This window comes from Mesorhizobium sp. M1329 (assembly GCF_040318035.1).
In the GTDB taxonomy this organism is placed as follows: Bacteria; Pseudomonadota; Alphaproteobacteria; order Rhizobiales; family Rhizobiaceae; genus Mesorhizobium.
In genome coordinates, this window is record NZ_JAMYLN010000006.1 from 1 (window position 1) to 228,914 (window position 228,914).

Sequence of the window (228,914 nt, forward strand, 5' to 3'; positions counted from 1 at the left end):
AGAGAAGCGGCTGCGTTTCATGTCCTGGTCCTCTCGATGGCCAGAACGAACTTCAAACCGGATTAGATCAGAGGGGCAAGGTCACGGCCGCAGGACCGTGCGCGAGGTTTCAATCACTGGAGCGACAATTGTCTGCGGACTGGCCATGGTCATGTCTCGGTTGTGTTGCCGGTGCCTAATGCAGGTCTTCCAAAAGTGGGGACAGCGACACGCACGAGACGGGAAATCCAAATCCGTTGCGAAAAACAAGAGCCAAGGCTGTGTAGATCATCTTCCAGGCTGATGTGAATCCTACCAGGCAGTGTTAGTTTTTCTCCAGTATTGGTTCAGGCGCGTTGGGTTTCGGCGCTGCCGTCCGACAGAGGGAAAACAGCATGGACACCACCGACCTTGTGCTTGCCATCTTCCATCATCTCCTGGTGTTTTCGCTGGCAGGCATCATCGGCGCCGAATTCGTCCTGATCCGCAGCGACTTGTCCGCCGCGACGCTGAAGCGGCTCGTCGGCATCGACCGCCACTACGGCATCGTTGCCATGCTGATCATCGTCGTTGGCATCGGCCGCGTCGTCTATGGTCTGAAAGGCTGGGAATTCTACGTCTACAATTGGATGTTCTGGGCAAAGATGGCCGCTTTCGCCATTGTCGGCCTGTTGTCGATTATCCCGACCATCCGTTTCCTGTCCTGGAACAGGCAGGCGAGCGTCAGTCCCGGCTTCCAGGTGCCTGCGGCGGAGCTGGCGTCCGTTCGCACCTATGTCCGCATCGAGGCATTGATCTTCCTGTTGATCCCGCTGTTCGCGGCGGCGATGGCGCGCGGCTACGGCTATTAGAATAGGTTGGACGAAGGGCATCGCACGGCCCAACCTTCCCACTCATTTGGGCGGACAGACGTGCAGTTTGCCGTTTGAGCCCGATTGTCATTTGTCGGGTTGCGCTAGTTATTGCTCCATCTACAGTTGGTTTTAGAGGAATCCGCGCAGCGGTTGGCATTCATATCCTGGGAGGAAACACGATGCGAAAATTCATCGCCGCGCTGGCTGTCGCTGCGGCCGCCATGATTTACCCGTCGGCCGCTGGCGCGCAGACCTACCCCGAACGCACCATCACCATTGTCGTGCCGTTTTCGGCCGGCGGCCCGACCGACACCGTCACGCGTCTTGTCGCGGAAGCTATGTCGAAAGATCTCGGCCAGCAGGTCATCGTCGAGAATGTCGGCGGCGCCGGCGGCACGCTCGGCGCGGGCCGCGTCGCGAATGCCGAGCCTGACGGCTACACGCTGCTCCTCCACCACATCGGCATGGCGACCAGTGCGACGCTATATAGGAATCTCGCCTACGACACGCTGAACGCGTTCGAATATGTCGGCCTCGTCACCGAGGTGCCGATGACCATTGTCGCCCGCAAGGACCTCGACCCGACCGATCTGAAGGGACTGGTCGACTACGCCAAGGCCAACAAGGACACCGTCACCGTCGCCAATGCCGGAATAGGCGCGGCCTCGCATCTGTGCGGCATGCTGTTCATGAGCGCCATCGGCACGCCGCTCGTCACCGTGCCCTACAAGGGCACCGGCCCGGCCATGACCGATCTTCTCGGCGGCCAGGTCGATATCATGTGCGACCAGACGACCAATACCACCAAGCAGATCCAGGGCGGCACGATCAAGGCTTATGCCGTAACCTCGCCGCAACGGCTAGACGTGCTGCCGGACGTGCCGACGACGATAGAAGCCGGCCTTCCCCAGGTGCAGGTCGGCATCTGGCACGGCATCTATGCACCCAAGGGCACGCCGGCCGAGATCACCGAACGCCTGTCGAAATCGCTGCAGGTGGCGCTGAAGGACCAGAACGTCGTCGCCCGATTTGCCGAACTCGGCACCAAGCCGTCGCCCGAGGCCGATGCCACGCCGGCCGCGCTCAAGGCCAAGCTGGAAAGTGAGATCGCGCGCTGGAAGCCGATCATCGAAGCGGCCGGCCAGTACGCCGACTAAAGGTTTTAACGGGGCGCCGCCAGCGCCCCGTTTTTTACACCGGCATCGGCACGCCCGTGAGGCGGGCCGGGAGGACGCCATGAAACCTTTCGCAATCGACAGAACCAACGGCATATGCGCCGCGGTGTTGATCTTTATTGGCGCCTTTTTCGCGCTGCAGTCGCTGAGCCTGGAAATCGGCACCGCCTTTCGCATGGGGCCGGGCTATTTCCCGCTGGTGCTGGCGATCGTGCTGATCCTGCTTGGCGCCGCCATCCTCGTCCAAGCGGTGCGTTTTGAGAGCGAGCCGATCGGTTACATTGCGTGGCGCGGCATGCTGTTCATCCTGCCCGCTCCGATCTTCTTCGGCCTGACGGTGCGCGGCCTCGGCTTCATCCCGTCGATCTTCCTGACGTCGCTGATCGCATCTTTCGGTAGCGGCCGTATGAAGCCGCTGACTGCATTCGTGCTGTCAGCCGGCCTGACGCTGTTCGCATTCGTCGTCTTCAGCTACGCACTCGGCCTGCCGTTTCGGCGTTTCGGCCCGTGGTTGCCACTGTCGTTGTGAGGAGATGAAATGGAACTCCTCAACAACCTCGCACTCGGCTTTTCGACGGCCACATCTTTGGTAAATCTCGGTTTCTGCCTGATCGGCGTTCTTCTCGGCACGCTGATTGGCGTCCTGCCCGGCATCGGCGCCACCGCAACCATCGCCATGCTGTTGCCGATCACCTTCCAGATCGGCGACCCGGTTTCCTCTCTCATCATGCTCGCCGGTATCTATTACGGCGCGCAGTATGGCGGCTCGACCACCGCCATTCTCATCAACATGCCCGGCGAATCCTCGTCGGCCGTCACCGCAATCGACGGCTATCAGATGGCCCGGAACGGCCGCGCCGGAGCAGCCCTGGCGACCGCGGCGATAGGCTCGTTCTTTGCCGGCACGGTGTCGACCTTCCTCGTCGCCATCTTTGCTCCACCGCTGACGGCGATAGCGCTGAGATTCGGCGCGGCCGAGTATTTTTCGCTGATGATCGTCGGCCTGGTCTCGTCCGTCGCGCTCGCCCACGGCTCGATCGTCAAGGCGCTGGCCATGGTCGTGCTCGGCCTGCTGCTCGGACTTGTCGGCACCGATATCTACACCGGTACGCCCCGCTTCACGCTCGGTATCCGCGAATATGCCGACGGGCTGAATTTCGTCGCAGTGGCGGTCGGCGTCTTCGGCGTCGCCGAGATACTGCGCAACCTCGAAAACGAGCATGAGCGTTCTGTGCTGATCCGAAAGATCTCAGGCCTTATGCCGACCCGCGACGATTTTCGGCGCATGGCGGCTCCCATCGTGCGCGGAACAATCATCGGTTCGGCGCTCGGCATCCTGCCGGGAGGCGGCGCGATCCTTGCCGCCTTTGCCTCCTACACCGTCGAAAAACGTGTCTCGAAAAATCCCGGGGAATTCGGCAAGGGCGCCATCGAAGGCGTCGCCGGACCGGAATCGGCCAACAATGCCGGCGCCCAAACCTCCTTCATCCCGATGCTGACGCTCGGCATTCCGGCCAACCCGGTAATGGCGCTGATGATCGGCGCGATGATCATCCAGGGCATCGTGCCCGGCCCCAATGTCGCCATCGAACAGCCTGCGCTGTTTTGGGGTATCATCACCTCGATGTGGATCGGCAATCTGATGCTGATCATCTTGAACCTACCGCTAATCGGGCTTTGGGTGAAGCTCCTTACCATCCCCTACTACGTGCTCTTCCCGATCATCATGGCGTTCTGCTCGATCGGTGTTTACAGCGTCAACACCAACGTCTACGACCTCTATGCTGTCGCCTTCTTCGGCTTGCTTGGCTACCTCCTGACCAAACTGCGCTGCGAACCTGCGCCGCTGCTGCTCGGCTTCGTGCTCGGCCCGCTGCTCGAGGAAAACCTGCGCCGCGCCATGATCCTCTCGCGCGGCGACCCGAGCACCTTCGTAACGCGGCCGATCAGCGCCAGCCTGCTCCTCATCGCGCTTGCCGTGCTCGTCATCGTGTTTCTCCCCGCGGTCAAGAAGAAGCGCGAGGAGGTGTTCGTCGAGGAGAGTTCCTGAATGTGGACGGAGCCACATAGGAGGAACTTCAGAGTCACTTGGCTGGCACTGATTCAGTAGCCGCCTCTACTGGCCCGAGCGGCGCGATCTCGACCAGCGGTGCAGGCACGCTGGTCGTCTTTTCCTTGGCCTTGCAGATATCGGCGATGACGCAGGCCGGGCAATCCGGCTTGCGCGCCTTGCAGACATAGCGGCCGTGCAGAATCAGCCAATGATGCGCATGCCGCATATATTCATCCGGAATGATCTTCAGGAAACCTTGCTCCACCTGTTCCGGCGTCTTGCCCGGCGCCAGGCCGAGCCTGTTGCCGATGCGGAAAATATGCGTGTCGACCGCCATCGTATGCTGGCCGAAGGCGACGTTTAGCACGACGTTGGCGGTCTTGCGCCCGACACCCGGCAGCTCGACCAGGTGATCGCGATCCTCAGGCACCTTGCCGCCATGGTCACGGATCAGCGCCTCGGACAGCGCTATGACGTTCTTGGCCTTGTTGCGCCACAGCCCAATGGTGCGGATATGGTCGCCGAGCTTGGCCTCGCCCAGCGCCAGTATCTTTTGCGGCGTGTCGGCAATTTTGAACAGCGCCCGCGTTGCCTTGTTGACGCCGGCGTCCGTCGCCTGAGCCGAAAGCACCACCGCCACCAACAGCGTGAAGGCGTTGATATGTTCGAGTTCGCCTTTCGGTTCCGGCCGCTGAACGGAAAAGCGCCGGAAAATCTCATGCACCTCGGCCGGGCTGTAAAGCGCCCGCGATCTCGCCGGCCGTGGACGCGGCTTGGCGTTCGAGCCGTCGCGGCGGCCGGGCAACAGGTCTTTTTTTAGCGCGGAAGAGTTTTTGGGCTTGGGGCTTGTCATTGCCCTCCTATAATATTCTGCAATGAGCGACACAAACGCCTCATTTCAGGCCGACGAGCCATTCTTCCAGGCGCTGCTGACACCGCACCGGTCGCTGGGCAAGACCGGCTTTGCCATACTGATGGGCGCGCTGCTGTTCGGGTGGCTGGTGACCGGAGCGTTTTTTCTGTCGCGTGGCGCCTGGCCGGTGTTCGGCTTCTTCGGCCTCGACGTGATCGCCGTCTACATCGCCTTCCGAGCCAATTATCGTGCCGCCCGAGCTCGCGAGGAGGTATCGGTGTCGCGCACCAGCCTCGACATCCGCAAGACTGCCCCGTCAGGCAAATCGGAAGCACACCGCTTCAATCCGTTTTGGGCGCGCTTTTCGATCGCCCGCCATGCCGAGATAGGCATCACCAGAATGGCGGTCGAGGCGCAAGGAAAAACCGTCTCGATCGGCGGCTTTCTCAACCCCGACGACCGCGAAAGTTTTGCCACCGCATTTTCGCGCGCTCTGGCGACCGCCAAGGCACGCTGAGCCAGCGTTTCAGAACCGATAGCGCAACAGCCTGCCGATCTTGCGCAATGCCGGAATGTATTTCCAAAGGCGAACAAACAGTTTCGCGAACCAGCGCATGCGAGCGGCATGTTCCGGCTTATAGGCGGGGATGTCCTCGACGAACCGCAGCTTCGGAACGGCTCGCTCCAATTCATGCGGGTTCTCGATGCTCCAATGGACCTCGGCGCCGGTGGCGCGGAAGGAGGAATTGAGGCGAATGATCTTCAGGCCCAGGCGACTATAGGCATCGAAAATCAGTTCGCCGCTCGAAAGATGTCCCACCAAACGAGAAAACAGTTGCTGCCCCTCCTTGACACCCAGGTAGGGAGTCAGGCCTTCCGCCACGACTATCGCCGGGCGATCCCGAGGCACTTCGTTCAGCCATCCCGGTTCGGTGACCGACGAAGCGATCAGGTGGTAGTGATCCCGCACGGGATAGAGCTTGCGCCTGAGCTCGATGACTTCGGGATAGTCGACGTCGAACCAGTCCACGCCGGCTGGCGGGTCGATACGGAATATGCGCGTATCGAGCCCACACCCCAGATGCAGTACGATGGCGTCAGGATTTCGGGCGACAAAGTCCTGAACGCAGACGTCCAGCGTCTTTGCCCTGATTGCCAGACCGATGCCGAGATTGTTGTCGACCTTGAGCCGTGAGAAATCATAGTCGATGTTGCGCACCGCCTCGTCGGCAAAGTAGTCCCTGAGCAGCGAATTGGGCAGCCGGCTCTCCAGCGCCTTGCCGTAAAGTGTCAAAAGCAAAGTCTCCTTTGCCCCGGTCAGGTTTACTTTTTCACCAGCCACGACCGTCCTCCCCATTCAAAGCCCAGCTCTATCTGGGTACATGCCGCGGGAAAGCAAGTTTCGGGTGGTGATCGGCGCCGCGAAGGACGATATTCGCACTCAAGGAGATACTGCCATGAACGCCCAAACGCCTCTCAAAACGACAGCAATCCTTCAGAAAGACATCACGCCTGAAGGTGGAGACTACGAAATCGTCCGTCGTGCCATCGAAAAGATCAGCCTCGACTATCGCGACCAGCCTTCGCTGGAGGTGCTGGCCGAGGAGGTCGGCGAGACGCCGACGGGACTGCAGAAGCTGTTCACCCGCTGGGCCGGCCTGTCGCCCAAGGCTTTTCTGCAGGCCGTCACCCTCGATCATGCGCGCAAACTGCTGGATGCCGGCATGCCGCTGCTTGAAACCTCGTTCGAACTCGGCATGTCCGGCCCAGGCCGGCTGCACGATCTGTTCGTCACCCACGAAGCGATGTCGCCGGGCGATTACAAGACCCGCGGCGCAGGGATCACTATCCGCTACGGCTATCATATCTCGCCCTTCGGCATCGCGCTGATCATGGTGACGGACCGCGGCCTTGCCGGCCTCGCCTTCAACGACCCCGGCGGCGAGCGTGCGGCCTTTGCCGACATGTCCAGCCGCTGGCCGAATGCGACCTATGTCGAGGACATGGCGGCGACGGCGCCCTATGCCGCGCGCATCTTCGATCCGTCGCTGTGGCGCGCCGACCAGCCGCTGCGCGTCGTCATGATCGGCACAGACTTCCAGGTCCGTGTCTGGGAGGCCTTGCTGCGTATTCCGATGGGCCAGGCCTGCACCTATTCCTCGATCGCCGCGCGCATCGGCGCACCGAGCGCCAGCCGGGCCGTGGGTGCCGCGGTCGGTGCCAATCCGATGTCCTTCGTCGTGCCGTGCCACCGGGCTCTCGGCAAGTCCGGCGCGCTCACCGGCTACCATTGGGGCCTGACCCGCAAACGCGCCATCCTCGGCTGGGAGGCGGGACAGGTCTCTTGAAGCGAGGCAAGGACCGCTAGGGTGACAAGCAGCGATCTTACGGAGTAGTTTCCCGCGCAATTAGAGTGATATGCGCTAGCGGGAGGCACTTCTTGATCGTCGTCATCGGCTCCATCAATCTCGACCTCATCGCCAGTGTCGACCGCTTGCCCGGTCCCGGCGAGACCGTGCGCGGCTCCGGTTTCGCCACTGCCCCCGGCGGCAAAGGCGCCAACCAGGCGCTGGCCACCGCCCGCGCCGGCGCCAAGGTGCGCATGGTCGGCGCGGTCGGCAAGGACAGCTTCGCCAGCGACGCTCTGGCGCTGCTGCGCGACGGCAAGATCGACCTGTCCGGCGTTGGCGAGACCTTTGCCTCGACCGGTACCGCGTTGATCATGGTCGGCGCCGACGGCGAGAACGTGATCGCCGTCGTGCCGGGCGCCAACGATTCGGTCGTGCCGGGTGATCTCTCCAAGGCTTTCCTGAAAAACGGCGATGTCGTGCTGTTGCAGTTGGAAGTCCCGCTGCAAACGGTCGAGACGGCGCTTGACGCGGCAAGGACGGCCGGCGCGACCACAGTGCTCAACACCGCCCCTTTCCATAGCGACGCGGCCAGCTTCCTCGGCAAGGCCGACTATCTCGTCGCCAACGAAACCGAGTTCGACCTCTATGGCGAGGCGCTGTCATTGAGTGGCCGCGACCGCCCGGCACGGATGCGCGACTATGCCGCGAGAACCGGCCGTACCATCGTCGTCACGCTTGGCCCGGACGGCGTTCTGGCGGCAACGCCCGACGATCTCCTGATGGTTCCGGCGCTGAAGATCACCCCGCTCGACACGGTCGGCGCCGGCGACACGTTCTGCGGCTATTTTGCAGCCGGGCTGGCAGCCGGCCTGCCGCTCGACCAGGCGCTTGCCCGCGCTGCCGCAGCCGGTTCGCTGGCCTGCCTGAAAGCCGGTGCACAGCCGGCCATCCCGCTGGCCAGGGACGTCGATGCCGCCCTGCAGAAATCTGCAGGCTAAAGCGGGATGACAGCCGTGCGCCCGACCACGAAGCATGCGGTGCCGCCCGCCGGCGACATCTGCCGCCTGTCTGCCGTGGAGCTTGCCGGGAAGATCAGGCGCCGGCAGCTTTCGGTGCGCGAAGTGGTCGCGGCATTCCTCGACAGGATCGAGGCGGTGAACCCGCTGGTCAACGCTATCGTTTCATTGCGTGAGCGTGCCGACATCCTGCGCGAGGCCGACAGCGCTGACGCCCATCTGGCGCGAGGAGGAGGTATCGGATCGCTGTTCGGCCTGCCGATCGCGATTAAGGATCTTGCGCTGACAAAAGGCCTGAGAACCACCTTCGGCTCGCCGATCTTCGCCGATTTCATGCCTGAGGAAGACGATTTCTTCGTCGAGCGCGTCCGCAAGACCGGTGCCATCATAATCGGCAAGACCAACGTTCCCGAATTCGGGCTCGGCTCCAACACCTACAACACCGTGTTCGGACAGACGCTCAACGCATTCGACCCGGCGCTGACCGCCGGCGGCTCGAGCGGCGGCGCGGCGGTCGCGCTGGCGCTCGACATGGTTCCTGTTGCGGATGGCAGCGATTTCGGCGGTTCGCTGCGCAATCCCGCTGCCTACAACAATGTCTATGGCTTCCGCCCGTCGCAGGGATTGGTGCCGGCTGGCCCTGACCTTGATGTGTTTCATGCGCAGATGGGCGTCGAAGGGCCGATGGGCCGTAACGTGCGCGACATGGCGCTGCTGCTCGACGTGCAGGCCGGCTATCATCCTCGCGCGCCGCTGTCGCATGATAAGCCAGGCTCGTTCCTCGAAGAGCTGGAAGCACCGGCGGCCAGCGGGCGTATCGCCTGGCTCGGCGATCTCGGCGGCCATCTGCCGGTTGAAGCAGGCATTCTACAGCTTTGCGAGGCAGCACTCGGCCGGTTCGCGGATGTATCCTTCGAGGCCGAGCCACTGATGCCGGAATTCGACTTCGAAGCGCTGTGGCAAGCCTTTGTAACGCTTCGCCAGGCGAGCAGCGGTTGTGCCCTCAAGGCGCATTACGATGATCCCTTGAAACGCAGTCTGCTGAAGCCGGAGGCTGTTTGGGAGGTGGAACAAGCGATGCGCCTCACCGCGCCGCAGATCCACGCCGCCACGGTGAGGCGCTCGTCCTGGCACCGAGTGCTGCTGTCGCTCTTCGAGCGTTTCGATCTGATTGCGCTGCCAGCCGCACAGGTCTTTCCCTTCGATGTCGTCACCCACTGGCCAAGGGAAGTGGCTGGGCGCGCCATGGACAGCTATCATCGCTGGATGCAGGTCTCAGCGCTCGCCACGCTGGGCGGCTGCCCGGCGGTCAACGTACCGGCGGGCTTCGACGCCAGGGGCGGGCCAATGGGCATGCAATTGATCGGGCGGCCGCGCGGTGACCTCTCCGTGCTGAGGGCGGCTGCCGCCTACGAGGCAACGCTGCCATGGCAGCCCGGCGCCTGCTGAAATCAGCTCCGTATTGTCTGCGCCTCGCCGACTTGCACGCAACTCATCGCCATGCATTGATCGCGACAGCGCGCCGCACGAGCGGCATTCTGCGGAGGGAAAAAAATGTCGCTGGAACTCTACGCCACCTATGTCGTCGCCTGCGTCGTCATCATCCTGGTGCCGGGGCCGACGGTGACGCTGATCATCGCCAACAGCATCCGCCACGGCTCGCGCGCCGGCCTCGCCAATGTCGCCGGCACCCAGGCCGGGCTAGCCATCATGATCGCCATCGTCGGCATCGGATTGACTTCGCTGATCGCGGGCATGGGCCACTGGTTCGAATGGGTCCGGCTGATCGGCGCCGCCTATCTGATCTGGATGGGCGTGCAGATGTTCCGCTCGAAAGGCAAGCTTAACGCCGACGGATCGGCAAAAAAGCCGCGTGGCGGCTTCTTCTTGCAGGGGCTGCTGGTGGCGATCAGCAATCCAAAGACGCTGGTGTTCTTTGGCGCCTTCTTTCCGCAGTTCATCGCGCCTGAAGGCAATTACGCATTACAGATCGGCGTCATGGGTCTCACCGCCATGATCTTCGCCGCAGTGTCGGATTCGACCTATGCGCTGGCCGCCGGCCGCGCCGGACGCCTGCTGTCGGCCGGCCGCGTCAAGCTGCTTTCACGGATCAGCGGCAGCTTCCTGGTCGGCGGCGGCCTGTGGCTGGCGTTTTCCAAGGCAAAGTAACAGCCGCGAGCCCGGCGACGCCAACAGCAACATCCTGGAATAGGAAGGCCGATTGAAAGTCGGCCTTCAGGCCACCACATGGATCAACAGCTGGGGATTCATGTCTATGCCGTGGACTTACGCGGATTTGAAAAGGAACGCGTTTGGCGTGATCCTGATCGGTGCTTTGTTTGTGGCCGTGTTTGCCTTGGATCCGCACAAGTGGGCGAATGACGCCAGCCCGATCCGCTCCGTGGACCCAATCGACGCAACCGTCAAAAGTGCCCATTGGGGCAAAGACCAGAGTGTCTATATGCTGGTCCTGGAAGACGGTTCATCTGTTTTCATCGACGACGACCTCCCGCATCTGATCGGCTCGCGCGTCGGCATCGAGCGCGTAACGCGCGACAATGGCTTCGTCTTTTACCGGTTTGCAAATTGAACGACGATCGATCGATAAGCTGTTTTCAAGGTGAAGCGAGTGACGAGGCTTTTTCGGGGAATCGCTCTTGAACAAAGCCCCTACGCTACTCAACTCTAAAGTATGGGGCTGACAAATCTTTCTCTTAGAACCCGCATTCTTTTGCTTCGGGAAGAATTTCGCGACAGAGTTGTTGGCATCCCAATCTTGTGCGCGCTCGCTCTCGCGATCGCTGTGCCGATTGTAACAAGACAGAACAGTCCGATCACGGGCACACAACTCGTAGGAGGTACCGTCGAAGATGTTGCGACACTGCCTCTAAATCCGAAGGGTTCCGTCGGCCATGGACTTTATTATAGATATGAAGTCCGCCTCCATGACGGCAACGCTCGGATATTTGTCGATGGTGAGGTGGAAACACCCCACATGATCGGATCGGGAGTCTCTATCGAACAACAACATCGCCAGGACGGCACCAACACCTACCGCTTGCTCAACGACTGAGCGGCCCTAAAGCCGCCCCAGCCTCTCCAGCAACAGCTCGAAAAACGCATCATGGTCGATGTCACGCATCACCATGGCGTTCTTCGGCCGCTTGGTCACCCCCCACCAGTCGATCACCGTCATGCCCATGGTGAGCTCCGAGGCGGTTTCCACGCTGACATTGCAGTTGCGGCCCTTGAACAGCTTTGGCTTCAATAGGTAGGCGATGACGCAAGGATCGTGCAGCGGGCCGCCATCGGTGCCGTATTTCTCCTCGTCGAAACGTTCGAAGAATTCCAGCATGTCCGCGGTGGCCGTGCCGACCCTGGTGCCGAGCTTGCGGAAGGCCTTCGTGCGCTTGGCGGTGGTCAGCGCCTTGTGGGTGACATCGAGCGGCATCATCACGATTGGAATACCGGATTTGAACACGACATCGGCGGCATGCGGGTCGACATAGATGTTGAATTCGGCGGTCGGCGTGACATTGCCGCCCTCGAAGAAGCCGCCGCCCATCAGCACGATCTCCTTGATGCGCGGTGCGATTTTCGGCTCGCGGATCAGCGCCAGCGCAACGTTAGTGAGCGGCCCGAGCGCGCACAGTGTGATCGTGCCGCTCTCCTCTCTCATCAGCGTCTCGACGATGAAATCGACCGCATACTCGTCCTGCAGCTTCATCTTTGGTTCGGGCAGTTGCGGTCCGTTGAGGCCGGTCTTGCCATGCACTTCTTCGGCGGTGACCAATTCGCGCGCCAGCGGCCGGATGGCGCCTGCATAGACCTTGACGTCCGGCCGGCCGGCCAGCTCACAGATCTTGCGGGCGTTTTTTTCGGTAAGTTTCAGCGGCACGTTGCCGGCCACCGCGGTGATGCCGACGATCTCCAGCTCGGTGCTGCCGAGCGCCAGCAATATGGCGACGGCATCGTCCTGGCCGGGGTCAGTGTCGATGATGATCCTGCGGGATTGGGGCATTTCAATTCCTTGTTTTGGCAAGTCTTTTTGGGCGGGACGAGTGACGGCTTGAAGTCTGCCGGGCGACGGACCATATCAAGACCATCGGGAAAAATGCCATCCGGGTTTTTCCACTTTATGTCGCTCTTAAGAGGACACTGTAACATGAGCCGAATGACGCCTTTTTCCAGCCCGCTTCTCCTCGGTTTCGATTCCATGGAAAAGACGCTGGAGCGCCTGGCAAAGTCCGGTGACAGCTATCCTCCCTACAACATCGAGCGCCTCAGCGGTGCCGACGGCAAAACCGAAAGGCTGCGTATCACGCTCGCCGTCGCCGGTTTCGCGGAAAGCGATCTCGATGTCACAACGGAGGAGAACCAGTTGGTCGTGCGCGGCCGTCAGAACGACGACACCGAGCGCGAATTTCTCCACCGCGGCATCGCCGCGCGCCAGTTCCAGCGCTGTTTCGTGCTGGCTGACGGCATGCGGGTGATTGCGGCGGAATTGAAGAACGGCCTTCTGTCGATCGATCTCGATCGGCCGGAATCCGAACGGCTGGTACGAAAAATAAACATATCGGTGAAAGACTGATTTTTGCCGATAGCTCTCATGCGGGATGGCCTTGAGCGGCGTCTCGCGGCAAGGAGGCTTGAAATGACCAGAACTAACGAAAATATCATCATGACCAGCGGCGAATTCGCCCATCTCGGCGAAGGTTCAGTCGCCTATCTCAGGAAAGTGTCGAGCGACGATCTGCGCGGCCGGTTCCCGGGTCTCGGCGAAATCGCCCCCGGGCTGGAACTGTGGGCCCTGTTTGCCGCCAATGGCCAGCCGATCCTGCTTTCGGACGCTCGCGACCGGGCACTGGCTGGCGCGCTGGAAAACGACCTGACCCCGGTCGCCATCCACTAACGGCGCCATCCACTGACAAATACGGCGCAGCGATCTGGTTGGAAACGCACAGGGCCGCTCACGGCGGCCCTTCAACGGATTTAGTCTTAATCAAAACCTCAGGCGGCGTGCGAGGCCTGCGTGTCTGACAGCAGCGCATGGATGGCCACGGCGTCGCGCGTGCCCCTGATCTTGGCGACCGTGTCGGCGTCGCGCAGCACCCGCGCGATGCGCGACAGCGCCTTGAGATGGTCGGCGCCGGCACCTTCGGGGGCCAAAAGCAGAAACACCAGGTCGACCGGCTGATCATCGAGGGCTTCGAAGTCCACCGGTGTCTCCAGCCGGGCAAAAACGCCGGCGATCCGCTTCACCCCGGCCAGCTTGCCGTGTGGAATGGCGATGCCGTTGCCGACGCCGGTCGAGCCGAGCCGCTCGCGTTGCAGGATGGTGTCGAACACCTCTCGCTCCGGAATGCCAGAAATCGCCGCCGCCCTTTCGGACAGCAGTTGCAGCAATTGCTTTTTGGAGTTCGCCTTCAACGCCGGCATGATTGCCGGAACGCTGACGAGATCGCTCAGATCCATGCTTGAAATCCCTTGTTCGCCTGCCGTCGCCAGTCCCCACGCTCGCGTGCGGCTGGTCTTTACCCCTGCGCGACCTTGGCCGTGGACGGGTCGATCCAGCCAATATTCCCGTCCGGCCGGCGATAGACGATGTTGAGATGGTCGTTTCCGGCATTGCGGAAGACCAGGACCGGGCTGTCCTTGGTATCGAGTTCGATCACCGCTGACGCCACCGACATGGTCCGCAGCGTCATGGTCGATTCGGCGACGATGGCCGGCGCGAAATTCTCCGGTATGTCCTCCTCGTCGTCGGCAAGCGGCGCCATCACCGTATAGGCGACGTCGGTGAGCTCGCCGTTGCTATTGCCTGAATTGTGCGACTTCAGCCGGCGCTTGTAGCGCCTGAGGCGCGTTTCCAGACGGTCTGCCGCGGTATCGAAGGCAAGCGTTGGATCCTGGGCATCGCCGGTCGCCTGCAGCGAAGCACCGGAGTCCAGCCGGATCATGCAATCGGCCGTGTAGCGCGACCCCGATTTGACGACTACGATTTGCCCTGAAAAGCCCCGATCGAAATATTTCCCGATCACTTCCCCGACACGGTCGTTGATGCGCGTACGGAACGCATCGCCGATATCCATGTGTTTTCCCGATATGCGCAGTGTCATCTGAAAACTGACCTTCCTTGCTCAGGCTTCAAACTGTCCCGAGTTTATACTCGTGGTCCGCGCGCACAAGCTTTTGCGGCGTCACTTGCGCCGATTTTAGATCCGAACTTTCCGGTTGATCACAAGCCGCCTTCTTGGCCGTCCCGTGGCCTACGTCGTGACGGACCATCTCTCGTGCGGGCATCGGCGAACTCAAATCCACTCGCCAGCCCGTCTCATGCGGGCGGGCTTCTAGCCACTTCGTTGCCGCTTGTCAATGAAGGGCGAAAGCTGTGGAAATTCCGCCGGAGCTCAACGGCCGGCACTGGCCAAAGCGCGTTTTTCGCGCCGCCGCTGCACCGACGAGGGTATGTTCATGCCTTCCCGGTATTTGGCCACCGTGCGCCTGGCGATGTCGACGCCGCTTTCCCGCAGCATGTCCACGATGGCATCGTCGGAAAGCACATCGACGGCTTTCTCCTCGTCGATCAGCTGCTTGATGCGGTCACGCACCGCTTCCGACGAATGCGCATCGCCGCCACCTGACGAAGCGATCGAGGCGGTGAAGAAATAGCGCAGCTCGAACACACCGCGCGGCGTCAGCATGTATTTGTTTGCCGTGACCCGGCTGACCGTTGATTCGTGCATGCCGATGGCGTCCGCCACCGTGCGCAGGTTGAGCGGCTTCAGGTGCCGCACGCCGTGGACGAGAAAAGCGTCCTGCTGGCGCACGATCTCGGAGGCCACCTTGAGAATGGTCTTCGCCCGCTGGTCGAGGCTGCGTGTGAGCCAGTTGGCGTTCTGCAGGCATTCGGCGAGGAAATCCTTTTCCGCCTGGTTTTTCGCATGTGGCGTGACCTGGGCGAAATAGATGTGATCGACCAGCACGCGCGGCAGCGTCTCGGCGTTGAGCTCGACCGTCCAGCTGCCGTCATTGGCTGCGCGCACCTCGACGTCGGCCACGATCGCATCGCTGGCACCGCGCGAAAACGCCATTCCCGGCCGCGGGTCGAGCGCCCGGATCTCGGCCAGCATGTCGAGCAGATCCTCCTCGTCGACGCCGCAAATCCGCTTCAGTGTCTGGAAATCGCGCCTTGCCAGGAGTTCGAGATTGGCGATCAGCGCCTTCATCGCCGGATCGAGCCGGTCGCGCACGGCAAGCTGCAGCAACAGGCATTCGGCGAGGTCGCGGGCGAAGATGCCGGCGGGCTCAAATGTCTGGCAGACCGCCAGGACCCTCGCCACCGCCGTGGCGTCCGTGCCGAGGCGGGCCGCGATCTCGGCCATGTCGGCACGCATGTAGCCGGCCTCGTCGAGGCCGTCGGCAAGCTCGCTAGCGATCAGGCGCGCCACCGGATCGGCAAAGGCGAGCGCCACCTGCTCGCCGACATGGTCGCGCAGCGTGATGGCAGCCGCCGCCATATCCGCGACATCGAAGCCATCGGAGGAAGAGGTGGAACCGTTGCCGGACGCCGATTTCCATTGCGCCGTCAGGTCGGGCCCGAGCCGCTCGCTCGTACCCGGATCGTCGGGAAACAGGTTTTCCAGCGACGTATCGAGCTTTTCCGAAATCGCCTCGGCGGTCCACGCCGTCTCCGCCTCGAACCAGTCGCCGTCGGCAGCCGGTTCCGATGCCGCCTCGCCCTTCTGCGCCTGGTCGCTGGCGGCGTCCTCCTGCGGTTCGGCGCGTTCCAGCAGGGGATTGCGTTCGATCTCGTCGTCGATGAAGCGTTCCAGCTCGAGATGGGTGAACTGGAGCAGGCGGATCGACTGCATCAGCTGCGGCGTCATCACCAGCGACTGCGACTGTCGTAGCTGTAGTTTTGCCGCCAACGCCATGGTTCGGTTTCAAACGCTCCGTCTACGCACCCGCACTGCTGGAAGGAATTTTCCAGGCCAGCATAGAAACTGGCCCGGCTTTTGCTTGTCAAGGCGAGGAGCGGTAAAACTCGCCTGCCGGCGCGTTTTCAGGCAGAAAATTGAAGAAAAAGCTGCTGGACTACGCCGGAAATCCCGCTCGAACCGGAATTTCGCATTTAGAGCGTAAATCCCTCGCCGAGATAAAGCCGCCGCACATCGGCATTTGCGACCACTTCGTCGGCTCGGCCATGGGTTAGCACCTGGCCGGCATGGATGATGTAGGCGCGGTCAATCAGGCCAAGTGTCTCGCGCACATTGTGGTCGGTGATCAGCACGCCGATGCCACGCGCCGTCAAGTGGCGCACGAGCTGCTGGATGTCGGCGACGGCGATCGGGTCGATGCCGGCGAACGGTTCGTCGAGCAGCATGTAGGCGGGGCGCGTTGCCAAGGCGCGGGCAATTTCGAGGCGTCGCCGCTCACCGCCGGAGAGCGACAACGACGGAGCCTTGCGCAGATGGCTGATATGGAATTCCTCGAGCAATTCGTCGAGCAGGCGCTCACGCTCCTTGCGGCTCTTTTCGACCACTTCGAGCACGGCCCGGATGTTTTGCTCGACATTCAGGCCGCGAAAAATCGAGGCTTCCTGCGGTAGATAGCCGATGCCGAGACGGGCGCGGCGATACATCGGCATCGACGTGACGTCGAAACCGTCGATTTCGATGGTGCCTTCATCGACAGGCACCAGGCCGGTCACCATGTAGAAACAGGTCGTCTTGCCGGCGCCGTTGGGGCCGAGCAGCCCAACCGCCTCGCCGGCGCGCACGCCCAGCGTCACGCCGCTGACGACCTTGCGGCCCTTGTAGCTTTTGGTCAGCCCCTTGGCGATCAAAGTTCCCTTGAACTTTGCCGCTTCGACGGTGACCCTGGCCGGTGCCGCAAGTTTGCTGGCGGCGCGCCCTGGAAGACGCGCCAGCAGCGACGATATGCCGGTCATCAGGGTTTCGCTGCTCCGGACTTCGCCGGCGGCGTGATCGACATCATGACGCGGCCGCCACAAGCGTCGACCTGGGCAAGGCCGCTCTTCATCTGCACGGTAAGCTTGCAGCCGACAAGCACGTTGTCGCCTTGCGAGAGCACGACCTTGCTGCCCGAAAGCACCAGCACTTCGGTCTTCATGTCGAAGGTGCCGCGGTCGCCGGTGGCAACCTGATTGTCCGATTTGATGTAGACCTTATCGTCGACCTCGAGATGGTCGATGTTGGCGGATCCGGTCATTGCCGCGGCACCCGCGGGCTGGGCGCCTTTGGCGGCGCCTGCATCCCTGACGTAATAGACCGTCATTTTGCCGGCCTTGAGCACGGTTGGACCCTGGACGACGTTGACGTTGCCGGTGAAGACGGCGACGCTTTCCGCCTGGCGCACCTCGAGCTTGTCGCTTTCGATCTGGATCGGCTTGTCGCCCGACAGCCTGAGACCGGACATTTGGCTGGTGGCACTGGATTGCGCCAGAGACGGCGCCGTCCCGAAGGTCAGCCCCAAGGGCAACCCGAGCGTCAACGCCGAAATCGCGGCGAGGCGCCGTGCCGAACTACTGAACCGCATTGGTCTCTCCGCTCTTTGCCTCTGCCGCCTTCAAACTGGCGGGATCGATGTCGACGCGCACCTTGCTCTCGAAAACCAGGACCTTGCCATTATCCTGGACCGACATCGAATCCGCCCTGATCCGCGACCCGCCGCGGCTGACATCGACGGGCTCGCTTGTCTTCATAGTGCCTTCGCCCATGTCGAGATAGACTGATTTGAATTTTGCCACCACACCATCCGTGGTCGACACGGTCACGTCGCTGGTCAGGCTGAGCGTGTTGCCGTCGCGATCGTAGGTGCCGTGCGTGGCATTGATGGCGGCCGTGTTGTCGGCCGCAATCGGCAGCTTGGCTTTGATGCCTTCCAGATCGATGATGCCCTGTTTGCTGACATCCTGTATGGCGCGCAGGGCTGTCATCGAATAGGGCAGGTTCTGTTTGGTGAAGCCGTTGAGCTTGGGGTTGGCCATCACCAGCTTGCCATCGGCAAAGGCGCCGCCGTCGGCCTGCACCTCGATTGCAGCGGGAGCCATGAGATAGGAATAGACCGGAAATGCGACCGCGATCACGGCAGCGACCAGCGGCACGGCCAGCTTGAGGATCCGGACCCGGCGCGAATGACGCTGCGCAATGTCAAACGCATCGCCCCGCGCCCGGCCTGCGGCCTTGGGAGCCAACTCCGTCTCGGTGTTGGTCGGTTCGATTGGTCCCGCTAACATGACTGCTTCTTCTAAACCCCTGCCCGCCAAGCCGCCCTATAGGTGGGGTGCCGGCGCCCTCAAGCAAGCACAAGCCGAGGAAAACCGCAAAAATGTGACAGCCGCCCCTGTACAATGAAAATGGCCCCAGCGCAGCCTGTACCTCATACCAGATATGGGCGCACAGTGTTAGAGCCTGTGGAACGTGACAGGTCGAGGCTCGCCGCGAATGCCTAACGGCCTTTGGCGCAAGGTCGTTAGGAAACGGTAGCCGGGCGCGAATGGTTGCTTTAAAAGCATCTGCTCCCACCGACTACGAGGCTGACCATGGCATTGAGAGCCGACGACCTGATCGACCGCCGCCGCTTGCGCCGCAAGCTGACGTTCTGGCGTGTTGCGGCGATTATCGTCGCCGCAGCCGGACTGATCGCCTTCTCGGCGTGGATCTATGGTGACGACTTCACCGGCGCGGCTGTCGACCACATCGCCAAGGTCAAGATCGAAGGTACCATCACCGAAGACGAAGAACTGATCAAGCGGCTGGAGGCCATCCGTCAGTCGCCGCGCGTCAAGGCTGTGATCCTGTCGATCGATTCACCCGGCGGCACCACCGTCGGTGGCGAGTCGATCTATGAGGCAGTGCGCAAGCTCGCCGCCGACAAGCCGGTGGTGGCCGAGGTCGGCACGCTCGCGGCTTCGGCGGGCTACATGATCGCCACTGCGGCCGACCATATTGTCGCACGCAAATCCTCGATCGTCGGCTCGATCGGCGTGCTGATCCAGTACCCGGACGTCAGCGGCCTCATGGACAAGCTCGGCGTCAAGCTGGAGGAGGTGAAATCCTCGCCCTTGAAGGCCTCGCCTTCTCCCTTCAAGCCGACCAGTGACGATGAGCGCGCCATGGTCCGCAAGCTCATCCTCGACAGCTACGACTGGTTCGTCGGCATCGTCGCGGAGCGCCGCAACATGACCAAGCCGGAGGCGCTGGCGCTCGCAGACGGGTCGATCTTCACCGGCCGGCAGGCGGTCACCAACAAATTGATCGACGCGGTCGGCGGCGAGGCCGAAGCGATCGACTGGCTTGCAGGCAAGGGTGTCGATGCCAAGCTCAAAGTGGTGGAATGGAAGGACACGGAAAAACGTGGTGGTTTCCTGTTCTCCAAGGCGATGGCGCAAACCGTCGGTGCTGCGCTTGGCCTGCCCGGCCAAGGCGGCGACGTCCTTCACGAAATTGGAGCGGACCGCTTGTTTCTTGACGGTCTCGTTTCCGTCTGGCACCCTTGAGAAACCGCTTGGGACGAGTGAAAAACCAAATAAAATCATTCTGATAATTTCGGCGGCACTGCTTTTACGGGGAGCCTTTTCATGATCAAATCCGAACTTGTGCAGATCATCGCCACGCGTAATCCGCATCTTTTCCTGCGCGACGTCGAAAACATTGTCAGCGCCATCTTCGATGAAATCACCGACGCGCTTGCCGAGGGCAACCGGGTCGAGTTGCGCGGCTTCGGCGCGTTTTCGGTGAAAAACCGCCCTGCCCGCACCGGCCGCAACCCGCGCACCGGCGAATCTGTAGAGGTCGAGGAGAAATGGGTACCGTTCTTCAAGACCGGCAAGGAATTGCGTGAAAGGCTGAACGGAGGCAAATAGGCGCGGCGCCAGCCACCGCTCCTGCCTTTTCTTCCGAACGGAAAAACATGTTCAATCGCTTCATTCTCATCGTGGTTTTCGTGCCGCTGGCCGTCATCCTGATTGCGCTGGCCGTCGCCAACCGCGAACCGGTGGCCTTCACGCTCGATCCGTTCAATCCCGGCAATCCGGCGCTGACGCTGACCGTGCCGCTCTTCATTTTCCTGTTCCTGGCGCTGGCCATCGGCATGATCGTCGGCAGCTTGGCGACCTGGATCAAGCAGGGCCGCTACCGCAAGCTGGCGCGCCAGCGCGGCGCCGAGGCCGAGAACCTGCGCCAGGCGGTCAGCCGCGCGCCCGCCGCGTCGCAGGGCCCGGCCTTGCCGAAGCCGACGAACTGAGCCGCGGCTCGGGCCTGAAGCAGAACCGGCCTAGTTTTCCACGGAGCCTTTCATGCTGACCATTTCCGCCGCCGAGGTCGACCGCGCGCTGACCTTTTCCGGGCTGGTCGAGACGTTGCGCGCCGCTTTTCGCGATGGCGCCGTGCAGCCGGTAAGGCACCATCACACGGTCGAGCGGCCCGACGGCGCCGCCTCGACGCTGCTCTTGATGCCGGCCTGGACCGACTTCAACGCAGCCGGCACCTCGGCCGATGGCCATATCGGCGTCAAGATCGTCACCGTGTCGCCCAACAACAATGCCGTCGGCAAGCCGGCGGTGATGGGGCTTTACCTCTTGCTCGACGGCGCCACCGGCGAACCGCAGGCATTGATCGATGGCCAGCGGCTGACGCAGTGGCGCACTGCCTGCGCCTCGGCGCTGGCCGCCTCCTATCTGGCCCGTGAGGACGCATCGCGGCTGCTGGTGGTCGGCGCCGGCGCGTTGTCGCCATTCCTTGCAAAGGCGCATTCGGCGGTGCGTCCGATCAGGAACATCCGCATCTGGAACCGCACGCCGGCCAATGCCGAAAAGGTCGCGGCAAAATTGCGTGCCGAGGGTTTTGCGGCCGAAGCAGCAGGCGATCTCGACGCCGAACTCGGAAAGGCCGATATCGTATCGTCAGCGACCATCACAACCATGCCACTGATCAAGGGGGCACTGTTGAAGCCCGGAACCCATGTCGATCTGGTCGGCGGCTTCACGCCGGCGATGCGCGAAAGCGACGACGACGCGATTGCACGCGCCCGCGTCTATGTCGACACCCGTGCCGGCGCCACCAAGGAAGCCGGTGACATCGTCCAGCCGCTGGCCTCCGGCGTTCTGAAGCCGGAAGCCATCGTCGCCGACCTTTATGAACTCACGCGCGGCCAGAAAGAAGGCCGGCAGAGCGACGACGAGATCACGCTGTTCAAGTCGGTTGGCGCGGCCCTCGAGGACCTCGCCGCCGGCATTGCCGTGTATCGGGCAAGTGTAGGGCAGTAGGGCAGTAGGGCAGTAGGGCAGTAGGAAACCGTGCTAATCGTGCGGCGCCGCGCCTAGTGCTACTTTGCTCTCGCCTACTCCCCTACTCCCCTACTGCCTTACTCCCTTTGCCAATAAACCCGCAGCCGGTGGTTGTCCGGATCGAGCGCGACAAACGTGCGCCCGAAATCCATGTCGGTCGGCGTCTGGAGAATTTTCAGCCCGCGTCCGGCCCAGTCGGCGTGAGTGGCATCGATGGCATCCGGCGTGTCCAGCGCAAAGACGATCTCGGCGCCGCCGCCTGCTGCTGCGGCGGCCGGCTCCACGGTATGACGCGACCAGAGGCCGAGCTTGAAGCCGTTGTCGAGCACGAACAGCACGAAGGTCGGCGAGGTCTCGACCGGCTGCCGCCCAAGCAGCGCGCTGTAGAAGGCGCCGCTTTGCTCAGGCTTGTCGACATAGAGGATGACGAAATTGGGCGGTGTCATGAATTGCTCTCCAGATGGTTTCGACTGGAGGAACATAGCTTACGCCACTGCCAGATTCTGGCAGCAGTCCAACTGAGCAGCAGCCTTAGCTTGGCGTGTCGAGCGTCGCCCGCCATTCTTTGAGCAGCACCTGACGGCGGCGCGGATAGCGCATCCCGGTGGCATTGAGGCCGGATATCCGATCGGCGCGAAAGTGCCTGAAATCCTGGCGCATCTCGCACCAGGCCGCGACGACGCGCACCTTGTCGAAGAAGCCGAGTGCGAACGGCCAGACGGTGCGCTCGGAGGCAGCGCCGCCGGCGTCGCGATAGACAAAGCTCAGCTTGCGCTCCTCGCGGATGGCCTGCCGCACCACGCCGAGATCGATGCCTTCGGTGGCCTCGGTGCGCGACCCGACCAGCAGCGTCGAGGCATCGAGTTCTTCGCGCAAATCGTCCGGCAGCACCGCGGCGATCTTGGCTAGTGCGTCGGTGGCGGCGTTCGCAAGCCGCCAGTCCGGCTGCTTGGCCACCCAGCGCGAACCGAGCACGATGGCCTCGATCTCCTCATCGGTGAACATCAAGGGCGGCAGCATGAAACCTGGCCTGAGCACGTAACCCAGCCCCGCCTCGCCCTCGATCGGCGCGCCCTGCCCCTGCAGCGTGGCGATATCGCGATAGAGCGTGCGGATCGACACACCCATTTCGCCCGCAAGGCTGCGGCCGCTGACCGGCCGGCGATGCCGGCGCAGGATCTGGATCAGGTCGAGCAGGCGTTCGGCGCGGGACATGGATCATGACCTGGTTTCAATCACGATAGAGCCCCGGCACTTTCGGCGGCAAGCGACATGGTGGCGAACGGGAACGTCTGCGCCCTGACGCCGTTGTCTGGCCATTATGGATATACGCGGTTTTCTGTTGTTCTGGTCGGTTTTGACCGCCACCATCGCTGCGCTCAGCCTCGGACCTTCCTTCGCCCATGTGCTGGAATCGGTGCCGCGGCTGACCAGATGGCCGCCTTCGCTCTGGCGTGACACCACTGTCTTCAACGCTCAGTTCCAATTCTTCGCGATTTTCGGCGCACCGCTGGACGTGGCGGCGATCGTCTGTCCGGGCCTCCTTGCCTGGATGCTGCGCAGCGATCGCCCGGCATTCTGGTGGGTCTTGGCCGCCGCCGTGCTTTATCTGATGGCCCTGGTGGCGTGGTTTACCCTGGTCAAGCCGGCAAACGATGTCCTGGCCACCTGGGTGCCTGGACCGGTCCCCGACAATTTCGAAACGATCCGGAGCCGCTGGGAAAGCGGTCATTGGTCGTCACCGGCTTCAAGGCCGTTGGTTTCATAGCGCTCGCAATCGGCCTGGCGTCGATCAGGCGCGGCTGATCCGGTTGCGCACGTCGGCAGCCCTTTTGTTGCGCCGGTCAATGTGCTGTGGCAGAAGCGGCCGAGCCGCCTTCCGGAGATGCGCCTTCTTGAAACCTTTTCGCGACAAACGCCGCGACAGCCGCCCGCCCGCGAAGGGCGGGGCGGAGCAGCCGCGGCGGCGCGACGCCGGCCTGACCGCCGGTTCGGAGGCTAAACTGCAGGACCGGTCCGAGCCGAAAGCCGCGCCGCGCCTGCTCTCGCGCCGCGATGGCGCGCTGCCTGCCGAACATCTGCCGCTGATCCTCGAGGTCGGCCCCAATCAGGACTACGCGCTGCTCGACAGCGGCGCCGGAGAAAAACTCGAGCAATACGGCCCCTACCGCATCGTTCGGCCGGAGGGCCAGGCGATCTGGCAAAAGGCTTTGCCGGCCAGGGACTGGGAGCGCGCCGACGCCATTTTCACCGGCGATACCGACGAGGAAGGCATCGGCCGCTGGCGCTTCCCCAAGACGCCGCTCGGCGAGACCTGGCCGATGAAGCACGACGGCATCGACTATCTCGGCCGCTTCACGTCGTTTCGCCATGTCGGCGTCTTTCCCGAGCAGGCCTCGCACTGGGATCACATGGCCGGGCTGATCGCGGCGGCAAAACGGCCTGTGAAGGTGCTGAACCTGTTCGGTTACACCGGCCTTGCCTCGCTGGTGGCGGCGCGTGCCGGCGCCGAGGTCACGCATGTCGATGCTTCCAAGAAGGCGATCGGCTGGGCGCGCGAAAACCAGGAGATGGCGGGCCTGTCGCAAAAGCCGATCCGCTGGATCGTCGACGATGCCGTGAAATTCGCCGAACGCGAGGAGCGCCGCGGCAGCCGCTACGACATCATCCTGTTCGACCCGCCCGCCTATGGCCGCGGACCGAAGGGCGAGGTCTGGCAGCTGTTCGAGGACCTGCCGGCGCTGACCGATATCTGCCGCGCGATCCTGACGCCGAAGCCGCTCGCCGTGGTACTGACCGCCTATTCGATCCGCGCCTCTTTTTTCGCCATCCATGCCCTGATGCGCGACACCTTCGCCGGCATGGGCGGCACGGTCGAATCGGGCGAATTGATCATCCGCGAGAAATCCGCAGGCCGGGCGCTGTCGACCTCGCTTTTCTCACGCTGGGTGGCTTGAATGAGTGCGTACGAACGGCACGCGGGCGCGCCAGGGCAGGTGAAGGAAGTCACCAGCCTCGCCAACCCGCTGGTCAAGGACATCAAGGCGCTCGCGCTGAAGAAATTCCGCGACCAGCAGAATGCGTTCATGGCCGAAGGCCTGAAGCTGGTCATCGACGCGCTCGATCTCGGCTGGTCGATCAGGACATTGGTCTTCGCCAAGGCCGGACGTGGCAATGCGGCAGTCGAAAAGGTCGCGGCGCGCACGGTCGCCGCCGGCGGCACCGTACTTGAAGTTTCAGAAAAAGTGCTGATCGCCATCACCCGCCGTGACAATCCGCAAATGGTCGTCGGCGTGTTCTCGCAGAAATTGCTGCCGCTGAAAGATATCGGCGCCCGTGACGGCGACGTCTGGGTGGCGCTCGACCGCGTGCGCGACCCCGGCAATCTCGGCACCGTCATCCGCACGGTCGACGCTGTCGGCGCCAGAGGCGTCATTCTGGTCGGCGAGACCACCGATCCCTTTTCAGTCGAGACGGTGCGCGCCACCATGGGCTCGATCTTCGCCGTGCCGGTCGCCAAGGCGACGCCCGAGGCTTTTCTCACCTGGCGAAAGAGCTTCCCCGGCCTTGTCGCCGGCACCCATCTGAAGGGTGCGGTCGACTACCGCTCGGTCGATTTTTCAAAAGGCCCGGTGCTTTTGATGATGGGCAACGAGCAGCAAGGCCTGCCTGACGAGCTTGCCGCAAGCTGCGACAAGCTGCTGCGGATACCGCAGGCCGGCCGCGCCGATTCGCTTAACCTTGCGGTGGCCACCGGCGTCATGCTGTTCGAGATCCGGCGCGGCGCGCTGAAACTCGGCCCGGAGGACGCCGGATCGTGACATCTCAAACTGTGAAACTGCAAACTATGAAGTCCTGGAGGCCGTATGCTCTTCTGGTCATCGCCGCGATAGCGCTCGACCAGTGGCTGAAATACCTAGTCGAAACCGGCCTTGCCTTTCAGGAACGGCTCGACCTGCTGCCGTTCCTGGCGCTGTACCGCACCTATAACACCGGCATCGCGTTCTCGCTGTTTTCGTCCTTCGGCGACACCGGCCTGGTGGTTGTCGCGGTTCTGGTGGTCGCCTTCGTGCTCTATCTTGCGGCCCGCACGCCGCCCGGCCACCTGCTTGCCCGCATCGGCTTCGCACTGATCGTCGGCGGCGCACTCGGCAACCTGATCGACCGCGCTGCTTATGGCCATGTCATCGACTATGTCCTGTTCCATACGCCGGTCTGGTCCTTCGCCGTCTTCAACCTCGCCGACGCCTTCATTTCGGTTGGTGCCGTGCTGGTCGTCTTCGACGAACTCATTGGCTGGCGGCGCGGAACGTCGAGCGATTGACCTCATTCGCCTGGCGCCGCACATTCCGATCTGCAAGCCTGAGGAGAACAAATGCCCGAAACCTTCAAAGCCATCCTCGTTTCGCGTGACGCCGAGAAAAACCAGTCAGTCGCGGTGACCGAGCTTACCGAGGCAGACCTGATGGAGGGCGACGTCACCGTCGCGGTCGAGGCGACGACGGTGAACTACAAGGACGGCCTTGCGATTACCGGCAAGGCGCCGGTAATCCGCCGCTGGCCGCTGGTGCCGGGCATCGATTTCGCCGGCACTGTCATCTCGTCTTCCAGTCCCGACTGGCGCAAGGGTGACAAGGTCATATTGAACGGCTGGGGCGTCGGCGAGACGCATTTCGGCGCCTTTGCCGGACGCGCCCGCGTCAAGGGCGACTGGCTGGTGCCTCTGCCGGACGGCATGAGCCCGCATGATGCGATGGCGGTCGGCACCGCCGGCTACACCGCCATGCTTTGCGTCATCGCGCTGGAGCGCCACGGCATCGTGCCCGATCGCGGCCCTGTGGTGGTGACGGGTGCTGCCGGCGGCGTCGGCTCGGTCGCGGTCTCGATCCTGTCCAGCCTCGGCTATCACGTCATCGCCTCGACCGGCCGCGCTGCCGAAAGCCCCTATCTGATCGACCTCGGCGCCGCGGAAGTGATTTCACGCGACGAGCTTGCGCAGCCTGCAAAAGCGCTCGCCAAGGAACGCTGGGCTGGCGGCGTCGATGCGGTCGGCAGCCACACGCTGGCCAACGTTCTGTCGATGACCTCCTATGGCGGCGCCGTCGCCGCTTGCGGCCTCGCCGGCGGCATGGACCTGCCGGCAAGCGTCGCCCCCTTCATCCTGCGCGGCGTCTCGCTGCTCGGCATCGATTCGGTGATGGCGCCCAAGGCGGTCCGCCTCGAGGCCTGGCGCCGCATCGGCGCCGATCTCGATCACGCAAAGCTTGCCAGCCTGTCGACGAGCATCGGCTTCGACGGCATCATCGGCGCCGCGCATGACATCGTCGAGGGTAAGATCCGCGGCCGCGTGGTGGTGGACATATGAGCCTCCAAAGGGACAAAAAAGAGCGCGACCGCTAAAATTCGAACGATCAACCACAACCTTCGATAAGCTCTGTCTGGCAGGAGTTCCGTATGATTGCGGAACCCGGCATCAGAGATGCGGAACCAGCCGAACGGGCCGACGGGACGGCCCCCGAGGCACCAGGACGGCAACTTGTCGCCGCGCCACCGCTGGCGCCGGAACTACCGGCCGCCAACCGCGAAGGCCTGCCCTTCCTGACGCTCGTCGCCATCGTCGTGCTGGCAGGCCTGTCGCATCTGACCGGGGCGCCGATCTTCATCACCATCGGCCTTTTGGCGACAGCCATCGCCGGGCTCGCCATGCATCTGCGCAACAGGCGCACCGAGCGCCGCGCGGTGGCCCTGCTCGATGCCACGACCGCCCGCAGCCGCGCCGAAATCGAGACACTGGCCGACCGCATGTGGGAGATGCAGGAGAGCGAGGAGCGCTTTCGCGGGCTGATCGATGCACTCGGCGATCTCGTCGTCCACCGCGACCGCGACGGCCATATCGTCTACGCCAACAAGGTTTTCGCCGACGTTGTCGAAACCGACCAGCGCGACCTCGCCGGCAAGACCCTGGCCGAACTGGGCATCGATGTCGGCATCGTTCCCGACGCCGCCTTTTCCGACCATGAATGCCTGAGTTCCACCGATGTCGCCATTCGCACGCCGGACGGCCCACGCTGGTTCTCTTGGATCGAGCTGTCGGTGCGCGACAAGGACAGCGGCGCCGTCTCGCATCGCGCCATCGCCCGCGACATCACCGCCCGCAAGCGCGCCGAATCCTCGCTGATCACCGCCCGCGAGCGGGCCGAATATGCGAGCCAGGCCAAATCGCGCTTCCTCGCCACCGTCAGCCACGAGATCCGCACGCCGATGAACGGCATCATGGGCATGGCCCGGCTCCTCGCCGACACCAGCCTTTCGCCCGAGCAGCGGACCTATGTCGGCGCCATCTCGACCTCGGCCAGCGCGCTGCTGGCGCTGATCGAGGACCTGCTCGACTACTCCAAGATCGAGGCCGGCCGCTTCGATCCCGAACCGCAGCCGATGTCGGTGCGCGAGATCGCCGACAATGTCGTCGAGCTTTTGGCGGCGCGGGTTTTTGCCAAGGATATCGGCCTCGGTTGTCATGTCGAACCCGACGTGCCGCAGCTGATCACCGCCGACCCCGGCAGGGTCAGGCAGGTGCTGCTCAACCTCATCGGCAACGCCGTCAAGTTCACCGACAGCGGCGGCGTCCTGGCGAGCATCGGCCGCGTCCGCACCGAATCCACCGACCGCATCCGCTTCACCATCACCGACACCGGCCCCGGTCTGCGCGAAGAGGACATGGAGCGCATATTCGAGGACTTCGAACAGGCTGACGGCACCTCGACCCGTGCGCATGGCGGTGCCGGCCTCGGTCTTGCCATTTCCAAGCGCCTGGTGACCGCCATGGGCGGCACCATCTCTGTGTCTAGCCGGCTTGGCCAGGGGTCCGAATTCGTCTTCGAGATTCCCGCTATTTCCGCCGTCGAGGCGTCGCAGATCCGCCAGGACGCCCTTTCGGGCCGGCATGCGGTGATCGTGTCGAAGAACCTGGTCGAGGCCGAAGCCCTCGCCCGGACCATTCGCGCCAATGGCGGCTCGGTCGATCTGGCCGCCGCCGCCGCCCAGGCCACCCCTTTCGCCGAGAGCTGCGACGTGCTTCTGATCGATGCTGCCATGGAGCAAAGCGACGGCAGGCTGCTCAGGCGCCTGCGCCAGAGCGGATTTGCCGATTGCGAGGCAGTGACGCTGATCGCACCGACCGACCGCGGCATGCTTGGCGAGTTCCGTGCCAACGGTTATGCCACCTTCCTGGCGAGGCCGGTGCGCGGCGAGACACTGCTGCGCGTGCTTTTGACCAGCCATGCGCCGGTCATCGCCGAGCCGCAATTGCAAAAGCGCGGCGCGCAGGCTGGGCACGCCATTGGCGGCCGCCAGCAGGGCCTGTCGGTGCTGATCGCCGAGGACAACGACATCAACGCCATGCTGGCCCGCGCCACGCTGCTGAAGGCCGGGCATCGCGTGAAAGTGGTCGGCAACGGCAAGGCCGCCGTCGAGGCGGTCATCAGCACCGGCCACAAGCACCGCTACGACGTGGTGCTGATGGACTTGCATATGCCTGTCATGGACGGCCTGGACGCCATCGCCGCCATCCGCCGCCATGAGGAGGAGACCGCGGTGCCGCCGGTGCCGATCATGGTGCTGTCGGCCGACAGCCAGGAAAAGACCCGCCACGCCGTGCTCGCTCACGGTGCCAGCGGCTTCGTCACCAAGCCGCTTGACCCCGATGCCCTGGTTCATGCGGTCGAAGGGCAAGCGGCCGCCTGAGGCACAACCTAGACGGTCGATAGATTACCCAGCCGACGAAGTATTGCCCGCAGAGCCGTATCACGGTACTGTCACAATCCTGTTGCACCTACACCGTATCCCCGTGCCAAGAGGGATGGCTCGAAGGAGAATCACTCGTGCATACAGTCATGCCGGAATGTGATGCTCGGCCGAACGCCAGCGGGCCTTTGCTCGTCGGCCGGAACGCCGATGCCGTCATAAAAGGCGCATCGCTCGGCCGCATCGGCAATCTCGAAGTGCGGCTCGCCCGCAACGAGGCCGAGATCGCTGCCGCGCAGGAAGTGCGCTACCGGGTGTTCTACGACGAGCTTGGTGCCAGGAAGGACCTGTTCCAGATGCAGGACCGCCGCGATGCCGATCGCTTCGATCCCCTCTGCGACCATCTGCTGGTCTTCGATACTTCGCTTTCCGGCCCCGAACATCGCCGCATCGTCGGCACCTACCGCCTGCTGCGGCAGGAGATTGCCGCGGCGGCCGGCGGCTTCTATTCCGAAGGCGAATTCGAGCTGACCAAGCTGATCGCGCGGCATCCCGGCCAGCGCTTCCTCGAGCTCGGCCGCTCCTGCGTTCTGCCGGAATACCGCTCGAAGCGCACCATCGAGGCGCTGTGGCAAGGCATCTGGGCCTATATCAACCATTACGGCATCGGCGTGATGACCGGCTGCGCGTCGTTCCACGGCACCGTGCCGGCCGCACATGCCGAGGCGCTGACCTATCTAGCCCACCACTGCCGGACGAATTCATCGTGGGACGTACGTGCCGTCGCCGGGCGCTATTGTTCCATGGACCTGATGCCGATCGAGGCCGTCAATGCCAAGGCGGCGATCGCCGCGATGCCGCCGCTGGTCAAGGGCTATCTGCGCGTCGGCGCGCGCATCGGCGACGGCTGCGTCATCGACCGTGAATTCTCGACGGTCGACGTGTTCGTGGTGATGCCGGTCAAGGAGATCGGCGCCCGCTATGTCAATTATTATGGCGGGGAAGCGCAGCGATTTGCGGCCTGAGTAGGGCAGTAGGCGGAGAGAAGGCAACGGCCGGAGTAGGCAATTGCTCTACCTTACCCGACGTAGCGTTATTCCCTACTCCCGTACTGCCCTATTCCCCTACCCCCTAACTTACGCATCCTTCTCGGCCTGCTCGTTGACCGGCCCCGGCTCCACTGGCGCTTCGCTTGCCACATGCTTGGGGCCGCCCTTGGCCACGCCGACCATGGCCGGCCGCAGCACACGCTCGCCGATCGAATAGCCGGGCTGCACGACCTGCACGACCGTGTTGGCCGGCACGTCGGGATTGGGCACCTCGAACATCGCCTGGTGGAAATTCGGATCGAATTTCTCGCCCTCGGGTTCGAGCTTCTTCACGCCGTGGCGTTCCAGCGCCGACAGCATGGCGCGCTCGGTGATCTCGACGCCGTCGATCAGCGCTTTGAACCCGGCATCGCCGGACGCCTTGGCCTCCTCCGGGATGGCATCCAGAGCACGGCGCAGATTGTCTGAAACCGAAAGCATGTCGCGGGCAAAGTTGGCGACCGCATAGGCGCGCGCATCGTGGACGTCGCGGGCGGTACGGCGGCGCAAATTCTCCATGTCGGCCGCGACGCGCAGTGCGCGATCCTTCAGCTCTTCGTTTTCCTTCAGAAGCCGCACAAGCGCTTCATAGTCGCCGTCGACGCCGCCTTCCCTTGGCTCCGCGGCAGTCTCGGTCTTCTCGGCTTCATCGGGCGCGCGTTCGTCTTTTGCCTGGTCGCTCATCGCCGTTTCCCGTCATTTTTCGAATGGTGTGGATTTGCGCCCGATATCGAGGTTTAGCGGCCAAAAATCAAGGGGCAAGCGCTACTGCAGCCGCTGCCGCGGCCTGATGGCGGGCCGCGCAAACCTTTCGATTTTAATTCAAACTTTACCGTACCCGACGGCCTTGCTTGCCGAGACACTACAATGCGGGAACCATTCCTCCCTTGGAAGAGTTTCGAAGCCGACACAGGATTTTGAGATGATGCCCCGCAGGAATGGCGAAAAACGCGACGGGCTCGCTGCCGATATCCGGCGCCAGCTCGGCACTGAGGCGACCAAGCGCTTTCTGCGCACCTTGCCGGCCTTCCGCACGGAGTCCGATATTCCCGACCGTCTGAAGGAACTGCTCGACCGCCTGGACGGCGTGGAAGCCAAGGTGGTCGCAGGCGGGCGCCGGGGGTAGGCGCCGTTGCCGGCGTCGCGCCCGGCGATTGTGGCCGGCATTCCTTGCCATCGCGCGACATTTACGCGCAGTAACTTTGCGTGATCTCCGCCTTGCGGCAGCGCGCCGCTCCGCCTATGTTTCATGATGAACATGATTTCCCCCGAAGCTGTGGCAAACAGCAAGCGCGCCTGGTTGAAAATCCTGTCGCGCTATAAAAAGCCCGACAGGCGTCGCAGCGCCGTCGAACTCGCCATCACCCTCATCCCCTTCGCCACGCTGTGGGCACTGTCCTCGGCCGCCTATGCTTATGGCCATTGGTGGGGTCTGGTCCTCATCCTTCCGGCAGCCGGCTTTCTGGTGCGGATCTTCATGATCCAGCACGATTGCGGCCACGGTTCCTTCTTTGCCAACCGCTATGCCGACGACTGGATCGGCCGCGTGCTTGGCGTGCTGACGCTGACGCCTTACGATTGCTGGCGCCGCGCCCACGCAACCCATCACGCCAGCGCCGGCAATCTCGACGAGCGCGGCACCGGCGACATCAAGACACTGACCGTCGCCGAATACCGGCAACTGTCGTGGCGGGGCCGGCTCGCCTATCGCCTCTATCGCCATCCGCTGGTGATGTTTGGCCTTGGCCCGATATGGATCTTCATTTTCGAGCAGAGACTGCCCTTGGGCATGATGCGGGGCGGCCTCACCCCCTGGGTGTCGTCGATGTCGACCAATCTCGCCATCGCGGTCATCGCCGCGCTGCTCATCTGGTTCGTTGGCCCTGGCGCGTTCCTGGTCGTGCATTTGCCGATCGTCATCCTCGCCGGATCGGCCGGCATCTGGCTGTTTTATGTCCAGCACCAGTTCGAGGAGACGGAGTGGACAAAGGACTCCGAGTGGGAATTCCAGCACGCTGCCCTGCACGGTTCGTCCTATTACGACCTGCCGCCGGTGCTGAACTGGATCACCGGCAATATCGGCGTCCACCATGTGCACCACCTCTCGGCCAAGGTGCCATGCTATCGGCTTCCGGAAGTGCTGAGGGACTATCCGGAGCTGCGTGAGATCGGCCGCGTCACGCTCCTCGACAGCCTGCGCTGCGTCAAGCTGGCGCTGTGGGACGAGAGCCGCAGCAAACTGGTATCATTCCGCGAAGCGCGGATGGCCGTGTAGACGCACCGCCGCACGAAGAGTGCGGCGGCTCCAAATTCCGAGCTTAAGCCGCCCGGCGTTGGTCGCGCATCAGGATTTCGCCCTGGCGGATCTCGGTGCCCAGCACTTTCAGGCATTCGCGCATGAAGGCGGCAAGGCCCGGCCAGCCCTTGGCCGACACAAGATTGCCGTCGACATGAGCGCCGGTCGGCGCAACATCGATATAGATGCCGCCGGCCAGCGTGACTTCCGGCTCGCAATATTGCAGCGCCGCAACCTCGCGGCCGCGCACCACGCCGTCGACTGCAATCAGGATCTGCACGCCGTGGCAGATGGTGAAGATCGGCTTGCCCGTTTCATGGAAATGCCGCACCAGCGCCTGCACGCGCTTGTCGATGCGGATATATTCCGGCCCGCGCCCGCCCGCCGCATAGACGGCGTCGTATTCGGCCGGGTTGACCTCTGAAAACGTCTTGTTGAGGATGTAGTCGTGGCCGAGCTTTTCCGTATAGGTCTGGTGGCCTTCGAAGTCGTGCAGCGAGGTCTTCAAGATATCGCCGGCCTTCTTGTCGGGACAGACGACATGGACGGTGTGGCCCACCGCGTGCATGGCCTGTTCAAAGACGAAAATCTCGTATTCCTCGCTGAACTCGCCAACGAGCATCAATATCTTCTTGCCAGCCATATCCGGTTCCTCCCTTGTGGCCACATTTATTCGGATCGCGAAATAATGGGCCTATCGTAAGGCGGAGAGGCGCAAAATAAAAGGCTGAATCGGGAATGTGGTCCGACCAGATAGGGCTTCTGACACCTGGAGCGGATCAGCCGGCGCGCACCCGCCGCCAGGAATATTTCGGGCCTTTGGCCTCCGGCTTCACCGAGGGTTGGTAGGACAGCGGCAGTCCGCCGGTGCGGCCTTGCTCGAGCCGCTTCAGCAGCACCGGGTGCGAGATCTCGAATTCGTCGAAGCCGAGGCGCAGCATGTGCGGCAGCTGGTCGACCAGCACCTGCCCGGTGGCGCGCATGGCGCCGGCGAAGTGGTAACGGCTGCGCAGCAATTCGCCCTTGGAGAACGAGCGGCCGTCATTGAACGCCGGGAAGGCCAGCGCCACCAGCGACAGCTGATCGAGCAGGCCGGCGATCTTTTCGAGCTGGTCGCCGGGCTGCAGCAGCACGCCGATGCGTTCCTTCGCCGACCGCCGCACCTCCGGATCGAGGCCGAGAAACGCCTGCAACGGCAGGATGACGCGGCCATTGCCGACCAGCGCCTCGGCGCTTTCGGCATGAACCCACTCGTCCTCGCGGAACCCATCCGGTGTCCACAGCCGCGTGGCGTTTTCGGCTATCAAGTCACTCATCAAGAAATTTCCCAAGTCCAAAATCTGGATGCCAAAAATCCTGGATCCCAAAAAAGACCCTAAAGCGAGGCGTCGGTCAGCGACCTTTCCAGCCCCGACAAATGAATGCCGCATTCGGTCTTGGCGTGCCCGGCCCAGCGGCCGCTGCGCGCGTCGTCGCCCGGCTGCACCGGCTGCGTGCATGGGAAGCAGCCGATCGACAGATAGCCATAGGCGACCAGCGGGTTTTCACGCAGCGCATGTGCGCGCATGTAGCCGGCCTGGTCTGATGTCGTCCAGTGCGCCAGCGGATTGATGCGGATGCGCGAGCCGACCGCCTCGAACACCGGGAGCGATGCCCGGGTCGCCGCCTGGAAGCGCTTGCGTCCGGTGAACCAGGCGCGGAACGGCTCGACGCCACGCGCCAGCGGCTCGACCTTGCGCACGTCGCAGCAGGCGTCGGTATCGGTCTCGTTCAGATTGCCGGTCGGGTCGATCCTTGCCAGCGCCGCATCGTCGGGCCTGATCACCCGGATATCGGTCAGCCCGAAATCGGCGGCCAGCGCGTCACGATAGCCGAGGGTCTCCTCGAAATGCTTGCCGGTGTCGAGAAAGATCACCGGCAGCGTGCGGTCGATCTCGGCGATCATGTGCAGCAGCACCGCCGAATCCGCGCCGAAGGACGAGACGGCGGCGATTTCGCCGTGAAAGAATTCCCGGGCCGACCGCTCGATGATCTCCAGCGGCTTCAGATGGCCATAGAGCGCGTCGAGACCTGCCGCTTGGGCGGCGATGCCGGCCTCGACGTCGACGATACGGTCAAGCGGCCTTGGTTTCGCCAGCATAGAGCGCCTCCTTGAACGGCGCGGGACCGACACGGCGGTAGGCGTCGATGAATCGTTCGTTTCTGTCCAGCCGAAGCCCGAGATAGGTCTCGACGATCTGCTCGATGGCGTCGGTGATCTCTTCCGAGCTGAAGCCGCGGCCGATGATCTCGCCGACCGAGGTGTTCTCGTCGGCCGAGCCGCCGAGCGTCACCTGGTAGAGCTCGGCGCCTTTCTTCTCGACGCCGAGGATGCCGATATGGCCGACATGGTGATGGCCGCAGGCATTGATGCAGCCGGAAATCTTCAGCTTCAATTCGCCGATCTCGCGCTGGCGCTCCAGCGAGGCGAAGCGCCGCGAGATTTCCTGCGCCACGGGAATCGAGCGCGCCGTCGCCAGCGCACAATAATCGAGGCCGGGGCAGGAGATGATGTCGCTGATCAGGTTGGAATTGGCCGTCGCCAGCCCGATATCGACAAGCGCGTCGTAGACCGCCTTGAGGTCGGCCCGCGCCACATGCGGCAGGATCAGGTTCTGCTCGTGACTGACGCGCAGCTCGTCGAATGAATATTTTTCGGCAATGTCGGCGACCGCTTCCATCTGGCTGTCGGAGGCATCGCCCGGCGTCTCGCCGATGCCCTTAAGCGAGATGGTCACCGCCGCGTAGTCGGGATGGCGATGGGTGACCACATTCTGGTCCAGCCATTCGGAAAAGCTCTTGGAGTCGAGCCGGGCAAGCTTGACCGCCTCGTCGCCTTCCGGCCGGTCGACAAGCGCCGGCGGCGCGAAATAGGCGTCGATGGCGCGGATGTCTTCTTCCGGCAGCCTCAGCTCGGCGTCCTTCAATTCCTGCCATTCGGCCTCGACCTGGCGGGTGATCTCCTCGACGCCGGTCTCATGGACCAGGATCTTGATGCGCGCCTTGAACTTGTTGTCGCGACGGCCGTAGAGGTTGTAAACGCGCAGGATCGCCGTGCAGTAGGACAACAGGTCCGCTTCGGGCAGGAAGTCGCGGATCTTCTTGGCCACCATCGGCGTGCGGCCCTGGCCGCCGCCGACATAGACGGCGAAACCAAGCTCGCCGGTGGCGTTCTTCCTCAGGTGCAGGCCAATGTCGTGCGTCTGGATGGCGGCGCGGTCGCGCTCGGCGCCGGTCACGGCGATCTTGAACTTGCGCGGCAGGAACGAGAATTCCGGATGCACCGACGACCATTGCCGCAGGATTTCGGCATAGGGGCGCGGATCGGCAACCTCGTCGGCGGCGGCGCCGGCGAAGTGGTCGGCGGTGACGTTGCGAATGCAGTTGCCGCTGGTCTGGATGGCGTGCATCTCGACGCTTGCCAAATCCGCCAGGATCGCCGGAATGTCCGACAGCGCCGGCCAGTTGAACTGGATGTTCTGGCGCGTCGTGAAATGCCCGTAACCCTTGTCGTATTTGCGGGCGATATGGCCGAGCATGCGCAGCTGCTTGCTGTTCAGCGTGCCGTAGGGCACCGCGATGCGCAGCATATAGGCATGCAGCTGCAGATAGACGCCGTTCATCAGCCGAAGCGGCCGGAACTGGTCCTCGGTGATCTCGCCGGCAAGCCGCCGCGCGACCTGGTCGCTGAACTCGGCGACCCGGGCCTTGACGAAATCGTGGTCGAACTCATCGTAACGGTACATATTCAGGTCTTTCCGGGCGCGTCCGCCCGTTATTTTTTTCGTTCGAGCATGATCGGGATCATGCTTGTGTCATCTATGCCGCGCGTGCGGCTTGCGGACGGGCCTGCTTGCCCAGATCGTTGCGGGTGGTCGGGCCGGCGGCACGGATCTTTTCACGCAGCCGGACCGCCTCGACCTTGCCGTTGGCCACGGTCACGTCGATCAGGTTGACGTCGACCACTTCGTTGTTGGCGGAGGCCTTGGCGCCGATCGCCTCCAGCCGGTCCTCGGCCGCCTTGTCATGGGCGATGTCGGCATGGTCGATGGTCTCGGCCCAGCCGCCATTGGCGTACCAGACGGCTATGCCGTCGGCGAGGCGGTTCGCGGTCAGGACTTTCATTGGTTCACTCCTTGCGCGGCAGCACGGGCCGCGCTTTCCTGCCTGTGTGCCGCCAGCGGCTCCGACCGTTCGAAATTGGCGCCGGCGACCGCGTCGCCGATGATGGTCATCACCGGGCCGCTGAGATCGGCACGCGCCTCCAGCGATGGCAGGTCGGCGAGCGTGCCGTGGAAACGGCGGCGGTTGGCAAGGCTGGCGTTCTCGACCACTGCGACGGCCGTATCCGGCGACAGGCCGGCTTCGATCAGCCGGCCGGCGACCTCGGCGGCGACCGAGCGGCCCATATAGACGGCGACTGTCGCGCCGGAAATGGCGAGCTTTGCCCAATCTGGCAGCGAATTTCCCTTGAGGTCGTGGCCGGTGGTGAACACCATCGACGACGACACGCCGCGCAGCGTCAGCGGCAGTTCGAAATCGGCGGCGGCGGCAAACGCCGCGGTGACGCCTGGAACCACTTCGTAGGCGACGCCGGCATCGCGAAGTGCCGCCATCTCCTCGCCAGCCCGGCCGAACACCAGCGGGTCGCCGGACTTCAGCCGCACGACGCGCTTGCCGGCATTGCCAAGCTCGACCAGCAGCGCATTGATCTCGGCCTGGCTCTTGGAATGGCAGCCCTTGCGCTTGCCGACCGGCAGGCGCTCGGCATCGCGGCGGCCCATGGCGACGATCGCCTCCGGCACCAGCGCGTCATGGACGATCACGTCGGCTTCCATCAGCAGGCGATGGGCGCGCAGCGTCAAAAGGTCCTCGGCGCCGGGACCGGCGCCTACAAGCGCGATATGGCCCGATGCCGGTTCGTTCGAAAGCAACAGGCCGACCGCTGCATCATGCGCCTCGGAAAGCCGGCCAGCCTCCACGGCACGGGCCGGTGCGCCGCCAAAGAAATCGCTCCAGAAGCGGCGGCGGGCATTGCCTTTCGGCAGCAGTTTTTCGGCGGCGTCGCGCAACGATGCGGCAAGGGCTGCGAGCGGACCGAGCGAGGGCGCCAGCATGCGGTCTATGCGGCTGCGCAGCATCTGCGCCAGCACCGGGCCGGCGCCTTCGGTGCCGATGGCGACGGCGACCGGTGCGCGGTTGACCAGTGCCGGCGTGAAGAAATCGCAGAGCTCCGGCCGGTCGACGGCATTGACCGGAATGCCCAGCCGGCGCGCATCCCCGGCAACGCGGCGGTCGAGCGCCTCGTCGCCGCTGGCGGCAAACACCATCACCGCACCATTGAGATGTGCTGCATCATAGGCGTCGGCAATGTGGGTGGCCCCCGTCTCGGCGATAAAGGCCAGCAGATCGGCGCTTGCGGCATCGCTGACGATGCGCAGCACAGCGCTCGACTGCGCGAGCAGCCGCGCCTTGGCCAGCGCTTCCTCTGCGCCGCCGACGATGGCGACGGCTTCGCCCTCGACCCGCATGAAGACGGGAAAGGCATTGAGCTTGGGCGTGGCTTGCGGCATGACGAGCGGAATCCTGGAACCGTTTGTCAGTTCTACGCGCGGGCGCGAAAAACCAGAAGGCACCCACTCGCGCATCGCTTCGTAGCAGGCAATCTCTTTTCTGCAAGCATGAAGGCCAAGAGAAAAATATTCCACATTCAAATGCGGAGCGGATTGAAGCTGCTGTTGCGGCCCTTGATCCGCTGCCTTTCTAGCGGCTGGCAGAGTCGGCCACAAAACAGATTTTTCTAAATTCTACCAATTTAGTAGATTAAAGCCGCCGGATGCCAACCGAGCCATCAAAGGCAGCCCGGCGCTCTCGCCGGCCCTTGTCGGAATACCGGGTCCGAGTACCGGAACATTCCCGCCTCGGCACGCGTTTGCCCTATGGGCCCAGGCCCGGTCGTGCCCCTGCGGCAAAGGCTTGGCGATGGGCTCGAAAAATCAAAAAAGGAGCGCCCCATGAGCAACGTCAGACTGAAACGCGGACTGTGGATCGTGGTGGCAGATGGCGAAAAGGCGCTGTTCCTCGAGAACCGTGGAGACGTCCAATATCCCGACCTTCAGGTCGTGCACGAGATGGAGCAGGAAAATCCGGCAACCCGAGAACAAGGCACGGACCGCCCCGGCCGCTACAGCGACGGCCCTTCCGTCCACCGCAGTGCGGTCGAGGACACCGACTGGCACCGTCTCGGCAAGGAGCGTTTTGCCGAAGAGATTGCCGACAGGCTCTACAAGCTCGCGCATCGCGGCACCTTCAAGGAGATCGTGCTGATCGCGCCACCGCCGGTGCTGGGCGACATGCGCAGGAAGCTGCACAAGGAGGTCACCGACAAGATAATGGCGGAAATTCCAAAGACGCTGACCAACCACAGCATACCCGATATCGAGAGCCTGCTGCAGGCGACCTGATCGGGGCATCGGCAGCGCAGCAATTCCTTATTGATCGCCACGCTGGAGCAGGCCAGGGTAATCGGCTCGGTTTGCGCTGCCCCTCACCCTTACCCATTCCGGGGCGAGCCGCTTGTCTCGCCCGTCCTTCGGACCCCCGTGAAGGACGGGGAGAGGGGGTCGCCAGCGTTGCGTCCAAGCCCCTTCTCCCCGTTCTGCACGGGGAGAAGGTCCCGGCAGGGGGTTGAGGGGCGGCGCCGACTTTGCCAATTGGTTGCGCCCTACGGAGCAAGCCGCGCCGTAGTGGCAAATCCGCCGGCTCTCCGCCTTTTGCCGCCTTGTCATCGATGTCACGGTGATTGCGGGTTGTCTCGCGACTGTCCCAACCTCCATACTGTCAAGGCGGCGGCTTTTGGTCGGCGCACATCCGACATCGCAATTCCTGAAGGCGCTCCATAGACAATGCCGCATGACACGCCCCTTATCGCCACCGTCGTCGCCGGTCTGGGGCTGGCTTTCGTCTTCGGCGCACTTGCCAACCGTTTTCGCGTGCCGCCGCTGGTAGGCTATCTCATCGCCGGCGTTCTGGTTGGACCGAACACGCCGGGTTTCGTTGCCGATGCCGGTCTCGCCAATGAACTGGCCGAGATCGGCGTCATCCTGCTGATGTTCGGCGTCGGCCTGCATTTCTCGCTGAAGGACCTGCTGTCGGTCCGTGCCATCGCCGTGCCCGGCGCCATTGTGCAGATCGGCTTTGCGACAGCGCTCGGCGCCGGCCTTGCCTGGATGCTCGGCTGGTCGATGGGCGCGGGGTTGGTCTTCGGCCTGGCGCTTTCCGTGGCCTCGACCGTGGTGCTGTTGCGCGCCCTGCAGGAGCGGCGGCTGATCGAGACCGAGCGCGGCCGCATCGCCGTCGGCTGGCTGATCGTCGAGGATCTCGCCATGGTGCTGGCGCTGGTGCTTTTGCCGGCATTGGCCGGCGTGCTCGGCGGCCAAGAGCAGGTGGAGGTGCACTCCAGCGGTCTGCTGTCGCTGCCGGCGAGCTACGGCGTCTGGGGCGTCGTCGGCATCACACTGGCCAAGGTCGCGGCCTTTGTCGTGGTCATGCTGGTGGTCGGCCGCCGGCTTATCCCCTGGATCCTGCACTACGTCGCCCATACCGGATCGCGCGAACTGTTCCGGCTGGCGGTGCTTGCGATTGCGCTTGGCGTCGCCTTCGGCGCGGCCAAGCTGTTCGGTGTGTCGCTGGCTCTCGGCGCTTTCTTCGCCGGCATGATCATGAGCGAATCCGAGCTCAGCCATCGGGCGGCCGAGGAATCGCTGCCGCTGCGCGACGCCTTTTCCGTGCTGTTCTTCGTCTCGGTCGGCATGCTGTTCGACCCGTTCAGCCTGATCAGCAATGGCTGGCCGATCCTGGCGACGCTGGCCATCGTCGTTATCGGCAAGTCGCTGGCAGCCTTCGTCATCGTCGTCGTTTTCCGCTATCCGATCGCAACCGCGTTGATGATTTCGGCAAGCCTTGCCCAGATCGGCGAATTCTCGTTCATCCTTGCCGAACTCGGTGTCGGGCTGAAGCTGCTGCCCGAACAAGGCCGCGACCTCATCCTCGCCGGCGCCATCCTGTCGATCGTCCTCAATCCGCTGATGTTTCTTGCCGTCGACCGGATGAAACCCTGGCTGGAAGCACGCGCCGGCGGGACGGCGCCGTCCGGCGAAGCAAGGCCGATCGGCCCGGCAACCGAGCCCGGCCAGGTGGCTTCGGTCGCGGCGCCTGCGAAGGAGGACGGCCCGCCGCCCAGGACGAGGCTGACCGGCCACACCATCCTGATCGGCTACGGCCGCGTCGGCAGCCTCGTCGGCACGGCGCTGAAGCAGGCCGCCCTGCCCTTCCTCGTCATCGAGGATGCCGACAAGACGTTGGCGAAGCTCAAGGCCGACGGCATCGAAACCGTACCCGGCAACGCGGCGAATGGCGACGTGTTCGCCGCATCCAATCCCGAGGGCGCAAAGCGGCTGATCCTGGCCATCCCCAACGCCTTCGAGGCCGGGCAGGTCGTGCTGCGCGCCCGCGCCGCCAATCCGGCAATCGAAATCATCGCCCGCGCCCATTCCGATGCCGAGGTCGAGCACCTCAAGGGCCTTGGTGCCGACACCGTCATCATGGGCGAACGCGAGATTGCGCGCGGGATCGTCGAAGTGGTGACGGCGAGCAGGACCGAGCCGGCGTTGGCTGCCGACACCGCTACGACGGCTACTCCTTCACAATCGTAATTCCTGCATCGATCAGAAATTTTCTGATTTTTTGAATGTCTTCGGGCGGAACATCCCACCGCCATGACACAGGCGACAGTTGCCGCAAGACACCATAGGCGTTGTCCTGAATCCAATTCTGCAACCGCTTGCGGTCGATCCGACGGTCCAAATGCCCCTGGGACAGCAAGTTGAATGGGAACACATCACGGAGATTTACGTCGAGGTGCCGTTCATCACTTCGCGCATGAAAGGTCCGGCCGAAAACAAAGGATTGCGCCCGTAGCTGTTCTGGCGGGCCATAGAAGGTTTTGTCGACGGTCGCGAAGCGGGAAGACGTTGAGCCATGCGCAAACGCTCTTGGGCCCCAGGAATATGGCATGGACAATCCTATGCCATAGATCGGCTGAAGCTCTTGAACAAGCAGTTTGATGATTCTTTCGAAGGTTTTTTTCGCGTCTGCGTTAGCAGCTCGATCGATATGAATCTCGAAGAGCCTGAAACGATCGACAGAGCAGCCAATGTCTATGGAAAAATCCGATAGCACATTCGGACTTCTCTTCCACAAGTACCCGACCGACTGCCAATCTTTCTTGGTTATAACGTCGCGTTTCGCAAAGTTTCGGTAGAGATAATCCTTGCCCGTCTTTTCGTCGGTGACCGTGGCGATGTCAGGCGCAGAGCCGAGGACCTCGACTATTCGATCCAGTATGTCGCGCGCGCCGGAAATATCTAAACTGGCGGCCCATTCGTAGATAATGAGCGATCCAACCACGTTGGTTTCGGTGAAACGCTCATATCGATCGGTCTGCTCGCTCAAACGTGCTGGCCGCCGTTGATGTGGATTTCCGAGCCGGTCACGTAGGACGCCTGCTGCGAGCACAGGAAGAAGATGATGTCGGCGACTTCCGCCGTGGTGCCCAGCCGTCTCAGCGGAATGGTCTCGACGATTTTTTCCGTGCCCGGCGACAGGATCGCGGTGTCGATCTCGCCCGGCGCAATGGCGTTGACGCGAATGCCGTGCGGGCCGAAATCATGCGCCATCTCGCGTGTCAGCGAGCCGAGTGCTGCCTTCGACGTCGCATAAGCGGTACCGGCGAAGGGGTGCACCCGGGTGCCGGCGATCGAGGTGACGTTGACGATCGAGCCCTTGGCCGACGCCAGTTCCTTGAACAGACCCCGCGCCAGCATGATCGGGGCAAAGAAATTCACCTGAAAGACGTCGCGCCAGACATGCATCGGCGTATCGATCGAGTTCATGCGGCTGTTGCCGTCCTTGAGCTTCGGCGAGATGCCGGCATTGTTGACCAGCGCGTGCAGCTGTCCGCCATGCGCCTCCAGCCGGTGCCGGATTTCCGAGATGGCGATGCCGACATCCTCCTGGTCGGCGAGATCGACCTTGATGTGGTCTTCCGGGCCGGCCGGCCACGGGCAGTCCTCGGCAAAGGCCTGGCGCGAGCAGGTGATGACGCGCCAGCCTTCGCGTGAAAAGCGCTTGACCGTGGCATGGCCGATGCCGCGGCTGGCGCCGGTCAGCACAATGGTCTTTCTGGTGTCGGGTTCAGCCATGTCGCAGGTCTCCAGCCGGACATGTAGCGGAACATCGTCGCGGTTGCGAGGGGGATCGCCGCTCAGCCGCCGGTCAGGATGTCAAGGATCGAGGTCTGCCGCTTCTTGGCCGGGCCGCCAACTTCGCCGGGCGGCACCGGATGCTTGATCGATCCGGTGGCGCTGTCGACGCCCGGCATGGCAAGGCCGCCGGCATCGACCGTCTCGGCAGCGCGCACGGGACGCGAAGCGGGCTGCGTAGCTGCCGCAGGCGGCGCCGATTGGCCGACGGAAGCGACCGGCGCCGGCGGCGCCGTGTCGGACGGTATGTCGTCCGGGACGATGGTGTCGGGCGGCGTCGATTTCCAGGTTCCAGGCAGCGGCCGCACCGGCACGCCCTCATGCGCGGCGACCATGAACTCGTGCCAGGCCTGCGCCGGCAGTGCGCCGCCGGTGACCTTCTTCATCGCGCTGCCGTCATCATTGCCGAACCAGACGCCGGTGGTGAGGTTGGCGGTATAGCCGATGAACCAGGCGTCGCGCGAGTTCTGGCTGGTGCCGGTCTTGCCGGCGGCCGGCCACGCGAACGCCGCCTTCCTGGCCGTGCCGATCTCGACAGTGCCGGTCATCATCGAGTTCATCATGCCGACGACATCGGGCTTGACGACGCGCGGCGCACCGCCGCCATTGTTTTCGTAGAGCACCTTGCCGTCGCTCGTCGTGACGCGGCGGATGAAATGGATGTCCGGCTTATAGCCGCCATTGGCGAAGGGAACATAGGCCGAGGTCAGTTCCAGCGGCGTCACTTCCGAGGTGCCGAGCGCGATCGAGGTGTTGGCCGTCAGCTCGGACTGGATGCCCATGCGGTGCGCCGCCTCGACCACCGCATTCGGTCCGACTTCCATGGTCAGCTGCGCGGCCACCGAATTCAGCGATTTTGCCAGCGCCGTCGCCAGCGTCACCTTGCCGAAATATTTGCCGCCGTAATTGTCAGGCGTCCAGTTGCCGATCTTGATCGGCGCGTCGTTGCGCACGCTGTCGGGCGTACGGCCGGATTCCAGCGCCGCCATATAGACGAACGGCTTGAATGCCGAACCGGGCTGGCGGCGTGCTTCCGAGGCGCGGTCGAACTGGCTGGTCGAATAATCATAGCCGCCGACCATGGCGCGCACCGCGCCGGAATTGTCGATCGACACCAGCGCGCCCTGGCTGACATTGAGCTTCTTGCCGCTCTGGTCGATCAGCCGGCGGATCGATTGCTCGGCGAGCTTCTGCAGCGTCAGATCGACGGTCGTGTCGACGACGATGTCGCGGCGCACGTCGCCGATCAGGTCGGGCAGTTCTTCCATGATCGTGTCGGCGACATAGTTTTCCGAGCCGGTCCAGTAGGACGGCGCGCGCGTCGCCGGCGCGCTCATCGCCGTGGTCATCTCCTTGGCGCTGATCTTGCCCTCGTCGCGCATCGCGGCGAGTACCAGCTGCGAACGCTGTTCGGCCGCCTTCGGGTCGCGCGCCGGCGACAGCCGCGACGGCGCCTTGAGCAGGCCGGCGAGAAGTGCGGCCTCCGACAGCGTGACATCGCGCGCGCTCTTGCCGAAATAGCGGCGCGAGGCCGCTTCGACGCCGTAGGCGCCGGAGCCGAAATAGACCCGGTTGAGGTACATTTCGAGGATCTGGTCCTTCGTATGCTTGTGCTCGAGCCACAGCGCCAGCAGCACCTCCTGCACCTTGCGTTCCAGGGTGCGGTCCGGCGTCAGGAACAGGTTCTTGGCCAATTGCTGGGTCAGCGTCGAGCCGCCTTGCGAGAAATGCCCGCCGACAACGTTGGTGACCATGGCCCGGGAAAGGCCGATCGGGTCGATGCCGAAATGCGAATAGAAGCGGCGGTCCTCGATGGCGATGACGGCCTCGGGAATATAGGGCGACATTTCGTGCAGGCCGACGGCTTCGCCGCCGCTCATGCCGCGATTGCCAAGCAGCTGGCCGTCGACCGAGACGATCTTGATGTTGGGGGCGCGGTCGGGAATGGCCCAGGTGGTGGCCGCCGGCATTTTCGCGCCGTAATAGACGACGATGCCGGCAGTGGCGATGCCGCCCCAGATGGCCAGCACGAAGCACCAGTAGAACAGCCGGCCAAGCACGCCGAACGCACCGCGCCGGCCTTTGCCGCGCCCGCCGCGCGACGGCTTGGCCTTGGACGATTTGCGCTTTGCAGCGGCTTTTCGGTTGCTCGGCACGACGCGGTCCTCCTCGCTCACCGAAAAACCGGCCGAGGATCTCGCCCCCGGCGATGCCTCGAAGCTGGGCTCGATGCGACTGTCTTTCCGGTTCGCCATGCGCTGTGCTGTCTTCCCCATGCCTATGGCGTTCGGGTTGAAGACTAGATGCGGCGATTTAAGGGCGGGTTAAGTCGGGAAAAATCGAAGCAAAGTGTATTCAATCGCTTGCCGAGCCGGCGCGGCCCGCGACAGTGCCAAAGCCCGAAAATGAAAAACCCGCCTCGGCGGGCGGGTCGTTGGAGCCAATGAGCACCATAGCGAGATTAGTAGCATAGCTGCCGGCACAAAGCAAGAACAAAATATGCCTTGCCTCAGAATAATCACTTCAGTTCGGCGGTTGCGACAACCCTCAGTCGTCGGCATCCGCATCGTCGGAGGCCGGCCGCCACCTGATCGGCTCGATCTTCCTTTGCGTATGGCCGTCCGTATAGGCCCACCAGCCGGCGTCGCTTTCGTCCCAGTCGCCGCCGGCCGCCTTCAGCCGGTCGAGCGAACGGTATTGCGCGATGCTCTCGTTCATCACGCCGTCGCTGTCCTGCCAGTAGACGGTGACCTTGGAGCCGTCCTTCGGTGCCGTTTCGATCGGTTTTCGCGCAGCCATTTCAATTCCTCCGGTGAAAGCGAACGGAGCGCCGGGACGAGCGCCCTCGGTTGCTGGCCGATGGCCTTTATGAGAATTCGCTCCGGCGAGACATATGGCGTGGTTTTCGAGAACCGGAGCGTAGCGGACATTTGGGTCCGTGAGCACCGGAAGCGGAGAAAACTGCGCCAGATGCGCCGCCGGAGTAGAATTATCATGAAGGCCATTAGCTGTGGGCGAAGATATCCTCTTCATCCCAGCCCATCAGGTCGAGTTTCGCACGCGTCGGCAGGAAGCGGAAGCAGGCATCGGCCTCCCTGGTCCGGTTGTCGCGCGCCAGCCGCGCGCTCAGCACGTCGCGCAGCCGGTGCAAATAGAGCACGTCGGAGGCGGCATATTCGAGTTGCTCGGGCGACAGCGTCTCGGCCGCCCAGTCCGACGATTGCTGCGCCTTCGACAGGCCGACCCCGAGAAGCTCGAAGCAGATGTCCTTCAGCCCGTGCCGGTCGGTGTAGGTGCGCGTCAGCCGCGACGCGATCTTGGTGCAGAACACCGGCTCCGGCATGACGCCAAAGGCGTTGTAGAGCACGGCAAGGTCGAAGCGGCCGTAATGGAAGAGCTTGGTGATGCTGCGGTTCTTCAGCAGGCTGACGAGGTTCGGCGCCTTTTTCTGGCCGGGCGCGATCTGGATGACGTCGGCCGAGCCGTCGCCCGGCGAGATCTGCACGACGCAGAGCCGGTCGCGATGCGGGTTCAGCCCCAGCGTCTCGGTGTCGATGGCGACCGCCCCGACATCGTAATGCAGCAGGCCGGGCAGATCGTTTTTGTGGAAACGTATGTCGCTCATCGTCTTCTCCGGTCGCGGCCCCGTGCAGCGATGCGCGACGGACCATGCCCGTCCTTGCCGCGATCCGGCGAAAAATCAACAAAAACTTGAGTCTGGCGCAATTTCAGCGTGTCAGCGCCTCGATAATGCGCGCCCAGGAGCGCTGGCCCTTGTGGAAGGAGCTCATCTCGTACTTCTCGTTCGGCGAGTGGATGCGGTCGTCGTCGAGGCCGAAACCGACCAGCAGCGATTCCATGCCGAGATAGGTCTGGAAATCGCCGACCACCGGGATCGAGCCGCCGCTGCCGGTCACCACCGCCGGTTTCGGCCACTCGTCGGACAGCGCCTGCTTGGCCTTGGCGAGGAAGGGCGAGTCATAGGAAAGCTGGATCGCCGGCGAGCCGCCATGCGGGTGGAATTCGACCGAGCAGTCGGCCGGAACGCGCTCCCTGACGAATGCCTGGAAGGCGGCGCGGATTTTTTCCGGATCCTGTTTGTGAACGAGGCGGAAGGAGACTTTCGCCGAGGCTTGTGCTGCGATCACCGTCTTGAAGCCCTTGCCGGTATAGCCGCCGATAATGCCGTTGAACTCGGCTGTCGGCCGCGCCCACGTCAGTTCGAGCACCGAGCGGCCCTTTTCGCCGGACGGAATCGACAGGCCTATCGGTCCGAGGAAGGTCTCGGCCGTCTCGCCGAGCGACAGCCACGACTGCAATATCTGCGACGGCGTTTCCTCGACGCCTTCATAGAAACCCGGAATGGTGACGTGGCCCTCCTCATCGTGGATGTCGGCCAGGATTTTTGCCAGGATACGGATCGGATTGGCGGCCGCACCGCCATAGAGCCCGGAATGCAGGTCGCGGTCGGCGGCCGTCACCGTGATCTCCTCGCCGACCAGTCCGCGCAGCGAGACGCAGATCGACGGCGTATCGCGGTCCCACATGCCGGTGTCGCAGACCAGCGCGAAATCGGCCTTGAGCTCATCCGCATTCGCCTCGAGAAACGGTTTCAGCGACGGTGATCCGGACTCCTCCTCCCCCTCGAACAGGATCGTGATGCGGCACGGCAATCCGCCATGCACCTGCTTCCACGCGCGGCAGGCCTCGACGAAGGTCATCAGCTGGCCCTTGTCGTCGGCCGCGCCGCGGCCGGTGATCACCTTGTGGCCGGGCTCGATCTCCTTGACCGCCGGCGCGAACGGGTCGCTTTCCCACAGTTCGATCGGATCGACCGGCTGGACGTCGTAATGGCCGTAAAACAACAGATGCGGCGCGCCCGCCGGCCCATCGTGATGCGCGACCACCATCGGATGCCCCGGCGTGTCGCGCACGCTGGCGTCGAAGCCGATCAGCTTGAGCTCGGCAACCAGCCATTCGGCGGCCTTGCGGCAGTCGGCGGCGTAGTCCGGATCGGTGGAGATCGACCTGATGCCGAGCAGGCCGAACAGGCGTTCGAGGCTCTGGTCGAAGTTCTTGTCGAGGCGGTCGAGAACAGGGGAAACTGCGGACATCTGCGGGGCCTTTCGATTCTGGCGGCGAATCTAGAGCCCATGCGCCGAAACGGAAAGCCCGCGACCGTTGGGCCACAGGCAGGATGCTGTCCAAAGGCAAAAAAATGCCGCCGTGGTGGAGGGGAACCACGGCGGCCTTTACTCGAAACGATGCGGCAGCCCGGAGAGGGGGGATAGGCTGCCGCAAGTGTCCGGGATAGGCGGGGGACGGGCCTTGCTCCGGACTTCGGCGAAAACTGCCGATGGCGTTTATCTGTGTCTGCGAACGTGGCGATTCAAGGGCACAAAAATTACACTTTTGTAACATAGGCGTGAGCGAACAAAGCTCCGGCCAGGCCGCCAGGGCCGGCCAAGCTCGCACGCCATTTGTCAGGGTGTTGCCGGAACGCTTGGCGCAAGCCGCCTTTGGCATGGACCGCGGCGCTGCGCCGCGCTATCCCTCGTGCCATGAAAAAAGGCGATCATCTCTTCCTTGTCGACGGCTCCGGCTACATCTTCCGTGCCTATCACGCGCTCCCGCCACTGTCCCGCAAGTCCGACGGGCTGCCGACCAGTGCCGTGCTCGGCTTCTGCAACATGGTCTGGAAGCTGACGCAGGACGCCCGCAACACCGATGTCGGCATCGTGCCGACGCATTTCGCCGTGATTTTCGACTATTCGTCGAAGACCTTCCGCAACGACCTCTACCCCGAATACAAGGCCAACCGCTCGGCGCCGCCCGAAGACTTGATCCCGCAATTCGGCCTGATCCGCCAGGCGACCAGGGCCTTCAACCTGCCATGCCTTGAGACGGAAGGCTACGAGGCCGACGATTTGATCGCCACCTATTGCCGGCTTGCCTGCGAAGCCGGCGCCGACACCACCATCATCTCTTCCGACAAGGACCTGATGCAACTGGTCGGCCCAACGGTTGCCATGTACGACCCGATGAAGGACCGCCAGATCGGCGTTCCCGAGGTGATCGAGAAATGGGGCGTGCCGCCGCAGAAGATGATCGACCTGCAGGCGCTGACCGGCGATTCGGTCGACAATGTGCCGGGCGTGCCCGGCATCGGGCCGAAGACGGCGGCGCAATTGCTCGAACAGTTCGGCGACCTCGACACGCTGCTCGCCCGCGCCGGCGAGATCAAACAGGACAAGCGGCGCGAATCGATCATCGCCAATGCCGACAAGGCGCGCATCTCGCGTGACCTGGTGACGCTGAAAAACGACGTGCCGGTGACCGAGGGGCTCGACGAGTTCGTATTGCACGCGCCGGACGGCCCCAGGCTGATCGGCTTTCTCAAGACCATGGAATTCTCGACGCTGACCCGCCGCGTCGCCGAAGCGACCGGAACCGACGCGGGCGACGTTCCAGCCACCCCCGTCACGATAGAGCGTGCCGATACCGCGCACGGCCCCGATATGGGTTTTGGCCTGCCCGCGGCCGCCGAGAGCGCACCGCCGTCGGACGAAGCGGCACTCGAAGCCCCGGCCGCAGCCAGGCAAGGCGACACCCCATCCCTGCTTTCGGCGCTTCGCCTGGAGGCTGCCACCGCCCGCAAGATCGACACCAGCGCCTACGCCTGCATCCGCGACGCCGCGACGCTGAAGGTCTGGATCGCCGAGGCGATGGAGAGAGGCATCGTCGCCTTCGACGTTAAGGCCTCCTCGCCCGATCCGATGCGGGCCGAACTGATCGGCCTTGCCATGGCCGTCGCGCCGGGCCACGCCGCCTATGTGCCGCTTGCCCACAAAAACGGCAATGGCGACCTGCTCGGCGGCGGCGCGGTCGAAAACCAGATCCCGATCCGCGACGCGCTGGCGTTGCTCAAGCCGCTGCTCGAGGACAAATCCGTCCTCAAGATCGTGCACGACATGAAATACCGCCTTGTCGTCATGAGCCGTCACGGCATCGAGATCGGCCCCTATGACGACACCATGCTGATCTCCTATGTGCTCGACGCCGGCACTCATGGTGGCCATGGCCTGGAGGCGCTGGCCGACAAATGGCTCGGCCACGCGCCCATTCCGCTGAAGGAACTGGCCGGTTCGGGAAGAAGCTTCGTCGGCCTCGATCAGGCCGACCTCGGCAAAGCGACGGCTTACGGGGCCGAGCACGCCGACGTCGCGCTCAGGCTCTGGCAGGTGCTGAAGCCGCGGCTTGCCGCCAAGGGCCTGGTCTCGGTCTATGAACGGCTGGAACGGCCGCTGGTGCCGGTTTTGGCGCGGATGGAACAGCGCGGCATCTCGGTCGACCGGCAGATCCTGTCGCGGCTCTCCGGCGAACTGGCACAGGGTGCCGCACGGCTTGAGGACGAGATCTATCAGCTGGTCGGCGAACGCATCAACATAGGCTCGCCAAAACAGCTCGGCGACATCCTGTTCGGCAGGATGGGCCTGCCCGGCGGTTCGAAAACCAAGACCGGCCAATGGTCAACCTCGGCGCAGCTTCTCGAAGACCTCGCCGCCGAAGGCCACGAATTGCCGCGCAAGATCGTCGACTGGCGCCAGCTGACCAAGCTGAAATCGACCTATACCGATGCGCTGCCCGGCTTCATCCACCCCGACACCAAACGCGTCCACACCTCCTACGCGCTTGCCGCGACGACGACCGGGCGGCTGTCGTCGTCGGATCCCAATCTGCAGAACATTCCGGTGCGCACCATCGAGGGGCGAAAGATCAGGACGGCCTTCATCGCCGACAAGGGCAACAAGCTGGTATCCGCCGATTACAGCCAGATCGAATTGCGCGTGCTCGCCCACGTCGCCGAAATCCCGCAGCTCAAGCAGGCCTTCGCCGACGGCGCCGACATCCACGCCATCACCGCCTCGGAAATGTTCAACGTGCCGGTCGAGGGCATGCCCTCGGAAGTGCGCCGCCGTGCCAAGGCGATCAATTTCGGCATCATCTACGGCATTTCGGCCTTTGGCCTCGCCAACCAGCTGTCGATCGCGCGCGAGGAAGCCGGCGACTACATCAAGAAATATTTCGAGCGCTTCCCAGGCATCCGCGACTATATCGACGCGACCAAGGCCTATGCCCGCGAGCATGGCTTCGTCGAGACCATTTTCGGCCGCCGCATCCACTACCCGGAGATCAGATCGTCAAATCCCTCGGTCCGCGCCTTCAACGAGCGCGCCTCGATCAACGCACGCCTGCAGGGCACCGCCGCCGACATCATCCGCCGCGCCATGATCCGCATGGACGAGGCGCTGGAAAAGGCCAAGCTTTCCGCCCGCATGTTGCTGCAGGTGCATGACGAGCTGGTTTTCGAGACGATCGAAGCCGAGGTCGAGGCGACGATCCCGGTCGTCTGTCACGTCATGGAGAACGCCGCCATGCCGGCGGTATCGATGTCGGTGCCGCTGCACGTCGACGCCCGCGCCGCCAACAACTGGGAAGAGGCGCATTAACGTCCCGTCTGCAGCCGGCTAAGTTGCGATCCTTCCCAGATCGGATGTCGCCGCGGCTTTCGCCAACCGTCGGCGTTGCAAAAATGGGCGGTGAAATTGAAGCTGCCAATCTCCCCCCTTGCGGGGGAGATGTCCGGCAGGACAGAGGGGGGTGCTGTCCCTCGAACACCAGTAAATTAGCTGGCGCAGCCCTCAAGCCGCCTCGGCCAAACACTTCGCACAAGTCCCACGAAACTCGATCACCGCCTTCTTGGCGGCGAAGCCGGTCGAGCGCACCCATTCGTCGAGCCGGTGGCCGACATCGTGGTCGGAGAACTCGGTCACCTGGCCGCAGGTGTCGCAGATGGCAAACGCCGTCATCGAATGGCTGTGGTCATGCGGCTCGGCGCAGGCGACGAAGGAATTGAGGCTTTCGAGCCTGTGCACGAAGCCGGACTTCACCAGCGTGTCGAGCGCCCGGTAGACCTGCAGCGGCGCGCGAAAGCCGCGCTCGCGCAATTGGTCGAGCAACGTATAGGCGCTGAGCGGGCCGCTGGCGGCCTCGAGTTTCTCGAGAACGCAAAGCTGGTTCTTCGTCAGTACATCCCTTGCCGCCATGATCCTGTTCCAAGCCGCTTCGTGCCGATCACTGCCATTTTCGCATGCGATCGGACCACTTCCACTGTGATAGCGACGAACTGCCATTTTTGCTACTGTTTCTGTTCACAGCCGGTGGTCGGCTGGCCGGCGGCGCCATATTCAAAATACTGACAAGATCCTCGGCCAGGCTGGCCCGGCTTGGAAATTCGATCGGGCTTGGGGAAGCAATCATGATCAAAGTGACGCGGCGGACGCTGCTTGCCGGCACGTCCGCGCTGGCCGCTGCCGGCCTGGTGCCGTTTCGGGCATTCGCGGCGGCGCGCACCTACCATGCGCTGCTTGTTGCCTGCACCGATTATCCGAACCTGCCGAAGAAGAACTGGCTGATCGGACCGAAGAACGATGCCGGCCTGGTGCGCGATTACCTCCTGAAGAACACGCCCGCGCCGGTGAAATTCCTGGCCGAAAACGTCAAGCTGCTTGTCAAGGATGTCGAAGGCGCCAACGGACCGCCGACACATGCGGCGATCAAGGCGGCGTTGGCCGACCTTGCCGCCAAGGTCCAGCGCGACGATTTCGTCTACCTGCATTTGTCCGGTCATGGCGCGCAACAGCCGGCGGCGAACAAGGGCGACGAGACCGACGGCCTCGACGAGATTTTCTTGCCGTCCGACATCGACAAATGGGTCAACCGCGACCAGGGCGTGCCCAATGCGCTGGTCGACAACGAGATCGGCACCGCGCTCGACGCCATCCGCGACAAGGGCGCCTTTATCTGGGCCGTGTTCGACTGCTGCCATTCCGGCACGACGCGCGCGCCGCCGAGGTCGACGATGAGCTTGAACGCAAGGTCGAGTTCGCCGATCTGGTCGGCGGCGACGACGCTGCCAGGGCGGCCGCGGTGAAAGCCTATGACGAGCTTGCGTCGGCCGCGCCGCGCGGCTTTGACGAGGACGGCCAGCGCAAGCCGGCCTTCAAGCTGACACCGACCGGCGCCGAGCCGACGACTAAGGGCAAATTGGTCGCCTTCTACGCGGCGCAGACGGTGGAGACGACGCCCGAGATGCCGCTGCCCAAGGGCACGGCCGATGCGCCGCGTTTCGGGCTGTTCACCTTCACCATCCTGTCGAAACTGGCCGAGAACCCCAACATCACCTACCGCCAGCTCGGCCAGGCCGTGCTGCAGCAATATTCGGCGGACGGCCGCACCCGGCCGACGCCGCTGTTCGAAGGGGAACTCGACGCACGCGTCTTCGGCACCGACAAGACCGACACGGTCATGCAATGGCCGATCGTCATCGAGAACGACAAAGCCACGATCGGCGCCGGACTGCTGCATCGCCTCACCCCCGGCAGCAGGCTCGCAATATTGCCGTCGGCGCTGTCGCCGCTGTCCGAGGCGCTTGGCTATCTCCAGGTTCAGTCGGCGAAAAACCTGGAAAGCCGGGTCAAGCCGGTCGAGTTCGGCGGCAAGCCGGCGCTCAAGCTGGCCGACATCCCCGCCAATGCCTATGCCAGGCTGGCCGAGCTCGCCGTCGACTACAAGCTCGTGGTCGCGCGGCCGGCAGCGGCCAAAGGCCTCGAGAAAGAGGCCGCGCTGGCGAACTCGGTTCTCGACGAACTGGCGGCCAGGGAGAGCTCGGGGTTCCACATCGCGCTAATCGAGCCGGGCAAGAGCGCAGATCTGCGTCTCGCCGTGCTGCGCGAGAACGCCATTGCCGGCGCCGCAGAAGATGCCACCGACGCGCCTGCGCTGTGGTTCCTTCCGGCTTCGGGCGACATGACGCTCAAGGAAGGCAACAAGCCGCCGATGATCGTCATTCATCCGGATGGCCGCGAAACGTTGATCGACGCCGCGGCAGGGACTCTGACGAAAATCTTCCGCGCCATCGGCCTGTCGAGGCTGGCCGCCGCTTCCGACTATCGGCCGGAAGAGGTCAGTGTCGAGTTCCGGATCAAGCGCCTGGACAATGACACGCTGCAGCCGATCGAACCGTCGACGGTGCCGCGTGTTTCGCCCGATGATCAGGTGCACGTGCTGGCCAGGAACAGCTCGACCAACCTGGTCGACATCAACGTCCTCTATGTCGGCTCCGATTATTCCATCCAGCATTTTCTTGCCGAGCGCCTTACCGAAGGCGCCGTGCTCGAGGAAGGCTTGTTCAAATTCACCGACACCAGCTTCGGCATGGAGCGGATGATCGCCGTCTTGACCGAGGCGCCGCCGCAGAGCGAGAAGCAGGATCTGAGCTTCCTGGCGCAAGAAGGCGTTGTCTCGGTAACGCGCGGACTGGGACAGCCAAGCTTCGCCGACATGCTGGCCGATATCGGCATGGCGCCGCCGACGCGGTCGGCCATGCGGCTCACCGACGACAAGGGGTCGAAGGGCGCCGTGATGATCTTCCCGATGGAGACGGTGCCGCGCGCCTGAGGCGGGGTCGGTGCCCGGCCGGGCCTCTTGCCTGATCGGCTGATAATGAACATTCTTTGACCGCCGCTGTCGGCGGCCGAACGGAACGGATGAGGGCGTTCGTGAACAGGATCGTATTTTCGCGGCGCGCAACAACTGCCGGCCTTGTCGCCGGGCTATTGCTGGCCGCCAATGCTTCGGCGGACGAGGCTTGCGGCCTCTGCGCCAAGGAGGTCGTCATCAACTCCGAGCTGGCGAGCTGCTTTCTCGACCAGTACGACCAGATCGCCAAAACCGGCAACACCGCCGTCGTCGTCGATCTCAGCAGCTGCACCTCACGCGGCGTGGTCGAACCGTTGCCGTCGCCAGGCAAGGCGCAGGCGGAGCCTGACGTGCAGTTCATCGTCTCGCGCGCGCAGCTGGATTGCCTGAAGAAGAAGCTGGAGACGCCGGGCATCGTGCTCGACCCGTCCGCCACCATAGAACTGGACAGCTGCGGATGACGAAAGCAGGGGGCAGCGCAACGCAGCAGGCAGTGTCAGCGCCGACATTGGAAAAGAAGCCGGTGTCCCTGCCGGAAACTGTCGAAGGCCTGCCGTGGGTGAGCAATCACGAGGTCAAGAAGGGGGCGAACCCGTTCACCGATCGCGACTGGCGCATGCTCGTCTATGCCTGGTCCGGATTGCTGGTACGCCTGGCGATCATTTTCACCTTGATCTTTTCGGTCTACCAGTTCCTGGCGAACCAGGAGCAGAAGCGCGTCGAACAGACGATGTCGCTGGTCGAGCTCTGGGAAAGCAAGGATTACCAGCAGGCACAACGGGCCCTCAAGCAACGCCTGGCGGCGCTCAACGCCAAATACGGCAATCTGCTCAGTGCCAATCCGACGCCAACCGAGGAACAGGTGTTCAGACAGCGCATCGGCATCGAAGCGATGAGCGCTACTGGCGGCGACATGCCGCTTGCCGAGTTCAGCGATAATTTCGACCGCATCGTCTATTTTCTCAACCGCCTTTCCTTCTGCGTCGAAGGCAGGCTGTGCTCGCGCGAGGTCGCCGACTCCTATTTCCGCGACTACGCCGCTTCGTTCTGGAGCTATTTTGCCGGCTATATCGACAAGGAGCGCAAGGCCGGCTCGCCGACCTTCGCCCTGCCGATCGAGAACTATGTGCGCCAGGCGCCAGCCTCGGCCCAGTCCAGATAGTCCCCCAAAATGCGAAAGCCGGCGACGGAAATGCTCCGCCGCCGCTAGAGCATTTTGCAGCCAAGTGGAATCACTTGGCGTCGCAGAAATGCGGCTAGACAAACAGATAGAGCGGAATGCACTGTTCAATTCGAACGCATTCCGCTCTAGCCCTCCGCGACGATCGCGGCCGAAATTCTGCACGCCTATTTGTACAGACTGTTGATCCACTGGACATTGATGGCGTTCAGGCGCACGGCGGTATTGGCATCCGGGCTCTCGGCCACGTTTACGCCGGTGATGACGCGCTGCTTGGAGCCATTGTCATAGGCATAAACTGAGCTGCCGCTCGATCCTGGAAAAGTGTCGCAGTCGTACTGGAAATACTCGGTGGCGATGTTTTCGGCATGCACTTCGCAGGTCGCCTTCCACATCGTGCCCATCGGCTTGTCGCCGGGATAGCCGATGATGTTGGCGGTGAAATCGCCGAGATCCACGTAATTGGCATAGCCCAGCCAGCCGAGATTGGTGCCGACATCCTGTTTCAGGGTGACGATGCCGAGATCCCATGGCACGACCGAGCCGTAGAAGCCCTGGTAATTGTCGATGAAGCCCTGGACGATATAGGCGCTTTCATAGGTGAAGGCGCCGAACGGTGCGTCGTCGGCGGTCTTGCCATTGAGGGCCGGCACGAACAGGATATCGTCGAGCCAGGCCTTGTCCTCGTGGCTGTAGAGGCAGTGCGCCGCGGTGAGCACCGTGCGCGGGCCGATCAGTGTCGCCGAGCAGCTGCCGTAACTGCCGCTCTTCGATTTGCCTTCGAGATAGCCGATTGCGGTGAACGGGTAGGTTTTGGTATTCTTGATCTGCTCGCGGTCGTCCGTGCCGAACACCTGGCGGCCGGCCTCTTCGCCTCCGTTCAACCCGGAATTGTCGGACTTCTGCCCGTCGGCGGGCGCGTTCATTTCCTTGATGACAAGGTCCTTCAGCGTCTCGTTCGGGTCGATCTTGATGTCCTTGCCATCGGCGGAGCGGCCGACGATGCCATAGGATTTGACGGCCGTTGCTTCGTCGGTGAGCGGCGCGGCGCGGTTGGCCTCGTCGTCGGTCAGTTTCGGCGGGGCGATCGGTTTCGCCCGGCCGGGCTTGTAATCGCCCGATGTCACGTCCCGCATGCTTTCGCCGTTGCCGGCATTGGCGGAACCTGGATCGGCAGCCAAGGCAGGAACCGCCCACATTGCGGTGGAAAGCAACGCGGACGCAATAATGCTATGTGTCAGTTTTGTCATGATGAGACTCTCCCAAAAGTCAGCAAGGACTGGATCAAGATACAGAAATATTGTCGAGATCGTGGTGGCGCAGAAAAATGAAATTAGTTACCGGTGCCTTTACCGGGCCATTATTCAGTGCAGCCAGTTTAGGTCCCCCCCAAAAATGCCTGCAACGGTATACTGCCTAAAATAATCCAAGATTGGCAACGACAAATTGCTTCCACATAGCCTGTGGGGGGCTATAGGATTTTGGGTGGGTTTGGTTCGACAGCACGACTAGCAGAAATGGTGCTCGGCTTTGTGACGGATCGTGCTTCGCCGTGGAGCATGATCTCACCGGCCGGTTCCATTTCAGTAGATCATGCGTCGGCGACTGACTGTCGGAACATCGTCTCAGGGGGCTCGAGGTGAAGATCATCCATAGGTTCAGACCGATTGCCGCCGCCGCGCTGCTCGGCATCGCGGCGGCCGTGCCGGCCGTCAATTCCGTTCATGCCGGAGACGCGGCCGCCCGGCCGGAGGCGGCGATCTCGCCGATGAAACGCGTGGCCGAGGCCAGGGCAAAGGCCAGGGCGGTGAATCCCGACGGCGCCGATCGCGTCTACGGCGGCAAAGAGGCCGAGAAGGACGCTTACCCGTTCCAGGTGGCATTGCTGACCACCAGCAAACTGGACAAAAGCCCGGCCTCGCAGGCGAATGCGCAGTTCTGCGGCGGCAGCCTGATCGCGCCGCAATGGGTGCTGACGGCGGCGCACTGCCTCAATGACGACGGCGAGCCGATTTCGCCTGATGTGGTGACGGTGCTCACCGGCGCCACCGATCTGAGCGAGGGCAAGCGCTACAAGGCGGTGGAGATCATCGTCAACGAGGGCTATAGCGAGCAGACGCTGGACAACGATCTCGGCCTGATCCGGCTGGCCGAGCCGGCTGATGCCCCGACCATCAAAATTGCCCGTGAGCCGACCCCCGACGCCGGCAAGACGACGGTCACCGGGTGGGGCAAGATGCAGGACGGAACATTTCCCACCGCGCTGATGGTCGCCGACCTGGACCTCCAGCCGAACGCAACCTGCAACAGCGGCATCAAGGCGATTTATGCGCATGATTTGAAGGCAGCGCTCGGCGAGCTCGCCCGCCGCATGCGTTATTCGGAAAGGGGCATCGAGGCGGCTGCCAACGCGATTGCTGCCGACATGGCCGATCCGCTGACCGGCAACATGATCTGCGCCGGCACGGCCAGCGGCGAGCGCGACGCCTGCAATGGCGACAGCGGCGGACCGCTGTTCATGACCCGCGCCGATGGTCCGGTGCAGGTCGGCGTCGTCAGCTGGGGCGAAGGTCCGGCCGACGGCGGCACCGCCTGCGGCCACAAGAACGCCTACGGCATCTACACGCGGCTGGCCAATTACACCGGCTGGATCGAGGAAAAGATGAATACCGCAGCGCCCGTACCCGCAGCGCCCAAAGCCCTCGGCACGGCGCAGAAACCGGCCACGCCCTGACCGGCGTCATTTGCTGAATGAATGAACGGCGGGAGCAATCCCGCTGTTTCTGTCCGGAACCTTAGGTTGGGACTAGAACCAGCGATCGCGGCGCTGGTCTGTGGCGGCCAAGGTGAGGCCGAGTAGCGCCCCTACAGCCGCTCCGAGGATGAATGCCGACGATACTGTGCCGGGATTATCCTGGACAACCCCGGACACCGTCTGCGCCCTGTTGCGCAGGGCTTGTGCAGTCCGGGAGGCGCGGTCAGCAGCGTTGTCATACCAGCCGCTGGCGTCTTCGATCGCCTCTTCCGCGCGTTCGGCCAAGGTCCGATTGATCTTGCTGATCTCGCGTTTCAGCTGCGCGACCTGCTTCTCCAGGGCTTCCTGAGCTTCACGTTGAGTCATCTTGGGTGCTGCGGATTCGTTTGGTTCGTCGGCCATGGCAATCTCCTTTGCTCAGGTGAGGATCAACGGCGTGCCCGCTGTGCGGGTTCCTCGGCAAAACGATTCTGTCCGGTGTTTGTTCGTTGAAAGCGCGGCTTTGCCTGCGAAATCGGCTTGAACATCGGATCGTTCCGGCGCTCCCCGCGTTGGTGAAAACGCCACAAGGGAGGAACCGTCATGGACAACGATCGGCATGAAAAGATTCGGCAACGAGCCTATGAAATCTGGATGCGGGAGGGCCGCCCGGATGGCGCGCATGAGCGTCATTGGCAACAGGCGAAGCAAGAGCTTGGCTACGATGTGACGACGACCGGCCAGGCCAATGATGACGCGGCCGAGCACGGTCCTGCTGGAACGATCGCCAGTTCCGACGTTCTGACGGTCGAGGCACTGGCGATGCGCACCGGGATAACCGGTGACCAGGCGCAAGAGCTGATCGACAGGCTTGGCACCGACAGGGCGACGCTCGAGCAAGCCGCGCGGAACCTCAAGACAGCCGAAAGTTAGCGGCTGGCCACCGTGTCGAAGACAGCTGCCAGTTTTCGCTGCCGCGTCTTTTCGATGAAAACGGACCGCAGACCGTCGTCGCCTACTTCCGAGGCGGCCCCTTGCGTTCGGCCGATGCCGCCCAGAGGTTGATGTCCGACTCGCGTGCAAAGGTGTCGATCTCGGCGAGCTCGGCATCGCTGAAGTCGAGCGCCTTCAGCGAGCCGACGCAATCCTCGACCTGTTCCGGCCGGCTGGCGCCGATCAGCGCTGACGTCACACTGCCCCGGCGCAACACCCAGGCCAGCGCCATCTGCGCCAGCGTCTGACCGCGGCGACGGGCGATGACGTCCAGCGCCTCGATATTGGCGATCGATTTGTCATTGATGAATGCCGGGCGCAGCGACTTGCCCTGGCTGGCGCGGCTGCCATCGGGGATGCCGCCGAGATATTTGTCGGTCAGCATGCCTTGCGCCAGCGGCGAGAACACGATCGAGCCGACGCCAAGCCCCTCCAGCGTATCGAGCAGACCATCATCCTCGACCCAGCGGTTGAGCATCGAATAGCTCGGCTGATGGATCACGCAAGGCGTGCCGAGCTGCTTCAAAATATCGGCGGCTTCGCGGGTACGCTGCGAATTATAGGAGGAAATGCCGGCATAGAGCGCCTTGCCCGAGCGCACCGCCTGATCGAGCGCGCCCATCGTCTCTTCCAGCGGGGTGTCGGGGTCGAAGCGGTGCGAATAGAAGATGTCGACATAGTCGAGCCCCATCCGCTTCAGGCTCTGGTCGAGGCTGGCCAGCACATATTTGCGGCCGCCCCATTCGCCGTAAGGTCCTGCCCACATTTCGTAGCCGGCCTTGGTCGAGATGATCAGCTCGTCGCGATAGCCGGCAAAGTCAGTCCGCAGGATTTCGCCGAACGCCTGTTCCGCCGAGCCGGGCGGCGGGCCGTAATTGTTGGCGAGGTCGAAATGCGTGATGCCGAGGTCGAACGCCTTGCGCGTGATCGCCTGCTTGGTTCTGTGCGGCGTGTCGTCGCCGAAATTGTGCCACAGCCCAAGCGAGATCGCCGGCAGCTTCAGGCCGGACCGCCCGCAGCGATTGTAGACCATCTTTTCGTAGCGGTTTTCGGCGGGGACATAGGGCATGGGAAATCCTCAAATCGAAACGAGCCCGACGGCTGCCGCCGCGACAGTGGGGCAGTCGAGCTTGCCACCCTTAGCCTCTCCCCGCGCAAACGGGGAGAGGCTTTTTGCGGTGCTTGGGAGGTGCGCCGCCTACTTCGTTTTCTTCTTCGCCAGCAGCTCCTTCGCCGCCTTGACGCCGAGTGCCGCTGGCCGCTCGCAGCTGGTCTGCATGGCAACGAACTTTCCCGTTTCGCCCGAGCGCAACAGGCCGGTCATGACGTCGACGGCATGCAGCGCCAGTTCCATCGAGCAGCGATGCGGCCGGCCTTCCCCGATCGCGATCGCCATGTCGGCAAGGCCGGCGGTGCGATAGTTGGCCATCATTCCGTGCGAATGCATCTCGTTGGGCACGCCGAACGGATGCGGCCATTTCGGCAGCTTCTTCACCGGCTTGGCGGCTTCGGTGTAGCGCACTTCGCCGCCGAAGAAGTTCGGATCTGGCACGAACACCGTGCCCGCCTCGCCATAGAGCTCCATCGGCGCGTGGCCGTGGCTCCAGACATCCCAGCTGGTGTTGAGCGTCACCACGGCGCCGTTCTCGAATTCCAGCACGCCGTGGATCGTCGTCGGCGTGGAGACCGGGATCTTTTCGCCGGCGCGCGGCTTCGAGCTGATGATGCGTTCCGTCATCGGGATCGAAGCAAAAGCCGCGACCCGCTTCACGGGCCCGATCAACTGGATCAGATTGGTGATGTAATAGGGTCCGATATCGAGCACCGGCCCGGCGCCCGGCTGGAAGAAAAAGTCCGGATTGGGGTGCCAATGCTCCATGCCATGGCTCATCACATGACAGGTGCCGCTGGTGATCCTGCCGAGCTTGCCGGTGTCGATCAGGTCGCGGACAAGCTGGTGCGCGCCGCCGAGGAAGGTGTCGGGGGCCGAGCCGATGCGCAGCCCCTTGTTTTCCGCCCGTTTCTTCAGGTCGAGCCCTTCCTTGACCGACAGCACGAAGGGCTTCTCCGAATAGACGTGCTTGCCGGCGTCGAGGATCTGCTTCGACACCTCGTAATGCACCGCCGGAATGGTCAGGTTGACGATGATATCGATATCGTCGGCCTTGAGCAGCCCCTCGACGGTTTCGGCGCGCAGCTTGAACTCTTTTGCCCGCGCTTTCGCCGCTTCCATATTGATGTCGGCGCAGGCACGCATCTCGATGCCGCGAAACAGCGGCGCCAGCGAGAAATACGCCTTCGAGATGTTGCCGCAGCCGATGACGCCGATGCCAAGTTTTGTTGCCATGCTGGTGTGCTCCTAATAGGTCTTGGCAGCTGCGATCGAGCGGCGGGCGAAGCGCTCGATATCGTTGGGATTGTCCTGTTCCATGACGTAGTATTTCGCGGCGCTTTTGGCGCGCAGCGCCTTGACCAGGCCGGGCCAGTCGATGGTGCCGTGGCCGACATCAGACCAGCCGTCCTCGTCGAGGCCCTCGCCCGGCTTGGCCAAGTCCTTGACATGGACGGCGACGATGCGCTTGCCGTGCTTCTCGATCCAGGGCAGCGGATCGACGCCGCCGCGCACCACCCAGGCGACATCCATCTCCCAGCCGATGTCGGGCGCAGAGGAAAGGATATGGTCCTGCGGCACCGAGCCGTCGGCGAGCGCCTTGAACTCGAAATCATGGTTGTGCCAGGCAAAGCCATAGCCGGCTTTCTTGGCTGTTTCGCCGACCTTGGCCAGGCGTTCGCCGAAGCCGCGCCAGCCGGCGGCGTCGGCCGGCCTGAACTCGGCGTTCAGGAACGGGCAGATGAGCAGCGTGATGCCGAGCGCATCGGCCGTCCTGCGCACGCTGTCGAAATCCTTCTCGAGCGCGTCGATCGAGAAATGCCCGGTCGGCATGGCGAGTCCGTTCTTGTCGAGCTCGGCACGAAACGCCTTGGGATCGTCATAGACGCCGCCGAACCCTTCGACTTGGCTGTAACCAAGCTCGCCCAGCATCTTGAGCACGCCCTCCCAGGGCTGGAAATTGCGGGCGCTGTAAAGTTGGAATGACCAGTTCATCGTCTCTATCCGTTTTCTTGTGGATGGTTAGTCTTGGGGGATGAGTAAGTCTTGGGGGATGAGTCTTGGGGGGATGGAAGAGTCTTGGGAGGCTAAATCATGCTCTAGAGGCGGTTACCTGTGGCGGCGTCGAACAGCGAGGCGCGCATCGGGTCGAAACCGATGCCGACCGCCTCGGCGTTGTTTGGCGTACGCTCGGCTGTCACCCGTACCGTGAAATTCTGGCCGCCGAGCTTCAGCCAGACCAGCGTGTCGGAACCCATGGGCTCGACGACCTCGACGTTTGCCGTGGCTGCAAACGGCCATCCCGTGCCGCTGTTGAACGCCACGTGCTCGGGGCGGATGCCGAACACGGCCGGCCCCGGCACCGGGTCCTTCTCGAAAGCATAGGTGGCAAGCGGTATCCGCACATCCTCGGCGACAAAGTGCCAGTCGCCTGCCGCCTGCTCCAGCCTGCCGTCGAGAAAGTTCATTGCCGGCGAACCGAGGAAGCCGGCGACAAACCGGTTGACCGGCCGGTTATAGATGGTCTGCGGTGCATCGAGCTGCTGGATGACGCCGCCCTTCATCACCGCGATACGGTCGGCCAGCGTCATCGCCTCGATCTGGTCGTGGGTGACGTAGATCATGGTGTTCTCGAGCTTGCGGTGCAGCAGCTTGATTTCGACGCGCAATTCCGCGCGCAGCTTGGCGTCGAGATTGGAGAGCGGCTCGTCGAACAGAAAGACATCGACGTCACGCACAAGTGCGCGCCCGATCGCCACGCGCTGGCGCTGGCCACCGGACAGGGCCGCCGGCTTGCGGTGCAAAAGCGGTTCGATCTGCAGGATCTCGGCGGCCCGGGCGATGCGCTTGGCGATCTTGTCCTTGGCGAGGCCGGCAACGCGCAGCCCGAACGACAGGTTCTTCTCCACCGTCATCTGCGGATAGAGCGCGTAGGACTGGAACACCATGCCTATGCCGCGATCCTTCGGCTCTTCCCAGGTGACGTTCTTGCCCTTGATGAAGATGCGGCCTTCGGAAACGTCGAGCAGCCCGGCAATGCAGTTGAGCAGGGTCGACTTGCCGCAGCCGGACGGGCCGAGCAGCACGATGAACTCGCCTTCGGCGACATCGAGGTTGAGCGTCTGCAGCACCGATATCGCGCCGAAATTTAGCGACAGGTTCTGGATCGAGACGCTGGTGCCGTTTGCCCCCTTGCTGCCGCTTACCGCAACGCTGCCGTTTGCGTTCATCGCCATCACCCTTTCACCGCGCCGGCGGCGATGCCGCGCACAAACAATTTTCCGGACAGGAAATAGACGATCAGCGGCACCAGGCCGGTCAGGATGGTGGCTGCCATGTTGACGTTGTACTCCTTCACGCCTTGCACCGAGTTGACGATGTTGTTGAGCTGCACCGTCATCGGATAGGTGTCGGGGCGGGTGTAGACAACGCCGAACAGGAAGTCGTTCCAGATGCCGGTCACCTGCAGGATGATGGCGACGACGAAGATCGGCAGCGACATCGGCAGCATGATGCGGAAGTAAATGCCCCAGAAGCCGGCGCCGTCGACACGCGCTGCCCGGAACAGCTCCTCCGGCATGGAGGTAAAGTAGTTGCGGAACAACAGCGTGAGGATCGGCATGCCGAAGATGGAATGGACGATCACCAGGCCGCTGAGGCTGCCGTAAAGACCGACCTCGCGAAGGATGATGACGATCGGATAGATCATCACCTGATAGGGGATGAAGGCGCCGACGATCAGGATGATGAAGAAAGTGTCGGCGCCTTTGAAGCGCCAGTTGGCAAGCGCATAGCCGTTCACCGAGGCGAGCGCGATCGACAGGATCACCGACGGGATGGTGATGCGCACCGAATTCCAGAAGCCACGCGACAGCCCGTCGCAGTTGAGCCCGGTGCAGGCGCTCGACCAGGCCTTGACCCAGGGCTCGAAGGTGATCTCCATCGGCGGCGAGAAGATGTTGCCGAGGCGTATCTCGGGCATGCCTTTGAGCGATGTCACCACCATCACGTAGAGCGGCAAAAGATAGTAGAGCGCCACCACGATCAGCGTGCCGTAGAGGAAGATGTTGCGGCGCGAGAATGTGTGGCGCGGCTTCGGCCCGCTCGGCCCGCCGGTGCCGGCAATGGCAGGCGATGAAACGGCTTGGTCAGACACGCTTCTTGCCTCCGAACTCGAGATAGGCCCACGGCACGATGACGATGATCACCGACAGCAGCATCATCGTCGAGGCGGCGAACCCCTGACCGAGGTTCTGGGCGAAGAACATGTAATCATAGACATATTTGGCCGGGACTTCGGAGGCGATGCCGGGCCCGCCGCTGGTCTGGGCGACGACAAGGTCGTAGACGCGAACGATATTGGAGGCGACGATGACGAGCGTGGTGATGAAGACCGGCCGCATCATCGGTATGATGATGAACAGATAGGTCTTCCAGGTCGGTATCCCGTCGACCCGCGCGGCCTTCCAGATATCCTCGTCGATCCCACGCAGGCCGGCCAGCATCAGGCACATGATGAGCCCGGTGCCTTGCCAGAGAGCGGCGATCAATATGCCGTAGATGACGATGCTGGAATCATAGAGCGGATTGAAGCTGAAGCTCGTCCAGCCGAGGCTGCGCACCACTGCCTGGACACCGAACTCGGGATTGAGCAGCCACTGCCAGACGAGACCGGTGACGATGAAGGACAGGGCGAAGGGATAGAGGAAAATGGTCCGGAACGTGTCCTCGAACCGGATCTTCTGGTCGAGCAGGGCAGCAAGCAGGAAACCGATTACCAGCGAGAACACCAACGACAGCACGCCGTAGATCAGCAGGTTCTCGATCGAGATCAGCCAGCGCGGCGTCGCCCACAGCCGGTAATACTGGTCGATCCCGACGAAGTGCAGCCGCGGCAGCAGCTTGGAATTGGTGAAGGAATACAGCACCGTCCAGACGGTGCCGCCGACAAAAATCACCAGCGCGGTGAAGATCATTGGGATCGAGGCGATTTTCGCATTGAGGTTGCGAAAGAGTTGGCTAGGGCGTTCGCTCTTGCTCATCTGCACAGCCGGGCTGGATCGGGTAAGGGCCGGAGGGTCAAGAGGCCTTGACCCGAGCTCCCGACCCTGCGCTCGCAGGGGCGGGAGTGAGGCGGTTGGTCGATCGCTCAATCGGCCGAACCGACAATGGCGGCGAAGCGCTTCTGCGCATCTTCCACGGTCATGTCCTGCTTGGCGAAGAACTCGGAGAAAAGATCCTCCTTTTGCTTCTGCGTATCCTGCGAAAGCAGCTGATCGGTCCAGGGCATGACATTGCCCTTGGCGAGGATTTCGAGGCCCTTCTTCATGCAGTCGTTCGCCGCCTTGAGGTCGACGTCGCCGCGCACCGGCAGCGAACCCTTCTTGAGATTGAAGGCGACCTGCGTCTTGGGATCGAGCAGCGTGTGGGCCAGCACTTCCTGTGCCTTCGATTTTTCGGGATCCTTCAGCAGCGGGAAGTAGAAAGCGTCGCCGCCGGTGGCGATCATCTCGTTGAGACCGAGGCCCGGAAGGCAAGTATAGTCCTTACCGGCGACCTGACCGGCAACCTGGAACTCGCCCTGCGCCCAGTCACCCATGATCTGGCCGCCGGCCTTGCCGGTGATGACCAGGTTGGTGGCCTGGTTCCAGTCCTGCACATTGGTGTTCTTCGCCATCTTGCGGGCGTCGTCCGCGGCCTTGAAGACCTTGGCGACTTCGGGCCCGGCGGCGAATTCCGCGTCCTTGTCCTTGTAGACCTTGAGGAAGGCGTCGGTGCCGCCGACCGCCGCAAGCAGCACGTCGAAAGCGCCGGAGGCTTGCCAGGGCTGGCCGCCGACCGCGAGCGGCTGGATGCCTGCTTTTTCAAGAGCGGGCGCCGCAGCGACATATTCATTCCAGTTCTTCGGCACCGGCACGCCGGCTTTTTTGAAGGCGGCATTCGACAGCCACAGCCACTGCCAGGAGTGGATATTGACCGGCACGCAATAGATTTTGCCGTCGAGGGTACAGCCGTCGAGCAGACTCTTCGGGTGCACGATTTCCGTCCACTTTTCCTTGGTGGCGAGATCGGTGAGGTCGCGCATCAGCCCGGCCTGCACCAATTCTTCCGCCTGCCGGCCGTGATTGAACTGGGTCGCGCCCATCGGGTCGCCGCCGGTGATGCGGCTGATCATGATCGGCCGCGCCGTGCCGCCGGAGCCGGCGATAGCGCCGTCCACCCAATGATTGCCGGTTGCGTCGAAAGCCTTGGCGAGTTCGGCGACCGCTGCCGCCTCGCCGCCGGAGGTCCACCAATGGGTGACTTCCAGATCCGTCGCGGCCGCGGGGCCGGCGAATTGCAGCGCGACCGTCGCAGCCAGCGCAGCAGTCATGAGTTGGTATCGCATTTCGTTCCTCCCAGAATCTGAAACGTTACAGATTTTCGATACGGCAATTGCTTGAGGCGCGCAACCCCTCAGGCGAAGGTGGCATCAAGTTTTTTCGAAGCGCGAATAAAATCGCGCGGCTCGCCGGCCTACCGCATCGCAACAAGAGGGGTTGCACTGCAAAATGGAATGCTGCGACGCCAAAAAATCGAAAAAGCCCGTTCCAATCACGGTTTTGCGCCGATTGCAGCACCGCTCGTTCTGCTCTGTCACCAGTGATATGGCGATGGTCGTGACAATCTGTAACGTTTCAGTATATAGCGGTTTCATTCGGTGAAGGCGCGCGGCGAACCCGCGGCCGGCCGATTGCCGGGCTGTCCGGCAACTGTTATGCGCCTGACGGGGCGGGATGAATGAACAGGCATCAAAAAGAAAAGGCCGACGAAGCGTCGGGCCAGGGCCGGCCGACACTGAAGACGCTCGCCTTCATGACCGGGCTGGGCGTCACCACCGTGTCGCGCGCGCTGAAGGACGCGCCCGAGATCGGCGCCGAGACCAGGCGGCGTGTCCAGCTTGTCGCCAAGCAGATCGGTTATCGGCCCAACCGTGCCGGCGTACGCCTGCGCACCGGCAAGACCAATGTCATCAGCCTGGTGCTCAACACCGAGCACGAGATCATGAGCTTTGTCTCGGACATCATCTACGGCGTTTCGGAAGTCATCGCCGACACGCCCTATCATTTGATCGTGACGCCCTACTCGCGCTCGCAGGATCCGCTCGACCCGATCCGCTACCTCGTGGAAACCGGTTCAGCCGACGGCGTCATCATTTCGCGCACACAGCCAAACGATCCGAGGGCCCGTTATATGCTGGAGCGCGGCATCCCCTTTGCCACGCACGGTCGCACCGATATGGGGCTGATCCATCCTTATCATGATTTCGACAATTACGCTTTCGCAGCCGAGGCAGTGCGTCATCTGGCCGGCCTCGGCCGCCGCCGGCTGGCTCTGCTGGCGCCGCCTGTCGAGCTGACCTATCACGGCCACACGCTCGCCGGCTTTGCCGATGCGCTGAGCGAGGTCGGCGCCAGCGAGATCCCGTTCAACACCGTTTCGATCGATCATTCGATTGAGCAGATCAGAATGCGGACGGCGCAGCTGATGCGCCGCGAAAACCGCCCGGATGGTTTCATCAGCAGCGCCGCCGCCGCGACGCTCGCCATCGTCGCCGGCATCGAAGACGCCGGTCTCAAGCTTGGCCGCGATGTCGATGTGGTGTCCAAACAATCGTCGGAGCTTCTGCACCTGTTTCGCAGCGAATTGCTGGTCGTCAACGAGAATTTCCGGTTGGCCGGCGCCGAGCTCGCCCGCTCGGTGCTGGGCTGGATCGGCGGCGCCGCACCCGGCACCCTGCAAAGCCTGAGCGAGCCGGGCGAAGTCCAGGCCTATCGCCGCCCCGACTAGAGCGGGATACGTTTAGACTGGGACTGGGCTCCATCTATTTGTCTTAGCCGCATTTCTGCGACGCCAAGTGATTCCACTTGGCTGCAAGTGCGCGCTGCTGACTGGCAGCCTGGCTGCCGCGGTAGCTTTCACTGCGGAGCGACAACTGACGTTCGGCGTAATTAGAAAAAGGCGGACTCTAGCACGGTTCTGGTCTATGCCGACGCTCGTTGCCGGTCCGCCGGCCTTTTGCAACTGGTCCATGAATGAAGCGCCAGCCCACGACGTCGAGCCTGTTACGCCGTCTCAATCGTTCGGCCGTGGTGGATTTGATCCGCACCGAAGGGGTGATTTCGCCATCGAGCCTCGCCGAGCGGCTGAACATCAGCCTGCCCACGGTGATGCGCGTGATCGAGGATCTGATTGCCGAGGATCTGGTGGCGTATGACGGGTTTGACGAGGCCAATGTCCGGGGCCGACCCCGGGCACGCATCAAGTTCCGCGGCGCGGCGCATGCAATCATCGGCATCGAGGCCGGCAAGGGCGAGTTCTATGGCGCCGTGGCCAATCTCGAAGGCGTCGTGCAGACAGAAATGCACGAGACCGCCGACGATGATGGCGAGCGCAATTTCGAGAAGCTGGTCGGCCTGATCCGCCGGCTGATGGCGGCCCCCAGCCCGCGCGGCCAGACCATTCGCGGCATCGGCATTGGCCTGCCCTCGATCGTCAGGCAGCCGGAGGGCGAAGTGGTGCTGACGCTCGGGCTCGGCTGGCGCGACATGCCGTTGCGGGCGCGGCTCAGCGAACATTTTCAGATGCCCATCGTCGTCGAGAACGGGCGCAACCTCGCCGCCGTGGGCGAATGGGGGTTCGGGGCCGGGCGTGGCGCCGACAGCGTCGTGAGCCTCTCGATCGGGCCCGGCGCCGGCGCGGGCGTCGTGATTGACGGCAAGCTCTATGGCGGGCACTCACATGCGGCGGGCGAGCTCGGCTGGTATCTCGATGACCCCCTCCTCACCGGGCGGCCGTTCGAACATCTGGGCGACAAGCAATCGCTGCGCTTTTTCGGCATCCCCGAACAGGCGACCAAGATGCTCGAAGAGGCCAACACGCAGTATGCGGCGGGGAAGCTCACCCTGGCTGCCGTCACCGACCGGCAGGCGGGCAAAATCGCGCCAGTCGTGACCGAACTGCTCGACTATACGACGATGGCGGTGGGCAGTGTTGCAGCCTTCATGAACCCCGAAATCATCGTACTGGCGGGCCGGGTCGTCGGCGGCGGTGATCTGGTGCTCGATGTGCTGCGGCATCGCCTCAAGGGCAATGTATACGACCCGCCCCGCCTCGTGATAGGCGCGCTGGGGCACCGCGACATCGTGCTTGGAGCGGTGCGTCTGGTGCTCGATGCGACGACCCTCAACCCTGCCGACAGCCTCGTGATGGCCGACTGAAGATCAATCGATCGCGATTGACAGCGACTGTATGTCGGCATTAAGTTTCTAACTGAAAGAAAAACTGCGCCCTGCATCGTGTGGGAGCGTATCTTTCGTGGGAGGACTTCAATGACGAAGATTTTCAATCCGCTTGGGCGGATGATGCAACGTCGTGACTTCTTGAAAGTTGCGGGTGCGAGCGTTGCGGTAGCGGGTCTGCCTGCGGCAGTTCGCGGTGCCGAGCCCGTCAAGGTGCTTGTGTGGTCGTGGGTGCCGAATCTCCAGCTTCAGGTAGACATGTTCAACGCCGCGCATCCGGGCATCCAGATCGAACTCGTGAATCCCGGCCAGGGCGACCCGGAGTATCAGGCGGTCCGTGCGGGCCTGCAGGCGGGCAGCGGCCTGCCCGACGTCGTCCAAATCGAATACCAGCACCTCGAGAGCTTCCGCCAGGTCGACGCCTTCGCCGACATCGGCCAGTACGCCAATGCCCATAAGGGCGAGTTCCCCGAAGCAACGTGGAAGCAGGTCGCCAAGGGCGATGTGGTCAACGCCATGCCGCAGGATACCGGTCCGATGGCGATGCTCTATCGCAAGGACGTCTTCGACAAGCAGGGGATCACGCCGCCCACCACCTGGGCCGAGTTTGCCGATGCGGCCAAGAAGATCCATGCGGCCGATCCGAATGTGTTCATCACCGACGCGCTGTTCAGCTCAGGCGACTGGGTCACTGCTCTGCTGTGGCCGATGGGCTGGAAGCCGGTCAGCCGCGATGGCGACAAGCTCGCGATCAACATCAACGACAAGATTTCCAAGGACTTCGCCGCCTATTGGCAGGACCTTATTACCGCGGGTGTCATCGAGACCAAGCCGGGGTTCAACAATGAGTGGTACACCGGCCTCGACACGGGCCGCTATGCCACCTGGCTCACTGCGGGCTGGGGTCCAGTATTCCTGACTTCGTTCGCCAAGACCAGCGCGGGCCAGTGGCGTGCCGCCGATCTGCCGCAGTGGGACACGAGCAAGTTCGCGACCGGCAATTGGGGTGGCTCAGCGCTGGCCGTGATGAAAGCGACTCAGCATCTGCCCGAGGCCGCCGAAGTCGCGATTTGGCTGACCACGAATCCCGAAGCCACAAAGCTCTACACCACCAAGCAATTCTTCTTCCCCTGTACCTCCGCGCTGCTGTCTAGCCCGGAATGGGCGGGCAACAAGATGGATTTCTACGGCGGCCAGGCGGTGAACGAAGTGTTCGCCAAATCGGCGAATGCTGTGACGCCATTTGAGTGGAGCCCGTTCCAGAGCTTCTTGTACCAGTCGATGTCCGATGAATTCGGCGCCTCGATCGGCGGCAAGGGCACGCTGTCGGATGCGTTCGACCGCATCCAGCACGCCGTGGTCACCTACGCGAAGGAACAAGGCTTCACCGTAGCCTGACTTCTCCCGGGCAACGGCCGGGCGCGCTTGATCGGCGCGCCCGATCTCTTCATCTTGCCGGACGGGGGACCAGGGCATTGTCGAATTCGCCAGCCGCAGCGACGCGCCCAGCGCGATCGAGCGGTTTTACGTCACGAAAGCTCGCGCCCTATGTGTTCCTGGCGCCTTTCGTGCTGCTGTTTATCGCCTTCATCGTCGCGCCGCTGGTTTATGCGTTCTATATGAGCCTCTACCGCGACACGCTGGTGGGCGGACGGCAATTCGCGGGTGCAGCCAGCTACATCAAGGTCACCGGCGACGCCAAATTCTGGGGCGGCGTGGGGAACCTTGTTTTGTTCGGCATCGTGCAGATGCCGATCATGCTGGGCCTGGCGCTGTTGTTCGCCATCGTGCTCGATCGTGGGCAGGTCTATGCCAAGGGCGTCTTCCGGCTCGGCTTCTTCCTCCCCTACGCCGTGCCGAGCGTGATCGCGACGATCATCTGGGGTTATCTCTACGGCCCCACCTTCGGCCCGTTCACGCAGATGGCCAAGGCGTTCAACCTGCCGCCGCCGGACTTCCTGTCGCCGGGCGTGATGATCTTCTCATTGGCCAATATCGTGACGTGGGAATATGTCGGCTACAATATGGTGATCTACTACGCCGCGCTGAAGGCGATCCCGTCGGACCTCGCCGAGGCCGCGCGGGTCGATGGCGCCTCGCCCTGGCAATTTGCGCGGATGATCCAGCTGCCGCTGCTGTGGCCGGCGATCCTGCTCACCATCATCTTTTCGATCAATGGCACACTGCAGCTGTTCAATGAGCCATATTTGATGCGCGCGCTCGCCAGAAACACCATCAATTCGAGCTACACGCCGAACCTCTATGCCTATTCGCTGGCGACTTCGAACCAGCAGTATGGCTATGCGGCCGCCGTCTCGTTCGTGCTTGGCGTCGTGATCGCCGGGGCCTCCTACATCTTCACCCTGATCGCCAACCGCCGTCGGCCGGAGCAATGATGACTGCGACCACCGACATCGCCACTTTCGAAGCTGCCAAGCGCCGGCCCGGCGAACGGCGGCGCTCGCGGATCATGCTCACGCTGCTGCTGTCACTGTTCCTCCTCTACAGCTTCATGCCGCTGGTCTATCTGGTCCTATCGGCAACGAAGACGAATGGCGACCTGTTCACCACGTTCGGCTTCGGCTTCGGCACCGAGTTCAACCTCTGGCAGAATCTGAGCGATCTTCTGGTGCGCGACAACGGCGTCTTCGTGCGCTGGATGTTCAACAGCGTGCTCTATTCCACCGTCGCCGGGCTCGGTGCCGCGATCTTTGCTACCGCGGCAGGCTATGCGTTCGCCAAGTTCAAATTCGTCGGCCGCAATCTGCTGTTTGCGCTGGTCTTGGGCGCTGTGATGATCCCGCAGACGGCCCTCGTCGTACCGACCTTCCTGCTGCTGGCGCTTTCGGGACTCAGCGACAATCCCCTGGGCGTGATCCTGCCCTCGATGATCTCGCCGATCGGCGTCTATCTGATGCGCGTCTATATCGAGCAGGGCGTCGACGACGAACTGCTCGACGCAGCGCGTATCGATGGCGCCGGCGAGTTCGTGATCTTCCGCGCCATCGTGCTGCGGCTGGTGGCGCCGGGCATAGTGACCGTGGCGCTGCTCTCGTTCGTCGGGACCTGGAACAATTACTTCCTGCCGCTGATCGTGCTGCGCACGCCGGAGTATCAGCCGATCACGGTGGGCCTTGCGACCTGGTATCAGCTCGCGCAGCAGGGCGGTGGCGGCGGACAGGTGCTGTTCTCGATCATCATCACCGGCGCGCTGGTCAGCATCATCCCGGTCATCGTGGTGTTCCTGCTGCTGCAGCGGTTCTGGCAGGGCGGCCTCACCGCCGGCGCCATCAAATAGACTATCGCCTGGAGTTTTCCGACTATGACGACTGCCTCGAAATCCGCGCCGCTCTCTGTCTGGCGGCCGATCGCGACCGACACTTTCCTCGTCGGTACCCCGCATTACCCGGAGCATGTCGATGAGAGCTATTGGCAGCGCGACGCCGACCGCATGGCAGCCGCGGGCTTCAACGCGGTGCGACTTGCGGAATTCGCCTGGCATATTATCGAGCCGCACGAGGGGACGTTCGACTTCGGTTTGTTCGACCGCGCCATAGATGTGCTGGGCAAGGTTGGCATCAAGACCATCATGTGCACGCCGACGGCGACGCCGCCGCGCTGGCTGACGGCGCGTTATCCCGAAGTGTTGCGCGTCGATGCCAATGGCCGCGCCATGAGCCATGGCTCGCGCCAGCACGCCAATCTTGCGAGCGGAGTGTTCCGCGAGCATTCGAAGCGCATCACTAAAGCGATGGCCCAGCATTATCGCGGCAATTCGCACATCATCGGCTGGCAGACGGACAATGAGCTCAATACCTCTGGATCGCTGTCCTACGGTCCGGTGACTCTGGCCGAGTTCCAGGCCTTCCTCAAGGACAAGTACAAGACCATCGCCGCGCTCAACGATGCGTGGGGCGGGCATTTCTGGGCCACCGCCTACGACGATTTCGATCAAGTGGTGCTGCCCCTCGACTACGCCCCTGCCCCGGTCGGGCCGACCCATGTGGTCGACTATCACCGCTTCCTCGCCTTCGTCACGGCGCGGTTCCAGCACGATCAGGTGCTGATCCTGCGCGCCACCAATCCAGACTGGTTCGTCTTCCACAATCTGGGGCGGATCGACGACATCGACTTCCGCGGCGAGTTCTCGACCGATCTTGATTTTCTCGGCTTCGACATCTACCCGCATCTCTATGATGAGATGCAGCGGGTCGGCGGCGTCGGCGAGGCGCAGGCGCTGCATCTCGACATCTGCCGCGGCTTCACCGGCAACTTCATTGTGCCCGAGCAGCAATCGGGCTTCGGTGCGCAGCCGAACTTCTCGACGCTGACGCCCGAACCCGGCGAGATGCGCCGCATGGCCTATACGTCAGTGGCGCGCGGCGCCGATGGCGTGATGTTCTTCCGCTGGCGGCCGGCGCATTTCGGCGCCGAGATCTATTGGATGGGCATCATCGATCACGACGACATCCCGCGGCGGCGCTATGACGAGGCCAAGCAATTTGCGGGTGAGGTCACGGCGCTCAAGGACAAGATCCTCGGCACGCATGTGCGCATGGATTTGGGCATCGCCGGATCAGATTTCGACAATCAGGAGATGCACCGCTCCTACCCCATCGGCATGCCGAGCCCGCAGGACGATGCGACGCTGCTGCACCGCTATTGCTACCGCCACAACATCGCCTGCGGCTTCATCCATCCCGAGGATGATCTCAGTAAGCTCAAGGCTCTCTACGTGCCGCATTGGCTGAAATGGACCGATGCGTGGACGGCGCGGATCGAGGCCTTCGCTAAGGCGGGTGGAACGGTAATCCTGGGAGGCCGCACCGGATCACGCGACGTTAACAACCACGTCATCCGCGACACCTCGCCGGGCAAGAGGCTCTCGGCGCTGGCCGGGATCACGGTCGAGGAGTTCGGGTTGCTGACGCCGATCGGCGGCGAGGGGATGTTCGAGCATGGCGGCCGCTTCGGCGCCAACACGGTGCGCAAGAAGCTGCCGGCGACGTCGGCGAGCCGCCAATACGAGCTCAAGATCGGGAATGCGCAGGTGACGGCGGCGCATCTTTATGAGCTGCTTAACGTCGCGCCCGGCACGGAGGTTATCGGCAGCTGGGCCAGCCGCTTCGCCGAGGGCCAAGCCGCGATGACGTCGCGCAAAGTCGCCAAGGGCAATGTGATCTACCTCGGCACGTACCTCAGCGATGCTCTGGTCGAGGTGCTGGCCGATCAGGTGCTGGCGCCCGCCGGCATCGTGCCGCTCATCGCCGACACGCCGGCCGGCGTCGAAGCGACCATCCGCGAGAGCAAGGACCGCCGCCTGCTGTTCATCCTCAACACGCTGGGCGAGCCGGCAGACGTGCCGAATATTCCAAAGGGCACCGATCTGCTCGGCGACGCGCAGATGAAGGCAGGCCGCATGAGGCTCCCCGCCTATGGCTGCAGCATCATCGAACTCGATTAGGATGCTTGGGCGCGACTGACCGAAGTAGGGGACGACACGACGGAGTTGGATCGGAGTGCCTCGTACGGAACGGAGTTGCCCAGTTCTCGACGGCCGCTTTGGGCCAAACCCGGACATCATCCCGCACGAGCCGAATGTCTGCTTTCGGGAAGCGACGAAGGAGACCTCAATGGCCGACATTAGGCGCAGTCCCGACGTCCAACTTGCGAACCGCCGGACCGGCCCGAGAACTCCCAACGGCGCGCTTGAGATCACCCGCGCGCGGCTCTACTAGTCCGAAAACCTCACGCTCACGCCGCGCTGCCGAAAATAGGCCTGCATCAACTTGCGCCCCGAGCGGTTGTTCTGCGCCAACTTGGTCGGATCGAACACCGCCTGTTTTATCCCTTCTCGTGTCAGCGCCGCTTTAAGCGTCGCGATATGTGCGTCGATGTCGGCATTGTCCGCCCGGAGGGAGGCATAGATACTTTCGGTCGCCTGGGCCACGGTCGGTTCGCTCACAGGTGTCGTCCTTTGGTTGATTGAGCGGCGGCTTACCACAGATTCGCGGCTCCGCCGATACCGATGAGACCGTCAATCGTCTCTACCGGCATAGCAGGTTCCTGGCGCGACCCGACACCCAGTTGGTCGCTGGAGATGTCTGCTTTCTGGCAACCGCAAAATTGGACTCTAGGTCCAAGTCGCGGCGCTAACCCGCCGCGCCGCTGCCCCACGGGCCATGGAAGGCGCCCTGCCCGTCGATGCGCTCGAAGCCGTGCGCGCCGAAGAAATCGCGCTGCGCCTGGATCAGGTTCGAAGTGCCGCGGCCCTGCCGGTAACTGTCGAAATAGGCAAGTGCGGATGACAGGGCCGGCACCGGCGAGCCGGCTTCGGCCGCCCTTGCCACGATACGGCGAAGCGACGGATGTGCCTCCTGCATCAACGAGACGAAAGCCGGCGCCATCAGCAGGTTGGTGGCCGCACCGCCGGCGCCGAAGGCCTCCGCCATCGTATCCAGCAATTGCGAGCGGATGATACAGCCGGCCCGCCAGATCTTGGCGATGACCGGCATCGGCAGGTTCCAGTTGAATTCCTTCGACGCGCCGCTCATCACCGCGAAGCCTTGCGCGTAGGCGGCGATCTTGCCGGCAAACAGCGCCAGCTCGAGATCGCCGAGTAGGGCGTCCCTGTCTCCGGAAATCTTGCTCACGCCGCCGCCATAGACCTTTTCGGCGGCAAGCCGCTCGTCCTTGATCGACGACAGCACGCGTGCCGCCACTGCCGCCTCGATCGCGGTGGCCGGGATGCCGAGCTGCTGCGCCTCGATCACCGACCATTTGCCGGTGCCTTTCTGGCCAGCGCGGTCGAGGATGATGTCGACCACCGGTTTGCCGGTCTTTGGATCGTCGGCGGCCAGCACCTTGGCGGTGATCTCGATCAGGTACGAATTGAGCCGGCCCGTGTTCCACTGCGAAAACACCTCAGCGATCTCTTTCGGCCCCATGCCAAGCCCGTCGCGCAATATGCCGTAGATCTCGGCGATCATCTGCATGTCGGCATATTCGATGCCGTTGTGGATGGTCTTGACGAAATGGCCGGCGCCGTCGGTGCCAAGCCACGCCGCGCAAGGCTCGCCCTTGAACTTGGCCGAGATCGCGGTCAGCACCTTTTCGACGCGCTTCCATGACTCTTCGGTGCCGCCGACCATGATCGAGGGGCCGTGGCGTGCGCCCTCCTCGCCGCCGGACACGCCCATGCCGATGAAAGTCAGGCCCGAATCGGTAAGCTCCGAGAAACGCCGCATCGTATCGCGGAAATTGGCATTGCCGGCGTCGATGACGATGTCGTTTGCCGACAGCACGCCGCGCAATGCCGCGATCTGCTCGTCGACCGGCTTGCCGGCCAGCACCATGATGATGATCGGCCGCGGCGGCCGGATCGCGGCGGCCAGTTCCTCCAGGCTGTAGCAGGGCACCACCCTATCCCTGAGCGCGCCGGCATTTTCGACAAAGGCATCGGTGCGCGCCGCGGTGCGATTGAAGACGGCGATGCGGTGCCCCTTCTCGGCGATATTGAGCGCCAGGTTGGAGCCCATCGTGCCAAGGCCGATCAGGCCTATTTCGGCTTTTTCCATCGTTTCTTCCCTGCTTTCGGATCTTGTTGGTTTGAGCCCGCGATTGGGTTGGATGCCCATTCTTGATGGCGATGATTGACGGGGGTTCGTGGCCGCGTCAACCGCCTCGCCGAATTGTGTTGCGTGGACCAGCGCTCTCGTCACGGCCTGATGTCGATCGGCGCCTCTATCTTCACCATCTCGAAATCCGAGACCAGGATATCGAGCCGCGCCGTCCACCGGCCGGCAACCGGAATGACGAGATCGTCGACGCGCCAGGTGCCGTCGCCAAGCCTCGTCGCCGGGCGCTTGATGGGTTCGATGCCGGAATCGGGCTTTGATAGCACCAGCGTCACCTGCTTTGCGTCGAGCGGGCCGAAATCGCCGGTCATGATGAAGATCGAAGCGGCAACAGGCCCGGCATGGCCGGGCACAATGCTGAGGTCGGCCATCGCCTGCAGCGTGTGGATATGCACCGATGCCGGCTGTGCCGCGGCGATCGCCAGCGCGCGCGGCGGCGGCGTGAACCGCCAGCCGGCGGCAACGCCGAAGATCGTCAGCACGATCAGCACCTCGATGCCGATCGAGCGGGCCAGCCGCCGCTGGACTTCCGTATTTCCTGCCTCAGCCGGGGCCGTAAGCTTCAAGCGATTGACCGCGGCGAGCGTGAACAGAAAGACGAGCAGCACCAGCTTGAGCAGCAGCAGCCGGCCGTAAGCGGTATGGACCAGCGCCGACGGCGTTTGCACCTGGATGACGGCGAGCACGATGCCGGCTGCCGCAAGCACCGCCACGACGAACAGGATCGCTCGCGAAAACCGGCGCAGCAACGGCCCGGCTTTGTCCGGCTGCCGTTTCAAGGCAACGCCAAGCGGCGCCAGCGCCCCGGCCCAGATCGCGATACCGGTGGCGTGCAGAAACACCATCGGCCGGGTCAGCCATTGCGGCTCGGCGGCACTGGCATGGCCGCTGGCGGCAAGTGCTGCGCCGACACCAACCAGTCCGGCCAAGGCCAGCGGCTTTGCGTCGGCGGGCGACACGACCAGCGATAACAGGCCAAGGCCGAGCGCCATCAGCGCGATCAGCACCGTCCAGCCGAAGCTGGTGCCGAGCCCGGTCTGCCAGATGACCGGCTGCGCCAGCCGGGCAAGCGGCGCGCCGAGTGCATCCAGCCCCTGGAAACCGAGCGACAAGAGTGCGGCGGCCAGCCCGCACAGGATCGCAGCGACGATCAGGCGCTGGCCGGATCGGCCGCCTTGCGCCAGCCAGGCCAGCGCAAAGGCACCGCCGACGCCGAAAAACAGGCCGATATAGAGAAAAACCTTGCTGATCCAGATCGCCGTTCGAAGCCCCCGGTCGACGGCTTCGGAGGCGGCCGGCGCGGCACTCGGCGCACCGACCGAGAACAGCACCGAGCCGCCGACCGGATGCCCGTCGGCGGAGATTACCCGCCAGCTCAGCACATGCGTGCCAGATCCGAGCGTTTGCGGATTGTCGATCTCGACGGTCTGGCCGCTGAGCCGGAAGGAGCTCAGCGGGATCGACGTGCCGTCGGGCCGCACCAGCGTCAGCAGCAGCGGCGAAACCGGCTCGGTGAAGGTCAGCGACATCTGCGACGGGCTCTGCGCCAGCACCGCACCGTCAGCCGGCTCGGCCTTGACCAGCGCCGCATGGGCGAAGGCTGCGTTTGGCGCGGCAATGGTGGCAAGCAGCACAATCGCAACCAGCAGGCCGATGGCAAGCCGGCCGGTTGTGCAGACCGTTCGCAGGATGGATGCCGCGCTCATGTCACCGCCACGAAGATAGCGGCGCGCTCTTTCGGATGGAGCGCGCCGCTGGAGCTCACTTCTTCGGCAGCAGCTTGAGGCCGGGCGCCGGAAATTCCAGCGCGTCCTCAGCCTGCCCGACCGCCGGAATCTCGATCCAGCGATCGGCAACGCCGTCACATTCCTGCACCACCGGGAAATGCAGCATCTGGCCTGCCGGCAGGTCGGACGCCAGTGTCGCGCGAAAGACGAATTCGTCGTAGAATTCGTCCGGCAGGCTGCCGGCGCTCCAGTTGATCTCCTTGACGCCGCTGGTCACTGCCTGGCCGTAGAGCTGGTAGGACTTCTCGTATTTGCCGTTCTTGACCTGCAGCGTCCAACCCGGTTTCGGCATCGGTTTGACCGAGAGCACCCCTTCCGGGATCTGCACGCGCAGCGCGGTCGTCGCCTTGCCCTCGCAGCCATGCGGCACCCGAAGAACCGCCTTGTAGGTCGAGCCGACCGCCGCCTCCGGCGTTTCGAGCGTGATGTGGGCGAAGGCCGCGCTGGTCCCGAGGACGAAAAGCGCGCAGCCCGTCAAAAGAGATTTCTTCATGATGCTACCTCTCGAAACGGCCAAGTCAGTCGTCCTGGGGTGCCGGGCTGCCGATGCCTTGCACGGCGAATTCAATCTGCACGGGCCCGGCTTTCTCGAAGGTCAGCGTGGCGGAGAACATTTCGCCCTGCTTGGGCTGCCGCTTCAAATCCATGAACATCAAATGATAGCCGTTGGGCGCCAGCGCGACCTTGCCACCGGCCGGGATTTCGAGGCCGCCGGTGACCGGCCGCATGGTCATGACGCCATTGCTGACGCCCATCTCGTGCAGTTCGGCCTTGGCCGAAATGTCGGAGGTGATCGACAGCAGGCGATCCGGCGCACTGCCGGTGTTGGTGATGGTGAAGTAGCCGCCGGCTACCTTGGCGCCGGCTGGCGTGGCACGCGACCAGGGGTGCCCGATCTCGATATCGCCAAGCTTGAACTCATGTGCCAACACCGTCTGGGCGCTGGCGAACAGGAGGGAAAGAACGCAAAGGGCGACGCCGAGACGCTGCTCGAAACCACCCAGTGCGAAGCGCCTGCGGCTGGATGCGGCAGCGCGAAAAGAGTGAGACATGATTGCTCCGTGGACTTTAGGGGATCGCGCCGATGGCCGGTCGCGAACGATGTCGATAAACGCGCCGGCAAAGCGTTGCGCAGCGCGAACCAAGAACGGATCAGGCCGTCGCCGGTGGGGCGCGCGGATTGGACGGAGTGCGGGCGCGGGCGAAATCGCGATGCCGAAAGGCCGGCAGGATAAAGGCGATGGTTTCGACGGAGAGGCTGCGAGACAGGCTCCCGGCGGCATCGGGCGGCGCATAGACCGCCGAAACGAGGTTGCAGCCAAGCATGCAGCAGGCCGGCATGTGCTGCTGATGCGGATCGCCGGCGGGGAGTTGCGCCGCACCGTCATGGGTGCAGATCGTGTTGCCGAAAGCATCGAATTGCGAGGCGTTCGGCTCGACGCCGGAAGCAAACGCGCCGAACATCGACTGGAGCACGAGAAGCCATGCCGCGGCGAACGCGACCGGCATGCTCCATCGTCTCCGGCGTATGGTCAAGAACCAGCCTCTTCACGCAGCAACGTCAACTCTCTAGCACGGAGCTGGCGGCCGGAAAATCGCCAAAACGTTGCTGCGGCAACGCAACACAATCACGCGCGCAGCGGCTGCCTGCCCTCGGGAATCGACGTCAGCAGCGTGTGGCGGGCCGATTTCAGGTGCTTGCGGCAGGCGGCGTCAACCTTGGCGAGATCGCGCGATTTGAGCGCGGCGATATAGGCGAGATGCTCCTGGACCGCGACTTCGTTGCGCTCGCGCTCCTGCGCCTTGTTCCACTGGTAATGATAGTGGAAGATCATGGCGATGACATCGTAGAAATCGACGATGAAGCGATTGTGCGACGCCCGGTGGATCAGCCGGTGAAAGCGCTCGTCAAGCTCGGAGAATTCGTTGAAGCGCACGGCGATCTCGCGCGCCAGCCGGTGATGCTCGTCTTCCAGGCGGTCGAGGTCGGCCCACACCGGGCTGTCCTCGGGCAGAGCGGCAAAGGCTGCGGCCGAGCGCAGTTCGAACATCTCGCGGATTTCGGTCAGCTCCAGCGCGAAGGCGCGGGTGAAACCTTTCAGCACCCAGTGGCTGTTGCGGCGCTTCTCGATCAGCCCAAAGCGCGAGAAGCGGATCAGGAATTCGCGCACGCTGGTGGTGCCGACGCCGATCTCGCGCGCCAGTTCGAGCTCGTTGATCTGCATGCCGGCTTCGGCACCGCTGGCAAGCAGCCGCCGCATGAAGGAGCGCTCGATGATCTCGGCCAGCGTGTCGGTTTCTTCCTCGGGGAAGAAATCGTCCGGCCGCGGTTCGCGCAGAACCGTCTTGCTGCGCTTGTTCCAGTCGATCAGCCCGGTTTCTTCCATGCGCGCAAGGATGGTGCGGACCGTCGTGCGGCTGACGCCGAGCAGCGTACCCAGCTCCGGCTCCGAAGGCAGGCTCCTGGTTTCGTCGAGCAGCCTCAGACCGCGATTATAGGCATCCTTGTAAACGTTGTTGCTCTTCGACATCCCCTGCCCCGTGGCGCGCCGCCGCTTGCGCCCGGCGTGAAGCGTTTCTCGCGCATGAAACCGGTACCGCTTCGGAAAACATCATGCGCAACGCTAGTTTTGGTTGTAGAGCCTACTTCACGCATCCAAAAACGCGTCGCGCTCTGGCGAAAAAACAATTGACGCAAAAATGTTTTTTCACGATAAAAGACATTATATGTTAAGAGCCGCGTGTCAATCCGCTCGCGCACCCAGGAACACACCCAGGAAGCTCCCGTGAACGCCGCAAACAGCATTCTTCTGTCTCCCGCCGACAATGTCGCGGTCGCCAATGGCCGCATCGAGATCGGCACCGTGCTGCCGGGCGGCGCCGTCGCCGCCGCGCTGATCGAGCCGGGCCACAAGGTAGCGATCAAACCGATTGCGGCCGGCGAGGCCGTGGTCAAATACGCCCAGGCGATCGGCCGCGCCACTGAAGCCATCGCGCCCGGCGAGCATGTCCATTCGCACAATCTGGTTTTCGAAAGCGGGCGTTTGCCGGTGGTGCCGCCGAGCGAGGCGGTGCATGCGACCGAGGCCGACCGCGCCCGCACCTTCATGGGCTACCGCCGCGCCGACGGCCGCGCCGGCACGCGCAACTTCGTCGGCATTCTCGCCAGCGTCAATTGCTCGGCCACCGTCTGCCACGCCATCGCTGACGCGGCGAACCGCACGCTTCTGCCGCAATATCCCGGCATCGACGGCTTCGTCCCGATCGTCCACGGCCAGGGCTGCGGCATGAGCGCCACCGGCGACGGCATGATGGTGCTGCACCGCACGCTGGCCGGCTATGCCCGTCATCCGAATTTCGGCGGCGTGCTGATGGTCGGGCTCGGCTGCGAGGTCAACCAGCTCACCCTCTACGGCCAGAAGGGCGTCGCCGCGGGAAAACGCCATTTCAACATCCAGGAAGCCGGCGGCTCGCGCAAATCGGTCGAGAAGGCGCTGGTCGTGCTGGCCGAGATCGCCGAAGAGGTCGGCAAGCTTCAGCGTGAGCCGATCCCGGTCAGCGAGATCGTCGTCGGCCTGCAATGCGGCGGCTCCGACGGTATGTCCGGCATCACCGCCAATCCAGCGCTGGGTGCCGCGGTCGACATCCTGGCCGGCGTCGGCGGCATCGGCATCCTTTCCGAGACGACGGAGATCTACGGCGCCGAGCACCTGCTTGCCTATCGCGCCGCAACCCCCGAGATCGCCGCCAAGCTCGACGGCTACGTGAAATGGTGGGAAGACCACGTCGCCAAGCATGGCGCATCCATCGACAACAATCCCTCACCGGGCAACAAGCGCGGCGGCCTGACCACCATCCTGGAAAAGTCGCTCGGCGCGGTCGCCAAGGGCGGCCAGACGCCGCTCAACGGCGTCTTCGGCTATGCCGAAAAGGTCACCGGGCACGGGCTGGTATTCATGGATACGCCCGGCTACGACCCGGTCTCGGCCACCGGCCAGGTGGCGGGCGGCGCTAACGTCATCGTCTTCACCACCGGCCGCGGCTCCTGCTTCGGCTGCCGGCCGACGCCGTCGATCAAGGTCGCCAGCAACTCGACCATGTATCACACCATGGAGGAGGACATGGACGTGAATTGCGGCGTCATCGCCTCGGGCGAAAAGACCATCGCCGGCATGGGCCGCGAGATCTTCGAACTGATCGTCGAGACGGCTTCGGGCCGCAAGACCAAGAGCGAAGAGTTCGGCTACGGCGACAACGAGTTCGTGCCGTGGCACCTCGGAGCGACGCTCTAAGCCGGACCATGCGCAACAGTCGCGAACACCTGACGTGATCGCCAGGTGTCACAGTTCCAACACTCACAAAAAAAGAATGAACATTCCATATTGACTGATAGATGGAATTAATATTCCATGCAGCATATTGGAGGAAATTGGTAGCGGAGTTCCGACAGAAAAAAACTCTTCCGTCCAGCCATTCGAAGCGGCCATCAAACAGCGCTTGCGCCGACCGAGATGATACACTATCAAAATGCGGTAAATGTTTTTTATTGATAAAGTTCCGTTTGGGCCGCGCCATCCGAATGGAGCTTCCGTAACATTCACCGGGCGACTTAGGGAGGACTCCTAATGAAATTCGTGACCAGCATTCTCAATCGCCGCGCCTTCGTGGCACTTGCAGCCGCCTCGATGCTTGCCGGCGTGATGCATTCGGCCCCGGCATCCGCGGCCGACGTGACCATTCCGATCATCGTCAAGGACACCACGTCCTTCTACTGGCAGATCGTCCTGGCCGGCGCCCGCAAGGCTGGCAAGGACCTCGGCGTCAACGTGCCGGAGCTCGGCGCCCAGGCCGAGACCGACGTCAACGGCCAGATCTCGATCCTCGAAAATGCTGTCGCCGGCAACCCGGCCGCCGTCGTCATCGCGCCGACCGAAGCCAAGGCGCTCGGCAAGCCGATCGACGAGGCCGCCACCAAGGTCAAGATCATCGGTATCGACTCCGGTGCCGACTCCAAGGCCTTCACCTCGTTCCTGACCACCGACAACATCCAGGGCGGCCGCGTCGCCGCTGACGGCCTTGCCGCAGCCATCGGCGAAGCCAATGGCGGCAAGATCGAGGGCGACGTCGCCCTGATCACCGCGCTTCCGGGCGCCGGCTCGCTCGAACAGCGCGCCCAGGGTTTTAAGGAACAGCTCGCCGCCAAATATCCGGGCCTCAAGCTGGTCGCCGACAAATACGCCGACGGCCAGGCCACCACCGGCCTCAACATCGCCACCGACCTGATCACCGCCAACCCCAACCTCAAGGGCATCTTCGCTTCCAACCTGATCATGGCGCAGGGCGTCGGTCAGGCGATCGCCGAGAACAGCCTCTCAGGCAAGGTCGGGCTGGTCGGCTTCGACAGCGACGAGAAGCTGATCAAATTCCTCAATGACGGCGTCATTTCGGCACTCGTCGTCCAGGATCCGTACCGGATGGGCTATGACGGCATCAAGACGGCGCTCGCCGCCTCGAAGGGCGAGAAGGTCGAGGCCAATGTCGACACCGGCGCCAATTTGGTCACCAAGGCCAACATGAAGGACCCGAAGATCGACGCGCTGCTCAACCCGAAGCTCGACTGAGCATAGCCGCAAGTGAACTGTTTCCGGGGCCTTTTCGCCCCGGAAACATCCCGCTCGTGCCAATCGCGAGGCCAATCTTTGGGGGCCAATCTGGGAGGATTGTCATGATGTCGACGGCGCAGGAACTCCATCCGGCCCCAACGCTTGAACCGGGCAGGACCATCCTCGAACTCCGCGGGCTGGAAAAGCGCTATCCCGGCACCCACGCGCTGAAGCCGGTCGACCTCGCCTTCAAGGCCGGGGAGATCCACGCCATCGTCGGCGAGAACGGCGCCGGGAAATCCACCCTGATCAAGCTTCTGACCGGCGTCATGCCGCGCACCTCCGGCGACGTCATCTGGGAGGGCAAGCCTGCCGCATTGGCGACGCCGCATGAGGCGATGGCGCTCGGCATCAATGCCGTGCATCAGGAAGTCGTCCTGTGCCGCCATCTCACCGTCGCCGCCAACATGTTCCTCGGCGAGGAGGATTCCCGCTTCGGCATCCTGCAGCAGCGGGCGATGGTCAGGCAGGCGCAGAAGATCATCGACGATCTCGGCTTCGACCTGCCGGCGCATGTCATGCTGGGTGACCTGACCATCGGCCAGCAGCAGCTGATCGCCGCCGCCCGCGCCACCGTGCGCGGCACCAAATTCCTTATCTTCGACGAGCCGACCGCCTACCTCACCCGCAAGGAGGCCGACCAGCTGTTCACGCTGATCCGCCGGCTGAAGGGCGAAGGCGTCACCATCATCTACATCAGCCATCGCATGGAGGAAGTGTTCGAGCTCGCCGACCGCGTCTCGGTGCTGCGCGACGGCACGCTGGTCGGCACCAGGAACATTGCCGAGACCAATGACGCCGAGCTGGTCAAGATGATGATCAACCGCTCGATCGAGCAGGTCTACCACAAGGAGCATTTCACCCCCGGCGCGATGCTTGTAGAAACCAGGAACCTGTCCGGCAAGGGTTTCGAAAATGTCTCGATGTCCGTCCGCGCCGGCGAGATCGTCGGCCTCTACGGCCTGATCGGCGCCGGGCGCAGCGAGTTCGTCACCACGCTCTATGGCCGCCACCGCAAGTCGGCCGGCCAGATCCTCTGGGAGGGCAAGGAGGTCAAGGTCAATTCCGAACACGACGCGATCAGGCTCGGCATGGCGCTGGCCCCGGAAAGCCGCCGCGACCAGGGCCTCTGCCTCAACCTGCCGGTCGGGCTCAACCTCAATCTGCCGATCTACAAGCGCATCTCGAATAATCTGCTGATCTCGCGCGCGCAGGAAAAGACGCAGGCCGATCGCCAGATCGCCGACCTGCGTATCAAGACGCCGACGCGCAGCGCGCTGGCCTCCAGCCTGTCCGGCGGCAACCAGCAGAAGATCGTCATCGGCAAATGGCTCGCCCATGGCGCCAAGCTGTTCATCTTCGACGAGCCGACTGTCGGCGTCGATGTCGGCACCAAGGCCGAGATCTACCGCCTGTTCGGCGCGCTGTTGTCCAAGGGAGCCGGCATCATCCTGATCTCGTCCTACCTGCCGGAGGTCTATGAGCTCGCCGACACGCTGCACGTGTTCCGGCGCGGCAAGCTGGTGGCCACGCATGGGTTTCGTACCGCTGACCACGAGGAGATCCTCACCCAGGCACTGGCCGAGAAACAAGAAAGACCGGGAGGACGGATATGAGCACTGAGGCGATCGCTGCCGAAAGGCCGAAACGCAACTACAACGCCCTGTTCGGGCTGACACTGCTGGCGCTGCTGGTTCTTTTGTGGGTCATCCTGTCGGTGGCGACGCCGAGCTTCGCCTCGGCCAACAATATCTCCAACCTGTTGCGGCAAGGGTCGATGATCGCCATCCTGGCGGTCGGCCAGACCTTCGTCATCATCACCGGCGGCATCGACCTTTCCGTCGGCGCCGTGGTCGGCTTCGCCACCGTCATCGTCGCGATGCTGATCAACGCCGGCACACCGGTTTTCCTCGCTATCCTGATCACCTTGCTGGTCGGCGTCGCCATCGGCATGTTCCATGGCTTCGGCATCGTCAAGATGGGCCTGCCGCCCTTCATCATCACCCTGGCTACGCTGACCTCGCTGCGCGGCATCGGTCTGTTGATGACCAACGGCAACTCGATCTCGATCAACAACGACGCCTTCCAGACGTTCTCGCGCAGTTCCTTCGTCGGCGTCCCCAATCTGTTCTGGATGGTGATCCTGGTCGGCATCCCGGCCTACATCTTCCTGCACCACAGCCGCTGGGGCCGCTATCTGTTCTCGGTCGGCTCCAACGCCGAGGCGTCGCGCCTGTCGGGCGTCAACGTCCAGCGCACCATCTACATGGCCTATACGTTGTCCGGGCTGTGTGCGGCCTTCGTCGGCGTGCTGCTCGCCTCGCGCATCGGCATCGGCAATCCGACGCAGGCCGAGGGCTGGGAATTGCAGGCGATCGCCTCCTCGGTGATCGGCGGCACCTCGCTGTTCGGCGCTGTCGGCTCCGTGCACGGGCCGCTGCTCGGCGCCTTCATCCTTGCCACCATCAACAACGGCGCCAATCTGCTTAACGTCAACGCCTTCTGGCAGCGCATCATCACCGGCGTGCTGATCATCGTCATCGTCTATTTCGACGGGCTGCGCCGCCGCGGCAAATAGACCGCCTCCCAACAACCGCCGGCCTCGCGACAGCAGGGCCGGCGGTGCCATGAACCCGACTGGATTGAAGCATGAAAGCCGTCGTCTGCCGTTCCCCCGGCGAACTTGTCCTCGAAGATCGTCCGGCGCCTGGCGCGCCCCCCGCCGGCTGGGCGCTGGTCGCCGTCAGCCATGTCGGCATCTGCGGCACCGACTATCACATCTTCGAAGGCAAGCACCCGTTCCTCGCCTATCCCCGCATCATGGGCCACGAGGTTTCCGGCACCGTGATCGAGGTTGGCGAGGATGTCGATCTCTCGGTCGGCGAAGCGGTGATCGTCAATCCCTATCTCGCCTGCGGCAAATGTATCGCCTGCCGGCAAGGCAAGCCCAATTGCTGCGTCAGGATCGAGGTGCTCGGCGTCCACCGCGACGGCGCCATGTGCGAGCAGGTCCTGGTGCCGGCGCAAAATCTTTATCCGGCAAACGGCCTGTCGCTGGCCGATGCCGCCGCCGTCGAATTCCTGGCGATCGGCGCCCATGCCGTGCGGCGCTCGCTGGCTAATCCAGATGCGCGCACGCTGGTCATCGGCGCCGGCCCGATCGGGCTCGGCACGGCGCTGTTCGCCCGCATCGCCGGGCTCAATGTGACGCTGCTCGACATGAGTGCGGAGAGGCTGGGTTTCGCCGAAAGTGAACTCGGCTTCGCGACCCTCGACGGCTCGCAGGGCGCCACCGCCGACCTGGTGCGGGAAGCAACCGGCGGCGATGGCTTCGACGTGGTTTTCGATGCCACCGGCAACACCCGGTCGGTGCAGTCGGCTTTCGCCCATGTCGCGCATGGCGGGGCGCTGGTCCTGGTCAGCGTCGTCAAGGACGACATCGCCTTTTCCGATCCGGAATTCCACAAGCGGGAGATGATGCTCATCGGCAGCCGCAACGCCCTGCGTGCCGATTTCGACCATGTCGCCGCCTCGATCCGCAACGGCGCGGTGCCACTGGCAAAGCTCGTCACCCATCGCACTACGCTTGGCGAGACGCCGCACGACCTCGCCCGCTGGGCGCATGAGAAGTCCGGCCTGATCAAGGCTGTGATCGAGGTGGGGTCATAACATGGCAGGCGGTGAACCCGGCCCGAATTGACGACGCCCCGCGCAGGTCGACCCCCCACTCCGCCTCGGCTTCGCCGAGCCACCTCTCCCCCGATCGACGGGGTAGAGGAAAGCTGCGAGCCTATTGCAGCCAACGCTCCCCAACCAGACTCCCTCCTTCTCCCGCTGTCAGCGGGCTCCCTTCCTCTCCCTCGGCGAAGCCGAGACGGAGTGGGGGAAGGCGGTCCTCAAACGCCAAGCCGCTGATAAGTAAGCGCGACCGAGCCGGTATGATATCAGCGTGAGTCAGATAAATCACGGTCTCGTACCGGCCGGCACTACCTACAGCGCCGACAGTTTGAGCTCGATCCGCTCGGCCGGGAAGCGTGACTCCGAAAACTGGATAGGCCGACCGTCGGGCGTGACGTTGACGGCGACCGTGACCAGCACGATGGCGCCGGGCTGCAGGTCGAGGTCAGCAAGGTCGGCGGCATCCGCATGGCGCGCCGACAGCACGGTCGATTGCCGGAGATAGTCGTCAATGCCGAAACGTGCCAGCGATGCGGTGATCGAACCGGTTTCCGCCATGGCGGCATCGATGCCGGCAAAGCGGCTGGCATCGAACCAGCCGGCCGCGCGGGACACCGGCATTCCATCGGCTTCGCCGCGCGTTTCCAGGCGTATCACATCGGCCCCCTTCGCAAGGCCCAAGCCCTCTGCGACACGACGGTCGGCGGGCTCGACCGATGACGCGAGCAAGGTGATATGCCGCTCGGACGCCTGTCCTTGCAATCCCTCGGAAAAGCGGGTGCGGGCGCCGATCGGATAGGACAGCCGCCTGCGCGACAGCACGAAGGTGCCGCGCCCCTGCTCCGCCCTGAGCACGCCCTCCTGCACCAGCGCTGCGATAGCGCTGCGCACCGTGTGACGGTTGACGCCATAGCGTCCGGCCAACGCGATCTCGGGCGGCAGCGCGGCATTCTCGGGAAAATCGCCGGCGGCGATCGAATACAGTATCTGGTCGGCGATCTGCCGCCACAGCGCGACACCGCTGCGCCGCTCGATGCTGTTGGCTTGTCCGATCATTTCCGCCCCGATCTTTTTTGCCCCAGACATTTTCCTCGTGTCATGCACTCGTCATGGACACGCATTAGAAAATAGATATAATTTGTATAGTTGTCTATATCAGTAGACAAGTTTTTGGTGACAAGGGACTGTTAACCATGCGAGGACGGGAAGCGCGAGAGCAGGCCGAGCGCAAGGCCGTGATGGCGACGCTGTCACAATCGGCCGGCGACGACATCGTCCGCCTGTGGGACGAAGCAGGCCTGCCTTGCGAAGCGGAACTTCTGCGTGGCCCCGAAACCGGCTTGGTCACGGTACGTGGCCGCATCGGCGGCGGCGGCGCTCCCTTCAATGTCGGCGAGGCGACGGTCACCCGTGCCACGGTACGGCTTGCGTCCGGCCATGTCGGCCACTGCTATGCGCTCGGCCGCGACAAGCAGAAGGCAAGGCTGGCGGCAATCGCCGACGCGCTCTGGCAGGATCCTGCCCACCGCAACGAGGTCGAGACCAAGGTCGTCGCGCCCTTGCAGGCCGCACTGGCCAAGGCACGTGACCAGCGCCGCGCCGAGACGGCTGCGACCAAGGTCGATTTCTTCACCATGGTGCGCGGAGAAGACTGATGGATATCGCCACTCAATCCATCGAAGGCGGCTTCGCCGATCCGGTATTCAACGCCCAGACCGTATTCCGCGCCGTCATGGACGCGATGGCGCGGCCGGGCAGCGTGCAGCCCCTGCCGGCCCTCGCCCAGCCGCCGGCGCCGCTATCGGTCACCGCCGGCGCCATTGCGCTGGCGCTGTGCGACAACGACACGCCGCTCTGGCTCGACCCGGCTTTGCAAGGGTCGGCTGCGGTGAAATCCTGGCTGGGCTTCCATACCGGGGCGCCGCTGGCCAACACCCCGGCCGACGCGCATTTCGCGCTGATCGCCACGCCGGCCGAGATGATGGCGCTCGACGGGTTTTCGCAAGGCACCCAGGATTATCCCGACCGCTCCACGACGCTGATTCTCGGGGTCGGCGATCTCGTCTCCGGCGCTCCGCTGCTGCTCGAAGGCCCCGGCATCGAGAAGACGGCGACGATCGCGCCTGCGCAAATGCCGCGTCATTTCGTCGAGCAATGGAAGCAGAACAACCAGCGCTTTCCGCGTGGCGTCGACATCATCCTCGCCACGTCCGACGCGATTGCCTGCCTGCCGCGCACGACGCGCATCAAGACGATGGAGGCATAGCATGTACGTTGCGGTAAAGGGTGGCGAAGCGGCCATTCGCAATGCTCACAAACTGCTCGCCGACCGCCGGCGCGGCGACCGATCGGTGCCCGCACTTCGCCTCGACCAGATCGTCGAGCAGCTGGCGCTCGGCGTCGACCGGGTGATGAGCGAAGGTTCGCTCTACGACAGGGAATTGGCGGCACTCGCCATCGTCCAGGCGCGCGGCGACATGATCGAGGCGATCTTCCTGGTTCGCGCCTATCGCACCACGCTGCCGCGCTTCGGCTACACCAGGGCGATCGATACCGGCACGATGCTGGTCGAGCGACGCGTGTCGGCGACCTACAAGGACCTGCCCGGCGGCCAGCTGCTCGGCCCGACTTTCGACTACACCCATCGCCTGCTCGATCCCGAGCTTGCCGCCGGCCGCGATGTCGCCGAACCGGAGCAGCGTGCCGGCGAAGCGGAGGCGATGCCGCGCGTCTCCGCCATCCTCGCCCGCGAAGGCCTGATCGAGCCCGACGGCGACATGCCAGGTGATCATGTCCCCGGCGACATCACCCGCGAGCCGCTCGAATTCCCGATGGCGCGTGACATCCGCCTGCAGGCGCTGTCGCGCGGCGACGAGGGGTTTCTGCTGGCGCTCGGCTATTCCACCCAGCGCGGCTACGCGCGCAACCATCCCTTCGTCGGCGAGGTTCGCATCGGCGAGGTCGAACTCGAACTGGACGTGCCGGAACTGCCCTTTGCCGTGCCGCTCGGCAGCATCCGCGTCACCGAATGCCAGATGGTCAACCAGTTCAAGGGCTCGGCCAAGGCGCCGCCGCAATTCACCCGCGGCTACGGCCTTGTCTTCGGCCAGAGCGAGCGCAAGGCGATGGCCATGGCGCTATGCGACCGCGCGCTGCGCGCCTCGGAGTTCGGGGAGGACGTCGTTGCCGCCGCGCAGGACGAGGAGTTCGTCATCTCGCATTCCGACAATGTCCAGGCGACCGGCTTCGTCGAGCATCTGAAGCTGCCGCACTATGTCGACTTCCAGGCCGAGCTCGACCTCGTGCGCCGCATGCGCGCCGAGCACGACGCTCGCGAAAATGCCGGCAAGGGCGAAGAGAAGAGGCAAGCCGCGGAATGACTTCAGTTAGCTCCACCAGCGTGACTTCCCCCGTCTGGGGAATGGCCTCCGGATCCGCCGTAACCGCTACTGCTGCCGACGGTCTCGCCTTGCGCGCCTTCCCTCGGCTCAGGAAGAACCATTCTACGAAGCACAAAGGCAACCACCCCCACGAACACCAGCAACAGTATTCCGAGGCGCATCCATCCGATCGGGGTCATCGGAGCCCAGCCCCTTTTACGTGTCTTGGAACTCAATTCGGTAGCACAGAGCGGAAGCGATCGCCATGACCGACATCGCCACCTACAACTTCGCCTATCTCGACGAACAGACCAAGCGGATGATCCGCCGCGCCATCCTCAAGGGCATCGCCATCCCTGGCTATCAGGTGCCGTTCGCGTCGCGCGAAATGCCGATGCCCTATGGCTGGGGCACCGGCGGCGTGCAGGTCACGGCTTCGATCATCGGCCCGGACGATGTGCTCAAGGTCATCGACCAGGGCGCCGACGACACCACCAATGCGGTTTCGATCCGCGCTTTCTTCAAGAAGGTCGCCAATGTCGCGGTCACCACCGAGACGGCGAAGGCGACGATCATCCAGACGCGTCACCGCATCCCCGAGTATCCGCTGAGTGCAGGCCAGGTGCTGGTCTACCAGGTGCCGATCCCCGAGCCGCTGCGCTTCCTCGAGCCGCGCGAAACGGAGACGCGCAAAATGCATGCGCTGGAGGAATATGGCCTCATGCATGTGAAGCTCTACGAGGACATCGCCAGGCACGGCCGCATCGCCACCACCTATGCCTATCCGGTCAAGGTGGAGGGCCGCTATGTGATGGATCCGTCGCCGACACCGAAATTCGACAATCCGAAGATGCACCGTTCGCCGGCTTTGCAATTGTTCGGCGCGGGCCGCGAAAAGCGCATCTATGCACTGCCGCCCTTCACCGACGTCGTCAGCCTCGACTTCGAGGATCATCCGTTCGAGGTGCAGACCTTCGACCAGCCCTGCGCGCTGTGCGCGGCCGAGAACGTCTATCTCGACGAAGTCATCCTCGACGACCATGGCGGCCACATGTTCGTCTGCTCCGACACGGATCATTGCGAGAAGCGGCGGGCCGAAGGCCATCGCGGCCACCTTGCGCCCGAGACCCCCCTTGCCCAGGAAAAAACGGAGCCGGCGCAATGACCGACGAACCGCTGCTGCGCGTTTCGGCGCTGTCCAAATTCTACGGCTCGCGGGTCGGCTGCGAGAACGTCACCTTTGACCTCTGGCCGGGCGAAGTGCTGGCGGTGGTCGGCGAATCCGGTTCCGGCAAGACAACTTTGCTCAACTGCCTGTCGACGCGGTTGCTGCCCTCTTCAGGAACCGCCAGCTACCGCATGCGCGACGGCCAGTTCCGTGAGCTTTACCGCATGAGCGAGGCCGAGCGCCGCTTCCTGATGCGCACCGACTGGGGCTTCGTCCACCAGAACCCCGCCGACGGGTTGCGCATGACGGTGTCGGCCGGCGCCAATGTCGGCGAACGGCTGATGGCGGTCGGCGACCGCCACTATGGAAAAATCCGCGCCACGGCCGTCGACTGGCTGTCGCGCGTCGAGATCGACGAAGACCGCATCGACGACGAGCCTCGCGCCTTTTCCGGCGGCATGCGCCAGCGCCTGCAGATCGCCCGCAATCTCGTTACCGGGCCGCGGCTGGTGTTCATGGACGAGCCGACCGGCGGCCTCGATGTTTCGGTGCAGGCGCGCCTGCTCGACCTGCTGCGCGGCCTTGTCACCGATCTCGGCCTCGCTGCCATCGTCGTCACCCACGATCTCGCCGTGGCGCGGCTGTTGTCGCAGCGCATGATGGTGATGAAGGACGGCCGCGTCGTCGAAAGCGGCCTCACCGACCGCGTCCTCGACGATCCGCGCGCGCCCTACACCCAGCTTCTTGTTTCTTCCATTCTGCAGGTGTGAAGATGGCAACCCCGCTCGTTGTCTCCGATGTCGCCAAGAGCTTCACCATGCATCTGCGCGACGGCATCAAACTGCCGGTGGTCGCCGGTGTCTCGTTCGCGATCAGGGCCGGCGAATGCGCCGTGCTCGGCGGCCCGTCCGGCGCCGGCAAGAGCTCGATCCTGAAAATGCTCTACGGCAATTATGCCGTCGATGAAGGCCAGATCATCGTCCAGCATGAGGGTGGGCTCATCGATCTCGCCACGGCCAGCCCGCGCACCGTGCTTGCGGTGCGCCGGCTCACCATCGGCTATGTCAGCCAGTTCCTGCGCACAGTGCCACGCGTTTCGGCGCTCGATGTCGTCGCCGAACCGCTGGTCGAGCGCGGCGAGGAGCGCGAGGTCGCGCGCGGCAAGGCACGCGCCTTGCTGGCGCAGCTGAACCTGCCGGAAAAACTGTGGGCGCTGCCGCCGGCAACCTTCTCCGGCGGCGAACAGCAGCGCGTCAACATCGCGCGCGGTTTCATCACCGAGCATCCGATCCTGCTGCTCGATGAGCCGACCGCCTCGCTCGACGCGAAAAACCGGGACGTGGTGATTTCCCTGATCGCCGCCAGGAAGGCGGCGGGCGTTGCTTTGCTCGGCATCTTCCACGACCACGACGTGCGTGAGGCGGTCGCCGACCGCGTCATCGACGTGACCGCCTTCGCCGCCGGGAAAATCGCCGCATGACCAGGAAACTGTCGGAGGCGCCGCTGATCCACGAGACGGCGGAAGTCGAGAACTCGACGCTTGGCCGCTGGACCGAAATCGCCGAGCGCTGCCGGGTTTCCGAAAGCACACTCGGCGACTATTCCTACATGATGCAGGACTGCGGCGTCTGGTGCGCGACGATCGGCAAATTCGCCAACATCGCCGCCAGTGTGCGCATCAACGCCACCAACCACCCGACCTGGCGGCCGACGCTGCACCATTTCACCTATCGCGCCTCGGATTATTGGGACGACGCCGAGCACGAGAACGAATTCTTCGCCCAGCGCCGCGCCAAACGCGTCACTATCGGTCATGACACCTGGCTCGGCCATGGCTCGACCATCCTGCCTGGCGTCATCGTCGGCGACGGCGCGGCGGTCGGCGCCGGAGCGGTAGTGTCGAAAGACGTCGCGCCCTACACCATCGTCGGCGGCGTACCGGCCAAGCTGATCCGCGAACGCTTCGACCGCCGTACCGCGGAGCGCTACCAGGCGCTGGCCTGGTGGGACTGGAACCACGCAAGGCTGCGCGCCACGCTCGACGATTTTCGGGAACTGTCGGCGGAGGCTTTCCTGGAGAAATATGGCGGCTGAGGGTCGTGAAATGGTGACTGGTGAATAGAATGGGGGCAGCGGGCAAGTTTCGAGGCTTGTCCGCTGCCCCATTCACTATTCACCATTTCACCATTCACGCGCTCGATTGGTCGCGCCGCTCCAGCTTGTGGACGTTAACAAAACTGACATCGTTCCGACACCGCAGGTTCACGTGGCTGCGCTAGCGAGGGCTAACAGACCTTCAATTGCGATTGGACTGGAGCCTGCACCATGTCAGCTACGCTCGAAATCCGCGGCGTCACCCGCCGGTTCGGCAAGAACACCGCCGTCAGCAATGTTCACATCGCGATCCCGCAGGGCCAGATGGTCGGCATCATCGGCCGCTCCGGGGCTGGCAAATCGACGCTTCTGCGCATGATCAACCGCCTCATCGATCCCAGCCAGGGATCCATCCTGTTCGACGGCGTCGAGGTCTCCGGGTTGCGCGGCTCGCCGCTCCGGCGATGGCAGCGCGACTGCGCCATGATCTTCCAGCAGTTCAATCTGGTGCCGCGCCTCGACGTGCTGACCAATGTGCTGCTCGGCCGGCTCAACCACCGCTCGACGCTGTCCAACCTGTTCGGCATGTTTTCCCGCGGCGAATGCGCCGAGGCTGTTGCCGCCCTCGAGCGCCTCGACATTGCCCGCACCGCGCTGCAGCCTGCCGGCACACTTTCCGGCGGCCAGCAGCAGCGCGTTGCGATTGCGCGCGCCATGATGCAGCAGCCGAAGGTGCTGCTGGCCGATGAGCCGATCGCTTCACTCGATCCGCTCAACGCCAAGGTGGTGATGGATTCGCTGCAGGACATCAATTTGCGCGAAGGCATCACCGTCATCACCAATCTGCACACGCTCGACACGGCGCGCACCTATTGCAACCGCATCATCGGCATGGCCGCCGGCAAGGTCGTCTTCGACGGCCCGCCCGAAGCCCTCAACCGCGAGGCGGTGCGCACGGTCTACGGCGCCGACGGCAATGGCGGCGAGATCTCCGAGGCCATCACCTCGACCAGTGTCGCCATCAAACAGAAAATCGCTGCATCCGCCGGACCGCTCGAGCCAGCGTTTCCTGGTTACTGAGAACGGCCTGATCGCCCGCCCGCGTCAAAGGCACCTGTCAAAAAACTCGAACGCTACCGGCGCGAGGCCGGGACCAACAGGAGTGAGATAATGTTCAGGAAGATGGTTTTTGGCGCCGTTTCATTGCTCGCCATCGCGGCAAGCGCCGCTCACGCCCAGGATATCAAGGAATTCCGCATCGGCATCCTTGGTGGTGAAAACGAAGCGGACCGGCTGCGCAACTTTCAGTGCCTCGCCGATCACATGAAGTCCGAATTCGGCTTCGAAAAGGTCTCGCTGTTCCCGGCCGCCGACTATGACGGCGTGATCCAGGGCCTGCTCGGCGGCACCCTCGATTTCGCCGAGCTTGGCGCGTCGGGCTATGCCAGCGTCTACCTCAAGGATCCGAACGCCGTGACCCCGATCCTCACCACCCAGCAGACCGACGGCGCGACCGGCTATTATTCGATCGGCCTGGCGCTGAAGTCGTCCGGCATCACCGACATCAAGTCGGCAAAGGGCAAGAAGCTCGGCTATGCCGACCCGGATTCGACCTCCGGCTACCTGATCCCGCTGACCCAGATCCCGAAGGACACGGGCGCTTCGAACGAGACCTTCTTCGCCTCGACCGAGTTCAATGGCGGCCACGAGAACAACCTCCTCGCCGTCCGCGACGGCAAGGTCGATGTTGCGGTTGACGATTCCTCGGGCATCGGCGACTTCAAGAACGGCTACACCTCCGGCACCTTCCACAAGGAAGTCGCCAAGGGCGCCGTCGACCCCAACGATTTTGTCGAAGTCTGGCGCTCCGGCTTGATCCCGAATGGCCCGCTGGTCGTGCGCACCGCGCTCGGCGGCGATATGAGCGCCAAGCTCGCCAACTTCTTCACCAGCCTGCCGGCCAAGGACAAGCCTTGCTTCGAGGCCATCGAAGGCGGCGATTTCACCGGCTACGTTCCGGTGAAGCCGGACTTCTACAGCGTCATCGTCGAAGCCCGCAAAGCCGCGATCGGCGGCTGACGACAATTGCGGAAAGGGCGGCGTCCATTAGAGCTACGTGCGTCCACTTGGACGCACAAAGTACGCTCTAACACTTAGATGCCGCATCGTGCTTTCCGAAAGTCGAACTTCGACTTTCGGGCCGATGCGGTCGCCGCCCTTTTTGCGTGTCCGCTCGTGACCCCGTATGACCTTCGCCTCTACAATTCGTTCAGACGCGGTCCGGCAGGCAGCAGACGCCTGGCGACGCCAGAAGTCCTTGCGCCGGTTCTACACGGCGCTCGGCATCGGCTTGCTGCTTGTCGCCATGTGCACAGCCATGTGGTTCGCCGACGAGGCCAATGCCGGACATTTCTTCGATCGGCTGCCGCACATACTGGATTTCCTTAGCTGGCTTGTTCCCAAGGACTGGAACGACGTTTGGCGGGCGCTGTTCGACATCGCATCGCCGCACGACAAGGGCAGCCAGGAGTTCAACTTCCCGCTTGGCCGCGTCTATCTCTGGGGCGGCTTTTATCTACCCGAATATTTCGAGCTGATGCTCACCACGCTTAACGTGGCGCTGGTTTCCACTTTCATCGGCTTTGTCTTTGCGGTGCCCTTTTCCTTCATCGCGGCCCGCAATTTGACCCCCAGTCCGGTGCTCAGGCTCGTCGTCAAGCGCTTCATGGAACTGCTTCGCGCCTTCCCGGAGATCGTCATTGCCGGCCTGTTCGCAGCCATCCTCTCGACCGGCCCGGTCGCAGCCATCATCGCCATCGGCCTGCATTCGATCGGCGCCCTCGGCAAGCTCTTCTACGAGATCAACGAAAACATCGACATGCGCGCCGAAGAAGGCCTGCGCGCTGTCGGCGCGAACTGGTTCGAGCGCGTGCGCTTCGCCGGCCTGCCACAGGTGCTGCCGAATTTCATGTCCTACACTCTGCTCAGGATCGAGATCAATGTCCGCATCTCGACCATCATCGGCGCGGTCGGCGGTGGCGGCATCGGCGAGGAACTGAAGCTCTCCATCTCGCGCGGCTTCGGCGCCAAAACGCTTGCACTGGTGCTGCTGCTGTTCACGACGATCTTCCTCGTCGACCAGTTCTCTGCCTGGCTACGCCGCAAGCTCGTCGGCGAGCAGGCATTCATGATGGGCGCCTGACCATGATCCCAAAAAGCATGCCCTCGGGCCTGGCCAGAGGGTGGATTCCGGTTTTTGGAAAAGATCATGGCAAATCAACACGAAGACTGCCCATGGCCACGATGACCGCCGATGAGATTCAGGCGATCGAGGAGCGCTTTCCCCAAGTGTTCCGGCGGCCCCTGTACAAACGCTTCGGCCCGCTGGTCCTGTTCACCGGCATCCTGCTCTACCTCCTCTACGCCTTGTGGTTCTTCAGCCTGCCGCAAGTTCTGAGGGAATCGCACTGGGAGCGCCTGCCGCTCTTCCTGACGCAATGGATCAGCTACGATCTGCAGCCGGAATTCCGCCTCGACCAGCCTCAGATCACACCCAGATACCCGCGTTTTTCGGCGCTCGGCGAAGACCCGCATCCCGATTGGGTCATCACCAATGCCAACGGCTCCTACACCATCCTGATCGACGGCCGAGCCAAATCCGTCACCTTCGACAAGGCCGAGGCGACGCTGGTCGCCAATGGCCAGGCGGTGCCGGTGTCGTTGACCAGCGGCAAACCCGTAATATCCGGCCCTGTGCCCGAGTGGATCACCGCGCACGACGATGAGATCGTCGCCAGAATGGGCTTTGCCGGCGAGGTCCGGATAACCGTCGATCGCGTCAAGGTCCGCAAGCGCTTCCTCGGCTGGGCGAATTTCGTCTTCGACACACGCTCGCCCTTTTTCGGCAAGTCGCCCAGCGAGGTGGTCTCGTTGCTCATGTCCGGGCCCCAGCTCAAGCCGGGCACATCGAACATTGCGCTGGCCGCCGACAATATCTGGAACAACGCCCAATGGCAGCATGGCGACGTCTGGACGAAGCTGTTCCAGACCATCGTCATGGCATTTCTCGGCACCTTGCTCGGCGGCATCGTTGCCTTCCCGCTCGCCTTCTTCGCCGCCCGCAACATCACCCCAAGCGGCATGCTCAGCCAAGTGCTAAAGCGGTTCTTCGATTTCATGCGTTCGGTCGACATGCTGATCTGGGCGCTGTTCTTCACCCGCGCCTTCGGCCCGGGCCCGCTTGCCGGCAGCGCCGCGATTTTCTTCACCGAGATCGGCACGCTCGGCAAAGTCTATTCGGAAGGCCTCGAGAACATCGACGACAAGCCACGCGAGGGCATCCAGTCGACGGGCGCCAACGGCTTGCTGGTGCAGCGCTATGGCGTGCTGCCGGAGGTGATCCCGGTCTTCATCAGCCAGACACTCTATCAGTGGGAATCCAACACCAGGGGCGCGACGATCATCGGCGCCGTCGGAGCCGGTGGCATCGGCCTGAAGCTCTGGGAGGCGATGCGCACCAATTCCAACTGGGCCAATGTCTTCTACATGGTGCTCTTGGTCCTGCTCGTCGTTTTCATCTTCGACAACATTTCCAATTTCCTGCGCCGCCGCTTGAGCAGGACGATCCACGACTACAACCGGATCCATGCCGGCCAGGGCTAACGAGGCCGTTGCGCCGGCGTGCGGTTAGGGCGCCTTCCTCCATCCATTCCTGATATGCTTGTAGCCGTCGCGGTAGACGGCTTCCGGGCCTTCGGAAAAGTCGCGCCACACCTTGGTGGCCGCGGCCAGATCCTTCAGCGAGCGGCCGAACGCCTCGATCGTCAGCCAATCGTCGTAGCCGCTCTTGCGGATGGCGGAGAACGTCTCCTTCCAGGGGACGTGGCCGCGGCCCGGCACGCCACGATCGTTCTCCGAAATATGGATATGGACGATGTTCTTGCGGTTGCGCGTATAGGCGCCGATCGGGTCGGCCTCTTCGATGTTGGCGTGGAAGGTGTCGTACATCGCCTTGATGTGCGGCCGGTCGATCGCGTCGATATGCTCCGACAAATCGTCCATCGTGTTGAGCAGATAGCATTCGAAGCGGTTGAGCGCTTCCAGCCCGATGGTGACACCCTTGTTGCCGGCATGGTCGCCAACGGCGCGTTGCGAGGCGATCGAACGTTTTTTTTCGGCCGCCGTCGGCCCGCTGCCGGAGAAGCCCCCGAGTGTCGAATGCAATGGGCCGCTCAACGTGTTCGCGCCAAGCGCCTGAGCGCAGTCGATCGCCGATTTCATGTAGTCGATACCGACCTTGCGCGTCGAGGCGTCGGCCGAGATCAAATTCATCGCCGGATCGCCCATGGCAGAAACGGCGGTGCGTTCCAGGCCGATACGATCGAGCAGCTCGCCGAGTTTCCTGTAGTCGTCCGGCGTGCCGGAGAAGACCGGTATCTCGACGCCGTCGAAGCCGGTCGCCTTGATGTCCCTCAACAACGGCTCGTGTTTTTTCGAGACACTGGTCGTCCACAACAACATGCACATGCCGATTTTCATCGACGCCCCTCCCCTTTGACGGCCGGGCTTGCTCCTCCGGCGACTTCGCCACAAGCCCCCTCATCCGGCCGCTTCGCGGCCACCTTCTCCCCGCTGGGGAGAAGAGGCGGACGCCAACGCTGGCGATCTCCTCTCCCCTCGGGTAGAGGTCCGAATGCCCCGAATTGCCCTGCGGCTGGCAATCCGGGTGAGGGGGGCTTCCCGTTAACCGGACGCAGTGATTAAAGTTTCGTCCACGCCCCATTCTTCTTCGACGACTTCACGCAGGCCTCGATGAAGGCCATGCCCTCGACGCCGTCCTGCACGGTCGGGAAGACGACATCCTTAGCCGGCTTGCCGCCCTTCCGGCGCGCCGCACGAATAGCCCGTGCGGCCTCCTGATAGATATTGGCGAAACCTTCGAGATAGCCTTCCGGATGCCCTGGCGGAACGCGGCTGACCCGACCGGCGACGGGAAGTGCGCCAGCGCCATTTCGGGTAATCAATTGCTTCGGCTGGCCGAACGGCGTGTACCAGAGATAGTTCGGGTCGGCCTGCACCCATTCGAGCCCGCCCTTCGAGCCGTAGATGCGCAATTTCAGCCCGTTCTCGTGGCCGGGCGCCACCTGGCTTGCCCAGATCATGCCCTTGGCCGGGTGCGACCCGCCGACCGGCTTGAAGCGCAGCAGCACATTGATGTTGTCGTCGAGCAGCCGCCCCGGCACGAAGGCATCGAGATCGGCCGACAGCGAATCGAGCTCCAGCCCGGAGACGAAACGGGCGAGGTTATAGGCATGTGTGCCGATATCGCCCAGCGCACCGCCGGCGCCGGCCTGCTTGGGGTCTGAGCGCCACGCAGCCTGCTTCTGGCCGGTGGCGGCCAGATCTTCGGTCAGCCAGTCCTGCGGATATTCCGACTGCACGATGCGGATATCGCCGAGCTGTCCCTTGGCCACCATCTCGCGTGCCTGCCGCACCATCGGATAGGCGGTGTAGTTATGCGTCAGCACGAACACCTTGCCGGTCTTTTCGACCAGCGCCGCCAGCTTCTTTGCCTCGGCCAGCGTCGTCGCCAGCGGCTTGTCGCAGATGACGTGGATGCCGGCCTCGAGAAAAGCCTTGGCGGCCGGCACGTGCACATTGTTCGGCGTGACGATGGCCACCACCTCGATGCCGTCCGGCCGCTTGGCCTCGGCCTTGGCCATCTCGGCATAGGAGCCGTAGCTGCGTGCCGGATCGAGCCCAAGCTCGGCCGCCGAGGCCTTGGCGCGCTCCGGATTCGACGACAACGCGCCGGCGACCAGCACGAACTCGTTATCCATGCGCGCCGCGATGCGGTGCACCGCACCGATAAAGGCGCCTTGTCCGCCGCCAACCATGCCGTAGCGGATCGGACCGCCCCCGGTTTCCGCCTTCGATGCACCAACCATGATGTTCTCCCTCGTTATTCTGAGATACCCCTCCCCCTCGAGGGGAGGGTCGACGCGTAGCGTCGGGGTGGGGTTGCCGGCCATGAAGTTCGCCATGGACCGACCCCACCCGGCCCTCCGGGCCACCCTCCCCTCGAGGGGGAGGGATATCTGTGCTAGATCCCCATCATGCCGCGCAGCACCTTTTTATCGGTCGTGCCGCCGGCGAAATCGTCGAATGCTTTTTCCGTCACCCTGATGATGTGGTGCTGGATGAAGGGGGCGCCTTCGGCAGCACCATCCTCCGGGTGCTTCAGGCAGCATTCCCATTCCAGCACCGCCCATGAGTCGTAATTGTATTGGGTGAGCTTGGAGAAGATGCCGCCGAAATCCACCTGCCCGTCTCCGAGCGAGCGGAAACGCCCTGCGCGGTTGGTCCAGCTCTGGTAGCCGGAATAGACGCCTTGCCGCCCGGTCGGATTGAACTCGGCATCCTTGACGTGGAACGCCTTGATCCGCTCGTGGTAGATGTCGATGAATTCGAGATAATCGAGCTGCTGCAGCAGGAAGTGCGACGGGTCGTAGTTGATGTTGCAGCGCTTATGGCCGCCGACCGCGTCGAGGAACATCTCGAATGTCGCGCCGTCGAACACGTCCTCGCCCGGATGGATTTCGTAGCCGACATCGACGCCGTTCTCGTCATAGACGTCGAGGATCGGCTTCCAGCGTTTGCCGAGTTCGGCAAACGCTTCCTCGATCAATCCCGCCGGCCGCTGCGGCCAGGGGTAGAGGTATGGGAAGGCCAGGGCGCCGCAAAACGACACCGACGCCTTGAGTCCGAGATTCTTCGACGCCTTGGCGGCGAACTTCATCTGTTCGACCGCCCATTGCTGCCTGGCTTTTGGATTGTTGTGCACCGCAGCCGGCGCGAAGCCGTCGAACTGCGCATCATAGGCGGGATGCACCGCCACCAGTTGCCCCTGCAGATGCGTCGACAGTTCGGTGATTTCGACGCCGGCATCGGCGCAGATGCCCTTCACCTCGTCGCAATAAGCCTTGGAGGAGGCTGCCTTCTCGAGATCGAATAGTCGAGCGTCCCATGTCGGGATCTGCACGCCCTTGTAGCCCAGACCAGCCGCCCATTTGGTGATCGAGGCCAGCGAATTGAACGGCGCGGCGTCGCCCGCAAATTGCGCCAGGAACAGACCAGGCCCCTTCATCGTCGTCGGCATCGGCATCTCCCTATGTTTCACGACCAAGCATAGCGCCGATTGAAAACAGGGCCAGCGTCTTTGGTCTCTTTGCACAGCGCGCTCAGCGCCGCTATTCTGGTATTACCAAATGCCGAAATCTGGTCAAGCCATTTGACGCGCTGCCGCAGTCCTGCAACCATGCCGAGTTGGGCCACATGTTTAAGCATAATCAATGGTCTAGCTAGGAACAAACGCTTTGTGGCAGCACTTCTTGCCGTCCAGATGAAATTACTGTAGACCTCCCATCAGGCCCAATTGGTCGAACCAGTTCGACAAAAATGCTGGGACGCCTTGGGGAGGAATCATGCGGCACGCTTCGGCAGAGTGCGCCGCAGGCGAACTGGTACAGGCGATTCTGGGAAGGATAGACTATGCATCTTTCGACGCACAATTGGATGCGGGCGGAGCCGCTGGAAACGACGCTCAAGCGCATCAAGAAATTCGGCTACGAGTCGATCGAGATCTCCGGCGAACCCGAACAGTACAAGCCCAAGGAGACGCGCGCACTGTTGAACGAGTACGGCATTCGCTGCTGGGGAGCGGTGACGCTGATGCTGGGCGAGCGCAATCTCGCCGCCAAGGATCAGGGCCAGCGTGAGCGCTCGGTGCAATATGTCAAGGACGTGCTGACCATGGTCAGCGAGCTCGACGGCGAGATCATCACGCTGGTTCCGGCCACCGTCGGCAAGGTCGTGCCCGACGGCACCGAGGAAGAGGAATGGAAATGGGTGGTCGACGCCACCCGGGAATGCTTCACCCACGCCAAGAAGGTCGGCGTCAAGATCGCGGTCGAGCCGCTCAACCGCTTCGAGACTTATCTGTTCAACCGCGGCGCCCAGGCACTGGCGCTGGCCGATGCGGTCAGCCCCGAATGCGGCGTCTGCCTCGACGCCTACCACATCCACATGGAAGAATTTAACGTCTACGACGCCATCCGGCAGGTCGGTAAGCGCCTGTACGACTTCCATGTCGCCGACAACAACCGCTTCGCCGCCGGCCTCGGGCAGATCGACTGGCCGAAGATCGTCGGCACGCTGAAGGAGATCGGCTATGACGGCGCGCTGACCAATGAATTCGTCGCCCCCGTCGACCGCACGCCGGCTGCCCCCTATCCCGACATGGTCGAACGCAACCCCGTCGACATCTCGCCGGAGCAGCTGAAATTCATTCAGGACCACGGCTCCAGCGTGCTCACGGAAAAATTCTACACCGACCAGATGCGCATCAATGCGGAAACGCTGCTGCCGCTGATCAAGTAGCCGAGCCGTTTGGAAAAGCCCTTCCGCCTCACCGCGGCCGGGCCGAGGATGAACATGCGCATCAAGACGGTCCAAGCCTGGTGGGTTCGCATACCGATCGAAGTCGCGAAGCAGCATCGCAGTGACTTCGGTCAGGTGGCGACGTTCGACGCCGCCATCCTGCGCATTGAAACCGACGACGGTCTGGTCGGCTGGGGCGAAGGCAAGAATGCCGCCGGCAGCGCCGGCAGCTACGGCGCTCTCGTCCATTTGCTGAACTACGAGGTCGGCCCGCAGTTGGTCGGCCGCGACCCGGCCGACATCGGCGTCATATGGGAGATGCTCTATAATGGTACGCGCCACGACAGCGCCGCTCGCGCCGGCCATGCCATGCCGCAATTGGCACGACGGGGCATGAGCATCGCCGCCATCAGCGCCGTCGACATCGCATTGTGGGACATACTTGGCAAATCGCTCGGCGTTCCGGTCTGGCGGCTGCTCGGCGGCCGCAAGCTGGACCGCATGCCGGCCTATGCTTCCGGGGGCTGGGCCACTGCGGAAGCCATCGGCGACCAGCTGCAGTCCTACATCGCCAAGGGCGGCTTCAAGGCGCTGAAGATGCGCGTCGGCGCCATGGACGGCGCCCCACATATCTCGGCGGCTCGCGTCCGCGCCGCAAGACAGGCGCTCGGTCCCGATATCGACCTGATGGTCGACGCGCACGGCACCTACACGGTGGCCGAAGCCAAGCGCTTCATCCACCTCGCCGGCGACCTCGATCTCGCTTGGTTCGAGGAGCCGGTGATCGCCGACGACAAGCCCGGCATGGCCGAGGTGCGTGCCTGCGGCTCGATACCGATCGCCACCGGCGAAAGCGAGGCGACGCGCTATGCCTTCCGCGACCTCGCCGTACTCAAATCCGCCGATATCTTCCAGCCGGATCCGGCCTTTTGCGGTGGCATCAGCGAGGCGATGAAGATCGGCACCATCGCCAGCGCCTTCAATCTGCGCTTTGCGCCGCATCTTTGGGCCGGCGCGCCCTGCTTCTTTGCCGGGCTGCATGTCTGCGCTGCTTCGCCGGCGAGCTTCACCGTCGAATATTCGCTCGGCGCTAACCCGATGATCCACGATCTGATCGAAGAGACTGTCGAAGCAACGGACGGTATGGTAGCGATCCCTGATAGACCCGGGCTGGGATTCACCATTTCGGAGCGGTTCCTGGAGGCGCACGCGCAACACGGCTGACATGAAAGAAAAGAACCTTCTCGCGGAACTCGCCGCCTATCTGTTCTCCCATTCGGACAAGGAGACGGGCCGCACGCCGTCGGAGCGCGAACTGGCAGAGCATTTCAGCGTCAGCCGCGGCCAGATCCGCGAGGCGCTGGCCATTCTCGAGGCCATGCGCATCGTCGAGCGACGGGCGAAATCCGGCATCTACATCGATACGAAGCAGGCGAGCGTCGAGGCGATGGCGCTGTTCGCCCGCGCGGGCCTGCCGCTCGATCCCGTCCAGATCTACGAGACGGTCGAGTTGCGCAAGATCCACGAGATCAAGGCCGCCGAACTTGCCTGTTCACGCGCCACCGAGGAGAATTTCGAGCGGCTGCGCGAGATCCTGAAGGCCTCTGAGGATCGCATCGCCGCCGGTGAAGGCCTTGCCAGGGAAGACCGCGAGTTCCACCTCGAGATCGTGCGGGCGACCAAGAACAGCGTCTTCCACAATATCTGCAGCGTCTACTACATGATGGGTGAGCTGCGCCTGCCGATCTATTTCAACGATCCCGAACGCAGCGTGCGCTCCCATGCCGAGCATATCCAGATCTACGAGGCGCTGCTGCGCCGCGACGGCAATCTCGCCCAGGCGCTGATGAGCGCCCACCTGCAAGGCGCGGAAAGCTACTGGAAAGGGCTGATCGAGGGGCGTGGGGCTGAACCGGAAAGCCCAGCGCTCGAAAAGGCCTGAAATGCCCAAGATCCTGTCGACACACAGACTGCACCCTCGTGCCGCTTCCATGCTGACGGGGGCCGGCGAACTCGTCGTTGCTTCCGCCCTCGATGCGGCCACGCTTGCCGCCGAGGCAAGGGACGCCGATGTCATCATCGTTCGCGCTCCCTTGCCTGCGGCGCTTTTCGAAGGCGCGAAGAAGCTCAGGGCCGCGATCCGCCACGGCGCCGGGCTCGACATGGTACCGATGGAAGCGGCCAATGCGGCCGGCGTGCTGGTGGCGAACGTACCGGGGGTGAACGCGCGATCCGTCGCCGAATATGTGATGTTCGCGGCGCTGGCGCTGCTTAGGCGCTTTCGTGTGTTGGACCGCGACTTGCGTGCGAAGGGCTGGCTGGCGGGCCGCGAGCACACGGTGGTGGCCAGCGAGCTAGCGGGCAAGACGATCGGCATTGTCGGCCTCGGCGCGATCGGTCAGGCTGTTGGCCACATCGCCGCCCATGGGTTCGATCTGAATGTGGTGGCGACGACGCGCAGCATGCGGCCGGCGCCGGACAGGGTCGGCTTCCTGTCGATCGATGCACTCATCGAGCAGAGCGACGTCATCGTTCTGTGCTGCCCGCTGACGCCCGAAACACGGGGGCTGATCAGCCGCGAGCGCATTGACCGGATGAAGCCGGATGCGCTGCTGATCAATGTTTCGCGCGGGCCGGTGATCGATGACGACGCGCTGATCGAGGCCTTGCAGAAGGGCCGCATCGGCGGCGCTGCGCTCGATGTTTTTGCAACACAACCGCTGCCGCCCAACCATCCTTATTTCGGCTTCGACAACATCATCGTCACCCCGCACATGGCCGGGATCACCGAGCAGTCGATGATGCGCATGGGCGTCGGCGCGGCTGGCGAAGCTTTGCTGGTGCTGGCTAACAGATTACCGGTCAATCTACGCAACCCCGAAGTGGTCGAGCACTACCGGCGGCGGTTCCCTGTCGATCTCTGAGAGCGCCTCAATTTTCCCGAACTCGCCGGCGATGGTGCCGGCCATGGTAAACGTCACAAAATTCCTGCTGACAGCCGGCTTCTGCATGGCGACGGCGCATGCCTTTGCCAACGGACAGGGCAGCTACGTGTTCTGCGACAACGGCATACGGTGCGTGGCGGCACCCTGTCCATCGAACAGCGTACTCGACCTCGCTACTGGTAAGCTCATCAAAGGCGTTTCAATCGACATCGATCGCCTGCCGCAGCAAGACAAGGCCCTCGACCTTTCGGACAAGCTCTATGCCGGCAAGGTCGTTGTTGTCGGATCGATCGAGAACCGCACCCGGACCTTCAACGGCAAGCGGTACACCCTGCCTTGGCTGGTTGCCACCAGCATCGAACGCGCCGCCAAGGACAGCGAACGCGGCCACTGCTCGTCGCGTTGACACGCGCTATCGGATCAATTTGCAAGCAGCGCCTCGATCCCTGTTGCGATGCGCAGCAGGTGGTGGTCATGGCCATTGCGCGCCACCAGCATCAGCCCGGCCGGGCGCGTCATTCCCGGCATCGGCAGCGAGATGGCTGACAGATCGAACTGGTTGGCGACCTGCGTGTTGCGCAGCAGAAGGCCTTCCGTCCTGTTCCACAGAGCCTCGTCGTCGGTCATAGAGACGATCGTCGGCGCCGTCACCGGCGTGGTCGGCAGGGCCAGCACGTCGACCGACGCCAGTCGGTCATCCATTGCGGCGGCCAGCGCCGTGCGGCAGCGCATTGCCCTGATATAGACCGTGGCCGGAATGGCGGCGGCGCGCGACAATGGTCCGCTTACCCGCGGGTCGACCGGCGTCGCCGCTCCGGTCGCCAGCCAGTCGGCATGGATCTCCGCCCCTTCCATCGCCGCGATCGAGGCGCGCTTGGTTGCCGCGCGCAGATCCGCAAGCAGGTCGTCGATCGACAGCTCCACAAGCCGTGCGCCGCTAAGCTCCATCTTACGCAGACACCGGTCGAACGTCGTCGCGACCTCTTCCTGCGTATCATCGAACAGCAAGCCGCGCGCAATACCGACGCGCAGGCCGTCCAGTGGCAGCGGCAACAGTGCCGCCAGGTTTTCGGCCGACATCACCGCATCGGCCGCCGCACATTCGGCGACGGTGCGGGCCAGCGGACCGATCGAGTCCAGCGTGGCCGACAGCGGAAACGCACCCGCAAGCGGCACGCGCCGTGCGGTCGGCTTGAAACCGACGACGCCATTCAGCGATGCCGGAATGCGCACCGAACCACCGGTATCGGAACCGATGGAGATTTGGCTGGTGCCTTCGCCCACCGAAACGCCGGCGCCTGAGGAGGAGCCGCCCGGAATACGGCTGGCATCACTTGCATTGCCGGGCGTGCCGTAATGTGGATTGACGCCGATCGCAGTGAAGGCGAACTCGGTCATGTTGGTCTTGCCGAGGATGATCGCACCGGCCTGGCGCAGCCGTCGCACGACAATGGCATCCCGCAGCGCCGGCGCTGCGTTGACGAGCAGCAGCGAGCCCGCCGTGGTCGGCTCGCCGGCGACATCGAACAGATCCTTGATCGAGACGATCGCCCCATCGAGCGCCCCGAGCGTGACGCCGGCTTTTCGCCGCGCATCGGCGGCGTCGGCCGCCGCCCGTGCGGCTTCCGGGTAGAGCTTTACGAAAACGCTTTCATCGTCGACGCGAGCGGCAAGACGCGAAAGAATTGCTTCGAGGCTATCACGGGCTGATTGCATTTTTCGGTGTCGGACTCCGCACGCTTGCAACGTCTTAAGGTAGCAGCCTGAAACTGGCCGCAGGAGACATAGCCCGGCACGGTCGGATTTGCACCTGTCGAACCGAAGGAGGAAGGCCCGATGCTCTACCAAGGCAGCTGCCGCTGCGGCAAGGTCGCGTTCGAGGTCGAAGGCGAGTTGACCGGAGCCGTTCGGTGCAATTGCTCGATCTGCTCGCGCAAGGGTGCACTGCTATGGGCAGTGCCGCATGAGAGCCTACGGGTGCTTGCCTGGTGGGATGATCTCGGCCGCTATAGCTTCGGCAACCATGTCATCGCCCACCGCTTCTGCCGCAGCTGCGGCATTCACCCCTTCGCCGAGGATGTCGGCGAAGGGAGCGGGCGAAGTGCCTATATCAATATTCATTGCATCGAGGCGTTGGACGTCGCCGCCGTGCCGGTCTTCGACTTCGACGGCCGTTCTGTTTAATGCATGTCGCGCAAAAGTGTGCAGCGGTTTGCGATAACGACATGCATAAAAACAAGAATCTAAAGCGCGTCGCATGAGGCCGATCGAGTGCGACGCGCTTTAGGCCTTGGGATCGTCGACCGGCTTCGGCCCAAGGAAGAACGCCGCCAGTGCCGCCAGGAACGTCGCAGCCGCGCAATAGGCGAAGGCGCTGGCAACGCCGGTATTGTCGACCAGCAGGCCGCCGAAGACGGCGCCCAACGCGATGGCGACCTGGAATGTCATAACCATCAGGCCGCCGGCGCTTTCCGCCTGATCGGGGGCGGCCCGCACCAGCCAGGTTTGCAGCCCGACCGGCACCGCGCCGAAGGCAAAGCCCCAACTGGCCACCGCTGTTGCAGCCACCACGGGTGAGGCTCCGACCACCAGCAGCAGGAGCGCCGAAAACGCGATCAGCAGAGGCGCCAGGCTGACGGCTGCCTTGAGGCTGCGTTCGGCAATGAAGCCGCCGGCGAAATTGCCGAAGAAGCCACCAATGCCGTAGGCGAGCAGTACAAGCGAGATCGTCTCGATGTCCAGCGCGGGCACCTTCTCGAGAAACGGGCGGACATAGGTGAAGCCGGCAAAGTGTCCCGAGGCGACCAGCAGCACCACCAGGAGTGCCACCCTGATCATCGGCCGCTTCATCACTTCCAGCAGCGTGCGAAAACCTGCCGTACCTGCCGGCGGCAGCTTCGGAATGGTAGCCACCTGCACCAGCAGGGCCAGCGCGCCAACCACGGCGGCGATCATGAACGCCGTCCGCCATCCCCAGATGTCGCCGACATAGGCGCCGACTGGAGCCGCACAGACCGTCGCCACCGAAACGCCGGTGAGGATGATCGACATGGCGCGCGGCATCAGCCGCATCGGAACGAGCCGCATCGCCATGGCTGCCGACATCGACCAGAAGCCGCCGAGACTGATCCCAAGCATGATGCGGGCGATCAGAAGAACGGGAAGCGACGACGCAAACGCGGCCACCAGGTTTGACAGCACAAGCAGCACCGTCAGCGCCCACATGACCAGCCTGCGGTCCAGCCGCTTGGTGACAATGGCCATGGTCGGCGCCGCAATCGCGCCAATGACTGCGGTGGCCGTTACCGCCTGCCCGGCGGCGCCTTCGGTGATGCCGAGATCCTGCGCAAGCGGCGTCAGCAGGCTGGCAGGCAGAAATTCCGCGGTCACCAGGCCAAAGACTCCGAGCGCCAGGGAGACCACCGCCCCCCATGCGGGCTCGGATCGCTCGCCGGTTTGCGATGGATCGAGAACGGCGTCCATGACGCCTGTCGCGGGTTCGGTCATGAGGGATCTCCGGTCTGTTGCAGCGCAGCATTTGACTGCGATGCAACATAGGGAGTGACTAGCTGGAGTTTCCATGCTAGAAACACCATTATGTTTGACCGTTCGTCCAAAATTCCAATCACCGGCGATCCGCTGACAGACATATTGCGCGGATTGCGTCTCGAAGGCGTCGATTACGGCCGTTGCGAGATGAAGGAACCCTGGGGCATCCATTTTCCGGCTCAGGCGGCGGCACGGTTTCATTTCATCGGTCGCAAAGGCTGCTGGTTGCTGCAGCCGTCCGGCGAATGGGTGGAACTCAAGGTGGGCGACGCTGCCTTGTTGCCGCGCGGCTCAGCCCACACGCTGGCGAGCGAGCCGGGTATCGAGGCGGCGCCGATCCACGGCTATGAGGTCGAGGAAATCTGCAAGGGTGTCTATTGCATGTCGAATGACGGCGTGCCCGGCTGCCGTCCGGGGACCTTGCTGTTTTTCGGCAGCATGTATTTCAATCTCGATGGCTTGCACCCCTTGCTCGGCATGATGCCGGACGTGATGCGCGCGCATGAGTTGGAAGCCTATGAGCCAGGTATCCCGCATTTGCTGGAAGCGATGGCCCGCGAAGTCACGATGGAGCGCGTCGGCTCCGGTGGCATCCTGGCACGGCTGGCCGATGTGCTCGCCGCGACCGTCATCCGCTCATGGGTCGAGCGCGGCTGCGGCGACTCTTCCGGTTGGATTGCGGCGGTCAGGGACCGCGAGATCGGCCGGGTGCTGGCCGCGATCCATCTGGAACCGAACCGCGACTGGACGGTGGAGGCTCTGGCGAAGATGATGGGTGCCTCGCGATCAGGTTTTGCCGAGCGCTTCGCAACCATTGTCGGCGAAACACCGGCAAAGTACGTCACGCAGGTGCGGATGCACCAGGCGAGGCAATGGCTGGTCCGCGACCGGCTCAAGATTTCCGTCGTCGCGGCTCGTCTCGGCTACGAATCCGACGCCTCCTTCAGCCGCGCCTTCAAACGGGTCATCGGATCGCCACCCAGCCATTTCCGGGCCGAGGAACAGGCGGAGATCCGCTAATGCATGTCGCGCAAAAGTGTGCAGCGGTTTTGCGGTAACGATATGCATCAAAACAAAAATCTAAAGCGCGTTGCATGAGGCCGGTCGAACGCGACGCGCTTTAGGCCGGCTAAACGTTGGCCGGCTTATTGCTCGGTGATGCAGGCCGAGCCGGCGCTGCTCTTGCAATATTTGCCGGAGGCCCCGCACCTGCCATCCGAGACTTCGACGACGGTGCCGCTCAACAGCAGCTTGCAGTCGCTGGTGGACAGATTGACCGCGCCGTTGAGGTCCTTGATCTTCTTGGCGTCGACCTTCGCGCCGGCGACAACTTTCTTGGCTGCCTGCGCCTCGCCCAGATGCGCCGCCGACAATCCCATACCGGCGACAAGCAGGATCGTCGCAAAACTGCGTAACAGATTTCCCATAGCCAACCCTCCGTATTTGGGTCTCCAAATTGGGCCTGCAAAGCCCGTTTGAGACCAAAGGATCAGCCTATTCGACAAATCGGAGCATCCGCATCCCCCGTACGGGGGATGACGGGAGACAGCCAAGCGGAATCACACGGCATCGCACAAATGCCCGACTAAAACGGATAGATAGAGCGGGATGCACGGTTCGCATCCCGCTCTAGCTCAGTACAGAGGCTTGTATTTAGCCGGCGTGACGCAGGCTTATTCCGCTGCCCTTGTCGAACAGCACCACCTTGTCCGGGTTCCAGGCAAAGCGCACCGGCTGCTCTATCTGGACGTCGGTCCTGGCCGGCACGGTGGCGCGCAGCATGGCGTCGCCGACCCGCAGCGTCAGGATCTTCTCGACGCCATGGTTCTCGACGTCATGGACCCGCGCCTCGACCGGCGCGCCGGTCTCGAGATAGACGTCCTCGGGACGAATACCGAAGACGAGCGGGCGACCGTCGGTCGCCGCGCCCGTCTTGGCATCCCCCGAAGTCTTGGCACCCCCCGCAAACGGCAATTCGAAGTTGAGCGGCGCCATCACCGCACGTCCGTTGACAAGCTTGCCGTCGATGAGGTTCATCGGCGGCGAGCCGACGAAGCTCGCCACGTAGGTGTCACGCGGATTGTTGTAGATCTCGTACGGCGTGCCGGTCTGGACGATGCGGCCATGGTTGAGCACGCCGACCTTGTCCCCCATCGACATCGCCTCGATCTGATCGTGCGTCACGAACAGGAAGGTGGCGCCAAGCTGCATCTGCAGGTTCTTCAATTCGGTGCGTAGCGCCTCGCGCAATTTGGCGTCGAGCGCCGACAACGGCTCGTCCATCAGGAATACCCGCGGCTTGCGCACGATGGCGCGACCGATCGAGACGCGCTGCATCTCGCCGCCTGAAAGTCTGTCGGTCTTGCGGTCGAGCAGATGCTCGATCCGCAGCGTCCTGGCCGCGCGGTCGACACGATCCTTGATCTCGGCATCGGGCAGCCGGCGGATCTTCGGCTTCAGCGGAAATTCGAGGTTTTCGCGCACCGTATAGCGCGGGTAGAGCGAATATTGCTGCAGCACCAGCGCCACGTCGCGCTCGGCCGCGCCCCAGTCGGCGACATCGACGCCATCGATGAAGACCTGACCTTCGCTCGGTTTTTCCAGGCCGGCAATCATGCGCAGCGTCGTCGTCTTGCCGGCGCCGGTCTCGCCAAGCAGGACGAAGAACTCGCCATCGGCGATGTCGAGATCAAGCCCGGTCAAGGCGGTGTGGTTGCCGAACTTCTTCGAGATGTTCTTGAGCTGGATGTGGGCCATCAGAGTCTCACTCCCAGCGATTTGCCGCTCGCCGTGTCGAAGAAATGCGCCTGGCTGGGATCGATTCTGACGAAGACCCTTTCGCCGGGGCCGCCGATGAAGCCGCTCTTGGTGCGCGCACGCAGCATCTTGGAGCCGACCTTGAGGTCGACGATGTCGAAGGACCCGAGCGGCTCGACGATCTGCGTCTCCACCGGCAAGAATCCCTCGGCGGCTTCGCGGCGGACGAGGACGCCTTCCGGCCGGATGCCGAGCGCGAGTTGGTTGCCGGCATGACCGTTGAGCTTCGACAGCAAGGCGCGCGGGAATTCGAAGCCGGCGGCCGCATCGCCGACCGTCACCGAGGCGGACGAGGCTTTCTCGGTCACGGAAGCGTCGGCGACGTTCATCACCGGGCTGCCGACAAACTGCGCGACGAAAAGATTCGCCGGGTGCGAATAGACCTCGTCCGGCGAGCCGACCTGCTGTAGTACGCCTTCATGCATGATGACGATGCGGTCGGCGAGGCTCATCGCCTCGATCTGGTCGTGGGTGACGTAGATGCTGGTCGAGCCCTGCTTGATGTGCAGCCGCTTGATCTCGGCCCGCATCTCCTCGCGCAGCTTGGCATCGAGTGCCCCGATCGGCTCGTCCATCAGCATCGCCTTCGGCCGCCGCACCAAGGCTCGGCCGATCGCCACGCGCTGCATATCGCCGCCCGACAGCGCCGACGGTTTCTTGGCCAGGAGATCGCTGATCTGCAGCGTCTTGGCGACCGAGCGCACCTCGCTGTCGATCTCGGCCTTGCTCTTGCGCGTCGCCCTCAGCGGAAAGGCGATATTCTCGTAGACGCTCATATGCGGATAGAGCGAGAACGACTGAAAGACCATGGCGATGTCACGGTCGGCGGCCTTGAGGTGCTGGACCGGCTTGCCGTCGATGAGGATGTCGCCGCCGTCGATCGTCTCCAGCCCGGCAATCGCCCTGAGCGTCGTCGTCTTGCCACAGCCCGACTGGCCGAGCAGCACGATGAACTCGTTATCATCGATCTTCAGGTTGAGGTCCTTGATGACCTGGACGGCGCCGAAATATTTCTGGACGCCGCGAAGCTCGATCTGGGTCAATGCTGTGCCCCCGGATTTGCCCCTTGCCCGGTGCCGGCCTTCTCCTCCGGCGCGATCTTCGAGGTGATGTTGAAGCCGATCAGGCCGATCAGGATGATGGTCACGCCATAGCTGTGCAGCAGCATGTTCCACGGCTGGCAGAGCGCGATGATACCTAGCACCATCAGCACCTGGCTGCCCGGTTCGAGATATTTCTGGTTGATGGCGCGAAAGCTCATTTGCGGATCGCTCCAAACGACATTCCGCGCAGCAGATGGTTGCGGAGCAGGAAGGTGAAGATTGCGACCGGCAGCAGGAACAGGAAGGTTCCTGCGGCGATCACCGTCCAGTCCGGCAGGCCGGAACCGACCTGGCTGGGGATGAAGGGCGGTGCTGTCTGGGCACGGCGGCTGGTCATGATCAGTGCGAAGGCATATTCGTTCCACGCCGTGATGAAGCAGAACACGGCGGTGGCGGCGATGCCGGTGGCGGCCTCGGGCAGCACGATCTTGAAGAAGGCCTCCATGCGCGTATAGCCGTCGACGAGGGCCGCCTCCTCATACTCCTTGGGGATCTCGTCCATGAAGCCTTTCATCAGCCACACCGAGAAGGACAGGTTGAAGGCGGTGTAAAGGATGATCAGGCCGATATGGGAATCGTTGAGGCCGACTGCCCGGTACATCAGGAACATCGGAATGGCGACGACCACCGGCGGCAGCATGCGCGTCGACAAGATGAAGAACAGTAGGTCCGCCTCGCCTTTTACCTTGAAGCGCGAGAACCCATAGGCGGTGAAGGTGCCCATGCCGACGGCCAGGACGGTCGAGGTTATGGCAACGATCAGCGAGTTCATGAAACGGCTCGGATAGCCCGACCACTGCACCTGGCCCTTGCCGTCGCGCACGATCTTTTCGCCGCCATTGAAGACGACGCGCTCCCACCACGGCGCAGCCGCGTACTCCTCCGGCGACGGCGGGCTGCGCAGCTGCGAACGCTTGGTGAACAACTTGACGAAGGGCGATATCTCCGGCTGGAAAACCACCGTCGGCGGAATGGTGGTGGCGAGATTGCGCGGCTTGAACGCCGTCGAGGCGATCCAGTAGATCGGCGCCAGGAAGATGATCGTCACCAGCAGGACAGCGACGATGGCGACCCGGTTGAAAGTGATTTCGGAAGAAGTGCGGACTGCGGCCATCTCAGCGCTCCTTCACCTTGTTGAGGTATTTGACATAGATATTGGTGATCGCCAGCACCATGATCAGCACGATGTAGGCGAGCGCGCAGGAACGCCCGGTCTGCCATTCCTGGAACGCCATCTTGTAGAGCCGGATCGAGATCAGCTCGGCCGTCGGCTGGCTGGTCAGGATGTAGGCGAGGTCGAAGGTCTTGAACGCCTCCATGGTGCGGAAGATGACCGCGATCATCAGGATCGGCGCAACCAGCGGCAGCGTTATGCGGAAGAAGGTGTAGAACGGCCCGGCCCTGTCGATCGCGGCTGCCTCGTAGAGATGCTTGGGCACGGCCGACAGGCCGGCCAGCGACAACAGCATGACGAAGGGCGACCACATCCAGATGTCGGTCAGCGCGACCGCATAGAGCGCCATTTTCGGATTTGACAGCCATTCGAAGGTGCCGAGGCCCAGCGCATAATTGATGATGCCGAAGGACGGATCGTAGAGCAGCTTCCAGAACAGGCCGACGACGGCCATCGACAGCATCATCGGCAACAACAGGAGCGTCGTCAGCAGGCCCTTGAGCGGAATGTCGCGGTTGAGCAGCATGGCCACGCCGAAGCCGACGAGCAGCTGGCCGGCGACCGAGATGATGACGTATTTTGCGGTGATGGCGAAGTTGGACCAGACATAGGGATCGCTGAGCAGGTCACGATAGTTTTGCAGCCCGACGAAATTCGCCGCCGCGCTGGTCGAGGCGCGGAAATCGGTGAACGAATAGCCCAGCGAATAGATCAGCGGGAAGATGTTGAAGACGATCAGAAACAGGATCGTCGGGATGATGAAGAGATTGCGGATCGAAATGTCGCTTAGACCGCGAGCGGCGGCCCGCGAGGACCTGTCCAGCGTGGTGATCATCGTGGTCGCCAAGACCCTGCTCCCGGTTCAAGAATCAGAAAAAGAAACGGAGGAGGCACGAACGCCCCCTCCGTGAAACTTCATGCTTATTGGCCGCGGCCGTATTTCTTGAAGGTCGCGTTCCAGTCGGCTGCCAGTGTGTCCAGCGTCTCCTTGGCGGTGCCTTCGCCGCCGATCATGTAGGGGTAGATGCGCTGGTTGAGCTGCTGCAGCAGTTCGGCATATTCCGGAACCGCCCAGAAGTCCTTGACCTTGAACATGGTCTCGTAGAACGCCTTGTTATAGGGCGTGGCGTCCTGGAATTCGGGCGATTTGAGCACGGCGGCACTGCAGGTGTAGCCGCCAAGCGCTGCCCATTTCTTCTGGGTCTCGTCCTTGATGAACCATTCCAGGAACTTCGTCGCCTCTTCCTGCTTCTGCGAGTAGGAGACAATGGAGATGCCCTGACCGCCGAGTGCGGCGAACTGGTCGCCGTTCGGGCCGGGAGGATTGGCGAAGAAACCGGTGTTCTTGGCATTCGGGTTCGACGCCTCGTTGATCAGCGAGGGGAAGAACGCGAAGTAGTTCATGCTCATCGCGGCCAGGTTTTCAGTGATCGCCTGGTTGTCCTCGACGAAGAACGACTTGGCCCAGCCCGGGGGCGTGAACTTGTAGAGTTCCTTGTAGGCGTCGAGCGCCGCGATCGCCTTGTCGGAGTTGATGAAGCCATCGACCTTGTAGGTCTTATAGTCACCCAACTCGCCGCCAAAGGAGAACAGCGCGTTTTCGAAGCCCATCGCCATCGCGTCATATGAATTGTCGGTGTAGATGGCGATGCCGTATTTCTTCTGGTCCGGGCGGTGGAAGAATTCGGCGATATCGCGCAGCGCCTTCCAGTCCTTCGGCACGTCGAGATCGTAGCCATACTTGGCCTTGAAGGCTTCCTTTTCCTTGGGGTCTTCGAACCAGTCCTTGCGATAGGACCAGCCGACGGCGTCGCCTTCGAGCGGAATGGCCCAGTACTTGCCGCTGCCGCCTGGATATTCGGCATAGTATTTCACCGTGGCCGGTGCCATCACTTCACCGACCTTGTGCTTGTTGAAGAAGTCGGTCAGGTCGACATAGTGGCCACCGGTCGAGCCGGCACCGAGCCATTGCGAGTCGCCGACGACCATATCGTAGGCGTCGCCATGGGCGTTGAACTCGGTGAAGGCCTTGGTCTGGAAGTCGGGCCACGGTGTGGTTTCCACCGTGATCTTGACGCCGGTTTCCTTCTCGTACTCGTTGCCGAGTTCCTGCAGGTAATTGGCCGGATCCCATTCCGCCCAGAAGATTGTAAGTTCCTTTTCCTGCGCGTAGACGGACGTTCCGCAGGCGAGCACTAGGCCGATACCAGCAAGCAAGCTGGTCATTGTCTTGCGCATAATGATTTCCTCCCTTGTGCGCATTCTACCGCGTCATGCGAGCCGGCGGCGAGGCCGGCCCTGGTAGTCCTCCCGTGACGGCACCGTTCCGGTTTTTGAGCCTCCTCGCTCGACCGAAACGGATCTTAGCCTTCACCCTTTGATCCGCTTTATTTGTCCTGATCTGGTATTACCAATTTCAGACGAACGTCAAGCCCTTTCTTGGACGGTGGCGGACACGCAGACAAGTTGATTTCTGCGATATCCGCCTGTTTTCCCTGAATTTTCCTACTCCTTGATACGTGAATGCCTTGCTTGGGCCGCTGCATCGCTAGTAGTATGACTAGTCAGGTCGAAAATCTGGTCGAACCAGATTGGCATTATCTCGCGGCCGACGTCGGCGCGATCTGATCTCCTTCAGTCATCGATTCGGTCATAGCCGCGCGCACCAGAGCGCCGGCAGCCCATTGCGCGACCGACATCATTCTGCGGCTATCCAATCCCCATATATCCTTTAAAACGATCAGCACCTCAACACCGAAGATCAATGACAGCGCCTGCGCGAGCCGCTTGAATTCGCGCGGCGGCAACCGGCCTTTGAGTGGCGCGATGGCATCCTTCAAAAGGTCGACGCGATGGCCGCGGGTGAAGGCCGGCTCACCGCCCAGCGTCCCTGCCTGTCGCTGCGCCCACTGGTCGAGCGACAGTTTCAGCGCCGCCTTGAACGTCGCTTCGAAGACCTCGATGCGCGGCATGGCGGTCTCGAACAGCTCGGCGACCCGGCGCTCGGGATCGGCAGAGCTCGATTTCCACGTAAGGATCGGCCCGAGCCCTTCGTCGACCACCGCCTGCACCAGCGCCGCCTGGCTCGGAAAATACCGATAGGCGGTGGCGCGGGAGACTTCCGCTGCTTCCGCCACCTCGCTGACGGAGGGCGTGGCGCCCGCCTGCATCAGCTTTGTCGCCGTCTCCAGCATGAGACGCCTTGTGCGCGCGCGGGCCCCGCGCTCTACCCGCGGGCTGGCGCCTTGGCCGGCGTCGTCGTTCACTGTCGCTTGTTGACGTGAGACATCCATGTCAATACGATACGCGCGTCTCAAAAAATTGCAATGGCGGTTCGTGCCGTCGAACGGCCGGGCAAAGGGGCGGCAGCGCCGAGCACGCCCAAGACCGGGGAACGCGATGAAGCGCATCTATGTGGTGGGCACCGCCGACACCAAGGGTGAGGAACTTGCTTTTCTGTCCGATGCGGTCGCGGCTACCGGCGCTTCGATTGTCCGCGTCGACATCGGAACACGCGGCGCGACCGTGCCGGTCGATGTTTCGGCAGACGAGGTCGCCAGCCGCCATCCCGAGGGTCGCAATGCCGTGCTCGGCATCGACGATCGCGGCACCGCGGTGGCGGCAATGGCCGCCGCCTTTGCACGGTTTGTCCAGTCGCGCAGCGATATTGCCGGGATTATCGGCATTGGCGGCGGTGGCGGTACCTCGATCATCACCGCAGGCATGCGCACGCTGCCGCTCGGCCTGCCGAAGATCATGGTTTCGACCTTGGCTTCCGGCGACACCGCACCCTATGTCGACATCTCCGACATCGTCATGATGCCGTCGGTGACCGACATGGCCGGCCTCAACCGGCTTTCCCGTGCCGTGCTGCATAATGCTGCCCAGGCGATATCAGGCATGGCGGCAAAGCCGGCGCCACCGCCCGACGGCAAACCATCGCTCGGCCTCACCATGTTCGGCGTCACCACGCCATGCGTGACCGCGATCGCCGATGAGCTTCGTTCCACCTATGACTGCATGGTCTTCCACGCCACCGGCACCGGCGGCCGCACCATGGAAAAATTGGCTGACAGCGGCCTGTTGTCGGGTGTCATCGACATCACCACGACCGAAGTCTGCGACTTGCTGCTTGGCGGCGTGCTGCCGGCGACCGAAGATCGCTTTGGCGCCATCGCCCGCACCGGGCTGCCTTATGTCGGCTCGGTCGGCGCGCTCGACATGGTCAATTTCTGGGCGCCGCCGACAATTCCGGGACGCTACCGCAGCCGGCTGTTCTATGAGCACAATCCAAACGTCACACTGATGCGCACCACTGCCGACGAAAGCAGAACGATCGGCGAATGGATCGGTACAAGGCTGAGCCTCTGCCAGGGTCCGGTTCGTTTCCTCATTCCGGAGAAAGGCGTGTCGGCGCTCGACATCGAAGGCGGCGCCTTCTTCGACCCTGAAGCCGATGCCGCTTTGTTCGAGGCGATCGAGCGCACCATCAAACCCGCCAAAACGCGGCGCGTGCTGCGCCTGCCGCTTCATATCAACGACCCCGAATTCGCCTGGGCTGCCACAACGGCCTTCCTCGACATCGCCAGACAGTGAGACACCAAGACATGGCCGCCATACCGCGCAAGAAAATCCTGGAGAAATTCCGCACGATGATCGCGGACGGCGCTCCGATCGTCGGCGGCGGTGCCGGCACCGGCCTCTCGGCCAAGGCCGAGGAAGCCGGCGGCATCGACCTGATCATCATCTACAATTCCGGCCGCTACCGCATGGCCGGGCGCGGCTCGGCCGCCGGCCTGCTCGCCTATGGCAACGCCAACGAGATCGTCAAGGAGATGGCCTACGAAGTGCTGCCGGTGGTGAAGAAGACGCCGGTGCTGGCCGGCGTCAACGGCACCGATCCCTTCGTCATCATGCCGCTGCTTTTGGCCGAGTTGAAGACGATGGGCTTTTCCGGTGTGCAGAACTTTCCGACCATCGGCCTGTTCGACGGCCAGATGCGGCAGAGTTTTGAAGAAACCGGCATGGGCTTCGGGCTCGAGGTCGACATGATCGCCGAGGCTCACAAACTCGACCTGTTGACCACGCCCTATGTCTTCAACCCCGACGAGGCGCGCGCCATGACAAAAGCCGGCGCCGACATCGTCGTCGCCCATATGGGGGTGACCACCGGCGGCTCGATCGGCGCGACATCGGCTAAATCGCTGGACGACTGTGTCAGCGAGATCGACGCCATCGCCGAAGCGGCACGCTTGGTGCGCGAGGACATAATCCTGCTTTGCCATGGCGGGCCGATCTCGATGCCGGACGACGCCAAATATATTCTCGAGCGCTGCAAGGGCCTGCACGGTTTCTATGGCGCCAGTTCGATGGAGCGGCTGCCGGCGGAAGCCTCGATCGCCAGGCAGACGGCGGAATTCAAGGCCGTCACGTTCGGCGCTGCGTAGAGACCGGCAAAAAGAAGGGTGGGACGATGACCGGCAACAACAAGGTATTCGTATATCCAAAAGACGTCAGCGCCTTCGGCTTCGACTGGGGCAGGCTGTCGCTGACGGTCGCTCCCGAAGTGAACGGCGCAAAGCGATTTTCCGGTGGTGTCGTGGACCTGCCGTCAGGCAAAGGCCATACGCGTCATAACCATCCGGGTGCGGAGGAGATCATCTTTGTCATCTCAGGCGATGGCGAGCAGATGGTCGAAGACGAGAAAGGCAACCCGGTCGTCGAGAAAGTCGGCCCCGGCTGCACCATCTATGTGCCGGAAAGCCGCTTCCACTCGACGCTCAATACCGGCGACGGGCCGATGCAGCTTTTCGTCGTCTATTCGCCGGCTGGGCCGGAATTGGGGTTGCGGGAGTTGCCGGATTTCAGGTTGATCCCGCCGGGCGGGAAGTGAGATAGAAGCGCCTAACCCACACCCCTATTCCAGCCCCTGCCCCGATCGCCGAACATGACGTAGCCGGCATCGGTCACCGCCACCGTATCCTCCAGCTTGATGAAGCCGCGCGTCGGGTGGAGCATGGTCGTCTCGACCGAAAGCACCATGTTCTTCTCCAGCGGCTTTGCGGCATAGGTGCCTTCATAGGTCACTGGATGGTTGGTCATCAGGAACGGCGCTTCATGCGTGATCAGCCCCATGCCATGTGCGAAGAAATCGGTATACGGCGCAACCTTCGACTTCTTCAGAACGCCTTCGGCATGAGAAATCATGTCACCGCCCAGCGTGCCCGCTTTGACCTTGGAGAAGGCCGCCTGCTGCACTGTTTCGATCTCAGCCAGCAGATCCTCGAGTTCGGCGTCAGGCTCGCCCAGCACGCCCATGCGGCAGAGGTCGCCGATATAGCCGTGGTAGTTGCCGCCGGAGTCGATCGACATCACCTCGCCCTTTTTCCACGCCTGCGGCGAGGCGGCACGGTTGTGGCTGGAGCCTAGCGTCAACAGGCAATATTCGAAATGCGCGCCGCGATTGGTCTCCTCGCGCCTGAGCTGTTCGATGATCTCGCTCTTGGTCGTGCCTTCGCGTGCCCAGCCGATGGTCGCCAGCATTGAATCGGTGATCAGCTCGGAGGCGATGCGCAGCTTCTCCAGCTCGGCCTCGGTCTTGATTGCCCGCATGCGCTCCAGCACGTCAGTCGCATCGATCAGCTTGGAATCCGGCAGCGCGTTGCGGATCACCATATAGGCGTCGGACGGCAGGAAGGCGGGCTCGATGCCGATGCGGGCATTGCCTTTGCCGATCTTTCGCAAGTGCTCGACCGCCAGATTGGCGGCATCGAGCGTGCCCCAGCAGGCGGCATGCAGTGTCGGCGTCCAGAACGGATGGTTCTGGTGCTCGCCGCCCTCCATGCGGTTGCCGATATAGGCGGCATGCTCCGGCCCACCTTTCTCATAGACGACGACAGGCAGATAACGGCTGTGGCCGATTGCATCCATGGCGGCGAAAAAGATGAACTTGTAGCCGCCAAGCAGATATTGCGTATTGTGCTTGGAGGTGGCGAGCAGCACGTCGATGCCGGCCTCCTCCATCAGCCCGTCCACCCTGGCCTGGTCGAACGGCACGCTGCCGACGGCATTCTTGCCTGGGGCAATGTTCATGTCTCTCTCCCTGAAATCCCTTGGCCGGCCGCTCGCCGGCACCGGCTTTTCCGGCTCTGATCCTCGGCTATGCTTAAATCTGCATCATTTTGCCCGATCTGGTCCAGCCAGAATGGCGAACCAGCTCCAAAAGCTGCTCCACCTGCTGCACTTCACTCCAGTCTGGTCCTGCCAGAACCGCGCATCGAACCGTTTCTGTACAACTGGTCCAGCGGACGGAAATTTCAAAGCCACGTAGAGATGCGCCAATTCCGTCTTTGGCGAAACCCCGCACAAGGCCCATAATCGCCTTTGCGGGATGCTCACGAGCGTCCGAGGGGGTACGGCGCACCCGGCCGGGTCGCGGAGAGGACGGAGTTCGAGCATGCCAGAGTTCACCATTTCCAGACGTACGATGCTTGCGGGTTCGGCATTGCTGCTGGCCTCTACCGCGATGCCGACGATCGGCTGGGCGCAGACGCCGAAAAAGGGCGGACGACTGGTTGTCGCCGCTGATTCCGAGCCGCGCAATCTCAATCCGGCGATTGTCGCCTCGAACGGCGTCTTCTTCATTTCGAGCAAGATCGTGGAAACCTTGGCCGAGGCCTCCTTCGGCGGCAAGGACGGGCTCGATCCGCGCCTGGCGCTCAGCTGGGAGGGCGCCGCCGACGGCCTGTCGGTGACGTTCAAGCTGCGCGAGGGCGTCAAATGGCACGACGGCAAACCCTTCACCTCAGCCGATGTCGCCTTCTCGGCGCTGCAGGTCTGGAAGCCGCTGCAGAATCTCGGCCGCACCGTGTTCAAGGATCTGGAGGCGGTCGACACGCCGGACGAGGCAACCGCCGTGTTCAAATTCGCCAAGCCGACACCGTTCCAGCTGATCCGCAACGCCCTGCCGGCGCTGAGCAGCGTGGTGCCCAAGCACATCTACGAGACCGGAAAGATCGAGGACAACCCGGCCAACAACGCCCCGGTCGGCACCGGACCGTTCAAATTTGCCGAATACAAGCCCGGCGAATATTACCGGCTGGAGAAGAACACCGACTATTGGGGCAAGGACGAGCCCTATCTCGACGAGATCATCTATCAGGTGCTGCCCGACCGCACCTCCGCCGCAAGCGCACTCGAGGCCGAAGAGATCCAGCTCGCCGCCTTCTCCGCCGTGCCCCTGGCCGATCTCGACCGCATCTCCAAAGTGCCCGGCCTCAAGGTGATCACCAAGGGTTATGAAGGGCTGATCTACCAGCTCGTCGTCGAGATCAACCATCGCCGCAAGGAGCTGGCCGACCTGAAAGTACGCCAGGCGATCGCTCACGCCATCGACAAGGATTTCGTCGTCAAGACGGTCTTCCTTGGCTATGCCGCCGCCGCCACTGGCCCGGTGCCGAAAAACGACCCGCAATTCTATACCGCCGACGTGCCGACCTACGCCTTCGACGTCGCCAAGGCCAACGCCTTGCTTGACGAGGCCGGCTACAGCCGGGGCGATGACGGCAAGCGCTTTTCACTGAGATTGTTGCCGGCGCCCTACTTCAACGAAACCAAGCAGTTCGGCGACTATCTGCGCCAGGCGCTCGCCGCCATCGGCATCGACGCCCAGCTGGTCAACAACGACTCTGCCGCGCACATCAAGGCTGTCTACACCGACCACGCCTTCGACCTTGCGGTTGGGCCGCCGGTGTTCCGCGGCGATCCTGCGATCTCGACCACCATCCTGGTGCAGAGCGGCATTCCCGACGGCGTGCCCTTCTCCAACCAGGGTGGCTACAAGAACGCCGATCTCGACGCCCTGATCGCCAAGGCATCGGAGACGCTCGACACCGCCGCCCGCACCGAACTCTACAAGGAGTTCCAGAGAAAAGTTGCCGCCGACCTGCCGCTGATCAACGTCGCCGAATGGAGTTTCATCAGCGTCGCCCGCGACACGGTCAAGAACATCGCCAACAACCCGCGCTGGGCGGTATCGAACTGGGCGGACACCTATTTGGAATCGTGACACTATTGCGCGGATGAAAATTCGCAGCGAAATCTGTGTAGAAACTTGGTCAAAAGCCGAGTTCCTGCACACCCCCCTCTGTCCTGCCGGACATCTCCCCCGCAAAGGGGGAGATTGGCTGGCCGCAATGTCGGCTTATTTGCCTGCTGCGTTGAAGATTGGCGAAATCGCTGATGACATCCGATCTCCCCCCTTGAGGGGGAGATGTCCGGCAGGACAGAGGGGGGTGCTCAGGCGCGGCATTTCTCTTGATCGGCGCATCGCCAAGCAGACGACGCCGCCGTGAGCCGCGCTCTCACCCTCCTTCGCCGTCGTCTCGTCGGCAGCATCTCCGTGCTGCTGATTGTCGTCATCGGCACCTTCCTGTTGCTCGAAGCCGCTCCCGGCGACGCGGTCGATGCCTACATCGTCTCGACCGGTGGCGACGCCGGCATGATCGAGCTGTTGCGTCACCGCTGGGGGCTCGACCAGTCAGAGCTGACACGGCTCGCCAATTATCTTTGGGCGCTGCTGCATCTCGATCTCGGCCAATCGGTCAGCTTTTCGCGGCCGATCCGCGACGTCATCCTCGAGCGCCTGCCCAACACGCTGCTGCTGATGGGCAGCGCCACTGCGCTCTCCTTCGGTCTCGGTTCGGCGCTCGGCATCTATGCCGGCGCCAGACCCGGCAGCTTCCGTGATCGCTTCCTCTCCATCGGTTCGCTGGCGCTCTATGCCGTGCCGGGCTTCTGGCTCGGGCTGGTGCTGATCATCGTCTTCGCCGTCGACCTGCGCTGGTTTCCGATCGGCGGCATCGAGAGTATCGTCTCGGCCAGGACTGGCCTCGACCGCGCCGCCGATATCGCCCGCCATCTCGTCCTGCCGGTTTCGGCGCTCGGCTTCATTTATCTCGCGCTCTATCTGCGCATGATGCGCGCCGGTATGGCCGAGGTGTGGCGACAGGACTTTGTGCTGGCCGCCCGCGCCAGGGGACTTTCCCGCCGTCGCATCGTGCTCGCTCACGTCGCCCGTAACGCGCTGTTGCCGCTGGTCACCATGCTCGGCCTGCAGTCCGCGCAAATGCTGGGCGGCAGCGTCGTCATTGAAAGTGTCTTTTCCGTGCCAGGCCTTGGCCGGCTGGCGCAGGAAGCAGTGGCCGCGCGCGACACCCCGTTGCTGCTCGGTATCATTCTCGTCAGCGCCGTTCTGGTCGTCATCATCAACCTTCTCGTCGACATCGCCTACGCCTTCCTCGATCCGCGCGTCGGGGCCAGTGAGGCCGGCGCGTGAGCCCGCTTCGCCGCTTTCTCGGGATGCCGGAAGCGATCGCCGGCGCGGTCATCCTGGCGGCGCTGTTTGCCGTGGCGCTTGCCGCACCTTTGTTCTTTCCCGGCGATCCGCAGGCGATTGCCGGGCCGGCATTGCTGCCGCCATTCCAGGACTGGTCGCTGCCACTCGGCACCGACCGCCTCGGCCGTGACGTGCTTGCCGAGCTCTTCCATGGCGCCCGCACCTCGCTGGCGGTCGGGCTGGCAGCGGCAGCCGCCGCCCTTGCCGTCGGCGCCGTAATCGGCACGGTGGCCGGTTTTGCCAGCGGCCTTGTCGACGAGGTGCTGATGCGCATCACCGACGCTTTCCAGACCGTCCCAGCCTTCCTGCTGGCTTTGGCTTTCGTCAGCATCGTCGGGCCGTCGCTCGGCGTCGTCGTCGCGGCAATCGCGCTGAGCGCCTGGACCGGACCGGCACGCGTGGCGCGGGCCGAAGTGCTGTCGATCCGCGAGCGCGATTTTGTTGCCGGCGCCCGCGTCATCGGCATGCATCCGCTGGAGATCGCCTTTCACGAGGTGCTCCCCAACGCGCTGCCGCCGGTAATGGCTTTGTCGTCGGTGATCGTCGCCGCGGCGATTCTCACCGAAGCGGCATTGTCCTTTCTCGGCCTCGGCGATCCCAACCGCGTTACCTGGGGCGGCATGATCGCCGAAGGCCGCGCCGTGCTGCGCACCGCGCCCTTCCTGTCGATCCTTCCTGGCGTAGCGCTCGTGCTGACCGTGCTTGGCGTCTATCTCGCCGGCGAAGGCGTTGTCGAGACGACCGCGGTGAGGAGGAGCCTGTCGTGACGGCGCTTGCTTCGATCCGCAATCTGACGGTGACCTATCGCCGCGACGGCGCCGAGGTGGCGGCGCTGAAGAATGTCGGCTTCGACATCACCGCCGGCGAGCGCTTTGCCATCATCGGTGAAAGCGGTTCGGGCAAGAGCACGTTGGCGCTGGCCGTTGCCGGGCTGCTGTCGGCCACCGCCAGGATCGAAGGCCGCATCGATTGGCTCTTGCGCCCGCCGCCGACGGGACGCCAACCTGCAAGTCTTCGCGACCATGCTCCAATCGGCGGCCGTGACATCGGCTTCATCTTCCAGGATCCATCTGCGAGCCTCGACCCGGTGATGCCAATCGGCAAGCAGATCGCTGAGGTCGCCTACACGCATCTCGGCCTTACTTGGTCGCAATCTTACGCAAGGGCAAAAACCCTGCTCGAGCGCGTCCGCCTGCCCGATCCGGACGCCGCCCTGCGCGCCTACCCACATCAGCTCTCAGGCGGCCAGAAGCAGCGCGTGGCGATCGCCGCTGCGATTGCGGCCGGGCCGAAACTGCTGATCGCCGACGAGGCGACCAGCGCGCTGGACACCATCGTGCAGGCCGAGATCGTCGGGCTGATCCGGCGACTGGTGGCCGAGGACGGTATGACGCTGCTGTTCATCAGCCACGACATTGCGCTGGCCGCTGAGCTTGCAGAGCGTATTGCCGTGTTCCGGCACGGCGAACTGGTCGAGCTGGGTTCGACGGCGCGGGTGGTCGATGCGCCGGGGCACGCATACACAAGGGCGCTGCTCGACGCCAATCTCGGCCTCGACGCCGAGCCGCTGCTGCAGCGAACATGACCAGTCCTCTGCTGGCCGTTTCCGGCCTGACCAAACGATACGGTCGCGGCGGCAAGATCATCGCCGCGGTCGACGACGTTTCCTTCCACATCGAACCCGGCGAGACGCTGGCGCTGGCCGGACTTTCCGGCAGCGGCAAGTCGACGATAGCTCGGCTCATACTGCGGCTCATCGAAGCCGACGCTGGCCAGGTCGAATTTGAGGGCAGCGATTTCCTGTCGCTGAACGGCGCTGCCTTGCGCGACCGGCGCGCTCGTCTGCAGATGGTGTTTCAGGATCCGCTCGCCGCCTTCAACCCGCGCGCCACGGTGGCGCGTGTGCTCGACGACCCCTTGCGCATTCATCACATCGCCTCTCGTGCTGAGCGCCCGCGCGGTATTGCCGCTCTGCTGGAACGCGTCGGCCTCAGCCCCGGTCTCGCCGGCCGCGCCATTCACGAAATCTCCGGCGGTCAGCGCCAGCGCGTTGCAATCGCGCGCGCCATCGCCACGAAACCGTCGCTGGTCGTGCTCGACGAGGCCGTGTCGGCGCTCGACGTTTCGGTGCGCGCGCAGATCCTGCGGCTGCTGCTCGACCTTCAACGCGAGAAGCGCATCGCCTATCTGTTCATTTCGCACGATCTCGGCGTCGTCCGTGCCATCGCCCACCGCATCGCCATTCTGGACGCCGGGCGGATTGCCGAGAGCGGCGATGCCCGCACCGTCATCGACGCGCCGCAATCCGCGGTCGGCAAGGCGCTGGTGGCGGCAGCGCCGAGACTGTCAAGGATCGAACAGGACGCATCATGACCGACGCCGAAGCCCGAGCCGAAAAACTGTCGCGCGAACTCGATTCCGCCTTCCGCAACCGCGCCGATCTCTATCGTCTGTTGCTCGACGAGCTAACCGCGGAAGTGGGCGCGGAAAAAGCCGAGGCAATCATGATCCGCACCATCGAACGGCGCGGCAGGGAGGTTGCGGCCGCGGCCTTCGCCGATTTCGGCCCCAACGACGCACCGGCGATCGGCGAGGCGTTCCTGGCCGTCAGTCCGGATGGCGGCCGCATGTATCCTACCGACGTCGAACGCGGTCCGGACCGCATCGCCTTCAAGGTCAGGCGCTGTCCGCTGAAGGACGCCTGGGTCGAGGCCGGCATCGGCGACGAAAAGCTCGCCACGCTCTGCCGCATCGCCGGCGCCTTCGATCGTGGGCTGTTCGAGGCCACCGGAGTGCGCTTCGACAACGTCAACTGGACGCCGGGCCATGGTTCCGGCTGCTGCCACATCGCCTTGGCCAACCGGGATGCCGGTTAGAGCTGCAGCTCGAGCCATGTCGGCGAAGAAGTAGAGTTCCGTTCCGTTGGGCAGCGCGGAGTCAAAAAAACCCGGCGCCATAAGGCAAGCGGGTGTTTTGATGTGTGCATCGCAAGGAATTGGTGCCGGGGCCGGCGGCGTCTTTGTAGGTTCATGGCTGTCGCCTCAAGCCACGGCAATCAAATCAATCCGAGATTTTGTCGGATTGCGGCATTCTTGTTCGTCTTCTGTAGGGAGAGTTCCTGGAGGTGAATTATGAGCGAACTGCCGGTGGTCAAAACGCGACGCAAAGGCAAACACCTTACGCAGAGCATGCTGATCCCAACCGAGAAAATGGTCGCTGACGAGCTGCGGGCTGCTCGACCTGGCCACTTGTCGGATCTTGCAGAGTTACGACGTAAGCTCGCGGTAAAATACGGAGCAGACGCCTGCTGCCCAGTGACTGTGCGGCGGCACTTGGTGCATATCAGTCAACACGGCAGCGCGCCCTTTTGGCGCGTCGTAAATCCCGATCGGCCATTCGCCCGACGGATGAGAGGTGGATCGGAACACATACGCGAAAGATTGGCCGCGGAATGCTAAGTGTCCTGTTGCCGTACTTCAGCGCATACGAAAACGGCCCGCACAAGGCGGGCCGTTTTCGAATTTGGTTGCGGGGACAGGATTTGAACCTGTGACCTTCAGGTTATGAGTTTGCTCCGGAGTGTTTTCGCCACAGTAGCCACCGCCTCGCAATCGCGCGAAATTTTCCTATAACTATTTGTTTACGTTGACTTTAATTCACGGGAAGACTACGCTACCTTTCGATAGGAGACGCTCTGATTTCTTCCCAAATGATTCCTATTTGATTCCGGAGATTCCGGCGTTCACGAGGTGTTCCATGGCCAAGATCACGAAACGTTCCGTCGATGCCGCGGTCCCCGGAGACAAGGAATTTTTCATCTGGGATGACGAGATGAAAGGCTTCGGCCTGCGGGTCTACCCGTCCGGTCGCAAGATGTATCTAGCTCAATTCAGAGCGGGCGGACGGCTGCGCCGCGTCAACGTCGGTCTTCATGGTGCCCTCACCCCAGACCTCGCGCGCACCGAAGCGATGAAGCACCTTTCCCAGGTGCGCCTTGGAGGCGACCCGGCCAGCGATCGGGACCGCCGGAAAGCGTCGCCGACGATGAAGGAGTTCGGCAAGCGTTTCCTCGCCGAGCATGTCGCTCTTCACTGCAAGCCCTCGACCTATGGCGAGTACGAACGGTCTGTCGATTTGTTCATCAACCCAAAGCTGGGGTCGCGTCGCATCATCGACGTTACCCGCGCAGACATCGTCGGCCTTCATCAATCCATGAAGAACATTCGTTATCAGGCAAACCGTACCCTCGGCGTCCTGTCAATCATGTTCACCGTCGCACACACGTGGGGCGTGCGCACCGATGGCGTGAACCCGTGCTGGAAGGTGAAGCGCTACAAGGAGGTCAAGCGCGAGCGCTATCTAACGCCGGAAGAACTCGCCCGACTTGGCAAGGTGCTACGTGAAGCCGACGCGGAACCCGGAGCCGTCAACTGCATCCGACTTCTTCTGCTGACCGGATGCCGGCTCGGCGAAATCCAGACCCTCAAATGGGACTACGTCGACCTCGAGGTTGGCGTCCTTCGGCTGCCCGATTCCAAGACGGGCGCGAAGCTGGTGCCGATCGGCAAAGCGGTTATTGAGGTGCTGAAGTCCATACCAACGGTGAAGGGAAATCCCTACGTCATACCCGGCAAGGTCGAGGGACAGCATCTCACCGATATGCAGAAGCCGTGGCGTCGGCTACGCAAGCGTGCCAACCTGGACGATCTGCGCATCCACGACCTTCGTCACTCCTTCGCCTCAGATGCCCTGCAACTCGGCCAGGACCTGACAATGATCGGAAAACTGCTCGGCCATACACAGATGCAGACCACGGCTCGCTACGCTCATCTCAAGACCGACCCGATCAGATCGGCCGCCGACACCGTGTCCGAAGCAATCGCGCTCGCCCTCGCCTGCCCACCCAAGAACGACCAAAAGGACGAGGATATCGCGGCGTAAGTCTGTTCCTCTTCGGCGCACGCGCAGCCTACATCGCGCCCGGCCGGATCTTCTAGTGCCCCTTCCGCGGGATGAACCCCACATGCTCACCCAGCTGGGCCGTATCGCCAGCAAGGCGATCGGCGTGGTTCACCTGTTGCCCGTCGATTGTTTGTTAGGCGCATTCCGGTTGAGGAGAAGGAACACTTATCCGATCTGGCGACATTGCTTGCAGACTCCCCTAGAATGCCTCACACCAGGAATCTGAAAATATCGTAAGAAAAATAAAGATAGCTGGGGTTCTGGATACGCATCGAACTTTCTGCATAGCCCCGCATACAGATTTGCGCACTCTTTTTGACGCCATGAGGTCAAACGGCTCGCCGTGTTGAGCATTCTGTCCATCCGGGAGCAAGGAAAGCCGGACACCGCGCAGGGGCGGGAGTCAGAAGAGGATTGCCCCTCAGAGACAATTGATTCAGCAAAAACAGCCCTTTAGAGAGCCGCCATCTCAGCCATGAGTACCACTCGGGTGTGCTACTACCGAACTGGAGATACAGACTGCTATATCGCTTGTGAACGACCGCAAAAGCGTCAAATCGGTCGTGGGCGCCAGCGCCCGACGTCGGCCTGCCCTATTGATCGGCGGCGGACGTCAAACCCGCTCCAGCGCGATCGCGATACCCTGGCCGACACCGATGCACATGGTGGCTAAAGCCAGCTTGCCGCCGCGCTCGCGCAGTTCGAGCGCCGCCGTCCCGGTGATGCGAGCGCCCGACATGCCGAGCGGATGACCGAGCGCGATCGCCCCGCCGTTGGCGTTGACATGCTCCGCCTTCTCGGAAATTCCGAGATGGCGGAGCACGGCAATGCCTTGGGAGGCGAAGGCTTCATTCAATTCGACGACATCGAATTGCTCCGGCATCAGGCCGAGACGGGCGCAAAGCTTCTTCGTGGCCGGCGCCGGGCCGATGCCCATGATGCGCGGCGCCACACCGGCGACGGCACCCCCGAGGATACGGGCGATCGGCGTCAGGCCATGCTTCCTCGCCGCTGCTTCCGATGCGATGATCAGCGCGGCGGCGCCGTCATTGACGCCGGAAGCGTTGCCGGCGGTCACCGTGCCGCCCTGCCGGAACGGCGTCGGCAATTTTGCCAGCGCCTCGACCGTTGAGCCCGCGCGGGGATGCTCATCTTTACTGACAACGAGCGCATCGCCCTTGCGCTGCGGGATCGTCACCGCAGTGATTTCCTTCGCCAGCCGGCCATTCGCTTGTGCCGCGACCGCCTTGTCCTGGCTGCGCACGGCAAAGGCGTCCTGGTCGGCGCGCGATACGGAAAAATCCTCAGCGACGTTCTCGCCGGTCTCCGGCATCGAATCGACGCCATACTGCTTCTTCATCAGCGGATTGACGAAGCGCCAGCCGATGGTGGTGTCGTAAATCTCGGCGTTGCGTGAAAATGCCGTGTCGGCCTTGGGCATGACGAAGGGCGCCCGGCTCATCGATTCGACGCCGCCCGCAACCATCAGTTCCGCCTCGCCGGCCTTGATGGCTCTAGCTGCGATGGTCAATGCATCCATGCCGGAGCCGCACAAGCGATTGACCGTCGAGCCAGGAATCTCCTTCGGCAGTCCGGCCAGCAACAGCGCCATGCGCGCCACGTTGCGGTTGTCCTCGCCGGCCTGGTTGGCGCAACCATAGACGACGTCGTCGACCGCCTGCCAGTCGATGCCGGGACTGCGTTCGACCAGCGCCCTCAGGGGTATCGCGCCGAGGTCGTCGGTGCGCACCGAAGACAGCGAACCGCCGAAACGGCCGATCGGCGTGCGGATGTAGTCGCAGATATAGGCCTCGGCCATGTCATGCAGCCTTTGCTTTTCCGGTTCCCTCATGGGCCGCCTTGGTGCGGGCCTGCAGGTCGCGCAATGTCTTGAGTTCGAGTTCGCTTGGCGCCGGCGTTTCGTCAAGCGTATCAGTGAACTTAACCACCCAGCCACAGCTCTCCTGCACCTGCTGGCGCGTGACGCCGGGATGCAGCGACACCACGGTGAATTCCTTGCTCACCGGATCCGGCTTCCAGATGGCGAGATCGGTGATCAGCAAGGTCGGGCCTGATGTCTCGATGCCAAGCCGTTTGCGATGATCGCCGCCCTCGCCATGGCCGAAGGAGGTGAAGAAGTCGATCTTTTCGACCATGCCGCGCTTGGTCTGCGCCATGGTGATGTAGATCTCCTTCGACGACGTCGCGATCTCCGGCGCGCCGCCGCCGCCGGGCAGCCGGGTCTTGGGATGAAAATAGTCGCCAATGACCGTCGTGTTGATGTTGCCGAACTTGTCGAGCTGCGCCGCGCCGAGGAAGCCGATCGAGATGCGGCCGCCCTGCAGCCAATAGCGGAACATCTCCGGCACCGCGACGGTGGTGACCGCGGTCTCGCACAATTCGCCGTCGCCGATCGACAGCGGCAGCACGTCGGGCGCCGTGCCGATCGTACCGCTCTCGTAGATCAAGGTGATGTCAGGCGCGTGTGTCAGCCGCGCTACATTGCAGGCAGCGGACGGCGCGCCGATGCCTACGAAGCAGACATCGTCATTCCGCAGCGCACGACTGGCGGCGATCGTCATCATCTCATTGGGGGTGAAGCCCAAGGGAGTCTGATCGTCGCTCATGCAGCTTTCCTCAGATGCTCTACACGGGCCGCGAAATCGTCGGCGCTCTTCTCGATGACGTTTGCCTGCATCCACGCCCGGAATTTGTCACGGTCGGCAGCGATCTCGTCCCATTCGAGATAGGCGGCATTGTCGCGCGCATAGTAGCCATGCGCGTAGGACGGATGCGAGCCGCCGGGCACGACGGAAATCGCCGCGATCGTCCAGCGCGGCAGCACGGTCAGGTTGGGGTGCAGATCGTTGAAATTGTCGACCACTTCCTCGACCGTCACCACCGCCCGTTTGGCCGCCAGCACGGCTTCCTTCTGGATGCCGATAATGCCCTCGACCAGTACATTGCCCTTCCTGTCAGCCTTCTGCGCATGGACGAAGGTGACGTCTGGCCGGATCGAAGGAACGGCCGCCAGCACCTCGCCGGTGAACGGACAAGAGACCGACTTGATGTTCGGATTGACTGTCGCCAGCCCGGCGCCGCGATAGCCGCGAAACACCGCGCAAGGCAGACCGGCAGCACCTGCCTCATAGGCGTTGGCCATGCCGGCATGGCTGTGCTCCTCGACATCGAGCGCGCGCGGATAACCGTTCTCGATGGCATCGCGGGCGCGCCGCAGCAGGCCGACGCCGGGATTGCCGAGATAGGAAAAGATGATCTTCTTCGCCATGCCCATGCCGATCATCTGGTCGTAGATCAGGTCCGGCGTCATGCGGATCAAAGTCAGGTCGCGAAACCCCTGGCGGATCGCCTCATGCGCCGCCGCCGTCGGGATCAGATGGGTGAAGCCCTCGAAGGCGACCATGTCGCCATGGTTCAGGTTCTCCGCAACGGCCTGTTTTAGCGGCAGGAACTTGATCATCGTGGAATACTCCGGAAATTCGACAAAAGTTCGCATTACGTTCGGGACAAGAACCCTCGAGGATCGACAAGATGAGGGCTTCTTCCGGAATCCGGACTGCCGGAAGCCGATCCCATCAGCTAGCTGACTTCGCACCTGCCACAAGGCACATAGCTTCGCACCCGCCCGCAGATACCGGTCAGCTTGCCGAGATACTTGAGTCCGCTGCCTCAAGTGCCAAGTTTGCCGCCTGACCCCAGGTAATCGTTGAGCGCTTCGTCCAAAGCGAAGCGAAGTCTTTTGACAATCTGGTCGATCTGCGACTCCGTCGAGATCAGAGGGGGAGCAAGCGCGATGGCGGTCCCGAGCGAGCGGCAGACCAGCCCCTTCTGGAACGCCCGGTTCTGGATATTTAAGCCGAACTGCATCTCGGCGGGAAAAGCTTCGCGAGTGGCCTTGCTCTTGACGATTTCAACGCCCCACATGAGGCCCACGCCGCGCACCTCTCCCACCAGAGGATGACCTTCAAGCGATCTCAGCCCCTCCCCCAGCCGCTTTCCGAGCTCCGGCACGGCATCGATAATCCCATCGTCATGATAGATACGCAGCGCTTCGAGCCCTACTGCACAGGCGACCGGATGCGCACCGTAGGTGTACCCATGGCCAAAAACACCGATCTTCTCGCTCTGCTCGCGCATGACTTGGTAGATTGGCTCGCTTAAAAGGATCGCTGATAGCGGCATGTAGGCAGCTGTGAGTGCCTTCGCGCAGGTTATGATGTCGGGCCGCATCTCGAAAGTCTGGCTCCCCCACCATGAGCCCGTTCGGCCGAAGCCAGTGATTACCTCGTCGGCAACGAGTAGGACATCATGCTTGCGCAAGACCTCCTGAATGCGAGCGAAATAGGTTTTAGGGGGAATTACAACTCCGCCAGTTCCCATGGCCGGCTCCGCGAAAAAAGCGGCTACCGTGTCCGGTCCTTCGGCTACGATAAGATCTTCCAGCTCCTTGGCCAGACGACTCGCGAAATCCTCCTCGCTCTCTCCAGGCAGACCGTCGCGATAGAGGTGAGGACAGGATACGTGTAGAAACCCGTCCAATGGTAGATTGAAGTCGCGGTGAATGTGCGGAAGGCCAGTCAAACTAGCAGAAGCAACGGAAGTTCCATGATAAGATCGCTTGCGCGCAATCATTTTCTTTTTGTTAGGCATTTGTTTTGCGTTGAAATAATACCACGCAAGTTTAATGGCCGTGTCGTTTGCCTCAGAGCCTGAACTCTGAAACAGCACTTTGGACATCGGCACGGGCGAAATCCTAAGTAGTTGTTCGGCCAGCAAGATCGCGGGTTCAGTGGAACGATGAGCGAAGTTTTGGTAGTATGGCAGTGTGCTTAGTTGCCTCGCGGCCGCCTCGACAAGGCGCTTCTCGCTCATTCCGAGAGCGGCACACCATAGGCCGCTCATCCCTTCAAGGTATTGGCGTCCCTCGTCATCATAGACATAGGCGCCCTCGCCGCGTGCCATCACTACCGGCCCGACTGTCTCGTGCAAAGCAAGGTTGGTTTGAGGGTGGATCTGGCTGAATACATCGCGCCTGTGGAGCGAGTTGTGTGTCATGCTTCGAGTTCCTAGCGTGTGATCTGTTGGACTAGCCTTGCGTCTTGCCGCGTTCGGGTTTGACGAATTGCGCTGCGATCAGAGCCACAATCGAAAGTGTGACCAGCAGCGAAGATATTGCCGCGACTGTCGGATCCACCTGGTCACGTATGTTGGCGAACATGCGCTTGGTGAGCGTTGATGTCGCGCCGCTCGAAATGAAGAGCGAGACGACAACCTCGTCGAAAGAAGTAACGAATGCGAACAGCATGCCTGACAGCACGGCGATTCGGATCTGCGGCAATGTCACCGTCATGAACGCGCGCAATGGCGAAGCGCCGAGGCTGCGGGCGGCACGCTCCTGGTTGGTGTCGAAGCCTGCCAGGCCGTTGCCGACGGCGATGACCACGAACGGGATTGCCAAAGTGGTATGCGCTAGAACTAAGCCGGTCAGAGTGTTGTTGAGGCTAAGTCGTGCATAAACAAAGAAAGCACCGATGGCCACGAAGATGAGCGGCACCATCATTGGCAGCATCAGCATGCCGCGCACGATCGCGTTCAGACTTCCCACGCGCTTGTAAAGTCCGTAGCTGGCGAGTGTGCCCAGGATCGTTGCCAGAAGTGTTGTGGTCGACGCGACCTTGAGCGATACGACGGCCGAGCGCAGCCATTCGTCGGAGGAGAAGAATGCCTGGTACCATCTGAGGCTCCAGCCACGCGGCGGAAACTCCAGATATTGGGAATCGGAGAAGGACAGAGGGATGATGATCAGGCAAGGAATGACGAGAAACCCCATCACCAAAGCTACCAGAAGGTAGAGCCAAAAGCGTTGAGCGTGAGTGACCTGCGTTGAGGAGGCGGGACGGCTCAGCATCATCGTTCTCCGACCGAGGTGCCGAGGCGCTCGACGCCCCGTTTCATCAACCACAGTATGAGGCCGGTGACGACGAGCAGCGCCACGCTCAACGCGCTCGCCGCGCCCCAGTTGGCGAACTTGGCGACGGCATCGGCGATCTGGGTGGACCACATCGCAACTCGCCCACCGCCAAGCAAAGCCGGCGTCAGGTAGAACCCGAGACAAAGCACGAAAGTCAGCGCGGCCCCCGCACCGAGGCCCGGTGCCGACAGCGGAAGGAAAACCTGCCGAAAGGCCTGCGCCGGCGATGCGCCGCAATTGGCGGCCGCCCTCAGATAGTCAGGATCGATCGCGCGCATCGAGGAGTAGAGCGGCAGGATCAGGAACGGTAGCATGATATGCACCATGCCGATCACCGTGCCGGTCAGGTTGTTGACCAGCGGCAGGGAGTCGCTGATCAACCCGAGTTGCTTCAACCATGTGTTGATGATGCCTTCCCGCTGCAGAAGGACGAGCCAGGCATAGGTCCTGACCAGAACCGAAGTCCAGAACGGCAGAATGATGAAGACGAGCAATATTTGAGCCGTGCGCTGCGGCAACTGCGACAGCAGATAGGCGACAGGGTAGCCAAGAAGGACGCAGAAGCCAGTCACCAGCAGCGAAACTTTGAAGGTACTGAGAAAGCTGTTGACGTAGGCGGGTCTCAGCAGACGGGCGTAATTCTCTGCTGAGAGCGCCCCCGAAGCATCAAATAGCGACAGCCAGGCAAGCCACGAAAATGGCACCACGAGTATGATGACAATAAGAAGCATTGCCGGTACAGACAGCCCGATCATCGCCAGTTGGTGGCGCCGTTGGTTGTCACCGAGCAGACCGATATTGAGCGGCCGCGTGTCAACTGCTGCCGCGGTCATGCCGAGGTTTCCTCCACCAAAACGCTGGCCTCCGGCTTCAACCACAAAGTCAGCGTCTGGCCGGGTTCGGGCAACGGGGTGCTTTCCGTCGGCGCGCGGCGGATCGATATCTCATGGTCTCCCGGCAGCTTCAGCGAGATGGAATGGCTATCACCGCGATAAACCACATCGACGACCACTCCCTCAACGCGGTTGTCGTGCTCCTCATCGCCATACCAGCAGAGACGCTCCGGTCGTACTACGAGCCACTGTTTCTCAACCGCGGAAGGCGACTGTGCGAGCTTCAGCGGGCGGCCCGCAAAATGATAGCCCCTGCTGTTCTTGGTAACGGGCAGCATGCGAGTTTCCCCCATGAAGCTCGCGACGAAGTGGCAATTGGGCCGGTCATAAATGTTCTGCGGCGTATCGAGCTGCACAATCCTGCCGTTGCGCAGCACTGCGATACGGTCCGACATCGTGAGCGCCTCCTGCTGGTCGTGGGTGACATAGACGGTCGTCATTCCGAGCCTGAGATGCAGGCGCTTCAACTCAATCTGCATGTGTTCGCGAAGGTTCTTGTCGAGGGCGGAAAGCGGCTCATCCATCAAAAGCAGCCTAGGCTCGAAGACGATTGCCCGAGCCAGAGCCACGCGCTGCTTTTGGCCTCCGGACAACTCGGTGATCCGCCGTGCAGACAAATGTCCCATTTGCACGACATCGAGCGCCTGCTTGACGCGATCGCGGATGTCCGATGGCACTGTCTTTCGCAGCTTCAGCGGATAAGCGACGTTGTTGAAGACATCCATATGCGGAAAGAGGGCGTAGTTCTGAAATACCATGCCGAGGTCGCGCCTGTGCGGCGGCTTGGCGATGAATTCGACTCCGTCGACCATCAGGCTGCCGCTGTCGGGGCGCTCGAAGCCGGCAATGACGTTCAACAACGTAGTCTTGCCCGATCCGGACGGGCCGAGAAGCGTCACGAACTCGCCCGGATCGATATCTAACGATATGTCATCAAGCGCCTTGAAGATTCCATAGGACTTATGGATCTGCCTTATCGAAACTGCGCCCGATTTCATCGCAACACACTGGTTAGAGTTTGATCGTCAGTTGGACATCAGGAGACTGTAGTCCTCATTGACTTTGCTAAGGTTGTCGCGCCACCAGTTGGCATCGATGAATACCTGTTTGTTCCGGTTTTCGGGTGACATGTTGGACTTGACCAACACATCGGGCGAGAATTTGCCAACCTTGAAGGCCAGATCGTTGGTCGGGCCGTAGTAGGGCATCATCTCGGGGATCCGAGCCTGAATTTCAGGAGCGACCACGCCCGAGATAAACTTCTGAGCCGACGCGACGTGCTTCGACCCCTTGAGGATGGCGAGACAGCCATAGCCGAGGACACCGTCCTGGTAGGTGAATGCCACCGGCGCCCCGTCGGCGATCACGCTCGCTACACGGCTACGCCAAATGGCCAACATGTCGACTTCCTTGTCCTTGATCAATTGCGCCGACTGAGCGCCCGATGACCACCAAACCGCGATGTCTGGTTTGATTTCCTTCAGCCGCTCGAGCGAAAGCTTGGTATCAAGCGGATAAAGCGAGTCCTTTGCAACGCCAGCACCGAGCAAGGATATCTCCATGGTCTCGGCGGGCAAGTTGCCGAGTGCGCGACGACCAGGGAAAGCCTTCACGTCCCAGAAATCCTTCCAGCTCGTGGGATGCTTGTCTTTGTAGACGTCCGTCCGCCAGGCCAGAACGACGGAATAGGTGTTGGTGGCTATCCAGTGCTCGCCATACGCCTTCTTGTCGAAGCCCTCTGTCTTGATGACGTTGAAATCCAACGGCTCGAACAGACCTTCCTTGCCGCCGACCGAGCACTCATCGGCGCCCATGTGGACCACGTCCCATGTCGGCGTTCCGGACTGCACCTGAACGCGCACCGACGCCAAGCCATCGTGGGTTTCCTCCGACAATTGCACTCTGGCTGCATCGGCTGCCGGTTGCCACAGAGTTGCCCGGAGGTCCTTTTGGAGATTGCCACCATATCCGGCAATCGTCAGCGTTTCACCGGCTGCGAGTGCGCCAGAGGCCATGAAAAGTGCGGTTGCCGCACCAACCATGATCGCGATTGCGAGGCGTTTCAATTGCATGGTGTTCTCCCTTTGATTGAGCGGTGCCACCTCACGGCCGACTTCCGTGGTCTCGTGCGCGGCAAGATCGACAAGACGCCTTAGTCGTGGCAATCTAGTTGATGAAATGAACTATCTGGTTTACGTTGTCAACTAAATTTCCACCAACCTTTTTGCTCCATTTAATCAAGGCCGACCATGAACAGACCAAAACACAGCCTCACCAGCGCTCCTTCTTCCTTTGATCTCGAGCAGGCGGCCGCCAGTCGGGGCCAGCCCAATCGTGCCGGGCGGGACTTGTATGACCATACCCCGGCGGCCGATATCAGGGATCTCTTCTCATTCGAGCTTCAGCGGCTGGCCGGCTTGTCGACGCGCATCGCAACCTTGTCGATCCGGCCGAAATATGGATTGACCACCCGGGAATGGCGTGCCCTTGCCGTGCTGAAATACTTAGGGACGGTGCCGCTGCAGGAGCTTGCCAAGCACACAGGCCTGCTCAAGAGCCAGATGAGCCGCACAGTTTCGGGCCTTATCGACAGGGGCTATATCCAGAAAGCCGCCAATCCTGGGGACGGCCGCAGCATCTTGCTTCGTCTCAGCCCCGAGGGCCTGAACCTTTCGGAGCGGGTCCTGGACGACTCCTTTGAGCGCAACGAGCAGATGCTGGCGGCGCTAAGCAATGCCGAACGGCAGATGCTGGTCGAACTGATGCGACGCGTCATCCGCACCAGCTCGACCTACTTCCACGATCTCAAGCAGCAGGCCACCCAGTCCGACCTCGATCAGTTGGATGAGCAATAGCGCAATCCCGATTTATGGTTGACTGAGTGAACGATATAGTTCACAAGGACAACCAACTTTGAATGGGCTTCGCCGTGAATCCAGCCGTCGTGATATGTGAATGTTTCGCCCGGGACGGCTTGCAGCATGAGCCTTTGGCCATGCCGACGCGCGCCAAGATCGAGATTATAGACGCCATCACCGACGCAGGGTTTTCCCGCATCGAGGCGACCAGCTACAGTCATCCGGCGCAGGTGCCGGCATTCGTAGACACTTCGGATGTTCTGAAGGGGATCGGGCGGCGCGAAGGCGTTTCCTACAAGGCCACATGCCCGAACCAGAAGGCGGTCGAGCGGGCACTAACGGATCGCGCTGCAGGCTATGGCGCAGAGGAGATCAGCCTGCTCGTTTCGGCGACGCAGGCGCATACCGAGCGCAATTTGCGCACGACGCGCGAGCGGCAATGGCGCAACGTCGCCGAGATGGCGACGCTGGCCGGCGAGCAGTTTCGCCTGATCGGCGTCGTCTCGATGGCGTTCGGATGTTATTTCGAAGGGAGGGTCGACCAGGCTTCGGTGGTCGAGGACATCGCGCATTTCGCCTCGATCGGCGTGCGCCATGTCACGGTGGGCGATACCACCGGGCATGGCACGCCTTCATCGGTTCGTCGGCTGTTCGAGCGCATTGGCCGCGATGTGCCGCAGGTGACGGCGATTGCGCATTTCCATGACACCCGCGGAACCGCTTTGGCCAATTGTGTTGCCGCCTATGAGGCTGGTTGCCGCTGGTTCGACAGCGCGCTTGGCGGCGTCGGCGGACACCCGGCGCAGATCCAGTATGGCGAAGGCTACACGGGCAATGTCGCGACCGAGGATTTGGTCAATCTGTTTGAGGCTGAGGGCATCGATACCGGCCTCAATCTCGATCGTCTGATCCAAGCCTCGCAGCTGTGCGAGAAGGTGCTTGGACGTCCGTTGCAAAGCCGGGTAGCCCGCGCCGGCTACGGCTTTCTCAACTAGGAGATGGGGATGGGGCAGACCACGCAAACTCCGGTGCTGATCGTCGAGGATCGCGGTCCAATACGTATCGTCCTCCTCAACCGCCCCGACAAGCTCAACGCGCTCGACACCGAACTGACGCAGGCACTGCATGATGCGTTGGAAGCGGCTGATCGCGACGCCAACGTGCGCGCGATCGTGTTGACTGGTGGCGGACGCGCCTTCTGCGCCGGCGCAGACCTGTCGGAGTTCAAACACCTGACCCCTGCTAACCAGGACCTTGTGGAGCAGAGGGCGGACCTCACCTGCCGCACCCAGGCGATGATGCAGAAGCTGTCGAAACCGATCGTCTCGGCCGTGCGGGGTGCCGCAGTCGGCGGCGGCGCCGGCCTCGCCATAGGCTGCGACATGATGGTGGCGGGCACCGATCTCAAGTTCGGCTACCCCGAACTCAGGCACTCCATCGTTCCGGCATTGGTGATGACCGGCCTGCAGCGCTCGCTGGGGCGCAAGGCCGCCTTCGAGATGATCACCCTCGGCAGGCTGATCGGCGCCGAGGAGGCGCTGACGCTGGGGCTTGCCAATCGCGTGGTCGAGCCGGATCAGGTGGTCGAGGCGGCCGTGGCGATCGCCGAACAATGGGCGTCGGCCAATCCGCGCGCGATGGCGGCGGTCAAGTCTCTTTACTACCAGGTCGCCGACCTTCCCTATGACGAGGCGATGGCGGCCGGACGGGACGTCAATGCCAGGATGCGTGCCTTCAGTGACGACAAGGCATGAAGCCGCTCGAAGGCATACGCATTCTTGATTTCTCCAGGGTGCTGGCGGGCCCGATGGCCACGCAGATCCTGGCCGAGATGGGCGCCGAAGTGACCAAGGTCGAGCGTCCGGGCACGGGCGACGAGTCGCGCGTCTTCGAGCCGCGCGTAGCCGGCGGCGAGAGCGCCTATTTCCTTGCCTTCAACCGGGGCAAGCGATCGCTGACGCTCAATCTGAAGTCGGTTGATGGACAGGAACTCGCAAGGCGGCTCGTCACTGCTTCGGACGTCGTACTCGAGAATTTCCTGCCCGGCGAAATGGAGCGCTTCGGCCTTGGCTACCACGGACTTGCCGGCCTCAATCCGGGCCTGATCTATGTTTCGAGCACCGGCTTCGGCCAGACCGGCCCTTATCGGGACCGCCCCGGTTACGACACGGTCTTCCAGGCGCTGTCCGGGGTCATGCACCTGACCGGCCATGCCGACGGCCCTCCGGCCAAGGCCGGGATACCGATCGCGGACATGAGCTCCGGCCTCTGGATCGCCATAGCCATACTGAGCGGACTGGTCGGCAGGGCAAGGAGCGGCAAGGGTTGCCGTGTTGACCTGTCGATGATGGACGTGCAGGCGAGCCTGCTGGCGCTGGCGGCCGCGCGGCTGTTCGCGCTCGACGACGATGTGACGCGCGCCGGAACCGAACATCCCGGCCGCGTTCCCTCCGCCGCTTTCGAGTGCCGGGACGGCGGCTGGCTGCATATCAGCGGAAGCGACCAGCATTGGTCAGCACTTTGCGCGGTGCTCGGGCTCGCCGAACTCGCCGCCGACCGAGCGCTCGACAAAAATGCCGGGCGCGTCGCCGAGCGTGAACGCGTGATGGCCGCCATGCGAACGGCGATGCTTCTCCACGATCGCGCCCTGCTAGCCGAGAAGCTGCGCTCGGCCGGCATTCCCGCCGGCGAGGTCAACACGGTCCGCGAGATCCTGGGCGATCCGCATATGAAGGCAAGAGGGATGGTCGGTGCCTTCGAGCATCCAAGCGCCGGCCGCGTCCCGGCTTTGCGCACGCCGGTGAGATATGAAGGTTTCGATGATCCTGATATCGGCGTGCCGCCCCAGCTTGGTGGCGACACCGACCGGATCCTGTCCGAGGAACTCGGGCTTGATGCCGCCGAGATCGACGCGCTGAAAATCGAAGGAGTGATCTGAATGAGCACATCCGCAATGGTCATCTGCCGGCGCGAGGGAGCCACCGCCCGCGTCGTGCTCAACCGGCCGGAAGCGCGCAATGCGCTGAACCTGCAGATGTGCATCGAACTGCGCCGCCTTTTCGAGGAGCTCGACGGCGACAGAGACATCAGGGTCGTGCTCATGGCCTCGATCGGCCCGGTCTTCTGTGCCGGGGCCGATCTCAAGGAGCGCGTCGACAAGGATGAACGCTGGGTGCTGGAGCGCCGCAGGGCCTCATTCGCGGCCTATGACGCCATCGCCCGCTGTACCAAGCCGGTCGTGGCCCTCACCCAGGGGCCGGTCGTCGGCTCGGGCGGCGAGATCCTGATGAGCTGCGATTTCGCCATCGCCTCCGAGAAGACGACCTTCCGCTTTCCCGAGCCGCAATGGGGTACGGTTGGCGCGACCCAGCGCCTGCAAAGGGTCATCGGCAGGATGCGGGCCAAGGAGCTGCTTTTCACCGGCCGCGTCATGCCCGTCGCGGAAGCCTATGAGCGCGGTCTGGTCGCCCGCGTCGTGCCGCACGACGATCTCGCAAGGGTCGGAGAGGAGGTCGCCGCGGCCATCGCGGCGGCGCCCGCGCTGGCGATCGCGCTCACCAAGCAGGCCGTCGATCTCGGCCATGAGACCGACCTTGCCAACGGCATCCGCATCGAGCTCGCGGCAATCGAGCGCTGCCTTGCCGATGGCGGCTGGCGCGACGGCATCGCCAAGTTCATTCAACAGACGGAGGCCGGGGTCGCTGATGGCGAAGGCTGATCTCGATCTGGAAGGTTTCTTTCCGCTCACCGTCGCCGAGGCGCTGCGCCGCACGGCGGCAACCGCTCCGGAGATCGAGGCGATCGTCGCCTCGGACGGACGCATCAGCTGGGGCGCGCTGGCCGACGAGGTCGGACGCGTCAGTGCGGGTTTTGCCGCCCAGGGCATCCGCAAGGGCGACCATGTTGGTCTGTGTCTGGGCAACTCCGTGCGTTGGATGACGATCTTCCTGGCGCTCGGTTCGCTTGGCGCCGTCACGGTGCCGATCAACACAAGGTTCGTCTCCAGCGAGATGGCCTATACGCTGCGCCAGTCGCGCGTCGGCACGTTGATCACCTGCGACCGGTTGTTCAAGATCGATCTCATCGCCATGCTGCGCGAGATTTGCCCGGCGCTCGACCGCCGTCTCCCGGACGCGGCCATGCCGGACCTGAGGCGGGTCATCGTCATCGGTGCCGACGTGCCGCCTGGCGCCGTTGGCTGGGATGCGATCGCGGATGCAGGCATGGCCGGCGCGGCGGCCATTCAGGCCTGTGATGCTGATGACCCCTTGCTCATCCAATACACGTCCGGCACCACCTCCTTTCCAAAGGGTGTGATGCTGACCCACCGCAACATGCTGGCCAATGCGTATTTCTCCGGCCTCAGAATGGGCCTGCGGCCGGCGGATCGGTTCCACAGCGCCCGGCCCTTCTTCCATGTCGCCGGTACGACCCTTTCAATCCTGTCGGTGCTGCAACACGCTGCCACTTTGGTCAGCATGGACCGCTTCGAAGCGGCGGAGGCGCTGCGCCTGATGGAAGGTGAGCGCTGCACGCATTTCTCCGGCAACGACACCATGGCGCTGATGCTGCTCAACCATCCAGACCGCGCGCGGCGCAAGCTCAGCCTGCGCGGCGCCTGGCTGGCGGCCTCGCCCACCATCGTGCGGCGGGTGATCGACGAGTTGGGCGCACACGAATGCGTCGTCGGCTACGGCCTGTCGGAAGCCTCTCCCAATGTTGCCCAATCCTGTTTTTGGGAACCGGAGGATGTCAGGGCGAGTGCCGCCATGCGGCTGCAGCCGGGCGTGAGAGTGCGCATCCGCAACAGTGACGGCAGCGATGCCGAGGCCGGCGAGAGCGGTGAAATCCTGGTGCGTGGCTGGAATGTCATGCTCGGCTATTTCGACAAGCCGAAGGAGACGGCCGAAGCGCTCGACCCGGACGGCTGGCTTGCGACTGGCGATCTCGGTTCGCTCGACGGAGCCGGCCGCCTGACCTTTCTCGGCCGCGCCAAGGAGATCATCCGTGTCGGAGGCGAGAATGTCTCGCCCGCAGATGTCGAGAACGTGCTGCACCGCCATCCGGCGATCCGGCAGGCCGCGGTCGTTGGCGTGCCCGAGGAGCGGCTGGTCGAGGTGCCCGCCGCCTTCGTCATCCTCAATGCCGGCCATTCGGCCGATCCAGAAGCCATCATGGCCTGGGCTAGAGGTGAGATGGCCGGGTTCAAGGTGCCGCGCCACGTGTGGATCGTCGACAGTTTCGAGGCCATCGGCATGACGGCCAGTTCCAAGGTCCAGAAGAAGCAGCTTGCCGCACACGCGCGCGGCCTGCTCGGATTGTGAGGAAGCGGTGCGGATCGAGACACAGGTCACGCGGCTTCTCGGCATTGATCTGCCGATCATCCAGGCCGGCATGTCCTGGGCCTCGTCGAATGCGGCTTTGCCGCTCGCCGTGTCGCGCGCAGGCGGCCTCGGCGTCATCGCGGCCGGTCCCATGTATCGCGACGACCTTGCCGAAACCATCGACCAGGTGCGGGCCGGAACCGACCGGCCTTTCGCGGTCAACCTGCCGCTCTATCGCAAGGGCGTGGACGAGATCATCGACCTGCTGGTCGAGAAACGCGTGCCCGTGCTGATCGCCTCCCAGGGCGGGCCGAAGAAATATATCGAGCGCTTCAAGGTGATAGGCACCGTCTGCCTGCATGTGGTGGCCGGTGCCGAGCACGCGCTGAAGGCCACTGATGCCGGTGTCGACGGGCTGATCGCGGTCGGCGGCGAGGCCGGCGGCCACCCGCCGCCGGAGCTGGTGTCGACGCTGGTGCTTGGCCGCGCCATAGCCAAGGCGGTTCCGGACATGCCGCTCATCCTCAGCGGCGGCTTTGCCGATGGCCGCGGTCTGGCCGCCGCCCTGGCGCTCGGCGCAGGCGCGGCGCAGTTCGGCACCCGCTTCATGCTCTCGTACGAGGCGAGACTGCACGATGCCTACCGGCAACGCCTGCTGGGCGCTTCCATCACTGACACGCTCGTCGTCGGCCGAGGCCTCGGCATGATCCGCGTGCTGCGTAACCGTTTCACCGAAACGATGAGCGAGGCCGAACATGCTGGCGCCGCGAATGAGGCGCGCCGCGCCATCTTCGCTGGCGCGACACTCAAGGCAGCCGCCTTCGACGGCGATATCGATCACGGCAAGCTGGAGGCCGGCCAGAGCGTCGGTCTCGTCGGCGATATCCTGCCTGCCGGCGACATCGTCCGCTCGATCGCCCGCGACTATGCGGCCGCCATCGCCGTGCTGCCGCAGCCAACAGAAAGCTAGAAGGGAATACGCCATGCTGGACACACCGTTGCTTATCGACGGGCATTGGAGGGCGCCTTTGGGCGACCGCTCGGGCGAAGTCAGGAATCCGGCCACCGGGCAGACGATCGACCGCCTGCCGTTTGCCGAGCGAGCGGACCTCGATGCCGCGCTCGCCGCCGCCGCCAAAGGCTTTGAGACATGGCGCCGGATCACTGCATTGGAGCGCGGCCGGATCATGCACCGTGCCGCCGCTTTGTTGCGTGAGCGCGCCGAAACCATCGCCGGTCACATGGTGCGTGAACAGGGCAAGCCGCTTGCCGAGGCAAGGGGCGAGGCCAACGCGGCGCCCGAACATGTCGAGTGGCACGCGGAGGAGGGGCGGCGCGCCTATGGTCGCGTCATTCCCTCGCGCCATCCGGGCGCCCGGCAGATGGTTTTACGAGAGCCGATCGGCCCGGTCGCGACCTTCTCGCCGTGGAATTTCCCTGTCAATCAGCTCGTGCGCAAGATCTCGGCCGCGCTCGCCGCCGGCTGTTCGGTCATCGCCAAGCCTCCGGAAGAAACGCCGTCGGCCTGCATCGAACTGGTGCGCGCGTTCCAGGATGCCGGTCTGCCGGATGGCGTGATCAATGTGGTGTTCGGCGTGCCGGCCGAGATTTCGCAGTACCTGATCGCCTCGCCCGTCATCAGGAAGATCTCGTTCACCGGCTCGGTGTCCGTAGGCAAGATGCTGGGCTCGATGGCGGCAGCCGGTGTCAAGCGCGCAACGATGGAACTTGGTGGACATGCGCCTTTCATCATTGCCGCCGACGCTAACCTCGATGCCGCCGTCAAGCTCGGCCTGATGCTGAAATACCGCAATGCCGGCCAGGTCTGCGCCGCCCCGACGCGCTTCTACGTCGAGGATGCCGTCTACGACAGATTCCGCAGCGCTTTCGTCGCCGGCGCGCGGCAGATCAAGGTGGGAGGCGGAATGGACGCGCAGACCCAGATGGGTCCGCTTGCCAATGCGCGCCGGCTCGACGCCATGGACGGCTTCGTCGAGGATGCTGTCGCGAAAGGCGCGGTGCTGGATTGTGGCGGCCGCCGCATCGGCAACACCGGCTTCTTCTTCGAGCCCACGGTACTGTCTGACGTGCCTGAGGAAACGCGCCTGATGAATGACGAGCCGTTCGGGCCGGTGGCAGCCCTCGTGCGTGTCGGCTCGGTCGAAGAGGCGATCGAGCGCAGCAACCGGCTGCCTTTCGGCCTCGCGGCCTTCGCCTTCACCAATTCGCTGGCGACAGCTGATCGGCTGACCGATGGCCTCGAGGCGGGCATGGTTTCCATCAACCATTTTGGCCTTGCCGCGGCCGAGACGCCTTTCGGGGGCATCAAGGAAAGCGGCTATGGCAGCGAAGGCGGGGCGGAAACGCTTGACGCATTCTTGACGACGAAGCTTGTAAGTCACCTCAGTCTCCAGCCGAAAGGCTGATGCGCCAACCGCGAAACAGTTCAGGTCACGCAAACAAGTTGGGTTTCGGCTAATTTTGTCGGCTATATCTTTCCGGAGAAGATCCGATCTGGCCTGCGCGGAAACATGCAAAGAACTGACCCTTACAAAGGCCTGTATGAGTTCATGGCGGTGGCGGAAACGCTGAACTTCAGGCAGGCAGCGAAGCGTCTGGGAGTAAGTGCGCCTGCGGTAGGCAAGGCCATAAAGCTTCTCGAGCGACGCCTCGACATTGACCTGTTTCACAGAACCACCCGCCAGGTGAAGCTCACTGATGCAGGCGCCATACTTCTGGCCCGGCTTTCGTCGGCAACCGTTGAGATCCATTCTGCGTTTGAAAGTTTGTCCGAACTGAGGGCGCAACCTTCCGGCAATCTCAGGGTCTGCGTGCACAGCATCGGTCTTGATGATTTCACCAAGCCTGCGCTGGTCATTTTTCGGCAGAAATATCCGGACATTTCACTGGATGTTGTCGTACGTGATGGAGCGGTCGACTTGTTGAAAGGCGGATTTGACCTCGGAATTCGCATAGGAGAACTGTTGGTCGACCTAGACATGAAGGCCGTGAAGCTGTTTGGGCCAGTGTCCTGGTGCGTCGTGGCATCGCCTCGCTACCTTGAAGCTTTTGGTGTGCCTACTTCGCCATACGAACTCTCCGATCACCGTGCCATTCGATTCAGGCCGACGAGCGATGCCGATCCCTACAATTGGGAGTTCCGGAACGGCGCTGAACGCCTAACAATCAGCCCCCCTGCCCCGGTCGTTACCAACGACCAGTCGCTCATGCTCTTTCTGGCAGAGCACGACCAGGGCTTGGCCTACACAACCCAGTCGAGAGCAAGGGAGCAGCTTGCCGCCGGTGTGCTCGTGGAGGTCCTATGCGATTTCATGCCGCCGGATGACAGCATCTTCGTCCACTTTCACAAAAGCGCACGAAGGCACCAGAAGGTCGCCTGTTTCATCGATACTCTGAAGGATTTCGGACGCCAGCCCAAACAGGGCGCGCAGTAAGGATCTTGAATTCGACTGCCTATCCGCGGAGGCGTTGGCTTTTCGGGTCATAAATTGGCGTTGTGCGCACCTTGGCAACAAATCCACCGTCCACGACAACCGACATACCTTCGGTAGCGACTGGAGCTTCGACATATCCCATCGCCAAAGGCCGACCAACAAAGTGGCCCATCCCGGCAGACGTTACTTTACCTACTGGGCGGCCGTCAGCGGAGATCTGCGCACCGAGCGCCGGAGGCGAATTTCCTTCCAGTTCCAGTTGGACAAGCATACGGCTCGGACCCTCTAGCTTCTGCTTCTCCACCACCGCCTTGCCGGGATATTGGCTTTCCTTCGCGACAATGGTCCATCCCAGTCCGGCCTCGACCGGCGTCGTCTCTTCGGTTAAATCAAGCCCATAGAGCGCGTATTTCTTCTCGAGCCGCAAGGATGCCATCGCGCCAAGACCGCACGGCACGGCGCCCCGGTCGACAAGTGCCCTGTACACGCCGTCGGCGGACTCACTTGGTACGAACAATTCGTAGCCTAGCTCCCCTGTGAAACCTGTCCGCGAAACCACGACATCGTCCGTTTCGGCGATCTTGCCGACCTTGAAGGTGAAAGTCGGAAAGGCCGAGGAAGACAGATCAAGGTCGCTGAGCTTTGAAAGAAGGTCTCTGGAGTGCGGTCCTTGCAGGGAGAGCGACGTGTATTTGTATCCGAGGCTGACCACGCATGCCTCGTATTGTTGCGAACGGTCGGCAAGGTAGTGCGCCACGACGTTGCGACGTGATGGGGCAGGAACGACCCAGTACCGCCTTGCATCGACGCGGAAGCACGTCACGTCGTCGATCATCCCGCCTTTGTCGTTGAGGATCCCGCAGTAAACGATACGGCCATCCTTCAGCTTCCCGACGTCAGCCACCATCGTTTCTTGCAAGAACCGCTCGGACCCCGAGCCGGAAACGTCGACGAAAAACTGACCAAAGATTTCGAACAGCCCCGCGGACTGGCGAACGGCAAGATGCTCGGCCTTTGGATCAGAAAAATATTGAGGCACGTAAAATCCGAGCCGCTCTATCATATGCGCCCCCAAGTCCAGGAATGCGCTGTAGACAGGTGTTTTCATGGGGCTCATGCCACTCTCCTTCAAAATGGGGTTTCAAGCAAGGTCGGCGCGAGCGCCGTCAGAAAGCGCTGCCGTTAGCCGGCGCCATGGCTTAAGATCGCGAAGGATTTCGCGCGCCGCGTTGCGACCAGGAGCGCCAGTCACGCCGCCACCCGGGTGTGTGCCCGAGCCACACATATAAAGCCCACGAACCGGCGCCCTGTAATCCGCATAGCCGGGTGCTGGTCGCATGCTAAAAATCTGATCTAGGTGAAGTTGCCCGTGAAATATGTCGCCATGCACCATTCCCAGGTCGCGCTCGATAGACAATGGTGACTTCAGTTGGCGAGCAACGACCGCGCGTTTGAAGTTGGGAGCAAATTCCGTCATATGGTCGATAATGTGGTCAGCGACTTGTTCTTCGATTTCATCCCATGTTCGACCATCGGCCTGCTCATATGCAAAAAACTGACAAAAGAGGCTCGCCACATGGGCACCGTCCGGGGCCAGGGAGCGGTCCTGTATCGAAGGTATCTGCATCTCTATGATCGGACGGCTGGCGATGCCCCCGCGTTTAGCTTCGTCGAAAGCCTGGTCTAGGTAGGCAAGCGACGGCGCTGTGACCACGGCCGCGGCACGATAGTTGCTGGTACTTTCCAGCCCTACCGACGAGAATTGTGGAAGTTCGGACAGTGCCACGTTCATGCGAAAGACGCCGGACGCACAACGCCAGTTGCTCATGCGTCGAGCGAACTCCTGAGGCAAGAGCGAGACGTCGACCAGCTTCGTAAATAGCAGACGTGGATTTAGGTTGGAGACAACGATCGGGCTGCGAACGATCGTGCCGTCATCAAGTACGACGCCGGAAGCTCGCTTGCCCTCGGTCAGCAGTTCGCGCACGCCGGTGCCTGTGGAGATTTCAGCACCATAGCGGCGGGCTGCGGCGGCCATGGCGGCCGTGATCGCGCCCATGCCGCCGATCGCTTGGCCCCAAAGACCTTTTACCCCATTTACTTCACCAAAAACATGGTGAAGCAGGACGTAGGCCGATCCGCCAGAGCAGACACTTTGCATATTGCCGACGGTTGCGCTGTAGCCCAGATTACCCTTGAGTGCCTCGCCGCCAAAGAATTCGTTGAGGTAATCCGCGACACTCATGGTCATGAGCTTGATCAACTCCGCGCGGGAATCGCTATCGAGCTTTCGCAGCTTATTGCCGAGGAAAGCTGCCCGGATGATCGACTTCAGGTCGCCCCCGATGTTAGGGGGCGTATCGAGAACTATCGAACGCAACGCCTCGGCCGCGATCGAAAGCCTGCGATTGAACTCGATGAAGGCTTTGCCGTCTCCCGGGCAGTGACGATCGAACAATTCGATAGCCTTGTCACGATCAACCGGTATGGCAAAATGACTGGTTGGATCGAGCGGAATGAAGCGCTTCCATCCGTTGACCCCCAATGGCAAAATCTTCAGGCCGTGTTCATGGAGAGCGAGCTCGGCGATGACCTTCGGATTGAGCAGGCTTACCGCATAGGAATATACAGAGTTGCGAAACCCGGGATGAAACTCTTCCGTGACCGCGGCTCCGCCAAGTATCGCGCGCTTCTCCACTATTCGGACGCGCAGCCCCGCTTGCGCCAGATAGGCACCACAAACCAAGCCGTTATGACCGCCGCCCATGATTATCGCGTCATACTCGTCGGAATTCTTCGCCACAGTTTGATCCAATCGCTTGAGGCTTCTGTCGCAATCTTTTGCGCGACGCGATATTCGGGCCCCGGATGCATATGGACAATGTGCGAAAGGTTTGCCTCCCTGTTAATTGCAGGTTTATAATCAGCGGCCCGCGTAACTCGCGGCGGTGCAAACTGCACAGCCGAGAACTTTGCCTGAGCGTCGACGGTCAACATCTCTGCCGAGGCGCATCTGGAACCGCAAGAGCCGCTTCCTTGGTAACGCTTAAAGACCAAGCAAGGAGCTATGGAATCGGGCCATCGACAACCATGGCTTGTGGCTTGGCCATGGCGACGAACAAGCTGTCAGTACCCGCGTTCGTTGCTCACCGTATTTTCCAAGGTCTCGTTCCTGAGGAAACGCCCATAATTTGCGGTCACCTGGACAAGGCTGTCACCACTTGTTCCAAGGCCCCGCCGGCATGCGGCGTTATGATAACTCTTTGGTTAGACCAAAGCGGACTCAACGAAGGCAGCGGCTCGGTCTCGAAGACATCGAGAAAGGCGCAATGCAACTGCCCCGTCGCGATTGCCTGAACGAGATCGTCCTCCTTGACCGCACTGCCCCGCCCCAAGTTCGCGAAGGCGCAGTCTGGTCCAAACAGCCTGAACTTCGAGGCATCGAACAAATGCCGCGTCGACGGCGTTTCTGGCAAGATGGATAAGACGAAGTCTGCCCGTCCGAGCAGTTCGTCAAGCTCGGCTCCAGTCGTACAACTTGCAATCCCCGGAATCGACTTTTTCGAGCGGCTCCATGTCGATACTGAAAATCCATGGTCTTTGAGCATGTTGGCAATTTGGGCGCCGATGAAACCCATACCCAGCACAACAACTGAAAAGTCCGAAGGTTGCTTCGTCCTGATACGCGACCATTCGCGTGACGCCTGCTGGCCCCGATAATCGACGATGCGCTGCTGATGTGAAAGTACCGACTGAAGCGCCGACAGCTTGACGCTCTCGGCCAACTGTTGATCCTGGAGTCGAGTAACGATGACGCCGGCGGGAAGCGTCGGATCGCTCAGGACGTCCCCAGCTCCGTGGCCAAGGTAACTGACCCAGCGCAAGTTTTTGAATTGGGCGAATCCGCCCCGGCTGGTCATCGTGGTATCTATCAGGATTGCGTCGACCTCCGCTGGCTTCCATTGACCGTCCCAGGTCCTTACGTCAGCTTCGGGATCATGGACGCTGAAGGCCTTATGCCAGGCGTCGGCGTCAGCGCCATAATCGCTGATGAGCAGTGTCGTGCATTTCTTCACGGGGCTTTTTCTCCTTGATGTGATGCGGGCGCCAACTCGAACACCTGCCGATGGCAGTGAACGAAACCTGCATCGCCTACTTCTCTTGACGGAGCCGGAACTTTGTCGCAGGTGCCAACAATCCTCAGAGGGCATCGACTGAAATAGGCGCATGTCTCCCACGAGCCCCCTGTGAGCGGCGCCCTTGCGTCCGTGACACCATCGAGATTTCTGCGCCGGCCAACAATTTTCGAACCGGGCGGTCGCCCTTGCCGGCGTCACGATCCATCCGAAATCCCCGTCGAGGACAAGCTCGCCGCTGCTCCCCGTTGAAGAGCAATGGGAGGACATCGCCCGCTTCGTGCTGCACCAGGCTTATGCCCCGCATCTTTGGCGCTGTCGGCAAGTGCTTGGCATTGCGGAAGATCGTATCGTCAAGACCATCGTAGGCCTTCGGCAACTCGTCGGTCGCGACGATCGCGCTGTCGCTGTCGGTTGCCACGGCGCCAAACACTTTCGGCCGGGCGAGAAGCTGCCGCTGGCCGCCGCCGGCACAGGTCTTAGCGGCGGGGCGGTGTGTTTGGCCTGATCTGCTGCCGCAACCGGTGATATCCACCCAAGGCCATGAGATTGACCGGCCTGCCCGCAGGGCCGGGAAGGCTTAGGAGTGGGAGGAACTTTCGCGGGGCCGACGCTCAAGGGGAAGTTCCAGGGCGCGCCCGTCTTCACCCGGTCGTACGCCTCCGCCTCTCCGCTCCAACCAGCCATCGAAGTCTTGCGCCGATAACGAGTAGCCCATGTCGCAGTCGAGTTCGCGGCCCGTCAGCGTACAAGCCTCGTCCGACAACAAGAACGCCACTAGTCGCGATACCTCCTCGGGCGTAGCGAGCCGCTTCAATGCACCGTTTCGCGCCTCGGATTCGAAAAAGGCTGCTCGATCTTCGAAATTGGGGGTCGCGACTAACCAGGGAGCGACGGAATTGACGCGGACACCGCTGGTGCCGAGCTCGAATGCAAGTGCTCTCGACAAGCCCTCCAGCCCCATTTTGGCTGCCTGATAGTGACTGAGATTGGGGAAAGAGTAACGTGCGGTAATCGATGTAAAAAAGACGACCGCACCGTGACCTTGCTCGACCATCGCCGGGCAAAACGCGCGAGCGGTATTGAAACCCCCGGTCAGGATGACGTCGATCGTGTTCTGCCAATAGGCGGCACTCAGTTCCAGTATCGGCGAAAAAGAGCGGACATTAACGCTATTGACCACAAAGCTTGGTGCTCCGGACCAACCGGAAACGCTCTGCGCGGTCTTCTGCATTGCCGGCAATGAGCGCACGTCCGTGCAAAAACCCCGTGCCTCAGCGCCGGCTTCAGCGAGCCTGTCCAGCGTCTCACGCGGTTCTTCGAGATCGATCGCCGCGATTTTTACGCCATAACGGGATAGTTCGAGGCATACCGCCTGACCGATACCTTGTCCCGCGCCGATTACGGCTGCTGTCTTACCTGCTAAACCTCTCATCGTGTCGCCTCAATCTCGCCAGTTGCGGCTAGGTTTCGTGCAACGGTGAGGCGCATTCAACGCGGATTGAGATTATGAGGGCATGACAATTCTGGTCGAGCCGCGACCGTTGGCGTCAGTCGACCGTTACTTGTTGACCCGATCTCCAGATCCGCGTTACCCCATGGGTTATTTCCTTCTGGCGTTTGGAGCAATCTGATGACAGCCCTACGCTCGATGCTGCCTCCCCTGCACAGCCTGATTGCCTTCGAGGCAGCTGCCCGCAAGATGAATTTCACCAAGGCAGGTTCAGAGCTCAACGTTTCCCAGGCCGCGATCAGCAGGCAAATCCGCGTTCTTGAAGACGACCTCGGAGTGAAACTCTTTCATCGCTCACCGACGGGTCTAAAGCTAAGTCCGGAAGGTTCACGCCTATTCGCAGCGGTAAACGACAGCTTGGTCGATATTGCGGAGGCATGCACCGATCTGAGACGCGTCGTGAAGCCGACCAGTGTCACCATCACGGCAAGCATCTCGTTCTCGATTTTCTGGCTCGCTTCCCTGTTATCGGATTTGCGTGCCCGCTATCCGACGATCGACATACGGCTGGTAATGAACGATCCGTTTGTTTCGCCTGATGTAGGCAATTGCGACATCGCAATCCGCTATGGAACGGGAAACTGGCGGGGATGGCGTGCCTTCCAGCTGTTTGGAGAAGAAATAATTCCGGTTTGTACTCCAGAAATGAAGGAGCGCTTCCGCGGCCAGTTGAACACGCCAACTGACCTCCTCGCCCTGCCGCTTCTTTGGCTGGATATGACCGATCCGGGAGGCCTCGACTGGCGCACCTGGTTTCGCGACCTGGGCATATATGCCGACATCCCGCCGAGTGGCGCGCAGTTCAATAACTATGCGGTAATGATCGAAGTCGCGCGCGCGGGCCACGGTATCTGCCTTGCCCTGCGAAGCCTGGTGCAAAGGTTGCTCGATGCAGGCGCGCTTACTGAAGCCGTCCCGGTTGGGGTGAGAACGCCGCGTGCCTATTATATGGCGTTGCCAGAAGAGCGCATCGAGAGCAGGTCTACCTCGATCGTTGTCTCTTGGTTGAAGGAAGAGGCGGCAAAAAGTGCCAAGGCTATGGAACAGCATTGGTCCCCGAATTTCGAGGGTTAGCTTGGATGGCGGCCCAGCACGTCGACCTGAGTGCGCATCTTTTCTCCCCGGCGGTAGTTTGCATAGTTCTCTAGAAAGAGATCGGCCACCAACCGGGCGTAGTTGGCATCGTTGCCCGAGATATGCGGGGTGAGCAACACATTCGGCAAAGACCAAAGAGCGTGGTCTGGCGGCAGAGGTTCGCGGTCGAAAACGTCAACAGCTGCCCCCCGCATCTTTCCGGTGACGAGCCTTTCAACCAGTGGGTCTTCGGCAACGATGCCACCCCGAGAAATGTTGATGAGCACTGATCGGTCCGGAAGGAGCGCAAGCCGGCGCGCGTTCAACAAGCCGAGCGTTTCTGCCGTTCGTGGAAGGACGACCACTAGAAAATCGGCGTTGGCAAGAACATCGTCCAACTCTTCGATCGCGCGCCATTCGCCCGCTACCGCGCGTCTCGAACGGCTCACTCCGACGACCTTCATTCTGGCGGCCGTTCCCCTGCGTGCGATCTCGCTACCCACTGCCCCGAGACCGACGACACATAGGGTTCGATCCTGGAGCGCTTGGGTATAGCTTGGCTCCCAGCGACGGTGCCTCTGGTTGTTTTGCAGTCGCGGAATGTCCCATTGGAAGTAGCTGATCGTAGCCATCACATAGTCGGCCATCAGCGCGGCATGGATTCCAGCTGCATTCGAAACTGTCAGGCCAGCAAACAACTCCTGTCGGGCAACAAGCGGATCGATGCCGGAGTTGGTCCATTGCAGCCATCTCAACCACGGTGCGTCCTTGATCGCGTCCAAATTAAAATGACCAGCGATCAGAATTTCGGCGTCTCGCAGACCGATGCGAAACGCTTCCTCGTTTTGGTAGGCGGCAACCTCATCGTCGGGCAGTTGCGGCACAAGGTAGTCGACGATGGCTCCCCCGAATTCATGCCAGACCGCGATTTTTCGCATTCAACACCCGAGATCGACCAGCGCAACGTGCTTCCACGACAGAGATGCTTAACGTAGCAAACTGCCGATCGACACTGCAATCCGCGCAAGCTCAGGGCATCAGCGAGCCGCCATTGACGTGCAATGTCTGACCGGTGATCCAGCCGGCCTCGTCGGAGGCGAAGAACAAAACGGCCGGCGCTACATCCTCACCCATTCCCAGACGGCCAAGCACGATGTCGGGACGACTACTCTCCCACCATCCCTTCTTTGCACCAACACGGCCAAGTGGAGTGTCCATGCGGCCTGGCGAGACCACATTCACCGTGATGCCCTTTGGACCGAGTTCACGGGCCAGCGCCTTTGACATGATAGCCACGCCGCCCTTGGCTGCGCCGTAATGCGCATTGGTCTCGAGACCGGCACAGCCAGCCCGGCTCGATGTGATGTTGACGATACGACCGAAGCCCTGATCGCTCATCATGCGCCCAAACACACGGCAGCAAAGAAAGGTGCTCCTCATGTTGAGGCTTATGGAGAGATCCCAATCCTGGTCAGACATCTCGATCAGTGGGACTGGCTTGGTCGGGTACCCGCCGACATTGTTGACCAGGATGTCGACATGGCCGAACAACTCTCTTGCTTGTTTCGCAAGGGCCTCGACAGCTGCCGGGTCCGTCACATCCATGTCGACCATTGTTGCCCTGCCGCCGGCCTCTGTAATGAGACGCAATGTCTCATCAGCCTCGGCGCCGTGCTCGTCGGCAAGGCGTCGGTAGGCGACGAGGACATCCGCGCCCTGTCGCGCAAAGATGCGCGCGATCTCGCGTCCCAGCCCTTGGCTGCCGCCCGTGACGACAGCCTTCTTTCCTTGAAGTGAAAACATCAATGCTCCGGTGTTTTTCTGTGACTACTTCGTTTCTGCGGCGCGAGCACGCGCGCCGAGGAAGTTTACGTCGTCCAAGGCAAGGACAAGTGAAACCAGCGCCCCGATGAAACTGTAGTGGCGAAGGCCCATCACCATGCCAGAGCTCTGGTGGGTGAAGATGGATTCAATCGGGTGGCGTGGCGAGATCTCCTCGAACCACTTTGAGAGGTTGGCGAAATGGCATTCGACATAGGGCTTGCCCGTGTCGACCAGTGCCATCTGAAAGCTGCGGCCATAGGTCGTGAATGTAGCGGGGTTCACCAGATAGGCGTCGGTTTCATCCGCCACCTTGTAGATGTGCGAGACGAGCTCAGCCTCGGATTCCGAGGTGAAGGGATTCACTTTCACACCGAGCTGCCTACCATGCTCACAGACGATCTCCAGCAACTCATCGCTCGACTTGATCGGACCCCACCACGCAGCGCGGCGCTTGCGGGCGTGGATGAGGCTGATCGACCATTCCGTCTTTCCGGTTCTCATGCTGATTCCCGCTCGTTAGGAGGCCAAGGCTCGCAGCACGAGGCGCTGCAGATGGCTGACGCCATGTTCGCTGCTTTCTGTCAGGCCACGATCGATCATGAGCGGACCCTGTGCGTAGCCGCGGCTCTCCAGGCCCTTCTGAACCTCGTGGACGACGGCAGCGTCCTCGACGCCATTGGTGTCGTAGTGCTTTTGGGCCATGTCCAGAATGTCATCGTCGCTGGCACGACCGTCAGTGTACCAGCGGTAGCTGTAGATCGTTTGCCGGCCGTTTATCGGAATGAAGTGCCGGGTGCTCACAATGCCGCCGGGATAACTGACGATGGCAACATTGGGCCAGATGAAGAACGCCCCCATGTTTTGGCCTTGTGCCGGGTCGAACCGGTACATCGAGTCATCTGGCGCGCGGCCCTCGCAGAAATGGCGGATGTAGATTCCCTCGGTGGCGGTGCGGTAAGTATCCAGTTCCAGGACCTTTTCGCGTAAGGCCTTGTGGACCACAAGGCAGTGGTAGCATTCGTTGAAATTCTCAACCGAGACTTTCCAACCGCAGTCATGTTCTATGCGCTTTTCCACCAGGAAACGCAGATCGCCGTGGTTAGGGACAAAAGCTGCGATCTGTTTGTCGAGATCGCCGGTAAGATCCCGCAACGATTTTGCCTCTCGATCGAGATTGACGAATATGAACCCGCAGAAGATTTCGACGCGGACATTGGATAGCCGCACCTTGGCTCGGTCAAATCCCTCAACGTGCTTATAGTTTGGCGCGTTTCGCAACGTGCCATCGAGATTGTAGCTCCAGGCGTGGTAAGCACACGTCATGAGCCGACCGCAATTGCCATCCCCACGCACCAAGGTATGGGCGCGATGGACGCAAACGTTGTAGAAGGCCCGGATCTCATCGTCTTGGCCGCGCACGATAATGATCTCCTGATCAATTATCTTGCGCGTGATGTAGTCACCTGAGTTCGGAATCTCACTGCCGTGGGCAATGAATTGCCAGTTGCGAAAGAAGATCTTTTCTTTCTCAAGCTCAAAAATTTCTGGATCGGTGTAATATTTTGCATCAAGGCTGAAAGTCAGACCGTCGCGCTGGTCGAGATCACACGAGAGAGGATTGCTGTCCATCTGGGAGGCCTGTTTCGATTGCAATGAGGTTTCTTTGAAGGCACTCTGGCCGACTCGCCGGGGCAAATCTCGCTACCTGCGTGCACTGTGCAGGCAGAGCCGTCAGCAGGCGACCTCCATTTTTGTTATGCCTCCATATCGTGAATGATGATTGCCTGCTTGCTCGTGGCGGCCCCACCTTGCGTCGACTGTCCGCCCTTCATCCGCTGTCGGACATTCGGCCGGAACAGTACCAGTCGGGAGGTGGTCGATGAGCCATGAGATGTCGCGCGCCATTGTGGCAACAGGCGATAACATCGAGGCGGACGAGATGCGCGCCGCGATGGAGCAGGATGCGAAGCAGGATGGCCTGCGACTGTTTCAGATGCGCTCTCAACTGCCTTCAAAGGGTCGCGTCGACAACCTGCTGGCGGCGACGGACCGCATGTGGGTAGTGCTGAAGGCTTATGCCTCGGCCGGCGAGAACCATCTTCACGCACATCCCAACGAGGATCACATCTTCGTCGTACTGCAAGGGGAAGCGGAGTTCTTTGGCGCGGATGGCGTTGGAAGTATCGCCAAAAAGCACTGGGGTGTGATGCTGCCACGCGGCGCTTTCTATCGCTTCCGAGCCACCAGTGAGGAGCAGCTGGTTATGCTGCGTGTCGGAGCTCAGACCCGCGACGACGTCGATCCACTGGAATTCATCGATGTCGACGGGCGTTCACTGACAAACGATCCGAAGGCGAACTACCGTGCTCCGACCGTATTCGCGCCGGGACAGTTCTTTGAATAATTCCTCGGCGCCGAACTCGAAACCAAAAAAACTCGCACGATAAGAGGAATAAAATGAGCGACCAGCATCCGTATGTTTCCAAGGCGGCCTCTTTATTGTCCGAGGGGCGCGCGACGCGGCGAGAATTCCTGCGAACCGTAACGTTGCTCGGTACGGCGGCAGCCACCGCCTATGCGATGGCCGACAATATCCTGCCGGAGGCGCGAGCACAGGAATCCCAACCGACTTTCAAGCCGGGTGGTGAGGTCAAGCTTGGAATGCGCGTCGACGACGTGACCAAGCCCTTTCAGGTCGACAGCGCCCAGAAAAGCAACATCATCCGTCAAACGCTTGATCATCTGACACGAACTGGCGCGGACAACATCACCCGCCCGCACATCGTCACCAATTGGGACGTCAGCGAAGACCTCAAGACCTGGACGCTCAAGCTGCGGGATGACGTCACCTTCAACTCCGGCCGGAAGTTCACCGCAGAAGACGTGGTCTGGAATCTCAAGTTCGCCCTCGACGACGTCAACGGTTCCTCGAGCATCGGCCTGTTCAAGTCCTACATGCTGAACGAGGAGAAATCCGGCGACAAGAAGAAACTCACCTTGTGGGACGCCAATGCGATCGAAAAGGTCGATGACTTCACTGTACGTCTGAACCTGAAAACACCTCAACTGGCGGTTCCGGAACATCTTTTCCACACGGCGCTGCCTATGATGGATCCTGAAAGCAACGGCAATTTCGGCGTCGGCGCAAATGGTACCGGGGCTTTCGAAGTGGTCGAGTTCCAACCACGCGACCGCATAGTATACAAAGCGCGCGCCAATCATTGGGGCAAGAAGCCGACGCTTGAGACTTTCGCCTTCTTCGACCTCGGCGACAACGCAAACACGGCCATTGCCGCGCTTTCGTCAAAGCAGATCGATGGCTTGTACGAGGCCGATGCCTCCCAAGTGGATGTATTGGGCAAATTTCCCGACTTGAAGTACTACGAGATCGCCACTTCCACGACGGGCGTCATTCGAGGCAAGTGTGACACCAAGCCGTTCGATGACCCGCGAGTCCGCAAGGCGCTCCGGCTGGCGACGGACTCAGACGCTATCCTGCAGCTGTCTCTGCGTGGCCGCGGCAAAGTTGGGGAACACCATCACGTTGCGCCCGTGAATCCAGAATACGCACCCTTGGCGCCGATGAAGCGTGACGTCTCGGAGGCCAAGCGCCTCCTTGCTGAGGCGGGTTATGCCAATGGGCTCGATCTGGAACTCAACGTTCCGGCTGACTACGCGTACCTGCTCAACATGGCCCAAGGCATTGTCCCCCAGTGGGCGGAAGCTAACGTCCGCGTGCAGCTGAAGGTTCTGCCTGGCGCGCAGTATTGGGAGGTTTGGGACAAGGTGCCCTTTGGCGTCACCCGCTGGTCGCACCGTCCACTGGCCATCATGCTGATGGCGCTTGCTTACCGCACCGGCACGCCATGGAACGAGTCGTCCTACTCGAATCCCAAGCTAGATGAACTGCTCGGCAAGGCTGAAAGCACCGTCGACATAGAGCAGCGGCGCGCTGTTATGAAAGACATCGAGCTCCTGATGCAGGAGGACGGACCCATTGTGCAGCCCATATGGAAGGCGAATTATACCTATCTCAGGTCCAATATCGGCGGGTTTCAGATGCATCCGTCGGGCTACATTTTTGGCGAAGAGCTGGGCCTCGTCTGAGGAAGGAACAGTATTGTGCTGGTGAGCTTTCTTGAGAATGGCGTCGAAAAGGCCGGCTACTTATCCAACACTGGCGTGACGGCTTTGACAGCGATCAATGAGGGATTGCCAATAACGATGCTCGAACTGGTAAACTCGGGTCGCCTTGACGAGGCGGCCCGGATGGCAAAAGCCTATGAGGGCCCGGCGGCCCCGGTCGATTCCGTGAGGCTTTTGCCTCCGCTGCCCCGTCCAGGCAAGATCGTTTGCTTCGGGCTCAATTATGTCGATCATGCCACCGAAAGCGGATTCGAGAAACCGGACTATCCGAGCCTGTTCCTGCGCTCCTCGACCTCACTGACTGCGCCAGGCGGCACACTGACGCGGCCAAGAGCCTCTGACAAACTCGACTATGAAGGTGAACTCGTTGCCGTGATTGGCCGCCGCGGCCGGCACATTTCCATGGAAGAGGCCGCGGACTTTGTCTGCGCCTATTCATGTTTCAACGATGGCAGCGTTCGCGATTTCCAGCTTCGCACCACGCAGTGGACCGTCGGCAAGAACTTCGATGGCACCGGGGGCTTCGGGCCTGGTCTTGTACCGGCCTCGGAGCTGCCGCGGCTAGCGCGAGGATTGAAACTACAAACTCGCGTCAACGGTGCGCTGATGCAGTCGGCCAATACCGATGACATGATCTTCCCGGTGGCCGAGGCTGTCGCCATAGTTTCGCAGGCGATGACCCTGGAACCAGGCGACATTCTCGTTCTTGGTACGCCGAGCGGCGTTGGCCAGTCGCGCAATCCGCCAGTATTCCTGGAGCATGGCGACGTCGTCGAGGTTGAGATCGAGCAGGTCGGCTTACTGCGCAACACGGTCGTCGACGAGGAAGTCCAAGACTCCCTCCGCGAGGTGGCTTAGTGAATCCGGCGGCGCGACTGGCCACACGCCTCGCAGGCGCACTGGCCACAATGCTGGCTGCCTCATTGCTGGTGTTCGTCCTGCTGGAATATTCCTCGACCAGCGTCGCCGCAAAGATTCTCGGGCCTTACTCGAGCGAAAGCTCGCGGCAGATGCTGAGCGAAAAGCTCGGACTCAGCGATCCCGTGCTCGTTCGCTACGTTCGATGGATTGGCGTTGTCGCGGGCCTTCGCGAGGATCCCGTTGTTACGTCGGGGCTGACCGGCGCTCCGATCGCAAACGCTCGCTATTTCGGCAACTTCGGATACTCGCAACTCTACAAAAAGCCGGTTGTGGATGTGGTCCTGCCAGCCCTCAAGAACACAGCGCTTCTGGCAACGATCGCGTTCCTCGGCATCGCGCTGCTGGGCATGCTGTTCGGGATATTGTGCGGTGCCTACGAAGGATCGGCAGTCGATCGCTCGCTCTCGCTGGTGGCATCTGTCGCCGCATCGGTGCCAGAATATGCATCAGCCGTGATCCTGATGTTTGTTTTTGTAGTGACCTATCAGGTGCTGCCTGGCGCGAGCAACCTGGACACGACGTCCGGCTGGTCGGTGAGTTCACAGCTGATCCTGCCGGCGGCCGTGTTGATCATCTACGATTTCGGATACGTGGCGCGCACCGTCCGCACGTCGATGACGAATGTCATGCGATCGCCCTACATCAAAGCCGCAATCTTAAAGGGCCTCCCCTTTGGTCGAGTGGTCTTCGTGCATGCGCTCAAGAACGCCATGGTCACGCCATTCACAGTGATCTTGCTGCAGATCGGCTGGCTGGTGTCTGGCGTTGTGGTCACCGAAGTGGTGTTCGGTTATCCAGGCTTCGGCCGCGTGCTTCTGGAAGCGTCGCTCTCTGGCGATATCGCACTGGTCGAAGCCTGCACGCTGATCTCGCTCGCCGTGGTCATACTGACGCAAATTGCCAGCGACCTGGGCTACATGATCCTCAATCCCGAAATGAGGGCGCGAGTATGAGCGATCAGACGCATCCACTTTTGGCACCGGCACGTCATACAAGGCGGCCGGTTGTCATTGGACGATTTGTTCGAGCCGCCTCGAACAGTCCCTTGCTTCGATCGCCGCTATTCTACGTTGGCTGCGTTCCGGTGGTCTTCTGGTGCCTTGTCGCAATACTTGCGCCGCTGCTTACCGGGTATGATCCGAACGCGCAGGACATCGCAGCTTTGTCCCAGCCAGAACCATCTGCATTGCACCTTCTGGGCGCCGACCAACTTGGCCGTGACGTGTGGGCGCGCATCGCATTCGGCGCCCGCTCTGTCCTAACAATTGCTCCGCTGTCGCTTCTGTCATCATACGCGTTCGGGATAGTGCTTGGGCTCGCTTCCGGCTATTCGAACCTGATCGATCGCATCGTCACGAAGCTGTGCGATGTCATGTTGGCTTTCCCGGTCATTGTTCTGTATGTCGTTTTGATCACAGCGATTGGCCCTTCGTTCTCGAACATAATCGTCGCCGTCACCGTCAGCACGTCACCAGCGATCGCCCGCATCGTCAGGGGCATGGTCTTCGACCTCAAGGATAGGGAGTTTGTGGATGCGGCTCGCATCCGCAATGAGAGCAGTTTCTACATCATGTTTTTCGAGCTGCTGCCAAACATGATCGTACCCCTGTTGGTCGATTTTTGCCTACGGATGGGCTACACGATCATCAAGATCGGCTCACTTGGCTTCCTGGGACTTGGGTTGCCGCCACCCGACCCCGATTGGGGCGGGATGGTCAAGGAAGGCGTGGCCTTCATGCTGGTCTGGCCTCACATCAGCCTCATGCCCTGCTTGGCGATCGCCTCCTTGGTAATCGGTTTCAACCTGGTCGCGGATGCTGTGGCGTCTGTTGCGCGACGAGCCTGATCACGTGACAACCGGCTGGCCAGAAAAAGGAGCAAGCCAAATGGATACTGCCGGCTCCGTGCTTGATGTTGAAGCCTTGACGGTCACCTATGGCAAGGGGCGTCGGGCCATCGAAGCAGTCTCCGACGTATCGCTGTCAATTGGATCTGGGGAGGCGCTGGGACTCGTCGGTGAGTCAGGCTGCGGAAAATCGACTTTTGCAATGAGCGTGATGGGCCATCTGACCGGCGGCGCGCGGATAGTCTCTGGAAGCGTGCGAGTGTGCGGCATTCCCGTCAACGGGCTCGGCAATTCGGCTCTACGGGAACTACGGGCAAACAAGCTTGCCATGATCCACCAGGATCCAATGGCTTCGCTGAACCCTCGACTACGCATCGGAGGGCAGTTGCGCGAGATCGCGGCGTTATCTTCGCTGTCAAACGGTGAGCGGGAAGCGCGTATAACACAGACGCTACAATCGGTAAGACTGGCTGACGCGGACCGGATCCTAAGCAGTTATCCTTTTCAGCTGTCCGGCGGTCAGAAGCAACGGATCGGCATCGCAATGGCGTTGCTCGCCCGACCTGCGCTGATGCTGCTCGACGAGCCGACCACGGCGTTGGACGTATCGGTCCAAGCGGAGATTGTCGATCTTATAGCGGATATCCGAAGCAGTAGCCGAATGGGTATGTTGTTCATCTCGCACGATTTGCCACTTGTGGCTCAAGTGTGCTCTCGCATAGGAGTCATGTACAAGGGAGAGCTGGTCGAGATCGGGGCAACCGATGAGATCATGCGTGAACCCTCGCATCCCTATTCGCGAGCGCTCCTGGCTTGCACCCCTCGCATCGCCGAAAGGGGCCGGCGCGCCGTACTAACTGGAATCGAGGCACCTTCCGAAGCAGGCGAAGCACCCCTCGAGGGCTGCCGGTTTGCAGACCGGTGTTCGAATGTGCGCGCCGACCGCTGCTTGGGGAAACATCCGCAGTTGCGAGCGCTAAACAATCGGCAACCCGATGACATGGTCCGTTGTCACTTCCCGATGACGGAGCAAGCTGAGGTTCCCCTGCAAGATGCTGCGCGACACGATCCAGTTCCAACAGCCGTGCCTGCGCCGCTGTTGGAAGCCGAGCACCTGACCCGCTTGTTTCCTCGTCGCGCGGTCTCAGGAAACCCGCAAGCAATCCGCGCCAATGACGACATCTCCTTCCAAATGCACCGCGGTCGCACCTTGGCGGTTATTGGAGAGTCCGGATCAGGAAAATCGACGCTGGCGCGCCTGGTTATCGGCCTAGACCGGCCAAGCAGCGGCGATATCCGCTTCGAAGGCGCCAGGCTGGAACCGAGTGGCCGGCCAGACGAGGTCGCGGCGGCCATGCAGATGGTGTTCCAGAACCCGGGTGGCACGCTCAATCCCGCTCGCACTGTCGGAACAGGACTGCGTCGTGCCATCCGTAAGCTAACGGACTTGAAGTCTGCGTCCGCAATCGATCAACGGGCACGAGATTTGATGCACGCAGTACAACTTGATCCTGCTTTGCTGGATCGTTACCCGGCCGAACTCTCGGGCGGCCAGAAACAACGGGTCGCAATAGCGCGTGCTTTCGCGGGATCGCCCGCGCTGGTCATTGCCGACGAAGCCGTCTCGGCCCTAGACGTTTCGGTCCAAGCATCCATCCTGCAACTGTTGAAGCGTCTGCAGGCGCAATGGGGTACCGCGATTCTTTTCATTTCCCACGATCTGGCGGTTGTGCATGCATTCGCTGATGAAGTCATGATCGTGTATCGGGGCAAAGTCGTGCACCACGGGCATGTCGATGACGTCTACCACGGTCCGCTCCACCCCTACACGGAACGACTACTGAACGCCGCCTTGCGAAGCGAAAAGCCGATCCTTGAGGCGACGGCGTCCGACGAGAATAAGCCTGTCGCGTCTAGCCAGGGATGCGTCTATGCCCAAAAATGTCATCGTCGTCTCGGTGATATCTGCCTCAGCGCGGAGCCTCCAGAGCGCCGGACGCGGGAGGCAATGCTCCGCTGCCATATCCCGCTGGAACAACTTGGCCATCTGTCACCTTGGCAGCGCGCCATGCCGAAAGCATGCGCAACCTCCCAACCAGCCGCCCATTGACGGCACCGAAATGGTTCAACCTTCCGCCACGAGAGAAGGACATTCGGCCCGAATTCTGAGGCTTGCCTGTCGCGCGATCGCGCGTGCAGGGCTGGTAACCGCCTTTGGCCATTGTAGTGTACGATTGGACGCGGACCATCTTCTCGTGGGTCCGCCCAAGGCGCCGGGGCGCACAGAAGTCGGCGAAGCCTGCACGATCGTGCAGATCAACGCTCCGTTGCCGCCTGGGGTACTCGGCGAGGTACGGGTCCACCAGCAGATCTATCGGCGGCGACCAGACGTAAGCGGTGTCTGCCGATTCTACGCGCCGAGTCTGATGCCATTGTCGCTGATGGGCAAGGTGCCTGCAGCGCGCGACGTGTTCAGCGCCTATTTCGCCCCCTCGCCTCCGCTGTGGGTCGACACCCGTCTTCTTCGCCAAGACGAATTGGCAGCCGGTGTCGCTGAAATGATGGGCGCGGCGCGTGGCATCGTGTTGCGTGGGAATGGCGCGGTGACCGCAGGGTCCAGTTTGCCGGAAGCGGTCGCGCTGGCATGGATGCTGGACCAGGCAGCGCGTGTGGAACTTTCATTGCTTCAGGCCGGTCAATCAGAAACCGCGCTACGCCTTGACCCGGCCCAGGCCGCCGATCTTGGGCAGTTCTCTGGGCGCGAAGTCGAGCGGCTGTGGGACATGCTCACCGCCGGCGACCAAGAGGCGGACGAATTGACTGCGGCCTCTCGTTAGCGGCGTGCCGAACAACTCGGCTTATGCTGCTGCCTCATACGCCTTACCTGCAATCCGGCCCGCGGCAAGGTGATCGCGATTTTTCCGTGCCTGCATGGGAGACATGCCATTTGCTTCTCGATAGCACTTCGAAAAATGCGAAGCGGATAGGAACCCGCAGGAAACAGCGATGCCGACAATCGGTATCTGCGACTGCATCAACAGAAGCTTTGCCCGTTCCAGTCGCAATTCACGATAGTAGCGCACTGGCGAACAACCGATGTGGTTGCGAAACAGTCGCTCCACCTGGCGGCGTGAGAGGTTTACGCGCAACGCGAGGTGATCTACCGACAACGGCTCAGCCAGGTTCAGTTCCATTTGTTCCACCACGGTAACAACCGTTTCGTTGACCATTCCGGGTCGGTTGGCCAACGGTACGCGCTGGCGCTCGGTGGGGAGTCTTGCCCGTTCGACCAATGCCTGATCGCAAACGCGCGCTACGATCTGCTCGCCAAAGTCGCTACCGACGATCTGTAGCATCATGTGAAAAGCAGCCATGCCGCCAGGGCATGTCCAGACGTCGCCGTCTTCCTGAAAAATGGTGTGGCTCGGAAATGTCGTCATGAATTGCTCACTGAAACCGGGCAGCTTTTCCCAGTGGATGGCGCATTTCTTCCGATCCAGCAGTCCCGCTTTGGCAAGCATATAGCTGCCGGATCCAAAAGCACCCACAGCAATTCTGCGAAGTCTACATTCGCGCAGCCAAGCTTCGAGAGCCCGATCGGAAGGATTCTCCAAAGTTCGCCCCGCGCAAACAATGGCCATCGCTGGTCGTTCGGAATTGAGAAGGCACTTCCGCTCTGCGGCTAGATCGCTGGCAACCGATATGTCGACCCCACAGCTTGATCGCACAGAGCCGCCATCCCGGGAAGCGACGCGCCAGTCATATGCCCGATATCCAACAGCCGCGTTGGCAAGCCGCAGGGCATCAACTGCCGAAGAAAATGCGATCAAGGGAAAGTCTTGAGCAAGGTAGAATACAAAGGAAATCGGTTTCGCAGCGGGCCTGGCGCTCGAAGGCGCGGAGACACTCGTTCGTCTTGTCTTCACCATCAGCTGATCCTCACTGAGTTTTGCGCTTCACTATCAAATACACAGCCCCGCTAAAGACGAACATTTGCGACGTGCGCATATCAGTAATGGACAGGCGCGCAGATTGTGCTGGACGCATCTGGAGACATTCCGGGGAGCGGCCAATGATGGGCTGAGCTCAGTCAACCGTCGGGCTCGTGCAAAGCTCATTGCCAGGTCGAACAACACCTTCGCGAGAGCAAACCTAGATATCTACCACCAAGCGGCCCCTGATCTTGCCTTCGACGATGTCGCGCGCGGCATCGATGATGCCGTCGAAGCCGATGCTCTGCGATAGGGCCGATAGTTTCTTGAGGTCGAGATCGACGCCGATGCGGCGCCATGCCTCCAGGCGGACCGCCTTTGGCGCCATCACCGAATCGATGCCGAGCAGACTAACGCCGCGCAGGATGAACGGGGCGACGCTTGCCGGCAGGTCCATGCCGCCGGCCAGACCGCAGGCGGCGACCGCTCCACCATAGGAGGCCATCGACAGCACATTGGCCAGCGTGTGGCTGCCTACCGCGTCGACACCGCCGGCCCAGCGTTCCTTGGCGAGCGGTTTTGCCGGCTGGGCAAGCTCGTCGCGCGAAATCACCTCAGCGGCACCCAGGTCGATCAGATAGGGGCTTTCGGCGCTGCGGCCGGTCGAGGCAATAACATGATAGCCGAGGCTGGACAGGATCGAGACGGCGACCGAGCCGACACCGCCGGCGGCCCCCGTCACCACCACCGGGCCGCGATCGGGCACGATGCCATGCCGCTCAAGCGCGATGACGCAAAGCATGGCCGTGTAGCCGGCCGTGCCGACCGCCATGGCGTCATGCGGGCTCATGCCGTCCGGCAACGGCACCAGCCAGTCGCCCTTGACGCGGGCACGTCCGGCATAGGCGCCGAAATGCGTTTCGCCGACGCCCCAGCCGTTCAATATGACCTTGTCACCCTTGCGCCAGTCGGCGTGGGAAGACGAGATGACGGTACCGGCAAAGTCGATGCCCGGCACCAGCGGCCAGCGGCGGATCACCGGCGCCTTGCCTGTTATGGCCAGCCCATCCTTGTAGTTCACCGTCGTCGCCTCGACGGCGACCGTGACATCGCCTTCCATCAGGTCGGCTTCGGTCAGGTCGGTCACGGCGACCGATTGTTTCTTTTCGGCGTCGCGCGAGATGAGGATGGCTTTGAAGGTTTCGGACATGCTCTCTCCTGGAGGGACACGAAAATCCCGATGATCATGGGGCTACATTATGCAAACCACGTGTCGTCCGCGGTCTTGAACAAGATGTCATCGATGGCTTTGTCAGATAAACTAAGCTTACCCGACGTAATGAAGTCCAGCGCGGCTGTATAGCCGTCGCGACCGCCGCAAACAGGCCAATTAGACCCCCACATCAGCCGCTCTGTGCCGAAGCGTTCGATGAGTTCGCGCGTGGGCTCGATCAACGGCTCGAACGGCTCCTTCGCGAACTGGGAAAGACCGGAGAGCACAATTCGCACGTTGGAAATCGATGACAGGTCGCACGCCAGGCGGAATTTGCTGAAAGCCTCGACGCTATGAGCAATACCGTAGTGCGAAACCACAATTCGCCTCTTTGGGTTTGAGGTGGCAAGATCGGCGATCTTCGCACGCACCGCGGGAACCCCGTCGTCATCGATATAGACAAGGAGTTCCATCCCGCGCTCCAGAATGTCCCGGCACATGGCAGGCGCGCCAAGCAGCATGGGTTGGTCTACTCTGACCCCTTTCCAGCCAGCGCTGGCAGCAAGCGTATCCAGGGCAACCGACCAATCGCCGTTCGGATTCAAAAGTGCGACCCCGGCAAAGCGTGTGAGATTCTCGGCTAGGGCCTTGCCTATATAGCTGTTGTTAAACTCGCCCATATGCTGAACAAGGACGGCCCTGCTCACTCCAGCTGCGTCAAGCATAGAGATGACATCTTGTAGCGGGCGATACTTCGTCTCCCCGCAATGGCAATAGCTGTCGGTCGTCATCTGATTATTCGGCTACCCGGCGGCGTCACGCCAAGCCAAAGCAGCCTTGAGGCCTTCCGTCTGGTAAATTCTCTGAAACTCGGCGCGTTTCGGGGTGCTGGCTGTTTCAATTGAAACCTCGATTTCAAGCGCGTGCAGCAAAGCCTCCTGCATGCCCATGGCGTTCAATGAGCCGTTGATCGCCCGTTTGGTCATGGCTACGGCATGAGTATCCGCCTGCTTGATGGTCCTGGCCAGCGACCTGGCCTCTTCCTCCAGTGCATCGTCGGGCACAAGGCGGTTGATGATGCCCAGCGACAACGCACGCTCTCCTGTGATTGTGTCGTCGCCGCTCAACAGCAGTTCCTTGGCGGCCTTTGCTCCAGTCAGCCAGGGAAGGAGCATGGCGAGAATGCCTGAGCCGAAACGAACCTCCGGCTCCCCCATTCTGCATGAGGCTGATGCTATAGTGATGTCGCAGGACAGAGCGAGTTCGAACCCTCCACCGATGCAATGACCCTGAACCGCGGCTATTGTTGGTTTCGAGGAGTTCCAGAAGTTCATGATCATCCGGAACTTCCGTTCCAGATTGCGCCTTTTCTTTTCAGGGTCCACATGACCCGATTCGATCTCTTTCAAATCAAACCCGGCGCTGAACGACCTTCCTCGGCCGGCGAGGATGATGACTTTTGCGGCAGAGTCGGCTTCGGCGTGGAGGATGGCTTCCTCAAGCTCAGTCACCATCTGCAGGTTTATGGCATTCAGCTTTGCGGGGCGGTTGAGCCGGATAGCCGCGATACCGTCCTGGACGTCATACTCGATCGTTGAAAAATCGCCCATGGAATATCGACCCAAAACCTCTGGAATATGCGTGTTGGGCAGCATAGTCGATGCTGCCCACCGTCTTGCTCAGCTGCCCTGATATTCGGGCTTGAACTTGTCAACGTTGGTCTTGTCGATGAAGAGGCCCACCGGGCTCAACGCCTTTGGTGTATAGATGGCCGCCTCGCCTGGCAGCGGCTTGCCGTTTACGGCAGCCTCCAAATTCTTGATGTTGAACTGGGCGCTCGATGTCGGCATCCAGATCAGCGACGAATACCATGTGCCGTCCTTGATGCCTTGTGCCGCAATTTCCGAGCCACCGTTGCCGACAAGCTTGACGCCGCCTTCGCCAAGAGTGAGGCCCGACGCCTTGGCGGCCTTGACGGCACCAGCGATCATCGTGTCAGAGGTGGAAAACACGACATTGGCGTCGGGGTTCGCGAGGAAGGCATCGCGCATTGTTTTGAACGCAGTATCTGCGAGGTAATTTCCTTCAACCATCGAGACAATCTCAATGTTCGAATGATCCTTGAGGACCTCTTCAACGCCAGTCCGAACGCCGCTGTCGTAGCCGAAGGAAAATTTGCCGGCCAGATAGATGGCCTTGCATGGATTGATATCTTTGCAGGCCTGAACCACGTTCTCTCCGATCGACCGGCCATCGTGATAGGGTGGATTGGTCGCGGAACTGACCACTCCCGGGACCTGAATCTTTTCGGTCTTAAGATCCGTGCCGACGACCGTCGTGTCGATCGCGACCTTGATTCCGGCATCGGACGCAGCTTTGACGAAAGGCACTACCCCACCACCGTCGAATGGAACGATCATGAAGGCGTTGAAACGCGTCGATACCGTCGCATCCTGAATCTGCCTCGCCTGCTGTTGAGCATCCGAGCCGGCGTCAAACACCTCCACCGTACCGCCGCCGTCCTTGACGATCGACTGCGTGGAGGCAATCGTCTGGGCATAGTATGCATTTTTGAAGGGTACGAAGAGGGCGAGCTTCAGTTGTTCGCTGAGCGCCGCGCTGGTCATCGACATCGTAAGCGCGATGCCGCCGACCAGCCGAATGACTTCTTTGGACATTCTACGACCTGATTTATTCATTGTTCCGCTCCTTGATACTTATTCAGTTCGTTAACTGCGTTTCGGTTTAACCTTCATTTTTGATTTGCGCTCTACCGCTTGGGTGCGGTCAAAAATCCATATTGTCCTCCATCTATTGTGATTAATCTTTGCGGGTCATGACGATGTTGGCTTGATTGTCGACTTTGCATTTCCATCCGAATGGAACGAACAACGTCGTGTCGATCTGATCGACAATGCAAAGGCCTTCGAACTCTTGGCCAATGACCAGTGTCTCACGATCATAGATCGGCGCTTCCACATAGCGATCGGATGCGTGGTCATAGACCTTGCGCCTCGATGCCGGCGGACCAGCGACACCCGTCTGTATACTCGGTAGCCAGCGCGTCGGATCTGCCTGCGGGCCGATGGCGGTCACGCGTAGGTTGACAACCTCGTGACGAGCATTGGGAATGCGAATCCCGTAGAGGCGCTCGTGCTCGGTATCGAAGGCGGCGGCGACGACTTCGGACGAGATTTCGCCGGCAGGCACCGGGACGCTGATCTCCCAATTCTGACCCTCATATCGCATGTCGAGCAACCGGATGAGTGTTGGCTTGCCGCCAAAACCCTCGCCTTCAAGGTTGTGCAGCGCTTCCCCGACCATCTCGTCGAAGACTGCATTGAGCTGGCCGAGATCTCCTCGTTCAAGCACCAATGGCCATGATCGGACGCTGTCGAAGCGCAAATCGGCCAAGAGCAACCCGGAGGCGCTAAGTAGGCCCGGCCGCGGCGGCACAATGACCGTCCTCATTCCGAGTACCTCGGCAAGCGGCGCGACATGCAGCGGCCCGGCGCCGCCCGCCGCGATCATGGCAAAGGCTCTCGGATCGATACCCTGCTGAGCACTTATCGCCCGCACCTCGTGCACGATATTGTTGATGCAGATGTCGATTATGCCTTTGGCAACCTTCTCGACCTCCAGACCAAGAGGCTCCGCGACCTGCTGGATCGCCTTTACGCTCTTGTCGCGATCGAGCCTTACCGATCCACCCAACGCCGCTTCTGTGCCCAAGCGGCCAAGTAAAAGGTTGGCGTCCGTGACGGTTGGCTTTGTGCCGCCGCGACTGTAGCAGGCAGGTCCCGGGTCCGCCCCGGCGCTTTGCGGTCCGACCTTCAGTGCGCCGCCGGCATCGATCCAGCTAATGCTGCCGCCGCCGGCGCCGAGGGTCCGAATGTCAATAGTCGGAATGAGAACCGGAATGCCTACATCGATTTCACCTTCGGTACGGTAGGCAAGCTCATTGTCTCGCACGAGCGATAGATCGAAGCTTGTACCGCCCATGTCCGTGGTAATGACATTGTCATAGCCCGCGCTCTTCCCGATGAACTTTCCCGCTAATGCTGCCGCGGCCGGGCCGCTGAGAAAGGTGTGGATCGGATAGTTCTTGGCGGTCCGGGAGGTCATCAGGCCGCCATTGCTTTTCATGATGAAAAGATCGCGGTCCAACCCTCCTGCCGCCAGCTTGTCTTCCAAAGCGGTGAAGTACCGGGCCATCACGGGCTTGATGTAGGCGTCGCCTGCGGTAGTGGACGTTCTCTCATACTCTCGCCACTGAGGCAGCAAGTCCGAGGACGTGGAGATGGAGAGGGCGGGGAACTTCTTGGCCGCTATCTCGGCGATGCGGCGTTCGTGTACCGGATTGGCGTAGCTGAACAGCAGGCAAACCGCGACGGAGTCGCAGCCTTGCTCTGACAGAAACTCGAGCGCAGCCTCTACTTCAGCTTCATCCAGTGGATCAACAATAGATCCGTCAGGGGCGATACGCTCCGATACCTCACACCGTAGCTCCCTTGGAACCAAGGGCGCAGGCGCAGTCCAGCGCAGGTTAAAGTAGTCGGTCATAGGCTTGATGCCGCGACCGATTTCCAGGGTGTCGCGAAAGCCTGACGTCGTGATGAGCCCGGCCCGCGCCCCGCGGCGCTCGATCATCGTGTTGGTTCCAACAGTGGTTCCGTGGACAGCCTTTTCCAGCGTGCCAGGCGCAACCGAAGCCTCCTCCAAGCCCTTCAGGAATGCCTCAGCAGGCGCTCTTGGCGTGCTTGGCCGCTTGTGAATGCGGACCGAGCCCCGCTCCGCGATGATGAAATCGGTGAATGTGCCGCCGATGTCGACGCCGATCATTGTCATGTCAAAAACCCTTCAAACTCAAATCTTGCCTGCAGGCCGGCCGTACTTGGCGGCAATCGCTTCCACCTGCGGCTTGGCCATTCGATAAGATTCGATGGCTTTGGCTGGCGTGATGTAGCCGGCGATCAGATCACGCTCGATCAGGGCCGGATCACGATCAGCGACGTTTCCGTAGCCGGCACCCCCGGGCGAGCAGACGCGCAGCCGATCGCCACGGCGTAGTCTCAATGCGCTGAACTGTGTGAGGCAAACAATATGAGCTCCCAGTTCCAGGGGGGTGTATTCCTTGCCATCACGCAGCACCCTGATTGTTGTGATCTGCCCTCCTTCACCGCCATTGAAGCCAGCGGGGGCCGACACACCACGCCACGACACACTGTTGAGCTGGAAATCATCCACAAGGATTTCGTATTCGGTCGCGACTCCGAGGCCGCCACGGAATTCCCCTGCCCCGCTATCCGGGCGCAGCTCGCGCTTTCGTACACGCCAAGGATAGTGGGTCTCCAGCACTTCGGCAGGGAACGTCTTGCTCCCAACACCTACCCAGGCCATAACGGCCGTCGTTCCATCCCGTTCGCGAAGCCCCCCCCAGCCCGATCCTTCCCAGGTAATAAAGGTATAAGGTTCGCCATGTTCGTCGCGGCCGCCGCCTGTAAGCTGGGTGGTCGAGCTTCCACCTGGTGCAGGCGCCCTGTCAGGAATTGCCTTGCGTAAAGCGTCGAGAACACCCTCGACCAGCGCGTTGTGGCTTTCAGACTGTCCGCCGCTGAGAGGGGCAGGATGCATGCAATTGACAATGCTGCCACGCGGCAGAATGGCGTGTAGCGGTGCGAATGTGCCCTGGTTGTGGTTCAGGTACGGATCAACAACGTTGAAAACCGCGTTGGCGCTAGCGGAATAGGCGACCCCGTAGGGGCTGTTCACCGGTCCCCTGGCTTGTCGGTCGCTGCCGCGGTAATCAAAGATGATGTCCTCATCGAGCACAATCAGCGACAGGCGAACGACGGTGGGATCGGTGGTTACGCCATCATAATCGAAGCGAACCGTGCCTTCGTAAATCCCGTTGGGTATGCTGCGTATGCTGGCTCGCATGCGCCGTTCGGCGTAGCGCCGGACTTCGTCACAGAGTTCCTGAAAGCGCTTGCGGCCATGCTGCTCCACCAGCTCAAGAACGCGACGCTCGCCGATGCGCGTGCTGGCGTACATGGCCATCGCGTCGCCATAGGATTTCAACGGGGTGCGGACATTCGCGAGCATTACCTCCCACAGTTCGGGATCTTCCTTCCCAGCCTTGATGAACTTGACGGGAGGGATAATGACGCCTTCCTGGTAGATTTCCGTGGCATCGGCCGGCATTGATCCGGGCGACTTACCGCCCACGTCAGTATGATGCGCGATGGTTGCGGAGTAGGCTACGATCTCCCCGTTATGGAAGACCGGAATGATCATGCAGAACTCTGGAAGATGGGGGGTCCCATGATAGCTGTCGTTGAAGAGGATGGCGTCGTTCGGCTGCAGGTTTTCCTTGCCAACGTGGTCGACGCCCGCCTCGACTGCGAATTTCATCGAACCCATTTGAGCCGGGATGCCCTCGTACTGGGCAATGAGGGTGAGATCAGCGTCATAGATGGCCGTTGTTAGGTCAGCGCCCTCGTAGAAGACCGGGCTGTAGGCAGTGCGCTCCATGGTCTTGGCCATCTCTTTGCAAATGGAAAGCAGCGCGCCGTTGATCACCTCAAGCGTGATCGCATCGACGCTGGTCTCACCCGAATAGCAGTCGGTTTTCAGCCAGTTTGCCAAAGCGTTGGGGAGATCAGCAGGCAAAGGATTTTTCGCGCCGGCTGTCTCGCAGGTTTTGTCGCAGAATTCAGCAGTACTGACCCGCGCCAGCATCTTTCCGCAAAAAGCACATTTTCTTTGAATCGAAGAATACTTCATCGATTTTTCCTAGATTTTCTTACGAGTCCAAGCGTCGAGCCCAACGGCCGTGAGGATAATCAATCCCTTGACGATGTCCTGATAAGTCGGATTGAGACCCAGAAGGGTGAAGCCATTGCCGATCATGGCCAGGATGAAGACGCCCACCACGGTGCGCCAGATGGCGCCTTCACCGCCAAAGATGGAATTGCCGCCAATGACAACCGCGGCTATGGCCGTGAATTCGATGCCAACGCCGGTAGTCGATTGCACGGACCCGACCTGGCTTGCCACCATCAGGCCGGCGAGCGCCGCCAAAAGGCCCGAAATGACGAACGTCGCCCCTCGCGTAACGTGCACGCTTACGCCAGACAGGCGTGCCGCTTCGGGGTTACCTCCACAGGCGAGGATATGTCGCCCAACGGGTGTGCGCAGGACAACCAATGTACAGGCAATGGCAGTTAGCGCCAGGATGTAAGCCGACAATTGTATACCGAAAACCCGTGCGGTACCCAGGACCGCGAAGCCCTCGGAGTCGGTGGAGACGATGAAGCCACCGGTAATGGCAGTGGCGATACCCCGCCCGATTATTGCAGTCGCAAGTGTTCCGATGAAGGTGTTGACCTTCCCCACCGTGGTCAGCAACGCATTGATCAGCCCGATTAGGAACCCGACCCCGAGTCCCGTCACGATGCCGGCGATAGGGCCAGCAGCATTGGTTGCGAGGATCGACAAGATTCCAGCCAGGGCGAAGGTGGCACCGGCCGAGAGATCGAAGCCTCCAGCCATGATCACCAGTGTGCCGGCACATGCGATCAAAGCGATGGGGGCCCACTGATCGACAATGTTCAGCAAATTGCGTGGCGTCAGGAAAACGGGGCTCCAGATGCTGAGTGCGGTGAAGAGCAACAGGAAGCCCAGGACGACACCCAGCTCTCCAGTGGAAAATGGAACCTTCTTGCCTTCAGCAACTCGCCCGGAATCTCCTGCGACCACCGTCATTCTCCCTCTTCTTGCATGCCGAACGCGGCGCGCCGGACAGAGTCTTCCGTCAAATTTCCTGCCGTGAGTTCCCGGCTTACATACCCCTCGCGCATCACCACGGTGCGGTTGCATAGGCCCAGGATCTCCTCCATCTCGGAGGAGATCAGAAGTATGGCCATGCCTTGCTGGGCCAATTCATTCAGGAAAACGTAGATCGCCTGCTTGGCGCCGACGTCGACACCACGAGTGGGTTCATCGATGATGAGCAACTTCGCGTTGCGCATCATCCAGCGTCCGAGAAGGACTTTTTGTTGATTGCCGCCTGAGAGCAGTCGGACGGGTAGCCCGGAGACAGGCCGTCTGATTTTCAGCCTCTCCGCGACCCGGGAACTCTCCGTCCGACGCCCGGCCTCGTTGATCAGGCCGCCCCGCGTGTAGCTGCCGAGATGCGGCATGGTCATGTTGTCCATGATATCCATGGACAGCATCAGGCCTTGGTCCTTGCGCGATTCCGGCACCAGACCGATCCCTAGCTTGATCGCATCCTTTGGGCTGGAAACTTCCAGCGCCTTGCCTCTGAACCGCACAGCGCCGGAGTCAAAGCGGTCCGCGCCATAGATGGCGCGGCCCACTTCTGTCCTGCCGCTCCCGACCAAGCCAGCCAGACCGACTATCTCGCCTGGCCGCACCGAAAATGACACGTCGTGGAAAGCTGGCGCACGGGTCAGGCCGTCGACTTCCAGCACTGGGTCGCTGCCGGCCGCAATCGTCTTTGGCGGGAATGCGAGGTCCATTTCCTGGCCAAGCATTTTGCGGACGAGCGAGCGCGGCGTTTCGCTTGCCGCAGGCGCGGTGTCGATTAGTTGACCGTCCTTCAGCACGGTAACGAAGTCAGCCATCGCCAGCACTTCGTTGAGGAAATGCGAGACGTAGATGATGGTTTTGCCGCGCTCACGCAGCGATTTGACGATATCGAACAGCGTTCTGGCGTCCTTTTCGGGCAGCGCCGCCGTTGGCTCGTCCATGATGATGATTTCGGCATCGCGGGCGAGAGTTCGCAGGATTTCGACCTTCTGCTGCTCCACCAAGCGCAGGGTACCCACGACGGTGTCGGCCGGCACAGCAAAGCCGTATCGCTCTTGCAGTTCCGCGTATCGGCGACGCATCGACCGGAGCCGCAGCCGGCCAGCACTCGACAGTTCATTGCCGAGGAATACGTTGTCGATGACCGTCATTCGGGGAACAACATTAAGTTCCTGAGCGACGAGTCCCACCCCCTGCCTTAGCGCATCACGAGGTCCATTTAGAGTGACCGGCTTGCCGTCGATCAATATTCGTCCACGGTCGGGTGACGTGGCACCGGCAAGAATTCGTCCGAGCGTCGACTTGCCCGCGCCGTTTTCGCCGATAAGGCCATGAATGGTGCCGGCACGAATTCCCAGGTTTATGCCGCGCAGCGCGTGAATGCCCGCGAACGACTTCTCGATGGATTGCACCTCCACTCGAAATTGCGCGGGACCCAGTGAAATGGTAGCGCTGGTCATTGTATTCGCCGTTTGGACCGAGGAACGACAAGCGCATCGACTGCTACCGCGCCAGCGGCTCCAACAATCACTGGGTTTACGTCGATCTCATCGACAGACGCTGCGAGATCCGACACCAGCCAACTGAATCTGACGATTGTTTCGACTACCGCGGCCAGTTCGACTGGTGGAGAATTTCGATAGCCATCCAAAAGCCTCTTGACGCTAAGCGAGTCGACCATTGTCCGGGCTCTTTTCGCATCCAACGGCGCGACATCGAACGCAGCGTCCGCCAGGTGCTCGATCAATGTGCCGCCGGCCGCCACCATAATCACCGGCGGCCAACCATCTTCTATGACCGCGCCAAGCGACAGTTCCACGCCCTTGGGCGCCATTTCAGCTAGCAACGCCTTCGGGCCCAGGCGTGCCGCGGTTCTTTCGTAGGCTTCAAGCAGAGACTTTTCGTCCGAAATGCCAAGGATCACTCCGCCGACGTCGCTCTTGTGCAGCACACCGTCCGATGCCGTCTTCAGAGCAATCGGAAAACCCAGTGTTGAGACCGCTTCCCGCAGTTCCTTGGGGCTGGCGATCTGCCGACGCCTAGGCGTCTTGATCCCGTAGGCCGAAAGCAGATCAAGAGCTTCGTGCTCAGAAAGAGGCGATGTGGCAAAGCTCAGCCGTTGCCTCCACGTGCCGGGTCGTTCCGGGATGTCGCGTGGTCTTTCCGGTGAGGTGAGCGGCCTCGCGCGCCAGGACATGAAATGCCGAAGAGCGCGCAGGCCGATCTGAGTTCCATCCAGAACCGGCACCCCAAGTTGTGTTAGCCGAAGCGCCAAGGCGTCATGTTTTACAGCCGCATAGTTTGTAACCACAGCGACAGGCTTCGTGGTTCGCCGATGCGCGGTGATAGCTGCGTTGGCGACACCCTCGGACACGAAGTATCCATCTCTGATGTTGCAGAAGAAGGCACCCATCGCGACATTGTCGTCTTCAAGCAATGCCGTCATTGAATCTGCAAAGACGGCCTCGAAATTGGCAGAACCGCCCCAAGCATCTAAAGGGTTTGCAGCCTTCAGGTCATCGCTGATATAGGAAGCAATTCGATCCAACGTCGCCGCGCTTGGGTCTGCGTAGGTGACGCCCAGCCGCTCGGCAAGGTCGACAACGAGCTCGCGTTCACCGCCAGAGTCATGAACCGCCGCCAAATTTCCTTTGGCTGGCCGCCGCGGCTGCTGAAAAATCAGCAGGGTAGCAGCCATTTCGTCGAGATCATCGACCTGGATCACGCCATAGCGGCGGAACAAGCCCTTATAAAGGGCGTCGGATCCAGCAATTGCGCCGGTATGGCTAAGTGCCATCTCGGCGCTCTTTGCGGTTCGGCCAACCTTGAGAGCGACAACGGCGATCTCGCGTTCCGCAGCGCACATAAGTGCACGCTCAAAAGCGCTCGGATCGCGTATTGTTTCGATGAATATGCCGACGGCACGGAATGACGATTGATCAACCATCCATTGCAGGTAATTTGCGGTCGTGGTCACCATTTCCAGGCCGGAGGAAACGGCCGCTCCAAATCTCAGCCGTTCGTCATTGTGCGCCAGAGCGCCGAACACCGAGCCGGATTGCGAGATGAGCCCGACTGGCCCGTCGCGCATGGCCTGGAGCGCAGGAAATCCTGCCACCCTCAAGCCGATGGCATTGTTATAGAAGCCCATGCAATTGCCACCGCAGATCGTCAGGCCGGCGCTTGTTGCAATGGTGGTCAATCTGTCCTTCAGGTCTGGCAGGCCAAGACTGACGCAAGAAGCGAAAATAGTTGCGGCCCTTGCGCCATGAGCGACAACGGCCTCGAGAGCCGCCTCCAGGCGTTCGTTGCCCAAGCCGATGACGACGTGATCGACGGTACGCGGAAGTGACTGCAGATCGGAAAACGCGGGCAGCCCGTCAACCTCGGCATACTGAGGATTGATCGCATAGATCTCGCCCGCGTAGCCTCCGATGCGCGCCATTTGAACCATAGCATTACCGAGGCTACCCTGTCGTGACGATGCCCCAAGAAGCGCGATAGATCGCGGAGCGAGCAGGCAGTCTAACCCTCGCGAAACGACCTTCGCCGTGTCCAAGGGCGATTGATCTGCATTCAAACTCAAACTCGTCCTCAACCCTTTTCTGGCATTGACCTGGGCGACTGCTTTCAAGTGCCCGAACTCGCTTGCGGCGAGTCCGCCGATCCCTTCGATTGGTTCTTCGTTAGCTAATGAACCAAACACGCCCAGGGTCAACTCGGCTTATGCTGTCGCCCAGCCGTCAAAATTTTGGACATCTGCATGTCTATGATGTCATGCAATTATTTCGCCCCAGTGGCCGATCAACCAGCATCGACCGCCGGCCACAGGGGTCTCAATGCATCTTTCGATACACAATTGGATGAAGCCCGAACCGCTTGCAAAATCATGTGATCGGCTGGTTGAGTTCGGATATGAGAGCCTGGAGATCTACTGCGATCCGGGACTGCTCTCGAAACGCGACAGCGTCAGGGAATTGTTGTCGAACAAAGGCGTGCGCTGCTGGGGCGGCGTCATGTGGCCATACGCGCAGGCAAAATTGCTTACGGCGAGGGCAAACGAGCGAACTACCTATATCCGTTATGCAATTGACTGCCTCGCCTTCGTGCACCGCCTTAAAGGGGAAGTGCTGGTCGTCGTGCCCGGCTTTGGGCGGGAAGGACCGGCCGCCAGTCCTCAGGAAGAATGGTATTGGTGCGTCGACGCACTCCAGGAGATCAACGCAAGCGCGGGTCCTCTAGGCATCCGGCTCGCCCTGGAACCTCTGAACCGCTTCGAAACCCATTTTCTAAATCGTCTGGACCAGGCGCTGTTGCTCGCCGATGCCGTCGGTGGTGACTGCGGGGTGTGCATGGATGCCTTCCATGCCAACATTGAAGAACCGGATCCTATCCGGGCAATACGCTTGGCTGGAAGCAAGCTTGCCGACTATCATCTTGCTGATACGAACCGCCTCGCGCCAGGAATGGGTCATTACGATTGGGCTGCCGTCATCGATGCCTTGGCTGCTGCCGGCTACAAAGGTGGCCTTCCTGTTGAATTTGTCCCCTTTGTGGACCGCACACCAATCGACGCAGCATTCGGATCTGTTGACCAGGGCAAGGGCGGACAGGTGCATTCCGACACAGCCGGCGGCGTTGTCGAGGAAATGCGGTACCGGGACCTCGTTCGGCGTTCCGCCGAGACAATCCTCCCTCACCTAAAGAAAGCTTCGTGACCAGAATGAAGATTACAGGGTTAGAGTCCGTCTATCTCCCGGATCTCTCTTCCAATACGGTTTGGGTGGAGGTCCACACGGACGAAGGAATCACCGGGCTTGGCGAGACCTTCTATAATCCTCAGACGGTTGTGGCTTATATTCATGAGGTTGTCGCGCCATATCTCATTGGGAAGGATCCACTGAGGATTGATCGACATTCCCGGGATCTTACAGGTTTTCTAGGTTTCAATTCAACAAGCGCCGAAACGCGAGGCAATTCGGCTATAGACATCGCGCTTTGGGATATATTCGGCCAGGTTACCAGTCAGCCGGTATGGCAGTTGCTCGGGGGGCTCTCGCGCGAACAGGTCCGCATCTACAACACCTGCGCCGGCTACGGTGGGCACGGTTTCGGCAATCGTGCCATGACCGTCAACGTAGGCAACGGGTCGCGTCGCTATGAAGACTACGAAGCATCTTTGAACAACCCTGCCGAACTCGCGGAGGACCTTCTTTCGGAAGGGATAACCGCGATGAAGATCTGGCCATTCAAGCAGTTCCAGACCGGCAATCTGACAATGGACCTCGATCCGACCCAGATAAAGAAAGGGCTGGAGCCGCTACTTAAGATCCGCAAAGCTGTTGGCGACAAGATCGAAATCATGTTGGAGCTCAACAACAGTTTCAATCTCCCGACCGCGAAACGGCTTGCGCACTACGCAGATGAATTCGAGCCGTACTGGTACGAGGATCCAATCCGGGCGGATGACGTCATGGCGCTTCAGTCCTTTGCCTCAGCGACTCACGTTCCCCTGGCGGCTTCGGAAACACTTGCCACGAGGTGGTCGTTCCGAGACCTCCTCGCTTGTCGCGCTGCCGGGATCGTGCTGCTGGATCTGTCGTGGTGCGGCGGAATTTCTGAAGCCAAGAAGATCGCTACAATGGCAGAGGCTTATCAGTTGCCAGTCGCGGCGCACGATTGCACCGGGCCGGTGGTGCTTGCAGCGTCGATCCATCTGTCATTCAACGCGCCGAACGCCCTGATGCAGGAGGCCGTCCGTGCCTACTATCGCGGTTGGTACCTGGACATAGTGACCGGACTTCCCGAGATCGCCAACGGCTACGCCACGGTCCCAGATGCCCCCGGTCTCGGCATCAAGCTGTTGCCGGATGCCAAGACCCGCCAAGGCGCGATCGTACGCCAAACTTTCAGTTAGCGGTGCAACTTCGTGACAGGCTTGCTATCGTCTCGCACATCCAATCGGCGCCCTACGAAAGCGCCACATCAACGCGCCGCTGAGTTGAAAGTGCGCAGCGCGCTCAATGGACCGCGAGCCATGGCGAAGTTCCGCTACCAGTTGCCGCCTCTAAACTATTTGGTCGCGTTCGAAGCTGCAGCCAAACACTCCAATTTTACCGAGGCCGCGCAAGCTCTTAACGTGTCGCGGGCGGCAATCAGTTACCAGGTCAAGGCAATCGAGAGCTTCGTTGGCAAGCCTCTATTTCACCGCCTGAACCGATCGGTGCGCTTGACGCCCGAGGGCGAGAAGATGTTCACGGTTGTTTCCCGGAGTCTGGAAGAGATCCTCGACGTCGTTCTGGCAATTGAGAACGATCCACAGGAAAACACGGTCACGGTGACAACAACAACAGGGTTTTCAACGTACTGGCTTTTACCTCGAGTGGGCTCATTCCGTGCCGCCTTCCCCGACATTGAGATCAACCTCATCGTGGCCGATCGATATATCGATATCGATGAGGAAAACGTCGATGTCGCCATTCGCTATTTCAGAGACGATCTGATCGATCCCAGCGCACGCTTCTTACTAAAACAGCAAGTAGCGCCGACATGCAGCTCGACCTACCGGACAAGCCTGAAGTCTAATTCTGGAGCGGAAGAGCTTTTGAGCGAACGGCTGATCTATCTGGAAGGCAGAAAGTACGATGCGCGTTCAAAATGGCGCAGTTGGTTCAGGCAGAACGGCATCCACGTTTCGAAGCTACCGGCAGGCATCACGGTAGACAATTATGCCAACCTGATTCAGGCTTGCGAGGCTGGCGAAGGATTTGCCCTGCTGGGACCACCCCTGATCACCGAACAAGTCAGGACGGGCACACTGGTGCAGCCATTAAAGTTTGGCCTGATGTCGATCGGGAGCTTCTACCTAAAACTTCGAAATATGCGAACGCCTAACAGTGCCGTGGGTCGGTTCTGTGATTGGATCATTCAAGAATCGCTATCGGCAGAGGAACAGGCTGGTTCGCTAATCCGGCCCCGTGATTTGGGATAGTCATTTCAAATGAACAATAAACTGAGTTTCCTCTTCCTGCCGCCGCAGGACGATGTCATTCGTGTCTGGCATCAACGCCTGGTAGCCTTCCCCGGTCCATTCAAATTCCATATGGCCGAAAATGACGCCGATGCCCTGGAGTTGATCGAACATGCTGACGCAGCCTATGGCGAAGTTACGCCTGAGCTGCTTTCGCGGGCGTCCAAACTGAGGTGGCTCCAGGCCCCGTATGCAGCGCCGCCGGAAGGATTTTTCCCTGACTTCCTCCAAAAGCATAGCATGGTGCTGACAAATTTTCGCGGCATCTATAGCGATCACATCGCCGTTCACGTCATGGCTTATATCCTGGGGTTCGCACGAGGGCTTCATTATTATCTCCCCCGCCAATTCAAGCATGAGTGGAACCCTGAGCCTCTCGACACAGGCGTTGTCGCGCTGACCGGCAAGACGGTGCTCATCGTGGGTATGGGGGGCATCGGAAGCGAACTCGCGCGGCTTTGCGCTACATTCGGTCTAAGGGTTTTCGGGGTGGACGCCCGCCGTACGGACCCCGTTCCGCATGTCGAGCGGATAGCTCCGGCTGGAAACCTCGACCAATCACTGCCGGATGCCGACTTCGTCGTGGTCACCGTCCCTCTGACCCCTGCAACTCGCATGATGTTCACGCGCCCCCGCTTCCGGGCAATGAAACCTTCCGCATTCTTTATCAACGTGGGCCGTGGCGGTACGACGTCGATCGCGGATCTCATCGAGGCGTTGAATGCCGGCGAGGTCGCGGGCGCTGCTTTGGACGTGTTCGAAGACGAGCCATTGCGGCCCGAGCATCCGATTTGGCGCACTCCGAACCTCTTCATCACGCCACACATGGCGAGCTATGGGCCGGACCTCGATGAGCGGCGGTTTGCAATTATCAGGGACAATTGCGACAGGTTCGCCAGCGGCAGGCCGCTCCATAACGTTGTCGACAAGGTTCAAGGTTTCTAGCCTACGGCCACCGCTATTCAGGATACTGCGCATATGTCACCAGATGGGAAGTTCTACATCAACAGACAGGGGATCGAGCCCGCTTCTAACCAGCGGCTTGACGTGATCGATCCGGCAACGGAACGGCCCGACGGTCTTTTGTGACATGACATCGGATATTATTGAATAGTTCCTCGAGGTCAAAGGAATGGTCGGCGGTCATGCTTCATAGCCGACCGTGACGGTGTCATGTGCATGCGATCTCTGTTTGACCACATCACAATTGGCGCGACGGTCGCACCGAACAGAGTATTCATGGCTCCGGTGACGCGCTCTCGTGCAACCTGCGGCGCGGTGCCGACACCCATCATGGCAGAGTACTACGCGCAGCGCGCATCGGCCGGGCTGATCGTTAGCGAGGCGACAGGCATCAGCCCCCAAGGGCTCGGTTGGCCCTATGCACCTGGCATCTGGAGCGAAGAACAGGCCGAGGGCTGGGCGGCCGTCACCGGCGCGGTCCACGAAGCTGGCGGGCGCATATTCTGTCAACTCTGGCATATGGGCCGCATGGTCGCACCACAGTTCCTAAACGGGCGGCGAAGCGTCTCGGCGTCGGCTACGATCGCGCCGGGGCTCGCCCATACCTATGAGGGCAAGCGTCCCTACGCTCGCGCTCGAGCACTTAGTTTGACTGGGATTCGCAGCGTTGTGAGCGAGTATCGGCAGGCCGCTCGAAATGCGATGCGGGCGGGGTTCGATGGAGTGCAAATCCACGGCGCAAACGGCTACCTCGTTGATCAATTCCTTCGCAGTAGCGCAAATACCCGTCACGATCGCTATGGTGGCGAAATTGCGAACCGCATCAATTTCTTGCTCGAGACCGCGGAAGCCGTCGTTGAGGAGATCGGTCCCGACAGGACGGCCCTGCGGCTGTCGCCCAATGGTGCATACTTCGGCATTAACGACGACAAGCCGGAAAAGTTATTCGTGGCGGCCGCGGCCGCGCTATCCAGCCTCGGCATAGCCTTCCTAGAGATACGCGAACCCAAGCCGGATGACACCTTCGCCAAGCCCGATCGCCCCCCCATCCATCCCCGTATCAGAGAAGCTTTCCACGGCATCCTGGTCCTCAATTCAGGTTACGATGGCCATTCGGCCCAGGATTCCTTGAACCGTTGTGAAGCTGACGCGATCTCCTTTGGACGTCCATTTATTTCCAATCCCGATCTTCCCGAACGAATACGATTTGGCACGCCGCTGGCTGGCCACGACAAGACGACTTGGTATACCCAAGGGGCGACGGGCTACACTGACTACCCTTCCCGGTAGTGTTCGGCCTCCTTCGCAAACCAGTCTCCCTGGCTCGGCAAACAGCCTCCCCTGAGTGCCTCGACCTAGAGCGACGAGAGCCAACCTGTCGCCGACCGCGTTGGATTCTGGCGAGATAGCTGGACAATATGCTACTCGCACAGACAGATACCCTGATGCGGCACGGCGCAATTCGAAATGAGTTCGCGCCGGGATCGTCATAAGTAACCCAGGTGCAACGATGTCTACCAACGGATCTCTATCAACATGAGTAGATCAGCAGGCATGCTCGCGGGCCAAACCGCGCTGATTACAGGTGGCGCGAAAGGCGCTGGCGCGGCATCGGTGCGCGCTTTTCTTCGAGAGGGTTGCCGGGTCGTTTTTGCGGATCGCGACCAGGCCGCTGGGGATAGCCTAGTTGCTGAATGCCTTGCCGAGAACCTGACGGTCCATTTCGAACACGGGGATGTCAGCATCCGTGCCGACGTTGAGCGGCTCGTCGCAAACGCTCACAGTCACCTCGGCAAGATAGACATTCTGTTCAACCATGCGGGCGTCATAATCGTTAAACCGTTCCTGGAGGTAACGCTCGACGATTGGGACTGGCTGATGGACAACAACGCAAAGAGTGCCTTTATGGTTACGCGACTGGTGTTGCCCCGCATGCTGGAGCAGGGCCGGGGCGTTATTATCAACACATCGTCTACCGGGGTTAAGGCCGCGACCCATCTCGAAAGTGTCTATTGCGCCTCGAAAGCAGCCATGCACCAGCTCGCGCGCAGCATTGCGGTCGAATACCGGGATCGTGGCATTCGCTGTAACAATCTCTGTCCGAGCTTCGTACGAACACGGCATGGCGAGGATGAAATTGATCAGCTGAGGCGCTACGGCATTTTAACCTCTGAGGGCGACGTCAACATCATGCAGGGCAGGATTTGCGAGCCAGAAGAAGTCGCTAGCGTCGCACTGTTTCTGGCAAGCGATGCGTCGAGCTTCATCAATGGCGCTGAGATCATGGTCGACAACACGTTCACGGCTGTCTGACTATGCTCTGGGGCATCCGGCCGGTCGAACAGCAGGCCGCTTATGGCCTGGCCGTGGAAGGGCTCAGACGGCAGATCCACATCGGGCTGATCATGCCCGGTGAGCGTCTCCCGGCCGAGCGCCAGTTGGCAGAGAAGCTGGAAGTATCCCGGGTGACATTGCGCGAGGCCCTGCGGATACTCGAAACTGAAGGGTATCTCACAGTCAGGCGCGGGGTAGCAGGCGGCGCCTTTGTCGTGAGCGAGGATGAGCTGCGGTCGCTTGTCCTGCGTCGGATCGGTAGAGATCCGGCAGCAATCATGCGCGCTTTCGAATTTCTATCCGTCAACGCCCGCATTGCGGCCCGATTCGCTGCCGTGAGACGAACGCCCTCGCATTTGAGAATTATGCGCCGGGCCGCAGATGACATGGAGCACGCCGATAGTCCAAGCCTGCTCCGGCGTGCCGAAACGTTGCTTCAAATGACCGTTGCGGAAGCAACGCAAAACGTGCTGCTTGCTCACGCCATCGAAGAAGCTTGGGCTGCCACTTTTGCACCAAAGCCTTCTGGCGGCGTTGAAACCGAGCGGCAAGTGTCACGAGAAATCGCGACGGAACTCGTAAACGCGATCGACGAACGCAACGAGGATAGAGCCGAGCCCGCCATGGTCTGTACACTCGACCGAGATAGCAAACAAATCAGCTCCATACGACGATCGCGCTGATCGGCCGCATTCTACCTTAGAAGCATGGGGCGGTCGCAAATTAGACCTTCTTGCCGAGCTGTCTTTGTCCAAGTCGATTGCAGATGCATTTCCTCGAGAGATTTCCGGGGGAGAATGCCAAAGGGCCTTGATCGCACGGGCACTCGCATGCCGTCCGGACGTGATCATCTGCGACGAGATCACTTCTGCGCTCGACGTCTCGGTGCAGGCTTCGATCATCAAGCTACTCCAGGACCTTCGCCAAGGCGTGGCCTTGCCCTGCTGGCCGAGCGACTGGGCAATCTGGGCTACAAGAATGTCTTCCGCTACACCGAAGGGTTGGAAGACTGGGTCTCGCACGGGTTCCCGGTGACGACCTGAAATCGCGGTCTGGACTTCAATCCGCTAAGAGAAAATCATGAAGGAAACGTGCTGTCTTGTATATGCGGTTGCACCCGCGTCAATGTCATGGGACGAATCCAATCTCCGTCTGAACGAGTATCTGCTCGACGAGCGGCGAGGCCTTTGCATCGCCCACGATCACTTCGCTGATCCGAATGGCGGATTTGCAGTATTCCATGTTCGTACGGCCGAAGAGCGCGCCGCCCTGGATCGGCTAGGCCCACTGGAAGGTTGGTCTGTCAAAATTCACTCCTTGATCTTCGGAACGACGGCGGTCGGGTTCATGCGCCAAAGCGAATTCACCCTTCAACGCTTCCGCGGTGTTTCCGTGGAAGAACTCGCACTTAAGGAAGGGGACGATCCGTCATACTGGTGGAAGTCCGGTGACCTGCGGAGTTGGATAAATAGCGCGTCCAGTACGGATACCCGCCTCACAGGAATTTATGACAGCAAGCTGAAGGATTCGAATTAATGTCTCCACCAAGGCTGCCGATCGCTTCTCCAGGCAAGATCATGTGCGTTGGTCTCAACTACAAGGACCATGCCGCCGAAGCGAAGATCGCATTGCCCGAACGCCCGCTACTTTTTGCCAGATGGGCGAATTCCCTCGTCGGCGATGGTGATGCCATCGTGTTACCAAGCGCCTCTCAATGCGTGGATTTCGAAGCGGATTAGGAGTTGTCATAGGTCGTCGAGCCAAAAATGTTGCCGCGAAGGATGCGCTGAATCTTGTATCGGGCTACCTTTGCCTCAACGACATTTCTGCTCGCGACGTGCAGGTCTTGGATGTCCAATGGACACGAGGCAAGTCCTTCGACACATTCTGTCCTATTGGCCCTGCTCTTGTACCGGCCAGCGCGATCCGGGACCCGCAAAAGCTGGCTATAAAGCTGACGCTGAACGGGCAAACCATGCAGGATTCCAACACGGCCAATATGGTGTTTGGCGTTGCCGAGCTCATTGAGTTCATTAGCAGGGACATCACACTGGAGCCTGGCGACCTAATCGCAACAGGCACACCAGGAGGCGTCGGCTACTATAAGAGACCCCGAGTCTCGCTCAAGAGCGGGGATCCTGCGCGTCGAAATCGAGGACGTAGGCATACTGACGAACCCCATCGTTTGAGCGGCATGTATGCGCTGGTAGACCATGTCCGCCCTGTTAACTTGGCGCCATTGACAACCAGCGGAGGGCCGCACTGCGGCCCTATCGTAGGTCAAGACGAATCCTGTGTTCGTGTCTTTTTGTTTGCTTCGCAACCTTTTCGCGGTGGTGAAGCGCGTCGGAGGCGATAATGGTCGTTCGATGTCCACGGTTCGAATGGAGTGCGCGAGAAGTACCTACTGCAGTTTGCAAAACTGGTCGCATGGCGCCAAACAAGTCAGATCTAGAATTCGAGGGACCCAGGAGCCTCTTGCTCCTGCGGAGAGGATCTGGGCAGGGCAGCGAACCCGTGGGTTAAGGTCAATGGCCTGAGCCGCGCTTGCCAAAGCTCCCTTGTCCAATTTCGCCCATGGCATGGCGAATTCTGCCGAGCACGAAAGAGCAATCTCGCAAGAGATGCTAGGCGCCTGACAAAGCCGTTCCTGCTCATTTAGAGACCGCCATGCAAACATCGTCTAGGGAAGTGTTTCCATCCGACCAACTGCCGATGCTCGTAGGTGAAATGAATACAGGAAGTGGAATCGAGGGCGTGAACCGCGTCGTTAAGCGGTACGTCATGCATCAATCGAACCCGTGCCATGACAGACGACAGCGCTGAGCCTCTGAGGCTCCTCAAGACCAAACCTGTTGCTTGCAACCGCTTTGGCTTCGCACGCCTCTTCACGATGGTGAAGCCGCCAACTGTGCAAATTGGAGACGACAATGCCTCTTTCGATGGCCAATTCGGACAGAGCGCGCGAGCAGGTACCTACAGCAGCTTTGCAAACACTGGTCACATGGCTACACAGTCAAATTTGACAATTTTGAGGGACATATCGATTTTGGAAAGGGTCAGAAGGTCGATATGACTGCCGAAAACAAAGTTCTTACTATGACTGTCACCAATGTTTCGCGCGAAACCACGATAGAGTTGGCTGGCGTTGTTACAGAGCACTTGAAACGTTTTGCCTTCCGCGAGGATTTGGACCTGAGTTGGAGCGAGCCTGTGGGTTGAGGTCGGCGCCTAAATCGCTCATTTGGCAGTTCTTTGTCCAATTTCTCTCATCACATGGCGAATCTTGCTGAACACGATTTAGCTATCTCGCAACAGATGGCAGCGACGCAACAATCCTTTCCCGTTCATTGAGAGGCAGCCATGAAACCATCGTTTAGGAAAGCGTTTACATCCGGCAAACTGCTGATCCTCGACGGTGGAACGGGTACAGAACTTGAGCGCCGCGGAGTTCCCATGCACGATGATGCCTGGTCTGCGCTGGCCGCGATCACGCACCCGGAAGTTCTAACCGAGATCCATGCTGACTACATTGCTGCTGGCGCGGATATCATAACGACCAACACCTATGCGGCGACGAGCTTTGTGATGGATGGAATTGGTCGTGTCGGCCAATCGCCGGCAGTGATCAGGGCGTCCGTTGATTGCGCAAAGGAAGCTCGCGAACGGGCGGGCGCAGCATGGATCGGCGGAGCAATCTCGGGCATGGCCCCCGGACTCGATCCAGCTAGGCGCCCCTCGCCCGAAAACTCACGTAGGAGCTTTGCCCAGACAGCTTCGATGTTGGCCGCCGAGGGCTGCGATCTCATTATCCTGGAGATGTTGCGCGATATTGACTTTACAACCGTCCAAATCGAAGTTGCCAAAGAGACCGGTCTTCCTGTCATGGCTGGGGTTTCGGTCGTCCGGGGAAAAAGTGGGCAACTGGTTGGACGGCCGGACGCTGGGCTCGAATTCCACCTCCTCGATATCGCCAAAAACATCGCAAAGCTCGGTGTCGACATAATTTCCGTGATGCACACTGATCTCGAGTTGGTGCTGCCAGCACTTAAACAGATACGCAGTGTTTGGTCTGGTCCGGTGGCCACCTATCCGCATTCGGGGCATTTCGTAATGCCCCGCTGGAATTTTAGCTCCGTCGTCTCGCCGGAGGAGTTTGCGGCTCAGAGCCATGACTGGCGGGCAGCTGGGTGCCAGATATTGGGCGGCTGTTGCGGGATAACTCCGGATCATATTAAGGCGTTGCGGCTTGAATGGACGCTGAAAACGAAATCGATCAATTGAGGAGCTATGGAGGCCGCTGGAAGCGCTCTCGCAAGTGAATCCACCGCCCGGTGCAAATGCGACGCTACGAAGAAATCGTTCGGTGATTCAACAACGCCTTGATGCGGGTGCTATCGAGGTCGGCAACCGTCTTCCCTCAATTCGTCAGGTCAGCGCACAAACCGGGTATAGCATGGTCACTGTACACCACGCCTATTCCCTTCTCGAAAGCGAAGGAGTCGTTCGCGCCGGGCCCCGGTCCGGCTTTTATCTTGAGCGGCCGCCCCGACCTCTGCAGGAATTCGCCGCGTTCACCGATGAGATGCTAGCGGAGGACCGCAGTCCAGTCGCCATCGCCAACCTCACGTTCAATATCATGTCGTCGTGGACAAGGCCGGGCCTCGAAACGTTCGGCTCAGTCATGCCCAGCGTGGACCTCTTTCCCGAGGGCGACCTCAATTATTTTGTTCGCAAGATCCTGCGTCACAAGGTGGCGCGCGCGCGTGTGCTACCTCCGCCCGAGCTCCGCCCGAGGGAGAGGCGTCGTTGCGCGAGTTCATATCAAAGCGCCTCGTTGAGCGTGGCATCCCCGTGGGCGCTGACGGCATCGTACTGACCCAAGGAGCCGCGCATGCGATGCAGCTGTGTATCGACACCGTAACGCAGCCCGGCGACCTGGTGCTTGTCGAAAGCCCATCGTTCTTCCCCATGCTCGCTGCTCTCCAGCGACGAAACCTGAGAGCGGTCGAAATCTACTCGCACCCCAAGACCGGAATCGATCCCTCAATTCGCGCACCTACTCGACACCAACCCGATCTCGGCCTGCCTGCTGATGGCCACCCATCACCTATCCAACCGGTATCACCTATAGCGACGACGCGATGCGACGCATTGTTGCCAAGGCCGCAGAGAGAGATGTGGCGATCATAGAAAACGATATGCATGGGGAATTGGCCTACGAAAGCCGTCAGCCAAGCTCGCTCAAGAAATTCGATGAGGAGGACGTCGTTCTCCAATTCTCCGGCTTCGAAAGCACGCTAGGCCCTGACTGGAACATTGGCTGGATTGTTAGCAAGCACCAACAGCGGTCATTGGCGCGCAAATGCTTCTTCGACAATCTTGGCGCGGGGAACCACCTCATGCAGCGAGCTCTGTCCCTATATCTGTCAACTCGCAGTTACGATCGTCAAATGCGCCGCACACGCGAGATATTGGCATCTCGCATGCGACGTGGGTTAGCGTTCGTTTCCCAACATTTTCCAGAGAATTGCGCTGCCTCGCGACCTACGGGGGGCGTCATGTGCTGTTTCGCGCGGCAGCCAATGAAGTCTACCGGACGACCCCAGACGAGGCCCTCCACTCTGGATGATCGAGCCGTCATGACCGATCATCTCCCAGTATTCGACGTCCGTGCCACTTGAGAGCACCTCTGCGAGAGCACCCAATTTATCCAGTGTCGTCAACGCCATCTCACCTAACCAGATGCAGGCGCCATCCTCACGCAGTTCGTCGCTCTGCTCGAATACATCGACGCTCCAACCTTCCATCGCCAGGGATATGGCGGCCGACAATCCTCCGAGCCCCGCGCCCGCGACAGCAGCTTTTGCCAACATGACCATCCCTTTTTCAGACACGCTCAGCCTCACCGCTCGCCTTACAAGCAGTGGTTCCGAATGCTAATATTCCGCCCGGCGACGTAACAAGCGCCTTGCCGAGCGGATACTGCCGGCTTGACAACTCGGCAGTATCCAGGATTCGACAAAGCGGCATAGAAAGTCGACTCCCTGACGCGTAGCGAAAGTGTAGCGAGGTCATCGAATGAATGGGATTAAGGAAGGCGACCAGTCCCAGACGGTGCGATTTGGTTTCCTGTTCATTCCTGGGATGAATCTCGCGTCCGCTACAATGTCGATCGACGTCCTGCGGGTCGCCAACAGGCTGTGCAACCGGCCGGTCTATGAATGGTCGTCGATTTCCGAAGAAGGTGCACCAGTCGAGGCCAGCAATCGCCTTGTCGTCCAGCCGGATTTTGCCCTGTCCAATGCCCCGCAATTCGATTTCATAATTGTTTGCGCAAGCTTCTCGGCCGACCGGGCTCAAACGCTGAAGATGCGCAGCTACCTTCGAAAGGCAGCGTATGCCGGAGCTTACATCGGGGGGATTGGGGCTGGGTCATATGTCCTCGCTGACGCCCGCCTGCTCGACGGGTACCGCTGCACGATCCATTGGGAAAACCTTCCGGCGTTCACGGAGCGGTATCCAAATCTCGACGTCACCGACAGGATCTACGAAATCGATCGCAAAAGGATAACATGCGGCGGCGGCTCGGCCTGTCTTGATCTCTTCTTACATATTACCGCTGCGCATTTGGGTACTGACATGGCCCTGGAAATTGCCGATCAGATGCTGCTTGAGCGCATCCGCACTTCGGGTGATTTCCAGCGAACGGCCAGGATCCGGTCGGCGGAACAGAAGTCAGGGGTGCTGGCGAGCGCCGTTAGGATTATCGAGAGCACCCTCGAACAACCGCTCTCCATCGCACAACTGGCCGGTCGCGTTTCGATCAGCCAACGCCAGCTGGAACGCTTGTTCCACCGCGAGTTCTCCATGTCGCCTAGCCAATTTTACACAAAGTCGAGACTCAATCGAGCTCGAACGCTTTTGACTGAGACGGCACTGCCTGTGAGCGAGATCATGGTCGCTTGCGGATTTGGCTCGCAGAGCAATTTCTCGCGCGTCTATCGCCAATTTTTCGGACATTCGCCGACGTCGACGCGCCGTTCATTGTCTTCAAAGCCTGACTTGTAATTGAAGGATGACTTTTTGGGAGAGTAGGAGGGCGGCGCAACGGCATGCGTCGGAATCCGCAAGGCACAGGTCGAAAGCCGCAGTGCTAGACCGGGTGATTCCGAAGAAGCGTTACATCCGGCTATCAAGGTCATGGCCAAGACCGACTGGCAGGCCTGGTTCGGAGGAAACTGATGTACGAGCGCTTGAGCACTGTTGAATGCGACAACGAAAATATTTCCATAAAGCGTGGACTGCCGAAGCGGTGGTATGTCGACAAGGCGGTTTTCGACATTGAACGCCAGGAAATATTTGCGAAGGCGTGGATCTGCGTTGGGCACGTATGCATGGTCGAGAAGCCAGGCGATATTTTCACGCACAAAGTCGTTGATCAGGAAATTTTGATTGTTCGCACAACAAAGGGCGAGTTGAAGGCCTACTACAATGTCTGTCAGCATCGTGGTCATCGGCTGATCAGCCAGCCTGGCAATCAGCGACGAATGACTTGCCCCTATCACGCTTGGACCTATGATCTCGATGGCAAGCTGGTCCGCGCGCCGGGTTCGGAAAACATGGATTTCGATCAGACCTGCGTTCAGCTCCGCGGCGTACGTCTCGAGACCATGTGTGGGATGATCTTTGTAAACCTTGATCCGGATGCCCCCACCGTTCGCGAAGTGTTTGGCGAGGTCGAGAAGGAAATCCTGACCCACAAACCGAACGTGGAAGAACAACAGCTGGTTCGCGACAATCCGTTTCCCCATGCCTGTAACTGGAAGGCTTCGGTGGAAAATTTTGCCGAGTGCTATCATTGCGGCCCGGTGCACAAATACTTGACGGACAACGTTATCGATCCTGACAGCTACAAGGTTTGGGGCGACTGCCTCGTCCAGCGCCACGAGGTCAAAACACTCGGAAACAAGGGCACTCAGATCATCTGGCACTTCTGGCCCAATACGGCGATCGGCCTCTACCCCATTCCGGACTATGGCATGACGCTGTGTATCCGCCACATGTATCCTATCGATGTCGACAACGCGATTTATTGGTATCGCTGGTTTGTCGACAAGGGCTCCGATCCGACGGCCGTGCTCGAATATTCGTATCTTCATGAGCGCACGACGGGCGCCGAGGATGGCGAGGTGGCGGCGGGTGTTCAACTGGGGATGAAGAGCGACGGGTTCGAAAGGGCCTATCTCTTTGCCAATCCGAAGCAAGGCAGCAGTTCCGAGCACGTCATCGCGTATTTTCAGGATCTGGTGCGCGCAGCCGTCAGCCCTCGGCTGAGCGAATAGCGCCATCGTCGTTCATAAAAATAATTATTCAACGGGGGAACCCATGACTCGTATGACTGGGGCGCGCTGCCTCGCCGATATGCTTGCCGGCTACGGCGTTACACATATATTCATGGTTCCAGCTGTGCTGCGCCGCAGTATGGCGGAAATGGAACGCCGAACCAGCATCGACGTGCTTCATACGCATGGCGAAAAAGCAGCCGCATACATGGCGGACGGCTTCGCGCGCGCTTCGGGCAGAGTCGGGGTCTGCATGGCTCAGCAGACGGGCGCGCTCAACCTAGCGGCCGGCCTGCGCGATGCCTATCTTGCCCGCGCGCCCATTGTGGCCTTCACAGGTGGCAGCCGACCGGAATTGCAGTATCGCGGCCTCTACCAAGAGGCCGAGGACCTCAAGGCATTTGACCCCTACGTCAAGTTCAACGCCGCGATCAACCATGTCGAGCGGTTCCCGGATCTGGTTCGTCAAGCGTTTCGTGCCGCGACCACAGGCAGCCCCGGTCCGGTGCATCTCCAGGTGTGGGGACAAGAGGGCGAGATTGATCGTGAAGAAGGCGACCTCGATACGATTGTTGATGCGCGACATGCAGCCGTTGCGCCTTTCCGCCCACTGGCGGATCCGGCTCTGCTCGAGGCAGGGATCAAAGAGCTTCAGAAGGCGTCCCGTCCGGTAGTCGTTGCTGGTGGAGGCGTGCACCACTCTGCCGCAGGGGCGGCTCTGATCGCCTTCGCCGAGCGCGCCGGCATTCCGATCGCAATGTCGATGAATGGCAGGGACCAAATCCCTGACAATCATCCGCTGGCGGTTGGCGTGGTTGGCACCTATTCCCGGCGAAACGCCAACCAGGCGCTTGCCGCCGCCGACCTCGTCATCTACGCGGGCTCATCGGTCGGCAGCATGGTGACCAACTTCTGGCGGTTGCCAAAGCCTGGAACCAAAACCATCCAGATCGACATCGATGGCGCTGCCATCGGGCGTAACTATCCGACCGAAATCGGCATCCAGGCGGACATACGGGAAGCGTTCAGGGCCTGGCTGCCGCTCGTTCCGGACACCTTGGCACAGCGCTATGCCGACTGGCGCAAGATGATTGCGGACAACAAGGAATCGTGGTTCCAGGAGCGAACTGAGCGCCTTGCCTCGGATGCCGTCCCGATCCGGCCAGAGCGCATCTGCTCCGAACTCACGCGTCTCCTGCCCGACGACGGCATCCTGTGCGTGGATACGGGACATGCTGGAATGTGGATGTCGTCCATGTTCGATATTCGAAGCAACAAGCAAACCTATATCCGCAGCGCCGGGCACCTGGGATGGGCCTTCCCGGCTGGTCTTGGTGCACAATGTGCATGTCCTGATCGTCCCGTAATCACTTTTACGGGTGACCTCGGTCTCTGGTACCACATCGCAGAAATTGAAACCGCGGTTCGCAAGAACATTCCGGCTGTGACGATCGTTAACAACAACCGATCCGGGAATCAGTCCATGCGTGGCTTCTCGATCGCCTATGAGGACAAGCCGACGGAAAAGTCGAGAGAACTTTGGGTCCATACGGAAGTGGACTTCGCGCGCATTGCGGAGAATATGGGAGCGGTCGGGATGCGCATTGACAAGCCCGCGCATCTCGGGCCCGCGATCGAGAAAGCCATCTCCTTGAAAAAGCCGGTCGTGATCGACGTTGTGACGGATATCGAAGCAACGGCGCCTTTGGCGTGGGATGATTCAGGCTGGGTGCAGAAATACTGATCGGCATTGGATTGGGAGACATGGCCGAAGAAGACTTCACTGTCACACCCGCGGAATGGGACGCCAAGCGCATCTACTACCTTCATGCCTCGGTTGTGACGCCGCGCCCAATTGCCTGGGTCGCCACCCTCTCGGCCGACGGCAAGGACAATCTCGCGCCGCATTCCTATTTCAACGCGATAGCGGACGATCCGCCCTATCTAATGTTCTCCATCGAGGGCGAATCCGACACTTATCGAAATCTCCTCGAAGTGCCGGAATTCACGGTATCGATCGTGACTGAAGAGATGGCGGAGACGATGGAGCTGTCGGCGACCCCCATGCCGCGCGGTGAAAGCGAATTCGACTGGGCCAGGATAGAGCGTCGGGCATCAACCGACATACGTCCCCCTCGAGTGTTGGCCTCCCCGGCGGCGATGGAGTGCCGGGTCGACCGAATCATTAACGTTGGACGACGCAACCACGTCGTTTTCGGCGAGGTGGTTCGCTATCATATAATGGGCAGAGTCTGGCGCAACGGGCGGGTTTCCCCCGAGAAGCTAAGGCCTCTTTGCCGCCTGGGCGGCCGGTACGCAACCTTGACGACAACCTTCAAGATGCCGCGCCCATCCTGGGAGGATATCCGGGGCCACGGAGGTGACCCTTCAGACCTCGTCAGCCGGCTCTTCGACTAATCGCTACCTAATCGCCCATCGTCCAGACCCTGCTACCTTCCGGATTGTCGGTTTGGGTAAAAAGGTCGTCGAAATACGCCCTGGTCTCGGCCCGTTGAGGAAGCAATATCGGAGCGCAGCCGCAAATTCGACTGCATGTGAAAAACAAAAAACCAATGGGAGTCACATATGTCCAACAATAGGCCCGTCGTGGGCCGCGGTGTCACGCGGCGCACATTTAGCTTGGGAATCGGCGCCGTCGCTTCCTACGCTCTGCTCAACGGTCCAAAATCGAGCGCGCGCGCAGCCGAGCCGAAACAGGGTGGACATCTGCGCATCGCTATCGCTCGAGGCGATACATCGGATAATCTCGACCCGAGCATCCTGAATAACACCCATCCAATCAACGTTACTTGGCAACTGCGCAACAATCTCGTCGAAATTGGCGCGAACTCGGAAGCGGTCCCGGAACTGGCCGAGAGCTGGGAGCCCTCAAAGGACGCCAAGACCTGGCACTTCAAGCTGCGCAAGGGGGTCATGTTCCACAACGGCAAGACCTTCGACGCCGAAGACGCGGCCTATTCTATCAACTATCACACCCGGCCTGGCAGCAAGTCCGGCGCGGCTGGTTTCCTGTCAGACGTTGAGTCCGTTAAATCGGACGGATCGGACACACTCGTCGTTACGCTCAAGAACGGAAACGCGGACCTGCCCTACATGCTCGGCGACTACCACCTGCAGGTGGTTCCCGCCGGCACAACGGACTTCTCTGATGGAATGGGCACGGGCGGCTACACGCTCGTGGAGTACGAGCCTGGCGTGCGCGCGCTTGTAAAGCGAAATCCGAACTACTGGAAGGCCGGCCGAGCCCATGTCGACGAGATCGAAACGCTCGTGATCGCGGATGACAATGCGCGTACCACGGCTCTGCGGACCAATCAGATTGACGTCATGAACGCTGTCGATCTGAAGACGATTGGTCTTCTCAAGCGCGTGGCCGAGGTCAAGATCCTCGAGATGACCGGCAAGAAGCACTACACCCTTCCGATGCTCACCGACCGGGCGCCGTACAACAATCCTGACGTGCGCATGGCTCTCAAACTTGCCATCAATCGCCAAGAGTTGCTGGACAAGGTGCTGGCCGGCCATGGGGCGCTCGGCAACGATCAGCCGATCGCTGCTTCGAACCGCTTCTTTGCTCAGCTGCCGCAACGCGAATACGATCCGGAGCAGGCTCGCTCGCTGATCAAGAAGGCCGGCATGGAAAACACCGTTTTCCAACTCCATGCCGCCGACGCTGCCTTTGCCGGCGCGGTCGACACCGCGACGCTGTTTCAGGCCCACGCAGCCGCCGCGGGCATCAAGATCGAAGTCGTTCGCGAGCCAAACGATGGCTACTGGTCGAACGTCTGGCGCAAAAAGGATTTCGCCATGGCGTATTGGAGTGGCCGACCCACCGAGGACTGGATGTTTAGCTCTGCCTATCAGACCGGGGCAAGCTGGAACGACAGCAATTGGAGCAATCCCCGTTTCGACGAGGTTCTCAAGCTTGCTAGGGCCGAACTTGACGATTCCAAGCGCGCTGAACTCTACAAGGAAGCGCAGCTGCTTGTCCGCGACGACGGAGGCGTAATCATCCCGATGTTCGCCAACGACGTCATCGCTCACCGCCAAAACGTCATGTATGATAAACCGTCGGCTGCATGGGAGCTTGATGGACTGCGGTGCGGCGAGCGCTGGTGGTTCGCCTGAGGATGCTGGATTAGCTAGCTATCCAACTGTTATCGATCCGGCTGGACTCGGTTCCAGCTGTTTCGATCACATTGGCTGCGCATCGGCCGAGCAACGCGAACCTGGACCTCAAAGAATGCTCTTTCGTCTGATCTTGATCCGCCTGTTCTGGGGAGTCGTGACGCTATTTGCGGTCTCGATTTTGATCACCTTTATGGTCAACCTACTGCCCGGAGACATCGCGCAAGAGTTGCTCGGTCAAAGCGCAACCCCAGAAACAGTCGCCAGCCTGCGCAATCAGTTGGGATTGAACCTGCCGCTGCATGAGCGCTATTTGGCTTGGCTTTGGGCCATATTGCACGGCGACCTTGGCAAGTCGCTGGCGAATGGACGCCCGATCGCGGACCTATTGGCTACCCGCATAGGAAACACACTTTTCCTTGCCAGCGTTGCCGCGGTAATTGCGGTCCCCGTATCCTTGGCACTCGGCCTGCTCACGGCGCTGTACAGGAACGGCGCATTCGACCGCCTGACAAACATTGTCACACTGAGCGCGATCTCGCTGCCAGAATTCTTCATAGCTTATCTGCTCATCCTGTTCCTGGCTGTAAAAATGGAGGTCTTTCCCAGTATCTCCAACATAGTCGATCCAGGGATTAGTTTGTCGGAGCGGCTGGACAAGACCCTCTTGCCAGCGCTGACACTGACACTGGTGGTGGCTGCGCACATAATGCGCATGACACGGACCTCGATCATCAATGTGCTGGCCAGCCCTTACATCGAAATGGCCAGGCTCAAAGGCGCCTCGCCGCGCAAAGTCATCACCTTCCATGCGCTGCCTAACGCGATCGCACCGATCGTCAATGTTGTCGCGTTGAACCTTGCCTACCTTGTCGTTGGCGTGGTGGTAGTGGAGGTGGTGTTTGTCTACCCAGGTATGGGTCAACTGCTGGTCGATTCGGTGGCCAAGCGTGATCTGCCGGTTGTGCAGGCCAGCGCGCTATTGTTCGCGGTGATCTACATTATTCTCAATCTGCTCGCGGACATCGTCTCCATGGTGGGCAATCCGCGCCTTCTCCATCCCCGTTGATCAGAATGAAAAAGATCGTGGCCACCCCCTTCAGATTGTTTGTCGCCATGGATTGGCCGGCCCGCATCGGTGCGTTGATCGTGTTGATCTACGTGATCGTCGCCATTTTTGCGCCCTTGCTTGCGCCATTCGGCGAGGCTGAGGTGGTCGGCGCGCAGTACGATCCTTGGACCTCTGCCCATCTTCTTGGTACCGACAACATCGGACGGGATATGTTGTCACGCATTATTTTTGGCGCTCGCAACACAATTGGCATCGCGATCGTCGCCACTGTCCTGGCTTTCTTGGTGGGATGCAGTTTCGGCTTCACGGCTGCTGTGATCGGCGGCAAGGTCGACGTCGTCATCTCGCGGATCAATGATCTGTTCATGGCTATCCCGCTTCTCATTTTTGCGCTGATGCTCCTGACCGTGTTCGGATCATCGATAGCAGTGCTCATCATCATCATCGCGCTTTTGGAATCGACACGGGTCTATCGGGTGGCTCGAGCACTGGCCATGAATGTCGTCGTCGCCGACTTTGTAGAGCAGGCCAAACTGCGCGGCGAGGGTCTCTGGTGGATCGCCACCCGCGAGATCCTGCCGAATACGATCCCACCGCTGACCGCGGAGTTTGGACTAAGGTTTTGCTTCGTCTTCCTTTTCATCAGTGCCATGAGTTTTCTCGGACTTGGTATCCAGCCCCCGACCGCAGATTGGGGAGCGATGGTGCGCGACAATGCGACGTTGATCGGCTTTGGCGATATCACTCCTTTGATACCCGCGGGCGCCATCGCCGTGCTTACTGTTTCGGTTAACTTGGTGGTTGACTGGTTCCTGCATCGAACAAGCGGTTTAAAGGAAGTGTGATGCGTAGACGCGACCAAGGCCAGCCAGGCAGCGTTTTGATCGACATTAAAGGACTGGTCGTCAAGGCGGCGACCGAACAGGGAACGACCACGATACTCGATGGCGTTGACCTCAAGGTCCATCGCGGAGAGGTAGTCGGCCTCATTGGGGAATCGGGCGCCGGCAAGTCCACTCTTGGCCTCGCCTGTATGGGCTTTACTCGGGGTGGTGTGAGGTTTACGGCCGGCTCAATCCACTTTGACGGTGTTGACATCACCAAGTTGCGCGAGAAGGAGTTGCGCGAGAACTGGGGCACGCGTGTTGCCTATATAGCCCAATCTGCCGCGGCTGCCTTCAACCCGGCCTGGCGTCTGCTTCTACAAACCACCGAAACAGCGGTCGACCAGCATATTATGACCCAGTTCGATGCGCGCGCAAAGGCGGTGGATCTTTACCGCACTATGAGGTTGCCTACCCCCGAACGCATTGGCGAACGCTTTCCGCATCAGGTGTCGGGCGGTCAGCTTCAGCGCGCGATGGTGGCTATGGGAATGGTTTGCCAACCCGATCTCTTGATTTTCGACGAGCCTACCACGGCCTTGGATGTGACGACGCAGATAGAAGTCCTGGCAGCAATTCGTGAGGTCGTCCAGCGCTATAATACGGCCGCCGTCTATGTCACACATGATCTCGCAGTGGTTGCGCAGATGGCGCACCGGATCGCTGTCATGCGTAACGGACAAGTGGTCGAATGCGCGGATACCCGTACGTTATTGAGCAGGCCGGAACACCCTTATACGCGCGAGTTGCTCAACGTGACCAACATCCCCAAGGAGGCTGCGGAAGAGGCCTCGGGCGCCGATGTGGTCGTGACCGTCAAGAACGTGACCGCACATTATGGCGCACAAATGGTTCTGGAGGACGTGAGCTTTGAGGTGAGGCAGGGCGAGACGGTCGCGCTGGTCGGAGAGTCAGGTAGCGGAAAATCAACCACAGCCAGGATTATCACAGGTCTGTTGGGGCCGACCGGGGGCGAAGTCTCGTTCAACGGGGCTACTTTGCCTACAAGCTACCGCAATCGGTCGAGAGACCTATTGCGTCAGATCCAGCTTATCAGCCAGATGCCGGATACTGCTCTCAATCCGCGTCAGACGGTGCGACAGATCCTGTCGCGACCGCTTAACTTCTACTTTGGGATGACGGGCGCCCGGTGCCTTGATCGCGTCAAGGAATTGCTGCGCATGATCGAGATGGATCCCGAAACTTTCCTTGATCGCAAATCGTCCGAATTGTCGGGCGGGCAAAAGCAGCGGCTGTGCATTGCCCGCGCGCTTGCCGCCAGTCCTTCGGTCCTCATCTGCGATGAGGTCACGAGCGCATTGGACCGTCTCGTAGCAAAGGAAATTCTGCGGTTGTTGCTTAAGCTTCAGCAGCAGTTGAAAGTAGCCATCATATTCATAACTCATGATCTCGAAATCGTACGCGCCATAGCGCATGACGTTGTGGTTATGAAGACAGGCAAGGTGGTAGAATCAGGACCGATTGAGAAGGTGTTTGCACCGCCTCATGATCCATATACGGATTTGCTTCTGAGCTCGGTGCCACGGATGAACCCTGATTGGCTTTCTGAGCTTCTGGCGCTTCGCGCCGCGAAGGCCTCTGAAGCCGAGACCCAATCCAACAATGTCTACGCGCTGCGCAACGCGGCGCCTCGGTGAGCTAGGCCGCGTCCATTTCAGGTGTTGTGGTGTCGATTCCTGCAATTCATGTGCGGGATGCTTTACTAGGTTTGTCCCATTGCTCGCGGCGAAACTTGGTCGTTGTCTCTCTAAGGCGTGATGAGGTCTCCGGGAGCGATCCCTCCCCCGGCATTTCAACTCTTCTCCAACGGTCAGCCTGTTACCGCGGCGTCCAGCCCTGCAACTCCAAACCCTCGGTGTCCAGTGTCCTCTTTTCCAAAACATGCACGAGTAGTGATTATTGGAGGTGGCGTTATCGGCACCTCTGCTCTCTACCATCTGGCGAGAGCCGGCTGGGCGGATTGCGTCTTGCTTGAGAAAAACGAACTGACAGCTGGCTCGACCTGGCATGCGGCGGGCAATGTCCCGACCTTTTCCTCATCGTGGTCGATTATGAACATGCAGCGCTACTCGGCGCAGCTTTATCGCGACCTGGGAGAAACCGTCGATTATCCGATGAATTACCACGTCACCGGATCGATCCGTCTCGGCCACACCAAGGAGCGGCTGCAGGAATTCAAGCGGGTCGTCGGCATGGGGCGCTACCAGGGAATGGACCTGGACATCGTGACGCCAATCGATCTGAAGGCACACTACCCCTTCTTGGAGACACAGGATCTGACCGGCGCGCTCTATGACCCCTACGATGGCGACATCGACCCCGCGCAACTTACGCAGGCTCTCGCCAAAGGAGCGCGCGATCTCGGGGCGACGATCATCCGGTTCTGCCCAGTCAGCGGTGCACGTCGCGCGAACGGCGAATGGGTAATCTCGACCCCGCAAGGTGACATCCGCTGCGAGTACGTTGTCAACGCGGCCGGCTATTACGCTGGAAAGGTCGGAAAGATGTTCGGGCGCGACGTGCCCATGATGGTGATGAGCCATCAGTACATCCTCTTTGAAGAGATTCCCGAACTGGCCGCCTGGACGCGCGAAACCGGGCACAAGTTGCCGCTGCTGCGCGACGTCGATAGTTCCTACTACCTGCGGCAGGAAAAGAACGGCATGAACCTTGGCCCATACGAGCGCAATTGCCGCGCTCACTGGGCGACGCCAGACGACCCAATGCCGGAAGATTTCTCCTTCCAGCTCTTTGCGGACGACCTCGAGCGACTGGATTGGTATTTGAACGATGCGATGGAACGGGTGCCGATCCTGGGAACTGCCGGCATGTCGCGCATCATCAACGGGCCGATCCCCTATACGCCCGATGGAAATCCGTTGATAGGTCCAATGCCAGGCGTGCCGAACGCATTCGAGGCTTGCGTCTTCACCTTTGGCATCTGTCAGGGAGGCGGGGCCGGAAAGGTGCTGGCCGAGTGGGTGATCGAAGGACAGACCGAATGGGACATGTGGTCTTGTGATCCTCGCCGCTTCACCGCGTTCGCCGCCACGTCGGACTATTGCGTTGCCAAGGGCATGGAAGTCTACGGACACGAATACGCCATGCATTTTCCCAAACATTCGTGGGCGGCTGGGCGCAATCGCAAACTGTCGCCGATCCATGATCGCATCGCCGCGCTTGGCGCTCAGTTTAAGCCTTTCAACGGTTGGGAGCGCGCGAACTGGTTTGCACAGCCTGGTGATGACACCTCGGAAGCTGCCACCCAGACCTGGAGCCGCGCCGGGCCGTGGCAGAAGCGCATCGAGAGCGAATGCCGCGCCGTCACCGAGGCAGCGGGCATACTGGACCTGCCAGGCTTCTCCCGTTATCGGGTAAAGGGTTCTGGTGCGACCGCATGGCTCACAGAGCTGACTGTCGGAAAAATGCCGAAACCCGGTCGTATCGGCCTGGCCTATTTTGCCGATGAAAGGGGACGGATCGTTACCGAGAACTCGGTGATGGTCATCGATGAGGACTATTTCTACCTCATCACCGCGGGCACCGCTCAGTGGCACGATTTGGAATGGTTGAAACGCAATCTGCCAGCGCAGAGGCAGTTCGAAATCGAAGACGTCACAGACCGCTTCACCTGTCAGATACTCTCTGGCCCGAAGTCTCGCGACATCCTTGCTCTTGTTAGCAACGCAGACCTCCACAAAAGCTGGTTGACGCATCAGACTGCCGAAATCGCCGGGCGTACCTGCACGTTGGTCCGGGTGTCCTTCGCCGGCGAACTTGGCTGGGAAATCCATACCGATATCACAGACACGGAAGCCGTCTTCGACGCGCTGTGGGAGGCCGGCAAGCAGTTTGGTCTGAAGCCATTCGGGATGGAGGCCCTGGACTCACTTCGCATCGAAAAGGGATACCGCACCTGGAAAGGGGACCTGTCGACCGACTACACCATCCTCCAAGCGGGCCTCGAGCGCTTCGTGGACTGGGCCAAGCCGCAGTTCAAAGGCAAACGCGCGCTTGAAAGCGAGAAACAGCAAGGTGTGACCAAGCGGTTCGTGGTCCTGACGGTCGATGCTGGAGATGCCGACGCCCCCTATATGTCGACGATCTGGCACGGCGGAGAGGTGGTCGGCGAAACAACTTCCGGCAATTGGGGCTACCGCATCGGCAAGTCCGTAGCCCTCGGCATGCTGCGTTCCGAACTGGCTGCACCAGGTACCGAAGTCGAGATCGAAATCTACGGCGAACGCCGCAAGGCACTGGTGCACCCCGATCAACCCCTCTTCGACCCCAAAAACGAAAGATTGCGCGCATGACCAAGCCGGTCCCATCCAAGGCCTGGGCCGTCATCATCGGCGGCGGCGTCTCCGGTTGTTCGGTCGCCTATCATCTGGCCAAACTCGGCTGGAGCGATATCGTGCTGCTCGAGCGCAAGCAGCTGACGTCAGGCACGACATGGCACGCCGCCGGCCTGATTGGCCAGTTGCGTGGCTCGCAGAATATGACGCGGCTGGCGAAATATTCGGCCGATCTTTACGTCAAGCTGGAAGCCGAGACCGAGGTTGGCACCGGCATGCGCCAAGTCGGCTCGATCACCGTGGCGCTCACCGAGGAGCGCAAGCACGAGATCTATCGGCAGGCGTCTCTCGCCCGCGCCTTCGATGTCGACGTGCGCGAGATTTCACCCAATGAAGTCAAAGAGATGTACCCACATCTCAACGTTTCCGATGTGGTCGGCGCGGTGCATTTGCCGCTCGACGGCCAATGCGACCCGGCCAACATCGCCATGGCCTTGGCCAAGGGCGCGCGCCAGCGCGGCGCGACCATCGTCGAGAACGTGAAGGTGACCAAGGTCCATACCAGGGCCGGCCGCGTCACCGGCGTGTCCTGGGCGCAAGGGGATGAGCAAGGCACGATCGAGGCCGATGTCGTCGTCAATTGCGCCGGCATGTGGGCGCGCGAGCTCGGCCGCCAGAACGGCGTCACCATCCCGCTGCACGCCTGCGAACATTTCTATCTCGTCACCGAGCCGATCGCCGGGCTCTCCCGCCTGCCGGTGCTACGCGTGCCGGACGAGTGCGCCTACTACAAGGAAGATGCCGGCAAGATGATGCTCGGCGCTTTTGAACCGGTAGCCAAACCGTGGGGCATGAACGGCATAAGCGAGGATTTCTGCTTCGACCAGTTGCCCGCGGACATGGAGCATTTCGAGCCGATCCTGGAAATGGGCGTCAACCGAATGCCGATGCTGGCGACCGCGGGCATTCACACTTTCTTCAACGGCCCTGAAAGCTTCACCCCCGACGATCGCTACTATCTTGGCGAGGCGCCGGAGCTACGCGGCTACTGGATGGCGACCGGCTATAATTCGATCGGCATCGTCTCCTCTGGCGGCGCCGGCATGGCGCTGGCGCAGTGGATCAACGATGGCGAAGCGCCGTTCGACCTGTGGGAAGTCGACATCCGCCGCGCCCAGCCGTTCCAGAAGAACCGCCGCTACCTTAAGGAACGCGTTTCGGAAACGCTCGGCCTGCTCTATGCCGATCACTTTCCCTACCGGCAGATGGCGACATCGCGCAATGTCAGGCGCTCGCCTTTGCACGAGCATCTGAAGGCGCGCGGCGCCGTGTTCGGCGAGGTCGCCGGCTGGGAGCGCGCCAACTGGTTCGCCCGCGAAGGACAGGAGCGCGAATACCGCTATTCCTGGAAGCGGCAGAACTGGTTCGACAACCAGCGCGAGGAACATCTGGCGGTCCGCACCAAGGTCGGCCTGTTCGACATGACCTCGTTCGGCAAGATCCGCGTCGAGGGGCGTGACGCATGCGCCTTCCTGCAAAAGCTCTGCGCCAACGATATGGACGTAGCGCCGGGCAAGATCGTCTACACCCAGATGCTCAACCAGCGCGGCGGCATCGAGAGCGATCTGACCGTTTCGCGACTGTCTGGGACGGCCTACTTCCTGGTCGTGCCCGGCGCGACGCTGCAACGCGATCTCGCCTGGCTCAGAAAACATCTCGCCGATGAATTCGTTGTCATCACCGATGTCACCGCTGCCGAAAGCGTACTCTGCCTGATGGGTCCGGATGCGCGAAAGCTGATCCAGAAAGTCAGCCCCAACGATTTCTCCAACGAGAACAATCCGTTCGGCACCTTCCAGGAGATCGAGATCGGCATGGGCCTCGCCCGCGCCCACCGCGTCACCTATGTCGGCGAACTCGGCTGGGAGCTGTATGTCTCGACCGACCAGGCGGCGCACGTCTTCGAGGCAATCGATGAAGCAGGTGCGGATGCCGGCCTGAAACTCTGCGGCTTGCATACGCTGGATTCCTGTCGCATCGAAAAGGCCTTCAGGCATTTCGGCCACGACATCACCGACGAAGACAATGTGCTTGAGGCCGGCCTCGGCTTTGCCGTGAAGACGGCCAAGGGAGACTTCCTCGGCCGCGATGCGGTGCTGAAGAAGAAAGAAACCGGCCTGTCGCGCCGGCTGGTGCAGTTCCGCCTGAACGACACCGAGCCGCTGCTCTTCCACAACGAGGCGATCCTGCGCGACGGCAAGATCGTCGGTCCGATCACCTCGGGCAATTACGGCCATCATCTCGGCGGCGCTATCGGGCTTGGTTACGTGCCTTGCAAGGGCGAGAGCGAGGCGGACGTCCTGTCGTCGTCCTACGAGATCGAGATCGCCGGCGAGCGCTTTGCGGCGGAGGCGTCGCTTAAGCCGATGTACGATCCGAAGTCGGAACGGGTGCGGATGTAGCCGGTGGGCAGGCTTACCGCTGCGAAGAATTTCGAAAGCACCAATTGGTGCTTCTGCATGAGGGAGGAAAGTCCATGCCGCTCGCAATGAACCGTGAGGTTTTCATTACTTGTGCCGTGACCGGATCCGGCGGCTCGCAGGACCGCAGCCCGCATGTGCCGCGCTCGCCCAAGCAGATCGCCGATTCCGCCATCGACGCGGCAAAGGCCGGAGCGGCGATCGTCCACTGCCATGTGCGCGATCCCGAGACCGGCAAGCCCAGGCGCGACGTGCATCTCTACCGTGAAGTGACCGAGCGCATCCGCGCGGCAGACGTTGACGTGGTACTGAACCTGACCGCCGGCATGGGCGGCGACATGGTGTTCGGCCCGCCGGAAAACCCGCTGCCGCTGAACGAAAAAGCCACCGACATGGGCGGTGCCAGCAACCGCATTGAGCACGTCCGCCAGTGCCTGCCGGAAATCTGCACGCTCGACTGCGGCACGATGAATTTCGCCGAGGCCGACTATGTCATGACCAATACGCCCGGCATGCTGCGTGCCATGGGCGGCATGATGACGGCGCTCGGCGTCAAGCCAGAGATCGAAGCCTTCGACACCGGGCATCTGTGGTTCGCCAAACAGTTGGTCGAGGAACAGGTACTCAAGCCAGATGCGCTGGTGCAGCTCTGCATGGGAGTGCCGTGGGGGGCGCCGGACGACCTCAACACCTTCATGGCGATGGTCAACAATGTGCCGTCGACCTGGAGCTGGTCGGCCTTTGCCATCGGCCGCAACCAGATGGCCTACGTCGCTGCCGCGGTGCTCGCCGGCGGAAATGTCCGTGTTGGCCTGGAAGACAATCTGTGGCTGGACAAGGGTGTGCTCGCCACCAACGCGCAGCTGGTCGAACGGGCCGCCAGCATCGTAACCAATCTGGGCGCCAGGATCCTTGGACCCGAGGAAGTGCGCAAGAAGCTCAATCTGACCAAGCGCGCGCCTTTCGCCAAAGGCTAAGTGAAGGATTGCGTGGGAACGGAGGAAGAAATGGATACCGTCAAATTTACAGCAATGAAGGATGGAACCAAGGAGGAGTACGAGTTTCTGGCAGCTCATGAGGCCGAATTCGCGTCTGGGACCGCCGAGCGGCTGCTCGACGCGCTGGTGCAGCTCGACGAGGGCCTGTCCGGTTACAAGATCACCCGGCTCGGCCATTCGCTGCAGGCGGCGACCCGCGCTTGGCGCGACGGCGCCGACATCGACTGGATTGTTGCCGCCGTTTTGCACGACATCGGCGACATCTACGCGCCTTACAATCACGACGAATATGCGGCTTCGATCCTAAAGCCGTTCGTGCGCGAGCAATGCACCTGGGTGGTGGAAAAGCATGGCGATTTCCAGCGCCTCTATTACGCGCATTTGGTCGGTGGCAATCAGCACGCGCGCGATAGATACGCCGATCACCTTTACTACGACGATTGCGATGAGTTTTGCGAGCGCTGGGATCAGGCCAGCTTCGATCCGACTTACGATACCTTCGACATTGAATTCTTCCGTCCGATGGTGATGGAGGTTTTCGCCCGCAAGGCTTACGATCCCAAGGTGACGCGGATCGGCGAGCGCGTTCCACTGCTCGACCCTGTAGTCGCCGCACAAAGGGCGGCAAAAGCTTGAAACATGAGGCTGCAGTCTCAGGCAGCCTTCGCCCCGCAAGCCGGGCCTGACTTTATCGATCCCCGCCATGCGAAGGGGGACGTGCGTTTTTGCTTGGCCGGTTTCGGTCAGAGGTCGAGAACCAACTTGGCTGTCTTAGCGCGCGAGCAGCATACGGTCATAACCGTATTGCTTTCGCGCTCTTCCGGCGTCAGCAGGTTGTCATCGCGGTGGTCCGGTACACCCTCCAGCACAGTTGTCAGGCAGGTGCCGCAATAGCCCTCCTCGCACACGCTTTCGACGTGAATGCCTTCGGCTCGCAAGACTTGAAGGATGGTCTTGTCCGGCGGCACTGTAAGCGTCTTGTCGGAGCGGCGAAGCTCTATCTGGAAGCTGCCCGCTGACCTTTCGTCTTTGGGGTGAGCACCGGATGCAGTGAACGCCTCCCAATGGATTCGCGACTCCCGGAAATTGGCTTCCTTAGCCTTGTTGATAACGGCATCAATCAAGCCGCGTGGACCACACACGTAGACATGGCTATCCGAGGGCGCCGATCGAAGCAGATCCAACACGTTGAGCCCTCGCGAAGGATCGCCCTCATCGTGGACGAACTCGACGGAAAGGGGTTCCAAGGCATGCACATCCCGTAAGAAGGCGGTGTCGGCACGAGTCCGCGTGCAATAGAATAGCCGCCATTCGCGTCCTTGCTTCTCCAGCGCACGCGCCATGCTGAGAATGGGCGTGATGCCGATACCGCCGGCAATCAGAATGTGCGGGACCTGTTCGTCGTCCAGTGCAAAATTATTGACGGGGGCCGAAATCTCGATGATGGCTCCCTCGCACAGGACATCGTGCATCTCTGCCGAGCCACCACGGCCGGCCAGTTCCCGGAGAATACCCAAGCGGTAGGACGAACCATCATCTGGGTCGCTCACCAGCGAATACTGCCGGACTGTGCCCGAAGGCATCTTCACGAGCGTATGAGCTCCAGGCGTCCACGACCACAGAGGCTGGCCGTCGACGGGAGCCAGTTCAAATGCCTTGATCCTTTCCGTCTCGGACGTGATCCGAGAAACGCGCACCTTTCGCCAAGTCTCGCTCATATTATGTTCCGTTCTTAACCAGGCGATTGATAACATTGGAGATCAGTCGCTGCGTTCCGAATGCGACACATGAACGAGCGAAGGCGACGTCGGTGTGAGCACGAAAGTCCGCCGATCCAGGCCAGCGATCCAGACCAGCGTACCGGATCGGTCGAGAATTTCGCCACATCGGTCCCAATCGGCTCCCTGCCTAGACCACTCTCGAAACATGTTCCGGATTGCGGGCCGAGAACGTGTTTGTCAGCCAGTCTGGAAAAGAGTCAAGCACCTCCTACCCTTTCGTAACAGGACTTGGGTAGCGTCGTATTTGGCGCGTCACGCGTCGCCTGCTGCACAATGAAAGTTATCCGGTTTGGGAGGATTGCAGGGTCACGGGCACGGAGGCTCTAGCAGCCGGATAAGTGTCCTCATTGTGAAACTGAGGAGACTGACATGTCTGTCGAAATCAAGCGTCCGGCCGCGTTACGCCGCAACAGCACCACGCCAACTGAATTCGTGCCCGTCGCTGCGGATGCGGGTTCGCTGCAGAATCACGACGAATATATGAACGGCGCGTTTCCGCTTGAGGTGCGCCCTGCCTATCGGCCGATGAAGGAAATCAAGAAGCTGCTGATCGAGATGAAGAATGACGGTCGCTGGGACGGCAACTCCCGCTACCTCTCGCTGAAGGGCAACGATAGCGACTACAATTCAACGATACCCACCATGTGGGTGACGGTGCACTTGTTGCGCCCTGGCGAATGTATCGAGATGCATCGCCATACGCCCGGCTCCGTTTATCACGTCATTTCGGGCACCGGCTACTCGACGATCAACGAGTATCGCATCGATTGGGAAGCAGGCGACACATTCTCGTGCCCTTCGAATTCCTATCATGAGCATTGGAACACCGGAACTGAGGACTCCTATATGTGGACCGTTCAGGATCTGCCGACATACTCTTACAACCGGATGGCGACGTTCCAGTTCGGCGATTCCGAGAAGATGGATTTCCTTCACAAATCTCGCCGTATCGTCAAGAAGTAGCGAATTTCCAGCGCATCCTCCCAGCGCTTGCGGCCGCTTCAAAGAAGCGGCCGCACTTTCTTAGGGCTAACCGCATCTTGAGGAGCCCATCTTGAATACGTTTGACCCCCTGTCGCCGGAATTCGCGCGAGCGCCCTTTGAGCACCTTGCTGCAATGCGGGGCATCGGCAAGCCATATGTGCATACCAACACGCTGAAACGACTGGTGTCGATTTTCAGCTATGCCGATTGTGATGCGGTCCTTCAGGATCACGAAAACTGGTCGAGCGATCGCGGAGAATCCGTCCGCAAAGCCGGGCTTGGCGATGCAATGATCCTTCTGTTCGATGATCCGCCAGACCACACACGTCGACGCAACGCGGTGAAGCGACAGTTCATGCCGACTGCCCTAGCCGGCATGAAGACGGCTATTGAAAGCAGGGTAGGCCAGCTACTGGCGGACGCTAATGGCAAAGCAATCGACTTTGTCACCGCGATCGCCGCCCCGCTGACCATTTCGACGATCGGTCTCATGCTCTCCATTGAGGATGACGACATCGAACGCGTGCGCGGGTGGACCGAAAAATTGGCACGCATCGATGGCTTGGCTAACTTTCTCCACCAACCCGATGATTGGATGGAGCAGGCGGCCAGCTCGACCCTCAACGAGATGGCTGATTTCTTCTCCGCAAAGATAAGATCGCACGACGGCCAACGGAATGACCTGCTTTCTGTTTTGTTGGCTTCGGAACTCAGCCGCGACGAAGCTGTCTCGATGGCGAAGTTCATGTTGCATGCTGGCAACGAGACGACCACGAACCTGCTGTCGCAACTGGTCTTGTTGCTGATAGAGCATCAAGATCAGTATGCTCGTTTGAAGGCTGGTCCCGAACTGATATCGGGCGCCATAGACGAAGCCTTGAGGTTGCGTGGATCGTTTCGCGAAACAGAACGCGTATCCAAGCTCGACTGTGAGTTCTCCGGCGTGAAGATCCTAAAGGGCGACACGGTCGTCACGTGGCTTGCAAGCGGTAATCGCGATCCCTCTGTCTTCGTCGAGCCGGATCGCTTTGACATCGCACGGCAGCCAAATCGCCACCTGTCATTTGCTCGTGGCATCCACACATGCCTCGGCAACATGCTGGCCAAGAGCGAAGCAGCAGCGTTTCTTGGCGCACTCATCCAGCATGATGCGACTCTGGAACTGGTGGGGGACAATGCGGTGACATGGTCAGACAATCCGCTCATGAACGGACTGACCAAGCTCGTCGTTCGCATTACGCAGAAATAGCCGAAAGCTTCCCGGAGAAAGGAAAGGAAGTAGGGGCCACCGCTGGTGGGGGGGCCCCTACTTAGGTTTCAGATCAAACGTTCCTAGGCTTCGACCCACCAGCGCTCGACGAACCGATAGTTGTCGACGCCAATAAGGCTGCCAAGTTTGCCGTGGTTGACTTTGGTGGAGCTGGCAAGGACGAGATCGGCAAACATGGGAACCACCGCCCCGCCGTCGTCACGAATGATCTGCTGCATTTCCGAGAACATCTCGTGGCGTTTGGCAGTGTCGAGCTCGGTTTTTGAAGCGCTCAGTAACTGGTTGAACTTTTCGTTTTTCCAATGCGTGTCGTTCCAGGCGGCACTGCCAGCATAGGCAAGTTCAAGCTGAGCGCCAGCTGTCGCGAGACCGCCCCAGAACACGCTTGTGAAAGGCTTCAGCATCCACACATTCGACCAATAGCTATCGTTAGGTTCCCGCACAACGTTGATTGTAATGCCGGCCTTCTTCGCGCTTTCCGAATACAGGGTGGCAGCGTCGACCGCGCCGGGGAAAGCCGCGTCAGCGGCGCTAAGCGAAACGTCCAGTTGATTGAGCCCGGCCTGTTTCATATACCATTTTGATTTGTCAGGATCGTAGTTGCGCTGCTCCAGCGAGGCTGCCTTCTCGGGGTAGGCCTTGCCAATTGGATGGTCGTTGCCGAGCGAGCCATATCCAGAAAGAACGTTGTCGATAAGCTGCTGACGATCCACGCCGAATTTCAGCGCCATCCGGACGTTATTGTCCTTGAACGGAGCAGCATCGGTGAACATGGCGAAGGTGTAGTGAAGATTTCCCTCTACCTGGTCGATGCGGATCTTCATCGGCGGAAACGGCCGTTGGGACGTCATCCACAATCACGGCCACCTCACCTTCCATGTCGATCCCGTAGGCTTCGTCGGCCATGACGATGGGATCGCGAGGGCCAAGAAAGCTGTCAGAGCCACCCTGATACATCAGCGGATCACCCCAGAAGCTCTTGGGCATCTCGGCGTTGCGGGCCTTTCGCACCAGTTCGACGTGATTAACGTAAGCCGAGCCGTCAGCCCACTGGTAAGCACGCGGAAGTGGCGAGCAGACGTCACCTTCATAAAACCGTGTAGAGGGTTGCAAGCCTGCCTCGAGGCCCTCGGCGGCCTCTCGAAGTCGGGGAGCAGCATGTCGCCAGTCATCGATGGCTGCCTGAAGAGTGCGAGCGATATGACCGACTTCGCAACAGCGGCTTAGATCCCTTGAGACGACGACAAGCCTTCCGTCCCTGGTTGTGTCTCTGATCGCTGCAAGTTTCATTCCGCCAAACCGTCCTTCTTCACTTCGTGGCATCAAACTTCATGAATTGACGCGTAGTTGAGGCATCATTTGATGCCTGGGGTTCCGTCAAATTTCCGGTCGAGGTGATCCCAGCATTCCAGGTAGCCCTCCTGCAGAGTCTCAAGCTCGGCAGCGTAGCGCGTCAGTTGCTGCGGATAGCGGGTCTCGAACATTAAGGCCAAGGTGTGGTCTAGCTTCACCGGCTTCAGTTCCACGCTGGATGCCTTCTCGAAGCCCATGGTATCGGGGCCATGCGGCAGCATCATATTGTGCAGACTCATGCCGCCCGGTACGAAGCCTTCTTCCTTGGCGTCGTATTGCCCCTCGATGAGACCCATGAATTCGCTCATGATATTGCGATGATACCAGGTGGGCGGAACGTGTGCTCGGCCACCAACCAGCGAGGCGGGAAGATGACGAAATCGACATTCGCCGTTCCCGATTCCTCAGTTGGCGCCGTGAGAACCGTGAAGATCGATGGATCAGGATGGTCGAACAGGATCGCGCCGACCGGCGAGTAGGTGCGCAGGTCGTATTTGAACGGGGCGTAATTGCCCTGCCAGGCAACCACGTCGAGCGGCGATGTCCGATCTCGCTGACGTAGAACTTGCCGCACCATTTTACATGTACGCGGCATGGCGTTTCCTTGTCCTCATAGGTAGCGACCGGTGTCTTGAAGTCGCGCGGGTTTGCGAGGCAATTTGCGCCGATAGGGCCGCGATCCGGCAGGGTGAACTTGGCACCGTAGTTTTCGCAGATATAGCCGCGCCAACGGATCCCTCGCCGAGCCGTGAGACCTTGAACATCATGCCTCGCGGGATCAGGCAGACCTCGGAAGGCTCAACATCGATGACGCCCATTTTAGTAAAAACGCGCATAGCGCCGAGCTGTGGCACAACCAACAGTTCGCCGTCGGCATTGAAGAAATAGTCGTTGACCATGTCGTCGTTGCGCCGCCATGCCGACCTGGGTCATGACGTCGCCGGCCGCCGTCATGGTGCGGATACCGGCAAGGAAGTTGAGTTTTTCCGTTGGGGCCGGGATCGGGTCCCAGCGCAACTGGCCGAGCGGCAGGGAATGATCACCGAGGCACGGCGCCGATTTCCAGAACGGGTAGCTGGCATTAGAAAACCGGCGCGTGTGCCGCACGCTGGGGCGGATGCGGTAGAGCCAGGATCGCTCATTCGTGCCACGGGGTGCGGTAAAGGGCGAGCCTGACAACTGCTCGGCATATAGTCCGAAGTTGCACTTCTGCGGACTGTTCTGGCCCTGCGGCAGCGCGCCCGGAAGAGACTCCGTCTCGAAGTCGTTGCCGAAGCCGGGCTGTATTTTACAGTGTTTGCGCGGTGTATCGGTGCCTGGGCCATTTTCGAAATCTCCGTTCCGCGAAAAATCTAATCTGGTAGCGTTGCCAACCGTCACGTTTGGAACCAATCAGGGCTCGGTCTCACCTTGGCTGGCAGGCGGCGCGATCGAGGTCGAAAGGGGCCAGCCGATTAGGCGAGCCCTCATCTTGTTTTGAAGTTGTTACACTCTGTCGGCGTTTAACCGAGCGACGGCTTCCGGTCGCATCATGGCCCTTACCGCCCCGATGACGGCAGCCACCAGGATCATGGACGGCAGCGCGACAGCCAACGGGCCCGGAGTGCCAGTGAGGATGTCGAAACCGCTAATGCCGAAGTAAGCCACGGCAGCAAAGCCTACAGCAGCGATGGCAGGCATAATCTTCGTCTTGATCGGCTGGTTCGGTTCCAGTTCCGGGTTCCTGTTGAAGAATGCGATGACTGCGATGCAGACCGCCAGCATCAGAAGGATGATGCAGATGACGGCTACGTTCGCGATCCATGCGAACAGGGTAAGTAGCGGATCGAGGCCGGCGACGGCGAAGACCGAGATCACCGCGAGTGCTATGACCGTCTGCACGATCGTGGCGCGATGAGGACTCTGATAGTTGTCGTGAGTGCGACCGAGCCAGGCCGGCACAAGACCTTCTTTGCCGAGGAAGTAGAAATACCGGGCGACATGATTGTGGAAGGCCAGTAGGCAGGCGAATACACTGGTCACGAACAACACGCGCATCAACACAGCCAGCCAGTTGCCGACATATTGGTTCGCAATGTTGAACACGAACTGGATCGGGTCGCCGATATTCTGCAGCTGGGTTACAATCGTGGACGTGCCCGCAGCCTCGACGATCCAGATGGTCGAGATGGAATAGAAAACGCCGATCAGGAGGACTGCCGCGTATGTGGCGAGCGGAATGGTCCGCTTCGGATTTTTCGCCTCATCACTGTAGAGGGTTGTGGCTTCAATACCGATGTAGCAGCCGAAGGCAAACACGAATGTGACACCCAGTGCGGACGTGCTTGGCATACCCGACAGCGAGAGCGGGGCGAGATTGAAGCCACCTGGAACGCCTTTGTAGACGATCATCAGGTCAAGGATCAAAACCACCGCGAATTCGGCGATGACAAGAATACCGAGTACCTTCGCGGAAAGGTCGATGCGCCGATAGGCAAGGACTCCGATCAAGGCCGACGCGCAAAGACTGAATGCCCACCACGGCACTGAGACACCGGTGAACGTCTTCACCAGATCGGTGCAGACAGGGCCGAACATTCCCGACATGCCGATCTGCATGCAATTGTAGCCGAGAAGCGCCACAATTGCGGCCGCTCCGCCGGCGGTCTTTCCTAGTCCTCTTGTAATCAGGGTGTAGAACGAAGCCGCATTGTGCACGTGGCGGGCCATCGTCACGTAGCCCACCGAGAATATTAATACCAGTATCATCATCAGCATGAAGGCCGGCACGATCGCCGTGCCGTTGCCGAAGAGAATGGCGACGGGCAACACGCCCGCCATATTGGTGAGCGGGGCTACGGCGGACACCACCATCAAGGTGATAGCCGCCGCACCTAGTGTTCCTGCCCGCAGCCCGCGATCAGCCGAGGTTGTTTCTTTAGACATCCAAATTCCCCTTCTAGAGTGTCTCGGCGCCATTGGTTCATTATTATCACCGATGGTTAATTATAATGTGATTTTTTTTTGAAATGTCAACAGCTCCCGCACCACCGCTATTTTGCGATGTCATACTTGACATCGGTCAGACCTTGGACCAAAAATATATCTGACGGATATAATAGTGAACCGAGCCAACCCCAATAGGCTGGATGATGGATGACACGCAGGGTCTGCTTGCCAGGCGCGAGAAATTGCTCGGAAAGAACACCTCGATCTTCTATGAAAATCCTGTGCATCTCGTCCGCGGAGAGGGTGTCTGGCTGTGGGACGCGGACGGCAAGCGTTATCTAGACTGCTACAACAACGTGCCCCATGTCGGCCATTGCCACCCGTATGTAGTGGATGCGATCTGCCGACAGGCTTCAACGCTGAACACACACACCCGGTATCTCCACGAAGGCATCCTGAACTACGTGGAACGACTTTTGGGTTACTTCGACGATTCGCTGGATGCCGCCATGCTGACCTGTACCGGTAGCGAGGCGAACGACATCGCTCTTCGGATGGCACAAGCCGTCACAGGAAAGACGGGGGTAATCGCAACAGACTTCACCTACCACGGAAACACGACCGCCGTTTCCCAGTTGTCGACCCGTATGCCACCTGTCGGAGGCTACGGCGGCCATGTCCGTCATGTACCGGCACCCGACAGTTACCGGCCACTGGGTGGGGTTGCGGGCGAACCCTTTGCCGCTGCTTTCACCGCTGAGGTAGAGAAGGCGATCCGTTCGCTTGACGAGAGCGGACACGGGTTCTCGGCTTTGATCGTCGACCCGTTCTTTGCCAACGAGGGCTTCCCCGATTTGCCCAAGGGGTTCTTGACGGGAGCGGCCGAAGCGGTGCGAAAGGCTGGCGGCCTCCTAATTGCCGACGAAGTCCAACCTGGGTTTGGCAGGACTGGCGACAACATGTGGGGACATCAGCATGCGGGCATCGTTCCCGATGTCGTCACACTGGGCAAGCCGATGGGGAACGGACACCCCATTGCTGGTGTCGTGGCGGGATCGGAGACCCTGAACGCATTCCGCAAGGCGTTTCGATACTTCAACACATTTGGCGGCAATCCAGTTTCCTGTGCGGCGGGTATCGCTGTACTCGACGTCCTGGAAGACGAGAAACTGGTCGAAAACGCAAAAAGAGTCGGCAAATACGCCAAGGACAGTCTGTTGCGGTTGGCGGAAAAGCATTCCGTCATCGGCAACGTACGCGGCAGCGGACTGTTTTTCGGGGCGGAACTTGTCCTCGACAGGGCAGAGAAGACGCCCGCGCCTGAACTCGCAACGCGGCTCATCAACGAAATGCGCAGTCGAGGGGTTTTGATGGGCAAGCTCGGAATTCACCAATGCGCGACGAAAATCCGCCCTCCGATGCCGTTCACGACGGAAAATGCCGACCTGTTGATCGGCACCCTCGATGAGGTGCTGACAGCACTCTAGGGAGATTTGTCGTGGGAGACATAGCCGAGGCGCTATCTGCACGCCTGTCACTTAGAGCGAAGGAAGCACTCGCTCATTGGGGACTTTCCACCCAGCAGCCGGACCTCCTGAAGTACCGTGAGAATGCCATCTTCAGGATTGCACTTTCAGATGGGCGCTCCGCAGTCCTGAGGCTCCACCGTCCTGGATACCACAGCGCCGCGGCCCTTGGTTCGGAGTTGCAGTGGATGAAGGTGCTGAGGCAAGGCGGAATCGAGGTCCCGACGCCCCTCCCCACTCTCAACGGCGACGACTATATAGCGCTGCCTTCAAGCGTGGACTTTCCCGAACAGAACGCCGACATCGTGTCTTGGCTCTCCGGAGCGGCCCCTAGGCCAATCGGGCGTGATGCTGGTGCACGAACCGCAGGATCTCGTTCGTTTGTTCAGCGCCGTCGGAAACAAGATGGCCGATCTCCACAACATCAGTGACGCCTGGGCATGCGGCGATGGTTTCGACCGTCCATCCTGGGACAAGGACGGTTTGCTCGGAGAGACCCCTCTATGGGGACGTTTCTGGGATTTTGACGCTCTGTCGGTGGCAGACCAGGACAAACTCGATAGGTTGCGCGCTATCTTGTCGTCCGAAATCGAGCGCGTCCAGAACCTTGATTTCGGCCTGATCCATGCAGACCTCGTCAGGGAAAACGTCCTGGTGACGCCAAGTTCCGTCCAATTCATAGATTTCGATGACTCCGGCTACGGGTGGCGTGTCTTCGATATCGCAACGACCTTATTGCGCAACCGCAAGGAGCCCCACTACCCGGCAATCAAGAAGGCGGTTCTCGATGGCTATAGGCAAAGCAGGGTACTGTCTGAACGTTCTGAATCGCTGCTGCCGCTCTTCATGCTTCTGCGCAGTCTTACGTACATTGGATGGATCGGAGAACGCCCGGAATTGGCAGACAATGGCGCACGCTTGTCACGCTACCTGGCCGATTCATACTGTCTTGCGGACGACTACCTCGGCACAGGCTGGTGATTTTGAACGCGGTTCCTTCTGCAATCTGGTGGCGTAGCAAAGGATAATCTCATGCCTTCGGCAGTCGACGAAAGCAGGCCTGTAGCCCTGATAACCGGCGGAGGTACCGGGATCGGTGCAGCCATTGCATTGAAATTGGCGTCCACGCATTTCGTCGCAATCTGCGGGCGAAGAGAGACAGTCCTGCGAACCGTCGCCAACCAGACGGGCGGACTTGCGATTGCGACTGACATAAGCGTGCCCGCCGACGCGGCAGCCGTGGTTGAAAAGGTCGTTGCCCATTTCGGTCGCCTGGATTCGCTGGTCCTGAACGCAGGCACCGTCATCGCCGCATCTATCTCGGAGATGTCCATTGTCGATTGGCAAACCCAAATCGACGTCAATCTAACTGCGCCGTTTGTAATGGCGAAAGCTGCAATTCCGCATTTGCTGCGCACGAAAGGAGCGATCGTCACAATCTCGTCCGTTGCGGGCGCAACGGCAGGTGCCGGGCTGGCCGCCTACAGCTCGTCAAAAGCCGGAGTGACGCTCCTGACCCAGACGATAGCCTTTGAATACGCTCGCCACGGCCTTCGCGCCAACGTGATTGCTCCGGGGTGGGTGCGAACAGAGATGGCTGATATGGAAATGGGCATGCTGACCGAAGGCGGCGATCCCGAACCAGGATATAGCCGTGTCACGCGGCTCGTGCCGCAACGACGGGCAGCCGACGCGAGCGAAATAGCAAATGTCGCCGCGTTCCTCCTGTCGCCGGAGGCCTCTTACGTCAACGGCGCCCTGATCAACGTCGACGGAGGCAGCAGCGTGGTCAATCAAGGACTGGTGGAATTCGACCAAGCTTGAAGGCCGAGATCGGACTGCTGCGGTACTCTGCCCTTCCCTTGGAAGAGTCGCGTAGACCAATCTGGACCGGTTCCAACGATATCCAAGGCAGCCCACGGCTGGCACGGGCAAAAAACCTACGCTTGGTGCTTCCGCCATTCGATCCTTGAAGCCGCCAGGGCTCCGGAGGCACCGGTTAGCCCGTCGTGCACCCGTCAAGCAAAGACGATCGTCTTGTGGCCATTGAGCATGACCCGACCCTCCAGGTGCAACTTCACCGCCCGGGCCAGCACTCTGCTTTCGATATCGCGGCCGGTGGCAACGAAATCGTCGGCGCTCATCGTATGTGTCACGCGCTCCGTCTCTTGGTCGATGATCGGCCCTTCGTCGAGATCAGGCGTCACATAGTGCGCTGTCGCGCCGATCAGCTTGACGCCGCGTTCAAAGGCCTGGTGATAAGGCTTCGCTCCCTTGAATGACGGCAGGAAGGAGTGATGGATGTTGATGACTTTTCCGAACAATCGGGTGGAGAGGCTGTCCGAGAGCACCTGCATATAACGGGCTAGCACCACAAGATCGGCCTCCGTCTCCCGCACGAGAGCGAACAGCGTCTCCTCCCGTTCCGCCTTGTTGTCCTTCGTGATGTTGAAGACGTGATAGGGGATGCCTTCCATCTCCGCGATTCGGCGGCTGTCCTCATGGTTCGACACGATGGCTACAACCTCGGCCTGCAGCCACCCAACCCGGATTTGGTAGAGCAGATGCAGCATCGCATGGTCGAACCTGGAGACCATGATAACGATCTTCGGCTTGCGGCCGGCGTCGACGCAGTCGGCTTTGATGTCGAAGCGGTCCAACACAGGCTTGAGGGCGTGTTCAACCTGCTTGCTCGTTGTGGGCTCCCTGAATTCGGCGGCGATGCGCATGAAGAAGCGGTTGGAAACGCGGTCCCAGAACTGATTGCTCTCCGCAATATTGGCGCCGAGGGCGGAAAGCTCCGTCGCGACCGCCGCGACGATGCCGGGTCGGTCGTCGCAGGACAGGGTAATTGTGTGGGATTGCGGCACGTTTTCAGTCCCCTTCGTGTCAAATTCTGGCAAGTTCCGGCAGGGCATCAAAAAGGTCCGCGACGAGGCCGTAGTCGGCAACCTGGAAAATCGGCGCTTCCTCGTCCTTGTTGATGGCGACGATGACCTTGCTATCCTTCATGCCGGCGAGATGTTGGATGGCGCCAGAGATGCCGACGGCAATGTAGAGATCAGGGGCCACCACCTTGCCGGTCTGGCCGACCTGCCAGTCGTTCGGCGCATAGCCGGCATCGACGGCGGCGCGGGAAGCGCCGACGGCTGCACCGAGCTTGTCGGCGACGGGCAGGATGACCTCCTGGAATTTTTCCGAGGAGCCCAGCGCGCGACCGCCCGAAATGATGATCTTGGCCGAGGTCAGTTCCGGACGATCGGTCTCCGAGAGCTTGTTCTCGACGAAGGTGGACAGGCCGGGGTTGGCTGCGGCCTTCACGGTTTCGACCGTGGCCGAGCCGCCCTCGGGAGCCGCCTGGAAGGAAGCGGTGCGCACGGTGATCACCTTCTTGGCGTCGCTCGACTGCACCGTCTGGATGGCGTTGCCGGCATAGATCGGGCGCTTGAAGGTGTCGGGCGAGACGATCTCGATGATCTCGGACACCTGCGCGACATCGAGCAGGGCAGCCACGCGCGGCGCGACGTTCTTGCCCGACGAGGTCGCCGGCGCGATGATCGTGTCATAGGCGCCGGCTATGCTGACGACCAGTGCTGCCATTGGTTCGGCGAGGCGCTCGGTGAGCTCGTCGGCATCGGCCAGCAACACCTTGGTCACGCCCTTGAGCTTGGCGGCGGTGTCCGCCGCCGGCTTGGCGCCCTTGCCGGCTACCAGCACATGCACATCCGTGCCGATCTGCAGCGCTGCCGTCAGTGCCTTGGCGGTCTGGTCGGAAAGGGTGGCGTTGTCGTGTTCGGCAATCAGAAGAATAGCCATGTTGTTGTCTCCTTTTCCGATCGCTTACAGCACGCCGGCTTCGTTCTTCAGCTTGTCGACCAGCTCGGCGACGCTCTTGACCTTGACGCCCGCCTTGCGGCCGCTCGGCTCCTCGGTCTTGATCACCTTCAGGCGCGGCTTGACGTCGGCGCCGTAATCGGCCGGGCTCTTCTCGTCGAGCGGTTTCTTCTTGGCCTTCATGATGTTGGGCAGCGAGGCATAGCGCGGCTGGTTGAGGCGAAGGTCGGCGGTCACGATCGCCGGCATCCTCAGTTCCACGGTCTGCAGGCCGCCGTCGACTTCGCGCGTCACCTTGGCCTTGTCGCCGTCGAGCACGACCTTGGAAGCGAAGGTGCCCTGCGCCCAGCCCAGAAGCGCCGCCAGCATCTGGCCGGTCTGGTTGGAATCGTCGTCGATCGCCTGCTTGCCGAGGATGACGAGGCCGGGCTGCTCTGCCTCGACCACGCCCTTCAGCACCTTGGCGACGCCGAGCGGCTCGGTCTGCTCGTCGGTCTTGACCAGAATGGCGCGGTCGGCGCCCATGGCGAGCGCGGTGCGCAAGGTTTCCTGTGCCTGCTGCGGGCCGATCGACACGACGACGATCTCTTCGGCCTTGCCGGCTTCCTTGAGCCGGAGCGCCTCTTCCACCGCGATCTCGTCGAACGGGTTCATCGCCATCTTGACGTTGGCGAGTTCCACCGCCGAACCGTCAGCCTTCACGCGAACCTTGACGTTCGCATCCACAACCCTCTTCACGGGTACAAGGATTTTCACTTGATTGTGCCCTTATTTTCGGGTGAGTTTCACTATTCCAGAGGCACGTGGTGCCTAATTCGCCATCTCAATCAATTATCGCCCCGCTTGCATCAGTTATCGTCCCGCTTGCGCGAGCCCCGCATCGAGGGCGGCGATGATCCGTTTGACATCGGCCCCTGTGATGATGAGCGGCGGTGAGATGATGACGTTGGCACCCGAAGTGCGGACCATGACGCCTTCTTCGTATGCTGTGTCGAAAACCTTTTGCACGACGTCTTTGGCCGCTGCCGATTTCGCCTTGCGGTCCGACACCAATTCAAGCGCGCACATCAGGCCGAGACCCCGGACATCCCCCACCAACTCATGCTTCTCCTTGAGGCGTTCAAGGTCCTCAAGCAACTCCGCTCCCCGGGCCTTTGCATTCGCGGCGACGTTGAGACGCTTTGTTTCGGCGAGCGTCGCGAGCGCTGCGGCAGCGCCAACCGGGTGGCCGGAATAGGTGTAGCCGTGGCCGATCGAGCCAATAGCGCCCTTGGAGGCCTCAAATACCGTTGCCACCTTTTGGCAGATCATCACCGCGCCGAACGGAAAATATCCGTTGCTGATCGCCTTGGCCGTGCACATGAAGTCCGGCTTGACACCCCAGCCACGCGAGCCGGTCCAGGCGCCCGTGCGTCCAAACGCTGTGATCACCTCGTCCGCGATCAGCAGGATGCCGTGCTTGTCGCAGATGGCGCGCATCAAGGGCATGAAGGTCTCATGCGGCACGATAACGCCACCCGACCCCAGCACGGGCTCCATGATCATGGCAGCGATCGTATCGGCCCCCTGGAAGGCGATCTCATCCTCGAACTGGCGAGCGATCGCCTGAGCGATCTCCGCCGGATCAGACGTGCCGAACGGATTGCGGTAGGCATAAGGTGCGGCGAGATGAAAAACCCCGGGTGCCAAGGGCTCGTAGTTGCGGCGGAAATTGGCATTGCCATTGACCGATGCGCCGCCGAAATGCGTGCCATGGTAGCCCTTCTTGAGGGCAACAAACTTGGTGCGCTCGGGCTGGCCGTTGATCTTGTGGTACTGACGTGCCAGTCGCAAAGCGGTCTCGACCGAATCCGAGCCGCCTGACGTGAAGAAGGCGCGCACGAGGCCGTCTTGCCTGAACCATTCCGCCAGTTCGTATGAGAGCTCGATCGCCGGCGACGTTGAGGTGCCGCGGAACGCGGAATAATAGGGAAGCTGGTCCAGCTGATCGCGGATCGCCTTTTTCACCGGCTCGCAAGAATAGCCGAGATTAACGTTCCAAAGGCCGCCGACGGCATCGAGCAGCTTCCTGCCGTGAATATCGGTGACTTCCACCCCCTCCGCCGCATTGATGATGTGCGGCGGGTTGGCTTGCATCTCGGACGGATGCGCCATGGGATGCCACATGTGGCGGGCATTGTTCTCAACAAGGAAATTCGTCTCTCGCACCCTCTGTTCCTCTCAAATGCCCAGTATCTTGATTGCCTGGGCATAGCTTTCGCCTGGCCGGGTAACATCGAAGTGCACGATGTGCATCCCGACGTCCGACGCTCCTTTGATGTTCTTGGCCTGGTCGTCCACAAACACGCAATCCGAAGCGGCAAGACCCAGCCCGTCTAAGACGAACCCGTATGCGCGCGGGTCGGGTTTCAGAATTTTTGTGTAGGTCGCGTCGACGATCAGGTCGAACATCTGCAGGAATGGAAGCTTGGCCCGAAATCCGGCGCCGTAAAACAGATCAAGCTCGTTTGATAGGATTGCAAGCCTCTTGCCCGCTTCCTTGGCAACGTCGATCGCGCGCAACGCCTCTGGTCTTATCATCAACTGCGGATCATCACCCCGGATGCGCTGGAGAAACGCAGGCAGTTCATCCCAGGTCTCGCCTACGAGATTTCCCGTCTCCCGTGCCCGCGTGTACCAGTAATCCCGTTCGGTGATTGCCCCGGATTGCATCTGTTGCCACAACGCGTCGCCCTCGGGTTCGAAGGGGCCCATCCAGTCAAGGGTGCCTGCAGGCAATCCCAAGGCGGCCTCGTTCAGGCGCTGAGTTTCAAAAACTGTTTTCGAGATCACGCCGCCGAAATCGAGAACCAATGCCTTGCCGGGTTCAGGCATCGAGCAAATCCTTTTTCGCACGCAAGATGCTCGGGTGCGGTTCAGCGCCAATCGCCCGCGATATTTCCACCGAAGCCCCCACGACGAGCCGTGCCGCTTTCAGCTGCTTGTCCGTCGTCATTCGAGATGCGACACCGGCGATCGCCACCGATCCAAAAGCGTCGCCACTGCTGGAAAAGATCGGCGCGGCGACACCGCTCGATTCAACTTCAAAAGACCCAGGCGCAAAGGCGAAGCCGCGATTCCTGATCTGGTCCAATTGCGCCCGAAGTTCCTCTGCCTCGACCACGGTATTTTTCGTGTACCTGACCAATTCTCCCTCGGCCAAAACCCCGTCGCGGACCTCAGGCGCGGCGAACGCCAGGAACGCCAGACCAGATGCGGTTGCGTGAAAGGGCAGCAACTGCGACGGGTTTACCCAGACACGGGTCGATCTCTTCGGCTCCGTCACCGCAACCGTGATCATTGCGGTCTCGGCCGCCAGTGTAGCGTGAGCGGTTTCTTCCATCTCCTCGGCAAGCCTGTCGAGTACGGGATTGATGAATGAAAGAAGCGGGAAACTTGCTTCTCGGACTCGAGCCAGCCTGAGTACGGCGATCCCGAGGCGGTATTTCCTGGTTTCCGAATGCTGTTCCACAAAGCCGTTGCGAATGAGCGCAACGAGGATCCTAAGAGTCGTTGCTTTGTCGACTTTGGACTTTCGGGCGAGGTCGCTCAGGCCCCATTCCGGTTCCTGAACGGTAAAAAACGAAAGCAGATAAAGCGCCCTGTCGACGCTTTTCATCATTGGAACTGTTTCCCCAGATCCGGATTTCGACACGATTTCCTCTCCGCGATGAGTGCTACTTGACAGAACTTCCAACGTAATGCAAGCTTTTTAAACTGATGGTGATAATAATGAACCGCGAAACGACGGTCAAGCCATAATGGGAAATCCGAATGAAATTGCCTCAAAACGCCGGTCCGCTGGCTCGGTGTATCTGACCGCTGAAGGCGGCCCGCGACACCATTCCGATCCAGCGTGCCTGAGAACGACTCGGAACCGACCGTAAGGACAATCAATGGATCAAATCCAGATCGACCAGCTTCGGGGGCTTTCAGTTCCGGAGCAAGGGCTTTTC

Annotated in this window: 215 protein-coding genes and 4 pseudogenes (1 of these 219 running past the window's edge); 124 read left to right on the forward strand and 95 right to left on the reverse strand. The window is 61.4% G+C overall.

Annotation, left to right across the window (positions count from 1 at the left end; genetic code table 11):
* Positions 1-374: 374 nt before the first annotated feature.
* The 4 genes from NKH21_RS07625 (at position 375) to NKH21_RS07640 (ending at position 4,058) form a co-directional block, all read left to right on the forward strand.
* Complete coding sequence (locus NKH21_RS07625; RefSeq protein ID WP_352863884.1) at positions 375-830, forward strand: DUF2214 family protein; 456 nt, start codon at positions 375-377, stop codon at positions 828-830.
* Positions 831-1,012: 182 nt separating this feature from the next.
* A complete protein-coding gene (locus NKH21_RS07630; protein ID WP_352863885.1) occupies positions 1,013-1,990 on the forward strand; it encodes a tripartite tricarboxylate transporter substrate-binding protein in 978 nt (325 codons plus the stop codon).
* 79 nt (positions 1,991-2,069) lie between these two features.
* Complete coding sequence (locus NKH21_RS07635) at positions 2,070-2,537, forward strand: tripartite tricarboxylate transporter TctB family protein (RefSeq protein WP_352863887.1); 468 nt, start codon at positions 2,070-2,072, stop codon at positions 2,535-2,537.
* 9 nt (positions 2,538-2,546) lie between these two features.
* The gene (locus NKH21_RS07640) at positions 2,547-4,058 is read left to right on the forward strand and encodes a tripartite tricarboxylate transporter permease (RefSeq protein WP_352863889.1); all 1,512 of its coding nucleotides are present in this window, start codon (positions 2,547-2,549) and stop codon (positions 4,056-4,058) included.
* A 34-nt stretch (positions 4,059-4,092) separates the two neighbouring features.
* On the opposite strand, the gene nth is transcribed toward NKH21_RS07640, so the two are convergent.
* A complete protein-coding gene (gene nth / locus NKH21_RS07645) occupies positions 4,093-4,914 on the reverse strand; it encodes an endonuclease III (protein ID WP_352863891.1) in 822 nt (273 codons plus the stop codon).
* A 22-nt stretch (positions 4,915-4,936) separates the two neighbouring features.
* Between nth and NKH21_RS07650 the strand changes: the two genes are divergently transcribed.
* Positions 4,937-5,431 carry a DUF2244 domain-containing protein gene (locus tag NKH21_RS07650; protein ID WP_352863892.1) on the forward strand — a complete coding sequence of 165 codons (495 nt, stop codon included), beginning with the start codon at positions 4,937-4,939 and terminating at the stop codon, positions 5,429-5,431.
* 9 nt (positions 5,432-5,440) lie between these two features.
* On the opposite strand, the gene NKH21_RS07655 is transcribed toward NKH21_RS07650, so the two are convergent.
* Positions 5,441-6,256, reverse strand: a complete 816-nt coding sequence (locus NKH21_RS07655) for a class I SAM-dependent methyltransferase (protein WP_352863894.1) — start codon at positions 6,254-6,256, stop codon at positions 5,441-5,443.
* Between the two features lie 115 nt (positions 6,257-6,371).
* Between NKH21_RS07655 and NKH21_RS07660 the strand changes: the two genes are divergently transcribed.
* The 5 genes from NKH21_RS07660 (at position 6,372) to NKH21_RS07680 (ending at position 10,871) form a co-directional block, all read left to right on the forward strand.
* Positions 6,372-7,262 (forward strand): methylated-DNA--[protein]-cysteine S-methyltransferase, encoded by an 891-nt coding sequence (locus NKH21_RS07660; RefSeq protein ID WP_352863896.1) that lies wholly within the window; start codon positions 6,372-6,374, stop codon positions 7,260-7,262.
* A gap of 92 nt (positions 7,263-7,354) precedes the next feature.
* Positions 7,355-8,263 (forward strand): ribokinase, encoded by a 909-nt coding sequence (locus NKH21_RS07665; protein ID WP_352863898.1) that lies wholly within the window; start codon positions 7,355-7,357, stop codon positions 8,261-8,263.
* Between the two features lie 6 nt (positions 8,264-8,269).
* On the forward strand, positions 8,270-9,730 hold the full coding sequence (locus tag NKH21_RS07670) for an amidase (RefSeq protein ID WP_352863900.1): 1,461 nt from the start codon (positions 8,270-8,272) through the stop codon (positions 9,728-9,730).
* Positions 9,731-9,835: 105 nt separating this feature from the next.
* Complete coding sequence (locus tag NKH21_RS07675; RefSeq protein ID WP_352863902.1) at positions 9,836-10,450, forward strand: LysE family translocator; 615 nt, start codon at positions 9,836-9,838, stop codon at positions 10,448-10,450.
* A 52-nt stretch (positions 10,451-10,502) separates the two neighbouring features.
* On the forward strand, positions 10,503-10,871 hold the full coding sequence (locus NKH21_RS07680) for a hypothetical protein (protein ID WP_352863904.1): 369 nt from the start codon (positions 10,503-10,505) through the stop codon (positions 10,869-10,871).
* Positions 10,872-11,360: 489 nt separating this feature from the next.
* On the opposite strand, the gene NKH21_RS07685 is transcribed toward NKH21_RS07680, so the two are convergent.
* Positions 11,361-12,302, reverse strand: coding sequence for a nucleoside hydrolase (locus NKH21_RS07685; RefSeq protein WP_352863906.1), 942 nt, complete (start codon positions 12,300-12,302; stop codon positions 11,361-11,363).
* Between the two features lie 144 nt (positions 12,303-12,446).
* Here NKH21_RS07685 and NKH21_RS07690 point away from each other — a divergent pair, with 144 nt between their 5' ends.
* Positions 12,447-12,872 (forward strand): Hsp20 family protein, encoded by a 426-nt coding sequence (locus NKH21_RS07690; protein WP_023675270.1) that lies wholly within the window; start codon positions 12,447-12,449, stop codon positions 12,870-12,872.
* Between the two features lie 63 nt (positions 12,873-12,935).
* Entirely contained in the window at positions 12,936-13,193 is a 258-nt protein-coding gene (locus NKH21_RS07695; protein ID WP_023675269.1) for a BQ00720 family protein, read from the forward strand.
* A 98-nt stretch (positions 13,194-13,291) separates the two neighbouring features.
* Here NKH21_RS07695 and ptsN read toward each other — a convergent pair whose 3' ends face one another.
* The 6 genes from ptsN to lptC form a co-directional block, all read right to left on the reverse strand.
* On the reverse strand, positions 13,292-13,756 hold the full coding sequence (gene ptsN / locus NKH21_RS07700) for a PTS IIA-like nitrogen regulatory protein PtsN (RefSeq protein ID WP_023675268.1): 465 nt from the start codon (positions 13,754-13,756) through the stop codon (positions 13,292-13,294).
* Between the two features lie 59 nt (positions 13,757-13,815).
* A complete protein-coding gene (gene hpf / locus NKH21_RS07705) occupies positions 13,816-14,400 on the reverse strand; it encodes a ribosome hibernation-promoting factor, HPF/YfiA family (RefSeq protein ID WP_023675267.1) in 585 nt (194 codons plus the stop codon).
* Between the two features lie 291 nt (positions 14,401-14,691).
* A complete protein-coding gene (gene rpoN / locus NKH21_RS07710) occupies positions 14,692-16,218 on the reverse strand; it encodes an RNA polymerase factor sigma-54 (RefSeq protein ID WP_352863909.1) in 1,527 nt (508 codons plus the stop codon).
* Positions 16,219-16,415: 197 nt separating this feature from the next.
* Positions 16,416-17,234, reverse strand: coding sequence for an LPS export ABC transporter ATP-binding protein (gene lptB, locus NKH21_RS07715; protein WP_292664962.1), 819 nt, complete (start codon positions 17,232-17,234; stop codon positions 16,416-16,418).
* Complete coding sequence (locus NKH21_RS07720; protein ID WP_292664963.1) at positions 17,234-17,842, reverse strand: LptA/OstA family protein; 609 nt, start codon at positions 17,840-17,842, stop codon at positions 17,234-17,236. Before NKH21_RS07720 ends, lptB begins: the two co-directional genes overlap by 1 nt.
* Positions 17,829-18,542, reverse strand: coding sequence for an LPS export ABC transporter periplasmic protein LptC (gene lptC, locus NKH21_RS07725; RefSeq protein ID WP_352863911.1), 714 nt, complete (start codon positions 18,540-18,542; stop codon positions 17,829-17,831). The genes NKH21_RS07720 and lptC overlap by 14 nt, the downstream gene beginning before the upstream one ends.
* Before the next feature lie 306 nt (positions 18,543-18,848).
* Here lptC and sppA point away from each other — a divergent pair, with 306 nt between their 5' ends.
* The 4 genes from sppA (at position 18,849) to lhpI (ending at position 21,572) form a co-directional block, all read left to right on the forward strand.
* On the forward strand, positions 18,849-19,805 hold the full coding sequence (gene sppA, locus NKH21_RS07730) for a signal peptide peptidase SppA (protein WP_352863913.1): 957 nt from the start codon (positions 18,849-18,851) through the stop codon (positions 19,803-19,805).
* A gap of 81 nt (positions 19,806-19,886) precedes the next feature.
* Positions 19,887-20,171: an integration host factor subunit beta gene (locus NKH21_RS07735; protein ID WP_023675261.1), complete on the forward strand. Its 285-nt coding sequence runs from the start codon at positions 19,887-19,889 to the stop codon at positions 20,169-20,171.
* Between the two features lie 47 nt (positions 20,172-20,218).
* Positions 20,219-20,551, forward strand: coding sequence for a LapA family protein (locus tag NKH21_RS07740; protein WP_352863915.1), 333 nt, complete (start codon positions 20,219-20,221; stop codon positions 20,549-20,551).
* A 52-nt stretch (positions 20,552-20,603) separates the two neighbouring features.
* On the forward strand, positions 20,604-21,572 hold the full coding sequence (gene lhpI, locus NKH21_RS07745) for a bifunctional Delta(1)-pyrroline-2-carboxylate/Delta(1)-piperideine-2-carboxylate reductase (RefSeq protein ID WP_352863917.1): 969 nt from the start codon (positions 20,604-20,606) through the stop codon (positions 21,570-21,572).
* 98 nt (positions 21,573-21,670) lie between these two features.
* On the opposite strand, the gene NKH21_RS07750 is transcribed toward lhpI, so the two are convergent.
* Together NKH21_RS07750 and NKH21_RS07755 are read right to left on the reverse strand one after the other, a co-directional pair.
* Positions 21,671-22,039 carry a VOC family protein gene (locus NKH21_RS07750; protein WP_352863919.1) on the reverse strand — a complete coding sequence of 123 codons (369 nt, stop codon included), beginning with the start codon at positions 22,037-22,039 and terminating at the stop codon, positions 21,671-21,673.
* An 85-nt stretch (positions 22,040-22,124) separates the two neighbouring features.
* Entirely contained in the window at positions 22,125-22,808 is a 684-nt protein-coding gene (locus NKH21_RS07755) for a helix-turn-helix transcriptional regulator (RefSeq protein WP_352863921.1), read from the reverse strand.
* Positions 22,809-22,914: 106 nt separating this feature from the next.
* Here NKH21_RS07755 and NKH21_RS07760 point away from each other — a divergent pair, with 106 nt between their 5' ends.
* The 7 genes from NKH21_RS07760 (at position 22,915) to olsB (ending at position 30,361) form a co-directional block, all read left to right on the forward strand.
* A complete protein-coding gene (locus tag NKH21_RS07760) occupies positions 22,915-23,361 on the forward strand; it encodes a DUF1772 domain-containing protein (protein ID WP_352863923.1) in 447 nt (148 codons plus the stop codon).
* A gap of 127 nt (positions 23,362-23,488) precedes the next feature.
* Complete coding sequence (locus tag NKH21_RS07765; protein ID WP_352863925.1) at positions 23,489-24,550, forward strand: RsmD family RNA methyltransferase; 1,062 nt, start codon at positions 23,489-23,491, stop codon at positions 24,548-24,550.
* The gene (locus NKH21_RS07770) at positions 24,551-25,414 is read left to right on the forward strand and encodes a TrmH family RNA methyltransferase (RefSeq protein ID WP_352863927.1); all 864 of its coding nucleotides are present in this window, start codon (positions 24,551-24,553) and stop codon (positions 25,412-25,414) included.
* Positions 25,415-25,440: 26 nt separating this feature from the next.
* Positions 25,441-25,917: a signal peptidase II gene (lspA, locus tag NKH21_RS07775; RefSeq protein ID WP_352863929.1), complete on the forward strand. Its 477-nt coding sequence runs from the start codon at positions 25,441-25,443 to the stop codon at positions 25,915-25,917.
* Between the two features lie 51 nt (positions 25,918-25,968).
* Positions 25,969-26,958 (forward strand): acrylyl-CoA reductase (NADPH), encoded by a 990-nt coding sequence (acuI, locus tag NKH21_RS07780; RefSeq protein WP_352863931.1) that lies wholly within the window; start codon positions 25,969-25,971, stop codon positions 26,956-26,958.
* Positions 26,959-27,047: 89 nt separating this feature from the next.
* Entirely contained in the window at positions 27,048-29,336 is a 2,289-nt protein-coding gene (locus tag NKH21_RS07785; protein WP_352863933.1) for a response regulator, read from the forward strand.
* Positions 29,337-29,485: 149 nt separating this feature from the next.
* Positions 29,486-30,361 (forward strand): l-ornithine N(alpha)-acyltransferase, encoded by an 876-nt coding sequence (gene olsB / locus NKH21_RS07790; protein WP_292664606.1) that lies wholly within the window; start codon positions 29,486-29,488, stop codon positions 30,359-30,361.
* 111 nt (positions 30,362-30,472) lie between these two features.
* Here the strand turns inward: olsB and grpE are convergent, their stop codons facing one another.
* Positions 30,473-31,108, reverse strand: a complete 636-nt coding sequence (gene grpE, locus NKH21_RS07795; RefSeq protein WP_352863935.1) for a nucleotide exchange factor GrpE — start codon at positions 31,106-31,108, stop codon at positions 30,473-30,475.
* A gap of 238 nt (positions 31,109-31,346) precedes the next feature.
* Between grpE and NKH21_RS07800 the strand changes: the two genes are divergently transcribed.
* Together NKH21_RS07800 and NKH21_RS07805 are read left to right on the forward strand one after the other, a co-directional pair.
* The gene (locus NKH21_RS07800; RefSeq protein WP_352863937.1) at positions 31,347-31,550 is read left to right on the forward strand and encodes a hypothetical protein; all 204 of its coding nucleotides are present in this window, start codon (positions 31,347-31,349) and stop codon (positions 31,548-31,550) included.
* 126 nt (positions 31,551-31,676) lie between these two features.
* Positions 31,677-32,699, forward strand: a complete 1,023-nt coding sequence (locus NKH21_RS07805) for a fatty acid desaturase (RefSeq protein ID WP_023675248.1) — start codon at positions 31,677-31,679, stop codon at positions 32,697-32,699.
* Between the two features lie 43 nt (positions 32,700-32,742).
* On the opposite strand, the gene NKH21_RS07810 is transcribed toward NKH21_RS07805, so the two are convergent.
* From NKH21_RS07810 to cysG, 6 genes are all read right to left on the reverse strand, one after another.
* Positions 32,743-33,363, reverse strand: a complete 621-nt coding sequence (locus NKH21_RS07810; protein WP_352665649.1) for a DJ-1/PfpI family protein — start codon at positions 33,361-33,363, stop codon at positions 32,743-32,745.
* A gap of 136 nt (positions 33,364-33,499) precedes the next feature.
* Complete coding sequence (locus NKH21_RS07815; protein WP_352665650.1) at positions 33,500-34,036, reverse strand: DUF934 domain-containing protein; 537 nt, start codon at positions 34,034-34,036, stop codon at positions 33,500-33,502.
* 59 nt (positions 34,037-34,095) lie between these two features.
* Positions 34,096-34,860, reverse strand: a complete 765-nt coding sequence (locus NKH21_RS07820; RefSeq protein ID WP_352863939.1) for a phosphoadenylyl-sulfate reductase — start codon at positions 34,858-34,860, stop codon at positions 34,096-34,098.
* The gene (locus NKH21_RS07825) at positions 34,835-36,505 is read right to left on the reverse strand and encodes a nitrite/sulfite reductase (protein WP_352863941.1); all 1,671 of its coding nucleotides are present in this window, start codon (positions 36,503-36,505) and stop codon (positions 34,835-34,837) included. The genes NKH21_RS07820 and NKH21_RS07825 overlap by 26 nt, the downstream gene beginning before the upstream one ends.
* 73 nt (positions 36,506-36,578) lie before the next feature.
* Positions 36,579-36,884 (reverse strand): DUF2849 domain-containing protein, encoded by a 306-nt coding sequence (locus NKH21_RS07830; RefSeq protein WP_352863943.1) that lies wholly within the window; start codon positions 36,882-36,884, stop codon positions 36,579-36,581.
* The gene (cysG, locus tag NKH21_RS07835; protein ID WP_352863945.1) at positions 36,881-38,332 is read right to left on the reverse strand and encodes a siroheme synthase CysG; all 1,452 of its coding nucleotides are present in this window, start codon (positions 38,330-38,332) and stop codon (positions 36,881-36,883) included. The genes NKH21_RS07830 and cysG overlap by 4 nt, the downstream gene beginning before the upstream one ends.
* 441 nt (positions 38,333-38,773) lie before the next feature.
* On the opposite strand from cysG, the gene NKH21_RS07840 reads away from it, so the two are divergent.
* Positions 38,774-39,223 (forward strand): baeRF12 domain-containing protein, encoded by a 450-nt coding sequence (locus tag NKH21_RS07840; protein ID WP_352863947.1) that lies wholly within the window; start codon positions 38,774-38,776, stop codon positions 39,221-39,223.
* Positions 39,224-39,664: 441 nt separating this feature from the next.
* A complete protein-coding gene (locus tag NKH21_RS07845) occupies positions 39,665-41,473 on the forward strand; it encodes a cation:proton antiporter domain-containing protein (RefSeq protein WP_352863949.1) in 1,809 nt (602 codons plus the stop codon).
* Here NKH21_RS07845 and NKH21_RS07850 read toward each other — a convergent pair.
* The 6 genes from NKH21_RS07850 to NKH21_RS07875 all read right to left on the reverse strand — a co-directional run bounded on the left by NKH21_RS07850 (position 41,454) and on the right by NKH21_RS07875 (position 48,195).
* Positions 41,454-42,272 carry a hypothetical protein gene (locus tag NKH21_RS07850; protein ID WP_352863951.1) on the reverse strand — a complete coding sequence of 273 codons (819 nt, stop codon included), beginning with the start codon at positions 42,270-42,272 and terminating at the stop codon, positions 41,454-41,456. The two genes, NKH21_RS07845 and NKH21_RS07850, sit on opposite strands and share 20 nt — an antisense overlap.
* Positions 42,269-43,021, reverse strand: coding sequence for an SDR family NAD(P)-dependent oxidoreductase (locus NKH21_RS07855; RefSeq protein WP_023718933.1), 753 nt, complete (start codon positions 43,019-43,021; stop codon positions 42,269-42,271). The genes NKH21_RS07850 and NKH21_RS07855 overlap by 4 nt, the downstream gene beginning before the upstream one ends.
* Before the next feature lie 62 nt (positions 43,022-43,083).
* A complete protein-coding gene (locus tag NKH21_RS07860) occupies positions 43,084-45,336 on the reverse strand; it encodes a transglycosylase domain-containing protein (RefSeq protein WP_352863953.1) in 2,253 nt (750 codons plus the stop codon).
* A 292-nt stretch (positions 45,337-45,628) separates the two neighbouring features.
* The gene (locus tag NKH21_RS07865; protein WP_352863955.1) at positions 45,629-45,880 is read right to left on the reverse strand and encodes a hypothetical protein; all 252 of its coding nucleotides are present in this window, start codon (positions 45,878-45,880) and stop codon (positions 45,629-45,631) included.
* Between the two features lie 205 nt (positions 45,881-46,085).
* Positions 46,086-46,706: a ribonuclease D gene (locus NKH21_RS07870; protein WP_023675237.1), complete on the reverse strand. Its 621-nt coding sequence runs from the start codon at positions 46,704-46,706 to the stop codon at positions 46,086-46,088.
* A gap of 103 nt (positions 46,707-46,809) precedes the next feature.
* Positions 46,810-48,195 carry a M20/M25/M40 family metallo-hydrolase gene (locus tag NKH21_RS07875; protein ID WP_352863957.1) on the reverse strand — a complete coding sequence of 462 codons (1,386 nt, stop codon included), beginning with the start codon at positions 48,193-48,195 and terminating at the stop codon, positions 46,810-46,812.
* 447 nt (positions 48,196-48,642) lie between these two features.
* Between NKH21_RS07875 and polA the strand changes: the two genes are divergently transcribed.
* Complete coding sequence (polA, locus tag NKH21_RS07880) at positions 48,643-51,591, forward strand: DNA polymerase I (RefSeq protein ID WP_352863959.1); 2,949 nt, start codon at positions 48,643-48,645, stop codon at positions 51,589-51,591.
* Positions 51,592-51,783: 192 nt separating this feature from the next.
* On the opposite strand, the gene NKH21_RS07885 is transcribed toward polA, so the two are convergent.
* Positions 51,784-52,188: a Fur family transcriptional regulator gene (locus NKH21_RS07885; RefSeq protein ID WP_023675234.1), complete on the reverse strand. Its 405-nt coding sequence runs from the start codon at positions 52,186-52,188 to the stop codon at positions 51,784-51,786.
* Between the two features lie 212 nt (positions 52,189-52,400).
* On the opposite strand from NKH21_RS07885, the gene NKH21_RS07890 reads away from it, so the two are divergent.
* The 4 genes from NKH21_RS07890 (at position 52,401) to NKH21_RS07905 (ending at position 55,784) form a co-directional block, all read left to right on the forward strand.
* The gene (locus NKH21_RS07890) at positions 52,401-53,075 is read left to right on the forward strand and encodes a caspase family protein (RefSeq protein WP_352863961.1); all 675 of its coding nucleotides are present in this window, start codon (positions 52,401-52,403) and stop codon (positions 53,073-53,075) included.
* Positions 53,072-54,601, forward strand: a complete 1,530-nt coding sequence (locus tag NKH21_RS07895; RefSeq protein WP_352863963.1) for a hypothetical protein — start codon at positions 53,072-53,074, stop codon at positions 54,599-54,601. The genes NKH21_RS07890 and NKH21_RS07895 overlap by 4 nt, the downstream gene beginning before the upstream one ends.
* A 101-nt stretch (positions 54,602-54,702) precedes the next feature.
* Positions 54,703-55,083: a hypothetical protein gene (locus NKH21_RS07900; protein WP_352863965.1), complete on the forward strand. Its 381-nt coding sequence runs from the start codon at positions 54,703-54,705 to the stop codon at positions 55,081-55,083.
* Positions 55,080-55,784: a DUF4760 domain-containing protein gene (locus NKH21_RS07905; protein ID WP_352863967.1), complete on the forward strand. Its 705-nt coding sequence runs from the start codon at positions 55,080-55,082 to the stop codon at positions 55,782-55,784. The genes NKH21_RS07900 and NKH21_RS07905 overlap by 4 nt, the downstream gene beginning before the upstream one ends.
* Positions 55,785-55,969: 185 nt before the next feature.
* On the opposite strand, the gene NKH21_RS07910 is transcribed toward NKH21_RS07905, so the two are convergent.
* A complete protein-coding gene (locus tag NKH21_RS07910) occupies positions 55,970-57,052 on the reverse strand; it encodes a trypsin-like serine peptidase (RefSeq protein WP_352863969.1) in 1,083 nt (360 codons plus the stop codon).
* A gap of 389 nt (positions 57,053-57,441) precedes the next feature.
* Between NKH21_RS07910 and NKH21_RS07915 the strand changes: the two genes are divergently transcribed.
* Positions 57,442-58,536 carry a S1 family serine peptidase gene (locus NKH21_RS07915; RefSeq protein ID WP_352863971.1) on the forward strand — a complete coding sequence of 365 codons (1,095 nt, stop codon included), beginning with the start codon at positions 57,442-57,444 and terminating at the stop codon, positions 58,534-58,536.
* Positions 58,537-58,608: 72 nt separating this feature from the next.
* Here the strand turns inward: NKH21_RS07915 and NKH21_RS07920 are convergent, their stop codons facing one another.
* Entirely contained in the window at positions 58,609-58,959 is a 351-nt protein-coding gene (locus tag NKH21_RS07920) for a hypothetical protein (RefSeq protein WP_352863973.1), read from the reverse strand.
* Between the two features lie 180 nt (positions 58,960-59,139).
* Here NKH21_RS07920 and NKH21_RS07925 point away from each other — a divergent pair, with 180 nt between their 5' ends.
* Positions 59,140-59,469 carry a DUF2934 domain-containing protein gene (locus NKH21_RS07925; protein ID WP_352863975.1) on the forward strand — a complete coding sequence of 110 codons (330 nt, stop codon included), beginning with the start codon at positions 59,140-59,142 and terminating at the stop codon, positions 59,467-59,469.
* A gap of 82 nt (positions 59,470-59,551) precedes the next feature.
* On the opposite strand, the gene mgrA is transcribed toward NKH21_RS07925, so the two are convergent.
* From mgrA to NKH21_RS07960, 7 genes are all read right to left on the reverse strand, one after another.
* Positions 59,552-60,598: an L-glyceraldehyde 3-phosphate reductase gene (gene mgrA, locus NKH21_RS07930; RefSeq protein WP_352863976.1), complete on the reverse strand. Its 1,047-nt coding sequence runs from the start codon at positions 60,596-60,598 to the stop codon at positions 59,552-59,554.
* 129 nt (positions 60,599-60,727) lie between these two features.
* A complete protein-coding gene (locus NKH21_RS07935; RefSeq protein WP_352863977.1) occupies positions 60,728-61,876 on the reverse strand; it encodes a Gfo/Idh/MocA family protein in 1,149 nt (382 codons plus the stop codon).
* 12 nt (positions 61,877-61,888) lie between these two features.
* On the reverse strand, positions 61,889-62,635 hold the full coding sequence (locus NKH21_RS07940) for a sugar phosphate isomerase/epimerase family protein (RefSeq protein ID WP_352863979.1): 747 nt from the start codon (positions 62,633-62,635) through the stop codon (positions 61,889-61,891).
* A 104-nt stretch (positions 62,636-62,739) separates the two neighbouring features.
* On the reverse strand, positions 62,740-63,876 hold the full coding sequence (locus NKH21_RS07945; RefSeq protein WP_352863981.1) for an ABC transporter ATP-binding protein: 1,137 nt from the start codon (positions 63,874-63,876) through the stop codon (positions 62,740-62,742).
* Positions 63,876-64,796, reverse strand: a complete 921-nt coding sequence (locus tag NKH21_RS07950; RefSeq protein WP_502911867.1) for a carbohydrate ABC transporter permease — start codon at positions 64,794-64,796, stop codon at positions 63,876-63,878. Before NKH21_RS07950 ends, NKH21_RS07945 begins: the two co-directional genes overlap by 1 nt.
* Positions 64,789-65,682: a carbohydrate ABC transporter permease gene (locus tag NKH21_RS07955; RefSeq protein WP_352495504.1), complete on the reverse strand. Its 894-nt coding sequence runs from the start codon at positions 65,680-65,682 to the stop codon at positions 64,789-64,791. The genes NKH21_RS07950 and NKH21_RS07955 overlap by 8 nt, the downstream gene beginning before the upstream one ends.
* A 107-nt stretch (positions 65,683-65,789) precedes the next feature.
* Entirely contained in the window at positions 65,790-67,028 is a 1,239-nt protein-coding gene (locus tag NKH21_RS07960; RefSeq protein WP_352668689.1) for an ABC transporter substrate-binding protein, read from the reverse strand.
* Between the two features lie 392 nt (positions 67,029-67,420).
* On the opposite strand from NKH21_RS07960, the gene NKH21_RS07965 reads away from it, so the two are divergent.
* The 6 genes from NKH21_RS07965 to NKH21_RS07990 all read left to right on the forward strand — a co-directional run bounded on the left by NKH21_RS07965 (position 67,421) and on the right by NKH21_RS07990 (position 75,385).
* A complete protein-coding gene (locus NKH21_RS07965) occupies positions 67,421-68,470 on the forward strand; it encodes a LacI family transcriptional regulator (RefSeq protein WP_352668691.1) in 1,050 nt (349 codons plus the stop codon).
* Positions 68,471-68,715: 245 nt separating this feature from the next.
* Complete coding sequence (locus NKH21_RS07970; protein ID WP_352668693.1) at positions 68,716-69,900, forward strand: ROK family transcriptional regulator; 1,185 nt, start codon at positions 68,716-68,718, stop codon at positions 69,898-69,900.
* Between the two features lie 111 nt (positions 69,901-70,011).
* Complete coding sequence (locus NKH21_RS07975) at positions 70,012-71,319, forward strand: ABC transporter substrate-binding protein (RefSeq protein WP_352668696.1); 1,308 nt, start codon at positions 70,012-70,014, stop codon at positions 71,317-71,319.
* A 77-nt stretch (positions 71,320-71,396) separates the two neighbouring features.
* A complete protein-coding gene (locus NKH21_RS07980) occupies positions 71,397-72,317 on the forward strand; it encodes a carbohydrate ABC transporter permease (protein ID WP_352668698.1) in 921 nt (306 codons plus the stop codon).
* On the forward strand, positions 72,317-73,219 hold the full coding sequence (locus tag NKH21_RS07985) for a carbohydrate ABC transporter permease (protein ID WP_352668700.1): 903 nt from the start codon (positions 72,317-72,319) through the stop codon (positions 73,217-73,219). Before NKH21_RS07980 ends, NKH21_RS07985 begins: the two co-directional genes overlap by 1 nt.
* A gap of 24 nt (positions 73,220-73,243) precedes the next feature.
* A complete protein-coding gene (locus NKH21_RS07990) occupies positions 73,244-75,385 on the forward strand; it encodes a beta-galactosidase (RefSeq protein WP_352863985.1) in 2,142 nt (713 codons plus the stop codon).
* A gap of 270 nt (positions 75,386-75,655) precedes the next feature.
* Here the strand turns inward: NKH21_RS07990 and NKH21_RS07995 are convergent, their stop codons facing one another.
* The 7 genes from NKH21_RS07995 to NKH21_RS08025 form a co-directional block, all read right to left on the reverse strand.
* Positions 75,656-75,886: a hypothetical protein gene (locus NKH21_RS07995; RefSeq protein WP_095488311.1), complete on the reverse strand. Its 231-nt coding sequence runs from the start codon at positions 75,884-75,886 to the stop codon at positions 75,656-75,658.
* 187 nt (positions 75,887-76,073) lie between these two features.
* A complete protein-coding gene (gene gnd / locus NKH21_RS08000) occupies positions 76,074-77,498 on the reverse strand; it encodes an NADP-dependent phosphogluconate dehydrogenase (protein ID WP_352863987.1) in 1,425 nt (474 codons plus the stop codon).
* Between the two features lie 140 nt (positions 77,499-77,638).
* Entirely contained in the window at positions 77,639-79,264 is a 1,626-nt protein-coding gene (locus NKH21_RS08005) for a copper resistance CopC/CopD family protein (RefSeq protein WP_352863989.1), read from the reverse strand.
* Positions 79,265-79,319: 55 nt separating this feature from the next.
* Complete coding sequence (locus NKH21_RS08010) at positions 79,320-79,838, reverse strand: YcnI family copper-binding membrane protein (protein ID WP_352863991.1); 519 nt, start codon at positions 79,836-79,838, stop codon at positions 79,320-79,322.
* A gap of 25 nt (positions 79,839-79,863) precedes the next feature.
* Positions 79,864-80,397, reverse strand: coding sequence for a copper chaperone PCu(A)C (locus NKH21_RS08015; protein ID WP_352668710.1), 534 nt, complete (start codon positions 80,395-80,397; stop codon positions 79,864-79,866).
* Between the two features lie 100 nt (positions 80,398-80,497).
* Positions 80,498-80,854 carry a DUF2946 family protein gene (locus tag NKH21_RS08020; RefSeq protein ID WP_352668712.1) on the reverse strand — a complete coding sequence of 119 codons (357 nt, stop codon included), beginning with the start codon at positions 80,852-80,854 and terminating at the stop codon, positions 80,498-80,500.
* Positions 80,855-80,973: 119 nt separating this feature from the next.
* Positions 80,974-81,876, reverse strand: a complete 903-nt coding sequence (locus NKH21_RS08025) for a GntR family transcriptional regulator (RefSeq protein WP_352713961.1) — start codon at positions 81,874-81,876, stop codon at positions 80,974-80,976.
* 255 nt (positions 81,877-82,131) lie between these two features.
* On the opposite strand from NKH21_RS08025, the gene NKH21_RS08030 reads away from it, so the two are divergent.
* The 5 genes from NKH21_RS08030 to NKH21_RS08050 all read left to right on the forward strand — a co-directional run bounded on the left by NKH21_RS08030 (position 82,132) and on the right by NKH21_RS08050 (position 88,677).
* Positions 82,132-83,637 (forward strand): UxaA family hydrolase, encoded by a 1,506-nt coding sequence (locus NKH21_RS08030; RefSeq protein ID WP_292664620.1) that lies wholly within the window; start codon positions 82,132-82,134, stop codon positions 83,635-83,637.
* A 333-nt stretch (positions 83,638-83,970) separates the two neighbouring features.
* On the forward strand, positions 83,971-84,966 hold the full coding sequence (locus NKH21_RS08035; protein WP_352863994.1) for an ABC transporter substrate-binding protein: 996 nt from the start codon (positions 83,971-83,973) through the stop codon (positions 84,964-84,966).
* Positions 84,967-85,070: 104 nt separating this feature from the next.
* A complete protein-coding gene (locus tag NKH21_RS08040; protein WP_352863995.1) occupies positions 85,071-86,624 on the forward strand; it encodes a sugar ABC transporter ATP-binding protein in 1,554 nt (517 codons plus the stop codon).
* Complete coding sequence (locus tag NKH21_RS08045) at positions 86,621-87,586, forward strand: ABC transporter permease (RefSeq protein ID WP_352649512.1); 966 nt, start codon at positions 86,621-86,623, stop codon at positions 87,584-87,586. Before NKH21_RS08040 ends, NKH21_RS08045 begins: the two co-directional genes overlap by 4 nt.
* A 71-nt stretch (positions 87,587-87,657) precedes the next feature.
* The gene (locus NKH21_RS08050; protein ID WP_352863997.1) at positions 87,658-88,677 is read left to right on the forward strand and encodes a zinc-binding alcohol dehydrogenase family protein; all 1,020 of its coding nucleotides are present in this window, start codon (positions 87,658-87,660) and stop codon (positions 88,675-88,677) included.
* 321 nt (positions 88,678-88,998) lie between these two features.
* Here the strand turns inward: NKH21_RS08050 and phnF are convergent, their stop codons facing one another.
* A complete protein-coding gene (phnF, locus tag NKH21_RS08055; protein WP_352864291.1) occupies positions 88,999-89,742 on the reverse strand; it encodes a phosphonate metabolism transcriptional regulator PhnF in 744 nt (247 codons plus the stop codon).
* A 137-nt stretch (positions 89,743-89,879) separates the two neighbouring features.
* Between phnF and phnG the strand changes: the two genes are divergently transcribed.
* The 11 genes from phnG (at position 89,880) to phnE (NKH21_RS08110) (ending at position 99,990) form a co-directional block, all read left to right on the forward strand.
* Positions 89,880-90,341, forward strand: a complete 462-nt coding sequence (phnG, locus tag NKH21_RS08060; RefSeq protein ID WP_352863999.1) for a phosphonate C-P lyase system protein PhnG — start codon at positions 89,880-89,882, stop codon at positions 90,339-90,341.
* Complete coding sequence (gene phnH / locus NKH21_RS08065) at positions 90,341-90,952, forward strand: phosphonate C-P lyase system protein PhnH (protein WP_352864000.1); 612 nt, start codon at positions 90,341-90,343, stop codon at positions 90,950-90,952. Before phnG ends, phnH begins: the two co-directional genes overlap by 1 nt.
* A 1-nt stretch (position 90,953) precedes the next feature.
* Positions 90,954-92,066 (forward strand): carbon-phosphorus lyase complex subunit, encoded by a 1,113-nt coding sequence (locus tag NKH21_RS08070; RefSeq protein ID WP_352864002.1) that lies wholly within the window; start codon positions 90,954-90,956, stop codon positions 92,064-92,066.
* 265 nt (positions 92,067-92,331) lie between these two features.
* The gene (locus NKH21_RS08075; RefSeq protein WP_292665040.1) at positions 92,332-93,231 is read left to right on the forward strand and encodes an alpha-D-ribose 1-methylphosphonate 5-phosphate C-P-lyase PhnJ; all 900 of its coding nucleotides are present in this window, start codon (positions 92,332-92,334) and stop codon (positions 93,229-93,231) included.
* Positions 93,228-94,004, forward strand: coding sequence for a phosphonate C-P lyase system protein PhnK (gene phnK, locus NKH21_RS08080; RefSeq protein WP_065009749.1), 777 nt, complete (start codon positions 93,228-93,230; stop codon positions 94,002-94,004). Before NKH21_RS08075 ends, phnK begins: the two co-directional genes overlap by 4 nt.
* A 2-nt stretch (positions 94,005-94,006) precedes the next feature.
* On the forward strand, positions 94,007-94,714 hold the full coding sequence (gene phnL, locus NKH21_RS08085) for a phosphonate C-P lyase system protein PhnL (protein WP_352864005.1): 708 nt from the start codon (positions 94,007-94,009) through the stop codon (positions 94,712-94,714).
* Complete coding sequence (locus NKH21_RS08090; protein ID WP_352864007.1) at positions 94,711-95,328, forward strand: DapH/DapD/GlmU-related protein; 618 nt, start codon at positions 94,711-94,713, stop codon at positions 95,326-95,328. The genes phnL and NKH21_RS08090 overlap by 4 nt, the downstream gene beginning before the upstream one ends.
* Before the next feature lie 231 nt (positions 95,329-95,559).
* Positions 95,560-96,408 carry a phosphonate ABC transporter ATP-binding protein gene (gene phnC / locus NKH21_RS08095; RefSeq protein ID WP_352668730.1) on the forward strand — a complete coding sequence of 283 codons (849 nt, stop codon included), beginning with the start codon at positions 95,560-95,562 and terminating at the stop codon, positions 96,406-96,408.
* A gap of 90 nt (positions 96,409-96,498) precedes the next feature.
* Entirely contained in the window at positions 96,499-97,407 is a 909-nt protein-coding gene (phnD, locus tag NKH21_RS08100) for a phosphonate ABC transporter substrate-binding protein (protein ID WP_352668732.1), read from the forward strand.
* A gap of 166 nt (positions 97,408-97,573) precedes the next feature.
* Positions 97,574-98,530, forward strand: coding sequence for a phosphonate ABC transporter, permease protein PhnE (gene phnE, locus NKH21_RS08105; RefSeq protein ID WP_352864009.1), 957 nt, complete (start codon positions 97,574-97,576; stop codon positions 98,528-98,530).
* A gap of 92 nt (positions 98,531-98,622) precedes the next feature.
* Complete coding sequence (gene phnE / locus NKH21_RS08110; RefSeq protein ID WP_352864011.1) at positions 98,623-99,990, forward strand: phosphonate ABC transporter, permease protein PhnE; 1,368 nt, start codon at positions 98,623-98,625, stop codon at positions 99,988-99,990.
* 24 nt (positions 99,991-100,014) lie between these two features.
* On the opposite strand, the gene NKH21_RS08115 is transcribed toward phnE (NKH21_RS08110), so the two are convergent.
* The 3 genes from NKH21_RS08115 to NKH21_RS08125 form a co-directional block, all read right to left on the reverse strand.
* On the reverse strand, positions 100,015-100,866 hold the full coding sequence (locus NKH21_RS08115; protein WP_352864013.1) for a sugar phosphate isomerase/epimerase family protein: 852 nt from the start codon (positions 100,864-100,866) through the stop codon (positions 100,015-100,017).
* A 221-nt stretch (positions 100,867-101,087) separates the two neighbouring features.
* Complete coding sequence (locus NKH21_RS08120) at positions 101,088-102,275, reverse strand: Gfo/Idh/MocA family protein (RefSeq protein ID WP_352864015.1); 1,188 nt, start codon at positions 102,273-102,275, stop codon at positions 101,088-101,090.
* A gap of 155 nt (positions 102,276-102,430) precedes the next feature.
* Positions 102,431-103,486: a sugar phosphate isomerase/epimerase family protein gene (locus tag NKH21_RS08125; RefSeq protein ID WP_292661180.1), complete on the reverse strand. Its 1,056-nt coding sequence runs from the start codon at positions 103,484-103,486 to the stop codon at positions 102,431-102,433.
* Positions 103,487-103,878: 392 nt separating this feature from the next.
* Between NKH21_RS08125 and NKH21_RS08130 the strand changes: the two genes are divergently transcribed.
* Genes NKH21_RS08130 through NKH21_RS08150 form a run of 5 tightly spaced genes read left to right on the forward strand, consistent with a single transcriptional unit; the run spans position 103,879 to position 108,117 of the window.
* Positions 103,879-104,766: a sugar phosphate isomerase/epimerase family protein gene (locus tag NKH21_RS08130; RefSeq protein WP_023675190.1), complete on the forward strand. Its 888-nt coding sequence runs from the start codon at positions 103,879-103,881 to the stop codon at positions 104,764-104,766.
* A 54-nt stretch (positions 104,767-104,820) separates the two neighbouring features.
* Positions 104,821-105,990, forward strand: a complete 1,170-nt coding sequence (locus NKH21_RS08135) for a mandelate racemase/muconate lactonizing enzyme family protein (RefSeq protein ID WP_352864018.1) — start codon at positions 104,821-104,823, stop codon at positions 105,988-105,990.
* 1 nt (position 105,991) lies between these two features.
* On the forward strand, positions 105,992-106,708 hold the full coding sequence (locus NKH21_RS08140; RefSeq protein WP_292661187.1) for a FadR/GntR family transcriptional regulator: 717 nt from the start codon (positions 105,992-105,994) through the stop codon (positions 106,706-106,708).
* A gap of 1 nt (position 106,709) precedes the next feature.
* Complete coding sequence (locus tag NKH21_RS08145; RefSeq protein ID WP_352864020.1) at positions 106,710-107,690, forward strand: hydroxyacid dehydrogenase; 981 nt, start codon at positions 106,710-106,712, stop codon at positions 107,688-107,690.
* Positions 107,691-107,733: 43 nt separating this feature from the next.
* The gene (locus NKH21_RS08150; protein WP_352864022.1) at positions 107,734-108,117 is read left to right on the forward strand and encodes a DUF6748 domain-containing protein; all 384 of its coding nucleotides are present in this window, start codon (positions 107,734-107,736) and stop codon (positions 108,115-108,117) included.
* Between the two features lie 14 nt (positions 108,118-108,131).
* Here NKH21_RS08150 and NKH21_RS08155 read toward each other — a convergent pair whose 3' ends face one another.
* The gene (locus NKH21_RS08155) at positions 108,132-109,427 is read right to left on the reverse strand and encodes an amidase (RefSeq protein ID WP_352864024.1); all 1,296 of its coding nucleotides are present in this window, start codon (positions 109,425-109,427) and stop codon (positions 108,132-108,134) included.
* A 120-nt stretch (positions 109,428-109,547) separates the two neighbouring features.
* Between NKH21_RS08155 and NKH21_RS08160 the strand changes: the two genes are divergently transcribed.
* On the forward strand, positions 109,548-109,895 hold the full coding sequence (locus NKH21_RS08160; RefSeq protein WP_352864026.1) for a GFA family protein: 348 nt from the start codon (positions 109,548-109,550) through the stop codon (positions 109,893-109,895).
* A gap of 99 nt (positions 109,896-109,994) precedes the next feature.
* On the opposite strand, the gene NKH21_RS08165 is transcribed toward NKH21_RS08160, so the two are convergent.
* Positions 109,995-111,218, reverse strand: a complete 1,224-nt coding sequence (locus NKH21_RS08165) for an MFS transporter (protein WP_352864028.1) — start codon at positions 111,216-111,218, stop codon at positions 109,995-109,997.
* A gap of 90 nt (positions 111,219-111,308) precedes the next feature.
* Between NKH21_RS08165 and NKH21_RS08170 the strand changes: the two genes are divergently transcribed.
* Positions 111,309-112,280 (forward strand): AraC family transcriptional regulator, encoded by a 972-nt coding sequence (locus tag NKH21_RS08170; protein WP_352864030.1) that lies wholly within the window; start codon positions 111,309-111,311, stop codon positions 112,278-112,280.
* A 125-nt stretch (positions 112,281-112,405) separates the two neighbouring features.
* Here NKH21_RS08170 and NKH21_RS08175 read toward each other — a convergent pair whose 3' ends face one another.
* The 8 genes from NKH21_RS08175 to NKH21_RS08210 form a co-directional block, all read right to left on the reverse strand.
* Positions 112,406-112,687, reverse strand: a complete 282-nt coding sequence (locus NKH21_RS08175) for a hypothetical protein (RefSeq protein WP_352671013.1) — start codon at positions 112,685-112,687, stop codon at positions 112,406-112,408.
* Between the two features lie 226 nt (positions 112,688-112,913).
* Positions 112,914-114,017, reverse strand: coding sequence for an ABC transporter ATP-binding protein (locus tag NKH21_RS08180; protein ID WP_352671016.1), 1,104 nt, complete (start codon positions 114,015-114,017; stop codon positions 112,914-112,916).
* Positions 114,017-115,120, reverse strand: a complete 1,104-nt coding sequence (locus tag NKH21_RS08185; RefSeq protein WP_352671019.1) for an ABC transporter ATP-binding protein — start codon at positions 115,118-115,120, stop codon at positions 114,017-114,019. The genes NKH21_RS08180 and NKH21_RS08185 overlap by 1 nt, the downstream gene beginning before the upstream one ends.
* Positions 115,117-115,338 (reverse strand): hypothetical protein, encoded by a 222-nt coding sequence (locus tag NKH21_RS08190; protein WP_352864033.1) that lies wholly within the window; start codon positions 115,336-115,338, stop codon positions 115,117-115,119. The genes NKH21_RS08185 and NKH21_RS08190 overlap by 4 nt, the downstream gene beginning before the upstream one ends.
* Positions 115,335-116,294: a carbohydrate ABC transporter permease gene (locus NKH21_RS08195; protein ID WP_292661213.1), complete on the reverse strand. Its 960-nt coding sequence runs from the start codon at positions 116,292-116,294 to the stop codon at positions 115,335-115,337. Before NKH21_RS08195 ends, NKH21_RS08190 begins: the two co-directional genes overlap by 4 nt.
* 1 nt (position 116,295) lies before the next feature.
* Entirely contained in the window at positions 116,296-117,201 is a 906-nt protein-coding gene (locus NKH21_RS08200) for a carbohydrate ABC transporter permease (RefSeq protein ID WP_254816733.1), read from the reverse strand.
* Between the two features lie 74 nt (positions 117,202-117,275).
* Positions 117,276-118,592, reverse strand: coding sequence for an ABC transporter substrate-binding protein (locus NKH21_RS08205; RefSeq protein WP_352671025.1), 1,317 nt, complete (start codon positions 118,590-118,592; stop codon positions 117,276-117,278).
* Between the two features lie 359 nt (positions 118,593-118,951).
* On the reverse strand, positions 118,952-119,647 hold the full coding sequence (locus NKH21_RS08210) for a TetR/AcrR family transcriptional regulator (protein WP_352671027.1): 696 nt from the start codon (positions 119,645-119,647) through the stop codon (positions 118,952-118,954).
* A 106-nt stretch (positions 119,648-119,753) separates the two neighbouring features.
* Between NKH21_RS08210 and NKH21_RS08215 the strand changes: the two genes are divergently transcribed.
* From NKH21_RS08215 to NKH21_RS08225, 3 genes are read left to right on the forward strand one after another with little or no spacing between them, the layout of a single operon-like run.
* Positions 119,754-120,950 (forward strand): Tm-1-like ATP-binding domain-containing protein, encoded by a 1,197-nt coding sequence (locus tag NKH21_RS08215; RefSeq protein ID WP_352671030.1) that lies wholly within the window; start codon positions 119,754-119,756, stop codon positions 120,948-120,950.
* Between the two features lie 11 nt (positions 120,951-120,961).
* A complete protein-coding gene (locus NKH21_RS08220) occupies positions 120,962-121,801 on the forward strand; it encodes a phosphoenolpyruvate hydrolase family protein (protein WP_352671032.1) in 840 nt (279 codons plus the stop codon).
* A gap of 26 nt (positions 121,802-121,827) precedes the next feature.
* Entirely contained in the window at positions 121,828-122,247 is a 420-nt protein-coding gene (locus tag NKH21_RS08225) for a cupin domain-containing protein (protein WP_352864038.1), read from the forward strand.
* Positions 122,248-122,258: 11 nt separating this feature from the next.
* On the opposite strand, the gene NKH21_RS08230 is transcribed toward NKH21_RS08225, so the two are convergent.
* Entirely contained in the window at positions 122,259-123,446 is a 1,188-nt protein-coding gene (locus tag NKH21_RS08230) for a M24 family metallopeptidase (protein ID WP_352671037.1), read from the reverse strand.
* A 364-nt stretch (positions 123,447-123,810) separates the two neighbouring features.
* Between NKH21_RS08230 and NKH21_RS08235 the strand changes: the two genes are divergently transcribed.
* From NKH21_RS08235 to NKH21_RS08270, 8 genes are all read left to right on the forward strand, one after another.
* Positions 123,811-125,421, forward strand: coding sequence for an ABC transporter substrate-binding protein (locus NKH21_RS08235; protein WP_352671040.1), 1,611 nt, complete (start codon positions 123,811-123,813; stop codon positions 125,419-125,421).
* A 282-nt stretch (positions 125,422-125,703) separates the two neighbouring features.
* Positions 125,704-126,690, forward strand: coding sequence for an ABC transporter permease (locus NKH21_RS08240; protein WP_352671043.1), 987 nt, complete (start codon positions 125,704-125,706; stop codon positions 126,688-126,690).
* Positions 126,687-127,517 carry an ABC transporter permease gene (locus tag NKH21_RS08245; protein ID WP_352671046.1) on the forward strand — a complete coding sequence of 277 codons (831 nt, stop codon included), beginning with the start codon at positions 126,687-126,689 and terminating at the stop codon, positions 127,515-127,517. The genes NKH21_RS08240 and NKH21_RS08245 overlap by 4 nt, the downstream gene beginning before the upstream one ends.
* Positions 127,514-128,335 carry an ABC transporter ATP-binding protein gene (locus tag NKH21_RS08250; RefSeq protein WP_352671047.1) on the forward strand — a complete coding sequence of 274 codons (822 nt, stop codon included), beginning with the start codon at positions 127,514-127,516 and terminating at the stop codon, positions 128,333-128,335. Before NKH21_RS08245 ends, NKH21_RS08250 begins: the two co-directional genes overlap by 4 nt.
* The gene (locus tag NKH21_RS08255; RefSeq protein WP_352671050.1) at positions 128,332-129,123 is read left to right on the forward strand and encodes an ATP-binding cassette domain-containing protein; all 792 of its coding nucleotides are present in this window, start codon (positions 128,332-128,334) and stop codon (positions 129,121-129,123) included. Before NKH21_RS08250 ends, NKH21_RS08255 begins: the two co-directional genes overlap by 4 nt.
* Entirely contained in the window at positions 129,120-129,626 is a 507-nt protein-coding gene (locus tag NKH21_RS08260) for an L-2-amino-thiazoline-4-carboxylic acid hydrolase (protein WP_352864042.1), read from the forward strand. Before NKH21_RS08255 ends, NKH21_RS08260 begins: the two co-directional genes overlap by 4 nt.
* Positions 129,627-129,881: 255 nt before the next feature.
* Entirely contained in the window at positions 129,882-130,208 is a 327-nt protein-coding gene (locus NKH21_RS08265) for a hypothetical protein (RefSeq protein ID WP_352864045.1), read from the forward strand.
* A 298-nt stretch (positions 130,209-130,506) separates the two neighbouring features.
* The gene (locus NKH21_RS08270; RefSeq protein ID WP_352864047.1) at positions 130,507-131,691 is read left to right on the forward strand and encodes a tyrosine-type recombinase/integrase; all 1,185 of its coding nucleotides are present in this window, start codon (positions 130,507-130,509) and stop codon (positions 131,689-131,691) included.
* 634 nt (positions 131,692-132,325) lie between these two features.
* Here the strand turns inward: NKH21_RS08270 and pcaF are convergent.
* From pcaF to NKH21_RS08310, 8 genes are all read right to left on the reverse strand, one after another.
* Positions 132,326-133,531, reverse strand: coding sequence for a 3-oxoadipyl-CoA thiolase (pcaF, locus tag NKH21_RS08275; protein WP_352864049.1), 1,206 nt, complete (start codon positions 133,529-133,531; stop codon positions 132,326-132,328).
* A gap of 1 nt (position 133,532) precedes the next feature.
* On the reverse strand, positions 133,533-134,339 hold the full coding sequence (locus tag NKH21_RS08280) for a CoA-transferase subunit beta (protein WP_352864052.1): 807 nt from the start codon (positions 134,337-134,339) through the stop codon (positions 133,533-133,535).
* Positions 134,336-135,193, reverse strand: coding sequence for a CoA transferase subunit A (locus NKH21_RS08285; protein WP_352864054.1), 858 nt, complete (start codon positions 135,191-135,193; stop codon positions 134,336-134,338). Before NKH21_RS08285 ends, NKH21_RS08280 begins: the two co-directional genes overlap by 4 nt.
* A gap of 209 nt (positions 135,194-135,402) precedes the next feature.
* Entirely contained in the window at positions 135,403-136,788 is a 1,386-nt protein-coding gene (locus NKH21_RS08290) for an aminotransferase (protein WP_352864057.1), read from the reverse strand.
* Positions 136,789-136,819: 31 nt separating this feature from the next.
* On the reverse strand, positions 136,820-137,641 hold the full coding sequence (locus tag NKH21_RS08295; protein ID WP_352864059.1) for an ABC transporter permease: 822 nt from the start codon (positions 137,639-137,641) through the stop codon (positions 136,820-136,822).
* On the reverse strand, positions 137,641-138,537 hold the full coding sequence (locus NKH21_RS08300) for an ABC transporter permease (protein ID WP_352864061.1): 897 nt from the start codon (positions 138,535-138,537) through the stop codon (positions 137,641-137,643). The genes NKH21_RS08295 and NKH21_RS08300 overlap by 1 nt, the downstream gene beginning before the upstream one ends.
* Complete coding sequence (locus NKH21_RS08305) at positions 138,534-139,595, reverse strand: ABC transporter ATP-binding protein (protein WP_352864064.1); 1,062 nt, start codon at positions 139,593-139,595, stop codon at positions 138,534-138,536. Before NKH21_RS08305 ends, NKH21_RS08300 begins: the two co-directional genes overlap by 4 nt.
* 27 nt (positions 139,596-139,622) lie before the next feature.
* Positions 139,623-140,669, reverse strand: a complete 1,047-nt coding sequence (locus NKH21_RS08310; protein ID WP_352864066.1) for an ABC transporter substrate-binding protein — start codon at positions 140,667-140,669, stop codon at positions 139,623-139,625.
* Positions 140,670-140,945: 276 nt separating this feature from the next.
* On the opposite strand from NKH21_RS08310, the gene NKH21_RS08315 reads away from it, so the two are divergent.
* From NKH21_RS08315 to NKH21_RS08355, 9 genes are all read left to right on the forward strand, one after another.
* Positions 140,946-141,452 (forward strand): MarR family winged helix-turn-helix transcriptional regulator, encoded by a 507-nt coding sequence (locus tag NKH21_RS08315; RefSeq protein WP_352864069.1) that lies wholly within the window; start codon positions 140,946-140,948, stop codon positions 141,450-141,452.
* Positions 141,453-141,514: 62 nt separating this feature from the next.
* Positions 141,515-142,450: a hydroxymethylglutaryl-CoA lyase gene (locus tag NKH21_RS08320; RefSeq protein WP_352864071.1), complete on the forward strand. Its 936-nt coding sequence runs from the start codon at positions 141,515-141,517 to the stop codon at positions 142,448-142,450.
* A 9-nt stretch (positions 142,451-142,459) separates the two neighbouring features.
* Entirely contained in the window at positions 142,460-143,209 is a 750-nt protein-coding gene (locus NKH21_RS08325) for an enoyl-CoA hydratase/isomerase family protein (RefSeq protein WP_352864074.1), read from the forward strand.
* Positions 143,206-144,393, forward strand: a complete 1,188-nt coding sequence (locus NKH21_RS08330; protein WP_352864077.1) for a CaiB/BaiF CoA transferase family protein — start codon at positions 143,206-143,208, stop codon at positions 144,391-144,393. The genes NKH21_RS08325 and NKH21_RS08330 overlap by 4 nt, the downstream gene beginning before the upstream one ends.
* On the forward strand, positions 144,394-145,173 hold the full coding sequence (locus NKH21_RS08335; protein ID WP_352864080.1) for an enoyl-CoA hydratase/isomerase family protein: 780 nt from the start codon (positions 144,394-144,396) through the stop codon (positions 145,171-145,173). It begins immediately after the preceding gene.
* Positions 145,160-146,779: an AMP-binding protein gene (locus NKH21_RS08340; RefSeq protein ID WP_352864082.1), complete on the forward strand. Its 1,620-nt coding sequence runs from the start codon at positions 145,160-145,162 to the stop codon at positions 146,777-146,779. The genes NKH21_RS08335 and NKH21_RS08340 overlap by 14 nt, the downstream gene beginning before the upstream one ends.
* Positions 146,745-147,749: an NAD(P)H-dependent flavin oxidoreductase gene (locus tag NKH21_RS08345; RefSeq protein ID WP_352864085.1), complete on the forward strand. Its 1,005-nt coding sequence runs from the start codon at positions 146,745-146,747 to the stop codon at positions 147,747-147,749. Before NKH21_RS08340 ends, NKH21_RS08345 begins: the two co-directional genes overlap by 35 nt.
* A 13-nt stretch (positions 147,750-147,762) precedes the next feature.
* Positions 147,763-149,205: an NAD-dependent succinate-semialdehyde dehydrogenase gene (locus tag NKH21_RS08350; RefSeq protein WP_352864088.1), complete on the forward strand. Its 1,443-nt coding sequence runs from the start codon at positions 147,763-147,765 to the stop codon at positions 149,203-149,205.
* 105 nt (positions 149,206-149,310) lie between these two features.
* Positions 149,311-150,234, forward strand: coding sequence for a LysR family transcriptional regulator (locus NKH21_RS08355; protein ID WP_352864090.1), 924 nt, complete (start codon positions 149,311-149,313; stop codon positions 150,232-150,234).
* A 19-nt stretch (positions 150,235-150,253) separates the two neighbouring features.
* Here the strand turns inward: NKH21_RS08355 and NKH21_RS08360 are convergent, their stop codons facing one another.
* The 5 genes from NKH21_RS08360 to NKH21_RS08380 all read right to left on the reverse strand — a co-directional run bounded on the left by NKH21_RS08360 (position 150,254) and on the right by NKH21_RS08380 (position 155,805).
* On the reverse strand, positions 150,254-151,351 hold the full coding sequence (locus NKH21_RS08360) for an aminomethyl transferase family protein (protein WP_352864092.1): 1,098 nt from the start codon (positions 151,349-151,351) through the stop codon (positions 150,254-150,256).
* Positions 151,352-151,375: 24 nt separating this feature from the next.
* Positions 151,376-153,037 carry a phytoene desaturase family protein gene (locus NKH21_RS08365; RefSeq protein WP_352864095.1) on the reverse strand — a complete coding sequence of 554 codons (1,662 nt, stop codon included), beginning with the start codon at positions 153,035-153,037 and terminating at the stop codon, positions 151,376-151,378.
* 394 nt (positions 153,038-153,431) lie between these two features.
* Positions 153,432-154,310, reverse strand: coding sequence for an NAD(P)-dependent oxidoreductase (locus NKH21_RS08370; protein WP_352864098.1), 879 nt, complete (start codon positions 154,308-154,310; stop codon positions 153,432-153,434).
* Positions 154,311-154,434: 124 nt separating this feature from the next.
* Positions 154,435-154,791: a hypothetical protein gene (locus NKH21_RS08375; protein ID WP_352864101.1), complete on the reverse strand. Its 357-nt coding sequence runs from the start codon at positions 154,789-154,791 to the stop codon at positions 154,435-154,437.
* A gap of 159 nt (positions 154,792-154,950) precedes the next feature.
* The gene (locus tag NKH21_RS08380; protein WP_352864104.1) at positions 154,951-155,805 is read right to left on the reverse strand and encodes an SDR family NAD(P)-dependent oxidoreductase; all 855 of its coding nucleotides are present in this window, start codon (positions 155,803-155,805) and stop codon (positions 154,951-154,953) included.
* A gap of 198 nt (positions 155,806-156,003) precedes the next feature.
* Here NKH21_RS08380 and NKH21_RS08385 point away from each other — a divergent pair, with 198 nt between their 5' ends.
* A complete protein-coding gene (locus tag NKH21_RS08385; protein WP_352864106.1) occupies positions 156,004-156,957 on the forward strand; it encodes a LysR substrate-binding domain-containing protein in 954 nt (317 codons plus the stop codon).
* Here NKH21_RS08385 and NKH21_RS08390 read toward each other — a convergent pair.
* The 4 genes from NKH21_RS08390 to NKH21_RS08405 all read right to left on the reverse strand — a co-directional run bounded on the left by NKH21_RS08390 (position 156,954) and on the right by NKH21_RS08405 (position 160,410).
* Positions 156,954-157,895 carry a D-2-hydroxyacid dehydrogenase gene (locus tag NKH21_RS08390; protein ID WP_352864109.1) on the reverse strand — a complete coding sequence of 314 codons (942 nt, stop codon included), beginning with the start codon at positions 157,893-157,895 and terminating at the stop codon, positions 156,954-156,956. The two genes, NKH21_RS08385 and NKH21_RS08390, sit on opposite strands and share 4 nt — an antisense overlap.
* A 91-nt stretch (positions 157,896-157,986) precedes the next feature.
* Positions 157,987-158,760: an SDR family NAD(P)-dependent oxidoreductase gene (locus NKH21_RS08395; RefSeq protein ID WP_352864111.1), complete on the reverse strand. Its 774-nt coding sequence runs from the start codon at positions 158,758-158,760 to the stop codon at positions 157,987-157,989.
* Positions 158,761-158,784: 24 nt separating this feature from the next.
* Positions 158,785-159,282: a type II 3-dehydroquinate dehydratase gene (locus NKH21_RS08400; protein ID WP_352864114.1), complete on the reverse strand. Its 498-nt coding sequence runs from the start codon at positions 159,280-159,282 to the stop codon at positions 158,785-158,787.
* Positions 159,283-159,297: 15 nt separating this feature from the next.
* A complete protein-coding gene (locus NKH21_RS08405; RefSeq protein WP_352864117.1) occupies positions 159,298-160,410 on the reverse strand; it encodes an aromatic ring-hydroxylating oxygenase subunit alpha in 1,113 nt (370 codons plus the stop codon).
* Positions 160,411-160,660: 250 nt separating this feature from the next.
* Here NKH21_RS08405 and NKH21_RS08410 point away from each other — a divergent pair, with 250 nt between their 5' ends.
* From NKH21_RS08410 to NKH21_RS08440, 7 genes are read left to right on the forward strand one after another with little or no spacing between them, the layout of a single operon-like run.
* Entirely contained in the window at positions 160,661-161,185 is a 525-nt protein-coding gene (locus NKH21_RS08410; RefSeq protein ID WP_352864120.1) for a cupin domain-containing protein, read from the forward strand.
* Positions 161,186-161,238: 53 nt separating this feature from the next.
* Positions 161,239-162,888, forward strand: coding sequence for an ABC transporter substrate-binding protein (locus NKH21_RS08415; protein ID WP_352864123.1), 1,650 nt, complete (start codon positions 161,239-161,241; stop codon positions 162,886-162,888).
* 15 nt (positions 162,889-162,903) lie between these two features.
* Positions 162,904-163,785 carry a fumarylacetoacetate hydrolase family protein gene (locus NKH21_RS08420; RefSeq protein WP_352864126.1) on the forward strand — a complete coding sequence of 294 codons (882 nt, stop codon included), beginning with the start codon at positions 162,904-162,906 and terminating at the stop codon, positions 163,783-163,785.
* Positions 163,785-164,801: an ABC transporter permease gene (locus tag NKH21_RS08425; protein ID WP_352864129.1), complete on the forward strand. Its 1,017-nt coding sequence runs from the start codon at positions 163,785-163,787 to the stop codon at positions 164,799-164,801. Before NKH21_RS08420 ends, NKH21_RS08425 begins: the two co-directional genes overlap by 1 nt.
* A complete protein-coding gene (locus NKH21_RS08430; RefSeq protein ID WP_352864131.1) occupies positions 164,798-165,694 on the forward strand; it encodes an ABC transporter permease in 897 nt (298 codons plus the stop codon). Before NKH21_RS08425 ends, NKH21_RS08430 begins: the two co-directional genes overlap by 4 nt.
* A 40-nt stretch (positions 165,695-165,734) precedes the next feature.
* The gene (locus NKH21_RS08435) at positions 165,735-167,804 is read left to right on the forward strand and encodes a dipeptide ABC transporter ATP-binding protein (RefSeq protein ID WP_352864134.1); all 2,070 of its coding nucleotides are present in this window, start codon (positions 165,735-165,737) and stop codon (positions 167,802-167,804) included.
* Between the two features lie 10 nt (positions 167,805-167,814).
* Positions 167,815-168,531, forward strand: coding sequence for a class II aldolase/adducin family protein (locus NKH21_RS08440; protein ID WP_352864138.1), 717 nt, complete (start codon positions 167,815-167,817; stop codon positions 168,529-168,531).
* A 21-nt stretch (positions 168,532-168,552) separates the two neighbouring features.
* Here the strand turns inward: NKH21_RS08440 and NKH21_RS08445 are convergent, their stop codons facing one another.
* The 10 genes from NKH21_RS08445 to NKH21_RS08490 all read right to left on the reverse strand — a co-directional run bounded on the left by NKH21_RS08445 (position 168,553) and on the right by NKH21_RS08490 (position 182,390).
* The gene (locus tag NKH21_RS08445; protein ID WP_352864141.1) at positions 168,553-169,623 is read right to left on the reverse strand and encodes a GlxA family transcriptional regulator; all 1,071 of its coding nucleotides are present in this window, start codon (positions 169,621-169,623) and stop codon (positions 168,553-168,555) included.
* Positions 169,624-169,846: 223 nt separating this feature from the next.
* Positions 169,847-170,836, reverse strand: coding sequence for an acrylyl-CoA reductase (NADPH) (acuI, locus tag NKH21_RS08450; protein WP_352864144.1), 990 nt, complete (start codon positions 170,834-170,836; stop codon positions 169,847-169,849).
* Between the two features lie 47 nt (positions 170,837-170,883).
* Entirely contained in the window at positions 170,884-171,630 is a 747-nt protein-coding gene (locus NKH21_RS08455; RefSeq protein WP_352864147.1) for an amidohydrolase family protein, read from the reverse strand.
* Between the two features lie 12 nt (positions 171,631-171,642).
* Positions 171,643-172,494 carry an enoyl-CoA hydratase/isomerase family protein gene (locus NKH21_RS08460; RefSeq protein ID WP_352864149.1) on the reverse strand — a complete coding sequence of 284 codons (852 nt, stop codon included), beginning with the start codon at positions 172,492-172,494 and terminating at the stop codon, positions 171,643-171,645.
* Between the two features lie 24 nt (positions 172,495-172,518).
* Positions 172,519-173,538: a sugar ABC transporter substrate-binding protein gene (locus tag NKH21_RS08465; RefSeq protein WP_352864152.1), complete on the reverse strand. Its 1,020-nt coding sequence runs from the start codon at positions 173,536-173,538 to the stop codon at positions 172,519-172,521.
* 121 nt (positions 173,539-173,659) lie between these two features.
* Positions 173,660-175,687, reverse strand: a complete 2,028-nt coding sequence (locus NKH21_RS08470) for a hydantoinase/oxoprolinase family protein (protein WP_352864154.1) — start codon at positions 175,685-175,687, stop codon at positions 173,660-173,662.
* 18 nt (positions 175,688-175,705) lie between these two features.
* Positions 175,706-177,625 (reverse strand): hydantoinase B/oxoprolinase family protein, encoded by a 1,920-nt coding sequence (locus NKH21_RS08475; protein WP_352864157.1) that lies wholly within the window; start codon positions 177,623-177,625, stop codon positions 175,706-175,708.
* 9 nt (positions 177,626-177,634) lie between these two features.
* Positions 177,635-178,606, reverse strand: a complete 972-nt coding sequence (locus NKH21_RS08480; protein ID WP_352864159.1) for an ABC transporter permease — start codon at positions 178,604-178,606, stop codon at positions 177,635-177,637.
* Entirely contained in the window at positions 178,603-180,132 is a 1,530-nt protein-coding gene (locus NKH21_RS08485; protein ID WP_352864161.1) for a sugar ABC transporter ATP-binding protein, read from the reverse strand. Before NKH21_RS08485 ends, NKH21_RS08480 begins: the two co-directional genes overlap by 4 nt.
* Entirely contained in the window at positions 180,129-182,390 is a 2,262-nt protein-coding gene (locus tag NKH21_RS08490; RefSeq protein ID WP_352864163.1) for an acetate--CoA ligase family protein, read from the reverse strand. Before NKH21_RS08490 ends, NKH21_RS08485 begins: the two co-directional genes overlap by 4 nt.
* Before the next feature lie 145 nt (positions 182,391-182,535).
* Here NKH21_RS08490 and NKH21_RS08495 point away from each other — a divergent pair, with 145 nt between their 5' ends.
* The 15 genes and pseudogenes from NKH21_RS08495 (at position 182,536) to NKH21_RS08565 (ending at position 193,878) form a co-directional block, all read left to right on the forward strand.
* On the forward strand, positions 182,536-183,390 hold the full coding sequence (locus tag NKH21_RS08495) for a sugar phosphate isomerase/epimerase family protein (protein WP_352864165.1): 855 nt from the start codon (positions 182,536-182,538) through the stop codon (positions 183,388-183,390).
* Between the two features lie 5 nt (positions 183,391-183,395).
* Complete coding sequence (locus tag NKH21_RS08500; RefSeq protein WP_352864293.1) at positions 183,396-184,589, forward strand: mandelate racemase/muconate lactonizing enzyme family protein; 1,194 nt, start codon at positions 183,396-183,398, stop codon at positions 184,587-184,589.
* 120 nt (positions 184,590-184,709) lie between these two features.
* Positions 184,710-185,663: a LysR substrate-binding domain-containing protein gene (locus NKH21_RS08505; protein WP_352864167.1), complete on the forward strand. Its 954-nt coding sequence runs from the start codon at positions 184,710-184,712 to the stop codon at positions 185,661-185,663.
* A gap of 9 nt (positions 185,664-185,672) precedes the next feature.
* Positions 185,673-186,647, forward strand: coding sequence for a D-2-hydroxyacid dehydrogenase (locus NKH21_RS08510; protein ID WP_352864170.1), 975 nt, complete (start codon positions 185,673-185,675; stop codon positions 186,645-186,647).
* A 234-nt stretch (positions 186,648-186,881) separates the two neighbouring features.
* Positions 186,882-187,955: an alkene reductase gene (locus NKH21_RS08515; RefSeq protein ID WP_352864172.1), complete on the forward strand. Its 1,074-nt coding sequence runs from the start codon at positions 186,882-186,884 to the stop codon at positions 187,953-187,955.
* 246 nt (positions 187,956-188,201) lie between these two features.
* Complete coding sequence (locus NKH21_RS08520) at positions 188,202-188,978, forward strand: SDR family NAD(P)-dependent oxidoreductase (RefSeq protein WP_352864174.1); 777 nt, start codon at positions 188,202-188,204, stop codon at positions 188,976-188,978.
* A gap of 2 nt (positions 188,979-188,980) precedes the next feature.
* The gene (locus NKH21_RS08525; RefSeq protein ID WP_352864176.1) at positions 188,981-189,682 is read left to right on the forward strand and encodes a FadR/GntR family transcriptional regulator; all 702 of its coding nucleotides are present in this window, start codon (positions 188,981-188,983) and stop codon (positions 189,680-189,682) included.
* Positions 189,683-189,746: 64 nt separating this feature from the next.
* Positions 189,747-189,809: pseudogene (locus tag NKH21_RS08530) on the forward strand (hypothetical protein); the annotation flags it as partial.
* A 20-nt stretch (positions 189,810-189,829) separates the two neighbouring features.
* Positions 189,830-190,042, forward strand: coding sequence for a rhodanese-like domain-containing protein (locus tag NKH21_RS08535; RefSeq protein ID WP_352864296.1), 213 nt, complete (start codon positions 189,830-189,832; stop codon positions 190,040-190,042).
* Positions 190,043-190,079: 37 nt separating this feature from the next.
* Entirely contained in the window at positions 190,080-190,535 is a 456-nt protein-coding gene (locus NKH21_RS08540) for a hypothetical protein (protein WP_352864178.1), read from the forward strand.
* Positions 190,535-190,738: a fumarylacetoacetate hydrolase family protein gene (locus NKH21_RS08545; protein ID WP_352864180.1), complete on the forward strand. Its 204-nt coding sequence runs from the start codon at positions 190,535-190,537 to the stop codon at positions 190,736-190,738. Before NKH21_RS08540 ends, NKH21_RS08545 begins: the two co-directional genes overlap by 1 nt.
* Positions 190,714-191,358, forward strand: a complete 645-nt coding sequence (locus tag NKH21_RS08550) for a fumarylacetoacetate hydrolase family protein (protein ID WP_352864183.1) — start codon at positions 190,714-190,716, stop codon at positions 191,356-191,358. The genes NKH21_RS08545 and NKH21_RS08550 overlap by 25 nt, the downstream gene beginning before the upstream one ends.
* Before the next feature lie 500 nt (positions 191,359-191,858).
* A complete protein-coding gene (locus NKH21_RS08555; protein WP_352864185.1) occupies positions 191,859-192,221 on the forward strand; it encodes a DUF2218 domain-containing protein in 363 nt (120 codons plus the stop codon).
* Positions 192,222-192,362: 141 nt separating this feature from the next.
* A complete protein-coding gene (locus NKH21_RS08560; RefSeq protein WP_352864187.1) occupies positions 192,363-193,283 on the forward strand; it encodes a homocysteine S-methyltransferase family protein in 921 nt (306 codons plus the stop codon).
* Positions 193,284-193,365: 82 nt separating this feature from the next.
* On the forward strand, positions 193,366-193,878 hold the full coding sequence (locus NKH21_RS08565; protein ID WP_352864189.1) for a GntR family transcriptional regulator: 513 nt from the start codon (positions 193,366-193,368) through the stop codon (positions 193,876-193,878).
* Positions 193,879-194,497: 619 nt separating this feature from the next.
* Here the strand turns inward: NKH21_RS08565 and NKH21_RS08570 are convergent.
* Positions 194,498-194,896: an NAD(P)-binding protein gene (locus tag NKH21_RS08570; RefSeq protein WP_352864192.1), complete on the reverse strand. Its 399-nt coding sequence runs from the start codon at positions 194,894-194,896 to the stop codon at positions 194,498-194,500.
* Between the two features lie 184 nt (positions 194,897-195,080).
* Between NKH21_RS08570 and NKH21_RS08575 the strand changes: the two genes are divergently transcribed.
* The 12 genes from NKH21_RS08575 to NKH21_RS08630 all read left to right on the forward strand — a co-directional run bounded on the left by NKH21_RS08575 (position 195,081) and on the right by NKH21_RS08630 (position 211,879).
* Entirely contained in the window at positions 195,081-196,070 is a 990-nt protein-coding gene (locus NKH21_RS08575; protein WP_352864194.1) for a GlxA family transcriptional regulator, read from the forward strand.
* A gap of 173 nt (positions 196,071-196,243) precedes the next feature.
* Positions 196,244-197,344 (forward strand): aromatic ring-hydroxylating oxygenase subunit alpha, encoded by a 1,101-nt coding sequence (locus NKH21_RS08580; RefSeq protein WP_352864196.1) that lies wholly within the window; start codon positions 196,244-196,246, stop codon positions 197,342-197,344.
* 43 nt (positions 197,345-197,387) lie between these two features.
* A complete protein-coding gene (locus NKH21_RS08585) occupies positions 197,388-199,088 on the forward strand; it encodes a thiamine pyrophosphate-binding protein (RefSeq protein WP_352864198.1) in 1,701 nt (566 codons plus the stop codon).
* Positions 199,089-199,108: 20 nt separating this feature from the next.
* Positions 199,109-199,762 carry a flavin reductase family protein gene (locus NKH21_RS08590; protein ID WP_352864200.1) on the forward strand — a complete coding sequence of 218 codons (654 nt, stop codon included), beginning with the start codon at positions 199,109-199,111 and terminating at the stop codon, positions 199,760-199,762.
* A 168-nt stretch (positions 199,763-199,930) separates the two neighbouring features.
* Positions 199,931-201,493, forward strand: coding sequence for an ABC transporter substrate-binding protein (locus tag NKH21_RS08595; protein WP_352864202.1), 1,563 nt, complete (start codon positions 199,931-199,933; stop codon positions 201,491-201,493).
* 115 nt (positions 201,494-201,608) lie between these two features.
* On the forward strand, positions 201,609-202,562 hold the full coding sequence (locus NKH21_RS08600) for an ABC transporter permease (RefSeq protein WP_352864205.1): 954 nt from the start codon (positions 201,609-201,611) through the stop codon (positions 202,560-202,562).
* A gap of 5 nt (positions 202,563-202,567) precedes the next feature.
* The gene (locus NKH21_RS08605) at positions 202,568-203,410 is read left to right on the forward strand and encodes an ABC transporter permease (protein ID WP_352864207.1); all 843 of its coding nucleotides are present in this window, start codon (positions 202,568-202,570) and stop codon (positions 203,408-203,410) included.
* Complete coding sequence (locus NKH21_RS08610) at positions 203,410-205,107, forward strand: ABC transporter ATP-binding protein (RefSeq protein ID WP_352864211.1); 1,698 nt, start codon at positions 203,410-203,412, stop codon at positions 205,105-205,107. Before NKH21_RS08605 ends, NKH21_RS08610 begins: the two co-directional genes overlap by 1 nt.
* Positions 205,108-205,332: 225 nt before the next feature.
* Positions 205,333-207,783 (forward strand): GcvT family protein, encoded by a 2,451-nt coding sequence (locus tag NKH21_RS08615; protein WP_352864213.1) that lies wholly within the window; start codon positions 205,333-205,335, stop codon positions 207,781-207,783.
* On the forward strand, positions 207,780-210,227 hold the full coding sequence (locus NKH21_RS08620; RefSeq protein WP_352864216.1) for a GcvT family protein: 2,448 nt from the start codon (positions 207,780-207,782) through the stop codon (positions 210,225-210,227). The genes NKH21_RS08615 and NKH21_RS08620 overlap by 4 nt, the downstream gene beginning before the upstream one ends.
* Before the next feature lie 74 nt (positions 210,228-210,301).
* On the forward strand, positions 210,302-211,222 hold the full coding sequence (gene bcoG / locus NKH21_RS08625; protein WP_352864218.1) for a 3-dehydrocarnitine:acetyl-CoA trimethylamine transferase BcoG: 921 nt from the start codon (positions 210,302-210,304) through the stop codon (positions 211,220-211,222).
* 30 nt (positions 211,223-211,252) lie between these two features.
* A complete protein-coding gene (locus NKH21_RS08630; protein WP_352864221.1) occupies positions 211,253-211,879 on the forward strand; it encodes an HD domain-containing protein in 627 nt (208 codons plus the stop codon).
* Positions 211,880-211,986: 107 nt separating this feature from the next.
* Here NKH21_RS08630 and NKH21_RS08635 read toward each other — a convergent pair whose 3' ends face one another.
* A complete protein-coding gene (locus NKH21_RS08635; protein WP_352864223.1) occupies positions 211,987-212,961 on the reverse strand; it encodes a PDR/VanB family oxidoreductase in 975 nt (324 codons plus the stop codon).
* A 432-nt stretch (positions 212,962-213,393) separates the two neighbouring features.
* Between NKH21_RS08635 and NKH21_RS08640 the strand changes: the two genes are divergently transcribed.
* Both NKH21_RS08640 and NKH21_RS08645 read left to right on the forward strand, forming a co-directional pair.
* Positions 213,394-213,987, forward strand: coding sequence for a cupin domain-containing protein (locus tag NKH21_RS08640; protein ID WP_352864225.1), 594 nt, complete (start codon positions 213,394-213,396; stop codon positions 213,985-213,987).
* A gap of 91 nt (positions 213,988-214,078) precedes the next feature.
* Positions 214,079-215,257, forward strand: a complete 1,179-nt coding sequence (locus tag NKH21_RS08645) for a cytochrome P450 (protein ID WP_352864227.1) — start codon at positions 214,079-214,081, stop codon at positions 215,255-215,257.
* A gap of 83 nt (positions 215,258-215,340) precedes the next feature.
* Here NKH21_RS08645 and NKH21_RS08650 read toward each other — a convergent pair whose 3' ends face one another.
* From NKH21_RS08650 to NKH21_RS08665, 4 genes and pseudogenes are all read right to left on the reverse strand, one after another.
* The gene (locus NKH21_RS08650; RefSeq protein WP_502911872.1) at positions 215,341-216,096 is read right to left on the reverse strand and encodes an ABC transporter substrate-binding protein; all 756 of its coding nucleotides are present in this window, start codon (positions 216,094-216,096) and stop codon (positions 215,341-215,343) included.
* Between the two features lies 1 nt (position 216,097).
* Positions 216,098-216,568: pseudogene (locus NKH21_RS08655) on the reverse strand (fumarylacetoacetate hydrolase family protein); the annotation flags it as partial.
* Between the two features lie 65 nt (positions 216,569-216,633).
* A pseudogene (gene hmgA, locus NKH21_RS08660) lies at positions 216,634-217,956 on the reverse strand (homogentisate 1,2-dioxygenase).
* 160 nt (positions 217,957-218,116) lie between these two features.
* Complete coding sequence (locus NKH21_RS08665) at positions 218,117-219,556, reverse strand: APC family permease (RefSeq protein WP_352864231.1); 1,440 nt, start codon at positions 219,554-219,556, stop codon at positions 218,117-218,119.
* Positions 219,557-219,762: 206 nt separating this feature from the next.
* On the opposite strand from NKH21_RS08665, the gene NKH21_RS08670 reads away from it, so the two are divergent.
* The 3 genes and pseudogenes from NKH21_RS08670 (at position 219,763) to NKH21_RS08680 (ending at position 222,909) form a co-directional block, all read left to right on the forward strand.
* On the forward strand, positions 219,763-221,046 hold the full coding sequence (locus NKH21_RS08670; protein ID WP_352864233.1) for an aspartate aminotransferase family protein: 1,284 nt from the start codon (positions 219,763-219,765) through the stop codon (positions 221,044-221,046).
* A gap of 11 nt (positions 221,047-221,057) precedes the next feature.
* Positions 221,058-222,066: pseudogene (locus NKH21_RS08675) on the forward strand (phosphotransferase enzyme family protein).
* 51 nt (positions 222,067-222,117) lie between these two features.
* Positions 222,118-222,909, forward strand: coding sequence for an SDR family NAD(P)-dependent oxidoreductase (locus NKH21_RS08680; protein ID WP_352864235.1), 792 nt, complete (start codon positions 222,118-222,120; stop codon positions 222,907-222,909).
* Positions 222,910-223,103: 194 nt separating this feature from the next.
* Here NKH21_RS08680 and purU read toward each other — a convergent pair whose 3' ends face one another.
* The 6 genes from purU to NKH21_RS08710 all read right to left on the reverse strand — a co-directional run bounded on the left by purU (position 223,104) and on the right by NKH21_RS08710 (position 228,577).
* On the reverse strand, positions 223,104-224,003 hold the full coding sequence (gene purU, locus NKH21_RS08685) for a formyltetrahydrofolate deformylase (protein ID WP_352864237.1): 900 nt from the start codon (positions 224,001-224,003) through the stop codon (positions 223,104-223,106).
* Positions 223,975-224,901 carry an electron transfer flavoprotein subunit alpha/FixB family protein gene (locus NKH21_RS08690; protein WP_352864239.1) on the reverse strand — a complete coding sequence of 309 codons (927 nt, stop codon included), beginning with the start codon at positions 224,899-224,901 and terminating at the stop codon, positions 223,975-223,977. Before NKH21_RS08690 ends, purU begins: the two co-directional genes overlap by 29 nt.
* 24 nt (positions 224,902-224,925) lie before the next feature.
* Complete coding sequence (locus NKH21_RS08695; protein ID WP_352864242.1) at positions 224,926-225,675, reverse strand: electron transfer flavoprotein subunit beta/FixA family protein; 750 nt, start codon at positions 225,673-225,675, stop codon at positions 224,926-224,928.
* Between the two features lie 96 nt (positions 225,676-225,771).
* Positions 225,772-227,127, reverse strand: a complete 1,356-nt coding sequence (locus NKH21_RS08700) for an aspartate aminotransferase family protein (protein ID WP_352864244.1) — start codon at positions 227,125-227,127, stop codon at positions 225,772-225,774.
* Positions 227,128-227,139: 12 nt separating this feature from the next.
* Entirely contained in the window at positions 227,140-227,793 is a 654-nt protein-coding gene (locus NKH21_RS08705; RefSeq protein ID WP_352864246.1) for an HAD-IA family hydrolase, read from the reverse strand.
* The gene (locus NKH21_RS08710) at positions 227,786-228,577 is read right to left on the reverse strand and encodes an IclR family transcriptional regulator (protein WP_352864249.1); all 792 of its coding nucleotides are present in this window, start codon (positions 228,575-228,577) and stop codon (positions 227,786-227,788) included. Before NKH21_RS08710 ends, NKH21_RS08705 begins: the two co-directional genes overlap by 8 nt.
* A 277-nt stretch (positions 228,578-228,854) precedes the next feature.
* On the opposite strand from NKH21_RS08710, the gene NKH21_RS08715 reads away from it, so the two are divergent.
* Positions 228,855-228,914: the 5' end (the start) of an aldehyde dehydrogenase gene (locus NKH21_RS08715; RefSeq protein ID WP_352864252.1), read on the forward strand. The gene runs 1,425 nt beyond the window's last position; the window shows 60 of its 1,485 coding nt (coding positions 1-60); its start codon is at positions 228,855-228,857; the stop codon falls past the right edge of the window.

What these genes read in the sequence shown, in the direction of transcription:
- NKH21_RS08390 (WP_352864109.1), bottom strand. Translation starts at nt 157,895, where the DNA reads ATGCGAAAAATCGCGGTCTGGCATGAATTCGGGGGAGCCATCGTCGAC.
- NKH21_RS07945 (WP_352863981.1), bottom strand. Translation starts at nt 63,876, where the DNA reads ATGGCGATGAACGCAAACGGCAGCGTTGCGGTAAGCGGCAGCAAGGGG.
- NKH21_RS07650 (WP_352863892.1), top strand. Translation starts at nt 4,937, where the DNA reads ATGAGCGACACAAACGCCTCATTTCAGGCCGACGAGCCATTCTTCCAG.
- NKH21_RS08460 (WP_352864149.1), bottom strand. Translation starts at nt 172,494, where the DNA reads ATGCTGCCCAACACGCATATTCCAGAGGTTTTGGGTCGATATTCCATG.
- cysG (WP_352863945.1), bottom strand. Translation starts at nt 38,332, where the DNA reads ATGCCGCAAGCCACGCCCAAGCTCAATGCCTTTCCCGTCTTCATGCGG.
- phnK (WP_065009749.1), top strand. Translation starts at nt 93,228, where the DNA reads ATGACCGACGAACCGCTGCTGCGCGTTTCGGCGCTGTCCAAATTCTAC.
- NKH21_RS07845 (WP_352863949.1), top strand. Translation starts at nt 39,665, where the DNA reads ATGCCGCATGACACGCCCCTTATCGCCACCGTCGTCGCCGGTCTGGGG.
- grpE (WP_352863935.1), bottom strand. Translation starts at nt 31,108, where the DNA reads ATGAGCGACCAGGCAAAAGACGAACGCGCGCCCGATGAAGCCGAGAAG.
- NKH21_RS07865 (WP_352863955.1), bottom strand. Translation starts at nt 45,880, where the DNA reads ATGGCTGCGCGAAAACCGATCGAAACGGCACCGAAGGACGGCTCCAAG.
- NKH21_RS08295 (WP_352864059.1), bottom strand. Translation starts at nt 137,641, where the DNA reads ATGCTGAGCCGTCCCGCCTCCTCAACGCAGGTCACTCACGCTCAACGC.
- NKH21_RS08045 (WP_352649512.1), top strand. Translation starts at nt 86,621, where the DNA reads ATGAGCACTGAGGCGATCGCTGCCGAAAGGCCGAAACGCAACTACAAC.
- NKH21_RS07630 (WP_352863885.1), top strand. Translation starts at nt 1,013, where the DNA reads ATGCGAAAATTCATCGCCGCGCTGGCTGTCGCTGCGGCCGCCATGATT.
- NKH21_RS07820 (WP_352863939.1), bottom strand. Translation starts at nt 34,860, where the DNA reads ATGCTGGCGAAACCAAGGCCGCTTGACCGTATCGTCGACGTCGAGGCC.
- NKH21_RS08690 (WP_352864239.1), bottom strand. Translation starts at nt 224,901, where the DNA reads ATGGCTATTCTTCTGATTGCCGAACACGACAACGCCACCCTTTCCGAC.
- lhpI (WP_352863917.1), top strand. Translation starts at nt 20,604, where the DNA reads ATGCTGACCATTTCCGCCGCCGAGGTCGACCGCGCGCTGACCTTTTCC.
- mgrA (WP_352863976.1), bottom strand. Translation starts at nt 60,598, where the DNA reads ATGCCCTATGTCCCCGCCGAAAACCGCTACGAAAAGATGGTCTACAAT.
- NKH21_RS08145 (WP_352864020.1), top strand. Translation starts at nt 106,710, where the DNA reads ATGCCCAAGATCCTGTCGACACACAGACTGCACCCTCGTGCCGCTTCC.
- phnF (WP_352864291.1), bottom strand. Translation starts at nt 89,742, where the DNA reads ATGATCGGACAAGCCAACAGCATCGAGCGGCGCAGCGGTGTCGCGCTG.
- NKH21_RS07935 (WP_352863977.1), bottom strand. Translation starts at nt 61,876, where the DNA reads ATGGCAACAAAACTTGGCATCGGCGTCATCGGCTGCGGCAACATCTCG.
- sppA (WP_352863913.1), top strand. Translation starts at nt 18,849, where the DNA reads ATGGCATTGAGAGCCGACGACCTGATCGACCGCCGCCGCTTGCGCCGC.
- NKH21_RS08320 (WP_352864071.1), top strand. Translation starts at nt 141,515, where the DNA reads ATGGGCTTCGCCGTGAATCCAGCCGTCGTGATATGTGAATGTTTCGCC.
- pcaF (WP_352864049.1), bottom strand. Translation starts at nt 133,531, where the DNA reads ATGGCCGAGGCCTATATCTGCGACTACATCCGCACGCCGATCGGCCGT.
- NKH21_RS08380 (WP_352864104.1), bottom strand. Translation starts at nt 155,805, where the DNA reads ATGAGAGGTTTAGCAGGTAAGACAGCAGCCGTAATCGGCGCGGGACAA.
- NKH21_RS08525 (WP_352864176.1), top strand. Translation starts at nt 188,981, where the DNA reads ATGCTCTGGGGCATCCGGCCGGTCGAACAGCAGGCCGCTTATGGCCTG.
- NKH21_RS07750 (WP_352863919.1), bottom strand. Translation starts at nt 22,039, where the DNA reads ATGACACCGCCCAATTTCGTCATCCTCTATGTCGACAAGCCTGAGCAA.
- NKH21_RS08120 (WP_352864015.1), bottom strand. Translation starts at nt 102,275, where the DNA reads ATGGTTGGTGCATCGAAGGCGGAAACCGGGGGCGGTCCGATCCGCTAC.
- NKH21_RS07815 (WP_352665650.1), bottom strand. Translation starts at nt 34,036, where the DNA reads ATGAGTGACTTGATAGCCGAAAACGCCACGCGGCTGTGGACACCGGAT.
- NKH21_RS08010 (WP_352863991.1), bottom strand. Translation starts at nt 79,838, where the DNA reads ATGAAGAAATCTCTTTTGACGGGCTGCGCGCTTTTCGTCCTCGGGACC.
- NKH21_RS08430 (WP_352864131.1), top strand. Translation starts at nt 164,798, where the DNA reads ATGAGCGATCAGACGCATCCACTTTTGGCACCGGCACGTCATACAAGG.
- NKH21_RS07785 (WP_352863933.1), top strand. Translation starts at nt 27,048, where the DNA reads ATGATTGCGGAACCCGGCATCAGAGATGCGGAACCAGCCGAACGGGCC.
- lptC (WP_352863911.1), bottom strand. Translation starts at nt 18,542, where the DNA reads ATGTTAGCGGGACCAATCGAACCGACCAACACCGAGACGGAGTTGGCT.
- NKH21_RS08175 (WP_352671013.1), bottom strand. Translation starts at nt 112,687, where the DNA reads ATGGGAAATCTGTTACGCAGTTTTGCGACGATCCTGCTTGTCGCCGGT.
- NKH21_RS08515 (WP_352864172.1), top strand. Translation starts at nt 186,882, where the DNA reads ATGCGATCTCTGTTTGACCACATCACAATTGGCGCGACGGTCGCACCG.
- NKH21_RS08330 (WP_352864077.1), top strand. Translation starts at nt 143,206, where the DNA reads ATGAAGCCGCTCGAAGGCATACGCATTCTTGATTTCTCCAGGGTGCTG.
- phnL (WP_352864005.1), top strand. Translation starts at nt 94,007, where the DNA reads ATGGCAACCCCGCTCGTTGTCTCCGATGTCGCCAAGAGCTTCACCATG.
- NKH21_RS08355 (WP_352864090.1), top strand. Translation starts at nt 149,311, where the DNA reads ATGCAAAGAACTGACCCTTACAAAGGCCTGTATGAGTTCATGGCGGTG.
- NKH21_RS08040 (WP_352863995.1), top strand. Translation starts at nt 85,071, where the DNA reads ATGATGTCGACGGCGCAGGAACTCCATCCGGCCCCAACGCTTGAACCG.
- NKH21_RS07810 (WP_352665649.1), bottom strand. Translation starts at nt 33,363, where the DNA reads ATGGCTGGCAAGAAGATATTGATGCTCGTTGGCGAGTTCAGCGAGGAA.
- NKH21_RS08270 (WP_352864047.1), top strand. Translation starts at nt 130,507, where the DNA reads ATGGCCAAGATCACGAAACGTTCCGTCGATGCCGCGGTCCCCGGAGAC.
- phnD (WP_352668732.1), top strand. Translation starts at nt 96,499, where the DNA reads ATGTTCAGGAAGATGGTTTTTGGCGCCGTTTCATTGCTCGCCATCGCG.
- phnE (WP_352864011.1), top strand. Translation starts at nt 98,623, where the DNA reads ATGGCCACGATGACCGCCGATGAGATTCAGGCGATCGAGGAGCGCTTT.
- NKH21_RS07940 (WP_352863979.1), bottom strand. Translation starts at nt 62,635, where the DNA reads ATGAACTGGTCATTCCAACTTTACAGCGCCCGCAATTTCCAGCCCTGG.
- NKH21_RS07660 (WP_352863896.1), top strand. Translation starts at nt 6,372, where the DNA reads ATGAACGCCCAAACGCCTCTCAAAACGACAGCAATCCTTCAGAAAGAC.
- bcoG (WP_352864218.1), top strand. Translation starts at nt 210,302, where the DNA reads ATGCCGCTCGCAATGAACCGTGAGGTTTTCATTACTTGTGCCGTGACC.
- NKH21_RS08150 (WP_352864022.1), top strand. Translation starts at nt 107,734, where the DNA reads ATGGTAAACGTCACAAAATTCCTGCTGACAGCCGGCTTCTGCATGGCG.
- NKH21_RS07885 (WP_023675234.1), bottom strand. Translation starts at nt 52,188, where the DNA reads ATGGCGGCAAGGGATGTACTGACGAAGAACCAGCTTTGCGTTCTCGAG.
- NKH21_RS07970 (WP_352668693.1), top strand. Translation starts at nt 68,716, where the DNA reads ATGAAGCGCCAGCCCACGACGTCGAGCCTGTTACGCCGTCTCAATCGT.
- NKH21_RS08135 (WP_352864018.1), top strand. Translation starts at nt 104,821, where the DNA reads ATGCGCATCAAGACGGTCCAAGCCTGGTGGGTTCGCATACCGATCGAA.
- NKH21_RS07805 (WP_023675248.1), top strand. Translation starts at nt 31,677, where the DNA reads ATGAACATGATTTCCCCCGAAGCTGTGGCAAACAGCAAGCGCGCCTGG.
- NKH21_RS08620 (WP_352864216.1), top strand. Translation starts at nt 207,780, where the DNA reads ATGACCAAGCCGGTCCCATCCAAGGCCTGGGCCGTCATCATCGGCGGC.
- NKH21_RS08665 (WP_352864231.1), bottom strand. Translation starts at nt 219,556, where the DNA reads ATGTCTAAAGAAACAACCTCGGCTGATCGCGGGCTGCGGGCAGGAACA.
- NKH21_RS08350 (WP_352864088.1), top strand. Translation starts at nt 147,763, where the DNA reads ATGCTGGACACACCGTTGCTTATCGACGGGCATTGGAGGGCGCCTTTG.
- NKH21_RS08550 (WP_352864183.1), top strand. Translation starts at nt 190,714, where the DNA reads ATGCGTGGATTTCGAAGCGGATTAGGAGTTGTCATAGGTCGTCGAGCC.
- NKH21_RS08500 (WP_352864293.1), top strand. Translation starts at nt 183,396, where the DNA reads ATGAAGATTACAGGGTTAGAGTCCGTCTATCTCCCGGATCTCTCTTCC.
- NKH21_RS08130 (WP_023675190.1), top strand. Translation starts at nt 103,879, where the DNA reads ATGCATCTTTCGACGCACAATTGGATGCGGGCGGAGCCGCTGGAAACG.
- NKH21_RS08035 (WP_352863994.1), top strand. Translation starts at nt 83,971, where the DNA reads ATGAAATTCGTGACCAGCATTCTCAATCGCCGCGCCTTCGTGGCACTT.
- NKH21_RS08180 (WP_352671016.1), bottom strand. Translation starts at nt 114,017, where the DNA reads ATGGCCCACATCCAGCTCAAGAACATCTCGAAGAAGTTCGGCAACCAC.
- NKH21_RS07760 (WP_352863923.1), top strand. Translation starts at nt 22,915, where the DNA reads ATGGATATACGCGGTTTTCTGTTGTTCTGGTCGGTTTTGACCGCCACC.
- NKH21_RS08495 (WP_352864165.1), top strand. Translation starts at nt 182,536, where the DNA reads ATGAAGCCCGAACCGCTTGCAAAATCATGTGATCGGCTGGTTGAGTTC.
- NKH21_RS08005 (WP_352863989.1), bottom strand. Translation starts at nt 79,264, where the DNA reads ATGAGCGCGGCATCCATCCTGCGAACGGTCTGCACAACCGGCCGGCTT.
- NKH21_RS08680 (WP_352864235.1), top strand. Translation starts at nt 222,118, where the DNA reads ATGCCTTCGGCAGTCGACGAAAGCAGGCCTGTAGCCCTGATAACCGGC.
- NKH21_RS08305 (WP_352864064.1), bottom strand. Translation starts at nt 139,595, where the DNA reads ATGAAATCGGGCGCAGTTTCGATAAGGCAGATCCATAAGTCCTATGGA.
- polA (WP_352863959.1), top strand. Translation starts at nt 48,643, where the DNA reads ATGAAAAAAGGCGATCATCTCTTCCTTGTCGACGGCTCCGGCTACATC.
- ptsN (WP_023675268.1), bottom strand. Translation starts at nt 13,756, where the DNA reads ATGGATCTGAGCGATCTCGTCAGCGTTCCGGCAATCATGCCGGCGTTG.
- NKH21_RS08070 (WP_352864002.1), top strand. Translation starts at nt 90,954, where the DNA reads ATGTACGTTGCGGTAAAGGGTGGCGAAGCGGCCATTCGCAATGCTCAC.
- NKH21_RS07990 (WP_352863985.1), top strand. Translation starts at nt 73,244, where the DNA reads ATGACGACTGCCTCGAAATCCGCGCCGCTCTCTGTCTGGCGGCCGATC.
- NKH21_RS08540 (WP_352864178.1), top strand. Translation starts at nt 190,080, where the DNA reads ATGAAGGAAACGTGCTGTCTTGTATATGCGGTTGCACCCGCGTCAATG.
- NKH21_RS07670 (WP_352863900.1), top strand. Translation starts at nt 8,270, where the DNA reads ATGACAGCCGTGCGCCCGACCACGAAGCATGCGGTGCCGCCCGCCGGC.
- NKH21_RS07975 (WP_352668696.1), top strand. Translation starts at nt 70,012, where the DNA reads ATGACGAAGATTTTCAATCCGCTTGGGCGGATGATGCAACGTCGTGAC.
- NKH21_RS08140 (WP_292661187.1), top strand. Translation starts at nt 105,992, where the DNA reads ATGAAAGAAAAGAACCTTCTCGCGGAACTCGCCGCCTATCTGTTCTCC.
- NKH21_RS07965 (WP_352668691.1), top strand. Translation starts at nt 67,421, where the DNA reads ATGAACAGGCATCAAAAAGAAAAGGCCGACGAAGCGTCGGGCCAGGGC.
- NKH21_RS08485 (WP_352864161.1), bottom strand. Translation starts at nt 180,132, where the DNA reads ATGACCAGCGCTACCATTTCACTGGGTCCCGCGCAATTTCGAGTGGAG.
- NKH21_RS07925 (WP_352863975.1), top strand. Translation starts at nt 59,140, where the DNA reads ATGGACAACGATCGGCATGAAAAGATTCGGCAACGAGCCTATGAAATC.
- NKH21_RS08415 (WP_352864123.1), top strand. Translation starts at nt 161,239, where the DNA reads ATGAGCGACCAGCATCCGTATGTTTCCAAGGCGGCCTCTTTATTGTCC.
- NKH21_RS08090 (WP_352864007.1), top strand. Translation starts at nt 94,711, where the DNA reads ATGACCAGGAAACTGTCGGAGGCGCCGCTGATCCACGAGACGGCGGAA.
- hpf (WP_023675267.1), bottom strand. Translation starts at nt 14,400, where the DNA reads ATGACACTGCGCATATCGGGAAAACACATGGATATCGGCGATGCGTTC.
- NKH21_RS07890 (WP_352863961.1), top strand. Translation starts at nt 52,401, where the DNA reads ATGATCAAAGTGACGCGGCGGACGCTGCTTGCCGGCACGTCCGCGCTG.
- NKH21_RS08410 (WP_352864120.1), top strand. Translation starts at nt 160,661, where the DNA reads ATGAGCCATGAGATGTCGCGCGCCATTGTGGCAACAGGCGATAACATC.
- NKH21_RS07755 (WP_352863921.1), bottom strand. Translation starts at nt 22,808, where the DNA reads ATGTCCCGCGCCGAACGCCTGCTCGACCTGATCCAGATCCTGCGCCGG.
- NKH21_RS07640 (WP_352863889.1), top strand. Translation starts at nt 2,547, where the DNA reads ATGGAACTCCTCAACAACCTCGCACTCGGCTTTTCGACGGCCACATCT.
- NKH21_RS07955 (WP_352495504.1), bottom strand. Translation starts at nt 65,682, where the DNA reads ATGAGCAAGAGCGAACGCCCTAGCCAACTCTTTCGCAACCTCAATGCG.
- NKH21_RS07870 (WP_023675237.1), bottom strand. Translation starts at nt 46,706, where the DNA reads ATGAGCGACATACGTTTCCACAAAAACGATCTGCCCGGCCTGCTGCAT.
- NKH21_RS08325 (WP_352864074.1), top strand. Translation starts at nt 142,460, where the DNA reads ATGGGGCAGACCACGCAAACTCCGGTGCTGATCGTCGAGGATCGCGGT.
- NKH21_RS08710 (WP_352864249.1), bottom strand. Translation starts at nt 228,577, where the DNA reads ATGAAAAGCGTCGACAGGGCGCTTTATCTGCTTTCGTTTTTTACCGTT.
- NKH21_RS08025 (WP_352713961.1), bottom strand. Translation starts at nt 81,876, where the DNA reads ATGTCGAAGAGCAACAACGTTTACAAGGATGCCTATAATCGCGGTCTG.
- phnG (WP_352863999.1), top strand. Translation starts at nt 89,880, where the DNA reads ATGCGAGGACGGGAAGCGCGAGAGCAGGCCGAGCGCAAGGCCGTGATG.
- NKH21_RS07735 (WP_023675261.1), top strand. Translation starts at nt 19,887, where the DNA reads ATGATCAAATCCGAACTTGTGCAGATCATCGCCACGCGTAATCCGCAT.
- NKH21_RS08445 (WP_352864141.1), bottom strand. Translation starts at nt 169,623, where the DNA reads ATGGTGAAGACAAGACGAACGAGTGTCTCCGCGCCTTCGAGCGCCAGG.
- NKH21_RS08630 (WP_352864221.1), top strand. Translation starts at nt 211,253, where the DNA reads ATGGATACCGTCAAATTTACAGCAATGAAGGATGGAACCAAGGAGGAG.
- NKH21_RS08510 (WP_352864170.1), top strand. Translation starts at nt 185,673, where the DNA reads ATGAACAATAAACTGAGTTTCCTCTTCCTGCCGCCGCAGGACGATGTC.
- NKH21_RS08705 (WP_352864246.1), bottom strand. Translation starts at nt 227,793, where the DNA reads ATGCCTGAACCCGGCAAGGCATTGGTTCTCGATTTCGGCGGCGTGATC.
- olsB (WP_292664606.1), top strand. Translation starts at nt 29,486, where the DNA reads ATGCCGGAATGTGATGCTCGGCCGAACGCCAGCGGGCCTTTGCTCGTC.
- NKH21_RS08585 (WP_352864198.1), top strand. Translation starts at nt 197,388, where the DNA reads ATGACTCGTATGACTGGGGCGCGCTGCCTCGCCGATATGCTTGCCGGC.
- NKH21_RS08635 (WP_352864223.1), bottom strand. Translation starts at nt 212,961, where the DNA reads ATGAGCGAGACTTGGCGAAAGGTGCGCGTTTCTCGGATCACGTCCGAG.
- acuI (WP_352863931.1), top strand. Translation starts at nt 25,969, where the DNA reads ATGCCCGAAACCTTCAAAGCCATCCTCGTTTCGCGTGACGCCGAGAAA.
- NKH21_RS08210 (WP_352671027.1), bottom strand. Translation starts at nt 119,647, where the DNA reads ATGGATGTCTCACGTCAACAAGCGACAGTGAACGACGACGCCGGCCAA.
- NKH21_RS08160 (WP_352864026.1), top strand. Translation starts at nt 109,548, where the DNA reads ATGCTCTACCAAGGCAGCTGCCGCTGCGGCAAGGTCGCGTTCGAGGTC.
- NKH21_RS08395 (WP_352864111.1), bottom strand. Translation starts at nt 158,760, where the DNA reads ATGTTTTCACTTCAAGGAAAGAAGGCTGTCGTCACGGGCGGCAGCCAA.
- rpoN (WP_352863909.1), bottom strand. Translation starts at nt 16,218, where the DNA reads ATGGCGTTGGCGGCAAAACTACAGCTACGACAGTCGCAGTCGCTGGTG.
- lspA (WP_352863929.1), top strand. Translation starts at nt 25,441, where the DNA reads ATGAAGTCCTGGAGGCCGTATGCTCTTCTGGTCATCGCCGCGATAGCG.
- NKH21_RS07690 (WP_023675270.1), top strand. Translation starts at nt 12,447, where the DNA reads ATGAGCCGAATGACGCCTTTTTCCAGCCCGCTTCTCCTCGGTTTCGAT.
- NKH21_RS08255 (WP_352671050.1), top strand. Translation starts at nt 128,332, where the DNA reads ATGACCAGTCCTCTGCTGGCCGTTTCCGGCCTGACCAAACGATACGGT.
- NKH21_RS08545 (WP_352864180.1), top strand. Translation starts at nt 190,535, where the DNA reads ATGTCTCCACCAAGGCTGCCGATCGCTTCTCCAGGCAAGATCATGTGC.
- NKH21_RS08015 (WP_352668710.1), bottom strand. Translation starts at nt 80,397, where the DNA reads ATGTCTCACTCTTTTCGCGCTGCCGCATCCAGCCGCAGGCGCTTCGCA.
- phnH (WP_352864000.1), top strand. Translation starts at nt 90,341, where the DNA reads ATGGATATCGCCACTCAATCCATCGAAGGCGGCTTCGCCGATCCGGTA.
- NKH21_RS07825 (WP_352863941.1), bottom strand. Translation starts at nt 36,505, where the DNA reads ATGTACCGTTACGATGAGTTCGACCACGATTTCGTCAAGGCCCGGGTC.
- purU (WP_352864237.1), bottom strand. Translation starts at nt 224,003, where the DNA reads ATGCCCTGCCGGAACTTGCCAGAATTTGACACGAAGGGGACTGAAAAC.
- NKH21_RS08360 (WP_352864092.1), bottom strand. Translation starts at nt 151,351, where the DNA reads ATGAGCCCCATGAAAACACCTGTCTACAGCGCATTCCTGGACTTGGGG.
- NKH21_RS08455 (WP_352864147.1), bottom strand. Translation starts at nt 171,630, where the DNA reads ATGACGACCGACAGCTATTGCCATTGCGGGGAGACGAAGTATCGCCCG.
- phnC (WP_352668730.1), top strand. Translation starts at nt 95,560, where the DNA reads ATGTCAGCTACGCTCGAAATCCGCGGCGTCACCCGCCGGTTCGGCAAG.
- NKH21_RS08580 (WP_352864196.1), top strand. Translation starts at nt 196,244, where the DNA reads ATGTACGAGCGCTTGAGCACTGTTGAATGCGACAACGAAAATATTTCC.
- NKH21_RS08290 (WP_352864057.1), bottom strand. Translation starts at nt 136,788, where the DNA reads ATGACACACAACTCGCTCCACAGGCGCGATGTATTCAGCCAGATCCAC.
- NKH21_RS08465 (WP_352864152.1), bottom strand. Translation starts at nt 173,538, where the DNA reads ATGAATAAATCAGGTCGTAGAATGTCCAAAGAAGTCATTCGGCTGGTC.
- NKH21_RS08155 (WP_352864024.1), bottom strand. Translation starts at nt 109,427, where the DNA reads ATGCAATCAGCCCGTGATAGCCTCGAAGCAATTCTTTCGCGTCTTGCC.
- NKH21_RS08520 (WP_352864174.1), top strand. Translation starts at nt 188,202, where the DNA reads ATGAGTAGATCAGCAGGCATGCTCGCGGGCCAAACCGCGCTGATTACA.
- NKH21_RS08435 (WP_352864134.1), top strand. Translation starts at nt 165,735, where the DNA reads ATGGATACTGCCGGCTCCGTGCTTGATGTTGAAGCCTTGACGGTCACC.
- NKH21_RS07770 (WP_352863927.1), top strand. Translation starts at nt 24,551, where the DNA reads ATGAGTGCGTACGAACGGCACGCGGGCGCGCCAGGGCAGGTGAAGGAA.
- NKH21_RS08265 (WP_352864045.1), top strand. Translation starts at nt 129,882, where the DNA reads ATGAGCGAACTGCCGGTGGTCAAAACGCGACGCAAAGGCAAACACCTT.
- NKH21_RS08470 (WP_352864154.1), bottom strand. Translation starts at nt 175,687, where the DNA reads ATGACAATGATCGGCGTCGACATCGGCGGCACATTCACCGATTTCATC.
- NKH21_RS07855 (WP_023718933.1), bottom strand. Translation starts at nt 43,021, where the DNA reads ATGGCTGAACCCGACACCAGAAAGACCATTGTGCTGACCGGCGCCAGC.
- NKH21_RS07675 (WP_352863902.1), top strand. Translation starts at nt 9,836, where the DNA reads ATGTCGCTGGAACTCTACGCCACCTATGTCGTCGCCTGCGTCGTCATC.
- NKH21_RS08640 (WP_352864225.1), top strand. Translation starts at nt 213,394, where the DNA reads ATGTCTGTCGAAATCAAGCGTCCGGCCGCGTTACGCCGCAACAGCACC.
- NKH21_RS07685 (WP_352863906.1), bottom strand. Translation starts at nt 12,302, where the DNA reads ATGCCCCAATCCCGCAGGATCATCATCGACACTGACCCCGGCCAGGAC.
- NKH21_RS08050 (WP_352863997.1), top strand. Translation starts at nt 87,658, where the DNA reads ATGAAAGCCGTCGTCTGCCGTTCCCCCGGCGAACTTGTCCTCGAAGAT.
- NKH21_RS07960 (WP_352668689.1), bottom strand. Translation starts at nt 67,028, where the DNA reads ATGCGATACCAACTCATGACTGCTGCGCTGGCTGCGACGGTCGCGCTG.
- NKH21_RS08535 (WP_352864296.1), top strand. Translation starts at nt 189,830, where the DNA reads ATGCCGTCCGGACGTGATCATCTGCGACGAGATCACTTCTGCGCTCGA.
- NKH21_RS08400 (WP_352864114.1), bottom strand. Translation starts at nt 159,282, where the DNA reads ATGAGAACCGGAAAGACGGAATGGTCGATCAGCCTCATCCACGCCCGC.
- NKH21_RS07720 (WP_292664963.1), bottom strand. Translation starts at nt 17,842, where the DNA reads ATGCGGTTCAGTAGTTCGGCACGGCGCCTCGCCGCGATTTCGGCGTTG.
- NKH21_RS08170 (WP_352864030.1), top strand. Translation starts at nt 111,309, where the DNA reads ATGTTTGACCGTTCGTCCAAAATTCCAATCACCGGCGATCCGCTGACA.
- NKH21_RS07985 (WP_352668700.1), top strand. Translation starts at nt 72,317, where the DNA reads ATGACTGCGACCACCGACATCGCCACTTTCGAAGCTGCCAAGCGCCGG.
- NKH21_RS08590 (WP_352864200.1), top strand. Translation starts at nt 199,109, where the DNA reads ATGGCCGAAGAAGACTTCACTGTCACACCCGCGGAATGGGACGCCAAG.
- NKH21_RS08285 (WP_352864054.1), bottom strand. Translation starts at nt 135,193, where the DNA reads ATGATCAAGTTCCTGCCGCTAAAACAGGCCGTTGCGGAGAACCTGAAC.
- phnE (WP_352864009.1), top strand. Translation starts at nt 97,574, where the DNA reads ATGACCTTCGCCTCTACAATTCGTTCAGACGCGGTCCGGCAGGCAGCA.
- NKH21_RS08575 (WP_352864194.1), top strand. Translation starts at nt 195,081, where the DNA reads ATGAATGGGATTAAGGAAGGCGACCAGTCCCAGACGGTGCGATTTGGT.
- NKH21_RS08215 (WP_352671030.1), top strand. Translation starts at nt 119,754, where the DNA reads ATGAAGCGCATCTATGTGGTGGGCACCGCCGACACCAAGGGTGAGGAA.
- NKH21_RS08235 (WP_352671040.1), top strand. Translation starts at nt 123,811, where the DNA reads ATGCCAGAGTTCACCATTTCCAGACGTACGATGCTTGCGGGTTCGGCA.
- NKH21_RS07910 (WP_352863969.1), bottom strand. Translation starts at nt 57,052, where the DNA reads ATGACAAAACTGACACATAGCATTATTGCGTCCGCGTTGCTTTCCACC.
- NKH21_RS08405 (WP_352864117.1), bottom strand. Translation starts at nt 160,410, where the DNA reads ATGGACAGCAATCCTCTCTCGTGTGATCTCGACCAGCGCGACGGTCTG.
- NKH21_RS07625 (WP_352863884.1), top strand. Translation starts at nt 375, where the DNA reads ATGGACACCACCGACCTTGTGCTTGCCATCTTCCATCATCTCCTGGTG.
- NKH21_RS08280 (WP_352864052.1), bottom strand. Translation starts at nt 134,339, where the DNA reads ATGAGCGACGATCAGACTCCCTTGGGCTTCACCCCCAATGAGATGATG.
- NKH21_RS08385 (WP_352864106.1), top strand. Translation starts at nt 156,004, where the DNA reads ATGACAGCCCTACGCTCGATGCTGCCTCCCCTGCACAGCCTGATTGCC.
- NKH21_RS07905 (WP_352863967.1), top strand. Translation starts at nt 55,080, where the DNA reads ATGACGAAAGCAGGGGGCAGCGCAACGCAGCAGGCAGTGTCAGCGCCG.
- NKH21_RS08335 (WP_352864080.1), top strand. Translation starts at nt 144,394, where the DNA reads ATGAGCACATCCGCAATGGTCATCTGCCGGCGCGAGGGAGCCACCGCC.
- NKH21_RS08220 (WP_352671032.1), top strand. Translation starts at nt 120,962, where the DNA reads ATGGCCGCCATACCGCGCAAGAAAATCCTGGAGAAATTCCGCACGATG.
- NKH21_RS08310 (WP_352864066.1), bottom strand. Translation starts at nt 140,669, where the DNA reads ATGCAATTGAAACGCCTCGCAATCGCGATCATGGTTGGTGCGGCAACC.
- NKH21_RS08205 (WP_352671025.1), bottom strand. Translation starts at nt 118,592, where the DNA reads ATGCGCAAGACAATGACCAGCTTGCTTGCTGGTATCGGCCTAGTGCTC.
- NKH21_RS08610 (WP_352864211.1), top strand. Translation starts at nt 203,410, where the DNA reads ATGCGTAGACGCGACCAAGGCCAGCCAGGCAGCGTTTTGATCGACATT.
- NKH21_RS07800 (WP_352863937.1), top strand. Translation starts at nt 31,347, where the DNA reads ATGATGCCCCGCAGGAATGGCGAAAAACGCGACGGGCTCGCTGCCGAT.
- NKH21_RS08195 (WP_292661213.1), bottom strand. Translation starts at nt 116,294, where the DNA reads ATGGCCGCAGTCCGCACTTCTTCCGAAATCACTTTCAACCGGGTCGCC.
- lptB (WP_292664962.1), bottom strand. Translation starts at nt 17,234, where the DNA reads ATGACCGGCATATCGTCGCTGCTGGCGCGTCTTCCAGGGCGCGCCGCC.
- NKH21_RS08300 (WP_352864061.1), bottom strand. Translation starts at nt 138,537, where the DNA reads ATGACCGCGGCAGCAGTTGACACGCGGCCGCTCAATATCGGTCTGCTC.
- NKH21_RS08260 (WP_352864042.1), top strand. Translation starts at nt 129,120, where the DNA reads ATGACCGACGCCGAAGCCCGAGCCGAAAAACTGTCGCGCGAACTCGAT.
- NKH21_RS08560 (WP_352864187.1), top strand. Translation starts at nt 192,363, where the DNA reads ATGAAACCATCGTTTAGGAAAGCGTTTACATCCGGCAAACTGCTGATC.
- NKH21_RS07635 (WP_352863887.1), top strand. Translation starts at nt 2,070, where the DNA reads ATGAAACCTTTCGCAATCGACAGAACCAACGGCATATGCGCCGCGGTG.
- NKH21_RS08595 (WP_352864202.1), top strand. Translation starts at nt 199,931, where the DNA reads ATGTCCAACAATAGGCCCGTCGTGGGCCGCGGTGTCACGCGGCGCACA.
- NKH21_RS07695 (WP_023675269.1), top strand. Translation starts at nt 12,936, where the DNA reads ATGACCAGAACTAACGAAAATATCATCATGACCAGCGGCGAATTCGCC.
- NKH21_RS08165 (WP_352864028.1), bottom strand. Translation starts at nt 111,218, where the DNA reads ATGACCGAACCCGCGACAGGCGTCATGGACGCCGTTCTCGATCCATCG.
- NKH21_RS08440 (WP_352864138.1), top strand. Translation starts at nt 167,815, where the DNA reads ATGGTTCAACCTTCCGCCACGAGAGAAGGACATTCGGCCCGAATTCTG.
- NKH21_RS07740 (WP_352863915.1), top strand. Translation starts at nt 20,219, where the DNA reads ATGTTCAATCGCTTCATTCTCATCGTGGTTTTCGTGCCGCTGGCCGTC.
- NKH21_RS07860 (WP_352863953.1), bottom strand. Translation starts at nt 45,336, where the DNA reads ATGGCGAACCGGAAAGACAGTCGCATCGAGCCCAGCTTCGAGGCATCG.
- NKH21_RS08605 (WP_352864207.1), top strand. Translation starts at nt 202,568, where the DNA reads ATGAAAAAGATCGTGGCCACCCCCTTCAGATTGTTTGTCGCCATGGAT.
- NKH21_RS08190 (WP_352864033.1), bottom strand. Translation starts at nt 115,338, where the DNA reads ATGAGCTTTCGCGCCATCAACCAGAAATATCTCGAACCGGGCAGCCAG.
- NKH21_RS07830 (WP_352863943.1), bottom strand. Translation starts at nt 36,884, where the DNA reads ATGAAAGTCCTGACCGCGAACCGCCTCGCCGACGGCATAGCCGTCTGG.
- NKH21_RS08075 (WP_292665040.1), top strand. Translation starts at nt 92,332, where the DNA reads ATGACCGACATCGCCACCTACAACTTCGCCTATCTCGACGAACAGACC.
- NKH21_RS08475 (WP_352864157.1), bottom strand. Translation starts at nt 177,625, where the DNA reads ATGAAGTATTCTTCGATTCAAAGAAAATGTGCTTTTTGCGGAAAGATG.
- NKH21_RS08020 (WP_352668712.1), bottom strand. Translation starts at nt 80,854, where the DNA reads ATGCCGGTCGCGTTCGCCGCGGCATGGCTTCTCGTGCTCCAGTCGATG.
- NKH21_RS08115 (WP_352864013.1), bottom strand. Translation starts at nt 100,866, where the DNA reads ATGAAAATCGGCATGTGCATGTTGTTGTGGACGACCAGTGTCTCGAAA.
- NKH21_RS07920 (WP_352863973.1), bottom strand. Translation starts at nt 58,959, where the DNA reads ATGGCCGACGAACCAAACGAATCCGCAGCACCCAAGATGACTCAACGT.
- NKH21_RS08230 (WP_352671037.1), bottom strand. Translation starts at nt 123,446, where the DNA reads ATGAACATTGCCCCAGGCAAGAATGCCGTCGGCAGCGTGCCGTTCGAC.
- NKH21_RS08125 (WP_292661180.1), bottom strand. Translation starts at nt 103,486, where the DNA reads ATGCCGACGACGATGAAGGGGCCTGGTCTGTTCCTGGCGCAATTTGCG.
- NKH21_RS07840 (WP_352863947.1), top strand. Translation starts at nt 38,774, where the DNA reads ATGAGCAACGTCAGACTGAAACGCGGACTGTGGATCGTGGTGGCAGAT.
- NKH21_RS07875 (WP_352863957.1), bottom strand. Translation starts at nt 48,195, where the DNA reads ATGTCCGCAGTTTCCCCTGTTCTCGACCGCCTCGACAAGAACTTCGAC.
- acuI (WP_352864144.1), bottom strand. Translation starts at nt 170,836, where the DNA reads ATGTCCGAAACCTTCAAAGCCATCCTCATCTCGCGCGACGCCGAAAAG.
- NKH21_RS08600 (WP_352864205.1), top strand. Translation starts at nt 201,609, where the DNA reads ATGCTCTTTCGTCTGATCTTGATCCGCCTGTTCTGGGGAGTCGTGACG.
- gnd (WP_352863987.1), bottom strand. Translation starts at nt 77,498, where the DNA reads ATGGAAAAAGCCGAAATAGGCCTGATCGGCCTTGGCACGATGGGCTCC.
- nth (WP_352863891.1), bottom strand. Translation starts at nt 4,914, where the DNA reads ATGACAAGCCCCAAGCCCAAAAACTCTTCCGCGCTAAAAAAAGACCTG.
- NKH21_RS08340 (WP_352864082.1), top strand. Translation starts at nt 145,160, where the DNA reads ATGGCGAAGGCTGATCTCGATCTGGAAGGTTTCTTTCCGCTCACCGTC.
- NKH21_RS08225 (WP_352864038.1), top strand. Translation starts at nt 121,828, where the DNA reads ATGACCGGCAACAACAAGGTATTCGTATATCCAAAAGACGTCAGCGCC.
- NKH21_RS08505 (WP_352864167.1), top strand. Translation starts at nt 184,710, where the DNA reads ATGGCGAAGTTCCGCTACCAGTTGCCGCCTCTAAACTATTTGGTCGCG.
- NKH21_RS08670 (WP_352864233.1), top strand. Translation starts at nt 219,763, where the DNA reads ATGGATGACACGCAGGGTCTGCTTGCCAGGCGCGAGAAATTGCTCGGA.
- NKH21_RS08480 (WP_352864159.1), bottom strand. Translation starts at nt 178,606, where the DNA reads ATGACGGTGGTCGCAGGAGATTCCGGGCGAGTTGCTGAAGGCAAGAAG.